The organism is Bradyrhizobium sp. USDA 4473 (assembly GCF_054063335.1).
The window spans coordinates 338,062-564,155 of the sequence record NZ_JBSSGE010000001.1 but is presented as its reverse complement, the minus strand read 5'-3'; the positions used below and the strand labels follow the sequence as shown (position 1 = coordinate 564,155).

Annotated in this window: 208 protein-coding genes and 8 pseudogenes (2 of these 216 only partly in view); 129 read left to right on the top strand and 87 right to left on the bottom strand. The window is 65.2% G+C overall.

Annotated elements, in window-relative coordinates:
• From ACVW17_RS02700 to ACVW17_RS02680, 5 genes and pseudogenes are all read left to right on the top strand, one after another.
• Positions 1-352, top strand: partial view of an MBL fold metallo-hydrolase gene (locus ACVW17_RS02700; protein WP_456796758.1) — the final stretch only. 455 nt of this gene lie to the left of the window's left edge; only the last 352 of its 807 coding nucleotides appear in the window; its start codon lies beyond the left edge, outside the window; it ends in the stop codon at positions 350-352.
• A gap of 85 nt (positions 353-437) precedes the next feature.
• Positions 438-2,303, top strand: coding sequence for a molecular chaperone HtpG (htpG, locus tag ACVW17_RS02695; protein ID WP_456796757.1), 1,866 nt, complete (start codon positions 438-440; stop codon positions 2,301-2,303).
• 238 nt (positions 2,304-2,541) lie between these two features.
• Entirely contained in the window at positions 2,542-3,747 is a 1,206-nt protein-coding gene (gene zigA, locus ACVW17_RS02690; protein ID WP_456750339.1) for a zinc metallochaperone GTPase ZigA, read from the top strand.
• Between the two features lie 270 nt (positions 3,748-4,017).
• Positions 4,018-5,351 (top strand): annotated as a pseudogene (locus tag ACVW17_RS02685) (IS1182 family transposase).
• Between the two features lie 205 nt (positions 5,352-5,556).
• Positions 5,557-6,705, top strand: coding sequence for a DUF3095 domain-containing protein (locus ACVW17_RS02680; protein WP_456750338.1), 1,149 nt, complete (start codon positions 5,557-5,559; stop codon positions 6,703-6,705).
• Between the two features lie 51 nt (positions 6,706-6,756).
• Here ACVW17_RS02680 and ACVW17_RS02675 read toward each other — a convergent pair whose 3' ends face one another.
• The 3 genes from ACVW17_RS02675 to ACVW17_RS02665 all read right to left on the bottom strand — a co-directional run bounded on the left by ACVW17_RS02675 (position 6,757) and on the right by ACVW17_RS02665 (position 9,395).
• Entirely contained in the window at positions 6,757-7,200 is a 444-nt protein-coding gene (locus ACVW17_RS02675; RefSeq protein ID WP_456750337.1) for a DUF2147 domain-containing protein, read from the bottom strand.
• Between the two features lie 143 nt (positions 7,201-7,343).
• Complete coding sequence (locus tag ACVW17_RS02670; protein WP_456750336.1) at positions 7,344-8,729, bottom strand: MATE family efflux transporter; 1,386 nt, start codon at positions 8,727-8,729, stop codon at positions 7,344-7,346.
• 135 nt (positions 8,730-8,864) lie between these two features.
• Positions 8,865-9,395, bottom strand: coding sequence for a GNAT family N-acetyltransferase (locus ACVW17_RS02665; protein WP_456750335.1), 531 nt, complete (start codon positions 9,393-9,395; stop codon positions 8,865-8,867).
• A gap of 150 nt (positions 9,396-9,545) precedes the next feature.
• Between ACVW17_RS02665 and ACVW17_RS02660 the strand changes: the two are divergent.
• From ACVW17_RS02660 to ACVW17_RS02595, 14 genes and pseudogenes are all read left to right on the top strand, one after another.
• Positions 9,546-10,146 (top strand): annotated as a pseudogene (locus ACVW17_RS02660) (superoxide dismutase).
• A 205-nt stretch (positions 10,147-10,351) separates the two neighbouring features.
• Positions 10,352-10,738: a fluoride efflux transporter CrcB gene (gene crcB / locus ACVW17_RS02655; protein WP_456756304.1), complete on the top strand. Its 387-nt coding sequence runs from the start codon at positions 10,352-10,354 to the stop codon at positions 10,736-10,738.
• 1,104 nt (positions 10,739-11,842) lie between these two features.
• Complete coding sequence (gene tolQ / locus ACVW17_RS02650) at positions 11,843-12,556, top strand: protein TolQ (RefSeq protein WP_456750334.1); 714 nt, start codon at positions 11,843-11,845, stop codon at positions 12,554-12,556.
• Positions 12,557-12,599: 43 nt separating this feature from the next.
• A complete protein-coding gene (locus ACVW17_RS02645; protein ID WP_028340645.1) occupies positions 12,600-13,067 on the top strand; it encodes a biopolymer transporter ExbD in 468 nt (155 codons plus the stop codon).
• Positions 13,068-13,103: 36 nt separating this feature from the next.
• A complete protein-coding gene (locus ACVW17_RS02640; protein WP_456750333.1) occupies positions 13,104-14,039 on the top strand; it encodes a protein TolA in 936 nt (311 codons plus the stop codon).
• Between the two features lie 73 nt (positions 14,040-14,112).
• Entirely contained in the window at positions 14,113-15,456 is a 1,344-nt protein-coding gene (gene tolB, locus ACVW17_RS02635) for a Tol-Pal system beta propeller repeat protein TolB (protein WP_456750332.1), read from the top strand.
• 182 nt (positions 15,457-15,638) lie between these two features.
• Positions 15,639-17,963, top strand: coding sequence for an EAL domain-containing protein (locus ACVW17_RS02630; RefSeq protein WP_456750331.1), 2,325 nt, complete (start codon positions 15,639-15,641; stop codon positions 17,961-17,963).
• Between the two features lie 172 nt (positions 17,964-18,135).
• The gene (locus ACVW17_RS02625; RefSeq protein WP_456750330.1) at positions 18,136-18,870 is read left to right on the top strand and encodes an N-acyl amino acid synthase FeeM domain-containing protein; all 735 of its coding nucleotides are present in this window, start codon (positions 18,136-18,138) and stop codon (positions 18,868-18,870) included.
• Positions 18,871-19,141: 271 nt separating this feature from the next.
• Positions 19,142-19,624 (top strand): peptidoglycan-associated lipoprotein Pal, encoded by a 483-nt coding sequence (gene pal / locus ACVW17_RS02620; RefSeq protein ID WP_456750329.1) that lies wholly within the window; start codon positions 19,142-19,144, stop codon positions 19,622-19,624.
• A 253-nt stretch (positions 19,625-19,877) separates the two neighbouring features.
• Positions 19,878-20,900, top strand: coding sequence for a tol-pal system protein YbgF (gene ybgF / locus ACVW17_RS02615; RefSeq protein ID WP_456796756.1), 1,023 nt, complete (start codon positions 19,878-19,880; stop codon positions 20,898-20,900).
• Positions 20,901-20,950: 50 nt separating this feature from the next.
• The gene (gene tilS / locus ACVW17_RS02610; protein WP_456796755.1) at positions 20,951-21,985 is read left to right on the top strand and encodes a tRNA lysidine(34) synthetase TilS; all 1,035 of its coding nucleotides are present in this window, start codon (positions 20,951-20,953) and stop codon (positions 21,983-21,985) included.
• A 257-nt stretch (positions 21,986-22,242) separates the two neighbouring features.
• Positions 22,243-24,165 (top strand): ATP-dependent zinc metalloprotease FtsH, encoded by a 1,923-nt coding sequence (gene ftsH, locus ACVW17_RS02605; protein WP_456750326.1) that lies wholly within the window; start codon positions 22,243-22,245, stop codon positions 24,163-24,165.
• A 12-nt stretch (positions 24,166-24,177) separates the two neighbouring features.
• Positions 24,178-24,591, top strand: a complete 414-nt coding sequence (locus tag ACVW17_RS02600) for a DUF3052 domain-containing protein (protein WP_456796754.1) — start codon at positions 24,178-24,180, stop codon at positions 24,589-24,591.
• A 120-nt stretch (positions 24,592-24,711) separates the two neighbouring features.
• Positions 24,712-25,911, top strand: a complete 1,200-nt coding sequence (locus ACVW17_RS02595) for an ABC transporter substrate-binding protein (RefSeq protein ID WP_456750324.1) — start codon at positions 24,712-24,714, stop codon at positions 25,909-25,911.
• A 187-nt stretch (positions 25,912-26,098) separates the two neighbouring features.
• On the opposite strand, the gene ACVW17_RS02590 is transcribed toward ACVW17_RS02595, so the two are convergent.
• On the bottom strand, positions 26,099-27,598 hold the full coding sequence (locus ACVW17_RS02590; protein WP_456750323.1) for a hypothetical protein: 1,500 nt from the start codon (positions 27,596-27,598) through the stop codon (positions 26,099-26,101).
• 400 nt (positions 27,599-27,998) lie between these two features.
• Between ACVW17_RS02590 and ACVW17_RS02585 the strand changes: the two genes are divergently transcribed.
• A complete protein-coding gene (locus tag ACVW17_RS02585) occupies positions 27,999-28,673 on the top strand; it encodes a TetR/AcrR family transcriptional regulator (protein WP_456750322.1) in 675 nt (224 codons plus the stop codon).
• An 84-nt stretch (positions 28,674-28,757) separates the two neighbouring features.
• Positions 28,758-29,186, top strand: coding sequence for an OsmC family protein (locus ACVW17_RS02580; RefSeq protein WP_128971061.1), 429 nt, complete (start codon positions 28,758-28,760; stop codon positions 29,184-29,186).
• A gap of 25 nt (positions 29,187-29,211) precedes the next feature.
• Here the strand turns inward: ACVW17_RS02580 and pyk are convergent, their stop codons facing one another.
• On the bottom strand, positions 29,212-30,648 hold the full coding sequence (pyk, locus tag ACVW17_RS02575) for a pyruvate kinase (RefSeq protein WP_456750321.1): 1,437 nt from the start codon (positions 30,646-30,648) through the stop codon (positions 29,212-29,214).
• A complete protein-coding gene (locus ACVW17_RS02570) occupies positions 30,645-31,253 on the bottom strand; it encodes a DUF1036 domain-containing protein (protein WP_456750320.1) in 609 nt (202 codons plus the stop codon). Before ACVW17_RS02570 ends, pyk begins: the two co-directional genes overlap by 4 nt.
• A 197-nt stretch (positions 31,254-31,450) precedes the next feature.
• Between ACVW17_RS02570 and ACVW17_RS02565 the strand changes: the two genes are divergently transcribed.
• The 3 genes and pseudogenes from ACVW17_RS02565 (at position 31,451) to ACVW17_RS02555 (ending at position 34,169) form a co-directional block, all read left to right on the top strand.
• The gene (locus tag ACVW17_RS02565) at positions 31,451-31,753 is read left to right on the top strand and encodes a DUF1244 domain-containing protein (protein WP_456750319.1); all 303 of its coding nucleotides are present in this window, start codon (positions 31,451-31,453) and stop codon (positions 31,751-31,753) included.
• A gap of 270 nt (positions 31,754-32,023) precedes the next feature.
• Positions 32,024-32,296, top strand: a complete 273-nt coding sequence (locus tag ACVW17_RS02560) for a DUF2312 domain-containing protein (protein WP_212016808.1) — start codon at positions 32,024-32,026, stop codon at positions 32,294-32,296.
• 105 nt (positions 32,297-32,401) lie between these two features.
• A pseudogene (locus ACVW17_RS02555) lies at positions 32,402-34,169 on the top strand (adenylate/guanylate cyclase domain-containing protein).
• 30 nt (positions 34,170-34,199) lie between these two features.
• On the opposite strand, the gene ACVW17_RS02550 reads toward ACVW17_RS02555, so the two are convergent.
• The 3 genes from ACVW17_RS02550 to ACVW17_RS02540 all read right to left on the bottom strand — a co-directional run bounded on the left by ACVW17_RS02550 (position 34,200) and on the right by ACVW17_RS02540 (position 40,193).
• Positions 34,200-35,807, bottom strand: coding sequence for a DUF882 domain-containing protein (locus ACVW17_RS02550; RefSeq protein ID WP_456750317.1), 1,608 nt, complete (start codon positions 35,805-35,807; stop codon positions 34,200-34,202).
• 264 nt (positions 35,808-36,071) lie between these two features.
• On the bottom strand, positions 36,072-38,387 hold the full coding sequence (locus ACVW17_RS02545; protein WP_456796753.1) for a L,D-transpeptidase scaffold domain-containing protein: 2,316 nt from the start codon (positions 38,385-38,387) through the stop codon (positions 36,072-36,074).
• A gap of 315 nt (positions 38,388-38,702) precedes the next feature.
• Positions 38,703-40,193 carry a sigma-54-dependent transcriptional regulator gene (locus tag ACVW17_RS02540; RefSeq protein ID WP_456750315.1) on the bottom strand — a complete coding sequence of 497 codons (1,491 nt, stop codon included), beginning with the start codon at positions 40,191-40,193 and terminating at the stop codon, positions 38,703-38,705.
• A gap of 142 nt (positions 40,194-40,335) precedes the next feature.
• Between ACVW17_RS02540 and ACVW17_RS02535 the strand changes: the two genes are divergently transcribed.
• The 9 genes from ACVW17_RS02535 to ACVW17_RS02495 all read left to right on the top strand — a co-directional run bounded on the left by ACVW17_RS02535 (position 40,336) and on the right by ACVW17_RS02495 (position 49,531).
• On the top strand, positions 40,336-42,252 hold the full coding sequence (locus tag ACVW17_RS02535; RefSeq protein WP_456750314.1) for a M3 family oligoendopeptidase: 1,917 nt from the start codon (positions 40,336-40,338) through the stop codon (positions 42,250-42,252).
• Positions 42,253-42,512: 260 nt separating this feature from the next.
• Positions 42,513-42,665: an aa3-type cytochrome c oxidase subunit IV gene (locus tag ACVW17_RS02530; RefSeq protein WP_456750313.1), complete on the top strand. Its 153-nt coding sequence runs from the start codon at positions 42,513-42,515 to the stop codon at positions 42,663-42,665.
• A gap of 145 nt (positions 42,666-42,810) precedes the next feature.
• On the top strand, positions 42,811-43,935 hold the full coding sequence (locus ACVW17_RS02525; protein ID WP_456750312.1) for a Re/Si-specific NAD(P)(+) transhydrogenase subunit alpha: 1,125 nt from the start codon (positions 42,811-42,813) through the stop codon (positions 43,933-43,935).
• 11 nt (positions 43,936-43,946) lie between these two features.
• Positions 43,947-44,264, top strand: coding sequence for a proton-translocating transhydrogenase family protein (locus tag ACVW17_RS02520; RefSeq protein ID WP_016841609.1), 318 nt, complete (start codon positions 43,947-43,949; stop codon positions 44,262-44,264).
• Positions 44,265-44,307: 43 nt separating this feature from the next.
• Positions 44,308-45,708 carry an NAD(P)(+) transhydrogenase (Re/Si-specific) subunit beta gene (locus ACVW17_RS02515; protein WP_456750311.1) on the top strand — a complete coding sequence of 467 codons (1,401 nt, stop codon included), beginning with the start codon at positions 44,308-44,310 and terminating at the stop codon, positions 45,706-45,708.
• A 317-nt stretch (positions 45,709-46,025) separates the two neighbouring features.
• On the top strand, positions 46,026-46,832 hold the full coding sequence (locus ACVW17_RS02510) for an alpha/beta hydrolase (protein ID WP_456756303.1): 807 nt from the start codon (positions 46,026-46,028) through the stop codon (positions 46,830-46,832).
• Between the two features lie 54 nt (positions 46,833-46,886).
• Complete coding sequence (locus ACVW17_RS02505; protein ID WP_456750310.1) at positions 46,887-47,984, top strand: calcium:proton antiporter; 1,098 nt, start codon at positions 46,887-46,889, stop codon at positions 47,982-47,984.
• 151 nt (positions 47,985-48,135) lie between these two features.
• Entirely contained in the window at positions 48,136-48,420 is a 285-nt protein-coding gene (locus ACVW17_RS02500; RefSeq protein ID WP_456750309.1) for a cupin domain-containing protein, read from the top strand.
• A 250-nt stretch (positions 48,421-48,670) separates the two neighbouring features.
• Positions 48,671-49,531, top strand: a complete 861-nt coding sequence (locus ACVW17_RS02495) for a hypothetical protein (protein WP_456750308.1) — start codon at positions 48,671-48,673, stop codon at positions 49,529-49,531.
• A gap of 604 nt (positions 49,532-50,135) precedes the next feature.
• On the opposite strand, the gene ACVW17_RS02490 is transcribed toward ACVW17_RS02495, so the two are convergent.
• Positions 50,136-50,795 carry a tetratricopeptide repeat protein gene (locus tag ACVW17_RS02490; RefSeq protein WP_456750307.1) on the bottom strand — a complete coding sequence of 220 codons (660 nt, stop codon included), beginning with the start codon at positions 50,793-50,795 and terminating at the stop codon, positions 50,136-50,138.
• A gap of 114 nt (positions 50,796-50,909) precedes the next feature.
• Positions 50,910-51,206, bottom strand: coding sequence for a 30S ribosomal protein S21 (gene rpsU, locus ACVW17_RS02485; protein ID WP_021078544.1), 297 nt, complete (start codon positions 51,204-51,206; stop codon positions 50,910-50,912).
• 264 nt (positions 51,207-51,470) lie between these two features.
• Here rpsU and aqpZ point away from each other — a divergent pair, with 264 nt between their 5' ends.
• Positions 51,471-52,193 (top strand): aquaporin Z, encoded by a 723-nt coding sequence (gene aqpZ / locus ACVW17_RS02480; RefSeq protein WP_456796752.1) that lies wholly within the window; start codon positions 51,471-51,473, stop codon positions 52,191-52,193.
• 71 nt (positions 52,194-52,264) lie between these two features.
• On the opposite strand, the gene ACVW17_RS02475 is transcribed toward aqpZ, so the two are convergent.
• Positions 52,265-53,368, bottom strand: coding sequence for a 5-(carboxyamino)imidazole ribonucleotide synthase (locus ACVW17_RS02475; RefSeq protein WP_456750305.1), 1,104 nt, complete (start codon positions 53,366-53,368; stop codon positions 52,265-52,267).
• On the bottom strand, positions 53,365-53,853 hold the full coding sequence (gene purE, locus ACVW17_RS02470) for a 5-(carboxyamino)imidazole ribonucleotide mutase (RefSeq protein ID WP_456750304.1): 489 nt from the start codon (positions 53,851-53,853) through the stop codon (positions 53,365-53,367). Before purE ends, ACVW17_RS02475 begins: the two co-directional genes overlap by 4 nt.
• A gap of 145 nt (positions 53,854-53,998) precedes the next feature.
• Between purE and ACVW17_RS02465 the strand changes: the two genes are divergently transcribed.
• The gene (locus ACVW17_RS02465) at positions 53,999-54,745 is read left to right on the top strand and encodes a GGDEF domain-containing protein (RefSeq protein WP_456796751.1); all 747 of its coding nucleotides are present in this window, start codon (positions 53,999-54,001) and stop codon (positions 54,743-54,745) included.
• Between the two features lie 21 nt (positions 54,746-54,766).
• Here ACVW17_RS02465 and ACVW17_RS02460 read toward each other — a convergent pair whose 3' ends face one another.
• From ACVW17_RS02460 to ACVW17_RS02450, 3 genes are all read right to left on the bottom strand, one after another.
• Positions 54,767-55,018 carry a hypothetical protein gene (locus ACVW17_RS02460; protein ID WP_024583703.1) on the bottom strand — a complete coding sequence of 84 codons (252 nt, stop codon included), beginning with the start codon at positions 55,016-55,018 and terminating at the stop codon, positions 54,767-54,769.
• 39 nt (positions 55,019-55,057) lie between these two features.
• Positions 55,058-55,294, bottom strand: a complete 237-nt coding sequence (locus ACVW17_RS02455; RefSeq protein WP_456796750.1) for a hypothetical protein — start codon at positions 55,292-55,294, stop codon at positions 55,058-55,060.
• Between the two features lie 182 nt (positions 55,295-55,476).
• Positions 55,477-55,683 (bottom strand): YdcH family protein, encoded by a 207-nt coding sequence (locus tag ACVW17_RS02450; protein ID WP_024583705.1) that lies wholly within the window; start codon positions 55,681-55,683, stop codon positions 55,477-55,479.
• A gap of 240 nt (positions 55,684-55,923) precedes the next feature.
• Between ACVW17_RS02450 and ACVW17_RS02445 the strand changes: the two genes are divergently transcribed.
• Entirely contained in the window at positions 55,924-56,109 is a 186-nt protein-coding gene (locus ACVW17_RS02445) for a YdcH family protein (protein ID WP_050422666.1), read from the top strand.
• Positions 56,110-56,230: 121 nt separating this feature from the next.
• Here ACVW17_RS02445 and ACVW17_RS02440 read toward each other — a convergent pair whose 3' ends face one another.
• On the bottom strand, positions 56,231-57,334 hold the full coding sequence (locus tag ACVW17_RS02440) for an NAD(P)/FAD-dependent oxidoreductase (RefSeq protein ID WP_456796749.1): 1,104 nt from the start codon (positions 57,332-57,334) through the stop codon (positions 56,231-56,233).
• A 274-nt stretch (positions 57,335-57,608) separates the two neighbouring features.
• Here ACVW17_RS02440 and ACVW17_RS02435 point away from each other — a divergent pair, with 274 nt between their 5' ends.
• From ACVW17_RS02435 to ACVW17_RS02425, 3 genes are all read left to right on the top strand, one after another.
• Positions 57,609-60,296: a sensor domain-containing protein gene (locus ACVW17_RS02435; protein ID WP_456796748.1), complete on the top strand. Its 2,688-nt coding sequence runs from the start codon at positions 57,609-57,611 to the stop codon at positions 60,294-60,296.
• A gap of 317 nt (positions 60,297-60,613) precedes the next feature.
• Positions 60,614-62,167 (top strand): ABC-F family ATP-binding cassette domain-containing protein, encoded by a 1,554-nt coding sequence (locus ACVW17_RS02430; RefSeq protein ID WP_456796747.1) that lies wholly within the window; start codon positions 60,614-60,616, stop codon positions 62,165-62,167.
• Between the two features lie 57 nt (positions 62,168-62,224).
• Positions 62,225-63,679, top strand: a complete 1,455-nt coding sequence (locus tag ACVW17_RS02425; protein WP_456796746.1) for a glycerol-3-phosphate dehydrogenase — start codon at positions 62,225-62,227, stop codon at positions 63,677-63,679.
• A 186-nt stretch (positions 63,680-63,865) separates the two neighbouring features.
• Here ACVW17_RS02425 and ACVW17_RS02420 read toward each other — a convergent pair whose 3' ends face one another.
• On the bottom strand, positions 63,866-65,095 hold the full coding sequence (locus ACVW17_RS02420; protein WP_456798924.1) for a tetratricopeptide repeat protein: 1,230 nt from the start codon (positions 65,093-65,095) through the stop codon (positions 63,866-63,868).
• A 412-nt stretch (positions 65,096-65,507) separates the two neighbouring features.
• Here ACVW17_RS02420 and ACVW17_RS02415 point away from each other — a divergent pair, with 412 nt between their 5' ends.
• Together ACVW17_RS02415 and ACVW17_RS02410 are read left to right on the top strand one after the other, a co-directional pair.
• Positions 65,508-66,167 (top strand): hypothetical protein, encoded by a 660-nt coding sequence (locus ACVW17_RS02415; protein ID WP_456796745.1) that lies wholly within the window; start codon positions 65,508-65,510, stop codon positions 66,165-66,167.
• A gap of 369 nt (positions 66,168-66,536) precedes the next feature.
• A complete protein-coding gene (locus tag ACVW17_RS02410; protein WP_456796744.1) occupies positions 66,537-66,941 on the top strand; it encodes a GNAT family N-acetyltransferase in 405 nt (134 codons plus the stop codon).
• Here the strand turns inward: ACVW17_RS02410 and ACVW17_RS02405 are convergent.
• Positions 66,883-67,425: a 2'-5' RNA ligase family protein gene (locus ACVW17_RS02405; protein WP_456796743.1), complete on the bottom strand. Its 543-nt coding sequence runs from the start codon at positions 67,423-67,425 to the stop codon at positions 66,883-66,885. The genes ACVW17_RS02410 and ACVW17_RS02405 overlap by 59 nt on opposite strands.
• A gap of 329 nt (positions 67,426-67,754) precedes the next feature.
• On the opposite strand from ACVW17_RS02405, the gene ACVW17_RS02400 reads away from it, so the two are divergent.
• From ACVW17_RS02400 to ACVW17_RS02390, 3 genes are read left to right on the top strand one after another with little or no spacing between them, the layout of a single operon-like run.
• Positions 67,755-68,855, top strand: coding sequence for an ABC transporter ATP-binding protein (locus ACVW17_RS02400; protein WP_456756301.1), 1,101 nt, complete (start codon positions 67,755-67,757; stop codon positions 68,853-68,855).
• Positions 68,852-69,766 (top strand): ABC transporter permease, encoded by a 915-nt coding sequence (locus ACVW17_RS02395; protein ID WP_456750295.1) that lies wholly within the window; start codon positions 68,852-68,854, stop codon positions 69,764-69,766. The genes ACVW17_RS02400 and ACVW17_RS02395 overlap by 4 nt, the downstream gene beginning before the upstream one ends.
• On the top strand, positions 69,766-70,581 hold the full coding sequence (locus tag ACVW17_RS02390) for an ABC transporter permease (RefSeq protein WP_456750294.1): 816 nt from the start codon (positions 69,766-69,768) through the stop codon (positions 70,579-70,581). The genes ACVW17_RS02395 and ACVW17_RS02390 overlap by 1 nt, the downstream gene beginning before the upstream one ends.
• A 126-nt stretch (positions 70,582-70,707) precedes the next feature.
• Here the strand turns inward: ACVW17_RS02390 and ACVW17_RS02385 are convergent, their stop codons facing one another.
• The 4 genes from ACVW17_RS02385 to ACVW17_RS02370 form a co-directional block, all read right to left on the bottom strand.
• Positions 70,708-71,559, bottom strand: coding sequence for a carbohydrate ABC transporter permease (locus ACVW17_RS02385; RefSeq protein ID WP_456750293.1), 852 nt, complete (start codon positions 71,557-71,559; stop codon positions 70,708-70,710).
• Entirely contained in the window at positions 71,556-72,425 is an 870-nt protein-coding gene (locus tag ACVW17_RS02380; RefSeq protein ID WP_028336011.1) for a carbohydrate ABC transporter permease, read from the bottom strand. The genes ACVW17_RS02385 and ACVW17_RS02380 overlap by 4 nt, the downstream gene beginning before the upstream one ends.
• Before the next feature lie 191 nt (positions 72,426-72,616).
• Positions 72,617-74,002: an ABC transporter substrate-binding protein gene (locus tag ACVW17_RS02375; protein ID WP_456750292.1), complete on the bottom strand. Its 1,386-nt coding sequence runs from the start codon at positions 74,000-74,002 to the stop codon at positions 72,617-72,619.
• 159 nt (positions 74,003-74,161) lie between these two features.
• Positions 74,162-76,126 (bottom strand): AsmA family protein, encoded by a 1,965-nt coding sequence (locus ACVW17_RS02370; RefSeq protein WP_456796742.1) that lies wholly within the window; start codon positions 76,124-76,126, stop codon positions 74,162-74,164.
• Between the two features lie 244 nt (positions 76,127-76,370).
• On the opposite strand from ACVW17_RS02370, the gene ACVW17_RS02365 reads away from it, so the two are divergent.
• From ACVW17_RS02365 to ACVW17_RS02335, 7 genes are all read left to right on the top strand, one after another.
• On the top strand, positions 76,371-77,078 hold the full coding sequence (locus tag ACVW17_RS02365; protein WP_456796741.1) for a CoA transferase subunit A: 708 nt from the start codon (positions 76,371-76,373) through the stop codon (positions 77,076-77,078).
• A gap of 24 nt (positions 77,079-77,102) precedes the next feature.
• Positions 77,103-77,753, top strand: coding sequence for a 3-oxoacid CoA-transferase subunit B (locus tag ACVW17_RS02360; RefSeq protein ID WP_106330010.1), 651 nt, complete (start codon positions 77,103-77,105; stop codon positions 77,751-77,753).
• Between the two features lie 265 nt (positions 77,754-78,018).
• Positions 78,019-79,209 (top strand): GlxA family transcriptional regulator, encoded by a 1,191-nt coding sequence (locus tag ACVW17_RS02355; protein ID WP_456756300.1) that lies wholly within the window; start codon positions 78,019-78,021, stop codon positions 79,207-79,209.
• A gap of 102 nt (positions 79,210-79,311) precedes the next feature.
• A complete protein-coding gene (locus ACVW17_RS02350; RefSeq protein ID WP_456750290.1) occupies positions 79,312-79,839 on the top strand; it encodes a tautomerase family protein in 528 nt (175 codons plus the stop codon).
• A 13-nt stretch (positions 79,840-79,852) separates the two neighbouring features.
• The gene (locus tag ACVW17_RS02345) at positions 79,853-80,074 is read left to right on the top strand and encodes a hypothetical protein (protein WP_456750289.1); all 222 of its coding nucleotides are present in this window, start codon (positions 79,853-79,855) and stop codon (positions 80,072-80,074) included.
• A gap of 403 nt (positions 80,075-80,477) precedes the next feature.
• Positions 80,478-82,181, top strand: a complete 1,704-nt coding sequence (locus ACVW17_RS02340; RefSeq protein ID WP_456750288.1) for a vWA domain-containing protein — start codon at positions 80,478-80,480, stop codon at positions 82,179-82,181.
• Positions 82,182-82,402: 221 nt separating this feature from the next.
• A complete protein-coding gene (locus ACVW17_RS02335; protein ID WP_456750287.1) occupies positions 82,403-82,888 on the top strand; it encodes a Crp/Fnr family transcriptional regulator in 486 nt (161 codons plus the stop codon).
• On the opposite strand, the gene ACVW17_RS02330 is transcribed toward ACVW17_RS02335, so the two are convergent.
• From ACVW17_RS02330 to ACVW17_RS02315, 4 genes are all read right to left on the bottom strand, one after another.
• A complete protein-coding gene (locus tag ACVW17_RS02330; RefSeq protein WP_456750286.1) occupies positions 82,827-83,654 on the bottom strand; it encodes a metallophosphoesterase family protein in 828 nt (275 codons plus the stop codon). The two genes, ACVW17_RS02335 and ACVW17_RS02330, sit on opposite strands and share 62 nt — an antisense overlap.
• A gap of 276 nt (positions 83,655-83,930) precedes the next feature.
• A complete protein-coding gene (rnk, locus tag ACVW17_RS02325) occupies positions 83,931-84,350 on the bottom strand; it encodes a nucleoside diphosphate kinase regulator (protein WP_456750285.1) in 420 nt (139 codons plus the stop codon).
• 282 nt (positions 84,351-84,632) lie between these two features.
• Entirely contained in the window at positions 84,633-85,163 is a 531-nt protein-coding gene (locus ACVW17_RS02320; RefSeq protein WP_456750284.1) for a chromate transporter, read from the bottom strand.
• Positions 85,160-85,726: a chromate transporter gene (locus tag ACVW17_RS02315; protein ID WP_456750283.1), complete on the bottom strand. Its 567-nt coding sequence runs from the start codon at positions 85,724-85,726 to the stop codon at positions 85,160-85,162. Before ACVW17_RS02315 ends, ACVW17_RS02320 begins: the two co-directional genes overlap by 4 nt.
• Before the next feature lie 115 nt (positions 85,727-85,841).
• Between ACVW17_RS02315 and ACVW17_RS02310 the strand changes: the two genes are divergently transcribed.
• On the top strand, positions 85,842-86,756 hold the full coding sequence (locus tag ACVW17_RS02310; protein WP_456756299.1) for a LysR family transcriptional regulator: 915 nt from the start codon (positions 85,842-85,844) through the stop codon (positions 86,754-86,756).
• Between the two features lie 177 nt (positions 86,757-86,933).
• Positions 86,934-87,482 (top strand): carboxymuconolactone decarboxylase family protein, encoded by a 549-nt coding sequence (locus tag ACVW17_RS02305; protein WP_456750282.1) that lies wholly within the window; start codon positions 86,934-86,936, stop codon positions 87,480-87,482.
• Between the two features lie 72 nt (positions 87,483-87,554).
• Here the strand turns inward: ACVW17_RS02305 and ACVW17_RS02300 are convergent, their stop codons facing one another.
• Entirely contained in the window at positions 87,555-88,505 is a 951-nt protein-coding gene (locus ACVW17_RS02300; RefSeq protein WP_456798923.1) for a GlxA family transcriptional regulator, read from the bottom strand.
• 109 nt (positions 88,506-88,614) lie between these two features.
• On the opposite strand from ACVW17_RS02300, the gene ACVW17_RS02295 reads away from it, so the two are divergent.
• Positions 88,615-89,328, top strand: coding sequence for a DJ-1/PfpI family protein (locus ACVW17_RS02295; protein ID WP_456750280.1), 714 nt, complete (start codon positions 88,615-88,617; stop codon positions 89,326-89,328).
• Here the strand turns inward: ACVW17_RS02295 and ACVW17_RS02290 are convergent.
• A complete protein-coding gene (locus tag ACVW17_RS02290; protein WP_456750279.1) occupies positions 89,325-89,828 on the bottom strand; it encodes a hypothetical protein in 504 nt (167 codons plus the stop codon). The genes ACVW17_RS02295 and ACVW17_RS02290 overlap by 4 nt on opposite strands.
• 229 nt (positions 89,829-90,057) lie before the next feature.
• Between ACVW17_RS02290 and ACVW17_RS02285 the strand changes: the two genes are divergently transcribed.
• From ACVW17_RS02285 to ACVW17_RS02265, 5 genes are all read left to right on the top strand, one after another.
• Positions 90,058-91,122, top strand: a complete 1,065-nt coding sequence (locus ACVW17_RS02285) for an amidohydrolase family protein (protein WP_456750278.1) — start codon at positions 90,058-90,060, stop codon at positions 91,120-91,122.
• Between the two features lie 94 nt (positions 91,123-91,216).
• Positions 91,217-92,329, top strand: coding sequence for an amidohydrolase family protein (locus ACVW17_RS02280; protein WP_456796740.1), 1,113 nt, complete (start codon positions 91,217-91,219; stop codon positions 92,327-92,329).
• A 327-nt stretch (positions 92,330-92,656) separates the two neighbouring features.
• Positions 92,657-93,070 carry a Rieske (2Fe-2S) protein gene (locus tag ACVW17_RS02275; RefSeq protein WP_229183704.1) on the top strand — a complete coding sequence of 138 codons (414 nt, stop codon included), beginning with the start codon at positions 92,657-92,659 and terminating at the stop codon, positions 93,068-93,070.
• Between the two features lie 131 nt (positions 93,071-93,201).
• Entirely contained in the window at positions 93,202-93,819 is a 618-nt protein-coding gene (locus ACVW17_RS02270; protein WP_456750277.1) for a glutathione S-transferase family protein, read from the top strand.
• Positions 93,820-93,881: 62 nt separating this feature from the next.
• A complete protein-coding gene (locus ACVW17_RS02265; protein WP_456750276.1) occupies positions 93,882-95,957 on the top strand; it encodes an FAD-binding oxidoreductase in 2,076 nt (691 codons plus the stop codon).
• A 244-nt stretch (positions 95,958-96,201) separates the two neighbouring features.
• Here the strand turns inward: ACVW17_RS02265 and ACVW17_RS02260 are convergent, their stop codons facing one another.
• The 3 genes from ACVW17_RS02260 to ACVW17_RS02250 form a co-directional block, all read right to left on the bottom strand.
• Positions 96,202-96,537 carry a hypothetical protein gene (locus tag ACVW17_RS02260; RefSeq protein ID WP_456798922.1) on the bottom strand — a complete coding sequence of 112 codons (336 nt, stop codon included), beginning with the start codon at positions 96,535-96,537 and terminating at the stop codon, positions 96,202-96,204.
• 150 nt (positions 96,538-96,687) lie between these two features.
• Positions 96,688-97,527 carry a substrate-binding domain-containing protein gene (locus ACVW17_RS02255; protein ID WP_456750274.1) on the bottom strand — a complete coding sequence of 280 codons (840 nt, stop codon included), beginning with the start codon at positions 97,525-97,527 and terminating at the stop codon, positions 96,688-96,690.
• A gap of 40 nt (positions 97,528-97,567) precedes the next feature.
• Entirely contained in the window at positions 97,568-98,266 is a 699-nt protein-coding gene (locus ACVW17_RS02250; protein WP_456750273.1) for an ABC transporter permease, read from the bottom strand.
• Positions 98,267-98,390: 124 nt separating this feature from the next.
• On the opposite strand from ACVW17_RS02250, the gene ACVW17_RS02245 reads away from it, so the two are divergent.
• Both ACVW17_RS02245 and ACVW17_RS02240 read left to right on the top strand, forming a co-directional pair.
• Positions 98,391-99,203 (top strand): amino acid kinase family protein, encoded by an 813-nt coding sequence (locus tag ACVW17_RS02245; protein ID WP_456750272.1) that lies wholly within the window; start codon positions 98,391-98,393, stop codon positions 99,201-99,203.
• Between the two features lie 14 nt (positions 99,204-99,217).
• A complete protein-coding gene (locus ACVW17_RS02240; RefSeq protein WP_456750271.1) occupies positions 99,218-100,042 on the top strand; it encodes an amino acid kinase family protein in 825 nt (274 codons plus the stop codon).
• Positions 100,043-100,230: 188 nt separating this feature from the next.
• Here the strand turns inward: ACVW17_RS02240 and ACVW17_RS02235 are convergent, their stop codons facing one another.
• Positions 100,231-100,611, bottom strand: a complete 381-nt coding sequence (locus ACVW17_RS02235) for a hypothetical protein (RefSeq protein ID WP_456750270.1) — start codon at positions 100,609-100,611, stop codon at positions 100,231-100,233.
• 207 nt (positions 100,612-100,818) lie between these two features.
• Between ACVW17_RS02235 and ACVW17_RS02230 the strand changes: the two genes are divergently transcribed.
• A complete protein-coding gene (locus tag ACVW17_RS02230; protein WP_456750269.1) occupies positions 100,819-101,190 on the top strand; it encodes a cupin domain-containing protein in 372 nt (123 codons plus the stop codon).
• Positions 101,191-101,202: 12 nt separating this feature from the next.
• On the opposite strand, the gene ACVW17_RS02225 is transcribed toward ACVW17_RS02230, so the two are convergent.
• Positions 101,203-102,378: a fatty acid desaturase gene (locus tag ACVW17_RS02225; RefSeq protein ID WP_456750268.1), complete on the bottom strand. Its 1,176-nt coding sequence runs from the start codon at positions 102,376-102,378 to the stop codon at positions 101,203-101,205.
• Between the two features lie 206 nt (positions 102,379-102,584).
• Positions 102,585-103,193: a TetR/AcrR family transcriptional regulator gene (locus ACVW17_RS02220; protein WP_456750267.1), complete on the bottom strand. Its 609-nt coding sequence runs from the start codon at positions 103,191-103,193 to the stop codon at positions 102,585-102,587.
• A 112-nt stretch (positions 103,194-103,305) separates the two neighbouring features.
• On the opposite strand from ACVW17_RS02220, the gene ACVW17_RS02215 reads away from it, so the two are divergent.
• The 8 genes from ACVW17_RS02215 (at position 103,306) to ACVW17_RS02180 (ending at position 110,119) form a co-directional block, all read left to right on the top strand.
• Positions 103,306-104,001, top strand: coding sequence for a PspA/IM30 family protein (locus tag ACVW17_RS02215; protein WP_212011887.1), 696 nt, complete (start codon positions 103,306-103,308; stop codon positions 103,999-104,001).
• A gap of 56 nt (positions 104,002-104,057) precedes the next feature.
• Positions 104,058-104,333: a YiaA/YiaB family inner membrane protein gene (locus ACVW17_RS02210; RefSeq protein ID WP_212011886.1), complete on the top strand. Its 276-nt coding sequence runs from the start codon at positions 104,058-104,060 to the stop codon at positions 104,331-104,333.
• Positions 104,334-104,585: 252 nt separating this feature from the next.
• Entirely contained in the window at positions 104,586-105,641 is a 1,056-nt protein-coding gene (locus tag ACVW17_RS02205; protein WP_456750266.1) for a hypothetical protein, read from the top strand.
• Positions 105,638-106,513 (top strand): HesA/MoeB/ThiF family protein, encoded by an 876-nt coding sequence (locus ACVW17_RS02200; protein WP_456750265.1) that lies wholly within the window; start codon positions 105,638-105,640, stop codon positions 106,511-106,513. Before ACVW17_RS02205 ends, ACVW17_RS02200 begins: the two co-directional genes overlap by 4 nt.
• Positions 106,510-107,709, top strand: a complete 1,200-nt coding sequence (locus ACVW17_RS02195) for a hypothetical protein (RefSeq protein WP_456750264.1) — start codon at positions 106,510-106,512, stop codon at positions 107,707-107,709. Before ACVW17_RS02200 ends, ACVW17_RS02195 begins: the two co-directional genes overlap by 4 nt.
• Positions 107,706-108,827 carry a GNAT family N-acetyltransferase gene (locus ACVW17_RS02190; RefSeq protein WP_456750263.1) on the top strand — a complete coding sequence of 374 codons (1,122 nt, stop codon included), beginning with the start codon at positions 107,706-107,708 and terminating at the stop codon, positions 108,825-108,827. The genes ACVW17_RS02195 and ACVW17_RS02190 overlap by 4 nt, the downstream gene beginning before the upstream one ends.
• A 131-nt stretch (positions 108,828-108,958) precedes the next feature.
• Entirely contained in the window at positions 108,959-109,900 is a 942-nt protein-coding gene (locus ACVW17_RS02185; RefSeq protein WP_456796739.1) for a hypothetical protein, read from the top strand.
• 12 nt (positions 109,901-109,912) lie between these two features.
• Complete coding sequence (locus tag ACVW17_RS02180) at positions 109,913-110,119, top strand: hypothetical protein (protein ID WP_024581255.1); 207 nt, start codon at positions 109,913-109,915, stop codon at positions 110,117-110,119.
• Between the two features lie 162 nt (positions 110,120-110,281).
• Here ACVW17_RS02180 and ACVW17_RS02175 read toward each other — a convergent pair whose 3' ends face one another.
• From ACVW17_RS02175 to ACVW17_RS02165, 3 genes are all read right to left on the bottom strand, one after another.
• Positions 110,282-111,613 (bottom strand): IS1182 family transposase, encoded by a 1,332-nt coding sequence (locus ACVW17_RS02175; RefSeq protein WP_456756372.1) that lies wholly within the window; start codon positions 111,611-111,613, stop codon positions 110,282-110,284.
• A gap of 238 nt (positions 111,614-111,851) precedes the next feature.
• Positions 111,852-112,427, bottom strand: a complete 576-nt coding sequence (locus ACVW17_RS02170; protein WP_456750261.1) for a DUF2478 domain-containing protein — start codon at positions 112,425-112,427, stop codon at positions 111,852-111,854.
• Positions 112,428-112,532: 105 nt separating this feature from the next.
• Positions 112,533-113,942: an aldehyde dehydrogenase family protein gene (locus tag ACVW17_RS02165; RefSeq protein ID WP_456750260.1), complete on the bottom strand. Its 1,410-nt coding sequence runs from the start codon at positions 113,940-113,942 to the stop codon at positions 112,533-112,535.
• A gap of 249 nt (positions 113,943-114,191) precedes the next feature.
• On the opposite strand from ACVW17_RS02165, the gene ACVW17_RS02160 reads away from it, so the two are divergent.
• On the top strand, positions 114,192-114,572 hold the full coding sequence (locus ACVW17_RS02160; protein WP_456750259.1) for a hypothetical protein: 381 nt from the start codon (positions 114,192-114,194) through the stop codon (positions 114,570-114,572).
• Positions 114,573-114,706: 134 nt separating this feature from the next.
• Here ACVW17_RS02160 and ACVW17_RS02155 read toward each other — a convergent pair whose 3' ends face one another.
• Positions 114,707-115,558 (bottom strand): SDR family NAD(P)-dependent oxidoreductase, encoded by an 852-nt coding sequence (locus ACVW17_RS02155; protein ID WP_456750258.1) that lies wholly within the window; start codon positions 115,556-115,558, stop codon positions 114,707-114,709.
• 193 nt (positions 115,559-115,751) lie between these two features.
• Between ACVW17_RS02155 and ACVW17_RS02150 the strand changes: the two genes are divergently transcribed.
• Positions 115,752-117,248, top strand: coding sequence for an aldehyde dehydrogenase family protein (locus tag ACVW17_RS02150; RefSeq protein WP_456750257.1), 1,497 nt, complete (start codon positions 115,752-115,754; stop codon positions 117,246-117,248).
• 203 nt (positions 117,249-117,451) lie between these two features.
• Here ACVW17_RS02150 and ACVW17_RS02145 read toward each other — a convergent pair whose 3' ends face one another.
• Entirely contained in the window at positions 117,452-117,835 is a 384-nt protein-coding gene (locus ACVW17_RS02145) for a winged helix-turn-helix domain-containing protein (protein WP_456750256.1), read from the bottom strand.
• A 161-nt stretch (positions 117,836-117,996) separates the two neighbouring features.
• Between ACVW17_RS02145 and ACVW17_RS02140 the strand changes: the two genes are divergently transcribed.
• From ACVW17_RS02140 to ACVW17_RS02130, 3 genes are all read left to right on the top strand, one after another.
• Positions 117,997-119,124, top strand: coding sequence for an alkene reductase (locus tag ACVW17_RS02140; RefSeq protein ID WP_456750255.1), 1,128 nt, complete (start codon positions 117,997-117,999; stop codon positions 119,122-119,124).
• Positions 119,125-119,228: 104 nt separating this feature from the next.
• The gene (locus tag ACVW17_RS02135; protein WP_456750254.1) at positions 119,229-119,744 is read left to right on the top strand and encodes a GFA family protein; all 516 of its coding nucleotides are present in this window, start codon (positions 119,229-119,231) and stop codon (positions 119,742-119,744) included.
• A gap of 127 nt (positions 119,745-119,871) precedes the next feature.
• Positions 119,872-121,536, top strand: a complete 1,665-nt coding sequence (locus ACVW17_RS02130; protein ID WP_456750253.1) for a thiamine pyrophosphate-binding protein — start codon at positions 119,872-119,874, stop codon at positions 121,534-121,536.
• Between the two features lie 177 nt (positions 121,537-121,713).
• Here the strand turns inward: ACVW17_RS02130 and ACVW17_RS02125 are convergent.
• A pseudogene (locus ACVW17_RS02125) lies at positions 121,714-123,091 on the bottom strand (LLM class flavin-dependent oxidoreductase).
• A gap of 225 nt (positions 123,092-123,316) precedes the next feature.
• Between ACVW17_RS02125 and ACVW17_RS02120 the strand changes: the two are divergent.
• From ACVW17_RS02120 to ACVW17_RS02110, 3 genes are all read left to right on the top strand, one after another.
• Positions 123,317-124,696, top strand: a complete 1,380-nt coding sequence (locus tag ACVW17_RS02120) for a M20 family metallopeptidase (protein WP_456750251.1) — start codon at positions 123,317-123,319, stop codon at positions 124,694-124,696.
• Between the two features lie 273 nt (positions 124,697-124,969).
• On the top strand, positions 124,970-126,259 hold the full coding sequence (locus ACVW17_RS02115; RefSeq protein WP_456750250.1) for an MFS transporter: 1,290 nt from the start codon (positions 124,970-124,972) through the stop codon (positions 126,257-126,259).
• Between the two features lie 266 nt (positions 126,260-126,525).
• Positions 126,526-127,365 (top strand): IclR family transcriptional regulator, encoded by an 840-nt coding sequence (locus ACVW17_RS02110; protein WP_456750249.1) that lies wholly within the window; start codon positions 126,526-126,528, stop codon positions 127,363-127,365.
• 1 nt (position 127,366) lies between these two features.
• Here ACVW17_RS02110 and ACVW17_RS02105 read toward each other — a convergent pair whose 3' ends face one another.
• The 3 genes from ACVW17_RS02105 to ACVW17_RS02095 form a co-directional block, all read right to left on the bottom strand.
• Positions 127,367-128,875, bottom strand: coding sequence for a tripartite tricarboxylate transporter permease (locus ACVW17_RS02105; protein WP_456750248.1), 1,509 nt, complete (start codon positions 128,873-128,875; stop codon positions 127,367-127,369).
• 7 nt (positions 128,876-128,882) lie between these two features.
• On the bottom strand, positions 128,883-129,368 hold the full coding sequence (locus ACVW17_RS02100) for a tripartite tricarboxylate transporter TctB family protein (RefSeq protein ID WP_456750247.1): 486 nt from the start codon (positions 129,366-129,368) through the stop codon (positions 128,883-128,885).
• A gap of 164 nt (positions 129,369-129,532) precedes the next feature.
• Positions 129,533-130,498: a Bug family tripartite tricarboxylate transporter substrate binding protein gene (locus ACVW17_RS02095; protein WP_456756298.1), complete on the bottom strand. Its 966-nt coding sequence runs from the start codon at positions 130,496-130,498 to the stop codon at positions 129,533-129,535.
• A gap of 381 nt (positions 130,499-130,879) precedes the next feature.
• Between ACVW17_RS02095 and ACVW17_RS02090 the strand changes: the two genes are divergently transcribed.
• From ACVW17_RS02090 to ACVW17_RS02060, 7 genes and pseudogenes are all read left to right on the top strand, one after another.
• On the top strand, positions 130,880-131,296 hold the full coding sequence (locus ACVW17_RS02090) for a hypothetical protein (RefSeq protein ID WP_456750246.1): 417 nt from the start codon (positions 130,880-130,882) through the stop codon (positions 131,294-131,296).
• A complete protein-coding gene (locus ACVW17_RS02085) occupies positions 131,293-132,156 on the top strand; it encodes an alpha/beta fold hydrolase (RefSeq protein ID WP_456750245.1) in 864 nt (287 codons plus the stop codon). The genes ACVW17_RS02090 and ACVW17_RS02085 overlap by 4 nt, the downstream gene beginning before the upstream one ends.
• Positions 132,157-132,184: 28 nt before the next feature.
• Positions 132,185-133,102, top strand: a complete 918-nt coding sequence (locus ACVW17_RS02080) for an amino acid ABC transporter substrate-binding protein (RefSeq protein ID WP_456750244.1) — start codon at positions 132,185-132,187, stop codon at positions 133,100-133,102.
• 154 nt (positions 133,103-133,256) lie between these two features.
• A pseudogene (locus ACVW17_RS02075) lies at positions 133,257-133,989 on the top strand (amino acid ABC transporter permease).
• 2 nt (positions 133,990-133,991) lie between these two features.
• Entirely contained in the window at positions 133,992-134,684 is a 693-nt protein-coding gene (locus ACVW17_RS02070; protein WP_456750242.1) for an amino acid ABC transporter permease, read from the top strand.
• A 19-nt stretch (positions 134,685-134,703) separates the two neighbouring features.
• Entirely contained in the window at positions 134,704-135,435 is a 732-nt protein-coding gene (locus tag ACVW17_RS02065; RefSeq protein WP_456750241.1) for an amino acid ABC transporter ATP-binding protein, read from the top strand.
• A 206-nt stretch (positions 135,436-135,641) separates the two neighbouring features.
• Positions 135,642-136,503 (top strand): annotated as a pseudogene (locus ACVW17_RS02060) (D-amino-acid transaminase).
• A gap of 150 nt (positions 136,504-136,653) precedes the next feature.
• On the opposite strand, the gene ACVW17_RS02055 reads toward ACVW17_RS02060, so the two are convergent.
• The 3 genes from ACVW17_RS02055 to ACVW17_RS02045 all read right to left on the bottom strand — a co-directional run bounded on the left by ACVW17_RS02055 (position 136,654) and on the right by ACVW17_RS02045 (position 140,180).
• Positions 136,654-137,112: a carboxymuconolactone decarboxylase family protein gene (locus ACVW17_RS02055; protein WP_456750239.1), complete on the bottom strand. Its 459-nt coding sequence runs from the start codon at positions 137,110-137,112 to the stop codon at positions 136,654-136,656.
• 35 nt (positions 137,113-137,147) lie between these two features.
• Positions 137,148-138,767 carry an MDR family MFS transporter gene (locus ACVW17_RS02050; protein ID WP_456750238.1) on the bottom strand — a complete coding sequence of 540 codons (1,620 nt, stop codon included), beginning with the start codon at positions 138,765-138,767 and terminating at the stop codon, positions 137,148-137,150.
• Positions 138,768-139,031: 264 nt separating this feature from the next.
• The gene (locus ACVW17_RS02045; RefSeq protein WP_456750237.1) at positions 139,032-140,180 is read right to left on the bottom strand and encodes an HlyD family secretion protein; all 1,149 of its coding nucleotides are present in this window, start codon (positions 140,178-140,180) and stop codon (positions 139,032-139,034) included.
• Between the two features lie 144 nt (positions 140,181-140,324).
• On the opposite strand from ACVW17_RS02045, the gene ACVW17_RS02040 reads away from it, so the two are divergent.
• The 4 genes from ACVW17_RS02040 (at position 140,325) to mctP (ending at position 144,282) form a co-directional block, all read left to right on the top strand.
• Positions 140,325-141,236 carry a LysR substrate-binding domain-containing protein gene (locus ACVW17_RS02040; RefSeq protein WP_456796738.1) on the top strand — a complete coding sequence of 304 codons (912 nt, stop codon included), beginning with the start codon at positions 140,325-140,327 and terminating at the stop codon, positions 141,234-141,236.
• Between the two features lie 239 nt (positions 141,237-141,475).
• Positions 141,476-142,447, top strand: coding sequence for a Bug family tripartite tricarboxylate transporter substrate binding protein (locus tag ACVW17_RS02035; protein WP_456796737.1), 972 nt, complete (start codon positions 141,476-141,478; stop codon positions 142,445-142,447).
• Positions 142,448-142,595: 148 nt separating this feature from the next.
• Positions 142,596-142,781, top strand: coding sequence for a DUF3311 domain-containing protein (locus tag ACVW17_RS02030; protein ID WP_456796736.1), 186 nt, complete (start codon positions 142,596-142,598; stop codon positions 142,779-142,781).
• A 10-nt stretch (positions 142,782-142,791) separates the two neighbouring features.
• The gene (mctP, locus tag ACVW17_RS02025) at positions 142,792-144,282 is read left to right on the top strand and encodes a monocarboxylate uptake permease MctP (RefSeq protein ID WP_456796735.1); all 1,491 of its coding nucleotides are present in this window, start codon (positions 142,792-142,794) and stop codon (positions 144,280-144,282) included.
• On the opposite strand, the gene ACVW17_RS02020 is transcribed toward mctP, so the two are convergent.
• Complete coding sequence (locus tag ACVW17_RS02020) at positions 144,253-147,729, bottom strand: indolepyruvate ferredoxin oxidoreductase family protein (RefSeq protein ID WP_456796734.1); 3,477 nt, start codon at positions 147,727-147,729, stop codon at positions 144,253-144,255. The two genes, mctP and ACVW17_RS02020, sit on opposite strands and share 30 nt — an antisense overlap.
• Positions 147,730-147,885: 156 nt before the next feature.
• Between ACVW17_RS02020 and ACVW17_RS02015 the strand changes: the two genes are divergently transcribed.
• A complete protein-coding gene (locus tag ACVW17_RS02015) occupies positions 147,886-148,341 on the top strand; it encodes an Lrp/AsnC family transcriptional regulator (protein ID WP_456750232.1) in 456 nt (151 codons plus the stop codon).
• Between the two features lie 149 nt (positions 148,342-148,490).
• Here the strand turns inward: ACVW17_RS02015 and ACVW17_RS02010 are convergent, their stop codons facing one another.
• On the bottom strand, positions 148,491-148,988 hold the full coding sequence (locus tag ACVW17_RS02010) for a hypothetical protein (RefSeq protein WP_456796733.1): 498 nt from the start codon (positions 148,986-148,988) through the stop codon (positions 148,491-148,493).
• A 76-nt stretch (positions 148,989-149,064) separates the two neighbouring features.
• Positions 149,065-149,349, bottom strand: a complete 285-nt coding sequence (locus ACVW17_RS02005; RefSeq protein ID WP_456796732.1) for a hypothetical protein — start codon at positions 149,347-149,349, stop codon at positions 149,065-149,067.
• Positions 149,350-149,597: 248 nt separating this feature from the next.
• On the opposite strand from ACVW17_RS02005, the gene ACVW17_RS02000 reads away from it, so the two are divergent.
• The 3 genes from ACVW17_RS02000 (at position 149,598) to ACVW17_RS01990 (ending at position 152,839) form a co-directional block, all read left to right on the top strand.
• A complete protein-coding gene (locus ACVW17_RS02000) occupies positions 149,598-150,521 on the top strand; it encodes a LysR family transcriptional regulator (RefSeq protein ID WP_456796731.1) in 924 nt (307 codons plus the stop codon).
• A 236-nt stretch (positions 150,522-150,757) separates the two neighbouring features.
• Entirely contained in the window at positions 150,758-151,690 is a 933-nt protein-coding gene (locus ACVW17_RS01995) for a hypothetical protein (protein WP_456750228.1), read from the top strand.
• Between the two features lie 36 nt (positions 151,691-151,726).
• The gene (locus ACVW17_RS01990) at positions 151,727-152,839 is read left to right on the top strand and encodes a GNAT family N-acetyltransferase (RefSeq protein ID WP_456796730.1); all 1,113 of its coding nucleotides are present in this window, start codon (positions 151,727-151,729) and stop codon (positions 152,837-152,839) included.
• A 166-nt stretch (positions 152,840-153,005) separates the two neighbouring features.
• Here the strand turns inward: ACVW17_RS01990 and ACVW17_RS01985 are convergent, their stop codons facing one another.
• Genes ACVW17_RS01985 through ACVW17_RS01975 form a run of 3 tightly spaced genes read right to left on the bottom strand, consistent with a single transcriptional unit; the run spans position 153,006 to position 156,257 of the window.
• Positions 153,006-153,803 carry a fumarylacetoacetate hydrolase family protein gene (locus ACVW17_RS01985; RefSeq protein ID WP_456750226.1) on the bottom strand — a complete coding sequence of 266 codons (798 nt, stop codon included), beginning with the start codon at positions 153,801-153,803 and terminating at the stop codon, positions 153,006-153,008.
• A gap of 12 nt (positions 153,804-153,815) precedes the next feature.
• On the bottom strand, positions 153,816-155,180 hold the full coding sequence (locus ACVW17_RS01980; RefSeq protein ID WP_456796729.1) for an LLM class flavin-dependent oxidoreductase: 1,365 nt from the start codon (positions 155,178-155,180) through the stop codon (positions 153,816-153,818).
• A 24-nt stretch (positions 155,181-155,204) separates the two neighbouring features.
• The gene (locus ACVW17_RS01975; RefSeq protein ID WP_456750224.1) at positions 155,205-156,257 is read right to left on the bottom strand and encodes an Ldh family oxidoreductase; all 1,053 of its coding nucleotides are present in this window, start codon (positions 156,255-156,257) and stop codon (positions 155,205-155,207) included.
• A 392-nt stretch (positions 156,258-156,649) separates the two neighbouring features.
• Here ACVW17_RS01975 and ACVW17_RS01970 point away from each other — a divergent pair, with 392 nt between their 5' ends.
• Positions 156,650-160,759 carry a bifunctional diguanylate cyclase/phosphodiesterase gene (locus tag ACVW17_RS01970; protein WP_456750223.1) on the top strand — a complete coding sequence of 1,370 codons (4,110 nt, stop codon included), beginning with the start codon at positions 156,650-156,652 and terminating at the stop codon, positions 160,757-160,759.
• On the opposite strand, the gene ACVW17_RS01965 is transcribed toward ACVW17_RS01970, so the two are convergent.
• The 3 genes from ACVW17_RS01965 to ACVW17_RS01955 form a co-directional block, all read right to left on the bottom strand.
• On the bottom strand, positions 160,733-161,074 hold the full coding sequence (locus tag ACVW17_RS01965) for a hypothetical protein (protein ID WP_456750222.1): 342 nt from the start codon (positions 161,072-161,074) through the stop codon (positions 160,733-160,735). The two genes, ACVW17_RS01970 and ACVW17_RS01965, sit on opposite strands and share 27 nt — an antisense overlap.
• A 54-nt stretch (positions 161,075-161,128) precedes the next feature.
• Positions 161,129-161,368 (bottom strand): DUF2171 domain-containing protein, encoded by a 240-nt coding sequence (locus ACVW17_RS01960; protein WP_050403738.1) that lies wholly within the window; start codon positions 161,366-161,368, stop codon positions 161,129-161,131.
• A gap of 71 nt (positions 161,369-161,439) precedes the next feature.
• Entirely contained in the window at positions 161,440-161,910 is a 471-nt protein-coding gene (locus ACVW17_RS01955; RefSeq protein ID WP_456750221.1) for a cupin domain-containing protein, read from the bottom strand.
• Between the two features lie 218 nt (positions 161,911-162,128).
• Here ACVW17_RS01955 and ACVW17_RS01950 point away from each other — a divergent pair, with 218 nt between their 5' ends.
• From ACVW17_RS01950 to ACVW17_RS01940, 3 genes are all read left to right on the top strand, one after another.
• A complete protein-coding gene (locus ACVW17_RS01950) occupies positions 162,129-162,728 on the top strand; it encodes a 3-keto-disaccharide hydrolase (RefSeq protein WP_456750220.1) in 600 nt (199 codons plus the stop codon).
• A gap of 338 nt (positions 162,729-163,066) precedes the next feature.
• Positions 163,067-164,014 carry a hypothetical protein gene (locus tag ACVW17_RS01945; protein ID WP_456750219.1) on the top strand — a complete coding sequence of 316 codons (948 nt, stop codon included), beginning with the start codon at positions 163,067-163,069 and terminating at the stop codon, positions 164,012-164,014.
• The gene (locus ACVW17_RS01940; protein ID WP_456796728.1) at positions 164,011-165,231 is read left to right on the top strand and encodes a GNAT family N-acetyltransferase; all 1,221 of its coding nucleotides are present in this window, start codon (positions 164,011-164,013) and stop codon (positions 165,229-165,231) included. Before ACVW17_RS01945 ends, ACVW17_RS01940 begins: the two co-directional genes overlap by 4 nt.
• 188 nt (positions 165,232-165,419) lie before the next feature.
• On the opposite strand, the gene wrbA is transcribed toward ACVW17_RS01940, so the two are convergent.
• From wrbA to ACVW17_RS01925, 3 genes are all read right to left on the bottom strand, one after another.
• A complete protein-coding gene (gene wrbA, locus ACVW17_RS01935) occupies positions 165,420-166,019 on the bottom strand; it encodes an NAD(P)H:quinone oxidoreductase (RefSeq protein WP_456796727.1) in 600 nt (199 codons plus the stop codon).
• Positions 166,020-166,103: 84 nt separating this feature from the next.
• The gene (locus ACVW17_RS01930) at positions 166,104-166,802 is read right to left on the bottom strand and encodes a pirin family protein (RefSeq protein WP_456750216.1); all 699 of its coding nucleotides are present in this window, start codon (positions 166,800-166,802) and stop codon (positions 166,104-166,106) included.
• Between the two features lie 66 nt (positions 166,803-166,868).
• Positions 166,869-167,621, bottom strand: a complete 753-nt coding sequence (locus ACVW17_RS01925; RefSeq protein ID WP_456750215.1) for an SDR family NAD(P)-dependent oxidoreductase — start codon at positions 167,619-167,621, stop codon at positions 166,869-166,871.
• Between the two features lie 115 nt (positions 167,622-167,736).
• On the opposite strand from ACVW17_RS01925, the gene ACVW17_RS01920 reads away from it, so the two are divergent.
• Positions 167,737-168,651, top strand: a complete 915-nt coding sequence (locus tag ACVW17_RS01920) for a LysR family transcriptional regulator (RefSeq protein ID WP_456750214.1) — start codon at positions 167,737-167,739, stop codon at positions 168,649-168,651.
• Positions 168,652-168,826: 175 nt separating this feature from the next.
• The gene (locus ACVW17_RS01915) at positions 168,827-169,189 is read left to right on the top strand and encodes a hypothetical protein (RefSeq protein ID WP_456750213.1); all 363 of its coding nucleotides are present in this window, start codon (positions 168,827-168,829) and stop codon (positions 169,187-169,189) included.
• 97 nt (positions 169,190-169,286) lie between these two features.
• On the opposite strand, the gene ACVW17_RS01910 is transcribed toward ACVW17_RS01915, so the two are convergent.
• From ACVW17_RS01910 to ACVW17_RS01900, 3 genes are all read right to left on the bottom strand, one after another.
• Positions 169,287-169,778 carry a YbaK/EbsC family protein gene (locus ACVW17_RS01910; protein ID WP_456750212.1) on the bottom strand — a complete coding sequence of 164 codons (492 nt, stop codon included), beginning with the start codon at positions 169,776-169,778 and terminating at the stop codon, positions 169,287-169,289.
• 5 nt (positions 169,779-169,783) lie between these two features.
• Positions 169,784-170,527 carry a haloacid dehalogenase type II gene (locus ACVW17_RS01905; RefSeq protein WP_456750211.1) on the bottom strand — a complete coding sequence of 248 codons (744 nt, stop codon included), beginning with the start codon at positions 170,525-170,527 and terminating at the stop codon, positions 169,784-169,786.
• Between the two features lie 63 nt (positions 170,528-170,590).
• Positions 170,591-171,475 carry an amidohydrolase family protein gene (locus ACVW17_RS01900; protein WP_456750210.1) on the bottom strand — a complete coding sequence of 295 codons (885 nt, stop codon included), beginning with the start codon at positions 171,473-171,475 and terminating at the stop codon, positions 170,591-170,593.
• A gap of 469 nt (positions 171,476-171,944) precedes the next feature.
• Here ACVW17_RS01900 and ykgO point away from each other — a divergent pair, with 469 nt between their 5' ends.
• Together ykgO and ACVW17_RS01890 are read left to right on the top strand one after the other, a co-directional pair.
• Positions 171,945-172,070, top strand: coding sequence for a type B 50S ribosomal protein L36 (gene ykgO / locus ACVW17_RS01895; protein ID WP_002718645.1), 126 nt, complete (start codon positions 171,945-171,947; stop codon positions 172,068-172,070).
• Positions 172,071-172,166: 96 nt separating this feature from the next.
• On the top strand, positions 172,167-172,835 hold the full coding sequence (locus ACVW17_RS01890) for a tetratricopeptide repeat protein (RefSeq protein ID WP_456750209.1): 669 nt from the start codon (positions 172,167-172,169) through the stop codon (positions 172,833-172,835).
• Between the two features lie 89 nt (positions 172,836-172,924).
• Here ACVW17_RS01890 and ACVW17_RS01885 read toward each other — a convergent pair whose 3' ends face one another.
• Positions 172,925-173,101 (bottom strand): hypothetical protein, encoded by a 177-nt coding sequence (locus ACVW17_RS01885; protein WP_456750208.1) that lies wholly within the window; start codon positions 173,099-173,101, stop codon positions 172,925-172,927.
• Between the two features lie 325 nt (positions 173,102-173,426).
• Between ACVW17_RS01885 and ACVW17_RS01880 the strand changes: the two genes are divergently transcribed.
• The 3 genes from ACVW17_RS01880 to poxB all read left to right on the top strand — a co-directional run bounded on the left by ACVW17_RS01880 (position 173,427) and on the right by poxB (position 176,779).
• Positions 173,427-173,861, top strand: coding sequence for a translation initiation factor 2 (locus ACVW17_RS01880; protein WP_456796726.1), 435 nt, complete (start codon positions 173,427-173,429; stop codon positions 173,859-173,861).
• 111 nt (positions 173,862-173,972) lie between these two features.
• On the top strand, positions 173,973-174,929 hold the full coding sequence (locus ACVW17_RS01875) for an alpha/beta fold hydrolase (RefSeq protein ID WP_456750206.1): 957 nt from the start codon (positions 173,973-173,975) through the stop codon (positions 174,927-174,929).
• Between the two features lie 113 nt (positions 174,930-175,042).
• A complete protein-coding gene (gene poxB / locus ACVW17_RS01870; RefSeq protein ID WP_456750205.1) occupies positions 175,043-176,779 on the top strand; it encodes a ubiquinone-dependent pyruvate dehydrogenase in 1,737 nt (578 codons plus the stop codon).
• A gap of 65 nt (positions 176,780-176,844) precedes the next feature.
• On the opposite strand, the gene cycA is transcribed toward poxB, so the two are convergent.
• On the bottom strand, positions 176,845-177,240 hold the full coding sequence (gene cycA, locus ACVW17_RS01865) for a cytochrome c-550 CycA (protein WP_456750204.1): 396 nt from the start codon (positions 177,238-177,240) through the stop codon (positions 176,845-176,847).
• 236 nt (positions 177,241-177,476) lie between these two features.
• On the opposite strand from cycA, the gene ACVW17_RS01860 reads away from it, so the two are divergent.
• The gene (locus ACVW17_RS01860) at positions 177,477-178,970 is read left to right on the top strand and encodes an FAD-linked oxidase C-terminal domain-containing protein (RefSeq protein ID WP_456750203.1); all 1,494 of its coding nucleotides are present in this window, start codon (positions 177,477-177,479) and stop codon (positions 178,968-178,970) included.
• Here ACVW17_RS01860 and ACVW17_RS01855 read toward each other — a convergent pair.
• Positions 178,967-179,380, bottom strand: a complete 414-nt coding sequence (locus ACVW17_RS01855; RefSeq protein ID WP_456750202.1) for a hypothetical protein — start codon at positions 179,378-179,380, stop codon at positions 178,967-178,969. The two genes, ACVW17_RS01860 and ACVW17_RS01855, sit on opposite strands and share 4 nt — an antisense overlap.
• A 213-nt stretch (positions 179,381-179,593) precedes the next feature.
• Between ACVW17_RS01855 and ACVW17_RS01850 the strand changes: the two genes are divergently transcribed.
• Both ACVW17_RS01850 and ACVW17_RS01845 read left to right on the top strand, forming a co-directional pair.
• Entirely contained in the window at positions 179,594-180,763 is a 1,170-nt protein-coding gene (locus tag ACVW17_RS01850; protein ID WP_456750201.1) for an acyltransferase family protein, read from the top strand.
• A gap of 129 nt (positions 180,764-180,892) precedes the next feature.
• Positions 180,893-182,035 (top strand): acyltransferase family protein, encoded by a 1,143-nt coding sequence (locus tag ACVW17_RS01845; RefSeq protein ID WP_456750200.1) that lies wholly within the window; start codon positions 180,893-180,895, stop codon positions 182,033-182,035.
• Between the two features lie 53 nt (positions 182,036-182,088).
• Here the strand turns inward: ACVW17_RS01845 and ACVW17_RS01840 are convergent, their stop codons facing one another.
• Positions 182,089-182,574, bottom strand: coding sequence for a putative quinol monooxygenase (locus tag ACVW17_RS01840; protein ID WP_456750199.1), 486 nt, complete (start codon positions 182,572-182,574; stop codon positions 182,089-182,091).
• Positions 182,575-182,974: 400 nt separating this feature from the next.
• On the opposite strand from ACVW17_RS01840, the gene ACVW17_RS01835 reads away from it, so the two are divergent.
• The 4 genes from ACVW17_RS01835 (at position 182,975) to ACVW17_RS01820 (ending at position 187,521) form a co-directional block, all read left to right on the top strand.
• Positions 182,975-184,213 (top strand): FAD-binding protein, encoded by a 1,239-nt coding sequence (locus ACVW17_RS01835; RefSeq protein ID WP_456750198.1) that lies wholly within the window; start codon positions 182,975-182,977, stop codon positions 184,211-184,213.
• On the top strand, positions 184,210-185,526 hold the full coding sequence (gene glcF, locus ACVW17_RS01830; protein WP_456750197.1) for a glycolate oxidase subunit GlcF: 1,317 nt from the start codon (positions 184,210-184,212) through the stop codon (positions 185,524-185,526). The genes ACVW17_RS01835 and glcF overlap by 4 nt, the downstream gene beginning before the upstream one ends.
• 228 nt (positions 185,527-185,754) lie before the next feature.
• Complete coding sequence (locus tag ACVW17_RS01825) at positions 185,755-186,132, top strand: histone (protein WP_456750196.1); 378 nt, start codon at positions 185,755-185,757, stop codon at positions 186,130-186,132.
• Between the two features lie 399 nt (positions 186,133-186,531).
• Positions 186,532-187,521, top strand: a complete 990-nt coding sequence (locus tag ACVW17_RS01820) for a TorF family putative porin (protein WP_456750195.1) — start codon at positions 186,532-186,534, stop codon at positions 187,519-187,521.
• A 266-nt stretch (positions 187,522-187,787) separates the two neighbouring features.
• Here the strand turns inward: ACVW17_RS01820 and ACVW17_RS01815 are convergent, their stop codons facing one another.
• Positions 187,788-189,533, bottom strand: coding sequence for an ABC transporter ATP-binding protein/permease (locus ACVW17_RS01815; RefSeq protein WP_456796725.1), 1,746 nt, complete (start codon positions 189,531-189,533; stop codon positions 187,788-187,790).
• Positions 189,534-189,840: 307 nt separating this feature from the next.
• On the opposite strand from ACVW17_RS01815, the gene ACVW17_RS01810 reads away from it, so the two are divergent.
• Both ACVW17_RS01810 and ACVW17_RS01805 read left to right on the top strand, forming a co-directional pair.
• Positions 189,841-191,511 (top strand): L-lactate permease, encoded by a 1,671-nt coding sequence (locus ACVW17_RS01810; RefSeq protein ID WP_456750194.1) that lies wholly within the window; start codon positions 189,841-189,843, stop codon positions 191,509-191,511.
• A gap of 147 nt (positions 191,512-191,658) precedes the next feature.
• Positions 191,659-192,075, top strand: coding sequence for an META domain-containing protein (locus ACVW17_RS01805; protein ID WP_456750193.1), 417 nt, complete (start codon positions 191,659-191,661; stop codon positions 192,073-192,075).
• 16 nt (positions 192,076-192,091) lie between these two features.
• Here the strand turns inward: ACVW17_RS01805 and ACVW17_RS01800 are convergent, their stop codons facing one another.
• Complete coding sequence (locus ACVW17_RS01800; RefSeq protein ID WP_456750192.1) at positions 192,092-192,733, bottom strand: hypothetical protein; 642 nt, start codon at positions 192,731-192,733, stop codon at positions 192,092-192,094.
• 231 nt (positions 192,734-192,964) lie between these two features.
• Between ACVW17_RS01800 and ACVW17_RS01795 the strand changes: the two genes are divergently transcribed.
• Positions 192,965-193,429, top strand: a complete 465-nt coding sequence (locus ACVW17_RS01795; protein ID WP_456756297.1) for a GNAT family N-acetyltransferase — start codon at positions 192,965-192,967, stop codon at positions 193,427-193,429.
• 111 nt (positions 193,430-193,540) lie between these two features.
• Here ACVW17_RS01795 and ACVW17_RS01790 read toward each other — a convergent pair whose 3' ends face one another.
• The 3 genes from ACVW17_RS01790 to ACVW17_RS01780 all read right to left on the bottom strand — a co-directional run bounded on the left by ACVW17_RS01790 (position 193,541) and on the right by ACVW17_RS01780 (position 196,068).
• A complete protein-coding gene (locus tag ACVW17_RS01790; RefSeq protein ID WP_456750191.1) occupies positions 193,541-194,005 on the bottom strand; it encodes an ester cyclase in 465 nt (154 codons plus the stop codon).
• A 198-nt stretch (positions 194,006-194,203) separates the two neighbouring features.
• On the bottom strand, positions 194,204-195,403 hold the full coding sequence (locus ACVW17_RS01785; protein WP_456796724.1) for a hypothetical protein: 1,200 nt from the start codon (positions 195,401-195,403) through the stop codon (positions 194,204-194,206).
• Between the two features lie 188 nt (positions 195,404-195,591).
• The gene (locus ACVW17_RS01780) at positions 195,592-196,068 is read right to left on the bottom strand and encodes a MarR family winged helix-turn-helix transcriptional regulator (RefSeq protein ID WP_456750189.1); all 477 of its coding nucleotides are present in this window, start codon (positions 196,066-196,068) and stop codon (positions 195,592-195,594) included.
• Between the two features lie 97 nt (positions 196,069-196,165).
• Between ACVW17_RS01780 and ACVW17_RS01775 the strand changes: the two genes are divergently transcribed.
• A complete protein-coding gene (locus tag ACVW17_RS01775) occupies positions 196,166-196,534 on the top strand; it encodes an antibiotic biosynthesis monooxygenase family protein (RefSeq protein ID WP_456750188.1) in 369 nt (122 codons plus the stop codon).
• Between the two features lie 158 nt (positions 196,535-196,692).
• On the opposite strand, the gene ACVW17_RS01770 is transcribed toward ACVW17_RS01775, so the two are convergent.
• The 3 genes and pseudogenes from ACVW17_RS01770 to ACVW17_RS01760 all read right to left on the bottom strand — a co-directional run bounded on the left by ACVW17_RS01770 (position 196,693) and on the right by ACVW17_RS01760 (position 199,181).
• On the bottom strand, positions 196,693-196,983 hold the full coding sequence (locus ACVW17_RS01770) for a hypothetical protein (RefSeq protein WP_456750187.1): 291 nt from the start codon (positions 196,981-196,983) through the stop codon (positions 196,693-196,695).
• 91 nt (positions 196,984-197,074) lie between these two features.
• On the bottom strand, positions 197,075-198,721 hold the full coding sequence (gene groL, locus ACVW17_RS01765; protein ID WP_456796723.1) for a chaperonin GroEL: 1,647 nt from the start codon (positions 198,719-198,721) through the stop codon (positions 197,075-197,077).
• Between the two features lie 162 nt (positions 198,722-198,883).
• Positions 198,884-199,181, bottom strand: a pseudogene (locus ACVW17_RS01760) (co-chaperone GroES).
• A 330-nt stretch (positions 199,182-199,511) separates the two neighbouring features.
• On the opposite strand from ACVW17_RS01760, the gene ACVW17_RS01755 reads away from it, so the two are divergent.
• Positions 199,512-200,030, top strand: coding sequence for a hypothetical protein (locus tag ACVW17_RS01755; protein WP_456750185.1), 519 nt, complete (start codon positions 199,512-199,514; stop codon positions 200,028-200,030).
• Between the two features lie 184 nt (positions 200,031-200,214).
• Here the strand turns inward: ACVW17_RS01755 and ACVW17_RS01750 are convergent, their stop codons facing one another.
• Both ACVW17_RS01750 and ACVW17_RS01745 read right to left on the bottom strand, forming a co-directional pair.
• A complete protein-coding gene (locus ACVW17_RS01750; protein ID WP_456750184.1) occupies positions 200,215-200,991 on the bottom strand; it encodes a protein phosphatase CheZ in 777 nt (258 codons plus the stop codon).
• Between the two features lie 61 nt (positions 200,992-201,052).
• Complete coding sequence (locus tag ACVW17_RS01745; RefSeq protein ID WP_456750183.1) at positions 201,053-201,316, bottom strand: hypothetical protein; 264 nt, start codon at positions 201,314-201,316, stop codon at positions 201,053-201,055.
• Here ACVW17_RS01745 and ACVW17_RS01740 point away from each other — a divergent pair.
• A complete protein-coding gene (locus tag ACVW17_RS01740) occupies positions 201,300-202,100 on the top strand; it encodes a L,D-transpeptidase (protein ID WP_456750182.1) in 801 nt (266 codons plus the stop codon). The genes ACVW17_RS01745 and ACVW17_RS01740 overlap by 17 nt on opposite strands.
• 167 nt (positions 202,101-202,267) lie before the next feature.
• On the opposite strand, the gene ACVW17_RS01735 is transcribed toward ACVW17_RS01740, so the two are convergent.
• The 5 genes from ACVW17_RS01735 to ACVW17_RS01715 all read right to left on the bottom strand — a co-directional run bounded on the left by ACVW17_RS01735 (position 202,268) and on the right by ACVW17_RS01715 (position 207,494).
• Entirely contained in the window at positions 202,268-203,104 is an 837-nt protein-coding gene (locus ACVW17_RS01735) for a DUF2076 domain-containing protein (protein WP_456750181.1), read from the bottom strand.
• Between the two features lie 227 nt (positions 203,105-203,331).
• Entirely contained in the window at positions 203,332-204,174 is an 843-nt protein-coding gene (locus ACVW17_RS01730) for a ChbG/HpnK family deacetylase (RefSeq protein ID WP_456750180.1), read from the bottom strand.
• Positions 204,171-205,217, bottom strand: coding sequence for a glycosyltransferase family 2 protein (locus ACVW17_RS01725; protein WP_456750179.1), 1,047 nt, complete (start codon positions 205,215-205,217; stop codon positions 204,171-204,173). Before ACVW17_RS01725 ends, ACVW17_RS01730 begins: the two co-directional genes overlap by 4 nt.
• Positions 205,218-205,356: 139 nt before the next feature.
• The gene (gene hisG, locus ACVW17_RS01720) at positions 205,357-206,334 is read right to left on the bottom strand and encodes an ATP phosphoribosyltransferase (RefSeq protein WP_456750178.1); all 978 of its coding nucleotides are present in this window, start codon (positions 206,332-206,334) and stop codon (positions 205,357-205,359) included.
• Positions 206,331-207,494: an ATP phosphoribosyltransferase regulatory subunit gene (locus ACVW17_RS01715; RefSeq protein ID WP_456750177.1), complete on the bottom strand. Its 1,164-nt coding sequence runs from the start codon at positions 207,492-207,494 to the stop codon at positions 206,331-206,333. Before ACVW17_RS01715 ends, hisG begins: the two co-directional genes overlap by 4 nt.
• A 394-nt stretch (positions 207,495-207,888) precedes the next feature.
• Here ACVW17_RS01715 and ACVW17_RS01710 point away from each other — a divergent pair.
• Positions 207,889-209,221: pseudogene (locus ACVW17_RS01710) on the top strand (IS1182 family transposase).
• Between the two features lie 95 nt (positions 209,222-209,316).
• Here the strand turns inward: ACVW17_RS01710 and ACVW17_RS01705 are convergent.
• Positions 209,317-210,093 (bottom strand): 16S rRNA (uracil(1498)-N(3))-methyltransferase, encoded by a 777-nt coding sequence (locus ACVW17_RS01705; protein WP_456750176.1) that lies wholly within the window; start codon positions 210,091-210,093, stop codon positions 209,317-209,319.
• A 446-nt stretch (positions 210,094-210,539) separates the two neighbouring features.
• Here ACVW17_RS01705 and ACVW17_RS01700 point away from each other — a divergent pair, with 446 nt between their 5' ends.
• Both ACVW17_RS01700 and ubiA read left to right on the top strand, forming a co-directional pair.
• Positions 210,540-211,280 (top strand): hypothetical protein, encoded by a 741-nt coding sequence (locus ACVW17_RS01700; protein WP_456750175.1) that lies wholly within the window; start codon positions 210,540-210,542, stop codon positions 211,278-211,280.
• 10 nt (positions 211,281-211,290) lie between these two features.
• Positions 211,291-212,223 (top strand): 4-hydroxybenzoate octaprenyltransferase, encoded by a 933-nt coding sequence (gene ubiA / locus ACVW17_RS01695; protein WP_456750174.1) that lies wholly within the window; start codon positions 211,291-211,293, stop codon positions 212,221-212,223.
• A 178-nt stretch (positions 212,224-212,401) separates the two neighbouring features.
• Here ubiA and ACVW17_RS01690 read toward each other — a convergent pair whose 3' ends face one another.
• Entirely contained in the window at positions 212,402-212,926 is a 525-nt protein-coding gene (locus tag ACVW17_RS01690) for a DUF6101 family protein (RefSeq protein WP_456750173.1), read from the bottom strand.
• 274 nt (positions 212,927-213,200) lie between these two features.
• On the opposite strand from ACVW17_RS01690, the gene ACVW17_RS01685 reads away from it, so the two are divergent.
• The 6 genes from ACVW17_RS01685 (at position 213,201) to lpxK (ending at position 218,816) form a co-directional block, all read left to right on the top strand.
• On the top strand, positions 213,201-214,589 hold the full coding sequence (locus ACVW17_RS01685) for a TldD/PmbA family protein (RefSeq protein ID WP_456750172.1): 1,389 nt from the start codon (positions 213,201-213,203) through the stop codon (positions 214,587-214,589).
• On the top strand, positions 214,576-215,385 hold the full coding sequence (locus tag ACVW17_RS01680; protein ID WP_456750171.1) for an inositol monophosphatase family protein: 810 nt from the start codon (positions 214,576-214,578) through the stop codon (positions 215,383-215,385). Before ACVW17_RS01685 ends, ACVW17_RS01680 begins: the two co-directional genes overlap by 14 nt.
• 160 nt (positions 215,386-215,545) lie before the next feature.
• Positions 215,546-215,794, top strand: coding sequence for a DUF4170 domain-containing protein (locus ACVW17_RS01675; RefSeq protein WP_050628541.1), 249 nt, complete (start codon positions 215,546-215,548; stop codon positions 215,792-215,794).
• Positions 215,791-216,504 (top strand): lysophospholipid acyltransferase family protein, encoded by a 714-nt coding sequence (locus ACVW17_RS01670; RefSeq protein ID WP_456750170.1) that lies wholly within the window; start codon positions 215,791-215,793, stop codon positions 216,502-216,504. Before ACVW17_RS01675 ends, ACVW17_RS01670 begins: the two co-directional genes overlap by 4 nt.
• On the top strand, positions 216,467-217,801 hold the full coding sequence (locus ACVW17_RS01665) for a 3-deoxy-D-manno-octulosonic acid transferase (RefSeq protein ID WP_456750169.1): 1,335 nt from the start codon (positions 216,467-216,469) through the stop codon (positions 217,799-217,801). Before ACVW17_RS01670 ends, ACVW17_RS01665 begins: the two co-directional genes overlap by 38 nt.
• A complete protein-coding gene (gene lpxK / locus ACVW17_RS01660) occupies positions 217,794-218,816 on the top strand; it encodes a tetraacyldisaccharide 4'-kinase (protein WP_456750168.1) in 1,023 nt (340 codons plus the stop codon). The genes ACVW17_RS01665 and lpxK overlap by 8 nt, the downstream gene beginning before the upstream one ends.
• A 14-nt stretch (positions 218,817-218,830) precedes the next feature.
• On the opposite strand, the gene ACVW17_RS01655 is transcribed toward lpxK, so the two are convergent.
• Positions 218,831-219,052: a DUF2093 domain-containing protein gene (locus ACVW17_RS01655; protein ID WP_456750167.1), complete on the bottom strand. Its 222-nt coding sequence runs from the start codon at positions 219,050-219,052 to the stop codon at positions 218,831-218,833.
• Between the two features lie 229 nt (positions 219,053-219,281).
• Between ACVW17_RS01655 and ACVW17_RS01650 the strand changes: the two genes are divergently transcribed.
• A complete protein-coding gene (locus ACVW17_RS01650) occupies positions 219,282-220,070 on the top strand; it encodes a dienelactone hydrolase family protein (RefSeq protein ID WP_456750166.1) in 789 nt (262 codons plus the stop codon).
• On the opposite strand, the gene xseA is transcribed toward ACVW17_RS01650, so the two are convergent.
• Positions 220,067-221,686 carry an exodeoxyribonuclease VII large subunit gene (gene xseA / locus ACVW17_RS01645; protein ID WP_456796722.1) on the bottom strand — a complete coding sequence of 540 codons (1,620 nt, stop codon included), beginning with the start codon at positions 221,684-221,686 and terminating at the stop codon, positions 220,067-220,069. The two genes, ACVW17_RS01650 and xseA, sit on opposite strands and share 4 nt — an antisense overlap.
• Before the next feature lie 165 nt (positions 221,687-221,851).
• On the opposite strand from xseA, the gene purD reads away from it, so the two are divergent.
• The gene (gene purD, locus ACVW17_RS01640; RefSeq protein ID WP_456750164.1) at positions 221,852-223,135 is read left to right on the top strand and encodes a phosphoribosylamine--glycine ligase; all 1,284 of its coding nucleotides are present in this window, start codon (positions 221,852-221,854) and stop codon (positions 223,133-223,135) included.
• A gap of 95 nt (positions 223,136-223,230) precedes the next feature.
• Here the strand turns inward: purD and ACVW17_RS01635 are convergent, their stop codons facing one another.
• Entirely contained in the window at positions 223,231-224,463 is a 1,233-nt protein-coding gene (locus ACVW17_RS01635; RefSeq protein ID WP_456750163.1) for an acyl-CoA dehydrogenase family protein, read from the bottom strand.
• Positions 224,464-224,579: 116 nt separating this feature from the next.
• Between ACVW17_RS01635 and ACVW17_RS01630 the strand changes: the two genes are divergently transcribed.
• The gene (locus ACVW17_RS01630; RefSeq protein ID WP_456750162.1) at positions 224,580-225,485 is read left to right on the top strand and encodes an alpha/beta fold hydrolase; all 906 of its coding nucleotides are present in this window, start codon (positions 224,580-224,582) and stop codon (positions 225,483-225,485) included.
• Between the two features lie 216 nt (positions 225,486-225,701).
• On the opposite strand, the gene ACVW17_RS01625 is transcribed toward ACVW17_RS01630, so the two are convergent.
• Positions 225,702-226,094: the 3' portion of a nucleoside deaminase gene (locus ACVW17_RS01625; protein WP_456756296.1), read on the bottom strand. Its footprint extends 66 nt past the window's final position; 393 of the gene's 459 nt are visible here — the last part of the coding sequence; its start codon lies beyond the right edge, outside the window; it ends in the stop codon at positions 225,702-225,704.

Here is a 226,094-nt window from a genome sequence, read left to right as displayed (position 1 = left end):
GTGGCAGGGCGACAGCCACCGCATCTCCGACGATATTTTGCTGGTGCGCGCCGGCGGACATTTCGCCGGCGCCACCATGCTGCATTGGCGCAACGGCGCCGACGGGCGCGGAGCGCTGCTCACCGGCGATGTCGCGATGGTCGCGATGGACCGCCGCTCGGTCAGCTTCATGTATTCCTATCCGAACTACATCCCGCTCAATGCGTCGGCGGTCCGCCGCATCGCGCGGGCGGTCGAACCGCTGGCGTATGATCGGATCTACGGCGCCTGGTGGGGCAAGAATATCGCCGCCGATGCCAAGGCGGCGTTCGACCGTTCGGTCGAGCGCTATATCGCCGCGATCTCGGACTGACGGTTCCCCGCGCTCGGCTTGCCAGCCGGCATGATCGCGCTATATCAGGGCTTTCCCGCCACCTGAGGTTTGTCCGAGTTTCCGCATGACCAGCACTGCCGCCGCCGAATCCCAGCCGTTCCAAGCCGAGGTTGCCGAATTGCTGCACCTGATGGTGCATTCGGTCTATTCCGAGACCGATATCTTCCTGCGCGAATTGATCTCGAACGCGTCGGATGCCTGCGACAAGCTGCGCTACGAGGCGATCGCCAATCCCGGCCTGATCACCGACGGCACGCCGCCGGAGATCCGGATCATCCCGAACAAGGCGGCCAACACGCTCTCCGTGGTCGATACCGGCATCGGCATGGAGCGGGCCGAGCTGATCGACAATCTCGGCACCATCGCGCGCTCCGGCACCAAATCGTTCCTGTCGAAGCTGACCGAAGCCAAGGACGGCGCCAATCTGATCGGCCAGTTCGGCGTCGGCTTCTATGCCGCGTTCATGGTCGCCGAGAAGATCGTCGTGACCAGCCGCCGCGCCGGCTCCGATGACGTGTGGGTGTGGTCGTCGGAAGGCGGCAGCGGGTTCGAGATCGCCCCCGCCAGCGAGGAAGCGGCCAAGCGGGTCGCGCGCGGCACCGAGATCGTGCTGCATCTGAAAAAGGACGCCGCCAAATATCTCGAGGCTTACGAGATCGAGCGCATCGTCCGCGAATATTCCGACAACATCCAGTTCCCGATCCTGCTGGTGCCGGAGGAGGGCGAGCCGCGCCAGATCAACTCGGCGAGCGCGCTGTGGCAGCGCTCGAAATCCGAGCTCAAGCCGGAAGACTATGCGCAGGCCTACAAACAGATCGCGGGCGCCTTCGACGAGCCGGCGATGACGCTGCATTACCGCGCCGAGGGCCGGCAGTCCTATGCCGTGCTGCTGTTCGCGCCGTCGCAGAAGCCGTTCGACCTGTTCCAGGTCGAGCGCAAGGGCAAGGTCAAGCTCTATGTCCGCCGCGTCTTCATCGCCGACGACGCCGAGCTGCTGCCGGCCTATTTGCGCTTCATCCGCGGCGTGATCGACAGCGAGGACCTGCCGCTCAACATCTCGCGCGAGATGTTGCAGAACAATCCGCAGCTCGCGCAGATCCGCAAAGCGGTCACCGGTCGCGTCGTCGGCGAGCTCGAGACGCTCGGCGAAAAGGAGCCGGAGACGTTTGCAAAGATCTGGGACGCGTTCGGCCCGGTCATCAAGGAAGGACTGTGGGAAGACTTCGAGCGCCGCGAGAAGCTGCTGGCGCTGGCGCGCTTCACCACGACCTCGGGCGAGAACCGCTCGCTGAAGCAAATTGTCGACGACTTCAAGCCGAACCAGACCGAGATCTACTATCTGGTCGGCGACAGCATCGAGCGGCTGAAGTCGAACCCGAAGCTGGAATCGGCGCGCGCCCGCGGCATCGAGGTGCTGCTCCTGACCGATCCGGTCGATGCGTTCTGGACCTCGGCGCCGATCGATTTCGGCGGCAAGCCGCTGAAGTCGCTGAGCCAGGGCGATATCGACTTCGGCCTGATCCCGCTCGTCGACGACAAGGCCGATGAGAAAAAGGACCAGCCCGAGGCCGATGCCGCAACCACCATCGCGGTGATCAAGGATGCGCTCGGCGAGCGCGTATCCGATGTCCGCGCCTCGCAGCGGCTGACCGCGAGCGCATCGTGCCTCGTCGCCGGCGGCGACGCACGCGACCGCGCGCTGGAGCGGCTGCTGGCCCAGCAGAATCGCGGCGCGATCACCAAGCCGGTGCTGGAGATCAACCTGCGGCATCCGCTGGTCGCGGCGCTCGCGACCGACACCGCGCAGGCCAGGGACCTGTCGCTGCTGCTGTTCGAGCAGGCGCAGATCCTCGACGGCGAGATGCCCGACGATCCCGCCGCGTTCGCCGGTCGTATCAACCAGCTCGTGCTGCGCGGATTGGCGAAGTAGGGGCAACCGTAGCCCGGATGGAGCGAAGCGCAATCCGGGTCGATCGGCGGATCGTGCGGCCCCGGATTGCGCTGCGCTCCATCCGGGCTACGCATCTGTGACAACGGCAAAGCTGATCGCGCGCCGCACTTCGGCGCTTGACAAGCGCTACGGCTGTTGATGTTATGTTATAACATTACATTAAGCGAATGCCGCATGTCCCGCCGCCGTCCATCCCTCCAGCAACTGTTTGATCTCGATGCAAAAACTCCCCGTCACCATCTTGTCCGGCTTCCTCGGGGCTGGAAAGACCACTTTGCTGAACCACGTCCTGAACAACCGCCACGGCCTGAAGGTTGCGGTAATTGTGAACGACATGAGCGAGGTGAACATCGACGCCGACCTCGTGCGCGATGGCGGTGCGAACCTGTCGCGGACTGACGAGAAGCTGGTCGAGATGAGCAATGGCTGCATCTGCTGCACCCTGCGCGACGATCTCCTGAAGGAGGTGCGCGCGCTCGCCGAGAGCGGCCGCTTCGACTATCTGCTGATCGAATCGACCGGGATCTCCGAGCCGCTGCCGGTCGCCGCGACCTTCGAGTTTCGCGATCAAGACGGCGAGAGCCTGTCCGACGTCGCGCGGCTCGACACCATGGTCACGGTGGTCGACGCCGCCAATCTGCTGAAGGACTACGCCTCGACCGATTTCCTCAGCCAGCGCGGCGAGGCGCTCGATGGCGACCGGCGCACGCTGGTCGACCTTCTGGTCGAGCAGATCGAGTTCGCCGACGTTGTCGTGCTGAACAAGATCGACGCCGCGACGCCTGCGCAGCGCGAAGCCGCCCGCACCATCGTGCGCGCGCTCAATCCCGAGGCCGACCTCGTCGAGGCGAATTTCGCGCAGGTGCCGTTCGACCGCGTGCTCGATACCGGCCGCTTCGCCTATGAGCGCGCGCAGCAGCATCCGCTCTGGCACAAGGAGCTGTACGGCTTTGCCGAGCATGTGCCGGAGACGGAGCAATACGGCGTCACGAGCTTCGTCTATCGCGCGCGGCGCCCGTTCGATCCGGTGCGCTTCCACAGCTTCCTGCGCGAGAGCTGGGGCGGGGTGATCCGCGCCAAGGGCCATTTCTGGATCGCGACGCGCCCGGACTGGTGCGGCGAGCTGAGCCAGGCCGGCGCCATCGTCCGCACCGAAGGCCTCGGCTCCTGGTGGGCGGCGATCCCGCGCGAGCGCTGGCCGGATCATCCGGACTGGAAGCTGATGATGCAGCGAAGCTGGAACGAGCTCTATGGCGATCGGCGCCAGGAGCTGGTCTTCATCGGCTCCGGGATGAACGAGGACGACATTCGCCGTCGTCTCGACGCCTGCCTCGTCAGCGGCAAACCGGGCATGGACCCGCAGGCCTGGGCAGGATTGCGCGATCCGTTTCCGCCGTGGCGACGGGCCGGCGAGGCGGCGTGAGGTCGCCGCATCTCTCCATCTCCGTCATCCCCGCGCAAAGGCTTCGCCTTTGTCGCTGGAGGAGCGCGAAGCGCGTCTCGAAGGATGAACCGGCCCCGGATATCTTCACGGGGCACCGTCCGTTCGTGGGGCAGTCGGGCCGTCGACCCTTCGAGACGCGCGCCTAGGCGCGCTCCTCAGAGGGTGTGATTTTTTTGGGGTTTCAGCGAGCATTATAGCCGAAAGCCGGCGCGGTGTGATTCTCTGGCGATGATGGATTCGCGGGAGGTGATGTTGGCTGCCGATGAGTTGTTTGGGGACCTGCCGGAGCAGGCGAAGCCACCAGTCGAAGCGGGCTTGCCCGGCGCTCCGCGGCTGCGTGAGCCCCAGCGCGACCAGATTGCGCTGCGAGCGGTTGATATTGAGAGCCTGATCGGGGAAGACCATCCGGTGCGGCTGATCTGGTCTTATGTCGAAGAGCTTGATCTGAGTGAGTTGGAGGACCGGATCAAGGCTCGCGGCGATCGTCCCGGTCACCCCGCGACCTCGCCCCGGCTTTTGCTGGCGCTGTGGCTCTATGCCGCCAGCGAAGGCGTTGGCAGCGCGCGGGCGTTGGAGCGGCTGTGCGAGAGCCACGATGCCTATCGCTGGCTGTGCGGCGGGGTGTCGGTGAACTATCACCTGCTGGCGGACTTCCGGGTCGGCAACGCCGATCTGCTTGACCGACTGCTCAGTGAGCATCTGGCAGCGTTGGCAAAGGCCGGTCTCGTCGATCTGGAGACCTTGGCGCAGGATGGCATGCGGGTCCGGGCCAGCGCCGGGGCCGCCTCGTTCCGGCGCGAGGCGACGCTGGATAAGCATTTGGCGCAGGCTGAGGCCGTGGTGGAAGACCTCAAGCGCGAGGTCGACACACGCTCGGACGCCAGCAATAAGCGTGCCCGGGCAGCCAAGGAGCGGGCCGCGCGGGAACGCAGCGCGCGGGTGAAGGCGGCGCAGACGGCGCTCGCCGAGATCAAGCAGCAGCGCAAGGAGCGCGAAGAAAGTCGCGGCAACGGCAAGACGCCGAAGGAGCCGCGGGCCTCCACGACGGACGCCTATGCACGGGTCATGAAGATGGCGAACGGCGGCTTCCGCCCCGCCTACAACGTGCAGGTGACGAGCGTGGCCGGGGAGCAGATCGTCGTCGACACCAGAATTTGCAACATCGGATCCGATCGCGGCCTGATGCGCCCCATGCTGGAGCGGCAGCGTGCGCGGCCCGGAGGGTTGCCCAAGGACCATCTCGTCGATGGCGGCTTTGGCAGTGCCGAGGACATCGAATGGGCCTATGCCGAGGGCATCGATATCTTTTGTCCGCCCACTCAATCCAAGCACGGTACCGATCCCTATCTACCGCGGCGCGGCGACGGTCCGGGGGTGGATTGGCCTGGCGTGCGCGAATGGCGAGCGAAGAGGGCAAGGCCCGATACAGGTCCCGGTCGATCTGCGAGTGCATCCATGCCCGCTGGCGCAATTGGGACCTGCGGCAATTGACCGTGCGCGGCATCGAAAAGGTCCGTGCCGTCGTGCTCTGGTACGCCCTCGTCAACAACATCCTGCAAGGCAACCGCCTCTCCAGAGCCTAAACAACGGGTCATCGCCGAACTCGAACTCAAACCTGCCAATTGCTGCGACGAACAGCCGCCAAAAACTCCGCAGGAGCCGAATCCGTCACAAGCTCTCAGGGTGACGGTGAACAGAGGGCGCGGGCTTCGCTGCAAAACCCGATCTAAAACTGTCGCGTATCTGCTACAGAGTCTGCTCTGGGCAAGGAAACAACACGGCGTTGCGATGGCTGGCGGCAGCGAGATCTTCTACGGCGGCATTCCGGTGTTTCGCGGCTTCGCGCGGCTGATGGATCCGGCGCTGTATGCGCCATTGCCCGATGACTGGACGGTCGGCGTCGCCGATATTGTGGAGTCCACCAAGGCGATCGCGGCGCAGCGCTACAAGGCGGTCAACATGGCCGGTGCCGCGGTGGTCGCTTCCGTCACCAATGCGCTCGATGGCCGCGAATTCCCCTTCGTGTTCGGCGGTGATGGCGCAAGCTTCGCGGTCTCTCCTGCCGATCTCGACAAAGCGCGAGAGGCGCTGGCGGCGACCGCGCGCTGGGTTCGCGACGATCTCGATCTGGTGCTGCGGGTGGCGCTGGTGCCGGTGGCCGCGATCCGCGCCGCGGGCGCCGATGTCCGCGTCGCGCGGTTCGGGCCGTCGGCCAATCTGTCCTACGCGATGTTCTCCGGCGGCGGTCTCGCCTATGCCGACGCCGCGATGAAGCGCGGCGAGTTCGCGGTCGATCCGGCGCCGCCGGGCACGCAGCCCGATCTGTCGGGCCTGTCCTGCCGCTTCGAGGTGATGCCGTCCGCGCGCGGCGTCATCCTCTCGGTGCTGGTGCTGCCGGCGAAGGACGCCGATCCCGCAGCCTTCCGCAAGGTGATCGAGGACATCGTCGTCCGCATCGAGAGAAGCCCCGATGCCGGCCGGCCGGTGCCGCCGGGCGGCCCGCCGCTGCGCTGGCCGCCGCAGGGGATGGAGTACGAGGCGCGGGCGCGGCGCGGAGGCTCGCTCGCGCTGCGCCGTGCCACGGTGCTCGCGTTTGCGCTGTGGGCCTACACGCTGATGCGCTTCAATATCCCGGTCGGCAAGTTCGTGCCGAAAAACTACGTGCGGCAACTGGTCGAGAACTCCGACTTCCGCAAATTCGACGACGGCCTGCGCATGATCCTGGATTGCACGCCGGAGCTTGCCGCCGAGCTCGAGCAGCGGCTGGTCGCCGCCGCCGCGCAGGGCGTGGTGCGCTACGGCCTGCACGAGCAGGATGCGGCGATGATGACCTGCTTCACCCCGTCGGTGATGCGCGCCGACCACGTCCACTTCATCGACGGCGCACGCGGCGGCTACGCCTCGGCCGCGACCGTGCTGAAGGCGCGCGTGGCGTAGATTCGCGGGAGAGGGGACGCAGTCGCTTTGCTGTCAGAGTTCGGTCAGAGATTATTTCCCGACCCGCGTCCAGGTCTCGCCGCCGCACAGCGCGCCGACGCAGCCTTCGACGCGCAGCGTGCTCTCGCCGGTCACCGAGATGCTGCTCGCATAGGTGCCGCCGTCGTCGGCATTGTAGATATGGCCCGACCATTTGCCCGCGGCCGCGGGCTGCATGCCGGAGAACAGCGGCAGCCCGATGATCGGCCGGTTGGCCAGCGAGGGATTGGGATTCTTGTTGTCGACCTGCGGCTTGCCGGTCATCGGATCGATCGGCTCGCGCAGGCTCACCACCACGCCGCAGATGCCGCCGCCGCATTTGCTGATCTTGACGCGGGCATCGCCCGCCTGGGTCTGCCAGACGCCGACAGGCTCGGGCGCGCCCTGCGCCTGCGCGGCGGGCGCGGCGAGTGCCGTCGCGATGATGGCGATCACGAATCCGAGTTTGCAGGCCATGGCTGTTCCCTAGAGGTTGGCCTGCATAACAAGTCGAAAGATTTCTGCAATGTCATATTCGCGCGATCAGGCGCACGGTACCCGGAAAAATTTTGTTGCCTGTTTCGGCGGCGGTCATGCTCAGGCAACGCGCGTGGCGGTGCTTATCCCCAGCGGGTCAACCGGATCGAGATGATGGTGGCGAGACCGAATGCCACCATCGCAGCGCCAACCAGCGCAAACAGCGTCCAGGCCGGTGCGCTCACGGAGGCGAGCCACCAGCCCCCGATGCCGACCAGCAGCAGGCGGATGGTGCCGGCCAGCACCGGTCCGCCGACCTTGGCCGCGCCCTGCGAGGAAAAATACAGGCAGACGCCGACACCGAAGAAGCCGAAGGCCGGACCCGCCAGCGCGAAATAGGACGAGGCGGCCGCAGTCACGCCGGGATCGGTGGTGAACAGCGCAATCCACAGCGTCGGCTTCAGTGCGACCACAAGTCCGACCAGCCCGACGACAAGTCCGGCGACTGTGCCCGCAGTCCACGCCACCTTGCGCGCCCGCGTCACCAGTCCGGCACCAATCGCCATGCCGACCATCGGCACCGAGGCGACGCCGACCGCGAATGCGATCGGGATCAGCAGGAATTCCAGCCGCGAGCCCATGCCATATCCGGCCAGGGTCTCGGTGCCGAAGCCGGCCAGGATCTTGGTGAAGATCAGGATGGTCAGCACGCTCTGCAACGGCGACAGACAGGAGATCGCGCCGACCTTCAGGATGTCCAGGAACATCGCGCGCTGGAAGCTGAACGCCGCGAAGTCGAGCTTCAGCCGGCTGCGGCCGGAGGCGAGATACCAGGCGAGGAAGATCGCACCGCATGTGAAGGCCGTGAGCTGGCCCGCGGCGACGCCGCGCATGCCTAGGCCTGGCATACCGAACAGGCCGAGACCGAGCACACCGCCGACCGCGATCTGGATCAGCGACGTCGTGATCAGCGTCATCGAGGGAATCCGCATGTCGCCGGTGCCACGCACCACGGAGGCGAGCGTGTTGACCAGCCAGATCGAGGTCGCGCCGGAGAACAGCACCTGCGAGTAGCGCATCGACTGCTCGAGCACGCCGCCGCGACCACCAAGCAGCGCATAGAAATCGCGGCCGAAGCCCAGCATCATCACGGTGAAGAACAATCCGGCGCAGGCCCCGATGATCGCCGCATGCAGCGCGAGGTCGGCGGCACGGTCGCGGTCGCCGGCGCCGAGCGCGCGGCTGATCGCCGACGAGACGCCGCCCCCCATCGCACCGGCCGACATCATCTGCGTCAGCATCGCGAACGGAAACACCAGCGCGATACCGGCCAGCGGCTCGGTGCCGAGCCGGCCGATATAGGAGGTTTCGGCGACCGCAACCAGCGTCGAACCGAACATCGCGATGGTGTTGGGGAGGGCGAGCCTGAGCAGCGTCGGCAGGATCGGCGCCGTGAGAAGGTCGTTGATCGGCGTGGCGGGCGCAGCCGCGGTGGGGTTGGCGTCCTCGATCGAGGCTTCGATGGTCATGCGTTCACGGCTCACTTCGCAAGCGGGAAAGGGGCGCACTGCAATTCGACGCCGGTGGACCAGGCTCGTTCAAGAAATGATGGTCAACATGTTACGAGGTTGAGCTGCCCCTCGCCACCCGCGCTCGCGCAGGGGTCACCACGGCAGGCCGCATAGGTCGATCTTGCCCTGGCGCGGCGCGCGGACGATGTCGTTGACGAACGGCGCCATCGCCTCGAAGCGGACCTGTCCCGACGGCTGTTCGCACATGATCTCGCCGGTGAAGGGATGCCAGCCGCGCGCCTGGTAGAATGCGAAATTGTGCGGTTCGCAGAATAAGATTGCAAATTTCACCGCATCATTGGCACGAATCGTGTGCACGGCGGCGTCGAGCGCGAGTGACGCATAGCCGCGGCGTCGGCAGTCCTCGCGGGTCGAGACTCCGCCGATGCCGCCGACATGCACCTTGTGGCCATTCCAGGTGATGGTCCGGAAATAGATACCGACATGGCAGGCCAACCCGCCGTCATCGGGTGCGTCGAGCAGCACGCGCAAATCCGCGTGAGCCCATTTGATACCGGCCCAGCCCTTGTTCGCCATGACCTCAGGGCTCCAGACCGCCCGAAGCAGCGGCTCGGCGCGCTGCCATGACGCAGCTCCGTTGAGAATGTCGATTTCGATGCTCATCGTCGCCGTCCTGGGTGTCGCCTTGGGTCTGCTTCGGGCCGTGCCGATCTGTCATACACGATCTGAAAATGCGGTGTTTCTCCGTCGTGGAACCTTCTATAAGGGGGACCCGTTAAGTGTAGTCTCCCACCCTCTGTTGGACATTACCCCATGACCTTCACGCTACCCGATCTGCCCTACGCCCACGACGCCCTTGCGCCCTACATGTCCAAGGAAACGCTGGAGTTTCACCACGACAAGCATCACCAGGCCCTACGTCACCAACGGCAACAACGCGATCAAGGGGACCGAATTCGAAGGCAAGTCCCTCGAGGAGATCGTGAAGGGCTCGTTCGGCAAGAACGCGGCCGTCTTCAACAATGCCGGTCAGCACTACAACCACATCCACTTCTGGAAGTGGATGAAACCGAATGGCGGCGGCAGCAAGCTGCCCGGCCGGCTGGAAAAGAAGATCAACGAGGACCTCGGCGGCTTCGAGAAGTTCAAGGCCGACTTCGCCGCCGCCGGCGTCGGCCAGTTCGGCTCCGGCTGGGCCTGGCTGCAAGTCAAGGGCGGCAAGCTCGAGATCGCCAAGACCCCGAACGGCGAGAACCCGCTGGTTCACGGCGCGGTGCCGATCCTCGGCGTCGACGTCTGGGAGCACTCCTACTACATCGACTACCGCAACCGCCGCCCGGACTATCTGAAGGCGTTCGTCGACAGCCTCGTCAACTGGGACTACGTCGACGAGCTGTTCGGCAAGGCCGGCTGAGCATAGTGGCCGTCATTCCGGGGCGACGCGCAGCGTCGAGCCCGGAATCCATCGAGCCGCGGGTTCGGTGGATGAATGGATTCCGGGTTCGGTCCTGCGGACCGCCCCGGAATGACAAACGAGAGTTTTTGAGACGGGCGGCAGCATCAATTGCCGCCCTTTTTGTTTCCTTGCGACAACGGCCGCCATGCGGCACAAAGCCCGCATGGGGCAACTGGCAAGCTATCTCCTCGTCTTCTTCGGCGGCGGTCTCGGCGCGACGCTGCGCCACCTGATCAACGTCACCTGCGCGCGCTGCATCGGCACGGCGTTTCCCTACGGCACCTTCATCATCAACATCACGGGCTCGACCGTGATGGGCCTGATCGCCGGCTATCTCGCCTTCAAGGGCGAGGCCTCGCAGCCCTGGCGGCTGTTTTTGATGACCGGCATCCTCGGCGGCTACACCACCTTCTCCGCGTTCTCGCTCGACGCCGCGCTGCTCTACGAGCGCGGCGAGCTCGGCCTTGCCGCGCTGTACGTCGTGGGCTCGGTGGCGCTGTCGATCGCGGGATTGTTCGCCGGGCTCGCGATCGTGCGGCATCTGACGTGAGTCGAAAATCCTTCACCCGTCATTCCGGGGCGCGCCCCTTGGCGCGAACCCGGAATCCATTTCTCCTCGCTTGATGTGGCTCAATGGATTCCGGGTTCTCGCTTCGCGAGCCCCGGAATGACGGGGATGGAGGGGCGGCCCATACATCTGATTTGCCCGACGGCGCAAGCCCCCGCAGCGAAAATATTTCGCTTTATCCGAAGCGCGACTCAGTGCTATAAATCCGAAGTCTCGCCCGATCGAGGGGCGCTTCGCGGTCGTCACGAACGCGGGTCGAGATGCGGTGGACGCTGATTGCGCAACTGACGAGTGCGCATGAGGCGGACGGCGAAGTCGTGCAGGCCTGACGCCCTAGCGGTAGGTGTCTCTTCCGATTGCGCAAATGCGCGTTGTGAAGACGGTGACAACAAAGCCAAGTCTCGCCGGGGAGAGCACGTATAAGCCGTAACCCATCGCGCAGGGAAAGCCGGATTGCTCCGGTTACACCTGTGGTCCTACCCCCGTGCTTTCTACCCATTGCACGGGGCCCATGGGTGCGATCGGCACCCGGCTTTCCCTGCGCCCTCACCAACGGAGAGGGCGGAACGAGAAGCAAGACTCGGACAAATCATGTCGCGAGAACGCGAAGCTGTATCCCATCCTCATTGTCGTCCTGGCGAAAGCCAGGACCCATTACCCCGAATGCGCATTGTTGCACGACGCTGGGGCCGCGATCCCGTTCATCACCGAACGTGGTGGTTATGGGTCCTGGCTTTCGCCAGGACGACGCGCGGGAGGAGCCGTCCGCTACCCTCCCTCCGGCGGCATCCCATTCATCTCCGGAACCCGCCAACCGGCTCCGCCGGCGGCATTTCCCGCCTTCAAATTTCCCTTTGGTAACCTCGCCTTAACCATGATTAGCGTTTGGTTAGGGTCGGAATGCCGCGTGAAAAGCCCTCGTTTTGACATGTTGGCAGGGGAAGCAGGGCCCGGCTTTGGACGGGCCCCCCATGCGACAGATGTAAGAGGCTCTCGCGCAGTTTTGCCGCGCGGGGCGCGGCCGTGGAAGGGATGCCGATTGGCGGCCCGCCGAATTGGGACACTTGCGTTGAGAGGATATTGCCGATGAATCCCGCCGACGTGGCTCAATCTAGTCTGCCACTGGCATCGAGCGATGTGTCGCTCATCGCGTTGTTTTGGCAGGCTCATTGGGTCGTCAAATGCGTGATGCTGGGACTTCTGTCCTGCTCGGTCTGGGTCTGGGCGATCGCGATCGACAAGGTCCTGCTGTACGCCCGCACCAAGCGGGCAATGGACAAGTTCGAGCAGGCCTTCTGGTCCGGCCAGTCGATCGAGGAACTCTACCGGGCGCTCTCGGCCAAGCCGACCCAGTCGATGGCGGCCTGTTTCGTGGCGGCGATGCGGGAGTGGAAGCGCTCCTTCGAGAGCCAATCGAGGTCCTTTGCCGGCCTGCAGGCCCGAATCGAGAAGGTCATGAACGTCTCGATCGCCCGGGAGGTGGAGCGGCTGGAACGCCGGCTCCTGGTGCTGGCGACTGTCGGCTCGGCCGGCCCCTTTGTCGGCCTGTTCGGCACCGTCTGGGGCATCATGTCGAGCTTCCAGTCGATCGCGGCCTCGAAAAACACCTCCTTGGCGGTGGTGGCGCCCGGCATCGCGGAAGCGCTGTTTGCCACCGCAATCGGCCTGATTGCCGCAATTCCGGCGACTATTTTCTACAATAAGTTCACCTCGGAGGTGAACCGGCAGGCCGCCCGCCTGGAGGGGTTCGCCGACGAGTTCTCCGCCATCCTGTCGCGTCAGATCGACGAGCGGGGCTGAGATCAATGATGGTCACGATGATCACTCTTGTGAGCGCACGATCATGGCGATGAGCATGGCAGGGTCCGGCGGTGGTGGCAGACGCCGCCGCGGGCGCAAGCCGGTCATGGCCGAGATCAACGTCACGCCGATGGTCGACGTGATGCTGGTGCTCTTGATCATCTTCATGGTCGCGGCGCCGCTGATGACGTCGAACATCGACATCGACCTGCCGGTCGCGAGCGGCGGCAAGTCGATCTCGTCGAACCAGCCCCCGCTGACATTGTCGGTCAAGCGCACCGGCGGCGGCTGCAACTCGAATGTCGAGCTCTATCTGGGCGACGCGCCGGTCACGGCCGCCGATTTCCCGGCCAAGATCAAGGCGATCGGCGACGCACGCTCGGATGCCGAAAAAGTGGTCTACCTGCGTGGCGACAAGGACGTCTGTTACACGGATATGATGAAATTGCTCGGCGAGGTCCGGGCCGCGGGATTCAAGGCGAATATCGTCATCATCCCGGAGGGTGGCTAACGACCATGTGCGGCAAGAGGCACGGGGAAGCCTGATTTGAAGGTCAAGGTCGACAAGACTCTGGCGGCATCGATTGTCCTGCACGTCCTCGTGATCGGGTGGGGCCTCGTGTCGTTTTCGACCCGGGCGTATGTGATGCCGGAAGAGGAATCGGTCGCCGTCGACGTGATCTCCTCCGACCAGCTCTCGCATGTGATGTCCGGCCAGAAGGACGGCAAGAAGGAGAATCCCAAGCCGCTGGTCGACAAGGTCGCCGAGGCCAAGCCGGTCGACGACATGGTCGGCAAGGTCGAGGAAAAGAAACCGCCGGTCGTGACCGAAACCGCGCCGCAGCCGACACCGAAGGTGGAGAAGCCGGAAGACAAGAAGCCGGATCCGCCGAAGAAGGTCGAGAACAAGCCGAAGGAAGAGCCGAAGCCGGTCGAGAAGAAGCCCGATCCGGAGAAGCCCGACCCGATCGCGGAAGCGATCAAGAAGGAAGAGAAGAAGCCGCCGCCGAAGCCGGTTCAGCAGGCCGCCAAGCCGCCGCCGGAGCAGAAGCCGAAGGATCGCGTGTTCGACCAGAGCAAGATCGCAGCGCTGCTCGACAAGCGCGACCCGACGCGCGCCGCGGCGACCGGCGATGCGCTCAATGCCAACGCCGCGCTCGGCACGGCGAAGGGCAAGGCTGCGGACAACTCCGCGACCTGGGGCGCGATGTTCCGGCAGCAGGTCGAACGGTGCTGGAAGAACAAGCCCTACGGCAGCATCGAGGAGCAGCGGACCCAGGTGGTGATCGACGTCGATCTGAAGCGCGACGGCACGCTGGCGCGCATGCCGGTCGCGGAAGGCTCGCCGAGCACGCCCTACATGCGCGTCTATCAGGAGAGCGCCTTGCGCGCGATCATCGCATGCCAGCCCTACAACCTGCCCGCGGGCTGGTTCGACGAATGGAAGGCATTCGCACCGGTGTTCAAAGAGAATAATACTTGAGATCAGACGCGACGCTTTGGCCAATAGCAGACAAAGTCCACCGACAATGACCGATAACAATGATTTGCGTGCAATGATGTTTCGCCTCGATCGACGACAGATGATTTCCGGCATGGCCGCGCTTGGTGCGCTCGCGGCGGCGCCGCTCCGTCAAGCCTTCGGACAGGAAGGCGGGCGCAAACAGATTCCGGTCCCGGGCGGCGAGTTCGCGCCGGTGCCGATCGCGATCCCGAATTTTTCGGCCGGCACGCCCGGCGACACCGAAGTCGGCGTCGGCGTCGCGCAGGTCATCACCAACAATCTGAAGCGCAGCGGCTTGTTTGCGCCGATCGATCAGTCGGCCTATCTCGAAAAGCAGGTCAACATCGACGCGCCGCCGAACCTGAACAACTGGGCCAGCATCAAGGCGCAGGCGCTCGTGGTCGGGCGCATGACCCGGCAGGGCAACGGCCGGGTGAAGGCGGAATTCCGGCTCTGGGACGTCGGCACGGGGCAGCAGCTCGCCGGCCAGTCCTACGACACCTCGGCCGAATACTGGCGGCGCATCGCCCACATCATCTCCGACCAGATCTACGAGCGCATGACCGGCGAGAAGGGCTATTTCGATACCCGCGTCGTGTTCGTCGACGAGAGCGGCTCCGCGGACCGCCGCGTCAAGCGCCTCGCACTGATGGACCAGGACGGCGCCAATGTGCGCTATCTGACCCGCGGCTCGGACCTCGTGCTGACGCCGCGCTTCTCGCCGTCGACCCAGGAAATCACCTATATGGAGTTCGGGCAGGGCGACCCGCGCGTCTATCTGCTCAACATCGAGACCGGCCAGCGCGAGATCGTCGGCAACTTCCCCGGCATGTCGTTCTCGCCGCGCTTCTCGCCCGATGGCCAGCGCGTCATCATGAGCCTGCAGCAGGGCGGCAACTCCAATCTGTTCGTGATGGATCTGCGCTCGAAGTCGATGACGCGGCTGACCGACACGCCGGCGATCGACACCTCGCCGTCCTACGCGCCTGACGGCACGCGGCTCTGCTTCGAATCCGACCGCGGCGGCAAGCCGCAGATCTACGTGATGCCGGCAACCGGCGGCGCCGCGCAGCGCATCTCGTTCGGCGACGGCACCTATTCGACGCCGGTGTGGTCGCCGCGCGGCGACTACATCGCGTTCACCAAGCAGGGCGGCGGGCAGTTCGCGATCGGCATCATGAAGCCGGACGGCTCCGGCGAGCGCATCCTGACCTCGGGCTTCCACAATGAAGGCCCGACCTTTGCGCCGAACGGGCGCGTCGTGATGTTCTTCCGCGATCCCGGCGGCAACAGCGGCCCGTCGCTGTTCACCATCGACGTCTCCGGGCGCAACGAATTGCGGGTGCCGACCCCGGGATTCGCCTCCGACCCGGCCTGGTCGCCGCTGTTGTCGTGAGTCATGCAGGGCTGCCCCGAGGAACCTTTGGGCGACCGGCAGTTCTTACCTAGCGCATTGTTTCTTATTGTGAATCCCGGTAGCCGATCGGCTACGGCAACGACTCGCTAACGATGTTCCCTCAGAAAGACTTCACCTGCCATCGGTAAGAGTGCGAGCTGAAAAGGACGCGCGCTCTCACAATGCAGTTTGCAAGTCAGACGGGAGACCCGGACCAGTCAATGTCGCCGACGATCTCCGCGGCGCTGGTCGATTCCCTGTTCATGAACCCCGCGCCCATGATCTTCGGCGCCTTCGGCCCCGCCATTGCGGGCGCCGTGATTGCGTTCGTCACCGGCAATCTGTTGTCCTGGCTGTGCGTGCCGCTGTTCATCGTGGTGGGCCTGGCGCGCGCGTGGCAGATGTACCGCTACCAGCAGCGCAATTCCCGGCTCACCATCGAGGAGTCCGTGACCTGGGAGAAGCGCTACCGGATCGGCAGCCTCGCCTACGGCATTGCGCTCGGCCTGTGGGGCGCCGCCGTCCTGGTCACGACCAACGATGCCGCCGCCCACATGCTCTGCGTGACCACGGTTGTCGCCTACACCTCGGCGGGGGTCGGTCGCACCTTCGGCCGGCCGCAGATCTTCCATCTGCATCTGTTGATGTCGATCGGTCCCCTGATCGCCGGGCTGATGTATGTCGGCGGTCCCTATCACATCGCGCTTGCGCTGCTCAGCCTGGTGTTCTTCAGCGCCATCCGCCACCTCACCACGAGCCTGCAGCGCATCTACGTCAATGCCTGGATCGCCAAGGAGCGGGAGGCGGCGCTGGCGGGCCAGTTCGACACCGCGCTCAACAACATGCCGCACGGCCTGTGCATGTTCTCGGCCGACGGACGCCTTGCGGTGATGAACCACCGCTTCATCGAGATGATGGAGCTGTCGGAGGACTTCGTGCAGCGCGGCGCCAGCGCGACCGATATCTGCAATGCCTGCGTGCTGTCCGGCGCGATCTCGGCCGCCGCCGCGCACCAGATCCTCTACGAGATCGAGAGTTCGCAGCGCGGCGACATCGTCACCAGCGACCCCGATCCGGCGCAGAACCGGTCGCTCGACTGGACGTTCCAGCCGATGGCCGGCGGCGGCACGGTGGTGCTGGTCGAGGATATCACCGAGCGCAAGGACGCCGAGGCCCGGATCAGCCATCTCGCGCGCTACGACGAGCTCACCGCGCTGCCCAACCGCGTCAATTTCCGCGACGAGATCGGCCGGCTGCTCGCCATGCAGCACGGCGAGCATCGCTCCGCATTGCTGTTCGTCGACCTCGACCAGTTCAAGCAGGTCAACGACACGCTCGGCCATCCCTGCGGCGACCAGTTGCTTTGCGCGGTCGCCGAACGGCTGCGCGAGATGCTGCGGCCGGAGGATTTCGTGGCACGGTTCGGCGGCGACGAGTTCGTCGTGTTCCAGCAGAACATCCACTCGCATGAGGACGCCGCCGCGCTGGCGCGGCGCATCGTCGACCGGCTCAGCGAGCGCTACAAGATCGACAACCATCTGGTCGAGATCGGCGCCAGCGTCGGCATCGCGATGACGGCGCCCGGGGTCGGCGCCGACACGCTGTTGAAGAACGCCGACATGGCGCTCTACCGCGCCAAGGCCGACGGCCGCGGCACCTTCTGCTTCTTCCGCGACGAGATGGCGCAAACCGTCGAGGCCCGCCGCATCCTCGAGCTCGACCTGCGCAAGGCGCTGGCCAACGAGGAATTCGAGCTGTTCTATCAACCGCTGATCAACCTGAAGTCCGGCAAGGTCTCGACCTGCGAGGCGCTGCTGCGCTGGAACCACCCGGCGCGCGGCACGGTCTCTCCGGTCGACATCATTCCGGTCGCCGAGGACATGGGCCTGATCGTCGATCTCGGCCGCTGGATCCTGCGCAAGGCCTGCATGGAATGCATGAAGTGGCCCGAGGCGGTCAGCGTCGCGGTCAACTTCTCGCCGCAGCAGTTCCATCAGCGCGACGTGCTGAGCGAGGTTCGTTACGCGCTCGAGGTTTCCGGCCTGCCGGCGCACCGGCTGGAGATCGAGATCACCGAATCCTCGCTGCTGCACAATACCGAGCTGACCCACGATGTCCTCTCGCAGCTGCGCTCGCTCGGCGTGCGGATCTCGCTGGACGATTTCGGCACCGGCTATTCGTCGCTCAGCTACCTGCACAATTTCCCGCTGCAGAAGGTCAAGATCGACCGCTCCTTCCTCGAAGGCATCGACAGCGATCGCCCGCTGACCCTGCTGCGCGGGGTGGCGCGGCTGTCGGCCGATCTCGGCATGTCGGTCGTGGTCGAGGGCATCGAGACCAACGAGCAGCTCGAGCTGATCAGCGCCGACGGCGCGGTGACCGAAGCACAGGGATACCTGTTCAGCCGGCCGGTTCCCGCGGTGCGCATCCGCCAGCTGCTCAACGCCTCCCACGGCCGGCGGGCCGACGAGCAGCTGCATGTGGTTCCCTCGCGCTCGATTGCTTGATCCAGCGCAACAACTCAATCGATAGTTGTGGCGACTCTCTACTGCACGAGATGAAGTGCACTGTTGCGGTCAGAGGTTAACCGTATTGCTGCGATTGCTTTGACGAAAATTAAGAAGCTGTTAATCTTTTGGCACGCGCGTTGAAGTTGTTGGGTTGTTCAGGGAGTACCAAATGAGGTCCGCGGCCGAAGCCATCAAGCCCGCGACAGGAAGGCTTGCGGACCCTCTCGATCAAGTCGACTACCGCCTCGCTCAGACCCCGGAACAGAAAGACGAGATCTACCGGCTCCGCTATCGCGCCTATCTGCGCGAAGGCGCGATCCGGCCTTCGGCCGACGAGCGCGTTGTCGATGCGTTCGACGATGCGCCGAATGCCTGGGTGTTCGGCGTCTACCTGCAAGGCGAGCTCTGCAGCTCGATCCGCATCACCGTGGCGACGCCGGAGTGGCGCTCCTCGCCGACGATCGAGGTGTTCGGCGACGTGCTGCTGCCGAAGCTCGACCAGGGTCTCGTCTTCATCGATTCGACGCGCTTCGTGGCGGATCCCGACAAGGCGCGGAACAATCCCGAACTGCCCTATGTCACGGTGCGGCTCGGCTCGACCGCGGGCGTGCATTTCAATGCCGATTACGGCTTAGCGCCGGTCCGGCCGGAGCACATGGCGTTCTATCGGCGCGTGTTCCTGCACGAGACCTGGTCGGAGCCGCGGCTCTATCCCGGCCTCGTCAAGCCGGTCGGCTTGATGGCGTCGCATCTGCCGACGGTGCGGGAGCGCGTGCTTGCCCGCTATCCGTTCCTGCGCTCGAGTGCCTTCGAGCGGCGGATGCTGTTCGACCGGGAGGGCCAGCTGCAGCCCGACGGGTTTGTCCGGCCGTTCGAGCGTGCCTCGATCGTGCCGAATCCCTGAGAAAACCGGCGTTCTGATCGATCTGGCGCTGACCACCTGTTGCGCGCAGGTCAAATTGCCCTGCAAAAGCGGCCGGTTCCGGCGAACCTTGCCTTCCCTTCACCATCGCGCCACATTTGCCACCCATTAACCATCGGGGGCGCTTTTCGCCATTGCCTGGCATTTGATGGGGTCCAGCAAGGTCTCGTCAAGGTTGACGGAACGTTCGCTTAACCATCGCCCTGTAGACCGATTGGGTAGTACGAAGAGCGTGAGCGTGGAGGCTCCGGGAATGAATTATCTCCAGGGTATGAAGCTGGTTGCGGTTCTGGCGGTGGCGCTGTCGATGGGCGCCTGCGCCAACAAGAACCCGTTGGACGCCAATGGCGCAATCGGGGGCGCCGCGGCCCCGGGCAGCCAGCAGGATTTCGTGGTCAATGTCGGCGATCGCGTATTCTTCGAGAGCGATCAGACCGATCTCAGCCCGCAGGCGACGGCGACCCTCGACAAGCAGGCGCAGTGGCTGCAGACCTACAACCGCTATTCCTTCACCATCGAAGGTCATGCCGACGAGCGCGGCACGCGCGAATACAACATCGCGCTCGGTGCTCGCCGTGCCCAGTCGGTTCGCGCCTACCTCGCCTCGCGCGGCATCGATCCGAGCCGCATGCGCACCATCTCCTACGGCAAGGAGCGCCCGGTCGCGGTCTGTAACGACATCTCCTGCTGGTCGCAGAACCGCCGCGCCGTCACCGTGCTGAACGCCAGCTCCTGACGCGATCGCTGGATCGATTTTCCGAGCCGGCGCCTTCGGGCGCCGGCTTTGTTTTTGACCGCGCGAAAGCCTGGCACGCCGCCGTCATCAAGATGAACGAAGCTGCGCGCAATTGGCCGCTTGCTTGTTCCACCGTCCGTACTAAACCGGTATCTGCGACGCTGCGGCGGATTTGAACTGCCAGTCACAATTCCGGCGTACTCCGTCCCTCAATGTCGCTCGCTTTTCACGTCGATCTCGTCGTCAGGGCAAAATGTCATCCAGGCTTCATTTCCTTTCTTCCGCCGCGGCGATCGCGGCGCTGTTCGCCGTTTCCGCACCGGTGTTTGCCCAATCAGACGATTCCGATGCGGAGATGCGGATCGAGCGGCTCGAAAATCAGCTGCGACAGCTGACCGGCCAGAACGAGGAGCTACAATACCGCAACCGCCAGCTCGAGGAGCGGCTGCGTCAGCTTGGCGGCCAGCCGCCCGGCGCTCCCGGCCAGGCTCCGGCAGCCCAACCCAACGTCGCGGCGGTGCCGCCGGCGCAGCAGCCGCAGGCCTATCCGCAAGCTCAGCCCGGCTACGGCCAGCCGCAGCCGGGCTATGGCCGGCAGCCCCAGGGCGGCTATGACCAGCAGCAGATCGCCGCGCCTGCGCCGATCGTGCAGGAGGCGGCGCCGTCGGCTTCTCCGGGCCGCCGCGGTCGCGGCGACGCCTTCGACCCGAACCTGAATCCGAACGCCCCGGGTGCGCCGCGCGCCCTCGGTGGCGGCCAGATGCCGATGCCAGGCGATGCGGCGGTCGGTGCGCCCGGCGGCCGCGGGGCGGGCGAGCCGCTCGAACTCGGCAACACCAGCCCGCAGCGCGCCCCCGGCGCGAGCGCAGCGCTGACCACATTGCCGCCGTCGGCGACGTCGAAAGACGAGTTCGACCTCGGCATCGGCTACATGCAGCGCAAGGACTATGCGCTCGCCGAAGAGACCATGAAGAACTTCGCCCAGAAATATCCGAGCGATCCCTTGGTGGCGGACTCGCAATACTGGCTCGGCGAAAGCTATTTCCAGCGTCAGCAGTATCGCGACGCGGCGGAAACCTTCCTCGGCGTGACCACCAAATACGACAAGTCCGCGAAGGCCCCCGACGCCCTGCTGCGGCTCGGCCAGTCGCTGGCCGCGCTGAAGGAAAAGGAAGCCGCCTGCGCCGCGTTCGGCGAGATCACGCGGAAGTATCCGCGCGCCTCCGGCGGGGTCAAGGCTGCGGTTGACCGCGAGCAGAAGCGCGTGAAGTGCTAAACCGGCAAGGGAAGGCCGCTTCCGGCCTTTCCGCGAATGCTGGTCTTGCGATGCCTGACGACCAAACCGCCATCCGGGCCAAGGACGCCAAGCGCCTGTTCGCGGGCCTTGCGTCGGCGCCGGCGATCGTGCTCGCGGTGTCCGGCGGTCCCGATTCAGTCGCGCTGATGTGGCTCGTCGCGCGCTGGCGTCGCGCGCTGGCGCGAGGACCAAATCTGGTGGCGGTCACGGTCGATCACGGCCTGCGTCCGGAAGCGGCGCGCGAGGCGCGCGACGTCAAGCGCCTCGCGCGCAGCCTCGACCTGCCGCATCACACGCTTCGCTGGAACGGGCCGAAGCCCGCGACCGGCGTGCCCGCCGCAGCACGCGCGGCGCGCTATCGCCTGCTCGCGCAGGCCGCGCGCAAGCACGGCGCCACGCACATCCTGACCGCGCACACCCGTGACGACCAGGCCGAGACGCTGTTGATGCGGATGCTGCGCGGCAGCGGTGTCGCGGGCCTTGCGGCGATGGCGCGCGAGACCGAGCGCGACGGCATTGTGCTGACGCGGCCGCTGCTCGATGTCTCCAAGGCGCAATTGATTGCAACGCTGAACAAGGCGCGGATCGGCTTTGCCGACGATCCGACCAACCGCGATGTGTCCTTCACGCGGCCGCGGCTGCGCGCGCTGATGCCGCTGCTGGCGGAGGAGGGCGGTGACGCGCGGAACCTGGCACGGCTTGCGGCGCGGATCGCGCGCGCCAATGCCGCGTTGGAGGTGCTGGTCGACGGCGCCGAGCGCTATCTTGCGTTGAAAAGCGAGGATAACCTTGGTGCCGGTTTCGACGCTGCCCTGTTCGCGGTGATGCCCGACGAAATCCGTCTTCGCCTGCTGAAGCGCGCCATCGACCGCACCGGACATGAGGGGCCGGCCGAACTCGGCAAGGTCGAAACTCTGCTCGCGGCCGTCGATGAGGCGTTGGATCGGGCTTCGAGACAACGCGAATCCAGGCTGAAACAGACCCTTGCCGGAGCGGTCGTCAGCGTCGCCTCCGGGCGCATCAGGATCAGCCCGGCGCCGCCCCGCCGGGGGCGTTCCGGCTAGGCCCGGTTCGATTGGTTCAATCGCTGTCATAATCCGGCAAGGTGGCTTAACCACCCCGGAAAAACACCGGATTCTGCGTCATTTTTTGACCGGGAATCGGGCTAGGATGCGGTAAATAGTCGTGCGCAGTTCCCTTGGCATCGACCCCTGCGGCACCTAGATTGTATGCCATCACGGGATGGATTCCCTGGGGATTCCCACAGAGCCTGCCCAAGGATAGAGAGAGGCCGCGATCCGCGCGACCACGAAGGAAGACCATGAACGCCAATCTGCGGAATTTCGCCCTCTGGGTCATCATTGTCCTGCTGCTGCTGGCGTTGTTCACGCTTTTCCAGAATCCTGGCCAGCGCTCGTCGTCCTCGGAGATCTCGTTTTCGCAGCTTCTGACTGAAGTCGATCAGGGCCATGTCCGCGACGTCGTGATTCAGGGGCCGGATATTCACGGCACGTTCAATAACGGCACCAGCTTCCAGACCTACGCGCCGAGCGATCCGACGCTCGTGAAGCGGCTCTATGACGCCAAGGTGCAGATCTCCGCGAAGGCGCCCGGCGACAACGTGCCGTGGTTCGTCTCGCTTCTCGTCTCCTGGTTGCCGTTCATCGCGCTGATCGGCGTCTGGATCTTCCTGTCGCGACAGATGCAGGGCGGCGCCGGCAAGGCGATGGGCTTCGGCAAGTCGCGCGCCAAGATGCTGACCGAAGCGCATGGCCGCGTCACCTTCGAGGACGTCGCCGGCGTCGACGAGGCCAAGCAGGATTTGCAGGAGATCGTCGAGTTTCTCCGCGACCCCGGCAAGTTCCAGCGGCTCGGCGGACGGATTCCGCGCGGCGTGCTGCTGGTCGGCCCTCCCGGCACCGGCAAGACGCTGATCGCGCGCGCGGTGGCGGGCGAAGCCAATGTGCCGTTCTTCACCATCTCCGGTTCTGACTTCGTCGAAATGTTCGTCGGCGTCGGCGCGAGCCGCGTCCGCGACATGTTCGAGCAGGCCAAGAAGAACGCGCCCTGCATCATCTTCATCGACGAAATCGATGCGGTCGGCCGTCATCGCGGCGCCGGTCTCGGCGGCGGCAATGACGAGCGCGAGCAGACGCTGAACCAGCTGCTGGTCGAGATGGACGGCTTCGAGGCCAATGAAGGCGTGATCCTGATCGCGGCGACCAACCGTCCCGACGTGCTCGATCCCGCGCTGCTGCGTCCCGGCCGCTTCGACCGTCAGGTCGTGGTGCCGAATCCGGACGTCGTCGGGCGCGAGCAGATCCTCAAGGTGCACGTCCGCAAGGTGCCGCTGGCGCCGGATATCAACCTCAAGACCATCGCGCGCGGCACCCCGGGCTTCTCCGGCGCCGACCTGATGAACCTCGTCAACGAGGCTGCGCTGACCGCCGCCCGCCGCAACAAGCGGATGGTGACGCAGGCCGAGTTCGAAGAGGCCAAGGACAAGGTGATGATGGGTGCCGAGCGCAAGTCGCTTGTCATGACCGAGGAAGAGAAGCTGCTGACGGCCTATCACGAGGGCGGCCACGCCATCGTCGGCCTCAACGTCGTCGCCACCGATCCGATCCACAAGGCGACCATCATCCCGCGCGGCCGTGCGCTGGGCATGGTGATGCAGCTGCCGGAGCGCGACAAGCTGTCGATGTCGCTGGAGCAGATGACCTCGCGCCTCGCCATCATGATGGGTGGCCGCGTCGCGGAGGAGCTGATCTTCGGCCGCGAGAAGGTGACCTCGGGTGCCGCCTCCGACATCGAGCAGGCGACCCGCCTGGCCCGCATGATGGTGACACGCTGGGGCCTTTCGGAAGAGCTCGGCACCGTCTCCTACGGCGAAAACCAGGACGAGGTGTTCCTCGGCATGTCGGTCTCGCGCACCCAGAACGCGTCCGAGGCCACCGTCCAGAAGATCGACTCGGAGATCAAGCGTCTGGTCGAGGAGGGCTACAAGGAAGCGACCCGCATCCTGACCGAGAAGCACGACGATCTCGAAGCCCTCGCCAAGGGTCTGCTCGAGTTCGAGACGCTGACCGGCGACGAGATCATCGACCTCTTGAAGGGCAAGAAGCCCAACCGCGAGTCGGTGCTGGAGCCGTCGACGCCGCGCGCCTCCGCCGTGCCGCCAGCCGGCAAGCCGCGCCCGCGTCCCGATCCGGACACCGGCCTGGAGCCGCAGCCGCAGGCGTAAGCCTCGCCAGCCATGGCCGGCTATTCCGGCAAACCGATTGTGCAAAAGCTCGGCCTCAAGCCGGGCTTTTGTATTTTTGTCGACGGCTTGTCCGTGCCCTATCGCGACATCGTCGGCGAGCTGCCCGCTGGCCTGACGATAGCGAACACCGCGGCGGCGCCGCTCGATGCCGTGCATGTGTTCTCCGCCGGGGCCAAGGGGCTTGCCGCCAAGCTGCGGCGCTACCGCAAGGCGATCGCGCCTGACGGCATGATCTGGGTGTCATGGCCGAAGAAGAGCTCAGGCGTCGCGACCGATCTCGACGACAGGGTCGTGCGCGAGGCCGGGCTCGCGTCCGGCCTGGTAGACATCAAGGTCTGCGCCGTCGATACGACGTGGTCGGGATTGAAATTCGTGATCCCCGTCAAGGAGCGCAGCAAGCGCTGAGATCGCCGCAGTGAATCTGCTTGGCCTCGATTGCGGCGTCGTGGCATCCTCGCGCCAAGCCGTCAAACGGCATCGCCGCGTCGTCCTGGACGCGCGGCAGAAAAAGGGGAGGGGAGGCCGATGCGCAAGGCAGTCGGCGCGCTTGGCGCCATTTCGTTCCTGCTGTTGCCCGCCGTTTCGTTCGCCGCCGAGATGCGCGGCGTCACATCGACCGAAATCAGGATCGGCCAGACCATGCCCTATAGCGGGCCGGTGTCGGCGTTCGGTGCGCTCGGCAAGGGCGAGGCCGGCTATTTCAGGATGCTGAACGAGCGCGGCGGCATTAACGGGCGCAAGATCAACTTCATCTCGCTCGACGATTCCTACGCGCCGCCGAAGACGGTGGAGCAGACCCGCCGTCTCGTCGAGAGCGACGAGGTCGCGCTGATCTTCTCCTCGATCGGCACCGCGCACAACACCGCGATCGCAAAGTACCTGCAGGCCAAGAACATCCCGCAACTGTTCCTGGCCTCCGGCGCCTCGAAATTCGGCGACATCGCGCAATTCCCGCAGGCGATCATGGGCGTGCAGGCGCCGTTCCGCTACGAGGCGCGGCTCTACGCGCGCTATGCGCTGGCGAAGAATCCGAACGCGAAATTTGCCGTGATCTCGCAGAACGACGATTACGGCCGCGACTATCTCGCGGGCCTCAAGGACGTGCTCGGCGAGAAATATGATTCCGTCGTCACCGTTGCGACCTACGAGATAGCGGACCCGACTATCGACTCGCAGATCGTCAAGCTGAAGGCGACCAATGCCGACGTCTTCGTGATCGCGGCGACGCCGAAATTCGCGGCGCAGTCGATCCGCAAGGCCTATGAGATCGGCTGGCGGCCGATGACCTTCCTGTCCAACACCGCGGTGTGGATTTCGACCGTGATGCAGCCGGCCGGTTTGGAAGCCGGCACCGGCATCATCTCGACGGCCTATGTGAAGGATCCGGACGATCCGGCCTGGAAGAACGATCCCGGCATGAAGGGCTGGCGCGACTTCATGACCAGATATTTGCCCGACGGCGATCAGCACGACACCAACTACGTCAACGCCTACAACAGCGCGATGGCGCTGGAGGCCGTGCTGAAGGCCTGCGGCGACGATCTCTCGACCGAGAACATCCTGCGGCAGGCGTTCGCGATCAAGCAGCTGGAGCTGCCGATGCTGCTGCCGGGCATCAGGGTCAATACCTCGCCGTCCGACCACGTGCCGGTCGACCAGATGCAGCTGATGCGCTTCAACGGCAAGACCTGGGACCGGTTCGGCGAGTTGCAGACGGGGAATTAGGTCGAGATCGATGGCACCTTGGGTGCGCGTTCCGCGCCTTAATCCGTCATCCTGAGGAGGCGCGAAGCGCCGTCTCGAAGGATCGACGGCCCGACTGGTGGCCGATACATCCTTCGAGGCTCGCTCCGCTCGCACCTCAGGATGACGGGACGAGTGGAGCTGCGATTCTTGCGCGGAATAGGATGGCCTACTTCGACCCCTCAGCCGTCGGCGCGGCGCCCGCCCTCTCATCCAATCGCACATGGATGACGGCAACGTCATCCTTGTAGAGCTGCTTCCAGCCCTTGAGGTGATCCAGCGCGTTGCCGGCCGGCGAGTCCGCGCTCAGCAGCGTAGCGTCGATGCGGTATTTGTCGAGCAGGGCCAGCAGCCGCCCGACGTCGCGGGCATCGAGCGCATCGTAATAGTCGAGCACGAATTGCTCGCCATAGAGCTCGGCGCGGCCGTCGATGAACACCTTCATGTCGCGGCTCACCATGTAGCCGCCGAACGGCGCGGTGCTGAACACGCGCTCTGCCTTGTGCTGCTGCAGCACGTCGACCGCGGCGACCGGCGAGAACATCGGCAGGAACTTGAACTGATGCTGCGCGACGAACATCGTCGTCGTCACCCACGCGCCGATCACCATCGCGACCGCAGCCAGGATCATGACGATTGGGAGGGAGCGGGTTTCCTCGAAGCGGGAGGTGGGAGCGCCTGCCGTTCCCCATTGTTCTGATATCGGCTTGGCGAGCACCAATGGCGCGATGAACGCGAACACCTCGATGTTGCGGACATGGCTCAGCGCCATCCAGATCAGTCCGAGCAGCAGCAGGATCCGGGGCACCGACAGCGTCAGCCTGCGATAGCAGATCAGGCCGATCAGGCCGAGCAGCGTGGCCTCGAAGAAGCTGGGCTTGCTGAAATCCGCGGGCTTCCATTCGCCGATCAGCGTCAGCAGCTTGCCGAGGCTGAGGATCTTGGTTGCGCCCAGCACGCTGTTCCAGCCATAGGGCGTCACACAGCTTGCGGCGAGCGCTGCGACGCCGAACAGTGCCCATCGCATGATGAGCTGACGGCGGCGGCTCGGCTCCGCATTCCAGATAGCCTCCAGTCCGATCGGTCCGATCAGCGCCAGGCCGAGAACGAAGCCGCCGTGCAGATTGGCCCACAGCGTCATTAGCGGCAGCAGCCACCATGACGGGAAGGTGCGGCGATCTGCGGCCACGAGCAGGCCGCCGATAAACGCCAGCAATACCGGCAGCGCCAGCATGTGCGGCCGCGCCAGGAAATGGATCGTCGACAACAATAGCGCCAGCGCCGCGATCAGCAATGCGCGCGCCGGATCGAAATACGGGCTCAGCAGATGCAGGAAGACCGCGACTGTCACGCCGATCGCGATCGAGGTCAGGATCACCGGCCCGGCCCAATCGCCGCCATACACGAGGGCGTAGGCCACCTGCGACAGCCACGAGCTCGAAATCCACGGCTCGCCGAAACGGGTGAATGAAAACACGTCCGACGTCGGCATCGCGCCGTGGTCGAGGATCCACTGACCGACCTTGATCTGCCACATCGTGTCGGTGTCGCGCAGCTGGATCTCGCCGGCCGAGAGATAGAACAGATAGGCGCCCACTGCAGCGCAGAGCGGCAGCAATCCGCGCGTCGCAGTGCGGCTGGTCACGCTGCTGGTGATGGAGAGTGACATGCGCTTTCTGGTTTCGGCCGGAGATATCAACGCCACGTGTGACGCTTCGCGCGCACTCGACCACGGCTTCCGATAAATTCGGGTAAATGCGGCCGCGATATCGCGGGGCCGCCGCGAGACCGGACGGCTCGACGTCGAGCGATCTGGTTAGCTGGCGATTCACCATCGCAAACCTGTCGTCCGGCCCCGGCCGACCGGCGCTTGCTCGGGCCTCGGCGCCCTGGCTCAATCGGAGGTGGAACAGGGGCGTCGCAAATTCCTTACAATTCCAGCTTGTCATTCGGCCTGAATAGTTGTTCACTTCTTCAGGCGATTGCGGGATCAATCGTACAAAACATTGAAGTCGCGTGTGTTCTGCCGGTGGGCGCCGGCCGGGACGCACGATGGGGGACGGAACGCCATGGTCTATCGGCGAACTCATCAGGTTGTGAAACGGCTGGCTGCCCGACGCAGCGCCATCCTGTCGGCTGCGCGTGACGCGGCGGCGGCGGGCGGCATGGCGGCGGTCCAGATCGCACCGGTCGCGGTGCGGGCCAATGTCGCGGCTGGCACCGTCTATCGCTACTTCCCGTCCAAGGCCGAGCTGATCTCGGAACTGATCACGGAAGTCTCGCGCGACGAATTGACGGCGATCCGGCGCGCCGCCGATGCCGCGCCGGGGCCGTCGTCGGCGCTGGCCGCCGCGGTGACGACGATTGCCGTCCACGTGCTGTCGCAGCGCAAGCTCGCCTGGGGCATCCTGGCCGAGCCTGTCGATGTCGACGTCACCGCCTCGCGCCTTGCCAGCCGCCGCGACATCTCCGGCGAGCTTGCCAGCCGCATCGATGCCGCCGTGCGCGCCGGTCATCTGCCGGCGCAGGATACCGCGCTTGCCGCCACCGCCTTGCTCGGCGCGCTGCATGAGGCGCTGGTCGGCCCGCTGGCACCAAGCAATCTCGACGACCCGATCAAGCTGCGCGATGCGGTGCAGACCGTGACGCTGCTCGCATTGCGCGCGGTCGGCGTGATGGACGCGCGTGCCCGCGGCCTCGTGGTGCAGGCGACTACGCCAGCAAAGGCGCTGGTCGGCGCTTAGCGGTCGAGCGCGCGGCGAACGCTTCCGTCGCATTGGCGTTGTAGCTTTGCGGGCTGGGTTCAACCCATCTCAGGGAGCTACAACATGACGACGACCCATGGCTCGGCCAAATGGCAGGGCGGCATCAAGGATGGCAAGGGCGCGATCTCGACCAAGAGCGGCGCGCTTGCGGATTATCCCTATGGCTTTGCCAGCCGCTTCGAGGGCAAGCCTGGCTCAAATCCCGAAGAGCTGATCGGCGCGGCGCATGCCGCCTGCTTCACGATGGCGCTGTCGCTGATCCTCGGCGAAGCCAAGCTCACCGCCGAACACATGGAGACCAAGGCCGACGTGACGCTGGAGAAGGTCGCCGACGGCTTTGCGATCACCGCGGTGCACCTGACGCTGTCGGCGAAGATCCCGGGCGCCGACAATGCCGCGTTCCAGGAACTGGCGGGCAAGGCCAAGGCCGGATGCCCGGTGTCGAAATTGCTCAACACCAAGATCACGCTCGACGCGTCGTTGCAGGGCTGATCGCCTGAGCCGGATGGCCTGATCGTCAGGCCTGCGCGTCGCCGTTCGGGCCGACCGAGGCGATGCGCAGCATGTTGGTGGTGCCGGGCGCGCGCAGCGGCACGCCGGCGACGATGATGACGCGCTGGCCGGCCCTGGCGAAGCCGTCGCGGAAGGCAATCGAGCCGGCGCGGTCGACCATGTCGTCGAGATCGTGCGCGTCCTCGGCGACCACGCAATGCACGCCCCACACGACGGCCAGCTTGCGACCGGTGACGAGGTTCGGCGTGATCGCGACCACCGGCACCTTCGGGCGCTCGCGCGCCACCCGGATCGCGGTCGAACCCGACGACGTCCAGCAGATGATCGCCGACAGGTCCAGCGTCTCGGCGATCTGCCGCGCGGCATCGGCGATGGCGTCGCCCACCGTCGGCTCCGGATCGGCGCGCTGCGCGTTGAGCACGCCGCGATAGGTCGGGTCGCGCTCCACTTCCTCGCCGATGCGATTCATGGTCGAGACCGCTTCCACGGGGAATTTGCCGGCAGCGGATTCCGCCGACAGCATAATGGCATCGGCGCCTTCGTACACGGCGGTGGCGACGTCGGAGACTTCGGCACGGGTCGGCACCGGGGCCTGGATCATCGACTCCAGCATCTGGGTCGCGACCACCACCGGCTTGCCGGCGCGGCGCGCCATTCTGGTCATCTGCTTCTGCAGGCTCGGCACCCGCTCCAGCGGCAGCTCGACGCCGAGATCGCCGCGCGCCACCATCAGCGCATCCGATGCTTCGATGATGTCGGCGAGGCGGTCGATCGCCTGCGGCTTCTCGATCTTGGCCATCACGGCGGCGCGGCCGCGGATCATCTTCTTGGCCTCGAGCACGTCCTCGGCCCGCTGCACAAAGGACAGCGCAACCCAGTCGATCCCCTCGGGCAGCGCGGCTTCGAGATCGGCGCGGTCCTTCGGGGTCATCGCCGAGACCGGCAGGTCGGTGTCGGGCAGGCTGACGCCCTTGCGGTCCGACATCTTGCCGCCGATCACCACGCGCGTCACCGCGCGGTCGGGCGAGGTCTCCTCGGCGATCAGCCGCACCTTGCCGTCGTCGAGCAGCAGCGCGTGGCCGGGCCGCAGCGCCGCGAGGATCTCCGGATGCGGAAGCTGGACGCGGCTGTTGTCGCCGGGCGTCTTGTCGGAATCCAGAGTGAAGCTCTGGCCGTTCTTGAGCTGGGTCGAGCCCTCGGCGAAGGCGCCGAGCCGCAGCTTCGGGCCCTGCAGGTCGACCAGGATGCCGATCGGCCGGCCGTAGCTCGATTCGACATTGCGGATGGTCTTGACCAGCTCCCGCATCTTGTCATGCGGGGTATGGCTCATGTTGATGCGGAACACGTCGGCGCCCGCCTCGAACAGCTTGCGGATCATCGCGCTGTCTGAGGAGGCCGGGCCGAGCGTTGCGAGGATCTTGATTCGGCGCAGTCGTCTCATGGTTTGTTTCCGGGCGTTGCGGCTGGCGGCAGACCAGACGCGCCCGGAGGCGCTGCGCCCGGCGGCGGGTTGGGCAGGCCCGGCATCGCGCCGGGGCTTCCCGGGGCCACGCCGCCCGGCATTCCCGGTACTTTCTGCGGCTGTTGTTCGTTGGCTTCGGTCAGTTGGACGGTCCATGCACGCTGCTCGCCGGTGTCGACCTCGAAGAAGCCGGTGCGGTCAAAACCGCGGGCTAGGCAATTCTCGGTACCCTTGATGGTGAATTCCTTGTCGCGCGAGCACATGAAGGCCTGGCCGGACCATTCGCCGCCGCGATCGTAGTCAAGAGCGTAGATGTAGTAGTAGCGCGCGACAAGGTTGCCGCGCAGCAGGGTCTCGCAGGTCCGCGACGACACGTTCCACCAGCCTTCGGTGGTCCAGCCCTCGGCGTCCTTGTAGCCGAGCGCGATCCCGACCCGGCTCGAGGTATTGTTGCAGAGCCGGAAATCGGCCGCGGCCGGGCTCGTCCACAGGCATGCCGCGACGAGCGTCAGCACCGGCAGGAGGCCGGCGAGCGTCAGTCGGATGGCGCGGGGAGCTGAGGCGAGAGAATCTATTGGGCTCATGCGGCGAGGCTATATCAAATCATTGACGATTTCGCGTGCCCGGCAGGCACTGTCAACGGGCGGGCGCCCGTCTCCCACGCTGGGGGACCGTGGCAAGTATGGCCTGACAGGCCCGTATTGCGCGCGGATATGGCAAAATCTGTGACAATTCCCACCTGATATCAATATGGTGAACGCCATTCACCGGGATCACGATCATGAGCATTGACGACAAAACCAGAACAGAACTAGAGGCCGCGGTGTTCCGGCGGCTCGTCGATCATCTGCGCAACCGGACCGATGTGCAGAACATCGACCTGATGAACTTGGCCGGCTTCTGCCGCAATTGCCTGTCCAATTGGATGAAGGAAGAGGCCGACGCCAAGGGTGTTGCGGTGAGCAAGGACGAGAGCCGCGAGGCGGTCTACGGCATGCCCTACGAGGAATGGAAGGCCAGATATCAGGGCAGCGCCACACCGGAGCAGCTTGCGACGATGAAGAAGGCCCAAGGCGGGCATTAGCCGACGGTGTCGTTCCGGGATGGTGCGCTAGCACCAGACCCGGAATCTCGAGATTCTCGGTGCGCAACTGCGCACCTGAGGGTTCGATGCTGCCGCATCGCCCCGCAATGACAATTGTTCCGTGGTCGCCCGCATCTCCTGTGGGCGCGCTGTGGATGAGCGCGATGTTTCCTTGACGGAACGCGCGCCAAAATCGAGGGTCGCCCGCAGCAAGCGGTGCGCGTGGCGCGTATTCGCGCGACCTTTCAAATGCCATTTCAGGAGTACGCGATGGCCACCGCATCTGCCGCCGTTCAGGACGAGCCCGCAACGCGTTTTGCCAAGGACCAGCTCAGGTCCATCATCGAGCGCATCGAGCGGCTGGAAGAAGAAAAGAAGACCATCTCGGACGACATCCGCGACGTCTATGCGGAGGCCAAGGGCAACGGCTTCGACGTCAAGGCGCTGCGCACCATCGTGCGCCTGCGCAAGCAGGATGCCAATGAGCGCCAGGAGCAGGAAACCATCCTGGAGACCTATATGCAGGCGCTCGGGATGCTCTGAGGCCGGCAGGCGGCCCAAGCTACCCCTTCCGGGCCGCTGTCGAGGCTTGGGTGACATCGCGGGATTTGCTAGACTGCGCGCGAGGTACCCAGGCAGATCGTTGACATGGACGTGCCAGGACCAGAGCGCCGGCTCGCTGCGGTCCTCGCCGCCGACATGGTCGGCTTTAGCCGCCTCATGGAGGCTGACGAGACGGGCACCCTTGCGCGTCTGAAGACCCATCGGATCGAGCTGATCGATCCGGCCATTTCCAAAAATCGCGGCCGCATCATCAAGACCACGGGCGACGGCTTGCTGGTCGAATTCCACAGCGTCGTCGACGCGGTGCTGTGCGCGGCCGAGGTGCAGCGCCGGATGGCCAAGCGCAACGCCGATGTCGCGCCGCCGCGGTGGATGCAGTTTCGCATCGGCATCAATCTCGGCGATGTGATCGTCGACGGCGCCGATATCTTCGGCGACGGCGTCAATGTCGCCTCCCGCCTGGAGACGTTGGCCGAACCCGGCGGCATCTGCATTTCCGGCGCGGTCCGCGATCAGGTCGGCGATCGCCTCGAAGACCTCAGCTTCGAGGATCTCGGCGATCAGACCGTCAAGAACATTGCGCGCCCGATCCGGGTCTTCCGCATCCACCTCGGAACGGAGCCCGGCAGCGCTTTCGAGCCGGTGAAGAGCGCAACAGCGACCTCCGTCGTCGCCAAGAAGCCTTCGATCGCGGTGCTGCCGCTCGCCAACATGAGCGGCGATCCCGAGCAGGAGTTCTTCGCCGACGGTCTTACCGAGGACATCATCACCGAGCTGTCCCGCTTCCACGATCTGCTGGTGATCTCGCGCAACTCGACCTTCGTGTACAAGGGCAAGGCCGTGAAGGTGCAGGACGTCGCGAAGGAATTCGCGGTCGACTACGTGCTGGAGGGCAGCGTGCGCAAGGCCGGCGGCCGGATCCGGGTCACGGTGCAGCTGATCGATGCCGAGGCCGACCGGCACGTCTGGGCCGAGCGCTATGACCGCGAGCTTGCCGATATCTTCGCGATCCAGGACGAGATGACACGCGCGATCGTGGCGATCTTGCCGGGGCGGGTCGAGGCCGCCGCGCATGACCGCGTCAAGCGCAAGCCGACCGACAACATGGCCGCCTATGAGTGCGTGCTCGCCGCCAAGGTGCTGCATCACCGCTCGGCCCGGGACGACAATATGGAGGCGCAGCGGTTGCTGGAGCGCGCCATCGTGCTCGATCCCAACTATGCCCACGCCCACGCCTGGCGCGCCTGCGTGCTCGGGCAGACCTGGGTCTACAATTGGTGCGAAGACCGCGACGCGACCTTCGCGCAGGTGGCCGGCGAGCTCGAGATCGCCGCTCAAGCTCGATGACAATGACAGCGACGTGCACCGGATCCTCGCCGCGCTGAACCTCAACCGCGACGACCATGACAAGGCAACGTTCCATCAGGAGCGCGCGCTCGCGCTCAATCCGAACTACGACCTCGTCGTCGTGCAGCAGGGCGAGTTGCTGACCTGGCTCGGGCGGCCGGAGGAGGGCATCGACTGGATCAAGCGGGCGATGCGGCTCAATCCGTTCCATCCGGAGCGGTTCTGGAGCCATCTCGGCCGGGCCTGCTATTGCGCCGAGAAGTACGCCGACGCCGCCGAGGCGTTCTCGCGGATCACGCGGCCCGATCACACCCACCACGCCTTCCTGGCGGCGACCCTCGCGCAGATGGGCAATTCGGTTGCGGCCTCGGCGCATGCCGCCGAGGTGCTGAAGCGCGAGCCGACTTTCTCGGTCGCCGCGCATCTTTCAACCCAGCACTACAAACGCGAGCCCGACCGGGCGCGCTACGAGGCCGGCCTGCTCAAGGCAGGGCTGCCGGCCTGACCGGCTTGATCAAGGGCGTTTCCGGAAAAGTCAGCGCAGCGAGGCGGTGCGCAGCACGAAGGACTGGGTCGTCAGGAGCGCGGTGGCCGAGCCCGAGAACCGGTCGCAGGTCATGCCCATCATCGGATCTTCCGAGAAAGTCATGGTGACGGAGGCCTGCGGCTTCACGAAGTGAGTCCGCATCGCGCTCATGTCGGTGTCGCCGAGCACCGTGGTCAGCATGCCGGTGCTGGCGCTCGGCGCCAGCATCACGACGCGCATCCAGATGTCGTTGCCCTTGGCGGCCGAGATGCGCGCCGACGTGGTGATCACGCCCGGTGTGCCCTTGGCAACGACGGTGTTGATTTCGGTGGCCGGCGCCGCCGCGTTGCGGGTCGGGCGCACATTGCGCGGGATCGGCGCCGTTGCCGCGACGATGTTGGCGCGATCCACCGGCGAGGACACAGCCGGCGCATAGGCCAGCGCCTTGTTGAAGTTCTCGCTCGCGCTGGCGGTGGTCTGCGGATCGGCAGTGCCGCCAACCGCTTCACGAGCCTTCAGTGCGGCGATCTGCGCGTCCGACGCCTGTTTCGGCGCGGCATCGTCACCCCAGAAGCCGCGGGCATTGATGATATCGGCGGGCGATTGCGGCGCGGTGTTCTCGGCGGTCTGAACCACCTGCACGGCCGGCTTGGCCTTCGGCATCGGGACGATCTGCGCGTCGGCGGCGGCGAGCTGGATCGCGGCGGCGAACTGCTGCGGCTTGGCGCGCGGCAGCGGAATCGGATCGGCGGATTTGGTGTCGGCAGGTTTGGCGGGTGCTGCGGCGGCAACCACGGTATTGGCGGTGGGCTTGTCGTTCACGGCAGCCCCGCCCTCGTCTTCATCGTCGCCCGACTTGCCCGCGCCGAACAGCTTCGCGAACAGGGTCGGCTTGCTGATTGTGGCCGCATCGTCGCCATTGCCGCGGCGCTCAATGTCGGCCTTGGCGAGTTCATAGCCCTTCAGCGGCGTGCCGTCGGTCGGGATATGGACGGTGCGGCCGTCAGGGAACACCTTGACCAGCTGATCGTGGGTCATGCGCGGCCAGTGGCGAATGCCGCCGGTGTCGAGATGCACGAACGGCGAGCCGGAGGTCGGATAGAAGCCGACGCCGCCGCGCTGCAGGCGCAGGCCGGCGTAGCGGATCTGCTCCAGCGGAACGCCCGGAATGAAGAAGTCCATCGCATGCCCCAGCATGTGCTGGCTGTGGCGCGCAACGCCTGAGGAGCGGCGCCGGAGCATGGCATTGGTGGCGGGGGCGCGATAGGCGGAGACGATCTGGATCGGCTGCTTGCCGCCGACGTCGTTGTAGACCTCCCAGAGGATATCGAAGAGGTGACGGTCCATCACCGTCTCGTCCTGGGAGCGCCAGTCGCGCAGGAAATGATTGAGCTGCTTCAGCGCGGCTTCGTCGTAACGGCCGTCGCGCTTGAAGGTGATGGTGAGGTCTTCGTTGGAGTGGGTGTGGTGGAACGAGAGGGTGCGGGTCTGGTTCAGGGCCGTCGCATCGTGCACGGATCCGGCGCCCGCCAACAGCAACAGCGCGGTCAGGCCGACTTGGTACCCGGCCTTAGGCAGCGATAGCGGATTGTAGCGGCGTGCGAAAACAGCCAGCACTATGAGCCCACCCAGTCGACGAGCGTTCGGTCGGCATCTTCGCAGACCCCCTGCGGAAGACGGTGAACGCTTTCTTAAAGCGGGAGGGTTAACCGAGGTTTACCGACCCGCCCCCAAGTTAGGCTTAACTAACTGGGGGAGTGTGGCAAAAGATAGCCCTGCTCCCCGGCGGGCACCGGAAATGGTTAACGTAAACGATCTCGCTTTTTGGGCGAGATCGTTGATTTTGCTTCAAAATTTAGGCCAATCGGGCGAAGAGGCAGATCAGCGGGTGATCACCCGGCGCTGCTGCTGGGCCTGGCCGCGGCGGGCCGGCTGCGGCTCCGGCTGTCCGAATCCTCCGAACAGGCGCTCGAAGAAATTCGGTCCGGACGAACCAAAGCCGCTGTTGTCGCCGGCGACATTGACGCCTGCGGGCAGGCTGCTGCTCGGCGGGCGCGAATAGCTCGGCTGGGCGTGCGCCACCACCGTTTCGAGATCCTTGCCGCGGCTGTTCTTGAGCAGCGAGAGCATGGTGGCGTCGCGGCCGTAGATGTCCCTGCGGATTTGCAGCTTGCCGGCATCATCGACGAACGCGGTCTGGTAGGTGATGTTGACCGGGATCGGCGTCGGGAATTTCAGATCGACTTCGGTCGAGCCGTACATGCTGCGGATCCGCTCCGGCGTGTAATGCTGGTTCGGCTCGGTGATGTTGAGCAGCACGGACGCGTACTGATCCGGATTCTGCACGCGCATGCAGCCGTGGCTGTAGGCGCGCTCTTCCTTCGCGAACAAATACTTGTCCGGCGTGTCGTGCTGATAGACCAGGAACTTGTTCGGGAAGTTGAAGCGGATGCGGCCGAGCGCGTTGGCTTCACCGGGCGGCTGCGAGATATGGATCGAGCCGTCGCGGTTGCGCTCGAGCTTGAGGCCCATACGCTGCAACACCGTCGGATCCTGCTGCAAGGCCGGCAGATACTCGTTGTAGATGATCGACGGCGGCACGTTCCAGGTCGGGTTGACCGTGATGTATTTCATCGTCTCGGTCAAAAGCGGCGTGGCATGCTGGCCGGGCTTGCCGGTGACGACACGCGTGGTCCAGACCTGCGCGCCGTTCTGCATCACCTTCAGCGTGTAGTCGGGGATGTTGAGGATCACATAGGCGTTGCCGACACTGGCCGCGCCGAGTTGGCGCGGCAGCCAGCGCCAGCGTTCCATGTTGACGAGCACGGTATCGATCTGGCGATCGCGCTTGGGATTGTTCAGCGCCTTGACCGTGCGCTCGTCGAGCACACCAGTCGGCTTGAGGTCGACGCTGCTCTGGAATTTCTCGACGGCGCGCGCAACCGTCGCATCATACTTGGTGCTGTTGGCATCCTCGGTGATGCCGAGCTTGTTGCGCAGGTCCGGCACCCGCGGATCGTCCATCTCGACCGCGGCCTGCTTCTTGCGCGCCGGCACGTATTTCAACGTCGGGCCGTCGGCGATCGTGATAACAGGGCCGTCGCCCTGGCCGCGCAGCTCGGCGAGCTTCTTCTTCAGCTCCTTGTAGAGCTTCTGCGGCGGGTTGTAGCCGTCGAGCGCGGCCGAGGCGTCCTTGGCGGAGGTCACGTTCGCGAACACTTCCGCCGGATCGGTCGGATGCTCCGGATACAGGATGTCGGCCGACACCTGCGACCAGTGCATGCGACCGCTCTGCGCCTGGCGCGCATAGTCCAGCATGCTGGCGGCAAGCTTCAGCTCGGCATCCGCCAGCGCGTCCGGCGTGGTCGCCGCGGCGAAATCCGGCACCGGATAGTCTGATGCATCGAGGCCGTCGGCGGCGGCATCCTTCAGGCGGGCGATGACGCCCTTGCCGGTGTCGGTGAGCTTGCCGGCCTTGGTGAACACGGGCGCGTAGTCGCGCGCCGAATAGAACTTCTCGGCAGCGGCGCGCTCGTTCTTGCGGTCGAAGGTCCGCAGCGTCTTGCTGGCGAGTTGCTCGCGCAGCCTATCGGCGACCGGCTGATCTTCGGAGGCGACATTGCTCGCGGCCTTCGCGGGCTCGGCAGCCGGAGCTGCGGCCGTCGCGGGCGCAGGAGCTGCGGCGGGCGCGGTGGCCGTTGCCGGCGCCGGGCTCGCGGACGGCGCGGTTGCGGTGGCCGGCGCGGGCGGAGTTGCAGATGGCGCGACCGCGGTGTCGGCCTTCGGTGCGTCCGCCTTCGTCGCGTCAGCAGGCTTCGTCGCGACATCGGCGGGCTTCGGTTCGACGGCCTTCGCCGTGGCCGACTCCGCCGGCTTTGCATCGGCAGGCTTTGTATCGGCTGGCTTTGTATCGGCGGGCTTGGCCTCGGTGGCCTGCACGTCGGAGGGCTTCACGTCGGCCGGTTTGGCGGCGTCGGGCAGCGCGGCGGTGGTGTCGGCCTTGAAATCGCTCGCGGTGGGCGGTGGGACATTGGCGGGCTCGGGACGGGGGATCGCGGCGTCGATCGCGAGTTCCGAGGTGCTGGAGCGGGGCGTGTCCTGCGCGAAGGCCGAGGTCGCGGACACCGTGAGGAAGGTTGCCGCGACGGCCGTCAATACGCGGTCAAATCCCCGACGGTTGTTCGAACAGTCACGCATTGTCACACCCCCTGGGTGGAACTGCCCTGGTCAAACTGGAACAGTTCAAATCAGTATTGTTTCATAGCTTGCGCGAAAGCGCCGGCTTCTCGATCGACTCGCACGCCTGCACGCAACGAACGCAGACGATACATTTGCCCCTCTTATGCAGCCAGCGCCATGCGGGGCAACTCACGACAAACTGACCTCGAAGCAACTGATTTCGCTCGGGCCGTGCGTTTTTGCCACGCGGCACAGCCTTTGTCTGTCACCGCCACGACACGGTTCAAAAGGTTCCCTGGTATTGTCGGGTCGGCCCCAAGGCCGAAGCGGCGTCTAGCCGGCGTCGCTTGCGCGCGTGCCGGCCGCGGCTTCGTCGAGCTTGCGGTAGAGCGTCGAGCGGCCGATCTTGAGGCGGCGCGCGACCTCCGACATCTGTCCGCGATAATGCGAAATCGCGAAGCGGATGATCTCGTTCTCGAGATCTTCTAGCGGGCGCACCTCGCCCGCGGCATTGAGCATCGTCAAGCCGCCCGCGGTGGGGAGGACGGTCGGTGCCGGTATCTCGTTACCAGATATCATGGCGGGCGCCGTGGACGGCGACACCACCAGCGGCTCGGCCTGCAACGATTTGCCGTCCGGCGCCGGATGCGCGGACCCTTGCGGGAAATCGGCGAGGGCGAGCTGGTCGCCGTCGCTCATCACCACGGCGCGATACACCGTGTTCTCGAGCTGACGGATATTGCCCGGCCAGTCGAGCTGGGACAGATGGGCCATCGCATCTCCGCTGATGCCGGTGATGTTGCGGTTCTCCTCGGCGCAGAACCGCGCCAGGAAATGCCGCAGCAGATGCGGAATGTCCTCCCGCCGCTGCCGCAGCGCCGGGATGGTCAGCGGCAGCACGTGCAGGCGATAGAACAGGTCCTCGCGGAACTGGCCGGCCTTCACGAGATCGAGCAGCCTGCGGTTGGTCGCCGAGATGATGCGGACATCGACCTTGACCGGCTTGCGGCCGCCGACCGCCTCGACGGTCCCTTCCTGCAGCGCGCGCAGCAGTTTCACCTGCGTCGCCAGCGGCAATTCGCCGACCTCGTCGAGGAACAGCGTGCCGCCATGGGCCTCGACGAACTTGCCCTGATGGCGTTCGGTGGCGCCGGTGAAGGCGCCCTTCTCGTGGCCGAACAGGATCGATTCGACGAGATTGTCGGGGATCGCGCCGCAGTTCACCGCGACGAACGGCTTGGCCTTGCGCTCGCTGCTGCCGTGGATGGCGCGCGCGAACAGTTCCTTGCCGACGCCGGACTCGCCCTCGATCAGCACGGGAATCGTCGAGGATGCGGCCTTCTGCGCGGTGCGCAGTACGCCTGCCATCGCCTCGCTGCGGGTGATGATGTCGGAGAAGGTCAGCCGGCCCTCGCGGCTATGGCGGATGCGCTGCAATTCGCCCTTCAGCGCCGAGGCATTGAGGGCGTTGCGCAGCGAGACCTGCAGCCGCTCGAAGCCGACCGGCTTGACGACGAAATCCTGGGCACCGGCGCGCATTGCCGACACCACATTGTCGATGCCGCCATGCGCGGTCTGGACGATGACCGGGACGGTCAAACCAGCTTCACGAATCTTTGCGAGGACTCCAAGTCCGTCGAGGCCCGGCATCACGAGGTCGAGCACGACGGCGTCAATCGCCTGCGTCTCGGATGCGGTCAGGGCCGCTATCGCCGCGTCGCCACTGTCCACGACGAGGGGCTCATAGCCGCACTTCTGCACCATGTTTTCAACCAAACGACGCTGTACTGCGTCGTCATCGGCGATCAAAATGGTGGCAGCCATGGTTTTCCCCGCACGCTACGATTATTTGTCTCGAATCGGGGCACTGTCGCCGATGCCGATTAACGCACTCTTAAACGTTGCAAACCCGCTTTCATTCCGCCGCCGCCGACATCTTTCCGACTGAACCAAGGTTACGAACAAGATGACCTCGCGCTCCAAGACTGCCTCCTCCAAATCCGCTTCCAGCAAGGCCGCTCTCCGCAAGGAGGCCGCGCTGCGCAAGTCGTCGGCGCAACGCAAATCGACCGCGGCCGGCCCGGTGGCGAAAAAGGCGGCCAGCAAGACCGGCAAGCTTCCGGAATGGAATCTGGCAGATCTCTACGCCGGCATCGACGCACCGGAGGTCGCGCGCGACCTGCAGAAAATGGATGCAGATTGCGTCGCGTTTGAGACCGACTACAAGGGCAAACTGGCCGAAAATACCGGTAAGGAAGGCGGCGGAAAGTGGCTCGCCGAGGCGATCCGGCGCTATGAGGCGATCGACGACCTGGCCGGCCGTCTCGGCTCCTATGCCGGCCTGATCCATGCCGGCGACAGCGTCGATCCCGCGATTTCGAAATTCTATGGCGATATTTCCGAGCGGCTGACCGCCGCCTCGGTGCATCTCCTGTTCTTCTCGCTCGAGCTCAACCGGGTTGACGATGACGTGATCGAGCGAGCGATGGCCGAGCCGGCGCTCGGGCATTACCGGCCGTGGATCGAGGATCTGCGCAAGGACAAGCCGTACCAGCTCGAGGATCGCGTCGAGCAACTCTTCCACGAGAAGGCGCAGAGCGGCTACGCGGCCTGGAACCGGCTATTCGACCAGACCATCTCCGGCCTGCGCTTCAAGGTCGCGGGCAAGGAGCTCGCGATCGAGCCGACGCTGAACCTGCTGCAGGACAAGGCGGGCGACAAGCGCAAGGCGGCGGCGCAGGCGCTTTCCAAGACCTTCAAGGACAATGAGCGCACCTTCGCGCTGATCACCAACACGCTGGCCAAGGACAAGGAAATCTCCGACCGCTGGCGCGGCTTCCAGGACGTCGCGGATTCCCGCCATCTCAACAACCGCGTCGAGCGCGAGGTGGTCGATGCGCTGGTGGCTTCGGTGCGCGCGGCCTATCCGAAGCTGTCGCATCGCTATTACGCGCTGAAGGCCGGCTGGTTCAAAAAGAAGAAGCTGCCGCATTGGGATCGCAACGCGCCGTTGCCGTTCGCGGCGACCGGCACGATTGCCTGGCCGGAGGCGCGCAACATGGTGCTGTCGGCCTATAACGGCTTCTCGCCGAAGATGGCCGCGATCGCCGAGCGCTTTTTCGACGATCGCTGGATCGATGCGCCGGTCCGTCCCGGCAAGGCGCCCGGCGCGTTCTCGCATCCGACCACGCCGTCGGCGCATCCCTATGTGCTGATGAACTACCAGGGCAAGCCGCGCGACGTGATGACGCTGGCGCATGAGCTCGGCCATGGCGTGCATCAGGTGCTGGCGGCGAAGAACGGCGCGCTGATGGCGCCGACGCCGCTGACGCTCGCGGAGACCGCCAGCGTGTTCGGCGAGATGCTGACCTTCAAGCGGCTGCTGTCGCAGACCAAAAACGCCAAGCAGCGCCAGGCGCTGCTCGCGGGCAAGGTCGAGGACATGATCAACACCGTGGTGCGGCAGATCGCGTTCTATTCGTTCGAGCGCGCGGTGCATACCGAGCGCAAGAATGGCGAGCTCACCGCCGAGCGGATCGGCCAGCTCTGGCTCAGCGTGCAGGGCGAGAGCCTCGGGCCCGCGATCGAGATCAAGCCGGGCTACGAGACGTTCTGGATGTACATCCCGCACTTCATCCACTCGCCGTTCTATGTCTACGCCTATGCGTTCGGCGACTGCCTGGTGAACTCGCTCTATGCGGTCTACGAGCACGCCTCCGAGGGCTTCGCCGAGCGCTATCTCGACATGCTCGCCGCCGGCGGCACCAAACACTATTCCGAGCTGCTGCGGCCGTTCGGGCTCGACGCCAAGGACCCGACATTCTGGGACGGCGGCCTGTCCGTGATCGCCGGCATGATCGACGAGCTGGAGGCGATGGGCTGAGGCCCATCGGCGTTCCGCCGTACGGTCGGCCGGGCCGGGCGGGAAGGCCCTGCATTTTTTGCGCCGGGCGGTATGATCATTCCATGACAACGTCGTTTCGGGGATCAATCCTGCCCGCGCGCGAGCGGCGGACCGTCGCAGCACGACCCGGAGCGGGGACAAGTTGCGCTTCCCATCACCCGATCGGGACCGCGCCGTTGCCCTGCCAACCCGTTTGCGGTAATGGCTCGCGGAACGCGAATTTCTGACTGGGGATAGCGATGGCAGACCATAGCGAAGTGGCCTACACGACCGCCGACGGCAACGATTACGTGGCGCATGAGCAGACCTATGAAGGGTTTCTCACGCTGGTCAAATGGGGCACCATCAGCGTCGCCATCCTCCTCGCTTTGATGGCCTATTTCCTGGTCTGATCCCTGACCGGCTGACGGTGTCGCCGTCCTGCTGCGGTGCCGGAATTTCTGATCGAGCCCGGCTGCAAATACCGGGTATCCAATCTGGCGAAAATAACGCTAGTTTGAAGACGCGTGCGGCGCTTGCGCCGCCGGGGGAGGGCCCATGAAGATTGCCGTTGCCAAGGAAATCGATCCGTCCGAGCCGCGGGTTGCGGTTTCGCCCGATACGATCAAGAAGTTCAAGGCGATCGGCGCCGACGTGGCCGTCGAGCCCGGCGCGGGCGTCAAGTCGGGCCTGCCCGATTCGGAGCTGACCGCAGCCGGCGCCACCGTCTCGGCCGACGCGCTCAAGGACGCCGACATCGTCATCAAGGTGAAGCGGCCCGAAGCCTCCGAACTCTCCAAATACAAGCGCGGCGCACTGGTGATCGCGATCATGGACCCCTACGGCAACGAGGCCGCGCTGAAGGCGATGGCCGATGCCGGCGTCTCGGCGTTTGCGATGGAATTGATGCCGCGCATCACCCGCGCCCAGGTGATGGACGTGCTGTCGTCGCAGGCCAACCTCGCCGGCTACCGCGCGGTGATCGAGGGCGCCGAGGCGTTCGGCCGCGCCTTCCCGATGATGATGACCGCCGCCGGCACCGTTCCGGCCGCCAAGGTGTTCGTGATGGGCGTCGGCGTCGCCGGCCTGCAGGCGATCGCGACCGCGCGGCGACTGGGCGCCGTCGTCACCGCGACAGACGTGCGGCCCGCCACCAAGGAGCAGGTGGAGAGCCTCGGTGCGAAATTCCTCGCGGTCGAGGACGAGGAGTTCAAGAACGCGCAGACCGCGGGCGGCTACGCCAAGGAAATGTCGAAAGAGTACCAGGCCAAGCAGGCCGCGCTCACCGCCGAGCACATCAAGAAGCAGGACATCGTGATCACCACCGCGCTGATCCCGGGCCGTCCGGCGCCGAAACTGGTGTCGGGCGAGATGGTGAAATCGATGAAGCCCGGCTCGGTGCTGGTCGACCTCGCGGTCGAGCGCGGCGGCAATGTCGAGGGTGCCAAGCCCGGCGAGGTGGTCGAGACCGACGGCATCAAGATCGTCGGGTACACCAATGTCGCCGGCCGCGTCGCCGCCTCGGCCTCCAGCCTGTATGCGCGCAACCTGTTCTCGTTCATCGAGACGATGGTCGACAAGGCCAAGAAGGAGCTCGCGGTCAATTGGGACGACGAGCTGGTGAAGGCCACCGCGCTGACCAAGGACGGCGCCGTCATCCATCCCAACTTCCAGCCGAAGTAAGGAGACAAGCCATGGAGCATCTCGCGCAGGCCGTTGATCCCTTCGTGTTCCGGCTGTCGATTTTCGTCCTCGCCGTGTTCGTCGGCTATTTCGTGGTGTGGTCGGTGACCCCCGCGCTGCACACGCCGCTGATGAGCGTGACCAACGCGATCTCGTCGGTGATTGTGGTCGGCGCGCTGCTCGCGGTCGGCGTCGGCATGGTGTCGAGCGGCTCGGGCTGGGCCCGCGGCTTCGGCTTCGTCGCGCTGATCTTCGCCTGCGTGAACATCTTCGGCGGCTTCCTGGTCACCCAGCGCATGCTGGCGATGTACAAGAAGAAAGCCAAGTAAACGGCACCACCTCGGGGTGATGTAAGAATTGGGGGGACCTGAGATGAGCGCCAATCTCTCTGCACTGTTGTATCTCGTGGCGGGGGTGCTGTTCATCCTGTCGCTGCGCGGCCTGTCGAGCCCGGCGTCGTCGCGCCAGGGCAACATGTTCGGCATGATCGGCATGGCGATCGCGGTCGCCACCACGCTGGCGAGCCATCCGCCGGCCGATGGCGTGGCCTGGGTCCTGGTCATCCTCGGCATCGCGATCGGCGGCGGCATCGGTGCCGTGATCGCGCGCCGGGTGCCGATGACCTCGATGCCGGAACTCGTCGCCGCGTTCCACTCGCTGGTCGGCATGGCCGCGGTGCTGGTCGCCGCCGGCGCGTTCTATGCGCCCGAGGCGTTCGACATCGGCACGCCCGGCAATATCCATCCGCAGAGCCTGGTCGAGATGTCGCTCGGCGTCGCGATCGGCGCCCTGACCTTCACCGGCTCGGTGATCGCGTTCCTGAAGCTGTCGGCCCGGATGAGCGGCGCACCGATCATCCTGCCGTTCCGCCACGTCATCAACATCGTGCTGGCGCTGGCGCTGGTGTTCTTCATCGTCGGCCTCGTGCTGAGTGGCAGCGCGTTCGACTTCTGGATGATCACGATCCTGGCGCTGGCGCTCGGCGTCTTGATGATCATCCCGATCGGCGGCGCCGACATGCCGGTCGTGATCTCGATGCTGAACTCGTACTCCGGCTGGGCTGCCGCCGGCATCGGCTTCACGCTCGGCAATTCGGCGCTGATCATCACCGGCGCGCTGGTCGGCTCGTCGGGTGCAATCCTGTCCTACATCATGTGCCACGCGATGAACCGCTCGTTCATCTCGGTGATCCTCGGCGGCTTCGGCGGCGAAACGGCTGCGGCCGGCGGCGGCTCGGGCGAGCAGAAGCCCGCAAAACTCGGCTCGGCCGACGATGCGGCCTTCATCATGAAGAACGCCTCCAAGGTCATCATCGTGCCCGGCTACGGCATGGCGGTGGCGCAGGCCCAGCATGCGCTGCGCGAAATGGCCGACCTGCTGAAGAAGGAAGGCGTCGAGGTGAAATACGCCATTCACCCGGTCGCGGGGCGCATGCCCGGCCACATGAACGTGCTGCTGGCCGAAGCCAACGTGCCCTATGACGAGGTGTTCGAGCTCGAGGACATCAACTCGGAGTTCGCCCAGGCCGACATCGCCTTCGTGATCGGCGCCAACGACGTCACCAACCCGGCGGCGGAAGAGGACAAGACCTCGCCGATCTACGGCATGCCGGTGCTGCAGGTCTGGAAGGCCGGCACCGTGATGTTCATCAAGCGCTCGCTGGCCTCGGGCTATGCCGGCATCGACAATCCGCTGTTCTATCGCGACAACACCATGATGCTGCTCGGCGACGCCAAGAAGGTCACCGAGAACATCGTCAAGGCGATGGCCTGACGCTGATGGCGTTGAACCGGGAGTGGCATCGAGACCATCGCATGCCGCCCCGGGCCACGCGCCAGCAGCGCATCGCGTGGCATGTGGCGCATGCGAAGGTTTGCGCCTGCCGGCCGGTTCCCGACAGCGTCAGGCTCGAGGTCGAAGCGCTGCTCAATGCGAGGCGCAGGCCGCTCTCGGCGGCCGCCAAAAACCAGGAGCGGGAGCCAAAACTGCGAAAACAACCCCATGCAAAGTAGCAATGGGGCCTCGCATCATCTCGACACACTAAATCTAGCGCGGAAATTGAGAGCGGCAGGCGGGATTTGCGCGTGGTTCTGACGATCCTGAAATGGCTGCTGATCGTCGCCGCGGTGGTCTATCTCGGTGGCCTTGCGGTGCTGTTCGTCAAGCAGCGCGAGATGCTGTTCCCGATCCCGCCGGTGGGGCGGACCGCGCCGGCGGCGGCAGGCCTTCCCGAAGCGGAAGAGCATGTGCTGACCACGGATGACGGCGAGAAGGTCATCGTCTGGCATGTGCCGGCGAAGCCTGGCCGGCCTGTGGTGCTGTTCTTTCCCGGCAATGGCGATTTCCTGGCCGGCCGCGTCGCGCGCTTCAAGGCGATCACCGCCGACGGCACCGGACTGGTGGCGCTGTCGTACCGCGGCTACGCCGGCTCGAGCGGATCGCCGAGCGAAGAGGGCCTGCTGCAGGACGCAGCAGCAGCCTACGCGTTCACCACCGCGCGCTACCGTCCCGCTGAGATCGTGGCGTGGGGCTTCTCGCTCGGCACCGGCGTTGCGGTCGCGCTCGCCGCCGAACACCCGGTTGGCAGGCTGATCCTGGAGGCGCCGTACACCTCGACGGCCGAGGTCGCCGGCGCGCTGTTCTGGTACGTGCCGGTCAGCCTGCTGATGCGGGATCCATTCCATTCCGACCGGCGAATTGCCGGCGTCACGGTGCCGCTCTTGATCATGCATGGCAGCGACGATCGGGCGATCCCGATCCGCTTTGGCGAGCGGCTGTTCGGCCTCGCCCACGAGCCCAAGCAGTTCGTGCGGCTGCCCGGTGCCGGGCACGACAATCTCGACGATTTCGGTGCGATGGCGACGGCGCGGCCGTTCATCGGCGCCGCAGGAGGCTGACGGCGGCGATTGTCTGTCGCATAATCGCGGCAGTCGAATGAGGGGGCTGACGATATGAGCGCACACGGACCGATGCCACGGTCGGCCTGGCTGTATCCCGTTCTGGCGGTGCTGCTGTTTGGCGCGGTCACCGTCACCGGTTATGCCTTCGCGCCATCGGCGGCCGGCTGGGTGTTCGCAGCCGTGCTGCTGGTGATCCTGTTCGGCACCGTGTTCGCGGCCGTTCATCACGCCGAAATGATCGCCGAGCGGATCGGCGAGCCGTTCGGCACGCTGCTGCTGACGCTCGCGGTGACCATCATCGAGGTCGCCCTGATCTCGACCATCATGCTGGGCGACACACCGGCGCCGACCTTGGCGCGCGACACGGTGTTTGCGGTGGTGATGATCGTCTGCAACGGCCTGGTCGGGCTCTGCATCTTCATCGGCGGCATCCGCTACCGTGAGCAGGATTTCCAGATCACCGGCGCCAACCTCTATCTCAGCGTGCTATTCGTGCTCGCGACCATCACGCTCGACATGCCGAATTTCACGCTGACGGCGCCGGGCCCGATCTATTCCACGGCCCAGCTCGCCGTGATCAGCGTCGTGACCCTGCTGCTCTACGCCGTGTTCCTCTACACCCAGACCATCCGCCACCGCGATTACTTCATCAGCGGCGCCAATGAGGCGGCGGCGCATGGCGAGGTGATGTCGGACCGCGACACTGCGATCAGCATCGTCCTGCTGCTGGTGTCGCTGCTGGCGGTGGTGCTGCTGGCCAAGAAATTCTCGCTGGTGGTCGATGTCGTCACCGTCAAGATCGGCGCGCCGCCGGCCTTTGCCGGCCTGGTGGTGGCGGCGCTGATCCTGCTGCCGGAGAGCGTTGCCGCGGTGTCGGCGGCGCGCAAGAACGACCTGCAGAAGAGCATCAACCTCGCGCTCGGCTCCTCGATCGCGACCATCGGGCTCACGGTTCCCGCGGTGGCCGCGGCTGCCTATGTGCTGGACAAGCAGCTGGTGCTCGGGCTCAGCAACCAGCATATGCTGATCCTGCTGCTGACCTTCATGGTCAGCATGCTCACCTTCGGAACCGGCCGCACCAACATCCTGTTCGGGCTGGTTCACATGGTGGTGTTCGCGGTGTTCGTATTCATGGTCTTCGTGCCCTGAAGCGCGATGAGATTCGCGCTTCAGCCTTTTGTTTGCGCATGATCTCCGCGCAAACGCGTTCCGCGTTTGTCGCGAGGGAAAACCGCTTCGCACTTTTCCGGATCATGCGTTAGAGCATGATCCGCTCAACAAGGAACTTGGAGACGTGACGATGCTCAGCGCCAAATCGGACGTGCAGGTGGATACGGCGGAGGTTCGCGTGACCGAATGGCGGCTCGCGCCCGGCAGCGCCACCGGCCACCACACCCATGAGATGGACTATGTCATCGTCCCGATCACGTCCGGCGAGATGACGATCGTGGCGCCGAACGGGGAGCGCTCGAAGGCCCAGCTCGGGGCCGGCAAGTCCTACTTCCGCAAGGCGGGGGTCCAGCACGACGTGCTGAACGAGACGGCCAGCGAGATCGTGTTCCTCGAGGTCGAACTCAAGCCCTGACGCGGACGGTAACCCTGCGCGCGCTGAATGGCAGCTCCGAGCAGCCGCGGCTGTGGAAATTCATAACCCGTTAACGGCTGCACGATGAATTAGGAGGTGGATGCGGCCTGCGCAGGGGGCGCCTCCGCTGAAACCAAAGTGACACCAAAGGTGACGTCGGAACGGGGGTTTGCCACCGATCCGACGCAGTTGATCCCTGAATGTGCCTCAAAGTTCCAGCATGAAATAACGGGGCGGGGAGTGGCAGGTCATGCTGAGTTACCTGAAGAAATTCGTGATGGACATCTTACCCTCGGTGGCAGCGACCATCATCGGGGCGTACATCGTCAATCACTACATCGTGGCCAAGCCGGAAGCACCCGCCACCGCAGCCGTGACCGCCGTCGATCCGAAAGCCGCTGCCAAGCCCGCCACCGTCGTCAGCAGCCTCCCCGAAGCCGGCGTCAAGGCCAAGGGCATGTCCGAGCGGACGCTGATCGAGCGGTCGGCGTTCGAGAAGGCCACCGTCACCGAGAAGCCGGCCGAGAAAGCCGCCGACCAGAAGCCTGACGCGCCGGCCGATACCGCCAGCATCCCGACCGACACCCGCCACCACACGGCGGCGCCGAAGGCCGTCGCCAAGGTGACGCCCGCCGCGCCGCAGCCGGCTGCGCCTGCCACCGCGGCGGCACCGGCCGAAGCCGCCGCCGCGCCGGACGAGAACCGCGACGCCAACGATCTCGCGCGCGCCGCGATCGAGCGGCTGCGCAAGGAGCGCCCGCAGGAGGCCGCACGCGCCCAGGACGCCGCGCGCACCGATCTCGCCCGGCTGCCAGAGGCGCAGCGTCCGGCAGCGCAATCTGCGATCCGGCCGTTGCCGCCGCCGATCATGGTGTCGAACCCCTCCACCGAGAACGTCGACCAATCCTCGCAGCAGCGTCCGCCCTACGCCAACGCCCAGGATTCGAATCGGCTGACGCCGCCGGCCGACATTCCGGTGCCGGTGATCCAGGCGCCGCTCGACCTGCGCGCCGACGCGGCTATGGCTGCGCCGAAGAGCGACCACACCTCGGTGACCGACGACATGTTCTCCGGCATGAAGTCGATGTTCCACGCCGTCCTGCCGAAGTAGGCCCTGCCTAAGCCTGCCGAGTAAGTTGATAAGCTAAAGCGGGATGGAATTGGTTGAATTGAGCTGGCGCGGTCCTGTTCACCTCTCGCCGGCGGGGAGAGGTCGGATTGCGCCTAGCGATGCGAAGCATCGTCCAGAGGAGTCCGGATCGAATTGGAGGATGGTCGCGTCTAGGTTCTCCAAGTCCAAAACCATCTTCCGCAGGGCTTCGTGGGTGTTTTCGATGTCGCCAGCTAGCTGGGCCCGGCGCTTCACTAGCCCATTCAGGACAAATTCGTTCAAGGCTTCCTGCCCGTCAAAGGACGACGGATGCAAAGCGTTATCCCGGCCACTCCAAAGATGACGACCACCGGAAGCGCAAAGACGATAAGGAGTAAGAACGCCCAAATCAGAGCGTCTTTGCCGATCCAGAATATCCCATAAAGCACTCCCAGGATCAGCTCGGCTAACAGGGCCAAAAGCACGGGGCCAAATGGGTGGAGTGGCTGCCGCTGGCGTTTCATGCCGCAGATGTTAGCAAGGCTGGCAGCTTAGGTCGCCATACGTCTTGGTGAGTTTGCTGCCTAATGCCGGAAAACCGCTTCGCACTTTTCCGGATCATGCTTCAGCCGCCGGTGCGCGCCAGGCCGCTGCGCGCGTTGCCGTCGTTGGGCCGTAGCGCGAGCGCGCGATTGTAGGAGGCTGCCGCCTTGGCCTTGTCGCCGAGCCGCTCATAGGCTTGGCCCCGGGCGCTCCACGCCGCAACATTGTTGGGATCGGCCTGCACCGCCTCGTCGAGGTCGGTGGCGGCCTGCTTGGCCTTGTCGAGCGCGAGATAGCTCGTGGCGCGGCCGACCAGCGGCTCGGCCTTCTGCGGCGACAGCCCGCTGGCTGCGGTGAAATCGTCGATCGCCTGCTGGTGCTGGCCGCGGCCCTGATAGATCAGGCCACGGCCGTACAGGGCCTGGATGTTGTAGGGATCGCTCGTCAGCGCCTGCTCGAACTCCGCCAACGCCTCGTCGAGCTTGCCGGAATGCGCCAGCACCTGGCCACGCGTCGCATGATCCCTGGCGCTGTTGACGTCCTGCGGCGTGATGGCGTCGGCGGCCGGCCTATCGGTGGTGGCGACCGGCTTCGGCTTGTCGTCCGAGCCCCACGATCCCAGGTCGAAGGAGCATGCCCCGAGCGGCGGGCCGAGCAGCAGTACAGCGATGACGAGGTGCAGCGCGCGACGGCGATGCGCTAGCTCCGGGAGCCGGGAGCGGGGTGCCGGAGCAACCGTCATGCAAATTGCTCTTGCCGGTGGTTTTGCATGGGATCCCCGGAACGCGGGCCTGCTTCAAAACGACAACGCGGGCCCGTGGCCCGCGCTGTTAGACTTCCGGATCAGCAAAACGGTTCAGCGGGGGCCGCGACCGGCGCCTGCACCACCGGGACGGCCGCCGCGGTCGCCACCGGGACCAGCGCCGAACACCGGCTTCGGCTTCATCGGCAGCAGGCCTTCGCGCTGCAGCTTCTTGCGCGCCAGCTTGCGCGCACGGCGCACGGCTTCGGCCTTTTCGCGAGCCTTCTTCTCGGAGGGCTTTTCGTAATGACCGCGGAGCTTCATCTCGCGGAAAATGCCCTCGCGCTGCATCTTCTTCTTCAGCGCCTTCAGGGCTTGGTCGACATTGTTATCGCGGACGAGAACCTGCACGCGGCATCCTCTTTTGAATTGATCGGTTCGGAATTCTGGCGAGGTGAAGGGGCGGCAAAAGGCCTGCCTCTTAACCCCAGGCGCGCGCATGTATCAGACAAACGCGCAGATGTCCACCGGTCGAGTGACTTTCGGGCCTAGTAAAGCCACGAAATGGGGCGAAAATGCCTTTGTGCGGCCCTGATTTGGGTGGTTTGGCGCCCAGATGAAGGCCGCTCCCGGCGTTTTGGACAACCCGGACATTGGAAATAGGGGAGATGCCACATGGATATGAAGAAATACGCTGCCGAGCTGATCGGTACGTTCTGGCTCACATTCGCGGGCTGCGGCAGCGCGGTGATCGCGGCCGGCTTTCCACAGGTCGGGATCGGCCTGGTCGGCGTGTCGTTGGCCTTCGGGCTCAGCGTGGTGACCATGGCCTATGCGATCGGCCATATCTCGGGCTGCCACCTCAACCCGGCCGTGACGGTCGGGCTCGCCGCGGGCGGGCGTTTCCCCGGCGGCCAGGTGCTGCCCTACATCATCGCGCAGGTCATCGGTGCCATCGTTGCGGCCTGGCTGCTCTATGTGATCGCGAGCGGCGCGCCCGGTTTCGATGTCAGCAAGGGCTTTGCCTCCAACGGCTATGATGCGCACTCGCCGGGCCAGTACAGCATGGTGGTGTGCTTCATCATGGAGGTCGTGATGACCATGATGTTCCTGTTCATCATCATGGGATCGACCCATGGCAAGGCGCCCGCCGGCTTCGCGCCGCTCGCGATCGGCCTCGCGCTGGTGATGATCCATCTCGTCAGCATTCCCGTCACCAACACGTCGGTGAATCCGGCGCGCAGCACCGGACCGGCGCTGTTCGTCGGCGGCTGGGCGCTGGCGCAGCTCTGGATGTTCTGGGTGGCGCCGTTGATCGGCGGCGCGCTTGGCGGCGTGATCTATCGCTGGCTCAGCGACGAGCCGACCGGCGTCGTCGCCGGCGTCAAGACGGCGTGACATGATTGGCGAATGGGATCGTGGTCGTCACGATCCCATTTCCCTCGATGCGCCGAAGCGGTTCTGTGGAATTATGATTTGCGCGGCGGCGTCACTTCGGTGACGTGGCCCATCTTGCGGCCGGGGCGCGGCGTGCCCTTGCCGTACAAATGCACGGTGGCGCCGGGAACGCTGAGCCACTGCTCGTAGCTCAGGATGTCGTCGCCGATCAGGTTGGTCATGGTGACCTCGCCATGACGCACCGGCTTGCCCAGCGGCCAGCCGGCGATCGCGCGGATGTGCTGCTCGAACTGCGAGATCGAGGCGCCGTCGAGCGTCCAGTGGCCGGAATTGTGCACCCGCGGCGCGATCTCGTTGACCAGCACCGTTGCCTTGCCGTTGCCGGGCACCACGAACAATTCCACCGCGAGCACGCCGACATAGTCGAGCGCCGTGGCGATCTTTTCGGCGATCGCGCGCGCCTCTGCGGCAAGCTGTTCGGGGATCGCAGCCGGCACGCGGGAAAATTTCAGGATGTGGTCGCGATGCTCGTTTTCGGTGACGTCGAAGCACGCGACGTCGCCGGATGCGGAGCGCGCTGCGATCACCGAGATCTCGCGCTCGAACGGCACGAAGGCCTCGAGGATCGCCGACTTGGTGCCGAGATCGTCCCAGACCTGCTCGATGTCGTCGCCCTGGCGGATGATGGCCTGGCCCTTGCCGTCGTAGCCGAAGCGGCGGGTCTTGATCACAGCAGGCAGGCCGATCCGCTCGATCGCGCTGCGCAGCGTCGCGACCGAGGAGACGTCGGCATAGTCGGCGGTGCCGATGCCGAGCTTGCTGACGAAATCCTTCTCGTACAGCCGGTCCTGCGTGGTCTCGAGGATCTTGTACGCGGGCAGCACCGGGCGGCGCGCGGCGAGCACCATCGCGGTCGCGGCCGGCACGTTCTCGAACTCATAGGTGACGACGTCGACGTCGTTGGCGAACAGCTCGAGCGCCTCGACGTCGGCATATTCCGCGCAGGTCGCGTGCTGCACCACGTCGAAGGCCGGCGAGTCCGGATCCGGAGAGAACACCTGGCAGCGCAGCCCGAGGCGCGCTGCGGCCATCGCCAGCATCCGGCCCAATTGCCCGCCGCCGAGGATTCCGATGGTGTCGCCCGGCTTCAGCCTCACAGGGTTGGAAGCCGTCACGCCGTGCCCTCCGGATGGTCCTTGACCGCATCGGTCTGCTCGGTGCGCCAGGCCGCGAGGCGGGCCGCCAAAGCGGGATCGCTGAGCGCGAGCACGCTTGCCGCGAGCAGCGCGGCATTGATCGCGCCGGGCTTGCCGATCGCGAGCGTTCCGACCGGAACGCCGGCCGGCATCTGCACGATCGAATAGAGCGAATCGACGCCGGACAGCGTCCTGGACTCGACGGGAACCCCGAACACCGGAAGCTCGGTCAGCGCCGCCGTCATGCCCGGCAGATGCGCGGCGCCGCCGGCGCCGGCAATGATCACCTTGTGGCCGGCCGCCTTGGCGCCCTTGGCAAAGGCATAGAGCCGATCCGGGGTGCGGTGGGCCGAAACGATGCGCGTTTCGCAGGCAATCCCCAGCGCGGCCAGGGTGTCGGCGGCATGGCGCATGGTTTCCCAGTCGGACTGGCTTCCCATGATGATGGCGATCGGAGCGGTCATCTCTTCAATTCTGTTCAGGAATCCAAAAGCATAGGCCGATTATAGGGGCGGCCCGGTTCTCATCCAAGGCGTGGCAAGGGAGATAGAATGGACTATCCTGTCTTGGTGAATCCCGGCAAGCCTTCATAAGCAAGCCTCAACAAAGATGCGCATGAAGAAGAAGACCACCGCGGCCGCCTCCGGGGCGGCCAAACGGCGAAAAGCCGCGGCTGCCGCGAGCAAATCCGCACCGGGCAGAACTGGAACCCGAAAGACCGGCGCAAAAAAGACTGGCGCAAAGGCGGCTGGAACCAAAGCGTCCGGAACCGGTATTGCCAGGCGTGCCGCGGTCACCTCCGGCGACAAATCGACCATCCGCAGGCTGCGGGCGCAGCTGGCGCGGGCCCAGGCCCGGATCGAGCAGCTTCAGGCCTCGGCCGAGACCGACTTCCTGCTCGACATCCTGAACCGGCGCGGCTTCGAGCGCGAGCTCGCCCGTTCGCTCTCCTTCATCAAGCGCTATCAGGCCTCCGGCGCGCTGATCGTGCTCGACGTCGACCGCCTCAAGCCGATCAACGATGCGTTCGGGCACGCGGCCGGCGACGAGGTGCTGAAGGCGATCGTTGCCGCGATCTCGGACCAGGTGCGCGCCTCCGACGTGATCGGCCGGCTCGGCGGCGACGAGTTCGCGCTGCTGCTGTGGAATCTCAGCGAAACCGACGCCCGCGCCAAGGCGGCTGCGCTGGAAGAAGCGATCGACCGCCTGACCTTCGTGTTCCGTGACTGCCAGGTCTCGGCGGGCGCCTCCGCAGGCGTTGCGATCCTCACTGCGCATTCGGATCTCGATCGGGTTCTCGATGAGGCCGACCGCGCGATGTATGTGCGCAAGGCGCAGCGGCGCCATGAAACCTAGATCTCAGAGAATCCCGGGGGATTACAGCGCGCTCAGGTCTTCAGGCACGTTGCCGTAGGCCCGCAGCAGCTTGGCATCGCCGAATTCGCCGATCGCGGGATCGCCGGTGCGGCTGAATGCGACGGCGCCGATGCTGCCCGGCATCCGCGACATCGTCTCCGCCCGGCGCAGCGCGATCGCCGAGCTCTGGCATTCCTCGGCATTGCCGGCGACCGGCGTGCCGTCGTCGTCCTGCATGAAGGGAAGTGCCACGTAATAGGTTACATCGGCCATCGCTGTGCTCCCTGATGGTCAGGCCAACAATCGCAAGAATCAGGCAGCGTCGCTCGCCAAGTCGCTCGCCACGTCGCTTGCCACTTGGGGGCGTGCCGGCACGCAGCCGGCGGTGATCGCGGCCTGCAATTCGTCGAGCTCGGCCTCGAGATATTCGTTGGCCATGATCAGCGCCTTGATGGTGCTGCGCAGGTTGCCGTCGCACATCGCGATCGCCTGATCGCAGGCCTTCTCGTAGCGGCTGTTGTGGTCGGGCAGGGACGGCGGGACGGACATGGCGAAACTCCCTTCGATGGCTGGCGGCTGGATCGGAATGTTCTCTTTTTGTTCTGGTGGAGTCAAGCGCCGAGAAACGGGGGAGCATCCGTTGCCGGGAATGTGAAGCCCAGGGGGCGCTGTGGATGACGGGGAAAACCGCCGGATCGAACTGAACCAGGGGCCGCGAGGCGGCGCGCGCCTCAGGCGATGATGTCGGGCGTGATCTGGTCTTCGATGAAGGCGATGCGATCGCGCAATTGCAGCTTCCGCTTCTTCAGGCGCTGCAGCATCAGGAGATCCGGCGCCGGCGACTGATGCAGCGCGTCGATCGCGGCGTCGAGGTCGCGGTGCTCTTGTTGCAGACGCGCAAGCTCGGCGAGGAGTTCGCGCTCATCCTGATCGTTCATGGTTGTGTGTTAACTGGTAAGCACGACGAAGCTGTTGCGGCCGAAGCAGCCGCTCGCCGGAATATCCTCCCTCGGCGCGCGCCGCGCAAGCCGAACCGGTTCCCTGATCACGATTGGTTACAGATAAACCGAAATGCGTGCGTGCGGCATATCGCGTCCCCTATCGACAGGCCCGTCCACTCGTGTACACTTGTTGGTCCGGATCGACCCTGAGGTTTAACGCACCGAGGAGTGTTCGCAATGGCAATACAGGCCCATCTCGTTGAGTTGGAGCGTAAGCACAAAATACTCGAGAACGAACTGCACGAAGCGCTCGTTCACCCCTCCGTAGACGATCTCCACATTTGCGAGCTGAAGCGCCGCAAGTTGATGGTCAAGGACCAGATCGAGCGGTTGAGACTGTCCGCCGACGACACGGTCCACTAAGCCGGCCCCCGCAAATCAGCAAACAATCCTGACCTTTTCACCGAGGGATGAACGCCGCAGCGCGCATCCCCCGGGAGGTCATGCTGCATGTGCTCAGCCGTATTTGCCAAGCCGAGTTTGTTCAGTGTCCTGCCAGCTTGCCGACATGGTCGGCGACCGCGAGCGACGACGTCAGCCCCGGCGATTCAATCCCGAACAGGTTGATCAGCCCGGCGACGCCGTGGTCGGCCGGCCCCTGGATCAGGAAGTCCTGGGTCGCCACCGCCGGCGGCACGATCTTGGGCCGGATTCCCGAATAGCTCGGCATCAGCGCGCCATCCGGCAGCGTCGGCCAGTATTTCCGGATCGCCGGATAGAACCGCTCGGCCCGCGCCGGGTCGACCGCGTAATCGATCCGATCGATCCATTCGACGTCGGGACCGAACCGCGCCTGTCCGGCCATGTCGAGCGTCAAATGCACGCCGAGCCCACCGGGCTCCGGCACCGGATAGATCAGGTGCGAGAACGGCGCCCTGGCGCTGCAGCTGAAGTAATTGCCCTTGGCCAGATAGGCCGTTGGAATCAATTCGATCGGCATGCCCTCGACATTGCGCGCGACCGCCGGGGCGCCGAGCCCTGCGGCATTGACCAGCAGGTCGCAGGCGAGCGTCATCGGCGCCGCGCCGCCGGCCTCGACCTCGAACCCCTGGCCGGTGACCCGGGCGTGGAGCAGCGGCGTATGGAACGCGAAGGCCGCGCCCGCCTCCTCGGCGTCGCCGCGCAGCGCCAGCATGTAGGCATGGCTGTCGATGATCCCGGTCGAGGGCGACAGCAGCGCCGCGTCGCAATTCAGCGCCGGTTCCAGCGCACGCGCCGCAGCGCCGGACAGCAGCTGCATGTCGTCGACGCCATTGGCCGCGGCATGGGCGCGGATCGATTGCAGCTTTTCGGTTTCCGAAGGCGTGGTGGCCACGATCAGCTTGCCGCAATTCCTGTGCGGGATGCCGTGCTCGGCGCAATAGCGGTACAGCGCCCGCTTGCCGCTGACGCACATCCGCGCCATCAGGCTGCCGGCCTTGTAGTAGATCCCGGCATGGATCACCTCGCTGTTGCGCGACGAGGTCACCGTGCCGATGGCTTCGGCCTCCTCGAGCACAACCACCTCACGGCCGGCCTGTGCCAGCCTCCGCGCCACGGCGAGGCCGATCACCCCCGCCCCGACGATCACGCAATCAACCCTGTCCATCTCGTCCTTCAAGTCCGACAATTTCCGCGCGATCGCGCCCCCGGCCGTCGCCGCCAACATCGTTCAACCGATCCGATCGCTTTCGGCAAGTGCTTATTGGCCAAGTGCTTGGGCCATCTCAAAGAGTTGGGGAGCCATGCCCTGTTAGTGCAGCATTAATCATGTCAGGGCAATTGCCGCAAATTGCGCCACGTTTACCGGTTGCATCCTGACGCGTTTACCCGATCCAAACCGCCAAAGCCGGACACTCGCCCTGGAAATCCGCGGGTGATCGATGGCTGGCAGGAAGTGGCAGGCGGGCGGGAAGAATTCGATTCCGGCAAGGGCCGTGCTTTGCCTGATCGCTGCCGTCGTGCCGCACGCCGCAGCCCGCGCCGGCACCGGCGGATTCGCGCCATCGAGCTATCTCGGTGATCTCGATCCCGGCGTGGTCTGGGAGCTCCTGATCGGCAGCGTGGTGGCCGCGTCGTTTTTCGGCGCGATCGGATTGTGGATCCTCTCGGCGCTGCGCAAGGCCAAGCGCGCCCAATTGCGGCGCAACGCTTTCGTCTCCTCGGCGCTCAACCATCTGAACCAGGGCGTGGTGATGACCGATGCGTGCGAGCGCATCGTGTTCTGCAACGACCGCTATCTCGACATCTACGGCCTGTCGCGCGCCGACATCCGGCGCAACATGACCGGCACCGAGCTCTTGGAGCTGCGCCGCGACCGCGGCGTGCTCGACATCAGCGCCGCGGATTTCTTTACCCGGGCAGCGATGCCGGAAGGCCTCGTCACCGAACTGCCCGGCGGGCGGTCGGTGCTGGTGAAGTATTTCCCGCTGCCGAACGGCGGCTCGGTCGCCACCCATCTCGATTGCACCGACCAGCGCCAGCTGTCGCGCAAGCTCGCCTCGACCACGCAATTCCTGGAATCGGTGCTCGACAACGTCCCGGTCTGCGTCGCCGCCAAGAACATCGAGGACGGCCGCTACATCTTCGCCAACCGCGCCTTCGAGCGCTTCTCGCGGTTCTCGCGCGATCACATCGTGGGCAAACGCGCCGACGAGATCTTCCGTCCCGAGACCGCGGTCAGCATCGACACCGCCGACCGCGCCGCGCTGGACGCGCCGCAAGGCTATCACCGCAGCGAGTTCTTCGTCGAACGCGGCTCGGAGAAGCGCATCCTGGCGTCCAACCGGGTAATCGCCCGCAACGAGGCCGGCGCGCCGGAATTCCTGATCGCGCTGTTCGAGGACGTCACCGACCGCCGCGCGCTGTCGCGCGAGCTCGAGAACAACAAGAAGTTCCTCGAGCTCGTGGTCGACAACATCCCGGTCTCGCTGATCGTGCAGCGCGTCAGCGACGGCCGCTATCTCTTGGCCAACCGCAGCGCCGAGACAATCCTCAACCGCCGCCGCGAGGACGCCGCCGGCCTCACCGCGTCCGACATCTTCAACGCGCGCGAAGCCAAGCTGATCGTTGCCCGCGACGAGGCCGCGATCAGAAAGCGCAGCATGATCGCCGAGGAGCATCCGATCTCGACCAAGGACGGTTTGCGGCTGTTCCTGACCCGCCGCATGACCGTGCTCGACGATGACGGCGAGCCGCAATATCTGATCAAGACCCATGAGGACGTCACCGACCGGCGCCAGACCGAGTCGCGGATGGCGCACATGGCCTATCATGACGGCCTGACCGATCTGCCGAACCGCGCCGCCTTCCTGCAGGCGCTGACCCAGATGATCGAGGCCTGCGACGGCACCGGCGAGGAGTTTGCCGTGCTCTGCGTCGATCTCGACGGGCTGAAGGAGATCAACGACGTCTACGGCCATGCGATGGGCGACAAGGTGCTGATCGAGGTCGCGCAGCGCCTGCAGACCGTGGCGCGCGGCGGCGTGGTCGCGCGGCTCTCCGGCGACGAATTCGGCCTCATCATCGACGGCCAGCAGCCGGCCGCCGGCATCGCCCTGGCCGAGCAGGCCGCCGAGGCGCTGGGTGGGGATTTCGCGATCGACGGCAAGTCGGTGCGCACCGGCCTCACCGCGGGGATCGCGGTGTTCCCGCACAACGGCACGGATGCGGCCTCGCTGCTGGCCAATTCCGGCGCGGCGCTGTTCCGCGCCAAGGCCAAATCGCGCGGCACGATCTCGATCTTCGAGCCGGAGATGGACCAGCAGATCCGCGATCGCCGCGTGCTGCACCAGGAGCTCTCGGTCGCGATCAAGAACGGCGAATTGTCGCTCTATTACCAGCCGCAGGCTGCGGCGGGCGGCAGCGTCGCGGCGAGCCAGATCATCGGCTTCGAGGCGCTGGCGCGCTGGCACCATCCCCTGCGCGGCTTCGTGCCGCCCGGCGACTTCATTCCGCTTGCCGAGGAAAGCGGCCTGATCGTCGAGATGGGCGAATGGATCCTGCGCGAAGCCTGCCGGGAGGCCGCCTCATGGGCCGTCCCGATGCAGGTCGCTGTCAATCTGTCGCCGGCGCAATTCATCCATGGCGACCTCGTCGGCCTGGTCCATTCGATCCTGCTCGAGACCGGGCTGACGCCCGACCGGCTCGAACTCGAAATCACCGAAGGCGTGCTGATCGAGGATTTCGACCGCGGCCTGTCGCTGCTGCGGCGGCTGAAGGCGCTCGGGGTCCGCATCTCGATGGACGATTTCGGCAGCGGCTATTCCTCGCTGAGCTATCTGCAGGCGTTTCCGTTCGACAAGATCAAGATCGACCGCGCCTTCGTGATCAATCTCGGCCGCAATCCGCAATCGGCCGCGATCGTGCGCGCGGTGATCGATCTCGGCCACGGCCTCGAAATGTCGATCGTCGCCGAGGGCGTCGAGACCGAGGCGCAGCTCGGCTTCCTCTCCGAGGAAGGCTGCGATGCGGTGCAGGGCTATCTGATCGGCCGGCCGGCCCCGATCGGTCAGTTTGCCGCGCTGGTCGGCGGCGACCGGCTGGCCGAAACCGTGCGCAAGGCCGGGTAAGCCGGCGGACCGGCCAGGCCGGCTGCGCTTGCCATCGGTTGCACGTCCGGTTACCGTCCGACCACCACATCATTTCGGTCGAGAAAGGAGGGCTGCGTCGTGGCGAGATACAACGATCCCCACCTCAAGCGTGGCCCCGTCAACGCCCTGCAAATGCGTTTGCAGGGCTGACCGGAAACTCGGCTAAAATCTTGTCCTGGTCTGCCCTACGTGGCCGTGCGGCGCCGAACGTTTGAACGTTCGCGCCTGCACTCAAATTCCTCGCCGCGCTTCGACACGCACATCCGTTGATGGCTGCATGCCCACGCGATGACGTGATGGCCGGCAAGACCAGAGAATTGATCGTGACCCTCATCAATGTCCGCAATCTCGGCGTGACGCTGAACGCGCCGCTGTTTTCCGACCTGAATTTCGTCGTCAATGCCGGCGACCGCATCGGCCTCGTCGCCGCCAACGGCCGCGGCAAGTCCACACTGCTGCGCTGTATCGCAGGCAGCATGGAACCGAATGCGGGCGACATCAGCCGCGCGCGCGGACTGACCGTCGGCCATGTCGAGCAGGATGCGCCGGCAGGGCTGATGGATATGCCGTTCCATACCGCCGTGCTGGAGGCGCTCCCCGCCGGGCAGCGCGACAGCGAGAGCTGGCGGGTCGACGTCGCCCTGCAATCGCTCGACGTGCCTGAGGAATTGTGGGCGCGGCCGTTGAAGCAATTGAGCGGCGGCTGGCTGCGGCTCGCGCTGCTCGCCCGCGTGCTGGTGACCGAGCCCGATGTGCTGCTGCTCGACGAGCCGACCAACCATCTCGACCTCGCCAAGATCGCCCGGCTTGAGGCCTGGCTCAATGCGCTGCCGCGCGAGATGCCGGTGGTGATCGCAAGCCACGACCGCGCTTTCCTCGATGCGACCACCAACCGGACGCTGTTCTTGCGCCCGGAACGCTCGCAGCTGTTCGCGTTGCCATACACCGCGGCGCGTGCGGCGCTCGACGAATGCGACGCAGCGGACGAGCGGCGCTTTACGCGCGACATGAAGGCGGTCCGGCAGCTGCGGCAGCAGGCCGCCAAGCTCAACAATCTCGGCATCAATTCCGGCAGTGACCTCTTGCTGTCGAAGACCAGGCAGCTCAGGCAGCGCGCTGAGCGACTGGAGGAGACGGCAAAGCCCGCGCATCTGGAACGCTCGGCCGGCACGATCCGGCTCGCCAACCGCGACACCCATGCCAAGGTGCTGATCAGGCTGAACAACGCGGTGATCGCTACGCCCGACGGCAGGCCGCTGTTCCGAACCGGCCCGCAATTCATCTGCCGGGGTGACCGGATCGCGCTGCTCGGGCCGAACGGCGCGGGCAAGACCCGGTTTGTCGCGGCGCTGCGGCTCGCGATCGAGAACTCCGCGGCGGCCGCCGCCGAGATCCGCGCCACCGAGTCATTGGTGCTGGGCTATTGCGACCAGGCGCTGGCCGATCTCGCCGATGGCGACACCCCGATGCGCATGCTGACACGGCGCTTTGCGGTCGGCGATCAGCAGGCGCGCGGCCTGCTCGCCGGCACCGGGCTCTCGATCGAGATGCAGGGCCGTCCGATCGGGCGGCTGTCCGGCGGGCAGAAGGCCCGGCTCGGCATGCTGGTGCTGCGGCTGACCCAGCCGAACTTCTATCTGCTCGACGAGCCGACCAACCATCTCGACATCGAGGGTCAGGAGGCGCTGGAAGACGAGCTGATGCAGCAGCAGGCCAGCTGCCTGCTGGTGTCGCACGACCGCCGGTTCGTGCGGACGGTGGCCAACCGGTTCTGGGTGATCGAAGGCAAGAAGCTGATCGAAGCCGATGGGCCCGAACACTTCTTCGCCTCGGTCGGCGCTGCGCCCTGACGCATTTTTCGTGCGAGCACATCTTCCGTTCGCATTCAAATGCGATAGCCGTTTGGCATGGCGGACTATGACGTTGCGATCATCGGCGGTGGGCTGAACGGCACGAGCATCGCGCGTGATGCCGCCGGCCGCGGCCTGCGCGTGATCCTGCTGGAGCAGGGCGATCTCGGTTCCGGCGCGTCGCAGGCCTCTCCGCGGCTGGTGCATGGCGATCTGGCCGGGCTCGAGCGGCGGCAGTTGTTCCGCGTCCGGACCGCGCTCAGGGAGCGCGACGTCTGGCTGCGTATCGCGCCGCACCTGGTTCGGCCGGCGCGCTTCGCGATCCCGGTTCATGCCGGGGAGCGGCCGGTGTGGCAATTGCGGTCGTTGCTGCTGCTTTACGAGCGGCTCGCCTCGCGCAGCGGCCTGCCGCGCTCGACCACCCTCGATGTCACCCACCATCCGGTCGGCAATGCGCTGAAGCGGCCGTTCGGAACCGCGTTCGAATATTCCGACTGCGTCGTCGACGATTCCCGGCTCGTCGTGCTGAATGCGGTCGACGCCGCGGCGCGCGGCGCCGATATCCGCACCGGCGCGCGGGTGACCCGAGCCGAGCGTAGTGACACCTGGCGGCTGATCGCGATCGACCGCGGCTATCGGCGGGTGATCACGGCACGGGCGCTGGTCAACGCGACCGGCGCGTGGACCGCCTCGGTCGCTGACACCGTGCTGCGCGTGCCGGCGCCGCCGCTTGCCACCGTGCAGATCAGCCAGATCGTGGTGCGCCGCCTGTTCGACTGCGACAACGTCTATGCGTTCCAGAACAACGACGGACGCCTGATCTTCGCCAGTCCCTATGAGCGCGACTTCACCCTGATCGGCAGCGCCTTCAAGGGTGATCCCGCCATTGTCGCGATGGATGCGCGGGAGGTGGCCTATCTCTGCGACGCAGCCAACCGCTATTTTCGCGAGCAGATCACCCCAGCCGACGTGTTGCGAACGGTTTCCGGTGCCAATTCCGTCGTCGCACCCGCGCGCTGGCGACGCGCTGGCGCAGTGTCGCCCGACTTCAAGCGCGGCAGGGCGCCGCTTCTCACGATCTTCGGCGGCGACGTCACGACGTCGCGGCGCCGCGCCGAGCGGGCGGTTTCGAAGTTCGCGCGGTTCTATCCGATGGGGCCGCGCTGGACGGCAACGGCGCCGCTGCCGGGCGGCGAATTCGCGTGGCAGCGCTTTGAGAGCGAGGTCGACATCGTCCGCGACCGCTGGCGCTTCCTCAGTGAAATGCAGGCGCGGCGGCTGGTGGCCGCCTATGGGCTGAACGTGAAGGATATCCTGGGTGACGCGAAGACGAAGGCCGATCTTGGCCCGGCCTTCGGTGCTGAATTGACCGGCGCCGAGGTGCGTTACCTCATGCGCAAGGAATGGGCACGCTTTCCAGACGATGTGCTGTGGCGCCGCTCCAAGCTCGGGCTGACCATGCCGCAAGCCGATCGCGATGCGCTTGCCGCGTTCATGGTCAAGGCGGATTGAGCGCGATTAGCAGCGGTGTTTCCGCGCCGTCATGGCCGGGCTTGTCCCGGCCATCCACGTCTTTCTGTCGCGGAGACCAAGACGTGGATGCCCGGCACAAGGCCGGGCATGACGAGTTTGTGGAGCTATCGAGTCCATATGCGAAAGCCCGGCGCTTGCGGGGGGAAGGGACAGCTCCAACAGCTTCTATTGCCGTGCCGCCTCCTGCGCCCAGGCGAGGTCGCGCCGGGACGGACGGCGATGCAGCCGGTCCGAGATCAGGCCCGTCGCTTGCCGGCCCTGGCCGGCGCGCAGGCAGGCGACGATGAAGGTGTCCTCCCACAATTCGCGCTGCGCATGGCTGCCGCCGATCCGCACCAGCTCGGGCATCAGCGGCGCCAGGATGCGCACGGCGCTTTCATGGTCGCCGGCCGCGAAGGCCGCGATCCCGCGACCGAGCCCGATCGCGGCAGGGCCGGGCGCCAGTTTGCCGTCGGCGTCGCGTGCGGCCATCTCGGCCAGCCGCGCCTTGAGCGCGTCGTTATTCGTGGTGGCGGCGACCAGTGCGTGGTGCACGTCCGCGAAATGCGCGCCGGCCTTCGGGAAATAGCTGTCGCCATAGGCGGCGACATCCTTCCAGTGCGCGTCGAGGCCGGTCTTGCCGGCGACCGCCAGCCGCCACAGCAGCGAGGCCGTGTCGGTATAGATGTTGAGCGGCGGATAAGGGCGGCCCGCCGGCTTGATGTGCTGCTCGTAGATAGCGAGCGCACCGTCGGCGTCGCCCTCTTCGATCGCGATCAAGGCGAGGTGCCAGGCGAGATGGCCTTGCAGGAAGCTCGTCCGATCATTCGCCGGCAACCAGGCGGAGAGAAAGCTGCGGCCTTCGGCGCCGTCACCCTGTTCGAACAGCGCATGCGCCAGCGCGTGCGCGGCGCCGGCGTTCTCCGGCTTCAGCGCATAGCCGCGCTCGGTGATGGCGCGGCCGGAGACGACGTCGCCGGCCTCGGTCTTCGACCAGCCGAGATAGGTGAGGAACCACCAATCGTCGCCATAGTCTTTAGCGTAACGTTCGGAGATAGCGAGCCGCGCGGCGTCATGATCGGGCCGGCCGGAGAAGGCGTAGAGGCCGAACGCGCCGAGCAGCAGCGAAAGGATCTGCGCATCGCGCGGATATTCGGCGAGGTGTTGCTCGGCCGCTGTCATGGCTTTCTTGCCCTGGCCCTCGATCACGGATGCGATGATCTCGATGTGCTGGCGCTCGCGCCGGCTTGCCGCCGCGGCGAGCCGCCGGGCATCGGCCGCCTTGGCGCGGGCCGCGGCGCCCTCCATGTTGAGCTGGTGCACGCGGGCGCGGCCGAGATGGGCCAGCGCGAAATCGGGATCGTCGGCGATCGCCGCCTCGAACGCCGCATCGGCGCCGAGCAGCGCCGCCAGCATCCGATCGACGCCGTCGACATAATAGGCGGCGGCGCGGTCCGATGTGGTCGTCAGCGGCAGGCCGTAGCGGTCGCAAATCATCGGTTGTCCTCCCGAGCTTGGCTGGGAAGTCTAGGGCATGTGCTCATAAAGGCAACGAGCCCCTCGGGGCTCACGTCTGCTTAGCCCTCGATAGCATCGCAAAAGCGAACATCGCGGAGGTCCGAGTTGGGCCATGAGCGGACGTCGTTCATCGGAACACGGTCGGTTCGGTCCGGTCCGAAGGGAAGGTGACCGGCGTTTGCGAATGCAGCCAGAGATGGCACGAAGGTCTGATGCCTGTTCGCCTGGCCGATTTTCCGCGTCGCTTTCCCTAACGGTTGTGTTCGGTAAATTGCGCCTGCTAGGATTGAGAGCAGTTGCGGGAGGTACTATGGCGATGAAGCGTATCACTCTTCTGGCTGTCTGGCTCGCGGTCGTCGCTTCAGTGACTGCTGCTCGGGCACAAAGCGGAGACGTTCTGCGACCGGAGGATGGTTTGCCGGTTGACGAACACATCGCCCGAGAGCTGCAAGAACATCGAGGTGTGGTGATCGTTGACGCAATCCTCATGATGTCAAATATCGGTGGGGGTCTCACGCGTTGTGTCTTTCCTGTAGTCACTCTCGGCCAAACTCTCGACAAGAGCGCGCCGACGAAAACGATCAGAGTCAGCGTGGTCGGAGGAGGAAAGTTGACGGCGTTTGGCGGGATTACCTCACTTCCTCCGGGCGAGTATCTTTTGCTGAGCATAAGGTGCGACAATATAAATGCCGGCTATGGTGGCCCTCATGCCAAATTCCAGGTTCGCGCTGGAGAGATCGTCGACATCGGCGCGCTTCGGCTTGATCACGAAGGCGGCGGGCTCTTTTCGAACGCCGGAAAGATGCACCGGTCTGTGGGAGATATAAGTCCCGAGGTCGTGGCTTTTCTGAAGGCACGTGCGCCCCGGGCCATGACCCACATGGTTAGACGTCCGATGACCATGTTAGGTCCGCCTGATTCCGTGACCCGCACCAGCATTCGGCGGTGTGGAATCATCGGATGCCTTTGATGGGATCGCGATCCCCAGATCCGGTTTCGGCTTTGGATACGAGGTGTTCCAGGTCGCGTGATACAGCGAGTCAGAGCGCGCGACAGTGAGACGTCGCTCGCCGTTGCTCGCTACCTCCGCGTACTGTCGCGGCCGTGCCGAGGGGCTTCCGATAACCATCGAAGAGCCGACCTTCCCGATGGTCAAGCAGACCGTCAGCTAGATCAAGGGCCAAAATCCGACCTGTGCAGCTTTGGTGTTTGTCGTTCGTAATTTGCCGCGTTAGGCTGAATACATGGACATCCCACCCTTATCAGCCGACCTCCGCTTTCGACTTCTAACAAATTCGGCACAAGACATCGCGTTTCGTTCGAAGTCAAAAAGGCGGCGATGGGTCCGCACATCGCGCCAAAGTGGGGATGGGATGAAGAGTATCAATTCAAGATTCACCTCGACCATTTCGGGGAAAAGCCCTTCTTCGCGATCGAGCGCAGCGAGGAGGGGATTGGCACCCTTTCGCTGATGCAGCAGGACGGCTTCGCTCGGTTTGGAGAGTTTTACATCCTTCCCGAGGAACAACAGCGCGGGCTTGGCACGCGCATTCTTAACCACGTTTTACAGGTCTACGACGACTTGTCTCTGCCGGTCAGGCTGGAATACCTCAAATGGAATCCAGTCGGTTCTCTGTATAAGCGTCACGGGTTCGCGATCATTGGCGAGACAGACATTCACTGGCTTATGGAGCGTCCTTCGGTAGCTCTCGCTGCGCAACGATCCGCACCGGTGGAAAGATGACGCAATCGACGACATCGAAAATAACTTCGAGGCGTCGGTCGAATGACTGCGCAAAGGCGATGGCGTCCTTGCTCTTTCCATCGGCGATGCGTGTGCCAAGAGTGCAATGGGGTGTCCAAGCGCCGGGCCGATAATGAGGTCGGCAATGGGCCAGGCTGATGGCTGCGCTGATTGACGCGTGCCACGTTCTAAGGGGTGAGCTCGTTTCAGGCTCAGCCCATAGGACAAGAGGAGGGCCTACGAACCACCTAATCCGCGTGAAGGCTATGGAGATCTGTGTTCCGCCCGCAACTGCTCGGAGCATTGCTTCCCACGCGGTCTTCTCGCCGATTTCAGGCGAATCATAGACCGCGAATGTGAAGTGTGGCCGGTAACCCAGGACGCGCATCGACGGCTCGTCTTCAAAAGCCGCAACCTGGTCCCACAGTCGTTCGATCTCGTCCGCGGAATTGTTATCCGCTCGTACATTAATAGCGACCGCCATCGGGGTCCTGCTTACGTTGGAAAGGTCCGTCATCTTGATCGGCCGGTCGAAGGCCCGCAATGGGTCAAAAGCGGTAAGGTCTAGACTGAGCAAGTGCCTTTCGGTTCGTACCTCAAAGCCGACGCAACGCACTAAGAGCCCGCCCTAGCCGAGACGCCGAGCCTGACAATATTGCGGGAGATGTTCGTGAGGCGGTTGAGCCGGTGGCGATCCGCCGCTAGCTTGCCGGCAGGATCGGACCTTGCGGGGAATCGGGGCTTCTTGACGTGACATCGGGCGAAGCGAGTGCGGAGGCGGCAACGCCGTTGCCTGAACCGGCCGTCCCGGACATGCCGCTGCTGCGGATCGAGGGCGTCGCCAAATCGTTCGGGAATTTCCGCGCGGTCGATAAGCTCTCGCTCGATATCCGCGCCGGAGAGTTCTTCGCGCTGCTCGGGCCGAGCGGCTGCGGCAAGACCACGCTGCTGCGCATGCTCGCGGGCTTCGAGACCCCGGACGAGGGCCGCATCCTGCTCGGCGGCAGCGACATCGCGCAGGTGCTGCCGCATGAGCGGCCCGTCAACATGATGTTCCAGAACTACGCGCTGTTCCCTCATCTGTCGGTGCGCGACAACATCGCCTTCGGCCTGAAGCGCGCCGGCATGGCGCGCAAGGATATCGCGACCCGCGTCGCGGAGATGGTGGCGCTGGTCAAGCTCGAAGGGCTGGAGAAGCGCAAGCCCGATCAGCTCTCCGGCGGCCAGCGGCAGCGCGTGGCGCTGGCGCGCTCGCTGGCGCGTCGCCCGCAGGTGCTGCTGCTCGACGAGCCGCTGGCAGCGCTCGACAAGAAGCTGCGCGAGAGCACGCAGGGCGAGCTGATGGAGCTGCAGCGCCGGCTCGGCACGACCTTCATCATCGTCACCCACGATCAGGAGGAGGCGATGACGATGGCCGGCCGGATCGGGGTGATGGACGCCGGCCGCCTGGTCCAGGTCGCCACCCCGCGCAATCTCTACGAGGCGCCGGCCTCGCGCTGGATCGCCGAGTTCGTCGGCGACATCAATCTGTTCGATGGCAACGTCGCGTCCCGCGAGAATGGACGGTTGAGGGTCGCGACCGCGGAGGCGGGCACGCTCGCGGTCAGCGAACTGTGGCCGCCGGTGACCAAGGAGGTCGTCAGCGTCGCGATCCGCCCCGAGAAGGTGAAGCTGTCGCGCCGCGCGCCGGCGTCGGACGAGGCGGGCTCGCATGCGATCAACCGGCTGGAGGGTGTTGTGGCCGACGTCAACTATCTCGGCGGCGTGACCAGCTACCGGGTCAAGCTGGAGACCGGCGCGGTGGTGCGGGCGTCGATGGCCAACACCGCGCGGCTCGATGTCGACGCCTATCTCGCCGGCCAGCGCGTGGTGGCGTGGTTCACCGCCGACGACTGCCTGGTGCTGGAGCAGTGAGCGCGCGCCGCATCTTCGCCCGGCCGGCGCGGCTCGCCGCGATCGCGCCCTATCTCTGGATGGTGCTGTTCTTCCTGGTGCCGTTCGGCTTCGTGCTGAAGATCAGCCTGTCGCAGACCGCGATCGCGCAGCCGCCCTACACGCCGGTGTTCGATTCGGCCGAGGGCCGCGCGGCGCTGGCGGCGGCGTTTGCGCAGTTGTCGTTCGACAATTTCCGGCTGCTGATATCAGACAATCTCTACATCCTGTCCTATCTGCGCAGCCTCGTCGTCGCGGTGACCTCGACCTTGATCCTGCTCCTGATCGGCTATCCCATTGCCTACGCCATGGCGCGGCTGCCGCAGCGCTGGCAGACGGTGGCGATGATGCTGGTCATCGTGCCGTTCTGGACCTCGTTCCTGATCCGGATCTATGCCTGGATCAACATCCTGCAGCATGACGGCCTGCTCAACCAGATCCTGCTGGCGCTGCATATCGTCTCGACGCCGGTGGTCTGGCTGTCGACCGACAGCGCGATGTATCTCGGCATCGTCTATTCCTATCTGCCGTTCATGATCCTGCCGCTCTATGCGACGCTCTCGAAGCTGGATGCATCGCTGCTGGAGGCGGCCGGCGATCTCGGCGCCTCGCCGCGTCAGGCGTTTTGGCTGGTGACGTTTCCGCTGTCGCTGCCCGGCGTCGGCGCCGGCGCGCTGCTCTGCTTCATTCCGATCGTGGGCGAGTTCGTGATCCCCGACCTGCTTGCCGGCTCAGATACGCTGATGATCGGGCAGACGTTGTGGCTGGAGTTCTTCACCAACAAGGACTGGCCGGTGGCCTCCGCCGCTGCGGTCGCGCTGCTGCTGCTGCTGGTGCCGCCGCTCGTGCTCTACGACCGCCTGCAACGGCGCCAGCTCGAGGCGGACAGCTGATGGCGCGCACCGTCACCAGGCTGACGCGCTTCAACCTGACCTCGCTGGCGCTTGGGCTCGCCTTCCTCTATCTGCCGATCGTGATCCTGGTGATCTACTCATTCAATGCCTCGCGGCTGGTGACGGTGTGGGGCGGCTGGTCGCTGCGTTGGTACCGCGAGTTCTTCAGCGATCGCGCCATGCTGGAGGCGGCGTGGATGAGCCTGTCGGTCGCTGCGGTGTCGGCGACGCTCGCGACACTGCTCGGCACGCTGGCGGCGGTCGGATTGGCGCGGGGCGAGCGGTTCAAGGGGCGGGCGCTGTTCTCCGGCATGCTGTATTCGCCGCTGGTCATGCCCGAGGTGATCTCCGGCCTGTCGCTGCTGTTGCTGTTCGTGGCGCTCAATGCCGAGCGCGGCTTCTGGACGGTGACGATCGCCCACACCACGCTGACGATGTGCTTCGTCACCGTGGTGGTGCAGTCGCGCCTCTCCGCGCTCGACCGCAGCCTGGAGGAAGCCGCGATGGATCTCGGCTGCGATCCGGTGCGTGCGTTCCTCTTGGTGACGCTGCCGCTGATCGTGCCGGCGATCGTGGCGGGCTGGATGCTCGCCTTCACGCTGTCGCTCGACGACGTCGTGATCGCGAGTTTCACCACCGGTCCCGGCTCGGCGACGCTGCCGATCCGGATCTATTCGGAAGTGCGGCTCGGCGTGAAGCCCGAGATCAACGCGATCTGCACGCTTGTCATCGCGCTGATCGCCGTGATCATCGTGGCGGCGTCGTTCGCCTCGAAACTGTCGAACGGGCGCGGCGAGAGCGCCGCGCCGCTGTAGAGGAGCGTCAGCGACGAGGCAATCCATTTCTCCGCTCGCGGCGAGATGGATTGCTTCGCGGAGCCTGTCATCCGGCTGCGCTTCGCGCCGACCGGGTGGCTCGCAATGACAAGGAAACGATGGGGATCACGACTTGACGGCGCCTGCGGTCAGCCCGCCGACCATGTAGCGCTTGAAGGCGTAATAGACCGCGGCCGGCGGCAGCGCGTAGATGAAGCCGGTGGTCATCAACAGCTCCCACGGCGAATCGTCGGCGGCGAGGAAGTTGCCGAGCGCGACCGGCAGCGTGATGTCGGTGTCCTTCGAGAGCAGCAGGAACGCGTAGAGATATTCGTTCCAGGCGAGCAGGATCGCGTAGGTGCCGACTGCGACCAGCGAGGGCATCATCAGCGGCACATAGACCAGGCGGAACAGCTGCAGCGTGCTGGCGCCGTCCATCGTCGCGGCTTCGTCGAGCTCGACCGGCAGCTTGTCGGAGGCCTGCTTCAGCACCCAGATGGCGTAGGGCGCGGCGATCGTCACCATCGCCAGGATCAGCGACCAGTGATTGTTGAGCAGGCCATAACTGCCCATGGTGCGGTACATCGGCACGGCGAGGAACGCGGCCGGGATGAAGTAGGTGAACAGCGCCATGTTCATGACCGCGCGGCCGCCCGGCACCCGCAGCCGCGAGATCGAGAATGCGGCGGCGGTGGCGACGAACAGCGTCAGCGCGCCGACGGCGAGTGCGATCACGGTCGAATTCCAGAACTGGATCCAGAAGTCGCGCAGGAAGTAATGCTGCTGGTGGAACACGATCGAGAAATTATGCAGCGTCGGATGCGTCGGCCACAGCTTGCCGGTGAACGCGTCCTCCTTCGGCGAGATCGCGAACACGAACATGTGGTAGATCGGGATCATGGTCCAGATGAAGACCGGGATGCCGATCAGCAGCAGCCTGGCCTCGGTGCCGACTTCGCGGAGGGTGGGCAGCTTCATCGCGACAACCGTTTCATCATGAAATAGACCAGCGGCAGCACGAACGGCATGGCGCAGACGATCGAGGCCATCGCCAGCGAGAGCTGGTCGAGCCTGAGATAGCGGATGCCGAGCGTCGACAGCACGTGGGTGAGGTCGGCCGGCCCGCCGCCGGTGAGCAGATAGACGCTGTTGAAATCGCCGAGCGTCCAGATCATCGAGAGCAGCGTGCAGGTGATGTAGAGCGTCTGCATCGACGGCCAGGTGATGTAGCGGAATTTCTGCCACCAGTTGGCGCCGTCGACGTCGGACGCCTCGTACAGGTCGTGCGAGATCGCGAGCCGCCCGGTCAAAAGGATCAGCGTCCAGAACGGCAGCGACTTCCAGATGTGGACGCCGATCGCCATCGCCAGCGCGACCGCCGGATCGTTCAGCCAGTTCGGGCCGTCGTCGCCGGTGAACTTGAAGATCAGCTGGTTGACCACGCCCCATTCCGGATTGAGCATGAAACGCACCGAGAGGATGGTCGGGATCGACGGCACCGCCCAAGGCAGGATGAAGATCACCGACAGCCACCTGATCCAGGGCCTTTGCTGGGCGAAGAAGCCGGACAGGAACAGCGCGATCAGCATCTTGATGTTGATGCCGATGACCAGGAAGATCAGCGTGTTGACCGCGGCGCGGGCGAAGATCGGGTCGTGATAGAGCGCGACATAGCTCGACGGATGGCGCGCCAGCCACAGGCCGTAGCCGACCGGATAGACCACGAAGGCGAGGAACACCAGCAGATAGGGCGCGAGCAGCGCGATGCCCCAGACCTGCGGCGGCGACAGCCGCGCCGACAGCGGCGGCGAGGGGGCATCGGATGCGGAAAGTGTGATCGCCATTCGGTTACTCTAACGAGATGTCGCTTACGTCGTCGTCCCGGCGAAGGCCGGGACCCATAACCACAGGTCCCGGCCGTTGCGCGAAAGCCGTCCACCAGCTTACTCCAAAACGACCGCCGCGGCGTATGGGTCCCGGCCTTCGCCGGGACGACGCGGAGCAAGTTCGGCAGTGCCGGTCATCGTCTACATTATCACCCCGCCACCTGCTTGATGCGGGCGATCAGTTCGTCGACGGCCTTGTCCACCGGCACCTTCTCGCTGACGACGCGGTTCATGGCCTTGGCCCAGACGTTCTCGTTGTTCAGGATGGTGAACTTCCAGTTCTTGGTGAAGTCGAACGGCGCGGTGCCGCCGGTGAACTGATTCCACACCGCCTTGCGATGCCGGTCGGCCTGCCAGAACGGGCTGGCCTGGCTCGCCTTGGTCACCGGGAACCAGCGGCCGAGCGCGCCCTCGACATAGGGCCGCACATTGTCTTCCTGCATCAGGAAGGCGATGAACTGCTTGCCTTCCGCCTTGTTCTTGGCATTGGCGAAGATCAGCCCGGTCTTGACGTCGGAGCGGTACTTGATGGTCGAGCCGTCCGGCGCCTTCGGGAAGGACGCCGTGATGATGTCCTGCTCATAGGCCTGCTTGCCGGCGGCGCGCTGCGCGTCGGTCAGCGCCGGATTGGTGGAATCCTCGAACCACTTCGCCGCGATCGAGATCGTGAAATTGTGCGTCATCACGATCGTCTTGTTGTGGAAGGCGACGTTGTTGTCCGGATCCTTCCAGGTCGTCGAGGAGGGCGGCGTGCAGCCCTTGATGTAGGTGTCGGTGTAGTCCTTCAGCGCGTGGATCAGGCCGTCGCGCACCTTGGGATCGTCGACCAGAAGCTTGCCGTCGTCGTCGACCAGCTTGACGTGGTAGGCGTCCATGAAGGTGTAGAACGACTGGAACGAGTCGGTGGATTCCACGCCCATCGGCTGGCCGACGCCGTAGATGCGCTGGCCGGTGGCCTTGCGGATCGCCGGCTGCACCTTGTCGCACCAGAACGACCAGTAGTCCTCCCACTTGGTCGGGATGTCGGCGGCCTTGAAGCCGGCCTTCTCCAGCATGTCGCCCCAGATCTGGACGTGCATGCTCTGCTGCTTGAGCGGGAAGCCGTAATAGGACTTCTTTTTGGTGACGTCGTTGTAGAGCAGCGCCGCTTCCAGCGTGTTCGGCGCGAAGGCATCCTTCATCGGCAGCATGATGTCGGAGAGGTCCTCGAGCTTGCCCTCATAGGCCCACTTGCCCTGCGCCTGCACATCGTAGGTGTCGGAATAGGCGACGTCGGGCACGGTGCCGGAATCCAGCGCAGCGACGGTCTTCGGGATCATGTCCTGGATCGCGTATTGCGACAATTCGACCTTGATGCCGGTCTTGGCTTCGAATTTCTTGATCGTCTCGAGCAGCGCGTCGTCTTCGGATTTGTAAAATCCCTTGCCCCACCAGACGGTGATCGTCTTGCCCTGCGCCAAAGCGGGCGCAGTTGCCGCGAACAGGCCAACCGCAGCGACCGCCAGTGATAGCGCACCGATAACCTTGGATCTCACGTTGTTCTCCCTCATGAGGCCGGCTTTTTAACCGGTTGGAGAAAACACTAGCGCATGCCCGTGACCCGATAAAGATGCCGGATCGACGACTTCTGTAGGGGTGCGCGGCGGGCGCGTGGATCAGTCCCGCGGCATCGATGCGGAAAGTGGATGGATCGGTCAGTTTGATTTGGCATTCTCGGCCGATGCCGCCGGTGCGCTGCCGGATGCGCCGGCCGCTGCATCGGTCGCCGCCGCGGGCCGCGCGGCGCCGCCGGTGAAGCGCTCGATCACCGAGCGCACCGCGTCGCGGGTCTTGCGATCCTTCACCGCATCGAGCAGCGGGGCCGATGCCGGCGAGCGGCGGATCAGGCTTTCCGGATCGGGGAAAATCAAGGGATCATCCCACGGACCCTGGATGACGAACGGCAGGTCGAACGCGGTGCCGCCGGCCGACGCCGAGGTCAGGCTGGCGACGCCCTTGAGATCGTATTCGCGCGACGGCACCGAGGCGGTGCCGGTCAGCGTGATCTTCGCCGCCGGGCTCACGACATGGATATCGTCGGCGGTGGCGACGCCGTCGGCGAATTTCACGGATATGCTGAGATTGTCATAGGGCGTCGAGCCGGAGCGGAAATTGCCGCCGCCGGACAGCGGCCGCTTCTCCAGCCGCCGCAGCAGCTGCTCGACATTGAAGCCCGCGATCGCGCCGTCGTGCCCGTTCAGCGTGGCGGTCCCATCCAGCGATGACGCGAGCCCGAACGGGCTCGAGCCCGAGGCCGTCAGCGAGACGTTGAGGTTGCCGCGGCCGGAGAGCTTGTTGATGCCGAACAATTCGCCGGCGCAGGCCTGCAGATCGACATCGGTGAACTGGAATTGCGCCCTGACATCGGCGACCGCATCCGAGCGCGCGATCGCGAACGAGCCCTTGGCGATGCCGCCATACATCTGCGCCTCGCCGACGCTGAGCGCGAGCGCGCCGCCGCGCAGATTGGCGCCGAACGCGGTGCGGCCGAGCTTGGACGGGCCGACCGTGACCTTGGCGGCCGACAGCCGCATGTCGAGATCGGTCGACGACAGCGAGGACAGGTCGAACAATTGCCGGTTCCAGTCGCGCTGGCCGCTGGCCAAAAGGCGGAACGTCGAGATGTAGGGCGTGAAGTCGAGATTGCCGGCGGCAAGCGTCGCCTGCAGGGTCTGCCGGCCGTTATTGGCGTAGGTCATCACGCCCTCGGCGACATTGCCGTCGAGCTCGACATTGACATTGGTGAGCGCGACCGAGCCGCCGACCACATTGGCGCGGGCCTTCAGCGCGAAGCGGCCGAAGCCGCCACCGCCGCCGGGCGGCGCCTGTCCCATCCAGCGCAACGCATTGCGCAGCGACGGGCTATCCATGGTGGCGGTGCCTTCCATCATCAGGCTGGTGCGGTTGGCGACGGTTCCGTCGAATGCAACCTTGAGCGGCGCGCTACTGAGCCGGGCCTTGAGGCCGGAGCGGTCGCCCGACAGCAGCGCGACGAAATCGCTGGCGCTGATCGAGCCGTCGACGCGCTCGCCGCGCCAGTCGAACTGGCCGGTCGCGGCAAAGGAGCGCGAGATCGACGGCCAGGCCAGCGACAGGTCGATGTCGCCGAGCTTCTCGGAGATGCGGTTGGTGCCGTCCTCGTAATTCAGCTCGCCGTCCTGGATCCGGATCTCGGAGAACGACACCTGGTTCTCGGCGCCGGGCGTCATCGCCTTGGCGATGGTCTCGACGAACGGCGTCCAGTTGCTCTCGCCGGCGCCGTCGCGGACCACATGGATATGCGGGCGGAGCATCATGACGTCGGCGATTTCGAACCGCCGCAGCAACAGCGGCAGCAGGCGCAGATTGGCGGTCAGCACGTCGACCTGCAAAGCCGGGTCGGTGGTCGCGGCGCCCTTCAGCCCGACATTGTGGAAGGAGACATAGCTGCCCGGAAATACCGACACGTCGATCGGACCGTTGACGACGAGTTCGAGCCCGGTCACCGCGCGAATCTGCGCTTCCACCGCGCGCTGCAGCGCGTCCCGGTTGAGGAACCATGACGTTCCGACCAGGCCGATGACCGCCAGGCCGAAAAGCGCCGCGATCGGCATCCCCAGGCGCTTAATTCCTTGGGCCATCGTCAATGACATATCCGGGTCGGGTTGAGGTCTGTCGGGTCGTCGTCGAACACAGCGGGCTCTCGCCGGAGGCCCCTGCCAACCCCCGCAACTTGAAGGGTTTTCTTGACGCTTTCAAGGCCATGTTGCCGCCCGAGGCCGCCGCCCGTCGCCGCACCGGGGCCTGATTGACGCATTGCGAAGATTTCGCCTAATAATCCGCATTGCCACAGCCGTTCCGCGCCCTCCATCAGGTATTCGCTGCATGAACAAAGTTTATCCCGACGCCAAATCGGCACTCGATGGTCTCCTCAAGGACGGCATCATGATCATGTCGGGAGGCTTCGGCCTTTGCGGCATCGCCGAGACCCTGTCGGACGCGATCCGCGATTCCGGCGTCAATGGCCTCACGGTCGTCTCCAACAACGCCGGCGTCGACGGCATCGGCCTCAGCCGGCTGCTGGAGACCCGCCAGATCAAGAAGATGATCTCGTCCTATGTCGGCGAGAACAAGTTGTTCGCCCAGCAATATCTCGCCGGCGAGCTCGAGCTCGAGTTCAACCCGCAGGGCACGCTGGCCGAGCGCATCCGCGCCGGCGGCGCCGGCATCCCGGCCTTCTACACCAAGACGGGCGTCGGCACGCTGATCGCCGAAGGCAAGGAAGTGAAGGAATTCGACGGCGAGAAGTACATCATGGAGCGCGGCCTGTTCGCCGACGTCGCCATCGTCCACGCCTGGAAGGGCGACACCGCCGGCAACCTGGTCTACCGCAAGACCGCGCGCAACTTTAATCCGATGATGGCGACCGCAGCAAAGGTCACCGTCGCCGAGGTCGAGCATCTGGTGCCGGCCGGCGAGATCGACCCGGACCACATCCACACCCCCGGCATCTTCGTCAAGCGCATCATCGAGGTCGGCACGGCCAAGAAGCGGATCGAATTCCGCAACACCCGTCCGCGACCCGCCGCCTAACACCCAGTTTTTCAGGAGAGCCTCATGGCCTGGACCCGTGAACAGATGGCCGCCCGCGCCGCCAAGGAGCTGCGCGACGGCTATTACGTCAATCTCGGCATCGGCATCCCGACGCTGGTCTCGAACTACATCCCCGCGGGCATCGACGTCAGCCTGCAGAGCGAGAACGGCATGCTCGGCATGGGCCCGTTCCCCTATGAGGACGAGGTCGACGCCGACCTGATCAATGCCGGCAAGCAGACCGTCAGCGAATTGCCCTCGACCAGCTATTTCTCCTCGGCCGAGTCCTTCGGCATGGTGCGCGGCGGCCATATCGATCTGTCGATCCTCGGCGCCATGCAGGTGGCGCAGAACGGCGACCTCGCCAACTGGATGATCCCCGGCAAGATGGTGAAGGGCATGGGCGGCGCGATGGATCTCGTCGCCGGCGTCAAGCGCGTCGTCGTGGTGATGGAGCATTCCGCCAAGGACGGTCCCAAGCTGCTCAAGCAGTGCAATCTGCCGCTGACCGGCGAGCGCGTGGTCGACATGGTCGTCACCGATCTCGCGGTGTTCACCATCGACAAGCACGGCAAGGACGGCATGGCGCTGATCGAGCTCGCCGACGGCGTCACGCTCGACGAGGTCAAGGCCAAGACCGAGGCGGAATTCCGCGTCGCGCTGAAGAACACCTGAGATGATCGCTGCGGGACGATCCCAGATCCGTCCCGCACGATCCGACGATGCCGGCTTCGAGGCGCTGACCGGCATGCCGGGTTTTCGCAGATTTGCGCGGATGATTTGAGTGGCGTCATACGGCGACCACACAAGCCGCTGTCGTCCCTGCGAAAACAGGGACCCATAACCACGAATGGTTATTGTTGTTCGACCTTGAACGACGAGTCTCGCCCACGACATCCGCCGCGGAGTATGGGTCCCTGCTTTCGCAGGGACGACGGTGATGATGCCTCTCGACTCATCGCCTCACAGCACACGCGGCGACCATAGATATCGCTTTCGCAAGGACGACGATGAGGATGGTTCGCTATGGGTGCGATCCATGCCGCAGGCCTTGCTCCGCCTGCGCCGCGATGGCAGGATTACCCCAATCTGTGCAGGATCGGACACGGCCATGCCGCTCATCCGGATTTGGGTCTACGACGGCATCCTCGCTTCGGGTGTTGCGGGTATCGTCGACGTGTTCACCGCCGCCAATTCGGTGACGGCGAGGCGGCCCCAGCGCGCCAGCGGCAAGCCGTCACAGCTGCGGTGGCGCGTCGAATCGCTGACTGGCCGGCCGGTCGAGACCGCGTCCGGCCAGGTCGTCGGTGTCGATGGAGCGATCAGCGCGCGATCTGCGGCGGATGCGGTGGTGATTCCCGGGCCGTTCGTCGGTGATATCGAGCGGTTCTTCGAGCGGCTCGATGCGGTCGAGCCGCTGCTCGCCGCGCTGCGGCGGCAACATGAGCGCGGCACGTTGCTCGCATCGTATTGCACCGGCAGCTTCATCCTCGCCGAGGCCGGCCTGCTCGACGGCAGGGTCGCCACTACCCATTGGGCGAAAGGGCGAACCTTCGCGATGCGCTATCCGGCGGTGGATCTGCGCGTCGCCGAGATTCTCACCGAGCAGAACCGGATTGTCTGCTCGGGCGCGGTGACCACTTCGCTCAATCTCGCGCTGCGGCTGGTCGAGACATTCACCGGCGCCGACGTGGCGACCGAGACCGGCAAGTTGATGCTGATCGACGGCAATCGTGTTTCGCAGGCATCTTATGCCAGCCGCACGCACGACACGCAGCACTGCGACGCACTGGTGGCGCGGGCGCAAAGCCTGATGGAGAAGTCGCTGCAACAGGGCTTCAGTCTCGCCAAGCTGGCCCGTGACCTTTCAGTCAGCGAGCGCACCTTGAACCGCCGCTTCAAGCTCGCGGTCGGCGAGGCCCCGCTGCAATATCTGCAGGCGCTGCGGGTCGACGTGGCCAAACGCCTGATCGAATCCCGACGGCTGAAGCTTGACGCGGTCAGCGCGCGCGTCGGCTACAACGATCTGTCGACCTTTCGCCGCCTGTTCAAGCGCGAAACCGGCCTTTCGCCGCGCGAATACCAGCGCCGGTTTGCGCGAGCCGCCGCGCGCACGGCACGAGCCGCCTGACGACGCCATGTCCGAATCTGCCCCAAGATTGGCGATACTGCCACTGCTGCGGGAGGCGTCCTGCGCATAGACCTCGTTCTGGCAACAACAGGAGGTCTCTAAATGCCGATGATCGACGTGACAATTCCCGAAGGAGCCCTGAGCCCGGACGCCGAAGCGCGGCTCATCAAGGAACTCGGCGATATCCTGATCGGTCACGAAGGGTTCGATCCGGCCAACAGGATTGCGCAAAGCGTCACCGTTGTCTTCCTGCATCGGCCAGCCGCAGTTTATGTCGCGGGCCAACGCTCGCCATCGCCGCGCTACCGGATCGTGCCGACCGTGCCGGAAGGCCAATACACCGAAGCCTCGCGCGCGGCTCTGGTGAAGGACGTGACCGATGCGGTGGTGCGGGCTGATGGCGGTTCGTTCGAGGATGTCGCGGCGCAGGTGTGGGTGTTTCCGACCGAGGTGCCGGATGGCCAGTGGGGCAGCCGTGGCGTGATCCGTCCCCTGCCGGACATCCAGGCCTTCATTGCAGGCGAGCACGAGCGCAAGGTCGGCGAGGCGCGGCTCGCGCGACGGCGGCGCGTCAAGGCGCTCGAATTGCTGGCGGGCGCGCTCGACGCCGCACGCAGGGGCGTCGAGTGAAGCGGGCGCAGCCGTGACAATCGATCCGCATTTCCGGCTCGCGGCGATCCAGGCCGCCGCGGTGCCGTTCGATCGCGAGGCGTCGGTGGAGAAGGCCTGCCGTCTGATCAGCGAGGTGGCGCCATGGGGCCACGATTACCGCCTTCGGCGAGACCTGGCTGCCCGGCAATCCGTTCTTCTGTCATGCGATGCGCAGATCGCGCGGATGAGGGCCGCGATCAACGAGAAGGTCTAGGCGGAGACGGCGGCGCGTGACGGCGCTTCGTCATGCAAAAAAGTGCGCCAGGCCAATGCATGGCAGCGTGCAAACCTGCGTCATCTGTGATCGCACTCACATCAGCAGCCGAGACCACAGCAGCCCTGGAAGCGATTTATTTGTCGTCGGCGTGTCGCGTCAGGCCAAACGCTTGTCGCAATAGTCCAAGTGTTCGGCGGCAAGTTGCGCCAAGAGAAGGTGTTCTGGCGTTTGGCTGCGTGCACATCGCAAGTGTGTCACATCAGCAATCCGGCCAACAAAAAACAAAATCGAGATCGAAGCAGGGCGCGGCTGCGGCAGGGCACGTGTGGTCTCGCGACACGCGTCGCGCGGTCGCAGTCGTCTTTGCCCTCCGATTGTCTCCATCATCGAGGATCGTTCCGTGATTAAGCTCTTTCGCCGCTCGTTCGTTGCCGGCCTGCTGTCGCTTGGCCTGGCGTTGCTGTCATCTCATGGCGTTCGGGCAGAAGCCCAGGCGCAGGGCACCGACACCATTCTCGTGCTCGATGCATCCGGCTCGATGTGGGGCCAGGTCGATGGGCAGAGCAAGATCTCCGCGGCAAGGCAGGCGGTCGATGCCATCCTGTCAAAATGGAATCCGGCCGATCGTCTCGGCGTGATGGTCTATGGCCATCGCTCGAAGGGCGACTGCAAGGACATCGAGCTGATGGTGCCGGTCAGCAAGTTCGATCCCACACGGATCAAGGCCGCGGTCGACGGCATCAACCCGAAGGGCCGGACGCCGATTGCGGATTCGCTGCGCGCCGCCGCCGAGGCGCTGCATTCGACCGAGAACAAGGCCAACGTGATCCTGGTCTCCGACGGCATCGAGACCTGCGCGCCGGATCCGTGCGGCGCCGCGGCCGAATTGAAGAAGGCCGGCATCGGCTTCACCGCCCATGTCATCGGCCTCGATGTCGCCGATCCCGCGGCCAGGAGCCAACTGCAATGCATCGCGCGCGCGACCGGCGGCGTTTATCTCGATGCCGGCAATGCCGCAAGCCTGACCGGCGCCTTGACCAAGGCAGTGGCGGCGACGCAAGGCAGCAAGGTCGCAAGCGAGGCGCCGGCGAAACCGGTGGTGGCCGATCCCTATCTCGGCAAGAACATCCGCGGCGTGGCGCGGCTCGCCGAAGGGCTCGATCCGATCAGCGACGAGGACGTCAACTGGGGTATCTACAAGCGTGCCGGCGACGAGAAGGGCGAGCATGTCAACACCTTCTACGGTGCGCCGTTCGCCGACAACATCGCGCCCGGCGACTACCTCGTCGAGGTCAGCTATCGGCAGCTCAAGCGCGAGTTTCCGCTTCTGGTCGAGAAGGGCAAGCCGGCCGTGCTCGACGTCATCCTCAACGCCGGCTACGTCACCAGCGAAGGCGCGGTGGCCGGCGGTGCGGGCAAGGTCGATGACGTGGTCTGGCAGGTCTCCGACAACGGCGGCACGCTGGTCGCGCAGGAATACGACGCGGTGCCGCGCTTCGTGCTGGCCGCGGGCAATTACACGCTGACCCTGACCAAGGGACAGTCGAAGACCAGCAAGCCGTTCTCGGTCGCCGCCGGTGATGCGAGCAACGTCCAGCTCACGCTCGACGTCGGCAAGCTGATCGTGACCTCGACCTATGCCGAGGGCGGTCCCAAGGTCGAGAAGGACATCGTGGTCGCGGTCTATCAGCCGGCCAAGGCCGACGGCGACGAGGGCGAGAAGGTCGCGCAGGGATACGATGCCGAATCCAGGTTCGATCTGCCGAGCGGCAGCTACGACGTGACGGCTGTGGTCGGCGAGGCCAAGGGCACGGTGCGCGCGGAGGTGAAGTCCGGCGCGCCGACCCGGATCAACGTCAACCTCAACGCCGGCGTGGTCGGGGTCAAGACCGACGGCGCGCAGGAGATCGATATCCTCGGCGCCGAGCGCGACCTCAATGACGAGCGCAAGCGCGTCTCGGTGAGCTATGATCCGGCCACCAACGTCGCGCTCCCCGCCGGCGACTATGTCGCCGTCGCCGTCTATGCCGACGGCCAGAAAGTCGAGAAGCCCTTCTCGATCACCGCCGGCAAGCGCCAGACGGTGGAGATCAAGCAGCCGTAGGCAATGCGACGTCGCGGTGGCGTGAGGTGAGCACGCCGTACGGCTCCCTCCCCCGCATCCGCCTTCGCCAAGAGGCTTCGGCGGACAAGAGGGGGAGGGAACCCACCCGCCGGTGCGTCCCTTACATCCGCACCTGCCGACAATTTGAGCAGATCGCCCAGCTAATCCGTTTCATCTCCGCGGCATCTCTGCCTAGTCTGGCTGACACGGAGGCGAACAGCATGCGCGCGATCCTTGATCACTGCACCGGCGGCAGCAAGCGCAGCCTGCCGGCCGGCACGGATTTCGTCGAGGAGGGTGGCAAGACCGGGCACCTGTTCGTGCTGCTCGAGGGCAAGGTGGAAGTCATGAAGGGCGACAGCCTGGTCGCCGTGATCGATGAGCCCGGCGCGGTGTTCGGTGAGATGAGTGTGCTGCTCGATCGGCCGCACAGCGCGAAGGTGCGCACGGCATCCGACTGCGTGTTGTATGAATTCGACGATGCGGCGTCGTTCCTGCGCGAGCAGCCGGCGGTGGCGCTGTTGATCGCGCAGCTGTTGGCGCAGCGGCTTCACGTCGCGACGACCTATCTGGCCGACCTGATGCACCAATATGCCGACCACGGCACCCATCTGGCGATGGTCGGCGAGGTGCTGCAAAGCATGATCAACCTGCCGCCGATGCAGGTCGCGCCAGGCTCGGATCGGCAATCCGATCCAAGGATATGAGCCAGTCCGGCGCCTCGCGCACCGGCTCTGCCGGCCGTGACAACGGCGCCTTGAGATCGACGATCTGCGCGTCGCCGGCGGCGTGCCAGAAGGCTTTCTCCTGCGCGAGATCGAGCACGATGTAGACCGGCGGCCGGCCGGGCTGCAGGCCGGTGTTGAACACCCAGGTCGGGCCGATCCGGTCGAACCACGAGCCGCTTGGAATGAACGGCGATTGATGGACGTGGCCCGAGATCACCATCGCCGGATGGTGGCGCTCGATCCAGTGCAGCAACTCGACATCGCCGAAGAAGCGCTTGCCGCCCCAGCTGATCGGCGAATCCGCCGGCGGGGCATGATGGACCCAGACCCAGCGTCCGTGCGGCATCGCCGCTGCCGCACGCAGCTGCTCGTCGATCCGCGCCTTGACCATCGGGCCGTCCCACCACGGGCACACCGTGAACAGCGTGTCGCCGATGGTCAGATTGTCGCCGTCGCAGGCGACGCCGAACTCCCTGATGCCGGCGATCCAGCGCGCGATCTTCTCGCCATCCGCGCCGCGCTCGTCCAGATCATGATTGCCCGAGCAGAAGATCACGCGCGTCAGACCGGCGAGCCGCGACAGATATTTCGTGACGACGACGATCTGGGCCCGGTAGTCCACCGCCGAACCGAGATTGAGCGCATCGCCGGCGAAAATCACGAGATCGAATTGCGGCGCCGCCGCCAGCAGCCAGTCGAACTGCGGCAACGAGTAGTGCAAATCGGCGACGACGAGACAGCGCATCCGCCGGATCCAGTGCCCGGAATGCGGGCGGTCCACATGGAAATGAATTATTCAAACAATCCGAATAGTAGCAAGATCTATGCCGCGTCACGCGGAAGAGGCGCGACAGATTCTCGCAGTGTCCTGCAAGACGTTCGCGTGCTTGCTTGCACACCAAATGAGGTGAGCACGCTGCGCGGGCTCACCCCCCCCCTTGCGGGCCCTCAAGGCCGGAGGCAGCCTTGCCTCCGGTGGCTTCCTTACAGTGGTCGCACCCTCATGGTGAGATCGTGCCGGCTACCTTTCGTGCCCCACCGCCAGAATAGTCACCGCACGCGTCTGATGGCTTGGCGTCTGGAAATCGATGGTCTGGCCGACCGACAGTCCGATCAGTGCGGCGCCGACCGGCGTCAGCACCGAGATGCGGCGGAGCGCGATGTCGGCTTCGTGCGGATAGACGAGCACGACCTCCCGGACGTCGCCGGTCTCGTCGTCGCGGTAGCGCACGCGCGAGCCCATGCGGACCACGTCACGCAGGTCGGCATCGTCGGCGACGAGCTGGGCGCGGTCGGTCTCGCGCGCGAGGAACTGGGCGACGCGGGGAAACACCGCCATGCTGGAATCGGCCAGCGCGCTGAGGCGATGCGCCTCGCTCGCGGTGATCACGATCGGCGGCAACGCCGCGGCGGCAAAATTGGTCTGAATGAGTCGGGTCATGTCGATTTGACCTTGATCGGAGACGCACCAACGCCGGCGCGAATGTCACACGCGACGCAACGGGCTGAAATGATTTTGGATGACGCTTAAAGGGAATCCGGACGGCGCGCGATCGCCGGCCGGCTAATTGCCTGCGTGCAGACGTCCGGCGCGCAAACCGAGGCGCGCAATGCGGGTGTCGATGCTCAGCATGTCGATCATGGCGCCATCAACATAACCGCTGTTCACGTCGCATCCATTGCGGCGAAAGCGCGCACGCGCCATTGCGGCAAGCGGCCGTGATCAGGGCTGGCCGATGCCGGTGAGGCCGAGTATCGCACCAGCGGCGAGCGCGATCAGCGGATGGATGCGCGTCGTCGTGGTGGCGACCGCGACGCCGGCCGCGATCACGATGGTGCCCCAGTTCGAGGTCGAGCTATGGGTGATGATGATGGCGCTGGCGGTGACGAGGCCGGCTGTCACCGGCACCAGCCCGGCCTGCACGGTGCGGCGCCAGGGCCGGTCCTTGAACCGTTCCCAGAGCTGGAGCGCGAAGCCGGTGACCAGCGATGACGGCCCGAACTTGGCGAGCGAGGTCACCAGCACGCCCGAGAAGCCCGCGACATGCCAGCCGACCAGCGGGACCACCATCATGTTCGGCCCGGGCGCGGCCTGCGCCAGCGCGAACAGCGCGCCGAATTCCTGCGCCGTCATCCAGTGATGGATGTCGACCACCTGGCGCTGCATCTCCGGCAGGATGGTGTTGCCGCCGCCAAAGGCGAGCAGTGAGAGTTCGGCGAAGATCAGCGCGAGCGTGACGAGGGTTGCGGTCATGACGCCTGCCTCGACCGGAGGACGATGCTGAGCGGCGCGAGCGTCAGCAGCGTCGGCAGCAGCGGCAGCCGAAACACCGCGATCGCCAGCACGCAGAGCGCGCCGATGAGGAGACCGAGCACATCGCGCCGCAACGGCCAGGCGATCTTGATCGCGGTAGATATCAGAAGGCCGGCTGCTGCGGCGGCGAGGCCGCCGAACAAATGACGGACGACCGGGTCGTCGGCGAAGCGGCCATAGATCACGCCGAGCCCGATCACGACCGCGGTCGGCACCGCGATCAGGCCGAGGATTGCTGCGAAGGCGCCGGGGATGCCGCGAAACTTCAGCCCGACCGCGACCGACATGTTGATGATGTTGCCGCCGGGCAGGAACTGGCAGAGCCCGAGCAGGTCGGTGAACTCGGCACCGGTGAGCCAGCCGCGCTTCTCCACCATCATGTGGCGCGCCAACGGCAGCACGCCGCCGAAGCCGGTCAGTCCGAGGATGAAGAAGCCCGTGAACAACTCGCCGACATCGGGCGCGACATGCTTGGTGGTCGGCGCGGCGGGTATGGCGTCCATCAGCGGGGCGGCTCCGGTTCGTTGGTTGTTGAGCCGACTTTAGTTGCCTGCGTGCCAAATATCCAATATATGGATTGAGCAATTTGCATACATTTTACATATGGATCGACCGATGATCGAGCTGCGCCATCTTCGCTATGCCGTCGCGGTCGCCGAGGAAGGCCATATCACCCGCGCCGCCGCGCGGCTCGGCATCCAGCAGCCGCCGCTGAGCCAGCAGATCCGCGCGCTGGAAGCTGCGATCGGCGCGCCGCTGTTCCGCCGCCAGCCGCGCGGCGTCGAGCTGACCGCCGCCGGCCGCGCCTTCGTCGGCAAGGCGCGCGCGATCCTGCGCGACACCGAGCTTGCGGTCGAAGCCGCGCGCCGCGCGAGCCGCGGCCAGGAGGGCCAGCTCGCGATCGGCTTCACGTCATCGGCGGCGTTCCATCCCTTCGTCACCGGGGTGATGCGCGAGATGCGCGAACGGGCGCCGGCGATCACGCTGTCGCTGGAAGAGGCCTCGACCGGCGAGCTGATCGAAGCCGTCGAGGCCGACCGGCTCGGTGCCGCGTTCGTGCGTTCGCCGAGCGAGCGGCTGGCGAATTTCACGATCAGGCATCTGCTCGACGAGGAGATGCTGGTGGCGTTGCCCGACCATCATCCGCGTGCCCGCAAGGACGCGCGGCGGCGGATTGCGCTGGCCTCGCTCGCCGAGGAGCCGCTGATCCTCTACCGCCGTCCGACCGGGCCCGGCCTCTACGACAGCATCATCGCCGCCTGCCGCGCGGCGGGCTTCAGCCCGAAAGTGGCGCAGGAGGCGAGCCGGATGGTGTCGACGCTGAGCCTCGTCGCAGCCGGGCTCGGGATTTCGATCGTGCCGGAATCGATGGCGCGGCTGGAGACCGCGGGCGTCTCCTATCTCCGCCTCGACCGCGCCACCGGCCTGGTCGCGCCGCTGGCGCTGGCGCGCAAGAAGGGCCCCGCCGCCGGCACGCTCGGCCGCCTGCTCGCAATCGTGACGCGGCGGGTGAAGGACCGCGCCGCGGTTTGACGGCGCGTTGCGCACCGAACGTGCCCGGTGGCGCGGAATGTGGGCGGTTTGGCGAACGCGTGCGTCCCGGCGCGGCTAGATAGCCTGCATCGAACCCGGTCGCCCGCGCGTCGACCGCAGCGGCCCAGTTGCGTCCGGCGGCACCGGCTTCAATCACCATCGTGAAAGGCAGTTCCAATGGCACGTTTTCCTGTCCATACGCACGACTCCGCACCGGAAGCCTCGAAGTCTTCCCTGCGTGACGTCGAGGCGCGGTTTGGCATGATCCCCAATCTCGCGGCGACGATGGCGACGTCGCCCGTGCTGATCCAGAGCTTCATCGGCATCTTCGACAAGGTGCACGGCGGCAGCTTCACCGAGCAGCAGATCCAGACCGTGCTGCTCACCGACGCGGTGACCAATCGCTGCACCTGGGCGGTTGCGCTGCATTCCGCGCTCGGCTTGCAGGCCGGACTGGCTGCGGCCGACGTCGAGGCGATGCGCGCCGGCCGCTCGCCCGCCGACAGGCAGCTCGGCGCGCTCTCGACATTGGCGAGGTCGCTGATCGAAAAGCGCGGCCGGCTCGACGAAGACGAGATCGAGCGATTCCTGGCGGCCGGATTCCCGAGGGATCTCGTGCTTGAGGTGATCACCATCGTGGCGGCGTCGACCATCACCAACTACACCGGCAGCGTCACCAATCCGCCGCTGGAGGCCGCGTTGCAGGCGCATGCCTGGAATGGCTGAGCCGCTTCACCTGAAGCCGCATCGCTGCGAGCCGGCCACGAGGCCTGCGTGCGTTTTGCGATGCGGTCCTGATCAGCCTGCAAATCTGGCGCGGTAGTCCTGCGGCGTGGTCGCCAGCAAGCGCATGAAGCTGCGGCGCATCGTCTCCTCGGAGCCGAAACCGCAGCGCTGTGAAATCCGTTTGATCGGCAGGCGGGTCTCCGAGAGCAGGTGGCGCGCGCCCTCGACCCGCAATCGCTCGATCGCGCGCGCCGGCGTCAGCCCGGTCGCATCGGCGTAATGCCGGCTGAAGCTGCGCTCGCTCATGCCGGCCTGTTTCGCCAGCGTCGCAAGCGAGAGGTCGTCGGCCAGATGGCCGCTGATCCAGTCATGCAGCGCGCCGAACCTGTCGTCGGTGGTTTGCAGCGACAGCACTTCACTGAACTGCGCCTGTCCGCCGGGCCGCTTGAGAAACACCACGAGGTAGCGGGCGACGGCGAGCGCCGTTGCGCGGCCGAGGTCGTCCTCCACCAGCGCCAATGCCAGATCGATGCCGGAGGTGACGCCGGCCGAGGTCCAGAACGATCCGTCACGCACGAAGATCGGATCGGACTCGACGCGGACGTCGGGAAAGCGCTCGGCGAGCTCCTGCCAGAATCCCCAATGGGTCACGGCGCGACGGCCATCGAGGGCACCCGATGCGGCGAGCAGGAACGCGCCGGTGCAGACCGACGCGGTGCGGCGGGCGTCGCCCGCGCGCTTGCGCACCCATTCGACCAGCACGGCGTCCGCCACCGCGGCGTTGACGCCGTCGCCGCCCGGAATCACCAGCGTGTCGACCGCGCTGCCGATGCTCGGCAAGGGATTCACCGCGAGCCCGACGCCGGCTGATGCCTGGACCGTGGGACCATCCTTCGCAACGACGCGGACCTCGTAGGGCTCGGCATGGCCTGCCTTGGCCGACAGCGCGTTGGCGGACGCGAACACCTGCAACGGCCCGGTGACGTCAAGCAGCTGCACCGCCGGATAGGCCAGCACTTCGATCGCGCGGCGCGCTTTTGGCGGAGAATGTGGGGGTTTTGGCGTCATCACCGAAGCGTGCCGCGCTAGATGGGCTTTGTCCATAGTGCAAGGAAACCTCAAGGGAAGTTCGATGATCGCTCATGATGTCCACCTGCGGATCGGGTCGCTGCTGTTCGAAGACATCGATCAGATCGACTTGACCGGTCCGTTCGAGGTGCTGTCGCGGATTCCGAATTCGACCTACCGCATCTACGCCAAGACCATGGCGCCGGTCCGCGACCTCAAGGGATTGCGGCTGACGCCGGATGCCACGCTGGCGGAAGCACCGCCGCTCGACGTGCTGCATGTGCCCGGCGGCTTCGGTCAGGAGGCGCTGATGGAGGACGAGGAGGTCCTGCGCTGGATCCGCGAACAGGCGGCAGGCGCCTGCCGCATCTTCTCGGTCTGCACCGGCGCGCTGCTGTGTGGGGCGGCCGGGCTGTTGAAGGGGCGCAGGGCGACGACGCATTGGGCATCGTTTCATCTGCTGCCGTTGTTCGGCGCCACGCCGGTGAACGAGCGCGTGGTGGTGGACGGAAGTTTTGTCTTTGCCGCCGGCGTTACCGCCGGCATCGATGGCGCGCTGCGGCTGGCGGCCGAACTGCGCGGCGACGACGCGGCGCGGGCGATCCAGCTCTATATGGCGTATGCGCCGGAGCCGCCGTTCGACAGCGGCACGCCGGAGACCGCGCCGCCCGAGATCCTGCAACAGACCCGGCAAGCGACGCGCGCGATCACGATGCAGCGGGAAGAGACCGCCCGCCGCGTCGCCGCAAGGCTGGGTGTCGTCGTTGAAGAGAACTAGTTCCCCGGCTCGAAGCTGCAGTCGGCGCCGCCGCCGGCCTGATCCTTGATCGCTGCCGGATCGAGCGTGCAGGACAGCTTCGACAGCGCCTCGTAGATCGTTCCGGCAGCGCCGTCCCCAGGCACGCCCGCTAGCGCCACGGTGGCGTAGATCGCGTTGGCTTCGCGTCCCTTCACGGTATGGGTCCTGCTGCCGAATGTCAGCTCGCAGGAGCGCGAGGTGATGGCGACATTGCTGGCGCGGCAGACCACCTTGTCGGCGGTGACGACGATCTTCCTGGTGATATGGACATTGCTGTCGCCGCTAAAGAACGCGGCGACCGCCTTCTTCTCCTTGGCCGGCAATGACGAATAGGGCGCCACCACGCCGGCTAGCGCCAGCGCGACCGAGCCGGACGTGGTCGCGGGTGCGGCCCAGGCCGCGGCCGAGGCCAGCGACAATGAACATGCCAGGATCGTCAGTCGGCCAAGTCTGATTCCAATCCTGATTCCAAGCCTCATTCCCGTCTCCTGTTGCGACGCATTTCGCGGCGCGGAATCGCTAGCACGTCCCGCGATCCGAATGGGTGACGTCATTCACATGCGATCCCGCAACTTCGCGTGAGGGCGGCTGCGCGCACAGGGCAGCCCCGCGCGGACCCGCTTGCACGATCGCGCCATCGGCGGCACAGTCCGTGTCGCGGCAGCGATGCCGCCAACAATGAAGACAAAGACAATCCCGGGGAACGCCATGGCGGCCACGCGCATCGACTGCGACATCCATCCCGCGGTGGGGGGAACGCGCACCACGCTGCTGCCTTATCTCAGCGATCACTGGAAGGAACAGGTGGTCAGCCGCGCCATCGACGGGCTCGACCTCAATTCCTATCCGCCGTCGATGCCGCTGTCCGGGCGCGCCGACTGGCGACCGGCCGACGGCAGCAAGCCCGGCAGCGATCTCGCCATGGTGCAGCGCGGCGCGTTCGACCAGCTCGGCGCCAGCCACGCCATCTGCAACGTCATCTATGGCGCGCAGGCGGTGTTCGATTGCTACATGGCCGCGGACTTGTGCAAGGCGATCAACGACTGGATCGCGGCCGAGTGGCTGGCGAAGGACACGCGGCTGCGCGCCTCGATCGTGGTGCCGATCCAGGCGCCGGATCTCGCCGTCGAGGAGATCGAGCGCCGCGCCGGCGACAACCGCTTCGTGTCGGTGCTGGTGCCGTCGCAGAACGAGACGCTGCTCGGGCGGCGGCACTACTGGCCGATCTATCAGGCCGCAGAGAAATACAGGCTGCCGATCGCGATCCACGCCGGCAGCGCTTATCGCGGCGCGCCGAGCTCGATCGGCTGGCCGTCCTATCGCTACGAATATTATCTCGCGGAAGCGCAGGCGTTCCAGGCGCAGGCGCTGAGCTTGATCTATGAGGGCGTGTTCGGGAAGTATCCCGGGCTTACGGTCGTGCTGATGGAATCGGGCGTCAGCTGGCTGCCGGCCTTCATGTGGCGCGCCAACAAGACCTGGCGCGGTGTCCGCGTCGAGGTGCCCTGGGTGGAGCGCGAGCCGGCCGCGATCATCCGCGACCATTTCCGCGTCACCATGCAGCCGTTCGACGCGCCGATGGATGCAACTGCGGTCGCCGACATCATCGACCAGATCGGCTCCGACAAGATGTTCCTGTTCGCGTCCGACTATCCGCACTGGCAGTTCGATGGCGACGATCCCGTCCCGCCGCATCTTCCTGATAGTATCGTCAGGCGGATGTGCGAGGATAATCCGCTGGAGACGTTTCCGCGTTTGAAGCTCGACGCCTGACCATGACGAAGCTCGACGCCACATCGGCGGTGCCACACCTCTCCCCGATGGGGAGAGGTGACAGCTACACAGACCAGATTCAATGGAGGATCGCATGAGTGATGTCATCGACCGCCCGATGCTCGACCAGGAGAAGTCCGCCGCGACTCGGCTCAAGATCATCGACTGCGATATCCATCCGAGCATCCATTCGCACAGCGACCTCAACGAGTTCCTGCCGAAGCGCTGGCAGCAGCATCTGAAGGAATATGGCAGCCATCTGCGCACGCCCTATATCGGCACCACGCCGTATCCGCGCTCCTCGCCCTTGATCGCGCGGCGCGATGCCTGGCCGCCGACCGGCGGCGTGCCGGGTTCCGATCTCGATTTCATGCGCAAGCAGCACCTCGATCCCTTCGATGTCGAGTTCGGCATTTTGCAGGTGCTCGATCTCTTCATCTTCTCGCAGCAGAATCTGGAATTCGGCGCCGCGATCCAGCGCGCCATCAACGACTGGCAGCTCGCGTTCTGGGCGCATCGCGATCCCAGGCTGAAGGCCTCGATCCTGGTCGGGCAGGACGGCTCCGACCTCGGTCTCGCCGAGATCGAGCGCTGCGCCAAGACAGGCGAATACATCCAGATCAACGTCTCGCCGCGCGCCAACGAGCCGCTTGGCCGCCGCCGTTACTGGCCGATCTACGAACGCGCGCAAGAGCTCGATCTGCCGCTCGGCATCCATGTCGGCGGCTATGGCGGGCACGCGCCGACCGGCGGCGGCTGGCCGTCCTACTATTGCGAGGAGCACCAGTCGAACGCGCACACGGTGGCCTCGAACCTCACGAGCCTGGTGCTGGAAGGTGTCCCCGAGCGCTTCCCGAAACTGAAGATCGTGTTCATCGAGGGCGGCTTCGGCTGGATCCCCGCCACGATGTGGCGGATGGACCAGCATTTCGACCGCTTCCGCAGCGAGGTGCCGCATCTCAAGCGCAAGCCGAGCGAATATGTGAAGCAGAATTTCTGGTTCACCACCCAGCCGATCGACGAGCCGGATGAAGCGAAGCATCTACGTCAGCTGATCGAATGGGTCGGCATCGACCGGCTGCTGTTCTCGTCGGACTATCCGCACTGGGACTATGACGACGCGCGCTACGCCTTCAAGACGCCGCTGACCGAGGCCGAGCGGCGCAAGATCTTCAATGCCAACGCCCGCGCGGTTTACAAATTCTAGGACGCAGATGACTTTGCTTCGAATCGAGCCGCGACCTCCGCGTCACCTCGCCCCGCGTGCGGGGAGAGGCGTAGGCCGCCTTGGGCGGCCGTTCCTAAAAACGCCGAAGCGGGGCTTCGGCTATGACGCATCGCTTGATGCGTTCCGGGTGAGGGGGAGTCTCCGCAAACTCAGCTATTGCCGGCTACGCGGAGACAGCCCCTCACCCCAACCCTCTCCCCGCATCCGCCTTCGCCCGAAGGCGAGCTTCGGCGGACAAGAGAACGGGGCGAGGGAGCGCACTGCCGCCGCTATGCGACTTACTCTCATCGCGCATTAGGTTTCCCGATGACCCGTCACATCGTCGCGCGCACAAGCGAAATTCCTGCCGGCGGCAACAAGGTGTTCGGCCTCGAGGGCCGCGACATCGTCGTGTTCCATGTCAATGGCGAGTTCTTCGCGCTGCTCAATCGCTGTCCGCATGAGGGCGCGCCGCTGGAGAAAGCGGCCTGCGTCGCGCGCCTGACCTCGCCGGAGCCCGGCATCTATCAGCGCGACCGCGTCGGCGAGATGCTGCGCTGTCCGTGGCACGGTTGGGAATTCGACATCCGCAACGGCCAGTCCTGGTTCGATCCGACCCGGTTCAGGATCCGCTCCTATCCGGTCGCGGTGGAGAGTGGCGCCGAGTTGCAGAAGGGGCCGTATGTCGCCGAGACGTTTCCGGTGCACATCGAGGACAATTACGTGATCGTCGAGGTGTAGGCGGTACGTCGCCATTATTGCAGGGCATGCAATAATGAAGTGACAATAACGACGATTATAATAAGAGGTGCAATGCGCCATCTTGAGGTCGCGGCCGGGATCACCCGGCCCATGACATCAGGAACGGCACCATGAAGCTCTATCACTTTGCTCTCTCCGGCCACGCGCATCGCGCGCGGCTGTTCATGTCCCTGCTGGGCATCCCGCACGAGCTGGTCGAGGTCGACCTGAAGTCCGGCGCGCAGAAGACGCCGGACTACCTCACCCTCAATCCGTTCGGCCAGGTGCCGGTGCTCGACGACGACGGCACCATCATTCCCGACTCCAATGCGATCCTGGTCTATCTTGCGACCAAGCTCGGCCGCACCGACTGGCTGCCGCGGGATGCAAAGGGCGCCGCTGCCGTGCAACGCTGGCTATCGGTCGCCGCCGGGGATCTGGCGTTCGGACCAGCCGCAGCGCGGCTCGTCACCGTGTTCGGCGCCAAGTTCAATCCGGAAGACGTGATCGCGCGCGCCCATGTCCTGCTGAAGCGGCTCGAAGCCCATCTTGCCAACCGCGACTGGCTGGTCGGCGCGCAGCCGACCATCGCCGACGTCGCGCTCTACAGCTATCTGTCGAGCGCGCCCGAAGGCAATGTCGATCTCTCCGCCTATCAGCCCGTTGTCGCATTCCTGCGCCGGATCGAGGCGCTGCCGGGCTTCGTGCCCTTTGCCAAGACCCCCGTCGGTCTGGCGGCGGCGGCGTGACAGGCTGACCGGGCGTGCCTCGACGGTGCGCCCGTCCAAGCCCCGACATGGAGGGCGAGGCGATGAGCGACAGGCGAACCAAGAGCAAGCTGCCGGCCTGGCATGCCGGCGAGAAGGCGATCCAGCAGAAGGCCGGCGTTGCGGAGAAGATGGAGGCGGTCGGCCAGCGCGCGGTGCGCGACTTCATGCCCGACCAGCATCGCGACTTCTTCGCGCAGATTCCATTCATCGTCGTCGGCAGCGTGGACCAAGGCGGCGACGCATGGGCCTCGCTGCTGGCCGGCCGGCCCGGCTTCATCGCCTCGCCGACGCCGCGCAGCCTCGAGATCGCTGCGCGGCCCGATCCCTCCGATCCCGTCAGCGCGGGCATGGGCGAGGGCGACGCCATCGCGCTGCTCGGAATCGAACTGCACACAAGGCGCCGCAACCGTGCCAACGGGCTGCTGCGCGCATCGTCCGGCAACGCGCTCAGCTTCGACCTCGATCAGAGCTTTGGCAATTGCCCGCAATATATCCAGCTGCGCGATTTCGCCTTCGTGCGCGCGCCGGATCAACCGTTCACGGGCGAGATCGAACAAAGCACGACGCTCGATCAGGCCGCGCGCGACATGATCGCGGCGGCGGATACGTTCTTCGTGGCGTCCTATGCCGAACGCGAGGACCGCCGCCAGGTCGACGTCTCGCATCGCGGCGGCAAAGCGGGCTTCGTCCGCGTTGCCGATGACGGCACGCTGACTGTTCCCGATTTCGCCGGCAATCTGTTCTTCAACACGCTCGGCAATATCCTCGTCAACGGCAAGGCCGGGCTGGTGTTTGCCGATTTCGAAACCGGCGACCTGCTGCAACTGACCGGCGACGCCGAGGTGATCCTGGATTCGCCTGACATCGCGGCGTTCCAGGGCGCCGAACGTCTGTGGAGCTTCCGTGCCCGCCGCGTGGTGCGCCGGCGCGGCGCGTTGCCGCTGCGCTGGGCGTTCCGGGCCGACGGCTGGTCGCCGAATGTGCTGATGACCGGCGACTGGGCGCAGGCCGCCGATCGCATCCGCGCAAACGAACTTGCGACGCAATGGCGCCCGTTCAAGGTGACCAGGATCGTCGACGAAAGCCGGTCGATCCGCTCGTTTCATCTCCAGCCGGACGACGGCGCGGGGCGGCTTCCGCACCAGGCGGGACAACATCTGCCGATCCGTCTGTCATTGCCCGGCGCCGACAAGCCGGTCATCCGCACCTACACGCTGTCGGTTGCGCCGTCCGACGGCATGTACCGCATCAGCGTCAAGCGTGACGGCCTGGTGTCGCAGCATCTCCATGACACCCTCCATGTCGGCGACATCATCGAAGCTCGCGCGCCGGGCGGCCACTTCACGTTCGATGCGCGCGAGAAGCGGCCCGCGGTGCTGCTCGCCGGCGGCGTCGGCATCACGCCGATGCTCGCGATGCTGCGCCACGTGGTCTATGAGGGGCTGCGCACCCGCGGCATCCGGCCGACCTACCTGTTCCAAGCCGCGCATGCCAGGGCGGATCGCGCCTTCGGCGACGAGTTGCAACAACTTGCTGACTCCGCCGGCGGCGCCGTGCGGATCATCCGCGTGCTCAGTGACATCGACGGCGCCGAGCAGGGCACCGACTACGATGCCGCGGGGCGGATCGACGTGGCGTTGCTGTCGCGCGTGCTGCCGTTCAACGATTACGATTTCTATCTGTGCGGACCGCCGCAGTTCACCCAATCGCTCTACGACGTGCTGCGCGGCTACAACATCGCCGACAACAGGATCCACGCCGAGGCGTTTGGTCCTTCGTCGCTGGTGAGGAAGCCGGACGTCGCCAGTACGGCGCTGCCGCGGCGGCCGCCGGCAACCGCGTCGGCGCCGGTCGCCTTCACCGCGTCGGCGAAGGAAGCGCGCTGGACGCCGGAGTCGGGAACGCTGCTCGAACTCGCGGAGGCGCGCGGTCTCAGCCCCGCGTTCAGCTGCCGGGAAGGCAATTGCGGAAGCTGCCGGACCCGATTGCAGGCCGGCGCGGTGACCTATCTGAAGCAGCCGACTGCCGAAGCGGCCGATGACGAGGTGCTGATCTGCTGCGCAGTGCCGGCGAAGCCGGATGGCGACGGGGAGAATCGGATCCAGCTCGATCTCTGATCGCACCGCTGCGCGGTACCTCGGTGGCCGCTTAATCGTGCTGCATCACGATTCTCCTTCCGTCGTCATTGCGAGGAGCGGCAGCGACGAAACAATCCATCTAACCGTGTCTGCGGGCAGATGGATTGCTTCGCGGAGCCTGTCATCCGGCGGCGCTTCGCGCCGACCGGGTGGCTCGCAATGCCAGCAGAATTCATTCACAACCTTTCGGGACAAGCAAAAAGCGTCCTGTGACGCTGTAAGATTAGCCCATGCTGCCCGGCATGAAGCAGCGCGGCCTCGGGTGGCCGTTCAGGTAATACGGCCAGACCATGGTGTGGCCGGCGCGGTTAGGTCCGGTGACGACGGCTTCATCGGGAACGTCGACCCATTCGCCGTCCAAGCGGACACGGTAGTGGCCGTCCTTGGTGTCCCAATCCGCGTCATCGACGCGCGTCGCGTCGGTGCCGTCGCAGCAGGGCCCTTTTCCGCTCTGCAGGCTCTCATACCAGCCGTTCAGCTCGGGATGGTCGTGATCATGGGCCCGGGACGGGCCGATTGCCGCCATCGATAGCAGGGCGGTAAGCACCGTGAGCGTCATACGCAAGCGCGATCTGTTCATCTGGTTCCCAATTCCGGACGCCCATGTCAGGCCAATCCGGAAATGATCACCAGGTTCCTCACATCAATAGGATGATGATTATCATATATTCACATTCGCGAGAGAATGCGGAACGCGGCCGGACCGCCGTCAAGCATTGGGATCGTTCGCATTGGGAAAAAAGAGCTGCTGACCGTTGATCTTGTAGCCCGCGATCGCGCTCTGCCCCTCCGGTGAAATCAGGAAGTCGATGAAGCGCTGGCCGGCTTCCTTCTTCACCGTGGGATGCTTGAGCGGATTGACCAGCATCACCCCGTACTGATTGAACAGCCGCTTGTCGCTTTCAACGAGGACGGCCAGGTCGCCGCGATTTTGGAAGGCCAGCCATGTGCCGCGGTCGGAGAGCACATAGGCGTTCGACGCCGAGGCCATGTTCAGCGCGGCACCCATGCCCTGGCCGATTTCCTTGTACCAGGAGCCGCGGTCGTTCACGATGTCGATGCCGGCGTCTTTCCAAAGCTTCAGCTCGGCAATATGGGTGCCGGAATGATCGCCGCGGGAGACGAACGGCGCGGCTCTGGCCTTGATGGTTTGCAGCGCGGTGAGGACATCCTTGCCCTTGATGCCTGCCGGATCGTCCTTCGGACCGATGACGACGAAGTCGTTATACATCACGGGATAACGCTTCACACCGAATCCCTCCGCAAGGAACTTCTCCTCGGCCGATCTGGCATGAACGAACACCACGTCGGCATCGCCGCGGCGCGCGGTGTCGAGCGCCTGACCGGTACCTTGGGCCAGCACCTTCACCTCGAGACCTGCCTTCTGCTTGACGATCGGGAGCAGGTAACCGAACAGCCCGGAATCCTGGGTTGATGTCGTCGACGCCACGACAATGGTCTGATCTTCCGCCCAACCCGGATGAGTGAAGGTCTGCCAGGCAAGCGCGATGATTGCGAGGATGCGAAGTGAGCCGGACCAGTGCTTCATGCGGGCGATCTCCCTTTGAACAACAGTATCGTTTGGCGCTTCAGCGAGCGGCTAAGATGCGTCCGATCAGGAAGCTCAACGCGCTCACGGTCATCGATAGGATGATGAGGATGATGCCAAGCGCAAGGGCAAGGCTCAGCTCTCCCTTGCTGGTCTCCAATGCGATGGCAGTGGTCATGGTGCGCGTATGCCCGCGCACATTGCCGCCGACGATGATGATCGCGCCGACCTCTGCGATCGCCCGGCCGAAAGCCGCGAGAAACGCGGTCAAGAGCCCGTCGCGTCCGATCGCCATGAGTGTCCAGATGGCGCGCAAGCGCGAGGCGCCGTCGACGAGAAGGGCATCGCCGTAACGAGCCCAGACATCCACCATCGTCCGATGCACCAGGGCAATGACGATCGGAATGCCGAGAATGGCCTGCGCGATCACCATGGCGGTTGGCGTAAACAAAATCCCCAGCGCCCCTAACGGTCCCGATCGGGACAGCAGGAGGTAAACAGCAAGTCCCACCACGACCGGCGGCAATCCCAGGAGCGCATTGACGACGACGATCAACGCAACTCTGCCCCGGATCCGGTAGACGGCCAGCGCCGTACCGATCGGCGCCCCGATCGCGAAGGCAAAGAAGCTCGCGGTCAGGCTGACGCCAAGCGACAGCCCGACGATCTGACGCAGCTGCGGATCAAAGCGGCCGATAAGGCCGGCCGCCAGTTCCAGCGCTTGGGTAAAATCATTCATGGTCCCTACTAAGCCAGACCTCGGCAAATAAGCAAAATCATCGAGGTCTTGAGACCCGCCCCGCTTACCGCTACCAGTGCATCCGGAAGCAATGCCAGGCGCATTGATGATAAGGACGTTTCTCATGGTAAACACGACGGCGGAGCTTGAAGCGCTCCTGATGCAGCGGTCGCTGACCGATCCGCAGCTTTTGGCTGCGGCGGATGCGGCATCGGACTTCCGGATCCTGCCGGATGCCACGGTGATCAAGATCGGCGGGCAGAGCGTGATCGACCGCGGCCGCGCCGCCGTCTATCCGCTGGTCGATGAGATCGTCGCCGCCCGCAAGGCGCACAAGCTGTTGATCGGGACCGGGGCGGGCACCCGCGCCCGGCACCTCTACTCGATCGCGGCCGGACTGCGGCTGCCGGCCGGCGTGCTGTCGCAGCTCGGCGCATCGGTTGCCGACCAGAATGCGGTGATGCTGGGCCAATTGCTGGCCAAGCACGGCATCTCCGCGGTCAGCGGTGCCGGGCTGTCGGCCGTGCCGCTGTATCTCGCCGAGGTCAACGCCGTGATCTTCAGCGGCATGCCGCCCTACGGGCTGTGGATGCGGCCCGCGCCCGAGGGCATGATCCCGCCCTACCGCACCGACGCCGGTTGCTTCCTGGTCGCCGAGCAGTTCGGCTGCAAGGCGATGATTTATGTCAAGGACGAGAACGGCCTCTACACCGCGAACCCGAAGACCTCGAAGGGCGCGACCTTCATTCCGAAGATCTCGGTCGCCGAGATGAAGGCCAAGGGATTGCAGGATTCGATCCTCGAATTCCCGGTGCTCGATCTGCTCGCCTCCGCGCGCCATGTCCGCCAGGTGCAGGTCGTCAATGGCCTCGTCCCCGGCAATCTCACCCGCGCGCTCGCGGGCGAGCATGTCGGCACCATCATCACCGCGAACTGACCAGGGGCACGACTATGGATGACACCATCAAGCACGTCGCTTCGCCGCTCGCGCGCCAGACCCTGCTCGACAGCGATCTCACCCGTCCCGTCGCCGGCGGACGTCCGATTCCGCTGCTGCCCTGGGTGCAGGTGATCAAGATCGGCGGCCGCTCCATCATGGATCGCGGCCATGAGGCGATCCTGCCTGTTGTCGCCGAGCTGCGCGCACTGCTGCCCGAGCACCGCATGCTGATCCTGACCGGCGCCGGCATCCGCGCCCGCCATCTCTACAGCGTCGGCCTCGACCTCGGACTGCCGGTCGGCTCGCTCCAGCCGCTCGCGGCGAGCGAGGCCGGGCAGAACGGCCATATTCTCGGCTGCCTGCTCGCACCGGAGGGCGTGTCCTATATCGAGCATCCGACCATCGCGAGCCAGCTCGCGATTCATCTCTCCGCATCGCGCGCCGTGGTGGGCAGCGCGTTTCCGCCCTATCACCATCACGAGTTTCCGAACTCGCGCATCCCGCTGCATCGGGCGGACACCGGCGCGTTCCTGCTCGCCGATGCGCTCGGCGCCGCCGGGCTGACGATCGTGGAGGATGTCGACGGTGTCTACACCGAGGATCCGAACGGTCCCAACGGCAAGAAGGCGCAGCTGTTGCGCGAGCCCAGCCTCGCCGATCTCGCCGAGCTGAAGGGCACGCTGCCGTTCGATCCCGCGCTGCTCGAGGTGATGGCCAACGCGCGGCACATCGCACGCGTGCAGGTCGTGAACGGCCTCGTTCCCGGCCGGCTCACCGCGGCACTGCGCGGCCAGCACGTCGGCACGATCATCCGCACTGGCGCGCGGCCGGCGTAACTCGAGCGGCGGACTCCGCTTCACCTCGCCCCGCCTGCGGGGAGAGGTCGGAATTCAAGCGCAGCTTGCATTCCGGGTGAGGGGGAGTTTCCGCGGACGCAGCTATCACCGTACGCGCGGATGCAGCCCCTCACCCCAACTCTCTCCCGTTAAGCACGGGGAGAGGGAGCTCAGCGCCATCGCGGCGATTACTTGATCGTTGCGTGCACGGTGATGACCGAGGTGCCGGACGCCTTCGGTCCCTGACCCGTTGCCTTGATGGCAAACGTATCATTGCCCTTGTACTTGGCTTTCGCCCGGTACTCGAAGGTCGACGCGTTGATCTTCTTCAATTTGCCATAGGCCGGCTTCTGCAAGATCGCCGAGTCCGTCACCGTGCCGCGGATCCCGATCGGAATCTGGCAGCTTTCGCCCGAGGCAACGTCGATATCGCCGGTCGAATTCTCGCCCCAATCCGCCAATGTCACCGACATCGAGCATTCCGGCGCGGGTTGCGCCGACAGCGCCGGCGTGACGTCTGATGCTGCAAGGATGAGCGCCACTGCGGCGACCACGATACACGTTTTCATGCAAGGCCCACTGCTGACCGTTTTCGGCGCGGGAATCCTGCAACGTGGCAGCAGGTGTGGCAAGGGCTTCACGGACAGGGCTTCGCGGCACCTGTGTGACGTGTGTCGTCACGCTCAGGCGCTTGTTGCGTCGTCGGAGCGTCCCCATCATCATTGCAGCCCGATCTGATCGGGCCAAAGGCTCGCGTGACCAAGGAAGGGGTTCCAATGGCTGAAAGCAACGACGGTCAGGCAAAGGGTCGACAAGGCGGATTTGCCGGCGTCACGCGCAGGACCCTCGAGCGTCTTGCATTGCCCGGCGATCATCGCGAACTCGTCGTTGCCGAGGTGACCTATCCGCCGGGCGGCGTGGCGCCGCTGCACCGCCATCCCGTTGGCGGCGTGATCTTCATCGTCGAGGGCGTTGCCGAGTCGGCGTATGGCGACGAGGCGCCACGGCAATACCGCGCCGGCGAGACCTTGCAGGATCGCGCTGACATTCCGCACACGCTGTTTCGCAATTGCGATCCGGAGCGGCCGCTGCGCTTCCTGACCATCTACGCGCTCGAGCCCGGGCGCGCCTACACGATGGAGCCGTAAGGCTGCGAGACGCTACCGCCGGCTCGCTTGCGGCTTTGGCGTTGCGCCGGCCAGCGCGGGTGGAACGGCCAGCAGCAGGCAAACCGATTCCACCAGCAGCTCATGGGCACGGTCGACGATATCGTCCAACGAACTGGTCTTCGCGAACATGGCCTGGGCTTCGGCCAGCAACCGCTCGCGCGTGGGAATGCTGGGCAGATGCAGATCGGCCCGGTGCTGCAACAGCACAAGCGCCTCCCGCACCGATAACCCGGTTTCGTGCACCGACGATTTGATGGCCTGCGCGATGTATTCGGGATTGAAACGGCCGGCGAGCTGCTCGGCCGTTCGCTTGATCACGCGCGATCCCAGGCGCTGCTCGTTGCGAAGAACCTGCGCCGGCGGCGCCTTCAGCTTCCGGACGAGGCCGAGCCAGGACAACGCCACCAGGACATAATAGGTCGCATCGATCTCCCACCACCGGAAGCCTTGCCGCGCGCTGCTCTGGTAGGCGTGATGATTGTTGTGCCAACCCTCGCCCATCGTGAACAGGGCCAGCAGCCAGTTGTTGCGGGAATCATCGCCCGTGACATAGCGCTTGCGCCCGTGAACATGGGCAAGCGAGTTGATGCAAAACGTCGCGTGATACAGCAGCACGGTGCTCCAGAAGAAACCGATCACGAGCCCCGGCCATCCGGCAATGAGGAAGCACAGAGCTGCGACCACGATCGCCGGGAGGACCTCCAATTTGTGCAGCCACATCAACTCCGGATAGGCGGCAAAATCCGCGACTTTGGTCAGATCCGTTGCATCATGCTGCCGATAAAAGATCCAGCTGACATGACTGTACAGGAAGCCCTTATGTCGGGGTGAATGCACATCGTGCTCGGTATCCGAATGAAGATGGTGATGCCGGTGTTTCGCGGCCCACCAAAGCACGCTTTTCTGGGCGCTGCTTTGGGCCAGGAACGCGAGGACGAATTGAAACGTCCGGCTTGTTGCGTAAGCCCGATGCGAGAAATACCGATGATAGCCGGCAGTGATCGCAAACATGCGCAGCCAGTACAGGACGATGCAGATTGCAATCGCTTGCCAGGAGACGCCGGTCCAGATCGCCGCCAGACACCCTGCGTGGACCAGCAGAAACGGCAGGACCTGCGGGTACATGATGTCGTCGTGCTGGAGATCGGGATCGATATTGGTGGACACGCGCGCGACCTCGGTTGCTTCGATGCGCGGGCCGCCGGGCCGGGCGGTCTTTGCGCGCTGTTATAAGTAGAACCCCACGGCCGGTAGACAAGTCGCGGGGTCGCGAAACCAGGGGCTCTGCTAGTACATCGGCTGTCAAAGCAGCATGGCGCCGATTGCCGCAGCTGATGCCGCACGCAGATGTGCCGCTGGATAGGGCACCGGCGCTAATCCTTCTTCGCCGTCAGCCCGTCGACCATCGCACGGGTCAAGGTCGCGATCTCGCTGCGCAGTTGGCCGATCGGCACCGCGATCAGCTTGTGCTCCAGCCCGAGCGCGACCATGCCGTGCACGGCGGAGAACAGGCTGCGCGCGGTGACGCCGAGTTGCGCCGGCGTGCGCTGCGGGAACAGTGCGGCGAGCGGCTTGTAGATGTGACGGAACAATTCCATCTGCTCGGTGATCGCCCATTCCGGCACCGGCTTGCCAGGCTGCATGCGATGCTCGAACAGCGCGCGCCACAGTTCGAGATTGTCGGCGGCGAAGTCGCAATAGGCGACCGCGATCCGCACCAGCATCTCGCGCGGCGCGGCCGCCACGCCGATCTCGGCCAGCGACAGCGAGGCATCGAGCCGGGCCAGCGTGCGTGAGCCGACCCGCAGGATCAGCTCGTCGACATCCTCGACCAGATTGTAGACGCCGCCATTGGCGACTCCGATTTCCTGGGCCAATTCGCGGGTTTTCAGCCCGCCGAGACCCTTTGCTGCAATCGCCCGTTCCGCCGCCTCGATCAGCGCTTCGCGCAATTTTGCACGTCGTTCCAATGCTTTGGACATGTTTTACCCGCCATTAATCACATGCGTGAGCGACGCTCAGATAATTCTTGAGCGATGCTCATTATGTGGTACAAGAGATTCATGAGCGATGCTCATAACAGGGAGCGATGAAATGTTCAAAACTGTTTTCACACTTTTCCGCGGCACCGTTGCGGTGGCCGAAGAGGAACTGCAAGACCGCACCGCGCTGGTCATCCTCGACCAGCAGATGCGCGATGCCGCCGCCGCGGTCGAGCGCTCGAAGCGGTCGCTGGCTCTGGCCATCGCCGGCGACCAGCAGGAAGGCCGCCGGCTCGAGGCCACCAACGCTCGGATCGCCGATCTGGAGGTGCGCGCGTCAGCGGCGCTCGAGGGTGGCCGCGAAGATCTCGCCCGCGAAGCCGCGCAGGCGATCGCCAATCTCGAGGCCGAACGCGATGCCGCGATGACCGCGCGGACGCTGTTCGCCACCGAGATCACCCGGCTGAAGCGCCACGTCGCCAATGCCGAGGCGCGCATCGCCGAGCTCGATCGCGGCCGCCGGCTGGCCCGCGCCTCGGAGGCGGTGCGCTCGCTGCGCCGGAGCGGCATCGAGGCGGCGCGGCCCTATGAGTCGACGCTGCCGGAAGCCGAGGCGACGCTGAAGCGGCTGCGCGAGCGGCAGATCGAGATGCAGGCGGCCGACGACGCGCTGTTCGAGATCGATACCGCCTCGGGACCGCTGGCCACCGCCGAGAAGCTTGCCGAGCAGGGTTTTGGCCCGCGCATGAAATCGACCGCCGACGACGTGCTGGCGCGGCTGAAAGCCAAGCGCCCGAACGCAGCCTGACACCTCAAGCCTGAAACCACACCAACTTCAATCGACATCACATCAAGGAGACGACCATGAACCAGACCATTCAACCCCACAGCAGCAGCTGGGTGACCTTCACTTATGCATCCTTCGCGGCCTCGGCCTTCCTCGTCGGCGTCGGCGTGTTCTTCCTGCCGATCGACCTCTGGATGAAGGGCTATCTGACGATGGGCATCGTGATGTTGGTCCAGACCTGCGTGACGCTGACCAAGACGGTGCGCGACAATTACGAAAGCGGCAAGTTCGTCAACCGCATCGAGGACGCCAAGGCCGAGCGCCTGCTGATGGAAGTGTCCAAGGCGGCCTAAGAAGACGACGTAAGCCGGGAGCCCCATTTCCTCCGCGTCATTGCGAGGAGCGCTAGCGACGAAGCAATCCATCGGCCCGCGTCTGCGGAAGGGTGGATTGCTTCGCTTCGCTCGCAATGACGGACGGCAGCTCTTGCGGCAACTTGTTCCGTTTCCGGAAGGCCTCGTTTACCCTGCGGCGAACAGCGTCAGGTTGCGCTCATGGCTCCTTAACAGGCCGGAGTGCAGAGATCGCGCCCGAGGGACAGAGAAATGGCGTCCACGGACAATCCGACCCCCGCTTCGCGCGGCAGCAAGGGTCTTGCGAAGGCGCGCGCGGCCTTTGACGGCTTGCGCAGCCATGCCGGCTTCTGGCTGAAGGCGCTGTCGCAGCCGACCATCGATCTCACTTTGCGGACCCAGGCCGGGCAGCGCACCCGCATCGTCGAATCTCCCGGCCTGTCGCTGCCCAAGGACGAACTCGACGCGCTGGTCGCGCAGCTGCGCATGGTTGCCGCGAAGACGCTGCCTGCCGAGAGTCTGAGCTACGGCATCTTCTCCGGCGAGCCGGAACGGCTGTCGCGCGCGGTCGTCACCTTGATCTCGGAGGAAGACACCGGGCGACCGATCGCCTTCAACGCGCTGTCGGTGATGGACGTGCCGCTCGACGGCGAGCCGGCTGAAGTGACCCATCTCGGCCTCGTGATGGTCGATCCCGATGTGCGCGGGCAGGGGCTGTCCTGGGTGCTTTACGGCCTGACCGCGCTGGTGCTGTTCGCCCGCGACGGCTTGCGGCCGAAATGGGTCTCCAACGTCACCCAGGTGCCGGCGGTGGTCGGCATGGTCAGCGACACCTTCTCGGACGTGTTCCCGTCGCCGCTACCAGGTGCGCGGCAGAGCTTTGCGCATCTGCAGCTGGCGCGCGGCATCATGGCCCGGCACCGTGCGGTGTTCGGCGTCGGCGAGGAAGCCGGCTTCGACGAGGCGCGCTCGGTCATCACCAATGCCTATACCGGCGGCTCGGACGCGCTGAAGAAGACCTTCGAGATCGCGCCGAAACATCGCAACGCGATCTACAATGAATTTTGCGAGCGCGAGCTCGACTACGGCCGCGGCGACGATGTGCTGCAACTCGGCCGCATCGATCTGGCCGGCGCGCGCCGTTACGTCATGAGCGAAGTGCCCTCGGGCTCGCTGCCAGCATTGCTCGCGGCATCCGCGATGCTGGCCCTGCAGCGGCTGGTGCTGCCGGTGGTCTACTGGCTGGACGACAGCCGCGCCTTCGGCACCCTGCGTCCGCGCAAGCAGGAGAGCGGGGCCGCGCGATGAATTTCGACTATTACTCGTTCACCGGCCGCAACATCGGCTTCATCGACGAGCATGAGCAGCAGCTCTTGCGCCAGGCGCGGGTGTTCGTCTGCGGCGTCGGCGGCATGGGCGGCGCGGCCTTCATGGCGCTGGCGCGCACCGGCGTAGGCAAGTTCGTGATCGCCGACATCGATCGCTTCGAAGTCTCCAACCTCAACCGCCAGGTGTTCGCCTTCGCCGACGAGGTCGGCCGCGAGAAGGCGGCGGTCGCCGCGGAAGCCGCCAAACGCATCAACCCGACCATCGAGATCGAGGTGCTCGGCGAGAACTGGACCAGCGAGCTCGCCGGGATCGCCGAACGATGCCCTGTGATCGTCAACGGCATGGACGATATCGCCGCCGGCGTGCATCTGTACCGGACCGCGAAAGCCGCCGATGCGACCGTGATCGACGCCTATATGTCGCCGCTGCCGTCGGTGATCGTGGTGCGTCCGCATGATCCGAGGCCCGAGCAGCGCCTTGGCTTTCCGACGCTGGGCAAGAACTGGACCGAGATCACCGACGACGACCGCCGCGCCGCGATGCGGGCCGAGATCGAGCACGTGATGCTGCATTCCTCCTCGCGCAACTATGTCGATCTTGCGATCGCCGGCGAGGTGGCGGCCGGCCGCCGCAGCCGGATGTCGTTTGCGCCGATGGTGATCTCGACCGGGATGCTGATGGCCTATGAGGCGATTGCGCTGATCCTCGGCCGCCGCTCCGGCACCGATTGCCGCGGCTGGTTCCTCAACCCGCACCGGCCCGCGATCGAGAAGCCGCGCAATGCGCTGGTCGCGGCCTTGATGCGTCCGCTGGTCCGGCGCGCCATTGACGAGTTGACGAGCGGCAAATGACATCAGGGGTGATCGCCGATTCCGTCGTCAATCTCTGCGGCGCCATCGGCGTCGCCGTGGCGATGATGACGTTCTACCGCCGCGATCCAAGGAGCCCGCTGACCCGCCGCCTGCTGCTCGCGCTCGGCGTGATCGCGCTTCTATTTCTCGACCGCGGCTTAGCGTGGTGGAGCGGAAGCTTCGTGCTCGACCGCCTCTCGGTGATCCCGGCCGCGCTGATCCCGCTCGGCGCGCTGATCGTCACCGAAGGCATCCTGCGCCGGCATGCGCCGCGCGCGGTCAAGGTCGCGGCGCTTGCCGGCGGCATTCTGCTCGGCCTCGGCGGCACATTCGGGCTGCAACGCTTTGCGATGCCCTATGCGATCACGCTGGCGCTATTCCAGCTGCTGGGCTTTGCCACCTGCGCTGTGCTGCTGGCGACGCGCGACCGCGCCGCGCTGATGGCCTCGGAGAACCGTAGCATCGGCCGCATGGCGGTCGGCGCGCTGGTGGTGATCCCGTTCATCCTGACCGATTTCCGCACGCTATTCCCCCACATTCCGGTCCGGCTCGGCGCGCTGGGTGCGCTGCTCACGGTCACCGTGATGCTGATCGCCGGCGGCGGCGCCGAGACCCGCCGCCACGGACTTGCGATGATGGCGCTGCGGCTGATCTCTTCGGGCCTGCTCGGGCTCGCCGCCAGCTTCATGGCGCCCGATGTCGATGCCGCGCAGATGGTGCGGTTCGTCGCGGTCGCGATCGCCGGCGTGCTGACCATCGGGCTGATGACCGATGCGCTGCGCGCGCTGTTCGAATCCCAGGAGCCCGGCGTGCTTAATTCGGTCGCGACCTCGCCGGCGCAGACCCGCGAGCAGTTGATCGCCGAGCTGGCGCGGCACCCGATCTTCGAAAGCGCGCAGCGCTTCCGCGAACGCGATCTTGCGCTCTACGATCCGCCGCTGCTGCGCGACGTCCTGTCGACGCGGCGCGTGCTGCGCCGTCCCGACGCGCCGTGGGGCCTATCGCCGATCGACCCGGCCGCCGAGCGCCTCATCTCGCTGATGACGGCCAACAGCGCCACCCATGTCATCGTGCTCGCGCATGATCCGCTCGATCTGATCGTGCTGGCGGTGCCGGTCACCGCGGCCGATCCCGCCACCGAAACCGCGTTGGCGCTGGTCAGGCGGCTGTTGGCATTGACCCCGGAGGCCAAATGACGCTTGAGATCCGCGAGGGCGATCGCAAGGCGGCATTCGACGCCGCGCTCAACGCCTATGGGCGGGACAGCCTCTACGTACCGCCCCTGTGGAGCGATTTCGACCGGATGTTCGACCCGGCGAAGAACCCGTTGATCACCGAAGGCCATGGCCGCTATGCGCTGTTCTCGGCGCATCGCGACGGCAAGCCGGTCGGCCGCATCGCCGCCTCGATCCATGACGCGTCGAACCGCAAGCACGGCACCCGTCACGGCGCGTTCGGCTTCTTCGACTGTATCGACGATGTCGAAGTCGCCGATGCGCTGCTGCGCGCCGCCGAGCAATGGCTGTCCGCGCGCGGCATGAGCCGGGTCGCCGGCAATTTCAATCTGACGGCGATGCAGCAGATCGGCGTCATGACCGATGGCTTCGACCACGCCCCGTTCACCGACATGATGTGGTCGCCGCCGCATATCGCGCGGCACCTCGAACGCGCGGGCTATGCCGCGACCTTCCCGATGACGACGTTCGAGATCGCGCTTCACGGCGGCAAGCCGGAGCAGCTGCTCGGCGACAAGCAACGCGCGGTGCTCGCCGATCCGGGTTTCGTCTGGCAGCCGATCAAGCGTTCTGCCTTCAAGGCGAGGCTGGAGGATGCGCGGCTGATCCTCAATGACGGCTTCGCCGACAACCCGATGTTCGTGCCGCCGACCGCGGCCGAATATCTGTTCCAGGCCGGCGACATGATGTGGATCATCGACAAGCGGATTTCGACCGTGGTCTATCACCGCGGCCGTCCCGCTGGCGCGATCATCGCGATCCCGGACCTCAACCCATTGATCAAGGCGATCGGCGGCCGGGTCGGGCTATTGGCACCGTTCAGATTCGTGCAGCACCGCATGCTGAACACGCGTGCGGTTCTGATCTATCAGTCGGTCTGCCGCGATCTGCACAATCGCGGCCTCAACGGCGCGATGCTTTACCGCACCGCGCTGGCGTTGCAGCAGGCCGGCTATCGGACGCTCGGCGGCACCTGGATATCGGATATCAACGCTCCGTCGCTGCGCCAGGTCGAGAAGGCCGGCGCCACGCCGCTGCACCGGCTGCATCTGTTCACCAAGCGGTTGGCGGCGGCATGAGCGCCCTGACGCCGGATCTGCTGCGCGAGCTGGTCGCGGAGGCGCGGCTGGCGCCGAGCGTCCACAATATCCAGCCGACGCGCTGGCGGCTGCTCGACGACGGGCGGCTGGCGCTGGTCGACGATACCAGCGTGCGCGCGCCGGTCGCGGACCCGGCGGGGCATGATGTCCTCGTCTCGCACGGCGCGGCGCTGGAGGGCATGAGCCTTGCGCTCAACCGCCGCGGCTTCGCGATCACGGCCATGACCACGATCGAGCAGCCGCTGTCGCCGCAATTTGCCGCGCTGTGCAGCTTTGCGATCAGGCAAGGCGTCGCGCCCGATCCGCTGGCTGATCATGCGGCGCGCCGGATGTCATGGCGCGGCAAGTTCGTGGCGTCGCCGGATGACGGCACATCGCTGGCGCAGCTTGCCGTCGCGCGTGACGATCTGATCTGCATCTGTGATCGCCAGGCGATCGCCGATATTGCCGGCTGGGCCGACCAGGCCGAGTTCTCCTTTGTCCATGGTGACGACTACAGGGCCGAGCTGCTGGCATGGATGCGGCTGTCGCCCGATCATCCGCACTATCTGCTCGATGGTCTCAATCGCGATGCGCTGGCCATGAATGCGGTGGAGGTCACCGCCGCACGCTACGTGCTCGGCGGCCTGTTCAAGCCGCTGGATCGTCTCGGTCTCGCCGCAATGCTGCTCGCCGATCGCGCCAAGACCATCTCGGCAGCGGCGATCGTGCTGTTCTGCCGTCCGGTCGGTGAGGATCCACTCACGACGGGGCGGCACTTCTATCGCAGCTGGCTCGAGATCGATCGCGCGGGCTTTCGCGGCATGTCCGATCTCGGCCCTGGCAGATCATCCCGACTTCAACGATCGGCCGCGCAAACTCGGCCGGATCGGCGCGGATCTGCGCCTCGTCAACGTGTTTCGCGTCGGCAGGCCGGCAAAACCGTTGAAACCCCGGCATTTCCGACTGCCGGTCGAGCAACTCATCATCTAGGATGCGCTCACAAAAAGAGCGCGATAGCCGCTGTCAAAGCTTCACGGGGTCGTGCTATGACGCCGCCCGCTAACCAATGACCGGTGGGGATGATGTCGAAGCAATCGCTGCGCGAAGAGGCCGAGCGCCTGATCCGCGAGACCATGGAAAAGCGGAACCTGGTCATCAAGCAGGGCACCACCCGGATCGAGGCGGTCTGCGGCAAGTGCGGCGCGCCGAACCGGGTTCAGGCGGAAAAGGGCCAGTCCCGCGTCAAGTTCACCTGCAAGAACTGCGACCACAAGCAGGAAACGCTGTAGGCGTGTCTGTTGCGTAGGGTAGGGTTAGCTGACCGATCCTGCGATTCTGTTTGTACCGTCATCCTGAGAGCTTGTGACGGATTCGGCTCCTGCGGAGTTTTTGGCGGCTGTTCGTCGCAGCAATTGGCAGGTTTGAGTTCGAGTTCGGCGATGACCCGTTGTTTAGGCTCTGGAGAGGCGGTTGCCTTGCAGGATGTTGTTGACGAGGGCGTACCAGAGCACGACGGCACGGACCTTTTCGATGCCGCGCACGGTCAATTGCCGCAGGTCCCAATTGCGCCAGCGGGCATGGATGCACTCGCAGATCGACCGGGACCTGTATCGGGCCTTGCCCTCTTCGCTCGCCATTCGCGCACGCCAGGCCAACACCCCCGGACCGTCGCCGCGCCGCGGTAGATAGGGATCGGTACCGTGCTTGGATTGAGTGGGCGGACAAAAGATATCGATGCCCTCGGCATAGGCCCATTCGATGTCCTCGGCACTGCCAAAGCCGCCATCGACGAGATGGTCCTTGGGCAACCCTCCGGGCCGCGCACGCTGCCGCTCCAGCATGGGGCGCATCAGGCCGCGATCGGATCCGATGTTGCAAATTCTGGTGTCGACGACGATCTGCTCGCCGGCCACGCTCGTCACCTGCACGTTGTAGGCGGGGCGGAAGCCGCCGTTCGCCATCTTCATGACCCGTGCATAGGCGTCCGTCGTGGAGGCCCGCGGCTCCTTCGGCGTCTTGCCGTTGCCGCGACTTTCTTCGCGCTCCTTGCGCTGCTGCTTGATCTCGGCGAGCGCCGTCTGCGCCGCCTTCACCCGCGCGCTGCGTTCCCGCGCGGCCCGCTCCTTGGCTGCCCGGGCACGCTTATTGCTGGCGTCCGAGCGTGTGTCGACCTCGCGCTTGAGGTCTTCCACCACGGCCTCAGCCTGCGCCAAATGCTTATCCAGCGTCGCCTCGCGCCGGAACGAGGCGGCCCCGGCGCTGGCCCGGACCCGCATGCCATCCTGCGCCAAGGTCTCCAGATCGACGAGACCGGCCTTTGCCAACGCTGCCAGATGCTCACTGAGCAGTCGGTCAAGCAGATCGGCGTTGCCGACCCGGAAGTCTGCCAGCAGGTGATAGTTCACCGACACCCCGCCGCACAGCCAGCGATAGGCATCGTGGCTCTCGCACAGCCGCTCCAACGCCCGCGCGCTGCCAACGCCTTCGCTGGCGGCATAGAGCCACAGCGCCAGCAAAAGCCGGGGCGAGGTCGCGGGGTGACCGGGACGATCGCCGCGAGCCTTGATCCGGTCCTCCAACTCACTCAGATCAAGCTCTTCGACATAAGACCAGATCAGCCGCACCGGATGGTCTTCCCCGATCAGGCTCTCAATATCAACCGCTCGCAGCGCAATCTGGTCGCGCTGGGGCTCACGCAGCCGCGGAGCGCCGGGCAAGCCCGCTTCGGCTGGTGGCTTCGCCTGCTCCGGCAGGTCCCCAAACAACTCATCGGCAGCCAACATCACCTCCCGCGAATCCATCATCGCCAGAGAATCACACCGCGCCGGCTTTCGGCTATAATGCTCGCTGAAACCCCAAAAAAATCACACCCTCTGAGGAGCGCGCTCTTGCGCGCGTCTCGAAGGATGAATCGGCCACAGGCCGGGCCGTCGATCCTTCGAGACGCGCTACGCGCTCCTCAGGATGACGGTGATAGTGGGTGACCCGGTTACGCCGTCGGCTGCGCTACGGAGCTGATGTTTACTTGAACACTTCGCACACCGTTGTGCGATCCGGCGCGACCCGCCCCGCGGTCCGCAGCGAGACGTTGTGCCACCAGGCATCCAGCGCGGGACGGTCGCAGGCGAGCTTCACGCTCATGCCGCCGGCGAATTTGATCCAGTCGGCAAAGCTTGCGCGCGACACCGCGATGACGACCGGAATATCGGCACCGAGCGCGCGATCGATCACGAAGCCGAGGCCCTTGCCGTCGCGTTCGCGCTTGCCGAAGCGGTTGACGATGACGAGATCGGCGCCCGCCGAAAGCGCGTCGGCGACGCGAACGCCGGCATCGTGCAGCCGCGACAGATCGAGCTTGCAGCCGGTGGCACCTGGATTCTCAGGACTTTGGCTCGGCGGCTGCGCCAGCAGCAGCGTCTCGCCGCTATGCACCAGCACCGCGGACAGGCTGGAATCGGCGCATTGGCCCGTCTGCACCATGCCGACCACGCGTGTGCCCTGCGTCTTCAGATCGGCGGCGAAGTCGCGCAGCACGGCGTCAGGATCGTCGTTGTCGTCATAGACCAGGGCGGCGAGGTCGCATTGGGCGTCGAACATGGTGGGCTCTGTTCGTTGTGGAGGAGAGGGGCGGGCCGCCGCGTCAAGGGTTACCAAGGGTTACCAAGCGTTGCCAAGGCGTGGCGGCCGCATGTTTCCTTCGGATCAGGCGGCCGGCGGGCCGTTGATGATTTGCAGCTGGGTGAATTCGGCAAGGCCTTCCTCGGCGAATTCGGTGCCGATGCCCGACTGCTTGGCGCCGCCGAACGGAATGTTCGGCGCCATGTCGAGGTGCTTGTTGATCCACACCGTGCCGGCCTCGATCCGGGTCGCGATCTCATGCGCCCGTTTGATGTCGGACGACCATACTGAGGCGCCGAGGCCGTAGGTGGTGGCGTTGGCGCGACGGATCACGTCGTCCTTGTCGGAATACTTGATGACCGGCAGCACCGGACCGAACTGCTCCTCGTCGACCAGCTTGGAGCCTTCCTTGATGTCGCGCACGATGGTCGGCTCGATGAAGTAGCCGGGACGGTCCATTGCGGCGCCGCCGGCGATCACGTTGCCGTTCTTGCGGGCATCGTCGAGGAACGCCTTCACCTTCTCGTACTGCATCTTGTTTTGCAGCGGCCCGAGTTTTGTTCCTTGCTTGGAGCCGTCATCGACGACGGTGTTCTTCGCGATGGCGACCAGCTCGTTGCAGATCTCGTCATAGACGGACTCGTGCACATAAAGCCGCTTGATGGCGAGGCAGACCTGGCCGGAGTTCTGGAACGCGCCTTCGAAGATGCCGGGCGCGACCTTCTTCGGGTCGACGTCGTCGAGCACGATGCCGGCATCGTTGCCGCCGAGCTCGAGCGTGATCCGCTTCAACGTCTGCGAAGCGCTTGCCATCACCTTCTGGCCGGTTGCGGTCGAGCCGGTGAACGAAATCTTGCGGATGTCCGGATGCTTGGTCATGTGATCGCCGAGATCGTTGGCGTCGGCGATGAAGTTCAGCACGCCCTTCGGCAGGACGTCCTTGACCAACTCGGCAAAGCGCAGGGAGGCCAGCGGCGTGGTCGGTGCGGGCTTCACCACCAGGGTGTTGCCGGCGAGCAGCGCCGACGGCAGCTTGAACGCCAGGATCAGCAGCGGATAGTTCCAGGGAATGATCGCGCCGACCACGCCGAGCGGGCGGCGATAGGCCTCGACCTTGCGGTCGCCGGAATTCTCGATCACGCGCATCGGCAGTTCGAGCGAGCCGAGATCGCGGAAGAAGCCGGCCATGCCCATCACTTCGCCGGTGGCGTCCGCGAGCGGCTTGCCCTGCTCGCTGGTCAGGATCCGCGCCAGCTCGTTGGTGTTGGTTTCGATCACCTCGGCCATCTTGATGATGAGCTTGCGGCGCTCCGCCATCGGCGTGGCGGCCCAGGCCGGGAAGGCGGCCTTCGCGGCGGCGACCGCCTTGTCGAGCTGTTCCTTGGAGGCGCGCGGGCACTGCGCCACCACCTCTTCGGTCGCCGGATTGAGCACCGGCATCGTGCTGTCGCCGGGTACCATTTTGCCGTCGATGAGAAGACTGTAATCACTCATAGGCTTCGCTCTCCCTGGTGAAACGGGCCGTTCGGGCCTCGCTATATCCTATCATATATCACGGTTGCGGAATGGAAGCCACGGCCGTGAGCGGCGCGCCCCGGGGCACCGCTCCGGAGCCGTGTGCGCTTCAATCTATTCTAACGGCATCTGCGACCATGCCGGACCGGCAGCCTCTATACTTGGGGCTGGACGCTCGTCGTCTTCGCGATATATTGTAATGAATATAACGAGATCCGGAGTGCCGGCATGCAGATCGAAACCCAGGAACTCACAACCTGCGAAGTCGCGTCCGACGGCTGCGCGATTTCGCTGGGGTTCGTGGACGGCAAGGGTGAGCCCGCCACCATCCGCCTGTCGATCAACCAGGTCGGCGCGCTGGTGATGACGTTGCCCGGGCTGATCAGCAAGGCGTTGCAGACCCGTTTCGGCGACCGGTCGCTGCGCTACGCCTATCCGCTGGACTCATGGATCATCGAGCAGTCGACCGATCCGGCCCAGGGCATGATGACGCTCACCACATCCGACGGCTTCAGCGTCTGCTTCTCGATCCCGCGCGCCCAGCAGAGCGAGCTCGGCGAGGCGCTGGTGGCGCAGCCGGCGACACGGGTGCACGTGCGGGCGAATTAGGGCGCGCTAATCCCTCGTCATTCCGGGGCGCGCGAAGCGCGAGCCCGGAATCCATCAGGCCGCAGGCTCTGTGGTGAAATGGATTCCGGGCTCAGCCCTTTGGACCGCCCCGGAATGACGAGAGCATCAAGATTTCACTTCCCCTTCACGAATGCGGCAAATGCATCGCCGTAATCCTTGTGCCAGCGCGACAGCGGCGGGCGGTTCTCGACGATGTCGCCGGCAGCCCACAGGATGCGGCGTTCGTCGAGCGCGCGCGGCACATCGTTGTCGGGGCAGAGGATGTAGAAATCGCCGGCTCCGAGGCGCTCGATCATGAAGTCGACGGTCTGTTCCGATGTCCAGGCGCCGGCCGGCTTCTCGGTGCGGCCGCGCGCGGTCAGCCCGGTGAAGACGAAGCCCGGGATCAACAGATGTGCCGTGAGCTTGCAGCCGTCGGTGTTGCGCAACTCATGCTGCAGCGCCTCGGTGAACGCCTTCACGCCGGCCTTCGAGACATTATAGGCGGGGTCGCCCGGCGGTGTGGTGATGCCCTGCTTGGAGCCGGTGTTGATGATCAGCCCGGGCCGGCCGTGCTTGATCATGTTGGGTGCGAAGGCCTGGGTGCCGTTGATCACGCCCCACAGATTGACGCCGAGGATGCGCTGCCAATTGTCCGCGGGTCCGAACATCGCGCTGCCGGGCTGAATGCCGGCATTGTTCATCAGGATGTCGGTGCCACCGAATTTTTTGGCGACGGCGGCCTCGAGGTTTGCGACCTCGTCGGCCCGGCTGACATCGACCGCTGCCGTCATGATATCAGCCGCACCGCCGGATGCCGCAGACGACAGTTTTGCCGCAGCCGCCTTCAGCCGGTCGTCGCCGAGATCGGCGATGCAGACCTTCATCCCGGCCTCGGCAAACCGCAATGCGGCGGCAAAGCCGATGCCGGATGCGCCGCCGGTGATCACGGCAACATGATTAGCTGATATCACGGGGTGGGGCATCACTGGTCTCCGGACACATTTGTGGCTGAGGTTCAAAATCCATCGTACCATGCACGCCGGCGCATGGGAGGTTTTCATGCGTGCCGCCCTCGACAACGCTTGCTCGGCTTTACGGTTTCGCCCCTGCGTTGTAAAATCGCCGATATAACGCTTCCAGAAGACCTCAGCCGACAATTTGACAGGGAGTGCAAACATGGCTGTTTCGCAGGCTATTCCGATCACGCGCCATCCTTACGCCGACGGCTCCTACAAGAAGATGCTGATCGACGGCAAATGGGTCGACGCCGCCTCGGGCAAGACGTTCGAAACCCACAACCCCGCAACCGGCGAATTGCTCGCGACCGTCGCCGAGGGCGATGCCGAGGACATCAACCGTGCGGTCGCCGCTGCGCGCCGCGCCTTCGAAGGGCCATGGAGCAAGGTGAAGCCGTTCGAGCGGCAGAACCTGCTGCTCAAGCTCGCCGAGCTGGTCGAAGCCAATTTCGAGGAATTGTCCCAGCTCGACACGCTCGACATGGGCGCGCCGATCAGCCGCACCCGCGGCAACCGGCTGCGCGCGCTCGGCATGCTGCGCTACTACGCGGGCCAGGCCACCGCGATCCATGGCGAGACCATCGAGAACTCGCTGCCTGCCGAGATCTTCTCCTACACGCTGAAGGAGCCGATCGGCGTGGTCGGCGCCATCATCCCCTGGAACGGGCCGCTGACCGCCTCGATCTGGAAGATCGGCCCGGCGATCGCGACCGGCTGCACCGTGGTGCTGAAGCCGGCCGAGGAATCGCCGCTGACCTCGCTGCGCATCGGCGAGCTCTGCATGGAAGCCGGCATTCCGCCCGGCGTCGTCAACGTGGTGCCGGGCTATGGCGAGACCGCGGGCGCCGCGCTCGCCAATCATCCCGATGTCGACAAGGTCGCCTTCACCGGTTCGCACATCACGGGACAATCGATCATCCGCGCCTCGGCCGGCAACCTCAAGCGCGTGTCGCTCGAGCTCGGCGGCAAGTCGCCGGACATCGTGTTCGCCGACGCCGATCTCGATGCGGCGGTGCCGGGCGCGGCGATGGCGGTGTTTGCCAATTCCGGGCAGATCTGCAGCGCCGGCACCCGGCTGTTCGTCGAGCAGAAGGTCTATGACGAATTCGTCGGCCGCGTCGCCGAGTTCGGCAAGAAGCTGCAGGTCGGCAATGGCCTCGATCCCAACACCCAGATCGGGCCGCTGGTGTCGCAGCAGCAGATGGACCGTGTCTCCGGCTATCTCGACATCGGCCAGCAGGAAGGCGCCAAGGCGCTGGCCGGCGGCGGCCGCCTCACCGAGGGCGCGCTGTCGAAGGGCTATTTCGTGCAGCCGACCGTGTTTGCCAATGTGCAGGACAGCATGCGCATCGCGCAGGAGGAGATCTTCGGCCCGGTGATCTCGGCGATCTCGTTCAAGGATCCGGACGAACTGATCAAGCGCGCCAATGCCACCACCTTTGGCCTCGGCTCCGGCGTTTGGACCACCAATGTCAGCAAGGCGCACCAGGTCGCGAAGGCGCTGCGCGCCGGCTCGGTCTGGGTCAATTGCTACCAGGCGATGGATCCGGCGGTGCCGTTCGGCGGCTACAAGATGAGCGGCTACGGCCGCGAGTCCGGCAAGCAGCACGTCGAGGAGTATCTCAACGTCAAGGCGGTCTGGATCAAGACGGGCTAGGGCCGCTTCTTACCTCTCCCCGCTTGCGGGGAGAGGTCGCCGCGCGTTTGCGCGGCGGGTGAGGGGGTACAGGTCTCAACGATCGGCGCGCTCGCTACCGCATGATTTCGGAATATTAGAATACCGCCCCGAACGCCACCCGCTCCTTTGCATGGGGTTGTTTTTCGATATTTTTGCAATAAGCCGTTGCGACGGCCTTGCGCCTACCGCCCTGCGGCCTTCCGTGGCTTGCCGATGTCGCTGCGCAGCGCTTCGAGATCCTTGCGGACCGCGGTCGCCGCATCGCGTTCGATCTTGCGGTAGCGTGCCACCAGGGACAGGCCGAACGGGGTCAGCACCGCGCCGCCGCCGTTCTTGCCGCCGGTCTGCCGTTCCACCGCCGCCTGGCGGCAGATGCGGTTGATCTCGTCGACCAGGTCCCAGGCGCGCTTGTAGCTCATGTCCATGGCGCGGCCGGCGGCCGAGATCGAGCCGCATTGCTTGATCTGCTCGAGCAGCAGGATCTTGCCCGGCCCGATGCGGTCTTCGGCATCGAGATCGATGCGGACGCTCAATGAGGGGAGCGATGTGGCGCTCGTTTTCGACATGGCAAGCCTGCTTGTCTGTTCGCTAGATTGCCACTACCTGCTTTTGCGAACAAGATGAACCCGTGAGATAACGGGCATGATCCGGAAAAGTGGCTACCGGTTTTCCGACAAGATCATGCCCACACCATAACGGAAACCACATCAGAATAATCGGGGTAGGCATGAATTCTCCGTCGCTGTTTTCGCCGCTCAAGGTTGGTCCCTATGAGCTGAAGCATCGGGTCGTGATGGCGCCGCTGACGCGGATGCGGGCGGCGCGGCCGAGTCTGGCGCCGCGGCCGATGAATGCGGAATATTATGCGCAGCGCGCCACGCCCGGCGGCCTGCTGATCGCGGAGGCCTCGCCGGTGGTCGCCACCGGCTTCGGCAATCCCGGCGTCCCCGGCATCTACAGCGAGGCCCAGATCGCGGGTTGGCGCGAGGTGGTGGACGCCGTGCACGCCAAGGGCGGGTTGATCTTCCTGCAGCTCTGGCACGTCGGCCGCGTCTCGCATTCCTCGTTCCAGCCCAATGGCGCGCTGCCGGTGGCGCCGTCGGCGGTCGCGATCCCCTCCGAGTTCAAGTGCATGACGGCGGACGGCAAGGTGGTCGAGTACGAGACGCCGCGCGCGCTCGAAACCAGCGAGGTCGCGCTGATGGTCGAGGCCTACCGGCAGGGCGCGAAGAACGCGCTTGCCGCCGGCTTCGACGGCGTCGAGATCCATGGTGCCAATGGCTATCTGATCGAGCAGTTCCTGCAATCGCGCAGCAATCAGCGCACCGACCGGTATGGCGGCGGAATCGAGAACCGCGTCCGCTTCCTGCTGGAGGTGACGCAGGCGGTGACCGAGGTGTGGGGCGCCGACCGCGTCGGCGTGCGGCTCTCGCCCTACGGCATCGCCAACGGCAGCGGCGAGGCCGACCCGATGCCGCTCTACAGCCACGCCATCAAGGCGCTGGACAAGTTCGGGCTCGCCTATCTGCATTTCATCGAGCCGCGCGCCTCCGGCACCGGCCGCGCCGAGGTCGATTGGCAGAACGTGCCGTCGGCGATGGTGCTGTACCGTCCGATGTGGAGCGGCGTGCTGATCACCGCCGGCAATTTCGTCGGCGAAACCGCCGCGAGCGCGGTCGCCGACGGCCATGCCGATGCGATCGCGTTCGGCCGCTACTTCATCTCCAACCCGGATTTGCCGCGTCGGCTGCAGCGCGGCTATCCCTTGACCAAGTACAACCGCGCCACCTTCTACGCCGGCGAGGAGAAGGGCTATACGGATTATCCCGAGCACGACGAATTGGCGCAGGCGTAGACGCGACCCGCGTCATTGCGAGGAGCGAAGCGACGAAGCAATCCATCGCTCCACAGACGCGGCTCGATGGATTGCTTCGCTTTGCTCGCAATGACGGTGTTTATATGTTTCCGGACGACGAGTTCGAGCCGACGAAAAAGCCAAAACCCGTGGCACTCGCAAAGCCCGCTTCCGGCCGATGCCTGTGCGGCAAGGTGCGGTTCGAGATCGACGTGCCGGCGCGCTGGGCCTGGCACGATCACACGCAGGCCAGCCGCCGTGCCCACGGCGCCGTCTACGCGACCTATGTCGGCAGTTGGAAGAAGCGCTTCCGCATCATCCAGGGCGCAAGTGAGCTGTCGCGCTATGAGGATGCCGCGAGCAACACCGTGCGCAGCTTCTGCGCCAATTGCGGCACGCCAATCATCTACGAACGCGCGCGGTCGCCGCACATGGTCAACATCCCGCGCGCGCTGTTCTCGGGTCGCACCGGCCGGCAGCCGCTGTACCACATCGCGATCGAGGAATTGCAGGAATGGGCCTACACCGGCGAGCCGCTGGTGCCGCTGAAGGGCTATCCCGGTGTGGTCTGGCAGCGCTCGAAAAAGAAGAAGCGCAGCGAGCGCGAGGGGATGTTCTAGCGCCCGCCCGGCATCAGGCGCGCGCCTGCGGAATGCGGCCATGACCGGCCGCTCGATTGCTCCACAAGCGCAAGTTTGGTCATCTCCCGGTTCCGTCGGCCAACGCGCCGACGGGCCTGGAGGGAACATGAAGAACCGCATTACCGGCCGCTCGGCCTTTCTGGCGTTGCTGAAGGATGAAGGCGTCACCCATCTGTTCGGCAATCCCGGAACCACCGAACTGCCGATCATGCATGCGCTAAAGGACCATCCCGATCTCACCTATGTGATGGCGATGCAGGAGAGCCTGGTGGTCGCGATGGCCGACGGCTTCAGCCGTGCCTCGGGCAAGCTGGTCGCCTGCAACGTCCATGTCGCGCCCGGCCTCGGCAATGCGATGGGCTCGCTCTATAACGCGAGCTTCACCGGCACGCCGCTGATCCTCACCGCCGGGCAGCAGGAGCAGGGCCACGGCCTCACCGAGCCGGTGCTCTACGGTCCGCTGGTCCAGATGGCGACGCCGCTGGTCAAATGGGCGGTCGAGGTGACCCGGCTGGAGGATTTGCCGCGCATCGTGCGCCGCGCCGCCAAGATTGCCACCACGCCGCCGACCGGGCCGGTGTTCATCTCGTTGCCCGGCGATATCCTCAATGCCGAGGCCGGCATCGAGCTCGGCCGTTCCACCCGGGTCGACAGCCGCGTCAGGCCGTCGGAGGAGTCGCTGAAGGCACTGGCCGCGCGCATCCTGAAAGCCGAGCGTCCGGTGATCATCGTCGGCGACGAGATCGTCAAGAGCGATGCGCTGCGCGAGGCCGCCGATCTCGCCGAAACGCTGGGCTGTCCGGCCTGGCAATCGTCGACGCCCTATGGTTCGCATTTCCTCTCCGAAAGCCCGAGCTTCATGGGCGCGATCGCGCGGTTGCAGAAGGTCGCCCGCGACGTGCTGGCGCCGCATGATCTTTTGATCGCGCTCGGCGGCGATCCGCTGCGGATGTCGGTCTACAGCGAGGTCGATCCGTTGCCGGACGGGCTCTCGATCGTGCAGGTCGGCCTGGTCGACAGCGATCTTGCCAGGAACTATGGCGCTGAGATCGCGGTCAAGGCAGATGTGAAGGAAACGCTGCGCGCACTGGTGCCGGCACTCAAGGAAGCGGGCGGCAGCGCGCTGGAGGCGCGCGCAAGGCAAGGCCTCGCGGCGCTTGCAGCGAAGAATTGGACGGCGAAGCGCAAGGCGCTGGTCGAGCAGATCTCGAAGGCGAACCAAACCTCGCCGATCGATCCGGACTGGCTGGCGCTGCAGGTCGTCGAGGCGATGCCTGATAACGCGATCCTGGTCGACGAGGGCCTGACCTCGTCGCGGCAGATCATCGCGCTGCGCGCGCATCGCGATCGCTACGGCTATCACGCGCTGGCGTCGGGCGGCATCGGCTGGGGTCTGCCGGCATCGGTCGGCGTCAGCCTTGCCAATCCGCAGCGCCCGGTGGTCTGCTATTCCGGCGACGGCTCGTCGATGTATTCGATCCAGTCGCTGTGGACCGCGGCCAACCACAAGCTGCCGCTCACCTTCATCATCGTCAACAATGGCGGCTATCGCATCATCAAGCAGCGCCTGCTCGCCTTCCATGGCGACGACAATTATGTCGGCATGGATTTCATCGATCCGCCGGTCGATTTCACCGGCGTCGCGCGCTCGCTCGGGCTCGAGGCCATGAAGGTCACCGACCCGCAGGAGCTGAAGGGCGTGCTGAAGTCGGCCTTCAGCCGTCCGGGTGCGAAGCTGATCGAGGTGGTGGTCAGCAATGCGGTGAATTGAGTTTCACTGAGCGCCCAATCCATCCCCGTCACCCTGAGACGCGCGCAAGAGCGCGTTCCTCAGGATGACGGGACTCCAATCGTAGGTTGGGTTAGAAGGCGTAACCCACCGGCGGTCTCTCATCCACACCGGCGCCTGTTGGACGAAGGCGGTGGGTTACGCTGGCGCTAACCCACCCTACGCAGTTCGATTCACGCGATACCGGCTTGCCGGATGCGTCGCATCGAGCTTCGCACGCCCCTCGCCGAACAGCTTCTCGCGCAGCGTGCCCTTTGCGTACTCTTTCTTGTAGCGGCCGCGCTTCACGAGCTCCGGCACCAGCATGTCGGCGATATCCTCGAAATCGCCGGGCGAGATCGCGAATGCGACGTTGAGGCCGTCGACGTCGGTGTCCTCGAACCATTGCTCGATCTTGTCGGCGACCTGCTCCGGCGTGCCGACCACCACAGGGCCGGCGCCGCCGATGCCGACATGCTCGGCGACCTCGCGCACGGTCCAGACCCGGTCGGGATCGGCGCGGGTGACATTGTCCATCGCGGAGCGGCCGGCGTCGTTCTGCACGTGCCGTACCTCCTGGTCGAGCGAATAGGTCGAGAAGTCGACGCCGGTTCCAGCCCGACATCAGCGCCAGCGCGCCCTCATGGCTGATATGGCTGCGATACTCGGCGTATTTCGCCTGCGCCTCCGCCTCGGTCGGCGCGACCACGACGCACATCATCGAGAACATCAGGATCTCGGCCGCGTTGCGGCCCTTTGCGGCGGCGAGCTCGCGGATCGCCGACACCCGGGGGCCGATCACCTTCGCCGACGGGCCCGACATGAACACGCATTCGGCGTGCTCGGCGGCGAACTGCCGGCCGCGCGGCGAGGTGCCGGCCTGGTAGAGCACCGGCGTGCGCTGCGGCGACGGCTCCGACAGATGGATCGCGTTGAGCCGGTAGTTGGCTCCCTCGTGCTGCACGCGATGCACCTTCTTTGGATCGGTGAAGATGCCGCGCGCGACGTCGCGGATCGCGGCGTCGTCCTCCCAGCTGCCTTCCCAGAGCTTGTAGACCAGCTCCATATATTCGTCGGCGAGCTCGTAGCGGTCGTCATGCGCGGTCTGCTTGTCCTTGCCGGCGCCGCGCGCGGCACTATCGAGATAGCCGGTCACCACGTTCCAGCCGACCCTGCCGTTGGTCAGATGGTCGAGCGTCGACATCCTTCGGGCAAACGGGTAGGGCGGCTCGAAGGAGAGATTGCTGGTGACGCCGAAGCCGAGATTTTCAGTCACTGCGGCCATCGCCGGGATCAGCATCAAGGGCTCGTTGGCCGGGGTCTGCGCCGCGTTGCGCAGCGCCGCATCCGGATTGCCGGCATAGACGTCGTAGACGCCGAGCACGTCGGCGAGGAACAGGCCGTCGAATCGGCCGCGCTCCAGCGTCTTTGCCAGATCGATCCAGTAGGACAGCTTGTTGTAGTCCTTGGTGCGGTCGCGTGGATGGGTCCACAGCCCCGGCGACTGATGCGCCACGCAGTTCATGGCAAAGGCGTTGAGCCGGATCTGTTTTGTCATTGCCGTAACCTTGGTCGAAATCTTGCGCGCCGTGCTGCCCGGTTGGGCGTCCCGCATCAAATTGGTGCGACTTCCCACGTTTTGGCAAGGCCCCCTTCGCGATTCATACCCTTCCGGCGGCCAGCCGATCCCGATAGGTTGCGCACCTTCAGGAGTATGATCCGGATGTGCGAACCAGCTTTCCGGTGGGATCATGCCAAGACGCGACCGGACGAAGGAACAATCATGGCGACACGGGCCGACGCAATCGCAAACGCGCGAGAGCATTTTCAATCGGGACAGTTTCTCAGGGAGCTCGACCGCAGGGTCGGCTACCAGACCGAGAGCCTGAATGCCGACAAGGCCGGTGCGCTGCGCGCCTATCTGGTGGAGAATCTGCAGCCGGCCTTTGCCGAGCTCGATTTCAAAACAAGGCTGATCGACCCGCCGACCGGCCGCGGGCCCTATCTGATCGCGGACTACCAGGAAGATGCCGCGCGGCCGACCGTGTTGACCTATGGCCACGGCGATGTCGTCGACGGCATGGTCGGCGAATGGCGCGACGGGCTCAATCCCTGGCAGACCACGGTCAAGGGCGACCGTGTCTATGGCCGCGGCACCGCCGATAACAAGGGCCAGCATTCGATCAACATGGCGGCGCTGCGGGCGGTGAAGCAGGCGCGCGGCGGCAAGCTCGGCTTCAACGCCAAATTCATCATCGAGACCGGCGAGGAGATCGGTTCGCCCGATCTGCGCGAGGTCTGCGAGGCGCATCGCGAGGAGCTGAAGGCCGATCTGTTCATTGCCTCCGACGGCCCGCGGCTGTCGGCGGAGCGGCCGACCATCTTCCTCGGCTGCCGCGGCGGCAACCGCATCCATCTCGACGTCAATCTGCGCGAGGGCGGCAACCATTCCGGCAATTGGGGCGGCGTGCTCGCCAACCCCGCCACCATCCTGGCGAACGCGATCGCGAGCCTGGTCGACGGCAAGGGCCGCATGAAGCTCGAGATCCTCAAGCCGCCACCGATCTCGAACCGCGTCCGCGCCGCGCTGGCCGATGTCGAGATCAAGCCGACGCCGGACGAACCTCAGCTCGCGGAGGACTGGGGCGAGGAGGGCCTGACCGCGGCCGAGCGGCTCTATGCCTGGAACACGCTCGAAGTGTTGGCGATGTCGTCGGGCAATATCGACAAGCCGGCGAACGCGATCCCCGGCAAGGCGAACGCGGTGCTGCAGCTCCGCTTCGTGGTCGGCACCAAGCATCTCGAGGTGATCGACGCGGTGCGCGATTATCTGCACAACAACGGATTCCCGATGGTCGAGGTCTCCGGCACGCAACGTTTCGGCGCCTCGCGCACCGACATGGACAGCCCGTGGATTGACTGGGCGGCGAATTCGATCCGCGCCACCACCGGCAAGGCGCCGGCGGTGCTGCCGAACTTCGGCGGCTCGCTGCCGAACGACGTCTTCTCCGAGGGGCTCGGCCTGCCGACGATCTGGGTGCCGCACTCCTATCCGGGCTGCTCGCAGCACGCTCCCGACGAGCACATCCTGCTGCCGGTGACCGAAGAGGCGCTGACCATCATGGCCGGCCTGTTCTGGGATCTCGGCGAGGCGAAGCGTTAAGGGTTGACGCGCGTCCTATATCGTTATGTCTGGCCTAAGGCGCGAAGCGCGTCTTCGCCACTCTTGCCGGACATCCGCGCCTTACTCCGTCATCCTGAGGAGCGGCGTCAGCCGCGTCTCGAAGGATCGACGGCCACCAGCCGGGCCGTGCATCCTTCGAGGCTCGCAAGAGCTCGCACCTCAGGATGACGGGGAAGAGGTGCGTGCCCGGCGAGCACAAGGCCGGGTATGCTGAGTTGAGAGACTGTGGCCGACGCTGCCAAGGAAATTCAAATGACACTGTCAACTTCGGCCGGCGCTCAGCACGCAACTGTGGTCGACAAGAAGAACATCACCCGCCTGATCGTGGCGACCTCGGTCGGCAATGCGCTCGAGTGGTACGACATCTCGGTCTACGCCTATTTCGCGGTCTACCTCTCCAAGGCGTTCTTTCCGGCCAATGATCCGACCACATCGCTGCTGCTGACCTTCGGCAGTTTCGGCCTGTCGTTCCTGGTCCGTCCGATCGGCGGCATCGTGCTCGGCGCCTATGCCGACCGGCACGGCCGCAAGGCCTCGCTGATGCTGTCGATCGTGCTGATGACGTTTGGCACGCTGGTGCTGGCGTTGATGCCGACCTTCGAGACCATCGGCATCCTGGCGCCTGTTGCGGTGATGCTGGCGCGGCTGGTGCAGGGATTTTCGGCCGGCGGCGAGTTCGGCTCCTCGACCGCGTTCCTGGTCGAGCACATGCCGGAGCGGCGCGGCTTCGTCGCGAGCTGGCAGTTCGCCAGCCAGGGCGTCAGCGGCCTGCTCGGCGCCGGCTTCGGCGCGCTGCTGACGTCGGTGATGAGCCCGGAGGATCTGCAATCCTGGGGCTGGCGGCTGCCGTTCCTGTTCGGCGTGCTGATCGGCCCGGTCGGCATCTACATCCGCAACCATGTCGACGACGCGACGCCGCCGCCCGGGGCCGGCAAGCAGGATTCGCCGGTCCCGGAGGTGCTCGTGCGGCAGAAGCTCGCCACGCTGCTCGCAATCGGCGCGCTCGCGGTGTCGACCGCGGTGAATTATCTGATCGTCTACATGCCGACCTACGTCGTGAAGACGCTGAAGCTGCCGCCGACGGTCGGGTTCATGGCGGCGCTGGTCGCGCAGACCGCGGTCGCGCTGCTGGCGCCGATCGCAGGATACGTCTCCGACAAGATCGGACGCACCACGCACATGATCCTGTTTGCGCTATTGCTATTGGTGTCGATCTTTCCGGCCTTCCTGCTGCTCACCGGCAAGCCGACGCCTGTCATCATCCTGCTCGGCGTGCTCTGGCTCGGCGTGCTCAAGTCGCTGTACTACGGGCCGCTGGCCGCGCTGATGTCGGAGCTGTTTCCGCCGGCGACGCGTGCGACCGGGCTCGGTCTCAGCTACAACATCGGCGTCACATTGTTCGGCGGCATGGGGCCGGCGATCATGACCTGGATGGGTGGCTTTGCGCTGATCGGCCAGCTCGCGCCGGGCTATTATCTCACCGCGGTTTGCATCCTCAGCCTTGGCGCGCTGTTCACCATCCGGAGGATGCGGCTGGCATGATCGGAAAAGTGCGACGCGGCTTTTCCTCGCGACAAACGCGGAGCGCGTTTGCGCGGAGATCATGCTCAAATGGCGCCTGATTTCGCGAAGCGAAATTCGGATACCTTTGTTGCTGCAAAGCAGCGTAGATCATCGAAATCGAAGTTTCATCTGACGAAAGTATACGGTGTCCGGCACGCATCATCCGTCTTAGGATGAGGTGCGCCGGACGCGCCACTCGTCGTGCCCGGTTCAAGGTTTGGAATTGAGGCAAGGAAGGCCAGGGCATGAACGCCTCCACGACTGCGACCGCGCGCACCAGCCGCAAGAGGCCATCACCGGAGCCGGGCCAACCCGACAAGTTCAACGCGATCCAGAAAGTCTGCGCGATCCTGCGGGTGCTGGCGCAGCGCTCGCCGCTGCGGCTGACCGACATCGCCGACACCACCTCGCTGAACAAGGCGACGGCGCTGCGCATCCTCAATTCGCTGATCGAGGAGGGTTTTGTCTCCAGGGTCGCCGGTGCCAAGACCTACGAGCTCGGCCAAGAAGCGCGGGTGATGGCGGTCGGCGCGCGCCGCTCGGTCGACATCGCCGAGCTGGCACAGCCGAGCCTGCTGCGGCTGTCGGAACGTTCGGCCGATACCGCGCTGTTGTCGGTACGATCCGGCGTCGAGGCGCTGTATCTGGCGCGCTCGGTCGGCAACCATCCGCTGCAGCCGAACTATTTGCAGATCGGCAGCCGCCGTCCGCTCGGCGTCGGTGCCGGCGCGCTGGCGCTGCTGGTCTGGCTGCCGGATGCCGAGATCGAGGCCGTGATCGAGGTGATCGTGCCGCGGCTGGCGAAATCGCCGCGCATCACGCCAAAGTTTCTGCGCGAGCGGATCGCGGTGGCGCGCAAGGCCGGTCATACCGTGCTGCTCGACGCCGCATTCCCCGGAATGGGCGGCGTCGGCGTTCCGGTCCGCGACGATGCCGGCGAGGTGGTCGCGGCGCTCTCGATCGGTGCCGCAACCGACCGCATCCGCCGCCGCGAAGCCGAGCTCGCCGACATGCTGAAGAAGGAAGCCCAGGTGCTGGCCCGCGCCTTGGCCCAGGCGCCGAAGCCCGGCCGCAGCGTCAAGTGACTTAAGCCCCCTCGTCCAGTGCCACCAGCTCGCGCTTCCTGCGCAGCGACGGGAGCAGCGGGCCGACCAAGAGCACCAGCGCGAAGGCGAGGCAGATCGCCGAGATCGGCCGCTCCACGAAGGTCATCAGGTCGCCCTGGGAGAGGATCAGCGACTTGCGCAGATTGTTCTCCAGCATCGGCCCGAGCACGAAGGCGAGCACCAGCGGCGCCGGCTCGTAGCCGAGCTTGCGCATGAAATAGCCGATCACGCCGAACGCGATCATGACGTGGACGTCGAACACGTTGTTGCTGGAGCAGTAGACGCCGATGATGGTGAACAGGATGATCAGCGGGAACAGCACGTTGTAGGGCAGCCGCAGCAGCTGCACCCACATGCCGATCATCGGCAGATTGAGCACGAGCAGCATCAGATTGCCGATATACATGCTGGCGACGATGCCCCAGAACAGCGTCGGGTTCTGCGAGATCATCAGCGGTCCCGGCTGCAGGCCGTGGATCACGAAGGCGCCGAGCAGCAGCGCCATCACGACGTTCGGCGGGATGCCAAGCGTCATCAGCGGAATGAAGGCGCCGCCGGCCGCGGAATTGTTGGCCGATTCCGGCCCCGCGACGCCTTCGATCGCGCCATGGCCGAACCGCTCCGGATGCTTCGAGAGCCGCTTCTCCAGCGCATAGGATGCAAACGACGCCACCACGGCGCCGCCGCCGGGCAGGATGCCGAGGAAGAAGCCGAGCACGGTGCCGCGCGCCACCGGACCGCTGCTCGCCTTCCAGTCCTCCTTGCTCGGCAGCAGCTGGGTGATCCTGGTCTTGATGATGTCGCGCTTGATCGCCTGCTCGGTGTTGAGCAGCACCTCGGCGACGCCGAACAGGCCCATCACGACAGGCACGAGGCCGATGCCGTCGATCAGCTCGATACGGCCGAAGGTCAGCCGCGGCTGCGCGGTGATGCTGTCGAGCCCGACCAGGCCGAGCACGACGCCGATGCAGGCCATCAGCAGCGCTTTCGCCATCGAGCCCTGGGTGAGGAAGGTCAACACGACAAGGCCGAGCACCATCAGGCTGAAATATTCGGCCGGGCCGAACGCGATCGCGACGCTGGCGAGCGAGGGCGCCACCAGCATCAAGGCGACCAGCGAGAAGGTGCCGGCGATGAACGAGCCGAACGCGGAGATGCCGAGCGCCGGTCCGGCGCGGCCCTGCTTGGCCATCTGGTGGCCGTCGATGCAGGTGACCACGGAGGCGGCCTCGCCGGGAATGTTGACCAGGATCGAGGTGGTCGAGCCGCCATACATCGAGCCGTAATAGATGCCGGCCATCATGATGATGCCGGATTCCGCCGTGCCGGACAGCGTCACCGGCAGCAGCAGCGACATCGCCGAGATCGGGCCGATGCCGGGCAGCACGCCGACCAGCGTGCCGATGAAGACGCCGATGAAGCAGTAGAGCAAATTGACCGGCAGCAGCGCGATGCCGAGGCCGTGGGCGACGTTGACGAGAGTATCCATGGGCAGCTCAACCGATCTCGAACAGGCCGCTCGGCAACTGGATCGCGAGCAGGTGCTTCAGCACCCACCACATCCCGAGCGGGGCAAGGATGGACAGCGGGATGGCGAGCGACCAGCGCACCGGATCGATCACGCGCAGCAGCAACAGCATCAGCGGGATCGCCGACAGCAGGAAGCCGAGCGGCTCCAGCGCAAAGGCGAATGCGGCGAGGCAGGCGATGACGAGCACCGGCTTGCCCCAGCGCGCATTCTGCCAGCGCGACGCGAAAGTCGGCCCGCCCTCGGTGACCGCCGCGACCATGATCGAGACCGCGAACACGCACATCAGGATGCCGGTGTAGAACAGCACGTAGCCGGAGCCGGGATCGTTGATGGTGCCGAGCTTGAGCTTCAGGCCGGACCAGATCACGAAGAGGCCGAGCCCGAGCCCGATCAGACCGCCCCAGAGCTCGGAGTTGTTGAGGCGGAGTTTCACGTTGGTTTGGTCTGTCATGAGGAATGCTCTCGTCGCGTCGCAAGGGGGCATCGACCTATCCCCGTCATTGCGAGCGAAGCGAAGCAATCCATTTCACCGCGTCTGCGGAAAGATGGATTGCTTCGTCGCTTCGCTCCTCGCAATGACGGATAACGACGGGTGAGGCCTGTCGATTGTGCCTGCTACTTCTTCGCCAGGCCGAGCGTGTCGATCACCTTGCGCTCGGACTCGGTGACCTCGACCACGAATTTCTTGTAGTCCTCGGTGTTCTTGTAGTTCGGCACCATGTCGTATTTGGCAAGCGTTGCGATCACCGCGGGGTCCTCGATCGCCTTCTTGAAGGCGTCGTGCAGCTTGGCGACGATCTTGGGATCCATGCCCTTGGGGCCAGCGATGCCGAACGGCGAGTCGTAGATCATGGGATAGCCGAGCTCCTTCAGCGTCGGCACGTCGGGATAGTTCGGCGAGCGCGTGCCGGTCCACACCATCAACAGGCGGAGCTTGCCGGCGTCGACCAGCGGCCGCCAGCCGGTGGAATCGGCCTGCAGCATGGTGTGCTGGCCGAGCACCGCGGCGTTGGTCTCGGCGCCGCCCTTGAACGGCACCTGGGTCAGCTTGATCCCGGCCATCAACGCGATCTGCTCCATGCCGACATGGAGCGAGGTGCCGGTGCCGGGCGAGGCGTAGGTCACCTTGCCGGGATTCTTCTTGGCGAAATCGACCACGTCCTGCCAGCTCTTGAACTGCGAGTCCGCATTGGTCGTGACGCCGAAGGTGTAGCCGGTGAGGTGCACGATGTAGGAGAAATCCTTCGCCGGATCCCACGACACCTCCTGCATCAGGGGCAGGCGAAACACCGTGATGGGGATCTGCGCGATGGTGTAGCCGTCGGGCTTGGCGCCGGCGGCCATCGTCGCCGGGCCCACGGTGCCGCCGCCACCCGCCTTGTTGTCGACCGCGATCGGTTGGCCCAGCACCTTGGAGGCGCTCTCGGCGATCGCGCGCATCGAGATATCGGTCGAGCCGCCCGCCGGCCACGGCACGATCAGCGTGATCGGCTTGGTCGGATAATCCTGCGCTTGCGCTGCAACCGACACCAGCATGCCGGCGGCGGCGAGCAGGACCATCAAGCGATTGCGCTGCGACATCTCGTTCTCTCCCTGGTGGCCGCGTTCGATCGCGGCCGCGTCTTGTTCGGTGTTGGCAATGATCGTCCCTGTCATTCGCAAGGACACAGGGCGCATAGGACAGAACGCGGCGGACAACGGAAGAGCGAAGGCAGGGGCTGCGACAATTGGCCTGCCGCGCCGTGCGACGCCCTGCCGAGCCGCGGAATTCAATCGGTCTTTGGTCTGAGCTGACTGGCCGTTTCCGGCAGCATGCGCGGTGGGCCGCGCCTGACCGGCAAGCCGGGTTTGGTCAAGCGAATTATCCAGGGAACCCAAGGGCATCCGAGGGCATCGGCGCCTTGCGGGATCGCAGCCTTCCAGTCATCATGGGCGATCCGCCGCAGGAAGCTTCCCCGACTGATGACGCTCTCGCCCGACGCCACCGACGACGCTGTGACGACGGCGTTTGCCGGCCTTCCCGCATTGCTTGACCAGGCTCCCATGCTGGTCGCGCGCGGGCGGCTGCTCGATTGCGACTGCCTGCTCGGGGAGTTGGCGCGGCCGTTTCATGCCACGATCCGCACCGGGCGCATCGTCGAGCTCAAGCCTGCGCCGGTCCTGATGCGCTCGTGGCGCTTTGCCTATCGTGCGACGCCGCAGGCCTGGGCCGCCTATTGGCAGGCCGAGCCGAAGCCCGGCTGGCATGATCTCTTGGCGCTGACCAAGCGCGGCGAGGCGGTGCTGGAAGGCGATCTCCATCCCTTCATGACGCATCTGCAGTACTTCAAGGACCTGCTGGCGCTGCCGCGGCAGCAATTCGCGGCGGGCGCAACATGAGCGGCGCCATCATGAACGGCCACATCGAGCCGATGGTCGGCCGCTACGTTCACGTCGAGATCGGCGGCGAGCTGCACCGGATCTATTTCGAGGAGAACGGCGAGGGCGTGCCGCTGCTCTGCCTGCACACCGCGGGATCGGATGCGCGACAGTGGCGGCATCTGCTCGCTGACGCGCAATTTGCCGAAAATTTCCGCATCATTGCCTTCGATATGCCCTGGCATGGCAAGTCGAATCCGCCGAAGAGCTGGACCGGCGATGAATACCAACTCACCACAGCACGCTACACCGAGACCATCCGCGCCTTCTGCCGTGCGCTGCGGCTGGAGAAGCCGGTCGTGATGGGCTGTTCGATCGGCGGCCGCATCGTGCTGAATCTCGCGATCGAACATGCCGCCGAATTCCGCGCGCTGATCGGGCTCGAGGCCGCCGACTTCCAGGCGCCGTGGTACGACACCGGCTGGCTGAACCGTCCGGACGTTCACGGCGGCGAAGTCTGCGCCGCGCTGGTGTCGGGACTGATTGCGCCGCAGAGCCCGCAAGCCTCGCGGATGGAAACGCTGTGGGCCTACAAGCAGGGCGGCCCGGGCGTGTTCAAGGGCGATCTGTATTTCTACCGTGTCGATGGCGACCTGCGCGGCCAGGTCGCGTCAATCGATACTAAAGTATGCAAGCTGTATCTGCTCACGGGCGAGTATGATTTCTCCTGCACGCCCGAGGACACGAGGCGGACCGCAGCGGCAATAGGGGGCGCCAGCGTCACGATCATGGAGAAGCTCGGTCATTTTCCGATGAGCGAGAATCCGGAGCAGTTTCGCCGCTACATCGCACCCGTCCTCGCCGACATTCTCATGCACTAGATCGACGTTTCCACGAAGGAGTAGACGTATGACATCCAAATATCTCATCGGCTTCGCGCTCGCCGCCGCGCTCGGCGCGAGCCAGGCGCAGGCCCAGGAGCTGACCGGCACGCTGAAGAACATCAAGGACACCGGCGCGATCACGCTCGGCTACCGCGATTCCTCGATCCCGTTCTCCTATCTCGACGACAACCAGAAGCCCATCGGCTACGCCATGGACATCTGCTACAAGATCGTCGACGCGATCAAGAAGGAGCTCAAGCTCGACAAGCTCGAGGTCAAGCTCAACCCGGTGACCTCGGCGACGCGCATCCCGCTGATGGCCAACGGCACCGTCGACCTCGAATGCGGTTCGACCACCAACAATGCCGAGCGCCAGAAGCAGGTCTCCTTCACCAACTCGCACTTCCTGACCGCGAGCCGCTACGTCACCAAGAAGGCGAACAAGATCAATTCGATCGATGACCTGAAGGGCAAGACGGTGGTGTCGACCGCCGGCACCACCAACATCAAGCAGCTCACCGAGGCCAACCTGGCGCGGGGCTTGAGCGTCAACATCATCCCGGCCAAGGATCATGCCGAGGCCTTCCTGATGGTCGAGACCGATCGTGCGGTTGCCTTCGTGATGGACGACATCCTGCTCGCGAGCCTCGTCGCCGGCTCGAAGTCGCCGGACGACTACGTCATCTCCAAGGATGCGTTCTCCAAGCCCGAGCCCTACGGCATCATGCTGCGCAAGGACGATGCGCCGTTCAAGAAGGTCGTCGACGCCGCCACGGCCGCGCTCTACACCAGCGGCGAGGGCCAGAAGATCTACGACAAGTGGTTCACCCAGAAGATCCCGCCGAAGGGCCTCAATCTCAACTCGCCGGCTGGACCGGAGATGAAGAAGCAGTTTGCGAAGCCGTCGGATTCGCCCGATCCCGATGCCTATCTGGTGAACTGATTGCACGGCCGAGTTTGACCCGTCGCCCCTCGGCGGCGGGTCCCGAAAGTGAGTATGTCCGGCCATTTTGGAGGAAGATGGCCGGACATTTGCATAGACGCCGCGCGCCAAGTCGGCGTAATGCGTGATCGCCGCGGCCGCGCGTGGGGGACCTGTGAACTATAATTGGAACTGGCACATCTTTCTTGAGCCGAACCCGATGGGGACCGGCACCTATCTCGACCTGCTGCTGTCGGGACTGGTGGTCACTGTCAAGGTGTCGGTGCTCGCCTGGATCATCGCGCTGGTGACCGGCTCGGTGATCGGCGTGCTGCGCACGCTGCCGTCGAAGACGGCGTCGTGGATCGGCTTCTGCTGGGTCGAGTTCTTCCGCAACATGCCGCTGCTGGTGCAGCTGTTCCTCTGGTTCTTCGTGCTGCCCGAGCTGCTGCCCAAATCCGCCGGGCTGTGGCTGAAGCAGCTGCCGAACGCACCGTTCTGGACCGCCGCGATCGGCGTCGGCCTGTTCATGTCGGCGCGCGTCGCCGTGCAATTGCAGGCCGCGCATCACCTCGCTGCCGCGCGGCCAGAAGCAGGCCTCGACCGCGCTCGGCCTCACCACGGTGCAGACCTATCGCTACGTGCTGCTGCCGATGGCCTTCCGCATCATCCTGCCGCCGCTGACCTCCGAATTCCTCAACACCATCAAGAACAGCGCGGTCGCCATCACCATCGGCCTGATCGAATTGACCGGCGAGGCCCGCTCGATGCAGGAATTCTCGTTCCAGGTGTTCGAGGCCTTCACTGCGGCGACCGTGCTCTATCTTCTCCTCAATTTCGTCGTGGTGACCGCGATGCGCTTCCTCGAGCGCTATGTTGCGATCCCCGGCTACATCACGGGCAAATGACGATGCTCGGCAATTTCGATTTCGACGTCATCCGCCGCGCGCTGCCCTATCTGTTCTTCGAGGGCATGCGCTTCACGCTGACCCTGACGGCGCTTGCTGCGTTCGGCGGCCTGGTGTTCGGCACCCTGATCGCCCTGATGCGGTTGTCGAGCTACAAATGGCTCGGGCGCATCGCGGGCCTTTATGTCGACTTCATCCGCTCGCTGCCGCTGGTGCTGGTGATCTTCTGGTTCTACTTCCTGGTGCCCTATATCGGGCAGTGGCTGACCGGAGCGTCGCGGCCGATCACGGTCGGCGCCTTTGCCTCCTCGCTGATCACCTTCATCGCATTCGAGGCGGCCTATTTCTCCGAGATCATGCGCGCCGGCATCCAGTCGATCTCGAAGGGCCAGCCGGCCGCGGCTAGCGCGCTCGGCCTGACCTACGCGCAGTCGATGCGCTACGTCGTGCTGCCGCAGGCGTTCCGCAACATGCTGCCGGTGCTGCTGACGCAGACCATCGTGCTGTTCCAGGACACCTCGCTGGTCTACGTGCTGTCGATCCCGGATTTCCTCGGCGCCGCCAGCAAGGTCGCGCAGCGCGACGGCCGTCTGGTCGAAATGTACCTGTTCGCCGCGCTGGTCTACTTCGTCATTTCCTGTGTCGCATCCTTTGGTGTCCGCCGCCTGCAGGCGCGCATCGCCATCGTTCGCTGATCAAACGAGCTGAGCCATCATGATCGAGATCAATCACGTCAACAAATGGTACGGGCCGGCCTTCCAGGTGCTGAAGGACTGCACCACCAGCGTCGCCAAGGGCGAGGTGGTGGTGGTCTGCGGCCCCTCCGGCTCGGGCAAGTCGACCCTGATCAAATGCGTCAATGCGCTGGAGCCGATCCAGGGCGGCGACATCACGCTCGACGGCGTCAAGGTCAACGATCCCAAGACCGACCTGCCGAAGCTGCGCTCGCGCGTCGGCATGGTGTTCCAGCATTTCGAGCTGTTCCCGCATCTGCGCATCATCGACAATCTCTGCCTCGCGCAGGAGAAGGTGCTGGGCCGCAAGCATGACGGGGCCATGGCCAAGGGCATGAAGCTTTTGGAGCGCGTCGGGCTGAAGGATCACGCCAAAAAGTTTCCCGCCGAATTGTCCGGCGGCCAGCAGCAGCGCGTCGCGATCGCCCGCGCGCTGGCGATGGACCCGATCGCGATGCTGTTCGACGAGCCGACCTCGGCGCTCGACCCGGAAATGATCAGCGAGGTGCTCGACGTCATGGTCGACCTCGCCCGCGAGGGCATGACCATGATGGTGGTGACCCACGAAATGGGCTTCGCCAATAAGGTCGCCGACCGCGTCATCTTCATGGACCGCGGCGAGATCGTCGAGGATGCCAAGAAGGCCGACTTCTTCGGCACGCCGCGCAGCGACCGCGCGCAGAAGTTCCTGTCGAAGATCCTGCAGCATTAGGGGGCGTCGTTCTCTCCACTCCGTCATTCCGGGGCTCGCGAAGCGAGAGCCCGGAGTCCATTGGGCCGCATCTTCTGCTGTGAAATGGATTCCGGGCTCGCGCCTCTGGCGCGCCCCGGAATGACGGTGGGGAGAGGGTTTATCCCCGTTAACAATTTGCGTATACGAAAGCCCAGAACTCCCCCTTCGTCCGCAGGAGAACTCGCGTGGAAAAGATCGCTTACGTCAACGGCTCGTACGTGCCGCATTCCGAGGCCAAGGTCTCGGTGTTCGACCGCGGTTTCCTGTTCGCCGACGGCATCTATGAGGTGGCGGCGGTGCTCGAGGGCAAGCTGATCGACAACGCCTCGCATCTGGCGCGGCTGAAACGTTCGGTCGGCGAGATCCAGCTGGCGCTGCCGGAGACGCTGGAGCGGATCGAGGAGATCCAGAAGGAGCTGGTCAAGCGCAACAACCTCGTCAACGGCATGGTCTATCTCGAGGTAACCCGCGGCGCCGACAAAGGCCGCGATTTCGCGTTCCCGACGGCCGACGTCAAGCCGACGCTGGTCATGTTCACCTCGGAAAAGGACATCATCAACGCGCCCTCGGCCAAGACCGGCATCAAGGTCATCACGGTGCCCGACATCCGCTGGGAACGGCGCGACATCAAGAGCGTGGCGCTGCTCGCGCAGGTGCTGGCCAAGCAGGCCGCGGCCGCGGCCGGCGCCCGGCGAAGCCTGGATGATCGAGGACGGCAAGATCACCGAGGGCGGCTCGTCGTCGTCCTTCATCGTCACCCAGGACGACGTCATCGTGACCCGACAGAACGGCAACGAGATCCTGCCCGGCTGCACCCGCAAGGCGGTGGTCAAGCTCGCCGAGGAGCGCCAGCTGCGCATCGAGGAACGCGCCTTCACGGTCGCCGAAGCACTCGCCGCCAAGGAAGCCTTCATCACCAGCGCCTCGGTGTTCGTGCAGGGCGTGGTCGCAATCGACGGCAAGGCGGTCGGCAGCGGCAAGGTCGGCCCGATCACCGACCGCCTGCGCGAGATCTATGTCGAGTTCGCGCGGGCGACCGCGGTTTAATCTGTCCCTATTCACGCTGTCATCGCCCGGCTCGACCGGGCGATCCAGTATTCCAGATGCCGCGGTGCTCGAGCCGAGAAGCCGCGGCGTACTGGATGCCCCGCATGAAGCGGGGCATGACAGCTGAATATTTGGCGATCAGTATCGCCCTCAAGCTGCGACCTTCACTTTCACCGGATGCACTGCGCGGAAGCCGATGGCGATCCGGTTCCAGGCGTTGATCGCGCCGATCAGCGTGGTCAGGTTGACCAGCTCGCCGTCCGAGAACTGCGCACGTACCGCCTCATAGTCGGCATCGGGCGCGTGCGTGTCTGCAACCAGCGTCAGCGCTTCGGTCCAGGCCAGCGCCGCGCGCTCGCGCTCGGAGTAGAGCGGTGACTCGCGCCAGGCATTGAGCAGATAGAGCCGCTGCTCGGTCTCGCCATGCTTGCGGGCGTCCTCGGTGTGCATGTTGATGCAGTAGGCGCAGCCGTTGATCTGCGAGGCGCGGGTCTTCACCAGTTCGATCAGCGATTGCTCGAGGCCGCTCGCGGTGATCTGGCTTTCCACCGCAACCAGCGCTTTGATGGTTTCGGGGGCGGCCTGGTAGAAGTTCATCCGGGGTTTCATGCTCGTTCTCCGTGGTTGTGGGTTCAGTAACAAGGCTAGTGCGCGCCGCCGCCGCCAGCCAGCTGGCCCGGCTTCTTCAGGAACAGGGTTGCGACCAGCGCGATGATCAGCGCCACGCCGAGCAGGTAGAAGGTGTCGCTGAAGGCCAGGATGTAGGCCTGCTTCTGCACGACATTGCCGATCGCGGCGATCGCGCGGTGGGCGGCGGCGGCCTGGTCGGCGATGCCGTGGTTCATGAAATACTGCGTCATCTGCGCGATCCGGGTGCGGGTTGCCTCCTCCAGCAGCGAGACCGACTGCATCAGCACGTTGGAATGATACTGCTCGCGCTTGGTCAGCAGGGTCTGCAGCGCGGCGATGCCGATTGCGCCGCCGAGGTTGCGCATCATGTTGAACAGCGCTGACGCCGATCCGGCATTCTCCGCTTCAATTCCGGCCGTTGCAACCGCCGACAGCGGGGCAAATGCAAGCGCCTGACCGACGGCACGAACGACGTTCGGCCAGAGCAGCTGATCGGCGGCATAGTCGTTGGTCATGTAGATGTTCATGAAGCTGGAGCCGGCGAACAGCGCAAATCCGATACCGATGACGATGCGCGGGTCGAAGCGCTGCATCAGCTTAGGCACCAGCGGGATCAGCACGAGCTGCGGCAGTCCGGTCCATGCCAGCACCATGCCGATCTGCTCGGCATTGTAGCCCTGGATGCGCGACAGGTACTGCGGCAGGATGAACACCGAGCCGTACAGCGCAATGCCCATCAGGAAGTTCGCCAGCATGCCGAAGCCGAAATTGCGGCGGGCGAGCAGGCGCAGATTGAGCAGCGGCTTCTCGACGGTGAATTCGACGATCAGGAAGGCTGTCAGCGCAACCGCTGCGATGACAGACAGGCGGACGATGAAGGGCGAGCCGAACCAGTCGTCCTTGTTGCCTTCTTCGAGCACGGTCTGCAGCGCGGCCAGCCCGATCGCCATGGTGATGATGCCGAGCCAGTCGCCCTGGCGGATCAGCGACAGCTTCATCGGGCTCGGATCGAGCGAGACGTACAGCATCGCGATCATCACGGCGCCGGGCACCAGATTGACATAGAAGATGTACTGCCAGCCCCAGTTCTCGGTGAGATAACCGCCGATGGTCGGGCCGATCGCCGGCGCGAACGTCGCCGACAGCGCGAACAGCGCCAGCCCGATCGGCTGCTTGGCCTTCGGCAGCAGCGTGATGATCAGCGTGAACGCCATCGGGATCAGCACGCCGCCGGTGAAGCCTTGCACGGCGCGCAGCGCGATCATCTGCGGCAGGTCCTGGGCCAGCGCGCAGGCCGCCGAGAACACCAGGAACAGGAACGCATTGGTGAGCAGATAAAGGCGAACCGAGAAGACCCGCGCGAGCCAGCCGGACAGCGGGATCACCACGATCTCGGCAATCAGATAGGAGGTCGAAATCCAGCCACCGTCATCGATGCCGGCGCCGATGCCGCCTTGAATGTCGGCGAGCGAGGCGTTGACGATCTGGATGTTGAGCACCGCCATGAACGCGCCGAGCGTGGCGCCGATCACCGCGATCCAGGTCCGCGTCGAGACCGCAGGCGCGGCGGGTGCTGCGGGTTTCGAAAGATCGGCCGTATTGGCTGCATCGGCTGTGGGCTGGAGTGTGGTCATCGGGGTCGTCCTTGCTGACTCAAACAACATGTATTAGGCGGCCGGTTTCGATAATCCGGGAAAGGGTGGAAGGATTGTCCGGCAGAGCTTGATAATCGGATGCCTAGCTGTTCTGCCGTTCGTAGCGGCTTGCCACAGCAGCTGGTCTATCGCCGGTGTGCGCGGCACGAAGGAGAAGCGATCACGGAGAGGCACACAGCAAAACGCGATCGACCGCCGATGCGGTGATCGATCGCGCTTGGCCAATTGAAGAACCGTTCGTCCCTAGCCGCCGTGCGGCCGCGTCGCCGAGGCAAGCCGGCGCTTCTCGTCGCGTTCGGCCAGCACCGTAGCCTTGGTGTTGACGGTCGGGATCGCCGACATGCCCGGCCGCAGCAGGCCGGTCAGGCTGTGATCGTCGAGCACGATCTTCACTGGCACGCGCTGCACGATCTTGGTGAAATTGCCGGTGGCGTTGTCGGGCGGCAGCAGCGCGAATTCGAGACCGCTGGCCGGCGACAGACTGTCGACATGGCCCTTCAAGGTGGTGCCGTGGAAACTGTCGACGGTGAGCTCGACCGGCTGGCCATTCCGCACATGGGTCAGCTGCGTCTCCTTGAAATTGGCGACCACATACACCGCATCGAGCGGCACCACCGCCATCAGCTGGGTGCCGGCCTGCACGTACTGGCCAACACGGAGCGTGCGGGCGCCGACCGTGCCGTCGACCGGCGCGGTGATCTTCGCATAGGACAGATTGAGCTCGGCCTGCTGCTCGACTGCGCGGGCGCGGTCGACCTGCGCGGCGGCCTGGGCGCGCTGCGTGGTCAACACATCGACCTTGCGCTGCGCTGCCGACAGCGCCGATTTCGCGTGCTGCAATTGCGCGGTGTTGGCGCGCAGCGCCGCATCGGTCTGCTGCGCGCGCTGAATGGTGCCGGAGCCGGACTTCATCAGCCCGTCGTAGCGGCTCTGCTCCTCCTGGGCGAATTTCAGATTGGCTTCGGCGGCTTCGACATCGGCCGTGCTCTGGTCGATGATCGGTTGCTGCAGCTCGAGCTGGGCATCGAGGTTGCGCACCGACGCGCTCGCGGCGTCGACGTCAGCCTTGGCCTGGCCGAGCGCGGTGCGGTAATCGCGGTCGTCGATCTCGGCCAGCAGCTGGCCGGCCTTCACCGGCTGGTTGTCGGTGACCAGCACGCGGGCGATATAGCCCGACACTTTCGGTGCGATGATCGTAGAGTCCGCCTTCACATAGGCGTCGTCGGTCGATTCGAGGTAGCGGCCGGTGGTGAGATAGTCGTAGCCAAAATCGGCGGCGACGGCGATGCCGAGCAGCGCGGCGAGCCCGAGGGCTGCCCGCTTGAACGTCGCGCGCGACGGGCGCAGGCCAATTTTAGCCGATTCGTCAGGGACATAGGTTGTGGTCGACATGGCATCCTCCGGGTCGAACATTCGCGTCCTTCCAGAAAGGGCGCCGATCTCGACCCGTTAGATGCAATGTCCTCCTCGCTGTGATAATCCCGATAAAACTGGAAGCATTATCAAGCCAGCGCTGATAATCCGGACGTCGCGCACATGGATCGCCTGACCAGCCTGACCGCCTTCGTCCGGGTCGTGGATGCCGGCGGCTTTTCCGCGGCCGGCCGCAAGCTCAACATGTCCACCACCATGGTGAGCAACCATGTGCAGTCGCTGGAGGACCGGCTCGGCGCCCGGCTGCTCAACCGCACCACGCGCAAGGTCAGCCTCACCGAGGTCGGCCAGGCCTATTACGACCGCTGCGTCCAGATCCTCGCCGACATCGAACAGGCCGACGACATCGCGGGCGCGTTGCAGTCGGTGCCGCGCGGCACGCTGCGCATCTACACCAACACCCACCTAGCGCAGTTCCTGTCGCCCGCGGTGGTCGAGTTCCTGGCGACCTATCCGGAGGTCAAGGTCGACCTCGCGATCGGTGAACGCAATGTCGACCTGATCGACGAGAATTACGATCTCGCGGTGCGCATGCTCCCGCCGCCGGATTCCAGCCTGATCGTGCGCAGCATCGCGACCTGGCGGCACGTGCTGTGTTGTTCGCACGGCTATATCGAACAGCACGGCAAGCCCGCGCAGCTCGGCGACCTCGCGGAACGCAATTGCATCCGTCACGTCAATTATCCCTATGGCGACGAGTGGCATTTCGTCGACCGCAAGGGCACGCCGGCGTCGGTGAAGGTCAGCGGCAATCTGGTCGCCAACAGCGGCGACACGCTGCGGCTCGCCGCATTGGCCGGCGTCGGCGTGTTCCTCGCGGCAGGCTTCCTGGTGCGCGACGAGCTCGAGTCCGGCCAACTGGTCCGTCTGTTGCCCGAGTACCGGCCGGTCGAGTTCACCATGAACGCGGTCTATCCGCACCGCCATCATCTCTCGGCGAAGGTGCGCACCTTCATCGATCTCCTGGTGCATCACGCCACCGAGCAGCAGAAGCTGATCAATCCGTATTCGTGAGGAGCGTGGAAAGAGCCGCGCACGCACATCTATCTCCGTCACCCTGAGGAGTGCGAAGCGCGTCTCGAAGGGTCGACGGCTCCAGTGTGGCCGTCCATCCTTCGAGGGCCGCTGAAGAGAGCGGCCACCTCAGGATGACGGGACCGGAAGTGGAGCGCTTCCTCCTGCATCATGGCGCCCCGGCCCCCCTCGCATGGCGCTCCCGTGTATCAAGGTCGCGTCACTTGCCGGGGTCCGCCATGCCGCTTCGCTTCCTCGCATCGCTTCTGTTCGCGCTTGCAGCAAACCTGCTGTTGCAGGTGCCGGCGCGCGCCGCCTATCCCGACCATATCGTGAAGATCGTGGTGCCGTTCGCGCCGGGCGGCGGCACCGATGTGGTGGCGCGCACGCTGGCGCAGGAGATGCAGAAGGATCTCGGCGTCACCGTTATCGTCGAGAACAAGCCGGGGGCTGGCACGATCGTCGGCACGCAGAGCGTCGCGGCGAGCCCACCCGACGGCTACACCCTGCTGATGGCGACCTTCGCCAACGCGGTCAATCCGAGCCTCTACCGCAAGCTGCCCTATGACGCGCACAAGGATTTTGCCCCCGTGGCGCTGGTGGCGCGCTCCTTCAACGTCGTGGTGGTCAATCCATCCTCGCCGATCAAGTCGATCGCCGATCTGGTCGCGGCCGCGAAGGCTGATCCGGAAAAGCTGTCCTACGGCACTTATGGCACCGGCACCTCGGCACATCTCGCCGGTGAATTGTTCAAGCACATGACGGGAGTCAATCTCACCACCGTGCCCTACAAGGGTGCGGCGCCGGCCATCACCGACCTCCTGGGTGGCCAGATCCAGGTGATGTTCACGACGGTGGCGAGCTGCGCGTCGCTGGTCGAAGCCGGGCAGCTGCGCGCGATCGGCGTAACCTCGACTGAGCGCTCGCCCGCGTTCCCGCAGCTGCCGACGGTGTCCGAAGCCGGCGTGCCGGGCTACGTCGCGGAATCCTGGTACGGCCTTTACGCCCCTGCGAACACGCCGCCCGACGTGATCGCCCGGCTCAACACGTCCGCGGCCAAGGCCGTGCAGGCGGAGGCCTTCAAGAAGCTCAGCGTCAACGAGGGCCTCGTGATGGTGGCACAGCCTCCGGCCGAGCTCGACCGCTACTTTTCCGGTGAAGAAGCGCGCTGGCGCAAGGTGATCCAGGACGCCGGCATCAAAGCCGAATAGGCAGCGTGCCCGGTGCGGCGATCACATCTTTTTGCATCGCCATGCCGTAACTGTGATTCTAGACGCAACGAATGGTTCCTGGGGTCGTTGATGACGGGACACCGGCAACCCTGCCGGTATGGATCACGCCCGGGGCTGGGAGAGAGCCATGTGGATTCTGTTGCTGCTGCCGTTCATCGGCTTGCTGTGGGTGCCGTTCTATAATTTCGCCGAGCCGTCGCTGTTCGGCTTTCCGTTCTTCTACTGGTACCAGCTCGCCTGGGTGCCGATCTCGTCGCTCTTGATCTGGGTGGTCTATCGCAGCCGCCAGCCAGACGCCGGCGAGCGGCGGTGAGGGGAGAGCCATGACCGATCATATCGCCTGGGTGGCGCTCTCCGTCTTCGTCTTCTTCTTCGCGCTCGTCACCGTGATGGGCTTCTTCGCCGCACGCTGGAAATCCGGCCCGGTCAGCGAGCATCTCGACGAATGGGGGCTCGGCGGCCGTCAGTTCGGCACCTGGATCACCTGGTTCCTGGTCGGCGGCGATTTCTACACCGCCTACACCGTGATCGCGGTGCCGGCGCTGGTCTACGCGGTCGGCGCCTATGGCTTCTTCGCGCTGCCCTACACCATCATCGTCTATCCCTTCGTGTTCGCCGTGATGCCGGTGCTGTGGAAGAAGGCGCATGCCAACGGCTATGTCACCGCCGCCGACGTCGTCCACGGCGCCTATGGCTCGCGCGCGCTCGAGCTCGCGGTGGCGCTGACCGGCCTGGTCGCGACCATGCCCTATATCGCGTTGCAGCTGATCGGCATGGAGGTCGTGATCAAGGCGATGGGTCTGACCGGCGAACTGCCGATCATCGCCGCCTTCGTGATCCTCGCGCTTTATACCTATAGCTCCGGCCTGCGTGCCCCGGCGCTGATCGCCTTCGTCAAGGACATCATGATCTACATCGTGGTGCTGACGGCGGTGGTCGTGGTGCCCGCGAAGCTCGGCGGCTACGGCGCGGTGTTCTCCGCGGCCAACGACGCCTTCACCGCGAAGGGCGGTGCCACCGGGCTGACGTTGAAGCCCGCCCAGTATCTGCCTTATGCGACGCTGGCGCTCGGCTCGGCGCTCGCCGCCTTCATGTATCCGCATACGCTGACGGGCATCTTCGCCTCGAAGTCGGCGGATACGATCCGCAAGAACGCGATCCTGCTGCCGGCCTATACGCTGCTGCTCGGCCTGATCGCGCTGCTCGGCTACATGGCCTATGCCGCGGGCATCAAGGTGACGTCGCCGAACGACGTAGTGCCGATGCTGTTCAAGACACTGTTCCCGGAATGGTTCGCGGGATTTGCGTTCTCGGCGATTGCGATCGGCGCGCTGGTGCCGGCGGCGGTGATGAGCATCGGCGCCGCCAATCTGTTCACCCGCAATGTCTGGAAGTCCTACGTCAACCCGGACATCTCGCACGCCGGTGAAGCGTCGGTGGCCAAGATCACCTCGCTGGTGGTGAAGGTCGGCGCGCTCGCCTTCATCCTGTTCCTGCCGACGCAATATGCGCTCGACCTGCAACTGCTCGGCGGCCTCTGGATCGTGCAGACGTTGCCGGCCCTGGTGTTCGGCTTGTTCACGGTCTGGTTCCGCGCCGAAGGCCTGCTGCTCGGCTGGGCCGCCGGCATCGGCTGGGGGACCTATACGGCATGGAGCAACGGGCTGAAGCCGCTGGCCAGCATCTCGCTCGGCGAGAACAGCTACACTTTCTATGTCGGCCTTGGCGCGCTGCTGCTCAACATCGTGGTGGCGGTGCTGGCGACCGTCGTGGTCGGCGTGATCTCACCCGCCAAGCGCGGCGCGGCGGCCTGAGCCGTCGCCGATATCTGATGGGGCGGAGGTGAGAAGCGCGGTCAGCCGCTCCACCTCCGCCTTGGTCTTTGCGATCGCGTTGTCCTTCACCGGCCCGTAGCCGCGGATCTCCATCGGCGCTTTTGCGATCGCTGTGAGATCGGGCAGGCGTGCCGCATCGAGCTTGCCGAGCAGCGTGTCGATCAGGGCCTCGTACCAGCCGATCAGCTCGCGCTCGGCGCGGCGCTCCGCGGTGGTACCGAACACGTCGAACGGCGTGCCGCGCAGTCCTTTCAGCCCCGCGAGCAGCCGCAGCGGCGTCTGGATCCATTGCCCGAACGCGCGCTTCCTCGGCCGTCCGCGTGCATCCTGCCGCGCCGGGAGGAAGGGCGGTGCGAGATGGTACCGGACTGTGAAGTCGCCATCGAACTCGCGCTTGAGCTCATCGAGGAAGCCGGTCTGCATATGCAGGCGCGCCACCTCGTATTCGTCCTTGTAGGCCATCAGCTTGAACAGCGACTGTGCCACGGCGTCGGTCAACGTCTCGCTGCCAAACGCAGCCTCGGCGCGGCGGACGCGCTCGACCGTGGCGCGGTAGCGTGCGGCATAGGCCTCGTCCTGATAGTCGGTGAGGAAATCGGCGCGGCGCGCGATTATCTGCTCCAGCGTCTCCGGCGCATTGGCCGCAGCACCGTCGGCCTTCGGTAGAAAATCCGGATCGGCAAAAGCGAGCCGGCCCCAGGCCAGCGCCTGCTTGTTGCGCTCGATCGCGACGCCATTCAGCTCGATCGCGCGCAACAAGGCCTCCAGCGACACCGGCACCAGGCCCTGCTGCCAGGCAAAGCCGAGCATCATGATGTTGGCATACACGCTGTCGCCGAGCAGCCGTTCGGCCAGTGCATTGGCATCGATCGTGGTGAGATTGCCCAATCCAATCACCCGCTCGATGGCGCGCAAGCGAACCGGCGAGGCGAGGTCGGCATCGCGGAAGCGCACCACGTCGCCGGTCGGCATCTCCGCGGTGTTGACCGCGGCGCGCATGCCCTTGCGATAGGTGCCGGACGCCTTTGCCGACGAGCTCACCACGAGGTCGCAGCCGATCAGCGCATCGGCCGCGCCCTGGTCGATCCGCACCTGATGCAGTGCGCCGGGCCTAGCCGCCAGCCGCAGGAAGCTCAGCACCGGGCCGAACTTCTGCGCGAAGCCGGTGAAATCGAGCACCGAGACGCCGCGGCCCTCGAGATGCGCCGCCATTGCGATCAGCGCGCCGACGGTGATCACGCCGGTGCCGCCGACGCCGGTGACCAGCAGATCGTAGGGCTTGTCGAGTGTCGCAAGCTCCGGCGCCGGCAGCGTTGCCGCGCGCGCCAGCGGATCGATCGCGCTTGCGCTCCTCGCCCGGCGCTTGCCGCCCTCGATGGTGACAAAACTCGGGCAGAAGCCGTTGAGACAGGAGAAATCCTTGTTGCAGGTCGAGAGGTTGATCTTGCGCTTGCGGCCGAATGGCGTCTCTGTCGGCTCGACGCTGAGGCAGTTCGATTCCACCGAGCAGTCGCCGCAGCCCTCGCAGACGAGGTCGTTGATGTAGGCGAAGCGCGCCGGATCTTCGATCGTGCCGCGCTTGCGCCGCCGCCGCTTCTCGGTGGCGCAGGTCTGCTGATAGATCAGCACGGTGACGCCGGAAATCTCGCGCAGCTCGCGCTGCACGGCATCCATCTCCTCGCGCGGATGGATGGTGACGCCGACCGGCAAATCCGCCGGCGAGAAATGTGTGGGATCATCGGACACCAGCGCAATGCGCGTTACACCTTCGGCGCGGACCGAGTGGGCGATCGCCTGCACGCTGACCGGGCCGTCGACCGGCTGGCCGCCGGTCATCGCGACCGCGTCATTGAACAGGATCTTGTAGGTGATGTTGGCGTTGGCCGCGATCGCCTGCCGGATCGCCATCGAACCGGAGTGATAATAGGTGCCTTCGCCGAGATTCTGGAACACATGGCGGTTGCCGGTGAATTTCGACGAGGCCGCCCAGTTGACGCCTTCGCCGCCCATCTGGATCAGCGACGAGGTTTCGCGGTCCATCCAGCTCGCCATGAAGTGGCAGCCGATGCCGGCCAATGCCTTGGAGCCGTCGGGCACTTTTGTCGAAATGTTGTGCGGGCAGCCCGAGCAGAAATACGGCGTGCGCGTCGCGCCGGGGACTGCGATGGTGCGGTCCTGCTCGGGTCTGAGCGCAGCGACGCGTTGTGCCAACCGCAGCTCCGGAAACATCGGGTCGAGCCGCCGCGCCAGCACGTCCGCCAGCATGCGCGGCGACAACTCGCCGGTCCAGGAGATCAGCCGTGCGCCGGCTTCGTCATGCTTGCCGACCATGCGTTCCGGCTTGGCGCCGGGATAGTCGTAGAAATATTCCTTGAATTGGCTCTCGATGATGCCGCGCTTCTCCTCGACCACCAGGATCTCGCGCTTGCCCTTCACGAATTCCATCGCGTCGTGCAGCGCGAGCGGCCACACCATGCCGACCTTGTAGATGTCGATGCCGAAGCGGCGGCAGGCGGCTTCATCCAGCCCGACCAGTCGCAGCGCCTCCATCAGATCGAGATGCGCCTTGCCCGTGGTGACGATGCCGTAGCGCGCGTCCTTGATGTCGTAGATGCGGCGGTCGATCGGGTTGGTCTTGGCGAAGGCGTAGACTGCGTGCTTCTTCGCTTCCAGCCGCTCCTCGATCTGCGGGCCCGGCAGGTCCGGCCAGCGATAATGCAGGCCGCCGGGCGGCGACACGAAATCCGGCTGGATGAAACGGCGTGGGGCGGGCAGCTCGACCGAGGCGCCGGATTCGACGATCTCCGAAATCGCCTTGAAGCCGACCCACATGCCGGAGAATCGACTGAGCGCGTAGCCGTATTCGCCGAACGCGAGATACTCGCCGACATCGGCCGGATGCAGCGTCGGCATGAACCAACTCATGAAGGCGACGTCGGATTGATGCGGCATCGAGGATGACACGCAGCCATGATCGTCGCCGGCGACGACCAGCACGCCGCCATGCGGCGAGGAACCGTAGGCATTGCCGTGCTTCAGCGCATCGCCGGAGCGATCGACGCCGGGGCCCTTGCCGTACCAGAGACCGAACACGCCATCGACCTCGCGATCCCTTTGCGTCTCGACCTGCTGCGAGCCGAGCACCGCGGTCGCCGCGAGGTCCTCGTTGACCGCAGGCAGGAATTCGATGCGGCTGTCTTTCAGCTGTTGCTTGATCTTCCACAGTTCGAGATCGACGCCGCCGAGCGGCGAGCCGCGATAGCCGGAGATGAAGCCCGCGGTGTTGAGCCCCGCGGCGCGGTCGCGCCTGCTTTGGTCGAGCGCGATGCGGACGATCGCCTGCGTGCCGGTGAGGAAGACGCGACCGCGCTCCCGGCTGTAGCGCGCCGACAGCTGGTAGGCGTCGAGCAGCGGCATCTGGCCCATGACCGGTCCCTCGTGGAATCGCGATGTCTGATTGGACGAGGCTATGCCTGCGGGGCTGGTAGGTCTTACCTATCTATCCGTTTGCGATGCGGATTTCGATAGGATATTGCCTATAATCGTGTGATTTGGAAAAATCTACCTAATCGGAGCTCTGCGATGGTCGAAGAGCAAGACGAACGAATTCTCGCCGAGCTGCAAAGGGATGGCCGCGCCACCAACCAGCAGCTTGCGGAAACCGTGGGGATGTCGACCTCGGCGTGCTGGCGCCGGGTCCGTGCACTGGAGGAGACCGGCGTCATCTCAGGCTACTCGGCGCTGGTGGCGCGCGAGCGCGCCGGCTTCGCCACCTCGGCGATCCTGCACGTGTCGCTGGAGCGGCACGACGTCAAATTCGTCGATGAGTTCGTCGCGCGGGTGATGCAGCGCCGCGAGGTGCTGGAATGCTTCGCGACAACCGGCGACGCCGACTATCATCTGCGCGTCGTCGTGCGCGACATGGACGATTACAATAGATTCCTGGACGAGTTCATGTTCCGCATCCCCGGCATCCGCCATGTCCGCACCAACGTGATCCTGAAGGAAATCAAGACCGGCGTGGCGCTGCCGTTCTAGTTCGTCGTTCGAGGTGCGCGCGTCTCTCTCTCTCTCGTCATTCCGGGGCGTGCGCAGCACGAGCCCGGAATCCATTGCTCCACATGCCATGTGGCCCGATGGATTCCGGGCTCTCGCTGCGCGAGCCCCGGAAGGACAAGGATAGACCTCTACGCCTCAGCCGATTTGGTCTGCATCAGGAGCATGAAGATCATGACATGGCTCACCAGCAGCAGCGGCACGTAGAGCGCCGGGATATAGATGCCGGCGCCGAACAGGCCGGGATCGGCGTTCTTCGTCGCGCCCATGAAGTAGGCGTTGAGAAGATCCAGCGTGCCCCAGATGTTGAACAGCCAGACGATCGGGGTAGCGATCGGCCAGCGCCACGAAAGTGCCGCCGTCGCGAGCAGCGCGAGAACTGCGGCGGTCAGATCGCCCCAGCCGACCGCGCCGGCAAACACCGGGTTTACCTCCGGCGACACGAAGCCGGTGACCAGGAAGTTCATCCCGAGAAACCGGAAGGCATGGAACGCTGCAAGCAGCCGCAGCGCCTGGTGGCGCGGCCAGGTGCGGAGCGCCGGCCAGACATAGGTCACGGCCACCACCGCACTGGTCAGGAATGCTCCGGCGACGCTGAGCAGGAATGGGACGTTGAGACTGACTGGCATGGTCGGCTCCCTTCTGATTGTCGATCGGGGTCGAGGAGGTCGAACCCGACGATCGGGCTCGACCTCGGCGAGGCGTTCAGGGCTTGGCCAACAGCAGGCGGAGCGGCAGCAGCGGGCCGACCGCGATGTAGTCGTGGTCCATGATGTCGAGTTTGGACAATGGCAGGCCTTCCATGATCGCGTGGGCCTCGGACGTATCCTTGGCGTCGAGCAGGAAGACGACGCCGCGCCCGTCGGACCGCGAGTACCATTCGCGCACCTTGCCATTGAGATAGAGCTGCACGGTCTGGCGGATTTCGTCCGGCATCACGGCCATCACCTGATCGCGGGTGACGCCGGCCTTGACGGTCAGGATGACCATCACACCGGTGGTTATGGGGGAGACGGCTTGAGCTTGTGTCTGGGCGGAAGATGGAGCGGTCATGGTGGTGGCGCCTGTCAAAGTGAGGGTGAGAGCCAGGAGGCAGTGATGGATTGCTTTCATCGGTCGCGTGTCTCCGCTCGCGACACCGTCGTGATGTCGCGTGGATCAGCGCATATCGCGCTGCTTGCGGCTTGGATGTAGGGCTGGTTCCCGTGCGCGACTATTCGCGATAATGTTCACAGGCCATGAAGCAGAGCTTCACAGTCCGGCAGGGCGCGCTCGACGGCGTCGAGGCGTTTCTGGCCGTCGCCCAGCACCGCAGCTTTCGCCGCGCGGCGACCGAGCTCGGGGTGACGCCGTCGGCGATCAGCCAGGCGGTGCGCGCGCTCGAGGCGCGGCTCGGCGCCGTGCTGTTCATCCGCACCACCCGCAGCGTCGGGCTGACCGAGGCCGGCGAGCGATTTCTGGCGCGCGCAAGGCCGGCGTTCGAGGAACTGGTGGCCGCGAGCGGCGCAGCGCGCGAGCTCGGGCAGAAGCCGGCCGGGCTGTTGCGCCTCACCGTGCCGCGCTCGGTGGTGCCGATCCTGCTGGAGCCGTTGATCGCCTCGTTCTGCAAGGCCTATCCAGAGATCGAGGTCGAGCTCGCCGCCAGCGAGGAGCTGGTCGACCTCGCTGCCGGCGGTTTCGATGCCGGCATCCGGATGGGCCAGTTCATCAACCCGGACATGGTCGCAGTGCGCCTGACCAAGCCGTTCCCGTTCGCGATCGTCGGCAGCCCGGATTACCTCGCGCGGCGCGGCCGCCCCAAGCGTCCGGACGATCTGCGCGCGCATGCTTGCCTCAGGCTGCGGCGATCGAATGGCGGGCTCGCGCCGTGGTCTTTGAACGACAATGGCCGGTCGATCGAGCTCGCGGTATCCGGCTCGTTCATCGGCCATGATTTCCCGACGCTGGTCGGCGCGGCGGTCGAAGGCGTGGGTCTGGCGCAAGTGCCGGCACCACTGATCACGGGCGCCGTGAAGGAGAAAAGGCTCGTCCGCGTGCTGGATCAATTCGCGCCGACGACGCCCGGCGTGTTCCTCTATTATCCCGGCCACCGCCAGATCATGCCGAAGCTGCGGGCGTTCATCGATCACGTGAAGCGTCGGCCCGGGGCAAGGCTTCTCTAGACTCTTAGCAAATTGCATAAAATTTGAATGACCGGGAACCGGACGCGAAAAGCGTTGCGCCGTTTGCGCGATGGTTGAGGCGATGTCGTGTTAACCTCGACTGCGTTTGCAACAATTTGTCCTATTTAACGCGATCGCAACACCACGTACCTCATGTGGACCATCGAGAAGTACCTAGAGAAGTACCATCGAGAAGACCGGGAGTTCGGCAGTTCGTCCGGCGGGGAGCGTCGAAAATGAATTCGGTAAGTATGCAGCGCGATATCGTCGTCGATTGGCAGGCTCAACATGAGCGTCTGTTCGGCTTGCACGCCATCAAGCTTCGGCATCGTCTGGCCGAGAGCGAATTGTTCTCACGGGAGAGCATAGGCAAGCTGATCGAGCGCTGCCCGAAATCGCATCTCGGGCTTGAATCCGTCAGCTTCGACGGCGATACGCCGAAGCGCATCTATGGCGAGCTCGGCGGCAGCTCGGGGCTTCAGGCGATTGAAGCGATCGAGAAGGGGCGCATCTGGATGAACATCCGCCGCGTCATGGACTGGGCGCCCGAATACAACGAGCTGCTCAATCAGATATTCTCCGAATTTGAAGCGCGGATGAGCGGCTTCAAGACCTTCAAGCGGACCCTTGGCGTGCTGGTGTCGTCGCCGAATGCGAAGGTGCCCTATCACGCCGACATTCAGGGGCAGTCGCTCTGGCAGATCTCGGGTGTCAAGCGCGTGTTCATTTATCCGCGCTCGGACGTCTTCATGCCGCCGGAAAACGTCGAGAAGATCCTGCTGCGCGAGACCAACGAAGACGTGCCTTACCGGAGTTGGTTCGACGAGTTCGCGACCGTGTTCGACCTGCATCCGGGCGAGATGCTGACATGGCCGCTCTACGCACCGCACAAGGTCGAGAACCACGATTGCCTGAACATCTCCGTCACCATGGAGCACTGGACGCGATCGACCTGGAATGCCTATGCGGTGCATTACGGAAACGGCGTGCTGCGCCGGACGCTCGGATTGCGCAACACGTCGACGCGCGATCACGGGTTGCACGTCTATCCAAAGGCCACCGCGGCCATGATCTGGAAGAAGATGGGCCGGCAGATCGAGGGCGACGTCGTCAAAAGCCGGGATTTCCGGATTGCGCCCGAAAGCGAAAATGGAATTCGCGCGCTGTGATGAGCCGTTGCCGGCCGTATCCGAGAGACGCTTCAGATGTTGGCGCCAAACAGAAGCCCGTATCCGATCGACCTGCATATCGGCATCGAACCCGAGTTCGATTTCCGTTCGGCCGAGTATCGCGCCTTTCACAATCTCGAGCGTGCGACGGTGTTTCAGGCGCCGTCATGGCTCGATGCCGTCCACCGCAAGCTGATGCCGCATCTCGCGGCGAAGCAGTACACGCTCACGATCCGCAATCTCGACCGCACGCTGCTTGCGGTCATTCCGCTGGTCCTGCAACGGTCGGCGGGATTGTCGATGCTGCTGCCTGCCGATTTCGGCGTCTGCGACTACAACGCCATCATCGCGGACCCGGCGACGCTGGAGATGCTGGCCGCTGATCCGTCCGTTGTCGACCGGATCGACCGGTTGCTCGACGTTGCCGACGTGCTGATGTTCCGCAAGGTCCGCGATGATGGTTTCGACGCCCGCAGACTGTTCAGGAAAACGGTCGCAAGCCGCAACGAGAACGCGGCCTATCACAGCGAGACCGGCCCCGATTTCGAGGTGTGGCAACGCCAGACGATCAGCAAGAAATACTCCAAGGAGCTGCGACGGCTGGCCAGGCAGATCGAACGCGAGTTCGGTCCGTACGAACATCGCCCGGCGCGGACCGAGGCCGAAATTCGCGACGCGTTCAGGTTTCTCAAATCTGCACGGGACGGCCGGTTTGAAGGCGATTTTCTCGACAATCCCATCTACGAACAATTCTATTGCGACATCGCCGTCGCGGGAATCGAGTCCGGCGAGGCGATCACCTATGTCAGCTATCTCAATGGCGAGCCGGTCGCTGCCCTGTTCGGGCCCGCCTGCGAAGACGAGTTTCATGCCGTCCTGATCGGCTCCGACATTCAGCGGTTCGGCAAATTCTCGATCGGCATGCAGCTGATCTATCGCGTGATCAAGTTGCGGTTCGATCAAGGCCTGCGCCGGCTCGACATGGGTCTCGGAAATACGGGTTACAAGTCGCAGTTTCGTGTCGAGGAAACCGGGTTGCAGAATTTCACATCGTCCCGTTCGCTGGCCGGATCGCTGATTTCGCTCGTGTACCATCGCGCCAAGCCGCTCAAGCGCGTGCTCGGGCGGTTCTCATCCCACGTGCGTTGATCGCCGGGACGACGAACGGAGAGAAACCCGTATTTGGGCTCCATCACCGTCACCCTGAGCAGATCGCGCAGCGGCCGTCTCGAAGAGCCGACGGCCACCAGCTGAGCCGTTCATGCGTCGAGACGCCGCTACGCGGCTCCTCAGGATGACGGGGAAGGGGCGGCGCTCACGCCTTCTCCTTCACGAACCTGTTCCGCAATGTCCCGATCCCGGTGATGTCGATCTCGACCACGTCGCCGTCCTTCAGGTCAGGCGAGGCGCCGTCGGTGCCCATCCAGATCACGTCGCCCGGCGACAGGGTGAAATATTTGGTCAGCTCGACCAGGAAGGGCACGATGCCGAAGATCATCTCATTGGTGTGGAAGCGGCCGGTCTCCTTGCCGTTGACGCGGATCGCGGTCTCCATGCCGTCGAGGTCGACATCTGTCTCGATCCACGGGCCCATCGGCTTGAAGGTGTCGGCGTTCTTCGAGCGCCACAGGCTGCGGTCCGCCTTCTGCCAGCTGCGCTCGGAGACGTCGTTGCCGATGGTGTAGCCGAACACGCAGTCCATCGCGTTCGCTTCGGTGAGGTGCTTGACTTTCTTGCCGATCACGACGACGAGCTCGCCCTCGTAGTGGATCTTCTCGGTCGCGCTCGCCGGGATCACGACGTCCTCGTCATGGGCGATCAGTGCGTTCTGGGCGCGGTAGCCGATCTCGGGACGATCGGGGACGTTCGGCACCGTGCCGGCCTTGTCGGCGGCTTCCTTGAGGTGCTTCAGATAATTCAGCCCGACGCAATAGAAGGTGCGCGGGATCAGCGGCAGCTCGATCTTGACGTCCTTCAAGGCGTGGGTCTTCGACGTCCTGCTCCATTCGCCAAAGGGATCGCCGTTGACTGTGATGACGGTGTCGCCTTCGACGAGGCCCCAAGAAGGAGCGCTCGCGGTATTGCCCGCGGCGGTGAATTTCAGCCAGCGCATGATGATGTCCCTCTATTCCGCAGCCTGTGCGCGGGTCTTCCAGGCGCCCGCGGCGGGACGCTTGAGCCCGAGATTTTCCCGCAGCGTCGTGCCGGCGTAATCTTTGTGAAAGAGCCCGCGCTTCTGCAACTCGGGCACCACATGGTCGACGAAGTCGGCGTAGGAGCCCGGCACGTAGCTCGCCGCGACCACAAAACCATCGCAGCCGCGATTGATGAACATTTCCTCCAGCCGGTCGGCGATCTCCTTGGGGCCGCCGACCATCGCGTCCTGCACCTGACCTCGGCCGGAGAAGGTGATGAAGTCGCGGGTCGAGGGATTGGTCTTACCCGAGGTGCGCAGCACGCCGTCCCGGATGCCGAGCATGCCTTGCATGCCCTGCAATTCCTCCGTCGTCAGCGGCTCGTCGATGCCCTTGGCGCCGAAATCGAAGTTGAGGCCTTCGGCGAGCAGCGACAGCGCGTCGATCTCGAGCGGCAGCTTCTGGATCACCGCCATCCGGTCCTCGGCCTCGGTCTTGGTCGCGCCGGTGACCGGCGTGATCAGGTTGCAGAGGAACATCTGGTCGGGATCGCGGCCGGCCTTGGCGGCTTCGCCCCGGATCGCGTCATAGCCCTGCTTGGCATTGGCGAGATTGCGGGCCGCGGTGAAGATCACTTCACCCCAGCGTCCGGCAAAGCGCTGGCCGCGGCCGGACGCGCCGGCCTGGATCACGACGGGATGGCCCTGTGCCGAGCGCGGCACCGTGAACGGCCCGCGCGAGGTGAAGAATGCGCCCTTGTGGTCGAGCCGCTTGACTTTGGTCGGATCGGCGAAGCGCCCGCTCGTCTTGTCGATCACCAGCGAGCCGTCTTCCCACGCGTCCCAGTGGCCGAGCACCACTTCCATGAACTCGTCGGCGCGATCATAGCGGTGATCGTGCTCGAGATGCTGTTCGCGACCCATGTTGAGCGCTTCGCCGTCATTGACCGACGTCACCACGTTCCAGGCGGCGCGGCCGCCCGTCATCAGGTCGAGCGTGGCAAAGCGGCGGGCGACGTCGAACGGCTCGAAATAGGTGGTCGACGCGGTCGAGGCGAGGCCGAGCCTGGTGGTGACCATGCCCATCGTGGTCAGCACCACGATCGGGTCCATCTTCACGCAGCGGATGCCGTATTCGACGGTGTGGGTGTGATCGTTGCCGTAGCGGTCGGGCATTGCGAGGCGGTCGTCGAAGAACGCCATGTGGAACTTGCCGCGCTCCAGGATGCGCGCGATCTCCTGGTAGTAATCCGCGGACATCGAGTCATCGCGCGACTCCGGGTGGCGCCAGGAACTCGGCAGGTTGGTGCAGTTCTGCGCCTGCAAGAAGCCAACCAGCGCCATTTGCCGTGTCATGTCGTTCTCCTCCGTGCGGATATGTCAGCGCAGGCCGAGCTGGTCGGTCAGCTTGTAGTCGGCGGCGAGTGCCTTAAGCTTGTCCCAGGTCGCATCCTCGATCTCGATGCCGTTCTTGCGACGCTCGACTTCGCGCAGATGCTCGACCTCGCCGGGGTAGAACACACCGCGGCTCCCTTCCGAGGGCGGCGTCGATTTCAGGTAGCGGGCGAAGTCGGCAACTTCCTTCTTGAAATCCTGCAAGGGGCGGAACGCGGCGACGTTGAACACCGCCATGAAGCAGCCGTCATTATGCCGGCCGGTCGGCTCGACGCCGAAGCCGAGCCCGGTCAGGAGACCGCACAACACCTCGACCATCGCGGCGAGCCCCGAGCCCTTGTAGCCCTCGCTGCCGCCGAGCGGCAGCAGCGCGCCGCCCTTGCGGTAATCCCTGGGATCGGTGGTGTCGCGCCCCTCGGCATCGATGATCCAGCCCTTCGGGATCTGCTCGCCGCGCGCCACCGCGAGCTGGATCTTGCCGGCGGCGACCGCCGAGGTCGCCATGTCGAGATAGAACGGCGCCTCGAGATCGGACGGCACCGCGATCGACAGCGGGTTGGTGCCGAGCCGGGCCTCGCGGCCGCCGAACGGCGCAACATGCTTCGGCGAGCGGCCGGAATCCGCGGCCGCGATCCCGATCATGCCCTCGCGCATCGCCATCATCGGATAGTGCGCGAGACGCCCGACATGGCTCTGGCGGAACACGGTGCAGGCCGCGACGTTGGCGGTCTTCGCCTTGTTGATGGTCATCTCCATCGCCTTGGCGTTGACGTGGAAGCCGAAACCCCAATGGCCGTCGATCACGGTCGTGGTCGGCGTTTCCTGCACGACGGTCCATTTCGCGCCGGGCACGATGTGGCCGGCCTTGATCCGGTCGATATAGGTCGGGATCGCGATCACGCCGTGCGAGTCGTGGCCGGCGAGGTTGGCGTTGACGCAGCCGGAGGCGACGGCGCTTGCCTCCTCCTCCGATGCGCCGGCGCCGCGCAGGAGAGCCGTGCCGATGCGCGTGAGACGGTCGGCCTGGACGATCGGCATGGGATTTTCCTCGCGGTTGGCCCGCGTGATGCGCGGGTCTTGCTTGCGGTTGTCGGGCTCATGCTCTCAAAGCACCGAGAGGCGAGCAAGGGCGGAAAATCCGGTCCGCCATACCGCCAGCAGGGTGCTGGCGGCCCTGGTTTCACCGAGCGGAACGGCCGCGGTCGCGATACGGAATTTCGCGGCTCCGGCGGCGCGGCCAGCAGCGCCGCTCGGCGCTCCGCCTCAGGCTGGCACATCGGCGTCCGTAATATCCCGGAAAATCGCCTTCCGTGTTCGTGAGCCGTTTACTTTGTCGTGCAACTGCCGGATACGCTAACCACCACTTAGGCCTATCGCGGGCAATGTTCCGCTCCAGTGTGAAAGGGGTGGCCCCGGGGCCTTCAGGAATCGTGCAGTCGAGCATCGGGCGTACATTCGCGGCGTTGAATGCCACCAACGAAGCGATCCTGTACGCGAAATCACCAGAAGAGCTGTACGGGAAGGTCTGCGAAGCCGCGTTCTCGAGCGGGAGCTTCCTGGCCACGACCGTGTTCTTGCTGGAGCCGGATACCGGTCTGTTGACCTTCGCCGCTGGTTGCGGCGAGGACGTCGCGCGTCTGCGCAGCATCACCATTTCCGCGATCGCCAATTTGCCGGAAGGCGAAGGCGTCGCAGGGCGCGCGTTTCGCGATCAGAACGCCTGCGTCAGCAATGACTATGTCAACGATCCCCGTTCGGCCGCTTGGCGAAGCGGTGCCGCGGCGGGCGGCGTCGGCGCGGCTGCGGCGATGCCGCTGGTCTGTGGCGGGCGCAGCGTCGGCGTCTTCATGGTGACGCGGCGGGAGGTCAATTCGCTCAGCGAGGAGATCGTCTCGCTGCTGGGGCGCATCGCGGCGAACGTGTCCTACGCGCTCGACAATTTCGACCATGAGGCGTCGCGCAAGAGCGGCGAGCGGGCGATGCGCCGGCTCAACCGCATGTTCGGTGCGATCAGCGCAACCAACGAGGCGATCCTTCGCGCCAAGACCGAGCACGACCTCTATCAGCGGGTTTGCGATGCCGCGGTGTTCAGCGGGAAATCCTTCGCCACGGTGGTGTTGCTGGCCGAGCCCGATACGCACTGGTTTGAGCCCGTCGCCGGCACCGGCGAGGCGCTCGAACTGATCACCCAGACGCGCTTCTCCACCGATCCGGACAGCGTTTACGGCAAGGGCATCTGCGGCGAGGCGTTCCGGACCCAGCGGCCGTGCATCGAGCACGATATTCCCATGTCGGCGGACCCGTCGCAGGCGCCCGCGCGTGGCAGCGGCCTGATGGCCTGCGTCGCGCTGCCGCTCACCCGGTTCGGCCGGAGCGTCGGCGTCCTGATCTTCTTCATCGGCAATTCCTGGGCGCGCGACGAAGAGATCATCGCGCTGCTGGCGGGGATTGCCGAGAATGTCTCGGTCGCGCTCGACAATTTCGGCCGCGCCACCGAGAAAGCCAGGGCCGATGCCGAGCGCGAACGACTGTCACGGATGTTCGCGGCCTTGAGCGCGACCAACGAGGCGATCATGCGCGCACGGTCGCGGCTCGAGATGTTTGAGCTGGTCTGCGCCGCCGCTGCCCATGGCGGCGGGTTCAATTCCACCAGCATCCTGATCGCGAAACCCGGCGACGATTTCCTGGAGATGATGGCGGTCGCCGGTCCGACCGCGGAGAATGCGCGCCGCCTCAACGTCTCGCGCAGCGAGGCGCGCCCCGAGGGGCGCGGGGTCTGCGGCCGGGCGTTCCGCTCCCGGCGCGCCTGCATCAACAATGATTTTTTCGGCGACGTCGTCAACAGCCCGTTCCGCGACGTGATCGACCGCGAGGATGCGCGATCGGGTGCGGCGTTTCCGCTGATCGTCGACGACGAGCCGGTCGGCGTGATGCTGTTCATCTCGGCGAAGCGCAACACTTTCTCGGCCGAATTCGCCGAGCTGCTGCAGCGGCTCGCCGACAACGTCTCCTACGCGCTCGGCAGTTTCGATCGTGCCGACGAGAAGGCGAGGACCGAAGAGCAGAAGGAGCGGCTGCGACGGATGTTCGCGGCGCTGAGCGCCACCAACGAGGCGATCATGCGGGCGAAATCCCGCAGCGAGCTGTTCGATCTGGTCTGCGATGCCGCGGCTGTCGGCGGCCAGTTCATCTCGGCGACGATCAGGCTGGTCCGTCCCGGCCAAGTCTTCCTGGACAATGTGGCAGCCTCGGGTCCCGACCGGGTACGGGCCCGCGAGGTCCAGCTGTCGGCCGATCCGACGCGCCCCGAAGGGCAGACGCTGACCGGCGTTGCGATCCGGACCCGCAGGCCCTGCATCAGCAACGATTATCTCAGCGACTTCGGCCCTGAATCGCATGTCTATCCGGTCGTCCGCGACAGCGGCAGCAAGTCCGGCGCGGCGCTGCCGCTGCTCAAGAACGGCGAGGCGATCGGGGCACTGGTGTTTCTCTCCGCCGAGTTCGGCACATTCAGTCCGGAGATGATGGCGCTGTTGCAGCGGCTCGCCGAAAACGTCTCGTTTGCGCTCGCCAATTTCGACCGCGCCGACGAGAAGGCGCGGGCCGATGAGCAGAAGGAGCGGCTGTCGCGGATGTTCGCGGCGCTGAGCGCGACCAATGAGGCGATCATGCGGGCGAAGTCCCGCACCGAATTGTATCAGCTGGTCTGCGAGGCGGCGGCGACCGGCGGCAGGTTCACCTCGACCACCATCGCGCTGGCGCAGCAGGGAAGCGATTATCTGCGGATCGTCGCGATCGCGGGTCCGGCGGCGGACGGCGCAAGCCAGGTGACGCTCTCGATCAGCGAGGCGCATCCCGAAGGGCGCGGCGCCTGCGGCAGGGCGTTCCGGTCCGGCAAGGCCTGCATCATCAACGATTATTTTGCCGATACCGAGACCGCAGCGTTCCATGAACGCGCGCGTCTCGACGGCACGCAGTCCGGTGCCTCGTTCCCGCTGATCGTCAGCGGATGGGTGGTCGGGGTCATGATCTTCGTCGCGACCGAGAAGGACACCTTCACGCCGGAATTCGCCGAGCTGCTGCAGCGGCTCGCCGACAATCTGGCGTTCGCACTCGAGAGCTTCGACCGCGCCGACGAGAAGCACAAGGCCGACGAGCGGATCGAATATCTTGCCTCGCATGACAGCCTGACCAACCTGCCGAACCGCGAGACGTTCAACGAGATGCTGCGTCACGCGATCTCGGCGGCGGATCGCCATCGACGGCAACTCGCGGTGCTGTTCATCGATCTCGACCGTTTCAAGATCATCAACGACTCGCTCGGTCACGATGCCGGCGACATGCTGCTGGTGGCGATCGCCGAGCGGCTGCGTGGTTCGTTGCGTGCGAGCGACGTGGTGGCGCGGCTCGGTGGCGACGAGTTCGTGGTCATCCTCGAGGAAACCGCCGAACGTGACGACGTCGAGCGGATTGCCGGCGATCTGCTGGTTTCGCTCAGCCAGCCGCTGCAGATCAGTGGACACGAGTGCCACACCACGGCCTCGATCGGGATCGCGATGTATCCTGCCGACGGCTCCGACGTGCAGACGCTGACCAAGAATGCCGACATGGCGATGTATCTCGCCAAGGAGGACGGCAAGAACGGCTTCCGGTTCTTCTCCAATGAGGTGAGGGCGCAGTCGATCGAGCGCCTGACGATGGAGAGCGCGCTGCGCCGCGCGCTGGAGCGCAACCAGTTCTCGCTCGACTATCAGCCCAAGGTCGACATGGCGAGCGGGCAGATCAGCGGTGTCGAGGCGCTGTTGCGCTGGACCCACCCCGAGCTCGGCAAGGTCTCGCCGGGTCAGTTCATTCCGCTCGCCGAGGAAATCGGCCTGATCGTGCCGATCGGCCGCTGGGTGCTGAAGGAAGCCTGCGCGCAGAACATGGCGTGGCAGCATCGCGGCCTCAAGCCGGTGACGATGGCGGTCAACCTGTCGCCGCGGCAGTTCGGCGATCCCAATCTGCTCGACGACATCGACGAGGCGCTGGCGGCGAGCGGCATGTCGCCGGCGTTGCTGCAGCTCGAGGTCACCGAAAGCATGGTGATGCGCAACGTGACGCGCGCGGTCCGTGTGCTCGACGCTATCCAGAACCGCGGCATTCGCCTCGCGATCGACGATTTCGGCACCGGCTATTCGTCGATGTCGCTGATGAAGCAGTTCCCGATCGACACCATCAAGATCGATCGCTCCTTCGTGCGCGACCTGCCCAATGATTCCGAGGACGTCGCGATCGCGCAGGCGATCATCAGCATGGGCAAGGCGCTCGGCATGACCATCGTCGCCGAGGGCGTCGAGACCTCCGAGCAGCAGGAGTTCCTGCGCGCGCATGCCTGCGACGAGATGCAGGGCTTCCTGTTCAGCCGGCCGTTGCCGCCGCGGGACCTCGCCGAGTTGTTGACGACGGCACCGACGTCGCCTCCGTTGCAGCCGGCGCTGGACGATGCGGCGATCGGCGCGGCCGGGCCGGAGCTAGGGCGGAAACGCGCTGTCGTCTGACGGCTGCACCGGCAGGTCGCGGACGTCGGAATCGGTCGATGCCACCTTGCGCGAGAAATCATAGGGCCACGGCAGCACGGTCTGGCCGGCCAGCGTCTGGCGCAGCACACGCGTGCCGTCGGCAAAGCTCGCGCCGTCGGGCAGCTGGAGCTGACGACAGCGATGGGACGACAGCGGGCCGGCGGCATCGCGCAGCTCGAAGGCCGGTCCCCACCACCACGCCGGCGCCGGCGGCCGCTCCGGTTCCGGAATGGCACGCCATCGCGCGAACTCGTCGGCTATGCGGGCGAATTGCAGTTTAGCGGCGGGATGCATCGAAAGCCCTTCCTCAGGGCGATGATAGCATCGCACCCACCTCACGCAATGCGGCTATTGGCGGCCATGCTGCCAATGAGCGGTCACGTCGGAGCCCGATTTGTTGAGGTGGACGTGCTGGTCGACATGGTCGACCCAGGACAGCGGAATGAAATGATGGTGCTGGCCGTCGGGCGAGCTCTGCTTGGTCAGCTTGATCTTGTCGGTACCTTCCATGTGGTCGACCTTGCCGACCGTCTTCTTGTCCGACGAGATCACGTCCATATGTTCCCGAATATCGGCTGCTGTTGCCATGGTTATCTCCTCGTCATGATGATGAGGGGATGAAACGCCGCATGGAGACGAAGGTTGCGATCGGCTTCCGGCTACTTCTCCTCGACGTTGGTGGCGGTGGCCGGGCCTTCGCCCATGATCAGCAGCACGGCATCCTCATCCTTGGCGCCATCCCAGTGCACCTGTTTGCCGAAATGGGTGACGAAGCTTCCGGCCGGCATCGCCACCGTGCCGTGATCGGGATCGAACTTCGGGCCCGATCCGACCCACCAGGTGCCCTTGAGCACGACGATGTAGCGGTCGTTGGGATGGAAGTGCGGATGGCTGAAGTGATTGCCCTTGGTCCATTTGGTGTAGACCATGTAGAAGCCGGGCTTCGAGGGGTCGCCGACCACGACGGCGTTCTGCGCGCCGCGCGCGTCGACCGGGCTCCAGGGAATCTGGTCCGGCAGCTTGTAGGTGACGGCGGCCGGATTGAGCTCGGCCGCGGAGCTGACGCTCAGCATGCCGGCAAAGGCCAGCGGCATCATCAGATATCGCCAGGATCGGTTCGACGCCGTCATCGGATGCTCCCAGATCGGTTTTCTCGGGCAACTGCCGCGCCCGTATGCCGCATGATGCTAATCGCGCCGGCTTGCGCCGGGCAAGACGCCTCCGTGCATGTCTGACCTCAAGATTGCGACAACGGTTCGTGACACAACGCAGTTGCAACATGAAAAACGATTTACGCGGCCGCAGGCGATGATAGGTTGCGCGCCAACCAAAAGACGGGAGGATAACCTTGAAGAAGCAACTGTCGATACTGGCGGCGGGACTCGTGATCGGTGCGGCCGCGCTGCAATTCTCGACCACCGCATCGGGAGACGACGGCTGGGTCACGCTGCTCGACAGCTCCAAGAAGGGCGACTGGGACGAGGTCGGCAAGGCCAATTGGGCGATGAAGGATGGCGCGCTGGTCGCCGACAAGCTCGAGGGCAAGGATCTCTCCTATCTCGTCAGCAAGACCCAATACAAGGACTTCCAGATCCGTGCCGAGTTCTGGACCGACGAGGACGCTAACAGCGGCGTCTTCATCCGCTGCGAAGGCAACAAGATGATCGACTCCAAGGTCTGCTACGAGGTCAACATCTTCGACAAGCGGCCGGACCCGACCTACGGTACCGGCGCCATCGTCGATGTCGGCAAGGTCGATCCGATGCCGAAGGCCGCCGGCAAGTGGAACGTCTATGAGATCACGGCGCAGGGGCCGCATTTCGTCGTGACGTTGAACGGTCAGAAGACCGTCGATGCGCAGGACTCCAAGCACGCGAGCGGCTACATCGCACTCCAATATGGGTCCGGCGTGGTCAAGTTCCGCAAGGTCCAGATCAAGCCGCTCTGACGGTACGCGTTCGAGCGGGGCCCGGTCGCGGCGCGGCCGGGCCTTCTTGCGTCTGGTGCGCTGTCGATCGGTGGCCTTCGGACGCCGCGGTGCATATGCGGTCCGGCGCCGAGGAACAGCGCACCATATCGGCGTGGTTCACTCATTCAGTCCTCTCGGCTCCGGCGGCCGGCTCCGGAAACGTCGCGGTTAGCCATATCGGCCAGACGTTAGCGTTGGTAGCCCCGCGCGCATACGCGGCGGCACCGTTCTTGCCAATCCCTGCCCAAGAGCTGCCCGCTCGTCCCGGAACGGGACATCGGATGAAGCGAAACGGCGCAGCAGCCGGGAACGCGACCATGACGACAGGCAAGATCTTCGCGAATTGGGATGACAACCATTCGAGGCTCTGGAGCCATCAGCCGATCCGGCTCGAGCACACCATGCACCAGCTGCCGGCGTTCTCGATGGACGATCTCGCTAAGCTGATCGAGCATTATCCGCGCGAGCATTACAGCCTGGTCAAGATCGGCGCCAAGGGCTCGAGCCGGGGCTGGCGCGAGGGTGAGATCGGCAGGCTGCGTGGTCACCAGGTGATCGAGGCGATTTCGCGCGGCGGCCTTTGGCTCAACCTGCGCAACGTCACCGCGGTCGATCGCCGCTATCGCGACATGATCGAGCGGATGTTCGGTGAGATCGCAGAAAAGGTCCCCGGCTTCGATGCGCCGACCTATCGGGCCGGCATCCTGATTTCCTCGCCCGATGCGCAGGTCGATTACCACGCCGATCTGCCGGGGCAGGGCCTGGTCCAGATCTCCGGCCGCAAGCGGGTCTACGTCTATCCCAACACGCAGCCGTTCATCCGCCCCGAGCATCTCGAGAACATCGCGCTGTTCGATGTCGAGGTCGCTATCCCCTACGAGCCCTGGTACGACTGGCACGCCCGGGTGATCGATCTCGAGCCCGGTCAGATGCTGAACTGGCCGCTGAATGCGCCGCATCGCGTCGACAATCTCGACACCGTCAATATCTCGATGACGATCTCCTATGTGAACGACGACATCCGCCGCGCCCAGATCCTGCATCTCGCCAACGGCATGCTGCGGCATCGCTTCGGCTATGCGCCGCGCAGCCGCAGCATGCGCGGTCCGACCTTCTTCGCCAAGCAGGTGATGCAGAAGCTGCTGCGCGACAGCAAATGGGTGAAGCGCGAGCGCGCGGTGCGTCGTCCGATCGACTTCCGGCTCGACGAAAGCGATCTCGGCAAGATCGTCGACTTGCCCAAGGCGGCGTTGGAGGCCGCGTGAGCGAGCTGCCGGTTGCAGGTGCTGACATGACGATCTTGACGACAGCGGTTGAGAAATTCGGGGCGCGGGTCGCTAGCTATGCGGTCGGCTATCGCGTCGAACTGGTTTCCGATTGGGCGCAGGCCGCCGCTCGCTGGGGTGCATTCGAACCGCTGACCGCGTTCCAGCATCCGCAATGGTATGCGTCGTGGTACCGGGCCTTCGCGTCGACCGACGGGGTCGAGCCGCTGATCGCCGTCGTCGGCGATGCCGCAACCGGTGAACGCGCTGCGCTGCTGCCGCTGATCCGGCATCGGCAGGGCGGCCTCCGCATCGTCGAATTCGCCGATCTCAACCTCACCGATTTCAACGCGCCGCTGCTCGGCCCGGCCGCACCGCGCGACGACGTCGCTGCTTGGCAGTTCTGGCGCGACCTGCAGGCCGCGCTGCGCCAGGCGCCCGGCGGTGCCGATCTCGTCCGTTTTCGCAAGATGCCGCTCAAGCTCGCGAGCCGTGCCAATCCGCTGGCACGGCTCGACGATGTCGGACCGTCGGTCGTCAACGGCAATTGCCTGACCATCGGCGACGATCACGACGCCTGGCGCGACGGGCTGGACCGCAAGGTTCGCAAGGAGCTGGGACGGACCTGGCGCGTATTCACGCGTGAACCGTCGGCGACGTTCAGGGTTGCCGCGGATACCGAGGAGGCGCTGCGGCTGCTGTCCAGCACGGAAGTGCAGCAGGGCGCGCGGCTGAACGGTCTCGGCCTCAATTACGTGCTCGACAATGCCGACTGCACCGCCTTCTATCGCGACCTCGTGCGCGAAGGCAGCGGCCGCGGCTATGCGGTGATGACCGCGCTCACCACGAGCGACGCGGTGGTGGCGACGCTGCTCGGCATCCGCACCGGTTCGCGCTACGTCATGATCCGCATCAGCAATGCCGGCGAGAAATGGTCGGCGTGCTCGCCGGGCCGGCTGATCATCGACCGCACCATCGCAGCGCTGCACAAGGACGGTGTGCGGGAGTTCGAGTTCTCGATCGGCAATTACAGCTACAAGCGGCGGTTCGGACCGCAGCGCACGCCGCTAGTCGATCTCGGCGCGGCCCTGAGCTGGCGCGGCCAGCCCCATGCGCTGCGCGACCGCGCCGTGCTGGCGCTGCGTCACTATCCTAGACTCTCAGCCCGGCTGAAGCAGGCGCTCGGCAAGGCGACGCCGACGCGCGAAGAGGATTGAGTTCCGGAATTGCTACGGTCGTAGTTGTGGAGGGTGGGCAAAGCGCTGGCATGCCCACCATCGCCAGCACACTTTGAGTGGTGGGCACGGCGCTTCGCGCCTTTGCCCACACTAGGCAGGACGGCATCCTTCAACCGAGCAATGCAGTCCCTCGCACGCTGTATCAGCCGTGCCACTTGGCGCTTGGCTCAGCCATGCAGCTTCTTCGCCGTCTCCGCGATCGCGCGGCCCTGGTAACGGGCGCCGGCGAGTTCGTTTTCGCTGGGCTGGCGGCTGCCGTCGCCGCCGGTGATGGTGGTAGCGCCATAGGGTGCGCCGCCGGTGACCTCCTCGAGCTTCATCTGGCCGGCAAAGCCGTAGTTCAACCCCACTACGGTCATGCCGAAATGCAGCAGGTTGGTGATGATCGAGAACAGCGTAGTCTCCTGGCCGCCATGCTGGGTCGCGCTCGAGGTGAAGGCACCGCCGACCTTGCCGTTCAGCGCGCCCCTGGCCCAGAGGCCGCCGGCCTGGTCGAGGAAGTTGGCCATCTGCGAGGACATCCGGCCGAAGCGGGTGCCGGTACCGACGATAACGGCGTCGTAGTTGGCGAGATCATCAATCTTGGCAATCGGCGCGGCCTGGTCGAGCTTGTAGTGCGAGGCTTTCGCGACTTCGGCCGGCACCAGCTCGGGCACGCGCTTGATGTCGACGGTGGCACCGGCTTCGCGGGCGCCTTCCGCGACGGCATTCGCCATCGCTTCGATGTGACCGTAGGCGGAGTAATAGAGGACGAGAACCTTGGCCATGATGGCCTCCTTGGTTGAGTAGATGGAGAAGCGTTGGGGGAGAGGCATGCGCGGATGTTCTTCCGCGCATGCAAGGTGAGGTGATCAGGCCGCGTCGACCAGGACGAGCTCGGTATCCTCGAGCGCGGTGATCTTCAGCTTGGCCTCGTCGCGGATCGCAGCACCGTCGCGGGCATTGACGCGGACGCCGTTGACCTCGACGCTGCCGGCCGCCGGCACCAGATAGAGGTGACGGGTCTTGTCGGCGGAATATTCCGCGCTCTCGCCGGCCTTCAGCGTGGTGGCGAGCACCCGCGCATTGGCGCGGATCGGCAGCGCATCATTGTCGCCGTCGATCCCGGAAGCGATGGTGACGAGCTTGCCGGAGCGGTCCGCCTTCGGGAACGGCTTGGAGCCCCAGGTCGGGTGACCGCCCTTCGTCGTCGGCTCGATCCAGATCTGGAAGATCTTGGTCTTGGACGGCTCCAGATTGTACTCGGAGTGGCGGATGCCGCTGCCGGCGCTCATCACCTGCACGTCACCGGCTTCGGTGCGTCCCTTGTTGCCGAGCGAGTCCTGATGCGTGATCGCGCCTTCACGGACATAGGTGATGATCTCCATGTTGGCATGCGGATGTGCCGGGAAGCCCGAGTTGGGTGCGATCTCGTCGTCGTTCCACACCCGCAACGCGCCGTGGTTGACATTGGCGGGATCGTAGTAGCTCGCGAACGAGAAGTGGTGCTTGGCCTTCAGCCAGCCGTGGTCGGCGCCGCCAAGTTCTGCGAATGGTTTCAGTTCGATCATGGTCATTCCCCTTGATGTCGGTGTTGAGCGGTAGCCGGGCGTCCACGCTCGGCGTTGGTGTTGCGATCAGGCGCCGAAGCCGCCGTCGACGTTGAGCACGGTGCCGGTCACGAAGGAGGCTTCCGGGCTTGCCAGGAACACGACGCCGGCTGCGACTTCCTCCGGGCGGCCGAAGCGTTGCAGTGCGTGCTGCAAGCGTTGCGTCTCGGCAAACTCGCCGCCGTCCTTCGGGTTCATATCGGTGTCGATCGAGCCGGGCTGCACCACATTCACGGTGATGCCGCGCGGTCCGAGGTCGCGCGCCGCGCCCTTGGTGTAGCCGACGACCGCCGCCTTGCTGGCGACGTAGTCGGCAAGCCCCGGGAACGAGGCGCGATCGGCCAGCATGGAGCCGACGGTGACGATGCGCCCGCCTTCAACCATCAGCTTCGATGCAGCGCGGATCGCGGTGATCACGCCATCGACGTTGATCGCTTCCTGGCGCGCAAGCGTCGCGGTGTCGGCCTTCGGGTCGTCGACCGCGCCGCCGGTTGCGACGCCAGCGTTGTTGACCAGGATGTCGAGCCGGCCAAAATCCTTGGCGACACTTTTCACCAGCTGATCGACGTCGGCTGACGAAGCCTGGTCGGCCTTGTAGGCGCGGGCATTGACGCCCTTGCCCTTCAATTCGGCGACGACGGCTTCCGCCTTCTCGGGAGAGGCGACATAGCTGATCGCGACGTTGGCACCTTCCGCGGCGAGCGCACGGGCGCTGGCGGCCCCGATGCCGCGCGAACCGCCGGTGACGAGAGCAACCTTGCCTGAGAGCTTCTTGGTCATCGGATTTCTCCATCGAGTGGTTTTGATGGCACTTGGATATGCCTCCGGCTGTGGTATAGAAATAGAAACTATCGAAACTCATTGTTTCCAAATTGGATGAGCGGGGACAGCGGCCATGTCGAAACTGCCGGACTTCGAGGCGCTCGCGATCTTCGCAAAAGTCGTGGAACTACGGTCGTTTGCAGCGGCGGCGACCGAGCTCTCGCTGTCCAAGGCTACGGTGTCGAAGGCGGTCAGCCGACTGGAGGAGCGGCTCGGGGCGCGGCTGTTTAACCGCACCTCACGGCGACTGGCGTTGACGGATGCCGGCCAGAAATTGTCGGAGCGCGCCGCGCGGCTGCTGGCCGATGGTGAGGCCGCGGAGAACGAGGCGCTGGCGCAATCGACCACGCCGCGCGGCCTGGTGCGGCTCGCAGTGCCGATGAGCTTCGGCATCAAGACGGTGGCGCCGCTGCTGCCGGAATTCATGGAGGCCTATCCGGAGGTCGCGATCGATCTGCATCTGAGCGACGCCACCGTCGATCTGATCGGCGAAGGCTTTGACGCCGGCCTGCGCATCGCGCGGCTACCGGATTCCTCGCTGATCGCCCGGCGGCTGTGCGGCATGCCGCGCTACACGGTGGCGGCGCCGTCCTACCTGAAGCGCTACGGCCGGCCGACCCATCCGATGCATCTCGCCGAGCACAAATGCTTCGGCTACGCCTACCTCTCCACCCAGGGTGCCTGGCACTACACCAACGCGGCCGGCGAGCAGGCCAGTGTGCGTCCGGCCGGCCAGCTGCGGGTCAACAATGGCGAGGCCGTGATGCCGGCGCTGCTCGCCGGCCTCGGCATCGCCGATCTGCCGGACTTCATCGTCGGCGATGCGATCGCGCGCGGCGAGGTCGAGGTGATCCTGAAAGGCTGGAAGCAGCCCGAGGCCGCCGTCCATCTGGTCACGCCGCCCGGCGGCCCGCGCCCCGCCCGCGTCGAGGTGCTCGCGGATTTCCTCGCCAGCCGTTTCGCCAAGGGGAAGAAGCGCGGATCGTAGTACGTCGTCTCGGATCGATCGAAGACCGGTGCCGGGAACTTGGTTCCGGCGCGATCGGCCTTCACATTTAGTTGTCCGTGCGAACGATCCTTGGCCGCATTCATTTGCGAGGTTGACGCAAATCGCCGTGCGGAACCCGCGCGTGCGTGGACCGAATCAAACAAGGGCATTGGGCATGCAGAGGCAGCGGATTGTGCTGAGCTTGGCGATGGCGATTGGCGGCGCTGGCGCTATGGCGCCTGCGTTGTCGCAGGAGTATCGCGGCACATGGGAACAGCAGATGGCGTGCACGCCCGACGTAATGCGCTTGTGCAGCGATCAGATTCCCGACACCAACCGGATCGTCGCCTGCCTGCGGCAGAACACGGCGCTGCTCGGCAGTTCGTGCCGTGCGGTGTTCGAGTCGAATGCGCAACAACAGGCGCAAACCCAGGGGCGCGCACCCCGGCCGCAGATGCAGCAGCGGCCGCGCGCGCCGCAGCAGATGCAGCCGGCCCCGGTCACTCCGCCGCGGTCGCCCTATGATGACGAAGACTAGAGCATGATCCGGAAAAGTGCGAAGCGGTTTTCCGAAAAGATCATGCTCAAACAAGCAGCTAAAGCGCGATGATGATTCAACCCGATCTCATCGCGCTTTAGGGCGCGGGACTGACTTCCGTCTGGGGCCGGACCTCGCAGACATCGACCCATTCGGCCGATGTCAATTCCGCCATCCGGTCCGGCGTGATGCGCACCGCGCTGTGCGTCGAGCCCGCGGCCGGCACCACGACGTCGAATGCTTTCAGCGACACGTCGCAATAGACCGGCAGCGGCGACTTCAGTCCGAACGGGCAGACCCCGCCGACTTCGTGGCCGGTGATGTCGGCGACCTCCTCGAGGCCGAGCATCTTCGGCTTGCCGCCGAACACGGCCTTCACCTTCTTGTTGTCCATTCGCGACGTGCCGGCGGCGACGATCAGCACCACGCGGTCGCCGACCCGCAGGCTCAGCGTCTTGGCGATCCGCGCCGGCTCGACGCCATAGGCTTCCGCCGCCAGCGCGACGGTCGCGGAACTCACGGCAGATTCGATCACGGTGATATCGGGCGCCTTGTCGGCGAAGAAGGCGCGGACGGACTCAAGACTCATTCTATTCAGGACCTTGCAGATACCAACGCGGGAAGCTCGGCAAGACCGTGGATCCGGTGATCGGGCACGACGCCGAGCTCATCCATCTGGGTACGCAGCGCCTTGAACATCGTCAATGGGGCGATCGTCTCGCTTTCGACGCAGGCCAGCGCCATCGCCTCCGGCGTCACCCGTTCGATCCAGGCGACGGTGAGGCCAAACGCCTTGGCGCCACAGGCGTCCCACGGATTGGAGGAAATGAACAGCACCTCCGCCGGCGGCACCTTCAATACCTCCTCGATCAGCGTGTAGGCTTCGGGCGCCGGCTTGAACACCTTGTGCGCGTCGACGCTGATGGTCGCATCGAGCAGCCGGTCGAGCCCCGAATTGCGCACCAGCGCATTCAGCATGTCAGGGCTGCCGTTGGAGAGGATCGCGAGCTTCTTGTCCTTCATCGCCTCGAGCGCGGCGACGGCATCCGGATACAACGCGAGGTGCTGATACTTGTCGATGATGCGAGCGAAGGTCGCTTCGTCATATTGCAGGCCAAGGCTGCGCAGCGTGTAGGCGAGGGAGGCGCGGGTGACGGCGGCGAAATCCTGGTAGCGCCGCATCAGCGTGCGCAGCCAGGAATATTCGAGCTGCTTGATGCGCCAGACCTGGGTGATGATGTCGCCATAACCGGGGAACGCATCTTCGGTGATTTCGGCCACCGACTGGATGTCATAGAGCGTGCCGTAGGCATCGAAGACGATTGCCTTGATGGTCATTGTCATTCCCCTTCGTCCCGACCGCCGCGCGATCGGGACGCCGAGGGCGGTGCAGAGACCGCCTTATATACCCAAAATCTTGCGCGCGTTGGCCTTCAGCACCTTGGGGCGGATCTCCTCGCGGATGTCTAGCTTGGCGAAGTCGGCAAGCCAGCGGTCCGGCGTGATGACAGGCCAGTCGGAGCCGAACAGCATCTTGTCCTGCAGGATCGAGTTGATGTAGCGCACCAGGATCGGCGGGAAATATTTCGGCGACCAGCCGGACAGGTCGATATAGACGTTCGGCTTGTGGGTCGCGACCGACAGCGCCTCTTCCTGCCAGGGGAAGGAGGGATGCGCGAGGATGATCTTGAGGTCGGGAAAATCCGCCGCGACGTCGTCCATGTACATCGGGTTGGAATATTTCAGCCGCATCCCCATGCCGCCGGGCATGCCCGAGCCGACGCCGGTCTGGCCGGTGTGGAACAGCGCTATCGCGCCGCCGTCATTGATCGCCTCATAGAGCGGATAGGCCATGCGGTCGTTGGCATAGAAGCCCTGCATGGTCGGATGGAATTTGAAGCCGCGGACGCCGTAGTCCTCGATCAGCCTGCGCGCCTCGCGGACGCCGAGCTTGCCCTTGTGCGGGTCGATCGAGACGAACGGAATCAGCACGTCGAGATGATCGGAGGCGACTTCGAGCATCTCGTGATTGTTGTAGCGGCGGAAACCGGTTTCGCGTTCGGCATCGACCGGGAAGATCACCGCGGCGATGTTCTTGGAGCGGTAGTAGGCCGCGGTCTCCGGCACGGTCGGCGGATGCTTGTGCGGCGATTTGAAGTAATCAGCCATCTGCACCTGGAAGTCGTCATAGCCGTCGTCGCCATGCATGCCGCACGGCTCCTCGGCATGGGTGTGGATGTCGATCGCTGTGACTTTTTCAATGTCGGGCAGTTTGAGCTTGGGCATTCGGCTTCCCCGCGCGGCGTGTTTGTTGGTGATGGAAAATAATTATACTATATAACGATCTGCGCAAGCGCTCTGGCGCCGACGGCGCGAGCGCGGCCTGAGCCGAATTCGGTCGGCAAGTCCCGATTGGACGGCGGATGGGGCCTGACACAAAGGCCGCGGGACGATTCGCTGCCGGTGAATACCGTCATCCAGCGTGACCGTCTGGCGGGGCATTGGTCTGGATCATTGCCGCGGTCGCCATTTCCGAAGCGATCTCAAGGGCGTGGTCGGGCGATCCGTGCAGGTTCCAGGCTCGGACAGGCCTGAAAGTGGGCCCGTCTCGGTTGACATTTAGCGGTCCGATGGCTTAGAACCCGGCCGTCCCGGGCGGCAGGCCGCTTGTCGGGATAAATCCCATTTTGCCAGCTATTGGCATCGATCAGGTACGGCCTCCAACACGGGCCTTTCGAAGTAACAGGATTGTCCCATGAAGGTCCGTAACTCGCTGAAGTCGCTGCGCGGCCGCCATCGCAACAACCGTCTGGTCCGTCGCAAGGGCCGCGTCTACGTGATCAACAAGGTCCAGCGCCGCTTCAAGGCGCGCCAGGGCTGATTGCGCGCGGATCGGCGGCTGATCCCGATCCATCCTTCACAGGTCTTTGACGCCGCGCTGCTTTGCAGTGCGGCTTTGTGCGTCTAGACTTCGGCCATGGGATATTTCCTCGGGCTTCCCCACCGCCGGTTCGCGATCCTGATCGCAGCCCTTCTGGCCGGACCTGTTTTGACCTTGCCTGTCGCGGCCGCCGCGCAGGACGATCCGCGGGTGGTCCCGCCGCCGAAAGCGCAGAAGAAACTGCCGGAAGCTCCGACCAAGCTGCCGAAGGTACCGGCCGACCGCACCCGTGGGCTGGATTTCCTGTTCGGCGCGCTGAAGGCGGCACCCGACGAGGACAGCGCCCGCCATGTCGAGGCGCGGATCTGGGCGCTGTGGCTGCAAACCCCGAGCGATACCGCGGCGCTGTTGATGGTACGGGCCAAGGCCGCGCTCGACGCCCAGAATATCGATGTCGCGCTGAAGCTGCTGGATGCCGTGATCAAGCTCCGGCCCGACTATGTCGAGGCCTGGAACCGGCGCGCGACGATCTACTACCTCAAGAACGACTACGTTCGTTCTCTGGGAGATCTACAGCAGGTGTTGACCCGTGAGCCCCGCCATTTCGGCGCGCTGGCGGGCGTCGGCATGATCATGCAGGACATGGGTGACGACAAGCGGGCACTGGACGCCTTCCGCAAGGCGCTGGCGGTCGATCCCTACCTCGAGAAGGTGCCACAGATCGTCAAGCAACTGACCGAGAAGGTCGAGGGCCGCGACATCTGATTGCATGCGATTGATCGCGATCGCGGTCGAATTGCCGCGAGGGGGCACGCGGCTCGCGAGCTTGCTCGCGGTACGGCCCGGCGAGGAGACTAGTGCAGGAGCTTGCCGCGGGACGCGCTGTCCTGGGCGATGGCAGCATAGAATTGCTGAAGCTCCGCCTCCAGGTGCTCGTTCACGAGCAACAGGGCTTTCAGGGCGCCGCGCAGGTCGCCGTTACAGCTCGCCACGATCTGGTCGATGGCCGCATCGCTAGGGTCGGAAATCATGGTACTCCTCCGATTACTTCCCGTTGAACTCGTCTTCCCGTTGAACTCGACGTGCGGACGCCGGGTTCCTGTGAATTCCGTGCAAAAGCCAAGGCCTGTTCCGGTCGCGTCGCAGGTTTCGATGAAGCCGCGCGACTGATGGCGAAATTGCCACCAGCAAACGATGGAATTACTAATGACGCAGGGTTGAACCCGCTATCCACAGGCCAAGCGCATTGTGGACAAGTGCGTTCTAAGCCCGGCTGAACCTTATCATTAGGCTAAAGGTTGATTGCCCTCGTCCACAAGTTGCGACACAACGCAGCCGGCTGGGGAAGACATTTTTATGAAATCGATTGTTGCTGCGACGCTTTGCGTCGCATTGGGCGGCTGCGCGTCCGTGACGCGCGGCACCACTGAAACCATTTCCATTGCATCGACACCGGCAGGCGCGACAGCTGATATCGGATTGGATATACCGACCGCCTGCGTCACGCCGTGCGCGATCCAGGCCAAGCGCAACGCCGACATCGTCGTGACGATCAGCAAGGACGGCTATCAATCGCAGATCATTCCCCTGACCAAGGACATCAGCGGATCCGGCGGCGCCGGGTTCGCCGGCAATCTGCTGCTGGGTGGCGTCGTCGGCATGGGCGTCGACGCAGCGACCGGGGCGGCGCTCGATCACAAGCCCAATCCGGTGATTGTGACGTTGCAACCGACGACGCCTCCGCCGCCCCCACCGCGGCCGCCGCGACGTCGGGAGAAGCCCGTCTCGTAAGCGCGAACTTCGCGCGCTGTTGGACTTCGCGCCGCAAAGCGCGCTAGCATTGAAACCGACGCGCATCTCCGCCGTAGCTCCGCGGTGCGCAAGCCCATTCGGATCGTCTTGATGCTCGCTTTGATCGTCGTGCTGGCGGTGGCCGGGCTGGCGCTGGCGACACAGCTCGGCGTTCAGCTGATCCAGCGCGCCTTTCCGCCACACGGCCGCATCATCGAGGTGTCCGGCGCGCGGCTGCATGTGGTCGAGCTCGGGCCGCGCGATGCCGCGGAGCCGCCGATCGTGATGCTGCATGGCGCAAGCTCCAACCTCCGTGCGATGCAGCCGCTCGGCGTCCAGATCGCCAAGACGCGTCGGGTGATCCTGATCGACCGGCCGGGCCATGGCTGGAGCACGCGCAACCGCGTCGCGGATTCGACGCCCGCGATCCAGGGCCGCATGATCGTGGAGGCGCTGACCAAGATCGGCGTCAGCAGGGCGATCGTGGTGGCGCATTCCTGGGCCGGTGCGCTCGCCCTGCGCATCGCGCTCGATCATCCGGACCGCGTCGCGGGCCTCGTGCTGCTCGCCCCCGTCGCCTATCCGTGGCGCGGCGGCGCCGGCCGCTATAATGACGTGATCTCGACGCCGCTGATCGGCCCGTTGCTTGCGCACACGATCACGCTGCCGCTGGGCTGTCTCGTTGTCGATTCGGGTGCGCGCGGCGTATTCGCGCCGCAGCCGATGCCGGTCGATTTCATCAGCGACAGCGCGACATTGCTCTTGCTGCGCCCGCGCGAGTTCACCGCCAACGCGCGCGATCTGGTCACCTTGAAGGCCGCCGTCGTCGAACAGGCCCCGCGCTACGCGGAGCTCAAGATGCCGGTCACGATCATCTCCGGCGACGTCGACAAGACGGTCTCGACCGGCATCCATTCCCGGCCGCTCGCTGCCACCGCGCCGAACGCTGGGCTGATCGTGCTGCCCGATGTCGGCCACATGGTGCAGTACGCCGCGCCCGATCTGGTGGCATCCGAGATCGAGGCGATGGCCGAGCGGATGACGCCGCAGATGGTGACGGCGCAATAGCGGTCAGCCGTCTTCGAGCCGCGCGAATGTGATCCGGCAAGGCTTGCGCCATCAGGTGGCGCCAAACATCATATGGGCGCGCGGTTCTCCGATTTCATCAAAGGACGCCTCCCATGCGGATCGACAACATCGCCGACCTCATCGCCGAAACCCTTGCCCAGGCCGGCGCGAAACGCATCTACGGTGTCGTCGGCGACAGCCTCAATGGCCTGACCGAGGCATTGCGCAGGCGCGGCACGATCGATTGGCTGCATGTGCGCCATGAGGAGGTCGCGGCGTTCGCTGCGGCTGCCGAATCCCAGATCACCGGAGACTTGGCGGTCTGCGCAGGTTCCTGCGGCCCGGGCAATCTGCACCTCATCAACGGCCTGTTCGACGCGCACCGCAGCCGCACGCCGGTGCTGGCGATCGCAGCCCAAATTCCGTCGGCCGAAATCGGCGGCGGCTATTTCCAGGAGACCCATCCGCAGGATCTGTTCCGGGAATGCAGCCATTATTGCGAACTGGTGTCGGATCCGGCGCAGCTGCCCTACATGCTGGAGAACGCGATCCGCTCAGCGGTCGGCAAGCGCGGCGTCGCGGTGCTGGTGCTGCCGGGCGACGTCGCGATGCGGACGGCGCCGAAGCGCGACATCTCGCCGAATGCCGGGCTCTTGCCGCCGGCGCCGGTGGTGCGGCCGGCCGATGCCGAACTGAACGCGCTGGCCGCGCTGCTCAATGGCGCCAGGCGCGTCACGCTGTTCTGCGGCCGTGGCTGCGCCGGCGCGCATGACGGTCTGATCAAGCTCGCCGAGACTCTGAAGAGCCCGATCGTGCACGCGCTCGGCGGCAAGGAATATGTCGAATACGACAATCCCTATGATGTCGGCATGACCGGCTTCATCGGCTTCTCCTCCGGCTACGCCGCGATGCATGGCTGCGACGTGCTGCTGATGCTGGGCACCGATTTCCCCTACAAGCAGTTCTTCCCGACCGGCATCAACATCGCCCAGATCGATATCCGCCCTGAAAATCTCGGTCGCCGCTGCAAGCTCGATCTCGGCCTCGTCGGCGACGTCGGCGAGACCATCGCCGCGCTGTTGCCGAAGCTGACGGTGAAGACCGAGCGCAAGTTTCTCGACGCCAGCATCGCGCATTACAAGGACGCCCGCGCCGGGCTCGACGATCTCGCCCGCGGCAAGCCGGGCTCGAGCCCGATCCATCCGCAATATCTGGCACGGCTACTCAGCGAGCAGGCGACGGAAGATGCCGTGTTCACCGCCGATGTCGGCACGCCGACGATCTGGGCCGCGCGTTATCTGAAAATGAACGGCCGCCGGCGGCTGGTCGGCTCCTGGGTCCACGGCTCAATGGCCAATGCGATGGCGCATGCGATCGGCGCGCAGGCGGCGCAGCCGGGACGGCAGGTGATCTCGATGTCCGGCGACGGCGGCTTTGCCATGTTGATGGGAGATCTGATCACGCTGACCCAGGCCAGGCTGCCGGTGAAGGTCGTGATCTTCAACAATAGCGTGCTCGGCTTCGTCGCGCTGGAGATGAAGGCCGCCGGCTTCATCGAGACCGGGGTCGATCTGAAGAATCCGGATTTCGCGGCGATGGCCCGCGCCATGGGCATTCACGGCGTCAGGGTCCAGGATCCCGGCGAACTCGAAGGCGCGATCCGCGACGTGCTCGCGCATGACGGACCGGCGGTGCTCGACGTCGTGACCGCGACCCAGGAACTGTCGATGCCGCCGACCATTACGCTCGACCAGGTGAAGGGCTTCAGCCTGTGGGTGCTGCGCGCCGTGATGAGCGGCCGCGGCGACGAGGTGGTCGACCTCGCCAAGACCAATCTGTTGCCGCGCTGATCGCTGATGCGGTAACACGTCCGCCCTGCCATCTGCGCAGGGCGGACGACGTCCGATACCGCCGATTACTGCTTCTGCTTGCCGTCCTTGTCGAACGACGACACGTAAGCCCACAGGTTGTTGGCCTCAGTCTCGTTCTTGATGCCGGCGAAGGCCATCTTGGTGCCGGGGATCTTGGCCTTGGGATCCTTGATGTATTCGAGGAAGGTTTCCTTGTTCCAGGTGATGCCGGAGTTCTTGTTGGCATCCGAATAATTGTAGTCCGGCGCGGTACCGGAGTGGCGGCCGTCGAGGCCGTTGAGCTCGGGGCCGACCTTGTTCTTGGCGCCTTCGCCGATCGCATGGCAGGCGAGGCACTTGTTGAACGAGGTCTTGCCGGCAGCGGCATCCTGCGCCAGCGCGGAGGATGCGGTGGCCAGCGATGCGACGACCGCCAGCGCGCTCAAGGTCTTTAGGTTCATGGGGTTCTCTTCGTTTCGTCCCGGGAGGTAGTGTCTGGTTTGTGGCATGTCCGACTTGGACAGGACAAGCCACGAAACTTTGACAGGTTTCATGACCGCCCGCTTGCCCCAGAGAGAACTCGTCCTTGCCGGGTGGGGCAATCCGACCTTCGGCCGGGCCGACTGAAACAGGTGCAGACCTGATTGATTTGTCGTAACAAATCGGCAAAGGGCAAAAGCCCTCCGAGGGAACATTGATGTCCATCATGATGCCGGCGGCCGATCAGGCCGTGCTTGCACGCCGCGCCGAAATCGTGGCCGCCCTGCGCGCAATCGTCTCGGGCGAGGGCGTGATCGACAGCGCCGCCGAGATGCTGGCCTATGAATCCGACGGTCTGACCGCCTATCGGCAGCCACCGATGGTCGTGGTGTTGCCCGATACCACCGAGCAGGTGGCGAAGGTCCTGAAATATTGCCAGCAGCAAGGCATCAAGGTGGTGCCGCGCGGCTCCGGCACCTCGCTGTCCGGCGGGGCGCTGCCGCTTGCGGATGCCGTGCTGCTGGGCCTCGGCAAGTTCAAGCGGATCCGCGAAATTGACTTCGATAACCGTGTGGTTGTCACCGAGCCGGGCGTGACGAATCTGGCGATCAGCCAGGCGGTCGCCCATGCCGGCTTCTATTACGCGCCCGATCCGTCGTCGCAGATCGCCTGCTCGATCGGTGGCAATGTCGCGGAGAATTCCGGCGGCGTGCATTGCCTGAAATACGGCATGACCACCAACAACGTGCTCGGCTGCGAGATCGTGCTGATGAGCGGCGAGATCCTGCGCATCGGCGGCAAATCGGCCGAGAATGCAGGTTACGATGTGATGGGGATCATCACCGGCTCGGAGGGGCTGCTCGGCGTCATCACCGAGATCACGGTGCGCATCCTGCAGAAGCCGGAGACGGCGCGCGCGCTGATGGTCGGCTTCGCCGAGGTAGAGGCGGCCGGCGAATGCGTGGCCGCGATCATCGGTGCCGGCATCATCCCCGGCGGCATGGAGATGATGGACAAGCCCGCGATCCACGCCGCGGAGGCCTTCGTCCATGCAGGCTATCCGCTCGACGTCGAGGCGCTTCTGATCATCGAGCTCGACGGTCCCCAGGTCGAGGTCGACGAGCTGATCAAGCGGGTCGAGGCGATCGCGCAGGGCTGCGGCTCGACCTCATGCCAGATCTCGACCTCGGAAGCCGAGCGCAACCTGTTCTGGGCCGGCCGCAAGGCGGCTTTCCCCGCGGTCGGGCGCATCTCGCCGGATTATCTCTGCATGGACGGCACCATCCCGCGCGGCGCGTTGCCGAAGGCGCTGGCGCGGATCCGCGAGCTCTCGGAGCAATACGGCCTCGGCGTCGCCAATGTGTTCCACGCCGGGGACGGCAATCTGCACCCGTTGATCCTCTATGATGCCAACAAGCCCGGCGAGATCGAGAAGGCGGAGGCGTTTGGCGCCGACATCCTGCGCTGCTGCGTCGAGCTCGGCGGCGTGCTCACCGGCGAGCATGGCGTCGGCATCGAGAAGCGCGATTTGATGCCGGAAATGTTCACCGAGATCGACCTCAACCAGCAGCAGCGGCTGAAGTGCGCCTTCGATGCGCAAGGCCTGCTCAACCCCGGCAAGGTGTTTCCGACGCTCCATCGCTGCGCCGAGCTCGGCCGCGTCCATGTCCACGCCGGCAAGCTGGCGTTTCCCGATATCCCGCGGTTTTAGTACCGCCGTAGCAGTCCGCTCGCGGCGCTCGCATCGCCATATGCAGCACAGGCCCTGTCGGGGTCTGCGATCAGCTCCGCTCGGACTTGCTTGAACGTCTTGCCGGCCGCTGCGGATACTTCGGAGCGGAATTGGCGCGGATCGTAGTCATTGCCGTCGTGGGCCTTGATGGCGGCGTCGAAGGCATTGATCATGGCCATCGCGGCGTTGGGGCTGCCGAGCAGTCTGGCGCCGAGTTGAACGCCCCCGGCACCATCGGCCTCATAGCCGGTGCATCGTTGTTCGAGCACCGCGGCCGCGGTCGCCAGCTGCTCGAGGAACGCCGCCTCGGCGTCGGTGAGCACGGCGGCACGCGCCTGTCCTGCCGCGATCGTCGCGAGCAGCGCGACGGCTGTCAGCCTGATTTTCACGGTGGATCTCCCTGCAGACGTCGAGGCCGGTCGTTACAATTCGACCGATCGTGCTAGCCAGCCGATAACCTTAACCGATGGTTGCGGCGCCATTGGCCAAGCGGCCGCCGCCGCATGCTGCGCAATAGCAGCGCGAACCCGTTTACATGGCCTTCAACTGTTGCTCGGTATTTTCCGGATATGCATGTCTTCGGCGACACCTCGATGCCCAGCATGGCCGATCGGCTGGCGCTTGCGCGCAATCGGCCCGCGGGCTTCGATTACATGCGGATCGTGCTGGCGGTGTCGATCATCGGCCTGCACAGCACCAACGTGACGCTCGGGCTCGGCCGGGCGCTGGAAATCCAGAGCACACTTCGAATCGGCGTCGCGATGATCCTCGCGCTGTTCTTTGCGCTGAGCGGCTTCCTGGTGACGGCGAGCCTGCTCCGGTGCAAGAGCCTGATTTCGTTCCTCGGCCTGCGCCTGCTGCGGATCGCCCCCGCACTCGCGGTCGAGACCACGCTGTCGGCCATCATCATCGGTCCGGCGTTCACCGAACTGCCGTTGGCGCACTATTTCGCCGATCCGAAATTCCACGCCTATTTCCTCAATATCGTCGGCGACATCCATTACGAGCTGCCGGGCCTGTTCCTGCACAATCCGCTGCCGGAGCTGGTGAATTCCCAGCTCTGGACCGTGCCGTACGAATTATGGTGCTACGTCATCCTGGCGCTGCTTGCGGTCACCACGATCTGCTTCAACCGGGTGGCGTATCTCGCGTTCATGGTGAGCGCCCAGATCGCTCTGGTCGGCTACGACATCGCGCGCTGGGACGAGGTGCCGATCCAGCTTCGCCCGCATCTTCTGGTGTTCTGCTTCCTTGCCGGCGTCGGGTTCTACCTCTGGCGCGACAAGGTGCCGGTCCACCGGACCTTGTGCCTGTTCGCGCTGGTGCTGTGCGCCGCCGCCTTGGCGACCGGACGCGGCGACGCGCTGGCGCCGGTGCCGGCCGCCTATATCGCCTGCTATTTCGGCGTGATGAACCCGCGGCGGAGCTGGATCGTCTCGTCGGGCGATTACTCCTACGGGCTCTATCTCTACGGCTTCGTCATCCAACAATGCGTCGCCGCGTTCGGCCCGCCGGTGCAGCACTGGTATCTGAACGTCCTGATCAGCCTACCGCTCGCCTTCGGTGTTGCGGTGGCGTCCTGGCATCTCGTCGAGAAGCATGCGCTTCGGCTTCGTGGCCGGGTCGAGATATTCGAGACCGTGGCGCTGTCGCGGATTTCGATCGTCGGCTTCTGGCGCAAATCGCACGACCAGGCCGAACGAGAGGCTGTCGTCCAGCCCGGGCCGATCAATCCAGTTCGACCGATCGTCCTTCCGGCCGGTAACTCCTAACTATTGCTTGATGCTAATCCGGTGACGCATCACTTGGATTGCGCTCGTCCGCATCTGCACGCTTTGCGTTTATACCTTGTTAGCTTGTTTCTGGATAGTTGCTAATGGATTAGTTGTTTTGGAAGCGCAATGCAACCTGTGTTCAGTCTGGCCGATCAGTTAGCTCTTTCGCGCTGTCGGCCCGCGGGCTTCGACTATCTGCGCATCGCGCTGGCGGCCACCATCATCTGCCTGCACAGCGCGAACGTCGTCTTTGGCACCGAGCGGGCGATGGAGATCCTGGGACATATCCGCATCGGGTCCGCAATGGTCCTTGCGCTCTTCTTCGCCTTGAGCGGGTTTCTGGTGACTGCGAGTTTGCTGAGGTGCAAGAGCCTGATTTCATTTCTCGGCCTGCGCGTGCTTCGCATTTTGCCCGCACTTGCAGTCGAGACGATACTCTCGGCTATCATCATCGGCCCGATCTTCACTGTGCTTCCGCTCGCGCAGTATGTCGCCGACCCGAAGTTTTATGCCTATTTTCACAATATCATCGGCGACATCCACTATGAGCTTCCGGGCGTCTTCCTGCGCAATCCGGTACCTTTTGCGGTGAATGCGCAGCTTTGGACGATTCCGTACGAGCTGTGGTGCTACGTGATCCTGGCACTGCTCGCCGTGACCACGATCTGCTTCAACAGGGTACTTTATCTGGTGTTTCTGGTGCTCGCCCAGATCGGTTTCGCCTACCACGATATCTACCATTCGGACCTACAATATCTTCATCTTCGTCCGTCGCTTCTCGTGTTCTGCTTCCTTACGGGTGTCGGCTTCTATCTCTGGCGCGACAAGGTCCCGTTCAACCGCACCGCGTTCCTGTTCGCGTTGACGCTGTGCGCGGCCGGGATGGCCACTGGATACACCGATGCGTTCATTGTTGGGCCCACCGCCTATGTCGCGTGCTATCTCGGGCTCATGAATCCGCGGCGAAGCTGGATCGTGTCCGGCGACTACTCGTACGGGATGTATCTCTACGGAGTCGTCGTCCAGCAGTGCGTTGCTGCGGTGGGTGCTCCGGTTCAGCATTGGTATCTGAACATCCTGATCAGCCTGCCGATTGCCCTCGGCGTCGCGTTCGTGTCCTGGCATCTCGTCGAGAAGCCTGCGCTTCGGCTCAGGGCGCAGGTCGAACAGATCGAGGCGGCGGTGCTCTCCCGGATTTCGATCGCAACCTTCTGGCGCAAATCGCCCGAGTTGGATCCGACGCTCGGCAGCAGCCGCGCGCCGGTCTGACATTGCACCGCAGGGGAGGACCTGCGTCACAAGCCCTCCCGCGGCGCCGTGGGTCACAGCAGCGCGTATTGCGTCCGCTCGCGCTTGGCGAGCAGCGGCAATGCTTGTTCGGCAATGTAGGTCTTGAAGTAGGCGCTCTCCGCATGCGCCTTGAATGCCGCCTCGTCCTGGAACAATTCGTAGAACAGGAATTGCGCCGGGTTGTCCTTGCCGCGGCCGATCAGGAACAGCTTGGTGCCGGGGTCTTTCTGCGCCTCGGGCAGGAAGCCGTCGAGAATTGCCGCGACCTTGTCGGCCTCTCCCTCCTTGGCTTCCCATTGCGCCACCACCAAGAGGCCGGCGGTGTTGATTGCATCGCTGATGGTTCGTGTGCTCATCGCATAGTGCTTCATTGGCAGTCCTCCGTTGCTTTGCTCCGGTCGAGCTTGCGATCCGGCCCACGGCGAAATGCCGGCGATCGCCATGATCGCGGCGAACCAGCCGATGGCCGATCGTCGGGTAGGCATCATCGCCGTGGTGGTGACTTGCGAACGTTTCATGATCGCCTCCAGTTGATCCGCGCCAACCGGCTTGCCGGGGCCGCAACCCGAGAGATAGGGGATCGCTCGGCGAACCCGGTTCGGTGACGGTCGAATTGTCGATGTCGTGAAAAGAGTTCGACGATGACCGAAGTGTCGCGGCAGGAGAGGGGGGCACGCCGATACCGCAACCGCCGGCCAAGCCCGGCTCGAGCCGTTCAGTTCCGGCATCGCCAAGGTGGAGACGTCAGGCGCGGCGAATTCCTGAGCTGGCGGGACGTTCCGGGCGGGGCCGGCTCGGCGGCCGTTCCGCGGCGGAAGGCAGTTACCCTGCCGTCCCGTCGCGATCACTCGTCGCATTCAGAGGCCTGCTCGGCACGCGCATTTGATTTTGGAGTCAAATTTCGATACCGCCTAGCGCGTGGAAACGCTTAGGGTCAGAGACGGCAAGGACGTCGAAGAGGTGGTGCGCGCGGCTGTCGCCAGCGAGCAGCCGCTCGAGGTCATCGGACATGGATCGAAGCGCGCCATCGGCCATCCGATGGCGACCAATGCGGTGCTCGACGTCTCCGTGCTGAACGCGGTCACCGCCTATGAGCCGAACGAACTGATCATCACCGTCGGGGCCGGCGCGCCGCTCGCCGACGTGCAATCCCTGATCGACGCCAAGAACCAGCAATTCGCCTTCGAGCCGATGGACACGTCCGCGCTGCTGGGCAGCGCGGGAGCCGGCACGATCGGCGGCATGATCGGTGCCGGCCTTGCGGGTCCGCGCCGCATCAAGGCCGGTGGGATCAGGGACCATCTGCTCGGGGCGCACGCGGTGTCCGGGTTCGGCGACAGTTTCAAGACCGGTGGGCGGGTGGTGAAGAACGTCACCGGCTATGATCTCTGCAAGCTGCTCACCGGTTCCTGGGGCACGCTCGCGGTCATGACCGAGGTGACGCTGAAGGTGATGCCGAAGCCGGAAGCCGAGCGGACGCTGCTGCTGCGCTCGCTCGACGACGTCACCGCCAACAAGGCGATGACGACGGCGCTGGGGTCGCCCTTCGACGTCTCCGGCGCGGCGCATCTGCCCGGCTCAGTGCTGCGCTCCGGAACCGGCGCGCTCGCGGTCCTCGCAGTTGCCGGCCAGGCCGTCACGCTGGTGCGGCTCGAGGGGATTGCGGCGTCGGCGGCGCACCGGGCGGCTTCGCTCACGCAGGCGCTCTCGTCCTACGGGGCGGTCGACGTCCTCGCCGACGAGACCTCGGTTTCGATCTGGAGCGCGCTGCGCGACGTGGCGCCGTTCGCGGCGAGCGGCGCGCTCGGCGCCTGGCCGGTGTGGCGCATCGTTTGCCCGCCGGCCATCGGCGGCGCGCTCGGAGAGGGGCTGGCGCGCTCGACCGGCGGCGAGGTGATCTACGATTGGGGGGGCGGCCTGATCTGGGCTGCCGTGCCGCCGAGCGCCGACGCGCAGGCCGCGCTGGTCCGGGGCCAGGTCGCCGCGACCGGCGGGCACGCCAGCCTGATCCGCGCCACCGAGGATGTGCGCCGTGCGGTCGATGTGTTCCAGCCGCAGGCGGCCGGGCTTGCCGCGCTCGGCGAACGCATCAGGGCGAGTTTCGATCCGAGGTCGATCCTCAACCGCGGCCGGATGACGCGAGGCAGGGCTGCATGAAGACTGAATTCTCCCTGGCGCAGCTTGCCGATCCCGACATCAAGGAAGCCGACAAGATCCTGCGCGCCTGCGTGCATTGCGGTTTCTGCACCGCGACCTGCCCGACCTATGTCCTGCTCGGCGACGAGCTGGATAGCCCGCGCGGCCGCATCTACCTGATCAAGGAGATGCTGGAAAAGGACCAGCCGCCGACACCTGAGGTGGTCAAGCATATCGACCGCTGCCTGTCGTGCCTCGCCTGCATGACCACCTGTCCGTCGGGCGTGAACTACATGCACCTCGTCGACCAGGCCCGGGTCAGGATCGAGCGGGACTATCAGCGGCCGCTGACGGAGCGGCTGCTGCGCTCGGTGCTCGCCTTCGTGTTGCCGCGGCCGGGCATGTTCCGGATCAGCATGATTCTGGCGAGGCTTGCCCGTCCGTTCGCAGCCCTGCTGCCGACGCCGTCGGTCGGTGCGTCGAACCCGGGTCTGCTGCGGCGGATCAAGGCGATGCTGGCGCTCGCGCCGCACGGCCTGCCGCAGCCGGGGCCGTCTGCCGGAACCGTGTTTGCGCCGATCGGCCGGCGTCGGGGCCGGGTTGCGCTGCTGCAGGGCTGCGCGCAACAGGTGCTGGCGCCACGCATCAATCAGGCCGCGATCAGCGTGCTGACCCGGCATGGCGTCGAGGTGGTGCTGGTCAAGGACGAGCAATGCTGCGGCGCGTTGACCCATCACATGGGGCAAGACGACGACGCATTGGCGCGCGCGCGGGCCAACGTCACGGTGTGGCAAAGGGAAGCGGACACCGAAGGGCTCGACGCGATTCTGGTGACGACCTCGGGCTGTGGGACAGTTGTCAAAGACTACGGCTACCTGCTGCGCGAGGACAAAACATTCGCGGAGCCGGCCAGGCGAATCTCGGCGCTGGCCAAGGATATCACCGAGTATCTCGCGGGCCTCGAGCTCGTGCCTTCAACGCAGAAAGGCGACATCACCGTCGCCTATCACTCGGCTTGTTCGTTGCAGCATGGACAGAAAATCACTCAACTTCCGAAAGAATTGCTTTCCAAGAATGGATTCGTGGTGAAAGATGTACCCGAGAGCCATTTGTGTTGCGGTTCGGCGGGGACCTACAACATTCTCCAGCCCGACATTGCGAGCAGATTGCGCGATCGCAAGGTCGCCAATATTGCGCTTGTCAAACCGGACATGATCGCTGCGGGCAATATTGGCTGCATGGTTCAGATTGCCGGCGGTACGTCAGTTCCTGTGGTGCACACGATTGAGCTTCTCGATTGGGCGACAGGAGGTCCCCGGCCAGGATTGAATTGATCGACTGCCACTCGAGCATGATCCGGACCTCAGCCTTGCCCTGACGCAATTTGTCTGACGCAATCTGAAGGACCGGCGCTTCCTCAGCCACAGACGCGAAGCGATCGCGCGGCCATCATGCCCGACAAGCGTAGCGGAGTGTGCCTCTCCCCGAGGTGCGGCTGCGGTCCGGCAAGCGATCACTTCAATGCGCCCGGTGGACCACATAGCGGCAACAGGAGGACCACGATGGCGAAGTCGAAGAAGGCGAAGAAAAGCAAGAAGGCCAAAAAGGCCAAGAAGGCAGTAGCGGCGAAGAAGAAGTCCGCGAAGAAGTCGGCCAAGAAGACTGCAAAGAAATCGGCGAAGAAGACTGCCAAGAAGGCAGCCAAGAAAGCCGCCAAGAAAACCGCAAAGAAAGCTGCTCCGAAGAAGGCCGCTGCCAAGAAGGTCGCGAAGAAGGCTGCCAAGAAGAGCGCTCCGAAGAAGGCCGCCGCGCCGAAGCCGGCCGCCCCCGTCGCAGCTCCCCCGGCGCCCGAGCCTGCCCCGCAGCCGGCCTCGAGCTGGGCGACGCCGAGCCACGAACCTGCCCCGAGCTGGGGCACCTCCGAGGGCGAGCACCACTAACCGAACCTGGTTCGATCCCGGACCGGTTCAAACCGATCGAAGCCGCAGCGGACGCCGCTGCGGCTTTTTCCATGCCCGGGATTCCGCCCGTGCTTTTGCGGGCACGGCGATTCGTCCCAAACGCTGTCAGATCCGGTGGGGCTGTTGCCTTGTCCCCACGTCAGGGGGCTCCTCAACCGGAGCGGGAGCATCAACCTTGTGGTGCAAATGCAACACCTACGGACCAACGTGCGGCGAAACAGCCGGAACGCCTAAAAAGTCGGCAGCTGCATGTCTTTTTGGCTTCACGGTCCCGTGCACGGGCCTCAGATTGGCGACACGCGATTTAGTTGCAGTCCGTTATCGCGCGCCCTGGGGGCACCGGAGCTGGGCTGTCTGGAACAGTAGATGGGGATCGTCATGAAGAAACTGGCTTTGTTAGCAACGGCGCTAGCAATGATTTCGAGCACGGCAATGGCAGCTGACATGGCGGTGAAGGCCGTCAAGGCGCCGCCGCCCGCTCCCTTCGATCCCTGGGATATCGCCTTCGGCGCCGGCATCATGAGCGACTACATCTTCCGCGGCGTCACCCAGTCGAACCACAATCCGTCGGTCACCGCCTATTTCGAGCCGCGCTACAACGTCAACAAGGACCTGCAGCTCTACATCGGTACCTCGACCGAAAGCATCTCCTTCGCCAACCGCGCCGCCGCCGAAGTCGACGTCTACGGCGGTATCCGCCCGACCTTCGGCGCCTTCGCCTTCGACATCGGTGTCTGGGGTTACCTGTATCCGGGTGGAACCTGCTACTTCGGCGCGCCCACCGACACCGCCGGCAATCCGCTCAGCAACCAGTGCGCCACCAACTTCCTGACGAACGGAAACGTCATGAAGAAGGACGTTTCGTTCTTCGAAGTCTACGGCAAGGCGACCTGGACCATCAACGACAACTGGGCGTTCACCATCAACGAGTACTACTCGCCGAACTTCCTCAACACCGGCGCCTGGGGCAACTACTCGTCGATCATCGGCAAGTATACCGCGCCCAGCACTGTGTTCGGCACCAGCGGCGTCGGCATGTATGTGTCGGGTGAGTTCGGCCGGCAGTGGCTCGGCACCTCCGACAGCTTCTACGGCGTCCCGGCATTCCCGAACGGCATCAAGTATGCCGACTACAACACCTGGAACATCGGCATCGGCTTCACCTACAAGGTGTTCACGCTCGATCTGCGCTATTCCGACACCGACCTGTCGAAGGGCAATTGCAGCGCCTTCACCAGCGACTTCACCGCCGGCGGCACCACCAACGTCACCCCGATCAATCCGGGCGGCACGGGCTCCAACTGGTGCGGCGCGGCGGGTATCGCCAAGCTCTCGGTCGACCTGACCGCGATGTCCAACCTGAAGTAATCTCTCCTTCCGGAGATCGAGAGGGCGGCAGAGCAATCTGCCGCCCTTTTTGTTTTTGGTGGGTCAGGGCCGCGGCTCAGGTCTCACCTTCCCGCCGGGGAGAGGTCGGCGCGAAGCGCCGGGTGGAGGGCTCTCGCTCTCTCGATAGACCGTCGCCCCTCACCCGATTTGCGCTGGATGATGCTTCGCATCACCAGGGCAAATCACCTCTCCCAAGGGAGAGGTGAACCGCGCCCGTGGTCAGTTTGATTCAATCTCACGACGCGCTACGACGCCGCCACCTTGACCGTGTCACGCAGGGCGAAGCGATCGCCGTCGCGGACCAACGCGACGTTGCGCTGGTGGAAGGCGTCGAGCGTCGAGCGGTGGCCAATCGAAACCACCGTGGTATCGGGCAGCTTCTCGGCGATCAGCTTGTAGAGTGCGGCTTCCGACGGCTCGTCGAGCGAGGCCGTAGCCTCGTCCAGGAACAGGAATTGCGGCGCATGCAGCAGCGCCCGCGCGATGCCGAGCCGCTGTTGCTCGCCGAGCGACAGCATCCGATTCCAGTGCGCCTGCTCCTCGAGCCGCGCTGCGAGCTGCGGCAGTCCGACCGCGGTGAGGACGTCGCGGACCCGTCCCGCGTCGAATTGCGGAGCCTCGCCCGGATAGACGACGGCGTCATGCAGCGAGCCGATCGGCAGATAGGGACGTTGCGGCAGCATCATCAGTTTGGCATCGGCCGGGATCTCGACCGCGCCGCTGCCGAACGGCCAGATGCCGGCCACCGCGCGGAACAGCGTCGACTTGCCGGCGCCGGACGGGCCGGTCACCAGCGTCCGCTCGCCGGGGCGGAAGCTGAAATGCTCGGCGGCGACCAGCGGCGTTCCGTTCGGCAGCTTGACCAGAAGCTGCGGCAGGGCGATCTCGCTGCCGGCGGCCGGCTTTTCGTGAATCGCGGCGGGATCGTCGGCCAGCTTTTCGGCGGCCCTGATCGAGTTCTCGAAGCCGTCGAGACGGGTGACGGTCGCGCGCCATTCGGCCAAGGTGCGGTAGGCCGTGACGAAGAACGAGAGCGCATCCTGCACCTTGCCGAATGCCTCGGCGATCTGGATCAAAGCGCCAAGCTGGACCGTCTTGCTGGCGAAATAGGCCGGGCCCGCCAACGCGAACGGAAACACCGCTGAGGCCTGCGCATAGCTGCCTGTGAAGGCGGTCAGCCGCTTGGTCCGGCTCATGATGCCGTACCAGTTGCCGATCACGCGGCTGAAGCGCTCCGACAGCCGCTCCCGCTCTGCACCCTCGCCCTTGAGCAGCGCGATCTGTTCTGAGTTCTCGCGCACCCGCATCAGGTTGAAGCGGAAATCCGCCTCCAGCCGCTGCTGGTCGAAGTTGAGATTGACCAGCGGCGAGCCGATCCACTGCGTCAGCATCGTCCCGAGCACGGCGTAGATGATCGCGCCCCAGACCAGGTAGCCCGGAATCGAAACGTCGACGCCGAACAGCAGCAGCGGCAGGATCGCCGACAATCCCCACAGGATCACCACGAAGGACGCAAGCGAGACGATCGAGTTCAATAGCCCGATGCTGATCGCCAGCGTTTGGCCAACGAACAGCTTGACGTCGTCGGTGATGCGCTGGTCGGGGTTATCGGCGGCATCGCCGACGAGTTGCATGCGATAGTGGTTGGCGCCGCGGACCCATTCGCGGAGATATTTGCCGGTCATCCAGTTGCGCCAGCGGATCTGCAGCCACTGGTTCAGGTACAGCTGATAGATTTGAAGTATCACCGAAGCTGTGGCGATCAGGGTGAACACGAGCAATTCGCGTTTGAACGTGCTCCAGTCCTTGTCCTGAAGCGCGGTGTAGAAGCGGTTGCGCCATTGGTTGATCAGGACGTCGAGCCCGACAGACACCAGCTCCATCACGATCAGCGTCCCGAGCAGGATGCGGCCCGCCCATTTGTCCTCGGAGTTGAAATAGGGCGAGGCGATGCGCCACACCGTCGCGAGTGTCGAGCGGATGTTGTTCACAGATTATCGTCTCCGGGGAAGGGGCCGCAAAGGCCTGAAGAATCGGGACAATCGGAGTTAGCCTCGACTAAAGTCGTAGGTCTGGCATGCAAGCGTTGGCTTGTCCCGGCGATCGAGTCAACCCTAGCATGACGGCAATGGCGAGGGACGGGGGACCTTCGATTTTTCGCGAGGATGTGAGCGATCCTTACCGATCGTTCATTCGCGACCCGGGGCTGTAGTTTTCCGACGGACTCCCGCAATCGCACCAGCGCGCCTGCCGGCACCGAGGCCGGTGCGCTGCATAAGAACATGGGGAGGACCCGAGATGAACACCTGGAATCAGATCTACAATCCGCTGGGCAATGCCGGGCTGTCGACCATAGCTGCCGCCGTTCCCGTGGTCACGCTGCTGGTCTTGATCGCCAGCGGCAAGGTGAAGGCGCATATCGCGGCCATCATCGCCGTGATCGTGACCAATCTGATCACGATCTTCGTCTTCACGATGCCGGCCGGCATGTCGATCCGCGCATCGATCCTCGGCATCGTGACCGGGTTCTTTCCGATCGGCTGGATCGTGCTCAACGTCATCTTCCTCTACCAGGTCACGGTGAGATGCGGGAAGTTCGAGCTGCTCAAGCGTGCGGTCGGCGGCGTCACCGAGGACCGCCGCTTGCAGCTGCTCCTGATCGCGTTCTCGTTCGGCGCCTTCTTCGAGGGCGCCTCGGGCTTCGGCACCCCGGTCGCGATCACCGGCGCGGTGCTGATCGGGCTCGGCTTCTCGCCGCTCGCGGCCTCCGGCCTGTCGCTGATCGCCAATACCGCCCCGGTCGCCTTCGGCGCGTTGGGCACGCCGATCCAGGGCCTTGCCTCAGTCACCGGCCTCGACCCCTATATCCTCGGTGCGATGGTCGGCCGGCAGCTGCCGCTGTTCTCGCTGATCGTGCCATTCTGGGTGGTATGGGCGTTCGCGGGCTGGCGCGGCATGAAGGAAGTGTGGCCGGCGATCCTGGTCACCGGCGTATCGTTCGCGATCCCGCAATATGTGATCTCCAACTACATCAATCCCTGGATCGTCGACATCGGCGCCTCGCTGATCTCGATGGGTGCGCTGATCCTGTTCCTCAAGGTCTGGCAGCCGCGGCAGCTCTGGCTGTCGCCGGCGCTGCGCGGCCGCGACGAATCCGCGGCGACGATGCAGGCCGCTCCGCCGCTCGACAAGACGCCGCTGACCCAGGGCGAATTGTGGAGCGCGCTGTTGCCGTGGATCATCGTCTGCATCCTGATGCTGATCTGGGGCAACGGCGCCTTCAAGGCCTGGGCCAACGCCAACTTCACCTGGAACTACGCGGTCCCCGAGCTCGACAAGCTGATCTTCAAGGTGCCGCCGGTGGCCGCCAAGCCGACGCCGGAAGGCGCCGTGTTCAGCTTCACCTATCTGTCGTTCACTGGCACCGGCATGCTGATCGCCGCGATCATCTCAGGCCTCTTGATGGGCTTCTCGCCTGCCAAGCTGATCGCCGAATATGGCCGCACCATCCGCCTCTGCGCGATCTCGCTGATCACGATCTCGGCGATGCTGGCGATCGGCACGCTGACCCGGCTGTCCGGCGTCGACGCCACGCTCGGCCTCGCCTTCGCGGCGACCGGCGTGCTCTATCCGTTCTTCGGCACCTTGCTCGGTTGGCTCGGCGTGGCGTTGACCGGATCGGATACCGCGTCGAACGTGCTGTTCGGCAATCTGCAGAAGATCACGTCCGAGCAGCTCGGCCTGCCGCCGGTGCTGATGGCGGCGGCGAACTCATCCGGCGGCGTGATGGGCAAGATGATCGACGCGCAATCGATCGTGGTCGCCTCCACCGCGACCAACTGGTACGGCCACGAAGGTTCGATCCTGCGCTACGTGTTCCTGCACTCGATCGTGCTGGCGTGCCTGGTCGGTGTGTTCGTGACCCTGCAGGCCTATGTCTATCCGTTCACGGCGATGGTTCTGAAATAACGCGGCGAGGCATCGCCCGAACCAGCATCCCCGCGGGTTGAGAGCCCGCGGGGATTTTGCTTTTCAAGCGGTTTTTCTCGCGCGGCCCAGCTGGCCAAGCGCGGCCTCGTCCCATAGAAGGGCGGCGTCGCAATCCCAGGGAATGGCATGATGTCGATGAAGCGGAGTCTGAACGGCGGCATGGCCGCGCTGGCGGTCGTTGCAGCCGCGCTTGCGTCGGTTCCGGCGCAGGCCCAGGAAGAATTCCCGTTCGGCTTCGTGATGACGCTCGACGCCGCGCGCATGCCGGGCTCCAAGCGGATTCCCTCGATCGAGATCGGCGACAATGGCGAGGTGATCCTCGAGCTGTGGTGCGACGGTGGCAAGGGCCAGTTCTCGGTGGCCGGCAACACCATCGTGTTCGTTCCCGGCACGATGGAGAACCGCAGCTGCACGCCGGAACGGGCGCAGGCCGACAAGGACCTGCTCGCGGCGCTCAGCGACATCACGAGCTGGCGGCGGCAGGGTGATCAGGTCACGTTCATCGGAGCGAAGCAGCTGCGTTACGTGATCAACAGCAATTGAGGCGCACCCTCGCCGCTCAGGGCGTTGCGACCAATCCGCTCGCGGTGGCGACGATCCAGCGGTTGCCCCAGCGCACGATGGAATCGACCCGGCCGAGACCCGGGACGACGTCGCCGCGCGCAGCCATCTTGACGCCTTCCGGTCCCTCGAGCACGGCGGTGCCGTCGCGGACCTCGACCACCGACCATCCGGGGATGGTGCTCGGTCGCGTTTCGGGGGCCGTTGCCAGGGGCTGCTTCGGCCCCAGCGCCATGGCTTGCGCGTTCAGCGTCGTCGGTGCGGCACCGAGCACCTGCGGACGCGGACTGGCAACGGATTTGGGAATGCTGCCGGTGACTGATGGATCCGCGTTGGATGCCGTCCGCCGCGGGCTCTCGCTCCGGCCTTCCGTTCTTGGGCTCGGCCGCGCCTCTGCAAGATGCGGGGCGGGCGCTTCCTTCTGGGCTACCGGGACCGTGGCAGGAGTTGTGAAGAAGTCGTGCCAGTTGGCGCCCCCGGTCCATCCCAGCACGAAGGCTGCGGCGAGCGCGGTGGCTGCCAGCAGCGCGGTGCCGATGCGGTCGGCGAACGGCTCCCGCAGCAGCAGGGCGGCGTCGTGATTTTCGCCTGAGACGTCCCAGAGGTCCGCCGTCTGCGCCGGCGAATGACCCTCCGTCACATCCGTTGGCCAGATGCTCCCAGGACTGATCGGCTCGCGGTCTTGCATGGCGTGACCTGTGTTCGGTGACGCAAAGGATGATCCTCGAAACTAAATCGAGCCTTAATTTTCGGTGACCGAACTGCGGCAGCAGCAAGTCTTTTGGTCGCAGGGTTCCGTAGATTGACGGGGACGGGGCGGCGGCCGACAGTTGGCCTCGATCCGGCCAGCCGGCTGCGAACCGTGTCCAAAATGCGCAAGCCCGACGTCAGCATCGGCCCCGAAGACCCGACGCAGCCCGAGGTCCGGCGGTTGATCGCGTTGTCGGATGCCTATCTGGCCGCGTTGTACCCGCCCGACAGCAACCACCTCGTCGGCGCCGCATCGCTCGCCGTCCACGGCACGGTGTTTCTGGTCGCGCGGCGCGATGGCGAGGCGCTCGGCCCGATCGCCTTCCGCATCATCGCGCCCGGGCATGCCGAGATGAAGCGGATGTTCGTGCGTGCCGACGCGCGTGGAGCCGGGCTCGGCCGCCGCCTGCTCGAAGCGCTGGAAGCGGTTGCGCGCAGCCGGCAGATCGCACGCCTCAGCCTGGAGACCGGAATCCGGCAGCCGGAAGCGATCGCGCTCTATCGCGCCGCCGGCTACCAGGACTGTCCGCCGTTCGGCGATTACGCGCCCGATCCGCTCTGCCTGTTCATGACCAAGCACCTCTGACCGCAGCGGGTGCGTGCCGCACCCGGCGGTCGTTTCCGGCCGGGCACTGCACCCGGAGATGCAATGCCGGCCCAGCAGCGTTGGAGTGTGTTCAGCCGGCGACGCGTCGGTTCAACCCGCGTAGCCACTCTGCTCGGGCAGGCGGATGAGGCCGAGTTGCAGCATCGCGGTGATCGCGTCTTCCTGTCCGAGCTCTTCGGCGATCCGCCCGTCCCGCACGCGCAGCACGGTGGTGCCGGCGAACGTCATCTTGCGGCCGGACGCTGCGGGCAGCGAGCCGAGGCGGAAGTCGCTGAAGGCGGGTCCGGTGTGAGTGCCGCCGCCTTCCCAGCGGCCGACGACGAGATCGCCTTCCGCAACGAGGTCGCCGACGCCCCAGAAATTCAGATCCGGAAACGCCTCGCGAAACTCCGTGATGAACTGCGTGACCGCGGCGCGGCCCTTCTTCGGCTCGTGCATCGGGTAGTGCACCACAATGTCCGGCGTCGCGAGCTCCTCGATGATGTCCGGATTCCACGGGTTGCCCCAGAAGCCCGTGAACCATCGGCCGACCACATTCTTGTTTTGCTCTGACATCTCGTCGTCTCCATTTGCGCGTTGCCGGCATCGCGACCGGCGCTGTGGCGATGCGCGCATTAGGCAATGTGAGACGCGTGTCGCACCACCCGATTCCGGATCGGGTGTGCTGTCAGCATTCAGGCGAAATTCCGCTTGGTCGAGTTGATGCTTGGCGACGCTTCGCGAACGTCGTCGCGCGATCGGGAAGCGGGTGGCTCAGTGCCACACCGACTTGTCGGCGTCCCAGCGTTGGCCCTTGAACTCCTTGAGCAGCGCGTCGATCGCGCCGTTGTCGTCCCTGGTCTCGCTGCCTTCCTCGTCGCTGCTGGAATCGTCGGACAGGTTCAGCTTGGCGCCGGCGCTGTCGTCCGAGGTCGAGACGGTCGGGCTCGAGACCCACAGGATCAGCTTGTCGGAGCTGCCGGGCTTCTCCGGCGAGACAAGCGCGGTGATCTCGTAATTCTGGGTGAGGCCGAGCGCCGGATAGATCGCGCTGGGCCGCTTCAGCACCAGCTTGAGCTTGCCGGTGTTCGCATTCCAGGTCGCCGAGGCGGGTTTTGCGGCAAGCGTCTTCGCCAGCACGCCTGATATCGCGGTTGCCAGCTTGTCCTTGTTGATCTTGTCGCCGCTGGTCCAGTCGCTAGCGGCAAAGCGGATGGTGCGGTCCATCTCGACCACGCCGCTGGTCCAGCCGGCCGCGGTCACGCCGGGCACCGACTTCGCCTTGGCGAGCAGCGCGCCGGCGTGCTCGGGATCGACGGTGAGGTTGATGGTCTGCTCGCCGGAACGCATGGCATCGCAGGTCACCGACAGGCTCGATGTGCCGATCTCGACGGCCTCGCCCTTCAGGCTCTTGAGGAAATCGGCCGCCGCATCGAGCTTCACCCGCACCCCGATCGATTCCGGCGAGACGTCGGTGAAATCCTTCGGCTGCGGCGTGATGCCGTCCTCGGTGGCCTGGTTATCCTGGAATTCCTTCTCGCTGAGATCCGAATTGTCGGTCGAGGCGACCTCGGTGACGGTCTGGCCGATCGTGATCTGGCCGCGGAACTCAAACCCGTCGCCGTTTTGCTTGCGGTTCAGCTTGATGGTGACCGGCTGCTTGTCGGCGACGCTCTGGGTGGTGCCGGACAGCGTCTGGCCGTTGATGGTGAGGTTGGCGACGAAGCGGTCCTTGCGGTCCGAGCCCTTGTCGGCGGGATAGCAGACGTCGAGCACCGCCGCGGTCACGGTCTTGCCCTGCCGCGTCTCCTTCAGGACGACGTCGGCATTGCCGTCCATCAGGCCATCGATCGAGGTGAAATAGCGCGTCTCGGGGCCGCCCGCCGGCGTCGCCTTCGATTGCAGTTTGATCTGGGCGACAGCAGGGGCCGAGGCGACGGCAAGACCGAGCAGCAGGAGCGGGAGCGCGCGCATACGATAAGTCCTCGAAGGGCAGAATCGGTTCCGCCGTAACTAGCAAACCTCCATGTCATTGGCCAAAAAAGAAGGCCGCCTGACGGCGGCTATCAATTTCGAACGATCTGACCTTTGGCACTGGCATACCCGCCCGCAGAACGGCGTCGCCGATGTGCGGGCATGACGAACGGAGACGGGGCTCCGCGTCACGCACGATCATTAAGTTCCTCGCCGTTTTCCAGCCTGCCGCGCAGCGTGCTGACGACGCGCCTCATGGCTTCGATGTCCTTCATCGATAGTCCGTCGGCGAGGCCGTTCACCCAGGGCAGTTGCAGGCGCATCGCCGCATCGAAGGCCTGCTGCCCCTTGTCGGTCAGCACGACGAGCTGGGCACGGCGATGATGCGGGTTGGTCTCGAATGTGACGAGCCCGTCCCGTTCGAGGTCGTTGACGATCCGCTGCACGTTCTGTCTGGCCGCGCCGAGGTCGCGCGCCAGCCACGCCACCGGTTGCGGGCGCTCGGTGGCAACGATGGCGCCGAGGATCTGCCAGCGCGCGCTGGTCAGCCCGAGCCCGGCCACCAGCCGGTCGCCCGATGTGAACAGCAGGCTGTTCAGCCGGAACAGGTCGAGAATCAAGCTGCTCAGGGCTTCGCCCGCCGGCGTTCGTTTTGCATGAGGCATTTGTTACCATATATACGTATTGACATCATAGTGTCAATTATATTATGCACCCATCACAGCGAAATGACATCATAACACCATATCAACGGAGCCACCCATGCCGCAGATGCGCCCCCTCGACCCCGCTTTCCCGATCGATCGCCAGCTCGCGGTCGATGCCGGCAACATCGTGCTGGTCAACCTGTTCACCCTCGATGCGGCCGACGAGGACACCTTCCTGAAAGCCTGGCAGGACGATGCCGCGATCATGAAGCGGCAGCCCGGCTTCATCTCGACCCAGCTGCACCGCGCGCTCGGCGACAGCCCGGCCTATCTGAACTACGCGGTCTGGGAATCCACCGCCGCCTTCCGCGCCGCGTTCATGAACCCCGAGTTCAGGGCCAAGCTGTCGGCCTATCCCGCCTCGGCGGTGGCGTCGCCGCATCTGTTCCAGAAGGTCGCGGTGGCTGACATCTGCGGGGCTTAGACATGTATCCGTGGCCGACCTCGGTCATCCCCGTCATTGCGAGCGAAGCGAAGCAATCCATCGTGCCGCATATGCGGAAGCGTGGTTGCTTCGTCGCTACCGCTCCTCGCAATGACGGAGCTGCAGATAATCCACCCCGCGATCGAGTCAAAGACCGCTCAACTATGCACCAGCATGCCGACACCAAGCGTGGCGGCGGCAGCCAGGAAGGTGATGTCCAGGAAGCGCAGCGGCGCTTTTGGACGGCGACCGGCAGAACCGGACATGACGTAGTAGAGGCCGTAGGCCGCGGCGACAACGGCAAACGTCAATGTCTGCCGGATCCAGAACGTCAGGACGACCGCAAGATCATCGATTCTGTTCTGGGCATAGGCGCCGAGCGCGAGCGTTGCGCCGATCGCGTAGAACAGTGCCAGCGTTGATGTCAGTGATTTGGCGTCGCGGGACATCCGATGATCCTTACAGCTCGCTCGTCACCAGACTGCAAAAAAGAAGGCCGCCCGGAGGCGGCCTTCGATCTCGACATTGAGCGCGATCGGCTCAGAAGCCGCCCATACCGCCCATTCCACCCATGCCGCCGCCGCCCGGCATCGCCGGCGCCGCGTCCTTCGGCACCTCGGCGACCATGGCCTCGGTGGTCACCAGCAGGCCGGCGACGGAAGAAGCGTCCTGCAAGGCGGTGCGCACCACCTTGGCGGGGTCGATGATGCCCTTGTCGACCATGTCGACATAGTCCTCGGTCTGGGCGTCGAAGCCGAAGGTCTCCGACTTGTTCTCGAGGATCTTGCCGACCACGATCGAGCCCTCGACACCGGCGTTCTCCGAGATCTGGCGGATCGGAGCTTCCAGCGCCTTGAGCACGATGTTGATGCCGGCCTGGACGTCGGCATTGTCGTTGGAGAGGCGGCCGACCGCCTTCTTGGCGCGCAGCAGGGCGACGCCGCCGCCCGGCACGATGCCTTCCTGCACCGCGGCGCGGGTCGCGTTCAGCGCGTCCTCGACACGGTCCTTCTTCTCCTTGACCTCGACCTCGGTCGCGCCGCCGACCTTGATGACGGCAACGCCGCCGGCGAGCTTGGCGAGGCGCTCCTGCAGCTTCTCACGGTCGTAGTCCGAGGTGGTCTCCTCGATCTGCGCCTTGATCTGGCCGACGCGGGCGTCGATGTCCTTCTTCTTGCCGGCGCCCTTGACGATCGTGGTGTTCTCCTTGTCGATCACGATCTTGCCGGCGCGGCCAAGCATGTTGACCGTGACGTTCTCGAGCTTCATGCCGAGGTCGTCGGAGATCAGCTGACCGCCGGTCAGGATCGCGATGTCTTCCAGCATCGCCTTGCGGCGATCGCCGAAGCCCGGCGCCTTGACGGCGGCGACCTTGAGGCCGCCGCGCAGGCGGTTGACCACCAGGGTTGCCAGCGCCTCACCCTCGACGTCCTCGGCGAGGATCAGGAGCGGACGGCCCGACTGCACCACGGCTTCCAGCACCGGCAGCATCGCCTGCAGGCCGGACAGCTTCTTCTCGTGCAGCAGGATGTAGGCATCCTCGAGCTCGGCGGTCATCTTCTCGGCGTTGGTGATGAAGTAGGGGCTGAGATAGCCGCGGTCGAACTTCATGCCCTCGACGATGTCGACCTCGGTCTCGAGCGACTTGTTCTCCTCGACGGTGATGACGCCCTCGTTGCCGACCTTCTGCATCGCCTGCGCGATCATCTTGCCGATCGCGGTGTCGCCGTTGGCCGAGATGGTGCCGACCTGGGCGACCTCGGAGGAGGCGGCGACCGGCTTGGCGCGCTTCTCGATGTCCTTGATCACGGCGGCGACGGCGATGTCGATGCCGCGCTTGAGGTCCATCGGGTTCATGCCGGCGGCGACCGACTTGGCGCCCTCGCGCACGATCGCCTGCGCCAGCACGGTCGCGGTGGTGGTGCCGTCACCGGCGGTGTCGTTGGTCTTGGAAGCGACCTCGCGCAGCATCTGCGCGCCCATGTTCTCGAACTTGTCGTCGAGCTCGATCTCCTTGGCGACGGTGACGCCGTCCTTGGTGATGCGGGGCGCGCCGAACGACTTCTCGATGACGACGTTGCGGCCCTTCGGGCCGAGCGTCACCTTGACGGCATTGGCGAGCACGTCGACGCCGCGCAGCATGCGGTCGCGGGCGTCTCCGGCGAATTTTACGTCCTTGGCAGCCATTGTTTTGAACTCCTGGGAAAAGCGTCATCGCTTGCATAACGGCTTTGCCGTTATTGCTCGAGGAGCGGGCCCTTGGCCCGCGTCTCGAAGAATGAATTGTGGATGCTCACCCTTCGAGACGGCAGCTTCGCTGCCTTCTCAGGGGGGCGGAGAGAGGCGCGATCAGGCCAGCACGCCCATGATGTCGGACTCCTTCATGATCAGGAGCTCCTCGTTGTCGAGCTTGACCTCGGTGCCCGACCACTTGCCGAACAGCACGCGGTCGCCGACCTTGAGGTCGATCGGGATCAGCTTGCCGGCCTCGTCGCGGCCACCCGGGCCGACGGCGACGATCTCGCCCTGCGACGGCTTCTCCTTGGCCGAGTCCGGAATGATGATGCCGCCCTTGGACTTCTCCTCGGCATCGATACGCTTGACCACGACGCGCGTCGTGCAGGGGGCGGAAATTGGATTTAGCCATGACGTTCCCTCTTGAAGGTCCTCTTGGAGGCTCGGTTTCAGGTCCGGTTCATCGAGACCGGCGTTGAATGCCGGCCCGGTCGGCGCTGGGCAGGACGCCCAACGCATTTAGCAATCGTGGTGCAAGAGTGCTAATTGTGGGCCGGGGAATATGGCTTGGCGCAGTTTCTGTCAAGCAAACGGGTTAAGGCCTTGGTGAGGCCAATATAGGATGGTGGACCAGAAACCAAATCGTAGCGATGACGTAATTTTGTCAGACGTCATTGCTCCGTCTTAAGTTTTACGCTTGGCTGCATGACGGGTGCGGCCGGGACATAGTCGGGGGATACACATGATCAGGTCACTCAACGCGCGATTGGTCGCACGGTTCGCGGCTGTTTCGGCGCTGACGACACTTTTGGGGGCGTGCGGCAGCATGAGCCTGCCGTCGCTGTCGTCGAACCCCGAGCCGGCACCCGTCGAACCGGGCGTGGCCCCGGAGATGCCAGCCTCGATCCGCGCCGACGAGATCGTCGGCCGCTGGGGCCTCGCCTCATTCCAGAATCCCGCCGACCGCGCCCGCACCGAGGCCGCCGCCCGCGGCCAGTGCAAGCAGCCCTACGTGATCGGTGCCGGCCAGAACGGCGGCGTCATCATGCATCTGGCCGACCAGGCCACCCCGCAGGAACTGCGGCTGAAGGGTTCCCCGAGCGGCAAGAACTATATCGGCCCGCCCGGACCCGTGCCCGGCGAGCAGGACCGCGAGATCCTCTCGTTCGACGGCCGGGTCATGATCACCCGCTTCGTCGACAAGGACGCCGCCACCCGCTACGGCAACATGGTCTATGTCCGCTGCGCGCCGCGGGCGTAACGATCGCTGTCATTCCGGGGCGATGCGAAGCATCGAACCCGGAATCTCGATGTAATAAGGTCTCGATGTAACCCAACTTCGAGATTCCGGGTTCGGTCCTGCGGACCGCCCCGGAATGACGGACCAAATCAAACAAAAACGCCGGCCTTGGGGCCGGCGCTTTGTATTCTTCAGATGTGATCACTCAGTTGAACATCGCGTCGATGTCGTCCTGCGAGGCGTGGCCGGCGTCGCCGTCGAGCTTCGGGCCGTTGAGCAGGCGGGCATCGCCCTCGCGGGTGTCGACGATCGCAGGGACATGGCTCTTGATGGCGTCGACGCCGCCCCAGATGTTCATCATCTCGTTGATGTGCTGCTCGATGAACTTCATCGTCTGCATCACCTTGTTGATGCGCTGGCCGGTGAGGTCCTGGAAGTTGCAGGCCTCGAAGATCGAGACCACGCGCTCCTGGATATCTTCGCTGAGCAATTTCTGCTGGTCGGGGGTGACGTTCTTCGACAGCGCGGTCGCGGCCTGGTCGATCGCCTCGACCGCCTCGAGGATCTGCTGGGTCGCCTGTTCGGTGCCGCCGACCACGGCGCCGAGCTCGCCATTGACCTTGGCCATCTCCTCGCCGTTGAAGCTCTTGCCATGCAGCACGGCGATTTCGCGCTTGGTGCGGCTGATCGCGTCATGGATCAGGTCGAGCTCGACCTTGAGCTTCTCGCACTGCTCGACCTGCGCGCGGTAGGTCTCGAGCAGCGCGTGGGTCTCGGCGACTTCGCGGGCGACGGCGGCGTCGACGCTGTCCCCGGTGCGCTGCGCCGGTGCTGCGGCCATCTGGGCGCGGATCGAGCGAAGCTCGGCCATGATCTCGCGATGCATCGGACCGAGATCGGCGCCGCCGGCAACTTCCGGCTCCGGCATCACGACTTCGCCCATCGCCTGTTCGACACGAAAACGCTTACGCTTCACTGACATGATTTTCATTCCCGCCCCTTCACTGAAGTCCGTTCTAGACAGGGCCGATTTAACGTCAGGTTCACGCCGGAACAGATTGACCACGCGGCGCGCGGCGGCCGCGATACCAGCGATTAACCATGCCGCCGCGGCGTTCACGCAAAATAAACGCTGTCCGGCAAAACCGCGCGTCCTTGTCGGGATGGTGAATCGAAACGGCCGTTACGTTTACCAAACCGATGCGGTTTTCATTGCTTATTGACCACGTGCAACGGCGCAGCGCGCGCCTCGCGCAGTCAGTCACGACGAAACCAGTACAGAGTACGTCGATGTTCAGGAAAACCACGCTTGCGCTGCTCGCCGGCGCTTCTTCGCTTGTTGCAATTCCCCAATATGCCATAGCGATCGACGCGGCGGCTCAGCCCGAGCCCACCGTGATCTACGCCAACCAGGGTGCAGCGCAGCCGCCGATGCGCACCGCCTATGTGCAGCCGCAGCTCTCCAACATGGGCGGCGGCTTCATCGAATTCCTGTTCGGCGATGCGCCGTCGTCGCAGGGTTATTCGCCGCAGTATCAGCAGCAGCCCGGCTATTACGGCAACCGCCAGCTGCCGCCGATGGATCCGCAGCAGCAGATGATCCGTCAGCAGGAGGAGGCCGCGGGCGATCCGACCCAGCGTCCGTTCGATCCGCGTTATGAAAAGCAGCTGGTCGACTACAGCGGCAAGGAAAGCGCCGGCACCATCGTCGTCGATACGCCGAACAAATTCCTCTATCTGGTCCAGGGCGACGGCCGCGCGCTGCGCTACGGCATCGGCGTCGGCCGTCCCGGCTTCACCTGGGCCGGCACCAAGACGATCTCGGCGAAGAAGGAATGGCCGGCCTGGACGCCGCCGCCGGAAATGCTGGCGCGCCGTCCCGATTTGCCGCGGCACATGGAAGGCGGCCCGGAGAATCCACTCGGGGCGCGCGCGATGTATCTCGGCTCCTCGCTCTATCGCATCCACGGCTCCAACGAGCCCTGGACCATCGGCACCAACGTCTCGTCCGGCTGCATCCGGATGCGCAACGAGGACGTCATCGACCTCTATGGCCGCGTCAATGTCGGCGCCAAGGTTGTCGTGATGTGAGTGTGTCGTCTACGTAGCCCGGATGAAGCGCAGCGAAATCCGGGACGGCGCCGCGGCTAGCTAGACCTGCCCCGGATTACGCTTCGCTCCATCCGGGCTACGAGCAATCAAATAAAAACGGCCGCTCGATCAGAGCGGCCGTTGGTGTTCAGGCGCCACGCATACGCTTACGCGTAGTTGCTGTCGTCGTCTCCGCCGCCGTCGTCATTGTCGAAGTCGTCGGAATCGTGGTCGTTGCTGTTGTAATTGTCGTCGTTGTTGTTCGAGGCCTGATCGAACAGGCCGGAGCGCGAGCCGCCGTCGCGGCTGGAGCCGATGTCGTTGACCCCGGCGTCGCGGGCGAGGTCGCTCGCCGACTGGTCGCCGCCCCAAGGGCGCGAGCCGCCGCCGAAGGTGCCGGCGTCCGCCAGCGATTGGTGACCGCCGCCACCCATCATGCCGCGGATGCTGGAGAGCAACAGCCCGCCGCCGACCACGCCGGCCGCGGCCGCAGCCGCCGTGCCGAGGAACGAGCCGCCACCGCTGCCGGGCGCGCCGCCGCCGAAAGCCGGGGGCTGCGGGCCGCCGTAAGGCTGGCCGTATTGCTGGGGCGGCTGGCCATAGTTCTGGCCATAGCCGCCGCCGGCCTGCTGCATCGCCTGGCCCGAGTTCCAGACCGGGCGGCTGCCGCCGATATCAGGCGCGCGCACCGGCGGCACCGAACCATGCGACTGGCCCTGTCCCTGGCCGAAGATCGCATCGCGCATCGAATCGAGGAAGCCGCCTTGCTGTTGCGCCGGTTGCTGCTGGCCGACCGCGGCCTCCAGTTCCTGGATCCGGTCATGGGCGCGCTTCAGCGCCTCGTCCTGCACCAGGGCGGTCTGCACCAGCGCGTAGACCGCATTCGGCGCATTGCGCAGGCCCTGCATGATCGCGGACATGGCCTCGCTGTCGCGCGGGGCATTCTCCAGCTTGGCGAGCCGGTCGAAGAGATCGTCGATCAATTGGCGTTCTTGCGGTGTCATGGCGTTCTCCATCGCGTCGATCGAATCGGCGCGCGGCTGATGTAGGACGAGGTTTGTGGCGCAAGGAGTGGGGGCCAGAATTAAATTTATGTATGCGACAATACGACCGGCGGATTTTTGTGAACCCAAAGCGTTTTCGAGCGAAGTGGATACCCGGTTCGCACAGCAATCAAGTTTACGCAGATTGCGTAGACTTATCTGCGGTAGAAAACGCGTCAAAACAAGGGTCAGGCCAGTGTAACTTTATTCAGGGTGAGCAAGGCGGCGAAATCGTCGCTTGCCAGATAGGCATGCTCGGCCTCGCGCTGCGTCGTCAGCGGATCGAGGCTTTTCAGCGTGTCATCGACGAAACCGGGATGGCACATCACGAGCCCGTCCTCGGGCAGGCCCTCGAGGAAGCCGCGCATCAAGCCTGCGAAATCGGTCTCGCGTGTAAAGTCATAGGCGCCGGCGAAGGCCGGGTTGAAGCGCAGGCCGGAGCGCTGCGCCTTGATGCGGAATTGCGTGCTGAGCACGTTCAGCACCAGCGCCTTCGGCGCCGCGAGCTGCCGCGCCAGCGGACCTTCGCGGCCGCATTGCCGCACCCAGGCGTCGGGCGCGCGCTCCTTTACGGCGCGCAGGAAGCCGTCGCGCACCTGCGGGAACAGCTGCGCGTGCTGATGGCCGTCGACAAAATCGGGCGCGCGGCCGAACCAATCGTGGAACGCGTCGAGCTGCGCCAGCACCTCGGCATGAACCAGCTCGGCGTCGAGCCGATGCATCAGCCCGGCGCGCAACAGCCGCGGAAAGGGCAGGAACATGTCGCCGTCGAGCGGGCGGAAATGCATCGTCAGCGGCCGGAACGGCGCGGTCAGCGTCACGTGCAGCCCGATCGCGCAGCGCGGACTTTTCGCGACCGACGCCCTGAGCGCAGCTGCGGCTTCCCGGCCGATCGCCGGCGTCACCATCATCACCGAGGCCGCGTTGAGCCGGCCGCGCTCGATCAGGTCGCGGATCGCGCGGTTGACGCCGTCACTCAAGCCATAATCGTCAGCACACAGCCAGATCCGGCGCGGCGCAGGTTCGCTCATTCGGCAGCGGTCCGCTCGGAGGCAGCTTGCGCCGTGCTGCCGTCGGCGTGCTTCTCGGTATGCTCGGCGACGAAGTAGATCGGCCGCGCCTTCAATTCGGAGAGGATCTTGCCGATATATTCGCCGACGATCCCGATCATGATCAGCTGCACGCCGCCGATCGTCATCATGCCGATCATCAGCGACGGATAACCGGGGACCTGCTTGCCGGTGGTCAGCACCTCCCACAGGATCGACAGACCGAACAGGAAGGCGACGCCCGCGAGCAGCGCACCGAGCAGGCTGGCAAAGCGCAGCGGCGCCACTGAGAACGAGGTCAGGCCCTCGATCGACAGGCCGATCAGCCGGCCGGCATTGAAGGTGGTGACGCCATGCGCACGCGGCGCCGGTTCGTAGTCGACGCGGATCTGCTTGAAGCCGATCCAGCTGGCGAGGCCCTTGAAGAAGCGGTTGCGCTCCGGCAATTGCCGCAAGGCGGCGGCCGCGCGCGGCGACAGCAGGCGGAAGTCGCCGGCATCCTCGGGGATCTGCTGCCGCGCGCCCCAATTGATCAGCGCGTAGAAGCCGCGCACCGACAGCCGCCGCAGCACCGATTCATTGTCGCGATGCGCCTTCGCCGTGTAGACCACGTCGTAGCCGTCATCGATCCAGTGCGCGACCAGCTGCTCGACCAGGGTCGGCGGATGCTGGCCGTCGCCGTCCATGAACAGCACCGCGCCGCGGCGGGCGTGATCGAGGCCGGCCATCAGCGCCGCCTCCTTGCCGAAATTGCGCGACAGCGACACCACCTGCAGGTCGAGCCCATCGGCGGGCAGGCCGCGCGCGATCGCGAGCGTAGCGTCGGCGCTGCCGTCGTCGACATAGACCACCTCGCAGCCGAGGCCGTAGCGGGCGCGCAGCGAGCGGGCGAGGTCGACCAGCCGTTGGTGCAGCGCGCTGAGCCCGGCGGCCTCGTTGTAGACGGGCACGACGATCGACAGACCCTGCGCGGCGGCGGTCTTGGCGGTTGTGGTCAGGCTGGAAACGTCAGAGCCCAGCATCATCGGTCAGGTTCCAGAACTTGAGCGTTTTCCAGCGAAGCGCACGTCCGGCTCGCATGAGGAAAACGCGTCAAAACGAAAGATCATGAACACAATATGGTACCGACCGCCGGCTGTCGCCAACATGAACAGCCCTGTCGACTCATTGTCGCAGGAACATCTCAAGCTTGGCGAACAGCGGATTCTCGCGGTCGAACACGTAGTCCAGCGACACCACCGAGACGGTCTCGGCGCCGTGCTCGCGCAGGAAGCTGCCGAGCGCGTAGAGCTTGCCCGGTGGGCAGTGCAGCGTAAGCATGCCGGACGAGGTCGGCCCGCCGAACGGGGCGACCACGCCGAACCGGTTGTGGGCCTCGGACAGCAGCGCGTCGTTGCAGCCGGCGAAACGGGTGCGGACCTCGCGATACTTGCTGGCGCGGGCACGCGCGGCGATGTGGTCGAGGATGACGCGCGCGGTCTCGCGGGCGCCGGTCGACCAGTCGGCGTCCTTTGAGGCCACCAGATTGGCCTGGCTGCGCAGCATCACGCCGTCGTCGAGCACCTTGAGGCCGTTGGCGGCGAGCGTCGCCCCTGTGGTCGTGATGTCGACGATCAGCTCGGCGGTGCCGGCCGCGGGCGCGCCCTCGGTGGCGCCGGCGCTCTCCACGATGCGGTAGTCGCCGACGCCATGTTTGGCGAAGAAGCCGCGCGTCAGGTTGATGTATTTGGTCGCCACCCGCATGCGGTGATTGTGCTGCTCGCGGAAGCCCGAGGCGACATCGTCGAGATCGGCCATCGTGCGCACGTCGATCCAGGCCTGCGGCACCGCGACCACGACATTGGCATAGCCGAAGCCGAGGCCTTCGATCATCAGCACGCGCCTGTCGGGATCGGGAATGCTCTCGCGCACCAGATCCTCGCCGGTGACGCCGAGGTGCACGGCGCCGCGGGCCAGATTGGCCGCGATCTCGCTCGCCGACAGATAGGCGATCTCGACATTGTCGACGCCCGGGATGATGCCGCGATAGTCGCGCGCGCCGCCGGCCTTCGACAAGGTCAGCCCGGCGCGGGCAAAGAAGCTTTCGGCGTTTTCCTGCAGGCGTCCCTTGGAGGGAACCGCGACGACGAAGGGCGTGCTCATTGGGCGCCTCCGCGCAAGGCCTTGCCATGCCGGGTCATCGCCTCGATCCAGACCGAGAAGCCGACCGCGGGGATCGGGCTCGCTGATCCGAGCTGCGTCATCAGCCCATCATAGCGGCCGCCCGCGACCAGCGGCTCGCTGCCATTGCCCCTGGCGTGCAGCTCGAATTCGAAGCCGGTGTAATAGTCGAGACCGCGGCCGAACGCGGTCGAGAACCGCGTCTTCTGTGTGTCGATGCCGCGCGCGGCCATGAAGCCGACCCGGCTCTCGAGCTGGTCGATCGCGGCGGCAAGATCGAGCTTGGCCTCGGCAGCGAGCGCGCGCAGCTGCGCCACCGCATCGTCGGGATCGCCGGAAATGGCGAGGAAGCGCTTGATGATGGCGACCGCGTCGCGCGGCAGCGCGCCGGCCTTCAGCGTCGATTGCTCGAGAAAACGGTCGGCGATCTCGGCCACCGAGCGGCCGCCGACATTGGTGGTGCCGGCGATCGACATCAGATCGGTGACCAGCGCCAGCGCCGCCTTGCGGTCGGAGCCGGCGAGCGCGGCGAGCACGCCCTCATATTCGTTGCGGCCCGGCGCGGTCGCCAGCGTCAGCTGCTCGATGTCGTCGGTCAGCGAAACCTTGCGGTTGAAATCCTTGATCAGCCGGCGGCGCCACACCGGGTAGAGCTCGAGCGCGTCGATCAGCGCGTTGAACAGCGCGACGTCGCCGGTGCGGATATCGACATCGGTCAGGCCAAACGCCGTTGTCGCCTCCAGCGCCAGCGCCAGCATCTCGGCGTCGGCCGCGGCGCGGTCCTGGCGTCCGAACGATTCGATACCGGCCTGCATGAACTGGCTGGGCTGGCCGTCGCGATAACGGAACACCGGCCCGAGATAGCTGAAGCCGGCCGGCTGGCCGGCGCGCGTGGAGGCGAGGTAGTCGCGCGCCACCGGGATCGTGAGGTCCGGGCGCAGGCAGAGCTCCTCGCCGCTAGAGTCGGTCGTCAGATATAGGCTCTTGCGGATGTCCTCGCCGGAGAGGTCGAGGAACGGCTCGGCCGGCTGCAGGATCGCGGGTTCGGACCTGAGGTAACCGGCCTGCGCGAACGAGGCCAGCAGCGCATCCGCCCAAGAGGCGGATCCGGCGGCGGATCGTGGTGCGGCAGCTTCGGTCATCTCGACGTCCAATGGCCTCGCAATCGCGTTTCGAGGCCGGTTCCATGGATGGTGTTGGCGGAGCCATTAGCATGCCCGATCCGTGGTTTCGACAGGGATCAGCCAAGTGGCTTAATGATTGGGTTCGTTAACGATTTTGCGACGGCTTGGCTAGGGGCAGATGTCTGCCGTCACCTTCCATCGCATAGCGCGCCTGAAGGCCCGTCATCCTGAGAGGTGCGAGCGCAGCGAGCCTCGAAGGATGAATCGGCCACTGGCCGGGCCGTGCATCCTTCGAGGCTCGCCGAAGAGGCTCGCACCTCAGAGGGTGTGATTTTTTTGGGGTTTCAGCGAGCATTATAGCCGAAAGCCGGCGCGGTGTGATTCTCTGGCGATGATGGATTCGCGGGAGGTGATGTTGGCTGCCGATGAGTTGTTTGGGGACCTGCCGGAGCAGGCGAAGCCACCAGCCGAAGCGGGCTTGCCCGGCGCTCCGCGGCTGCGTGAGCCCCAGCGCGACCAGATTGCGCTGCGAGCGGTTGATATTGAGAGCCTGATCGGGGAAGACCATCCGGTGCGGCTGATCTGGTCTTATGTCGAAGAGCTTGATCTGAGTGAGTTGGAGGACCGGATCAAGGCTCGCGGCGATCGTCCCGGTCACCCCGCGACCTCGCCCCGGCTTTTGCTGGCGCTGTGGCTCTATGCCGCCAGCGAAGGCGTTGGCAGCGCGCGGGCGTTGGAGCGGCTGTGCGAGAGCCACGATGCCTATCGCTGGCTGTGCGGCGGGGTGTCGGTGAACTATCACCTGCTGGCAGACTTCCGGGTCGGCAACGCCGATCTGCTTGACCGACTGCTCAGTGAGCATCTGGCAGCGTTGGCAAAGGCCGGTCTCGTCGATCTGGAGACCTTGGCGCAGGATGGCATGCGGGTCCGGGCCAGCGCCGGGGCCGCCTCGTTCCGGCGCGAGGCGACGCTGGATAAGCATTTGGCGCAGGCTGAGGCCGTGGTGGAAGACCTCAAGCGCGAGGTCGACACACGCTCGGACGCCAGCAATAAGCGTGCCCGGGCAGCCAAGGAGCGGGCCGCGCGGGAACGCAGCGCGCGGGTGAAGGCGGCGCAGACGGCGCTCGCCGAGATCAAGCAGCAGCGCAAGGAGCGCGAAGAAAGTCGCGGCAACGGCAAGACGCCGAAGGAGCCGCGGGCCTCCACGACGGACGCCTATGCACGGGTCATGAAGATGGCGAACGGCGGCTTCCGCCCCGCCTACAACGTGCAGGTGACGAGCGTGGCCGGCGAGCAGATCGTCGTCGACACCAGAATTTGCAACATCGGATCCGATCGCGGCCTGATGCGCCCCATGCTGGAGCGGCAGCGTGCGCGGCCCGGAGGGTTGCCCAAGGACCATCTCGTCGATGGCGGCTTTGGCAGTGCCGAGGACATCGAATGGGCCTATGCCGAGGGCATCGATATCTTTTGTCCGCCCACTCAATCCAAGCACGGTACCGATCCCTATCTACCGCGGCGCGGCGACGGTCCGGGGGTGTTGGCCTGGCGTGCGCGAATGGCGAGCGAAGAGGGCAAGGCCCGATACAGGTCCCGGTCGATCTGCGAGTGCATCCATGCCCGCTGGCGCAATTGGGACCTGCGGCAATTGACCGTGCGCGGCATCGAAAAGGGTCCGTGCCGTCGTGCTCTGGTACGCCCTCGTCAACAACATCCTGCAAGGCAACCGCCTCTCCAGAGCCTAAACAACGGGTCATCGCCGAACTCGAACTCAAACCTGCCAATTGCTGCGACGAACAGCCGCCAAAAACTCCGCAGGAGCCGAATCCGTCACAAGCTCTCAGGATGACGGGGAGGTGGTGTTTGGTCCATTTCCCCGCCAATCGCCCAGCGCCGCCTGCACCAGCGCCAGCGCGGCGACGGCGGCGGTGTCGGCGCGCAGGATGCGCGGGCCCAGCGCAAGGCGGAGGATGCTGGGCTGGCGCAGCAGCAGCGCGCGCTCCTCCTCGGCGAAGCCGCCTTCGGGACCGATCAGGACATCGATCCCAGTATTCACCGCCCTTGCCGCTTGCAGCGCCCGGATCGGGTTCGCGACCTCGGCCGCCTCGTCGCAGAACACCAGCAGCCGCGCCGGGGTGCGCCCCGCCAGGAAACGCTCGAGCGGCAGCGGATCGGCCACCTCGGCAAGCGAGATGATGCCGCATTGCTCGGCGGCCTCGACTACATTGGCGCGCATCCGCTCGCCATTGACCCGCGACACCTGCGTGAAGCGCGTCAGCACCGGCACCAGCCGCGCGGCGCCCATCTCGACCGCCTTCTGCACCATGTAGTCGAGCCGGGCATGCTTCAGCGGCGCGAACACGCAAGTGACGTCGGGCAGGCGGTCCTGTACGCGGGTCAGTGCCGATATCGCCAGCGTGTCGGGCCGCTTGCGGCCACCAATCTCCGCGCGCCATTCGCCGTCGCGGCCGTTGAACACCAGCACGCTGTCGCCGGCGCCAAGCCGCAGCACGTTACCGAGATAATTGCTCTGGTCGCGCTCGAGCGTGACCGTTGTACCAGTGCCGAGCGGGGCGTCGACAAACAGGCGGGGGCTGCGAAAATCGTGTTCGGGCATGTTCTGGGTTTCCTGCGGCGTTCTAGCCCGGCGCGGCAGGTTAACCAAACCGGGTGACACCGTAGTCCCTCGGACTCGTCAGGAACCCGGCGGCCGACTAGTAAGGGGCTGTCGATATTATTGCTTCTGTCACCAGTACATTATTGGAAGTCCAAGGGGTCGCTTGCACGCGACCCCTTTTGCTTTTGGGCACGCATGCACGGCCGCGGGTGTCATCAAAAATCCTGTTCAGGCATCTTTGATGGTCCGGTTTTACCGCCGGTCGCCGCCTAAAGGCTTCAAATCCGGGAACAATTTAATGTGGGCGGTGTGGCCCTACGCCGCGCTGTCGCCCAAATCCACGGGTTGTTAAGGCGTCACAGGAATCGTAAAACGCCCCCAAAATTCGTTGCTTCGTTTTTGTTGCGCTGGGGTTGCCTGGACCTTTTGCCGGAGAAACACCCTCGATGATCCGCCGCCTGATCGTGCTGACCGTTGCTGCGACCGCCCTGTCGGTGGGGCACGCCGCTGCCCAGAGCGCTTTTCCGGCTCCGCTGCCCAACCAGCAGGGGCAGGCCGGCACGGCCTCGGATCCCGCGTTCCCGCCGGTCAACGGTGCACGTCCCGCCAGCCGGGCCGGCACCGCCTCGGATCCTGCATTCCCGCCGGTCAACGGCGCGCCGGCGGCCAGGGTCGGCGCGGCGCCGTCGCCATTTCCGAGCGGTGGCGCGGCTCCGATCGCCGGCGGCGGTCTGTCGTCTCCGCCGCCCCCGCCGGGCGCCGGTGCGGGTGGCGAGGCTGACGCCTGCATGAAGAATTTCGTTCCGCTGCGCGAGGATGCGGAAAAGCGCGGCAAGGCGATCAAGGCCGCAAGCGATCGCCACGCCAGCCCGCAGGAGGCCTGCAAGCTGATCGGCAATTACAGCCAGGCCGAGATCAAGATGATCAAATATGTCGACGTTAACGCGGCCAAGTGCGGAATTCCGCCGCAGATCGCCGACCAACTCAAGAACGGTCACAAGAATACCGAAGCGCTGCTGAAGAAAGTCTGCAACGTCGCCGAGCAGGCGGCGGCGCAGCCGCGCGGGCCTGCGGGGCCGTCGCTGAGCGACGTGCTCGGTTCGTCCGCCTCGCTGCCGGAAGCGACCCCGACCAAGAAGGGCGGCAGCACCTTCGACACGCTGAACGGCAACGTTCTCACCCGTTGATGGATCACCCATGAGCGACGTATCCGCCCGCGTTGCCGACTCCACGGGCAACTGGGTGGATACCCATGCACCGGTCTGGTCGCGGCCCTATCTGCGGCTGGCACGCTACGACCGGCCGATCGGCTCCTGGCTGCTGTTGATGCCATGCTGGTGGTCGGCGGCGCTCGCCGCCGGCGTCGCACACGACGTCCGCTCGCTGCCGCTGGTCGTGCTGCTGTTCTTCATCGGCGCCTTCGTGATGCGCGGCGCCGGCTGCACCTGGAACGACATCACCGATCGCGATCTCGACGCCAGGGTCGAGCGCACCCGGTCGCGGCCGATCCCGGCCGGGCAGGTCACCGTGGCGCAGGCGGTGATGTTCATGGTGCTGCAGGCGCTGATCGGGCTTGTCGTGCTGCTGCAGTTCAATCGCTTCGCGGTGCTGACCGGCATCGCCTCGCTCGTGATCGTCGCGATCTACCCGTTCATGAAGCGGATCACCTGGTGGCCGCAGGTCGTGCTCGGCCTCGCCTTTTCCTACGGCGCCCTGATGGGATTTGCGGTGACGCTCCAACGCATCGACACTGCGGCGATCGCGCTCTACGCCGGATCGATCGCCTGGGTGATCGCCTACGACACCATCTATGCCCACCAGGATGCCGAGGACGACGCGCTGATCGGCGTCAAGTCCACCGCGCGGCTGTTCGGTGCCCGCACTCATCGCGCGCTGATGATGTTCTACGGTCTCGCCGTGCTGCTGATCGGCACGGCATTCGCGCTGGCCGGCGCGCGCTGGCCGGCCTGGATCGGCCTTGCGGCGTTTGCGCTGCATCTTGTCTGGCAGGTCCGCCGGCTCGACACCAGCGATGGCGCGCTCTGCCTGCGCATCTTCAAGTCCAACCGCGACGCCGGCTTCATCCTGTTCGCGAGCCTGGTCGTCGACGCCGTGCTGCGCGCGGGGTAGCTCTCAATCCGTCGTCATTCCGGGGCGCGCGAAGCGCGAGCCCGGAATCCATCGGGCCGCAATACTCGTGGTGAAATGGATTCCGGGCTCGCGCCAAGTGGCGCGCCCCGGAATGACGGAGTGATGTCTTGAGTGGCGAACCACCTCACCGTCGTGAAGCTTGAAGCGCGAAACGAACTCAATCCCGCGCGATGATCTCGCGCTCGTCGCGATGCACGCTGGCTTCGTTGTGCTGGACGCCGGCGCGGCGGCGGACCAGGAATTTCGGGCGGCGGGCGCGGATTGCGTTGCGGCGACGGCGGCGCGGGGAAGGCGTTCGCGGTGCCGGCTCGGTCAGTTGCGGCAGGCGGAAGATGTCGCTCCAGGTCTGCCAGGCGGACGTGATCTCCTCGGCATCCGAGCTCGTGCCGAGCGGAATGGTGAGGGCGGGATCGCGGTGGACCAGCACCAGCATCTGCGCATCGTCGATGCCGCGGATTGCGACGCCGAGGAAATCGCTGACCCGAACATTGATTGCCATCCGCATGCCGCGAACGGCACGGCGCAGCACGACATGTTCGCGGTGAAGCTCGACCTGCCGCGTGCCGCCATCCGCGCGCGAATCCTGCGCGTGGAAGGAGAGCGGAAGGGAAAGAGGGTCGAGCCGCATTGCGCAGCTCGACCCGGCGGAATTGATTCCGCTTGTTGGTGTTTGACGCCTCAAAGCTCTGTCTCCCCGCCGGGATTATGTTCCCGGTCGATGGGTGAGAGCCTAGCCGAACGATCGCCGTTCCAGCTTAAAAAGCCTGGTTAATCTCTCCTCACCTCGTGCCATGATTGACAAGAGGTTGGCCCGCATGATTGACGAAGCCTTGCCCCGATCACTCAAATCTTTGTTGCCCGCGGGTGCAAAGTGCTTGAAATCCCTGTGAATCCGGCACATCTGGTGTGGTCTGTTACTTCGTTCCGGGCTCCCCTCAATCCGCAGGAATTCGTTCGTGAACTCTTCACCATCTGAATCGCGACACGGTGATACCTCCGATTTGTTCGATCAATCCGCGCTCAGCGACCTCGCGCAGCGCCTGGTCGATGCCGCCAAGCGCGCGGGCGCCGATGCCGCCGATGCCCTCGCGGTGCGCGGCGTCTCGCAAGGCGTCGAGGTGCGCGACGGCCGTGTCGAGGAGACCGAGCGCTCCGAGGGCGACGACGTCGGCCTGCGGGTCTTCGTCGGTCAGCGCCAGGCGGTGGTGTCGACCAATGAGGTCTCCGGCGAGGGGATCGCAAAACTCGCCGAGCGTGCGGTGGCGATGGCGCGCGTCGCGCCCGACGACAAATATGTCGGCCTCGCCGATCCCGCGCTCCTCGCGCATGATTTCCCTGATCTCGATCTGCTCGACCGCAAGGTCCCGACCACCGCCGAGCTCGAGCAGCGCGCCATCGAAGCGGAGGCTGCCGCGCTCGCGGTCAAGGGCGTCACCAAGTCCGGCGGTGCGTCGGCTTCCACCGGGATCGGCGGCATGGTCCTGGTGACCTCGACCGGCTTCCACGGTTCCTATCTGCGTTCCAGCCACGGCATCTCGACGACGGCGATTTCCGGCGAGGGTACCGGCATGGAGCGCGATTATGATTTCACCAGCGCGCCGCATGCCTCCGATCTCGATTCACCCACGACCGTCGGCCGCAAGGCCGGCGAGCGCGCGGTGGCGCGGTCCAATCCGCGCAAGGTCGAGACCTGCAAGGTGCCGGTGGTGTTCGATCCGCGGGTTGCCGGCTCGATCGTCGGCCATCTGGTCGGCTCGATCAACGGCGCTTCGATCGCGCGCAAGACCAGCTTCCTGAAGGACAAGCTTGGCGAGCAGCTGTTCTCCAAGGATATCCGCATTATCGACGATCCCCTGCGCGTGCGCGGCCTGCGCTCGCAGACTTTCGACGCCGAGGGCGTCAAAGTGAAGAGGATCGCGCTGATCGACGAAGGCGTGCTGACGACCTGGGTGCTGGACTCCGCGACCGCGCGCGAGCTCGGCCTGGTCACGACAGGGCATGCGCATCGCGGCGTGTCGTCGTCGCCGTCGCCCGGAACCTACAATCTGCATCTCGAACCGGGTGCGGTGACGCCGAAGGAGCTGATCTCCGACATCAAGCAGGGCTTCTATGTGACCGACCTGATCGGGTCCGGCGTCAACGGCGTGACCGGAGATTACAGCCGCGGCGCGTCCGGCTTCTGGATCGAGAATGGCGAGATCACTTATCCGGTCAGCGAGGTAACCATCGCCGGCCATCTGCTGCCGATGTTCAAGTCGCTGGTCGCCGCCAACGATCTGGAGTTCCGCTACGGCGTCAATTCGCCGACGCTGCGCATCGAGGGCCTGACGCTTGGCGGACGCTGATACGGACGACTGGACCAAGGCGCGCGACGCCGCCTTGCTGACGCGATCGGTGCAGGAGGCGGGGCGGCTCGCGCTGTCGCTGTTCCGCACCGAGTTGAAGAACTGGACCAAGGGCGCGTCGTCGCCGGTCTCCGAGGCCGACATCGCGGTGAACGACCTGCTGGAGCAACAGCTGCGTTCGGCAACGCCCAGCTATGGCTGGCTGTCGGAGGAGAGCGCCGATAACGAGACGAGGCTCGGCAAGCGCTTCACCTGGATCGTCGATCCGATCGACGGCACCCGCGCCTATCTCGCAGGCCGCGAGGATTGGTGCGTCAGTGTGGCGCTGGTTGAGAACGCATCTCCGGTGCTCGCGGCGGTGTATGCGCCGGTGAGCGAGGAGTTCTTCTTCGCCGCCCGTGGGCAGGGCGCCACCCTGAACGATAGCGCCGTGCACGCAACCGCAGGCACCGAGTTCAATTTTCCCCGCATGGCCGGACCGAAGCCGCTGGTGCAGCGGCTCAGCCCGACCTCGGACGAGATCACGCTGTTTCCGCGGATCGGATCGCTGGCGCTTAGGCTTTGCCGTGTAGCACAAGGTCGACTTGACGCCGGCTTTGCGGGCGGGCAAAGCCGCGACTGGGATCTTGCCGCTGCGAATTTGATCGTGCAGGAAGCGGGTGGTAAGATGACGGAGCTCTCGGGGGACACGATTGAGTACAATCGCCGGGAGGTAACGCATGGGGTGCTGGTGGCAGCGGGACGCGAACGTCATGCACGCATTGTCGAGCATTTTCGCAGCCGCCCATTGCCGTGAGGCTCTACTGCATTGCCAATTGTGACAATCAGACTTGTTGCGACAGAGCCGTGACGACCAGACTTTCGACGATCAGACGATCAGACTTTGTGACGACCAAGACCTGTGACGACCAAGACTTCACTTCTTTGCCGGGCATCTCGTTAGGATAACCACCATCATGTCAGACAATGCCCAGCCGCAGCTGCTTCACCTCGTCATCGGCGGCGAGTTGACCGATCTCGAGCACAACACCTTCAAGAACCTGGACGAGGTCGAGATCGTCGGCGTGTATCCGAACTACGCGACCGCCTACGCGGCCTGGAAGGCGAAGGCGCAGGCGACCGTGGACAACGCCCAGATGCGCTATTTCGTCGTTCACCTCCACCGGTTGCTCGATCCTGAGCAGGACACAAAGCATTCCCATTGAAACGACTTTTTCGCGATCTGCTGCGCAGCGGCTTCGTGCAGCGCGCGCTGGGGGTGCTTGCGGCCGAGTACCTGCGGCTGGTGTGGTACACCAACCGCTTCAGCTACCAGCCGCATGACGTGTACGGGATCGTCGAGCCATTGATGCCGGCGATCTTCGTGTTCTGGCACGGCCAGCATTTCATGACGCCGTTCATCAAGACCAAGGAGAGCTATCGCGCCAAGGTCCTGATCTCCCGCCACCGCGACGGCGAGTTCAACGCGCTGGCGGTGGAACGGCTCGGCATCGGGACCATCAGGGGTTCCGGCGACCATTCCGGCGCGTTCCATCGCAAGGGCGGCGTCGGCGCCTTCCTGGAGATGGTCCGGGCGCTGGAGGACGGCTGCAACATCGCAACCACCGCCGACGTCCCGAAGCGGGCGCGGGTGGCGGGACTCGGGGCCATCATGCTGGCGCGGGAGAGCGGCCGGCCGATCGTCCCGTTTGCGATGGTCACCAGCCGATTCATCCGGTTGAAAAACTGGGATTCGTCCACCATCAATTTGCCATTCGGGCGCGGCGCAGTGGTAGGTATTGAGCCGGTCTATGTGCCGCCCGATGCCGACGCCGCGACGATGGAAAAGCTTCGGCAGCACGTGGAGGATTTGCTCAACGAAGCGACCCGGCGCGCCTATGCCGCCGTCGGGCGGCCGGAGGCAACGCTTGGCTAACTCGCTCCCGATGACGTTGCGTGTCTACCGCAAACTGTCGTCCGCGATGGTGCCGGTCGTGCCTGCCCTGATCAAGCGGCGGCTCAAACTCGGCAAGGAAGATCCCGAACGGGTCGGCGAGCGACGCGGCATGAGCGCCGATACCAGGCCGCAGGGCCCGCTGGTGTGGATCCACGGTGCCAGCGTCGGCGAGGTGCTGGCGGCGGCCGGGCTGATCGAGCGGCTGCGCGCGCTCAATCTGCGCATCCTGCTCACCTCGGGGACGGTGACCTCGGCCGCGATCGTGGCCAAGCGCTTTCCGCCCGACGTGATCCATCAATATGTGCCGTACGACTCGCCGCGCTATGTCGCGCGCTTCCTCGATCACTGGCATCCGTCGCTGGCGCTGTTCATCGAGTCCGATTTGTGGCCGAACCTGATCCTGTCGAGCGCGGCGCGGCGGCTGCCGATGGTCCTGATCAACGGGCGGATGTCGCAGCGCTCGTTCCCGCGCTGGCGCCGCCTCTCCAACACCATCGGAGCGCTGCTCGGGCGGTTCGACATCTGCCTCGCGCAATCGAACACCGATGCCGAACGCTTCGCGGCGCTCGGCAGCCCCAATGTCGTCGTCACCGGCAATCTCAAGCTCGACGTCGCGGCGCCGCCGGCCGATCCGGCCAAGCTGGAGCGGCTGATGTCGGTGACGCGCGGCCGCGCGATCGTGGTCGCCGCATCGACCCATCCCGGCGAGGAAGAGATCCTGATCGAGGCGCACACGTCGCTCGCCAAGTTCTTCCCCGGGCTGCTCACGGTGATCGTGCCGCGGCACGCCCATCGCGGTGAGGCGGTCGCACAACTCGTGACCGATGCCGGCCTGCGTCCCGGCCTGCGCTCGCATGAGGATCTGCCGGTCGCGACCACGGATATCTACGTCGCCGATACGATGGGCGAGCTCGGCCTGTTCTATCGCCTGGCACCGATCGTGTTCATGGGCGGCTCGCTGGTCGCGCATGGCGGCCAGAACCCGATCGAGGCGATCAAGCTCGGCGCTGTCATCGTGCACGGTCCGCACGTGTTCAACTTCACCGACGTCTATGCGGCACTCGATGACGGCGGCGGCGCGCGGCGCGCCGACGATCGCGACGCGCTGGTCAAGCAGCTCGGCCAGTTCCTCGCCGATCCCGCGGCACGCGATACGTCGTTGGCGGCCTCCGAGCGCGTGGTCGAGCAGCTCGGTGGCGCGCTGCAGCGCACGGTGACCGCTCTCGAGCCCTATCTGTTGCAGTTGCGGCTCGAGATGGGAGCCGCCAATGCGTGAGCCGGGCTTCTGGCACCGGCCGCCGTCCTGGATCGCGTTTCTGTTGAGCCCTCTTGCCGCGCTGTACGGCGCGGTCGCCGCGCGGCGGATGCAGCGCTCCGGCAGCGATGCCGGCATTCCCGTGATCTGCGTCGGCAACTACCATGTCGGCGGCGCCGGCAAGACGCCGACGGTGCTGGCGCTGGCACATCTGCTGCGCGAGCTCGACGAGCGGCCGGTGGTGCTCAGCCGCGGCTATGGCGGCAGGCTCGCCGGCCCGGTCAAGGTCGATCGTCACCGCCACACGGCGGCCGATGTCGGCGACGAGCCGCTGATGATGTCGGCGAATCTACCTGTCGTGGTGTCGCGCGACCGCGCCGCGGGCCTGGCGCTGGCGCGGGCGCAGGACGCCAGCGTGATCCTGATGGATGACGGCTTCCAGAATCCGTCCGTCATGAAGGATTGCTGCCTGATCGTGATCGATGCCACGCGCGGCGTCGGCAACGGCCGCGTGATTCCGGCCGGCCCGTTGCGCGCGCCGCTGTCGCCGCAGCTGGAGCGCACCGACGCGCTGATCGTGGTGGGCGAGGGGAGCGCGGCGCAGCACATTGCGGCCGATCTTGCGTCCCGCGGCAAGCCGGTGTTGTCCGCACGCCTGAAGCCGGACCAGGCTTCGCTGGCGGCGCTAAACGGGATGCGTGCACTCGCCTTTGCCGGCATCGGCGATCCCGCGCGCTTCTTCAACACGCTGCGCTCGAGCGGCGTCGACGTGGTGCAAAGCAGGGCTTTCCCCGATCACCACGCCTTCAGCAAGGCGGAAATCGAGCAGCTCGCTGCGGATGCGAAGCGTGACGCCTTGACGCTGGTGACGACGGAAAAGGATCTGGCGCGCTTGCGTGGTCCGGACGGGACGCCGGCCTGGGCGCAGGCGATCGTGCCGTTCGCGGTGACGCTGCAATTCGAGGATGCGGCCGCACTGCGGCGCTGGGTGTCGGATCAGCTGTTCAGGGCAAGGGACAGGAGGTTGCGCAAATGAACCCGGCCTTGCGCCTACGCCTTGACCATGTCCGGATGGTGGCGCTGCAGCACGGCGGTCGGGGTGGCATAGGCCTCCTGCAGGTCAACGCTCCAGTACTTCAGCTCGTCGAGCGGGATCCGGACGTCGGTGACGGCACAACGCACGAAAGTGCCGGGCGAGATCACGCGGAAATCGCCGTCGAGATATTGCACCTGCGCTTCGCCATGGCCCGAGGGACCGAACTTGTTCAGCACGTCTAGACTCTCCGCCTTGCCCCTGATGAGGCAGCCTTAAATGGTCATCAAGCCGTCTATCACAGATAGGGGGGCATGTCCGCCCGTTAAACCACCGACTTGTGATGATTTGGCGGCAGAGGCGCATGGTAGCATTGCAGCCGTGGTCCGCTGTGTTTGCAGCGCCATAACGAGCCGGCCGGATCGGATGCGCCTCACCTCAGTTTTCATGTGCCTGGCGATGCTTGCCATGCCGGCCGCGGCCGCGGCGCCGCTTCCGGCCCCGCACCAGGTCGAGATCCCCGAAGGCAGCCTCACGCTGCACGCACAGCTCTACCGGCCCGACGGCGACGGCCCGTTCCCGACCGTGATCGCGCTGCACAGCTGCGGCGGTCTCGCCGGCCGTTCCGAGCAGGTCGCCCCGCGCTATCGCGACTGGGCCGAGCAGTTGCTCGCGTCAGGCCATGCGGTGCTGCTGCCGGACAGCTACGGCTCGCGTGAGCTCGGCCCGCAATGCCGCATCCGGGAGCATCAGGTCCAGACCCGCCGCGCGCGGGTCGCCGATATCAACGCGGCGCGGCAGTGGCTGGTGCAGCAGAAATGGGTGGCGAAGAGCCGTATCAGCCTGATCGGCTGGGGCAATGGCGCCGCCGCCCTGCTGTGGGCGGTACGGCCGCAGATGTGGTCGCGCAACGTCGAGCCGGATTTCCGCTCGGCGGTTGCGTTCTATCCGGATTGCCGCACCTCGTTCGGCCTCGGCTGGAGTGCGCGGGTTCCGACGCTGGTCCTGATCGGCGCGCGCGACGATGTCACGTCATCGTCGGCCTGCCATCAGATGGTCGACGGCGCGCATGGCCGCAGCGCGCTGGCGAAGATCGTGGTCTATCCCGACGCCTATCACGACTTCGATCGCGCCAATCTGCCGCTGCACGCGGTCGCGGCCTCCGATGTCGACGTCGCCGAGCGCGGCCATATCGGCACCGACGCGGACGCGCGCAAGGACGCGCAGAAGCAAGTCGCCGAGTGGCTGTCGCGCTAAAATAAACTGCCCTGATCGACCGGCTTGGTGACGCGCTTCGGCGCCGCCGGCTTTGCCTCGCGCGGAGGCTTCGGCGCACTCTCCGCTGGCACCGTCGCTTGGAGCTGATCGGCATTCGTGGTGGCGGCGACGCGGCCGTCGGCGAACTCGATCGACAGGCTGGCGTTGGGGCCGACCGCCGCGGCGGAATGCAGCGCGTGTCCGTGCGCGTCGCGCACCAGCGCGAAGCCGCGCGCCAGCACGCCGCGATAGGACAGCGCCGACAGCAGCTGGCTGCGATGGGCGACCCGCGCCTCAAGCCGCTGCAGCGTCGTCAGCAGCGCCCGGCGGGCGCGCTCGGCGAGGCGGTGGGTGCGCTCGAGATCGCGCGCGATCGCGTTGCGCTGGGCCTGCGCATTGGCGAGCCTGGAGGCCTTGAGCCGGATCTCCAGCCCATTGAAGCGCTCCCGCCTGCGATGCAGCAGCGCGCGCGCCGACAGCGCGATACGCTCGCCTGAGACCGTGAGCCGCTGCCTGGCATGCGCGACCTGGCCGCGCAGCACGCCGATGGTCAGCCGCGAACTCGATGCGGCAAAGCGGCGGAAATGCGCGTGCGTGTTGGCCTTCAGCCCGCGCGGCAATCCTGCGGCGAGATGATCGAGCCGCTGCCGCGGGATCGCCAGCAGCTCGTTCGCTGCCGGCAGCGCCCGCGCCGCGGCGCGCAGCTCGGTGCGGCGGGCCTCCTGGGCGCGCTGCCAGCACACCATGGTGCGGCGGGCGAGCGCGGCAACCTCGACGAACAGCTCGCTCCGCACCGGCACCGCCATTTCGGCGGCGGCGGTCGGCGTCGGCGCGCGCTTGTCGGCGACGAAATCGATCAGCGTGATGTCGGTCTCGTGGCCCACCGCCGAGATCAGCGGGATATGGCTCTCGGCCGCGGCGCGGACCACGATCTCCTCGTTGAACGACCACAGGTCCTCCAGCGAGCCGCCGCCGCGCGCGACGATCAACAGATCGGGCCGCGGAATCCGGCCGCCCTCCGGCAGCGCGTTGAAGCCGCGGATCGCGGCCGCGACCTGCTCGGCTGAGCCGTCGCCCTGCACCTTGACCGGCCAGACCAGCACCCGGCGGGGGAAGCGGTCTTCCAGCCGATGCAGGATGTCGCGGATCACCGCGCCGGTCGGCGAGGTGACGACGCCGATCACCTCGGGCAGCCAGGGCAGCAGCTGCTTGCGGGCCTCGTCGAACAGGCCCTCGGCCGCGAGCTTCTTCTTGCGCTCCTCCATCAGCGCCATCAGCGCGCCGACGCCGGCCGGCTCCAGCGAATCGATGACGATCTGGTACTTCGAGGAGTTCGGATAGGTGGTCAGCTTGCCGGTGGCGATGACCTCGAGGCCCTCCTGCGGCTTGAACCGCATCCGGGCATGGGCGAACTTCCAGATCACCGCCTCGATCTTGGCGCTCTCGTCCTTCAGCGCGAAATAGCAGTGGCCGGAGGAGTGCGGCCCGCGAAAGCCCGTGATCTCGCCGCGGACGCGGACATGGCCGAACCGGTCCTCCACTGTCCGTTTCAGGGCGGAGGAGAGTTCCGAGACGGTGAATTCAGGCGCGTTGACGAGATTCGGAGCAGCGGTCATCTGGTCTATAGAATCGGGGTTTTCGACCCCGTGTGCAAGGCCCGGCCGCCGTGTTTCCGGCGTCGAATCACATATCCACATCTGATCGAACCGCGTGTTGCCGCGGTCGGGGAGCGTGCTAAACCGGACCAAACGGCGTTACAACCCCTCTGATCGGCGACACAGATGAACATCCTTCTGCTCGGTTCCGGCGGCCGCGAACATGCGCTGGCGTGGAAGATCGCCGCATCCCCGCTGGTGACCAAACTCTGGTGCGCGCCGGGCAATGCCGGGATCGCGCGCGAGGCCGAATGCATCGCGCTCGATGTCGCCGATCATGCCGCCGTGATCGAATTCTGCCGGCGCAACGCGGTCGATCTGGTGGTGGTCGGTCCGGAGACACCGCTTGCCGCCGGGATCGTCGACGACCTCACCGCTGAGGGCATCAAGGCGTTCGGGCCGAGCAAGCAGGCCGCGCAGCTCGAGGGCTCGAAGGGCTTCACCAAGGATCTCTGCAGCGAGTTCGACATTCCGACCGGCGCCTATCGCCGCTTCGACAATGCCAGGGACGCGACAGCTTATGTCCGCGCCCAGGGGGCGCCGATCGTGGTCAAGGCTGACGGGCTCGCCGCCGGCAAGGGCGTCGTGGTGGCGCAGACGCTGGCTGAAGCGGAAGCCGCGGTTGCGATGATGTTCGAGGGCGCGTTCGGCTCGGCCGGCGCGCAGGTCGTGATCGAGGAATTCCTGTCCGGCCGCGAGATCAGCTTCTTCGCGCTGTGCGACGGCGAGACCGCGATCCCGCTCGCCACCGCGCAGGACCACAAGCGGGTGTTCGATCACGACAAGGGGCCGAACACCGGCGGCATGGGCGCCTATTCGCCGACGCCGTTCGTGACGCCTGAGCTGCACGAGCAGATCATGGCGCGCATCATCCTGCCGACGGTGGCCGGGATGAAGAGCCGCGGCACGCCGTTCAGGGGCGTGCTCTATGCCGGCGTGATGCTGACCGCGCAGGGCCCGAAGCTGTTCGAATACAATGTCCGGTTCGGCGATCCCGAGTGCCAGGTGCTGATGCTGCGGATGATGTCCGACATCGTGCCGGCGCTGCTCGCCTCGATCGATGGGCAGTTGAAGAATTTCGATCTGCGCTGGTATCCCGACCCGGCGCTGACCGTGGTGATGGCGGCCAAGGGCTATCCCGGCGACTATATCAAGGGCACGCGGATCGACGGGCTCGATGACGCCGCTGAGGTCGATGGTGTCGAGATCTTCCACGCCGGCACGGTCGCGAAGGATGGCGCCATCCTTGCCAACGGAGGCCGCGTGCTGAACGTCTCTGCGATGGGCAAGACGGTGACCGAAGCACGCGACCGCGCCTACCAGGCCGTCGATCGGATCAAATGGCCCGACGGCTTCTGCCGCCGCGACATCGCCTGGCAGGCGGTGGAGGCGGAGCGGGCGAAGGGTTAGCCACCCACCGTCATTGCGAGGAGCGAAGCGACGAAGCAATCCATCCCCGCGTGGAGAAGTGGATTGCTTCGCTTCGCTCGCAATGACGGCGGGGGCTACAGCAGATCGCCGCCCGCGGCGCTTGCCGTGGTGCCGTGCTCGCGGAACGCCTTGATGACGTTCTTGCCGATCTTCCACTTGTGCACTTCATCCGGGCCGTCGACCAGCCGCTGCGAGCGCACCTGGGTATACCATTTCGCCAGCGGCGTATCCTGGCTGAAGCCGAGCGCGCCGTGCAGCTGGATCGCGGTGTCGATCACCTTGTGCACCATGTGGGCGTGGAAGATCTTGGCGATCGAGTTCTCCTGGCGGATGTCCAGCCCTTTCTCGGCCTTGTAGGCGATGTGCAGCAGCATCAGCCGGCCGATATAGAGCTCGCTCGCGCAGTCGGCGAGCATGAACTGCACCGCCTGGCGGTCGGCCAAGAGCTGGCCGAAGGTCGAGCGCTTGGTGACATGGGCTGCCGCCATGTCGAGCGCGCGCTGCGCCTTGGCGACGTTGTGCATGCCGTGGCGCAGCCGGCCATAGGCGAGGCGGTGCTGGCCCATGTTGAAGCCGTTGCCCTCGCCGCCGAGCAGATTGTCGGCCGGCACTTTCAGGTCCTTGATCTCGATCTCGGAATGGCCGCCATGGATCACGTCGTCATGCGGGCCCTCGATCGCCATGTTGGCGACGTTGCGCTTGATGCGGTAGCCGGGGTTGGGCAGCTCGACGATGAAGGTCGAATATTGCTTGTGGCGCGGCGCGTTCGGATCGGTCTTCGCCATCACCAGTGCAAGGTCGGCGACGCTCGCCGACGAGGAGAACCATTTCTCGCCGTTGAGGATGTAGTTCTCGTTGCCGTCCTTCACCGCCGTGGTCTGCATCCCGGTGGCATCGGCGCCGGCGGCCTTCTCGGTCATCGAGAAGCAGATCCGCTTTTCGCCGTTCAGGAGAGGTTTCAGGAATTTCTCCTTCTGGTACTCGGTGCCGTGCGCCAGGATCGTCATCATCGAGGCGTCGTCCGGCCCCTGCGTGTTCATCGAGAGCGCACCCAGCATGCTCTCGCCGAGCTCCATCTGCACCAGCGCATTGGCCAGCGGGCCGAGGCCCATACCGCCATACTCCTTCGGCACGAACGGGCACCACAGGCCCTGCGCGCGGGCCTTCTTGCGCAGCGGTTCAAGCACCTCGGCAAGCGGCTTGGTGTCGAGTTCCTTTTCTGCCGGAATGCATTCGTCGTGGACGAATTTGCGTACCTTCTCGCGGATCGCCTTGGCCTCGGCGGGAATCTCAAAATCGATCGACATGGCACTTCCTCGTTTCGTGTTGTTGTTGGCAGGACCTCAGGATGGCATAAACCAGGCCAGCGGCAACGCCGAACAAAGTTTGAAGCACGGCGCACGCGACCCGGGAGGAGCTACCGATGCCTGATCTCGCTGATCTTTTTCCCGGCTACGAGTCGAAATGGATCAATACCTCGCAGGGCCGCATCTTCGCCCGCGTCGGCGGCAAGGGGCCGCCCTTGCTGCTGCTGCACGGCTTCTCCTCGACCCATGTGATGTGGCACACGGTGGCACCGAAGCTCGACGACACCTTCACGCTGATCATCGCCGACCTGCCGGGCTACGGCTGGTCCGACATGCCCGACAGCGACAAGGACCATACGCCCTATACCAAACGGGCCTGGGCCAAGACCATGATCGAGGCGATGGAGCAGCTCGGCCATGTGCATTTCGCGCTCGCCGGCCACGACCGCGGCGGCCGCGTGTCGTATCGGCTGGCGCTCGATCATCCCGGCCGGTTGTCGAAGCTCGCGGTGCTCGACATCGCGCCGACCTATGATTACTGGCAGAGGCTCAATCGCCTGTCGGCGCTGAAGATCTACCATTGGGCGTTCCTGGCGCAGCCTTACCCGCTGCCGGAGACGCTGATCTCCAACAACGGCGAATTCTTCCTCAAGGAGAAGATGGCGAGCCAGACCCGGACCAAGACGCTGGAGGCGATCGATCCGCGCGCGCTCGCGCATTACCTCGCGCCGTTCCGCGATCCCGCCCGCATCCACGCGATGTGCGAGGACTACCGCGCCGGCGCCTATGCCGATTACGAGATCGACAAGGCCGACGTCGACGCCGGCAACAAGATCACGATTCCGATGCTGGCATTGTGGGGCGATGCCGGCGTCGCCAGCGCGGCGACGACACCGCTCGACACCTGGAAGACTTGGGCCACCAATGTCAGTGGCGCGCCGGTGCCATCAGGGCACTTCCTGCCCGAGGAAGCGCCCGACGCGACCGCAAAGCTGCTGCGGGAGTTTTTCCTGGCTGCATGATCCGTCATCCTGAGGAGCGCGGAACGCGCGTCTCGAAGGATGCACGGCCCGGCTGGTGGCCGTCGATCCTTCGAGACGCCGCTTCGCGGCTCCTCAGGATGACGGGATCAACAGCGGCGAGCTTCGTAGCCCGGATGAAGCGGAGCGAAATCCGGGGTCGTCTCCGCAGCGCAATCTTTCCGGATTGCGCTACGCTCCATCCGGGCTACGCGAGCGTCACCGCCGCTCCCTGAAGAACTCGCGCAGCAGCCGCGCGGCCTCGCTCTCGCCCACCGCGCCGTAGATCTCCGGCACGTGGTGGCAGGTCGGCTGGGCGAAGAACCGGACACCGGACTCGACCGCGCCGCCCTTGGGATCCGCGGCGCCGTAATACAGCCTCCGAATGCGGGCGAAGGAGATCGCGCCGGCGCACATGGTGCAGGGCTCCAGCGTGACGTAGAGGTCGCAATCGACCAGTCGCTCGGTGCCGATGGCCTCTGCCGCCTGCCGGATCGCCAGGATTTCGGCATGCGCGGTCGGGTCGCGGTCGGTCAGCGTCCGGTTGCCGGCAGTGGCGATCACCTCATATCCCCGCACAATCACGCATCCGATCGGAACTTCGCCCGATTT

Bases quoted from the DNA above. Each gene is read 5' to 3' on its own strand.
- htpG (WP_456796757.1), top strand. From the start codon at position 438: ATGACCAGCACTGCCGCCGCCGAATCCCAGCCGTTCCAAGCCGAGGTT.
- zigA (WP_456750339.1), top strand. From the start codon at position 2,542: ATGCAAAAACTCCCCGTCACCATCTTGTCCGGCTTCCTCGGGGCTGGA.
- ACVW17_RS02680 (WP_456750338.1), top strand. From the start codon at position 5,557: ATGGCTGGCGGCAGCGAGATCTTCTACGGCGGCATTCCGGTGTTTCGC.
- ACVW17_RS02675 (WP_456750337.1), bottom strand. From the start codon at position 7,200: ATGGCCTGCAAACTCGGATTCGTGATCGCCATCATCGCGACGGCACTC.
- ACVW17_RS02670 (WP_456750336.1), bottom strand. From the start codon at position 8,729: ATGACCATCGAAGCCTCGATCGAGGACGCCAACCCCACCGCGGCTGCG.
- ACVW17_RS02665 (WP_456750335.1), bottom strand. From the start codon at position 9,395: ATGAGCATCGAAATCGACATTCTCAACGGAGCTGCGTCATGGCAGCGC.
- crcB (WP_456756304.1), top strand. From the start codon at position 10,352: ATGGGGCAACTGGCAAGCTATCTCCTCGTCTTCTTCGGCGGCGGTCTC.
- tolQ (WP_456750334.1), top strand. From the start codon at position 11,843: ATGAATCCCGCCGACGTGGCTCAATCTAGTCTGCCACTGGCATCGAGC.
- ACVW17_RS02645 (WP_028340645.1), top strand. From the start codon at position 12,600: ATGGCGATGAGCATGGCAGGGTCCGGCGGTGGTGGCAGACGCCGCCGC.
- tolB (WP_456750332.1), top strand. From the start codon at position 14,113: ATGATGTTTCGCCTCGATCGACGACAGATGATTTCCGGCATGGCCGCG.
- ACVW17_RS02630 (WP_456750331.1), top strand. From the start codon at position 15,639: ATGCAGTTTGCAAGTCAGACGGGAGACCCGGACCAGTCAATGTCGCCG.
- ACVW17_RS02625 (WP_456750330.1), top strand. From the start codon at position 18,136: ATGAGGTCCGCGGCCGAAGCCATCAAGCCCGCGACAGGAAGGCTTGCG.
- pal (WP_456750329.1), top strand. From the start codon at position 19,142: ATGAATTATCTCCAGGGTATGAAGCTGGTTGCGGTTCTGGCGGTGGCG.
- ybgF (WP_456796756.1), top strand. From the start codon at position 19,878: ATGTCATCCAGGCTTCATTTCCTTTCTTCCGCCGCGGCGATCGCGGCG.
- tilS (WP_456796755.1), top strand. From the start codon at position 20,951: ATGCCTGACGACCAAACCGCCATCCGGGCCAAGGACGCCAAGCGCCTG.
- ftsH (WP_456750326.1), top strand. From the start codon at position 22,243: ATGAACGCCAATCTGCGGAATTTCGCCCTCTGGGTCATCATTGTCCTG.
- ACVW17_RS02600 (WP_456796754.1), top strand. From the start codon at position 24,178: ATGGCCGGCTATTCCGGCAAACCGATTGTGCAAAAGCTCGGCCTCAAG.
- ACVW17_RS02595 (WP_456750324.1), top strand. From the start codon at position 24,712: ATGCGCAAGGCAGTCGGCGCGCTTGGCGCCATTTCGTTCCTGCTGTTG.
- ACVW17_RS02590 (WP_456750323.1), bottom strand. From the start codon at position 27,598: ATGTCACTCTCCATCACCAGCAGCGTGACCAGCCGCACTGCGACGCGC.
- ACVW17_RS02585 (WP_456750322.1), top strand. From the start codon at position 27,999: ATGGTCTATCGGCGAACTCATCAGGTTGTGAAACGGCTGGCTGCCCGA.
- ACVW17_RS02580 (WP_128971061.1), top strand. From the start codon at position 28,758: ATGACGACGACCCATGGCTCGGCCAAATGGCAGGGCGGCATCAAGGAT.
- pyk (WP_456750321.1), bottom strand. From the start codon at position 30,648: ATGAGACGACTGCGCCGAATCAAGATCCTCGCAACGCTCGGCCCGGCC.
- ACVW17_RS02570 (WP_456750320.1), bottom strand. From the start codon at position 31,253: ATGAGCCCAATAGATTCTCTCGCCTCAGCTCCCCGCGCCATCCGACTG.
- ACVW17_RS02565 (WP_456750319.1), top strand. From the start codon at position 31,451: ATGAGCATTGACGACAAAACCAGAACAGAACTAGAGGCCGCGGTGTTC.
- ACVW17_RS02560 (WP_212016808.1), top strand. From the start codon at position 32,024: ATGGCCACCGCATCTGCCGCCGTTCAGGACGAGCCCGCAACGCGTTTT.
- ACVW17_RS02545 (WP_456796753.1), bottom strand. From the start codon at position 38,387: ATGCGTGACTGTTCGAACAACCGTCGGGGATTTGACCGCGTATTGACG.
- ACVW17_RS02540 (WP_456750315.1), bottom strand. From the start codon at position 40,193: ATGGCTGCCACCATTTTGATCGCCGATGACGACGCAGTACAGCGTCGT.
- ACVW17_RS02535 (WP_456750314.1), top strand. From the start codon at position 40,336: ATGACCTCGCGCTCCAAGACTGCCTCCTCCAAATCCGCTTCCAGCAAG.
- ACVW17_RS02530 (WP_456750313.1), top strand. From the start codon at position 42,513: ATGGCAGACCATAGCGAAGTGGCCTACACGACCGCCGACGGCAACGAT.
- ACVW17_RS02525 (WP_456750312.1), top strand. From the start codon at position 42,811: ATGAAGATTGCCGTTGCCAAGGAAATCGATCCGTCCGAGCCGCGGGTT.
- ACVW17_RS02520 (WP_016841609.1), top strand. From the start codon at position 43,947: ATGGAGCATCTCGCGCAGGCCGTTGATCCCTTCGTGTTCCGGCTGTCG.
- ACVW17_RS02515 (WP_456750311.1), top strand. From the start codon at position 44,308: ATGAGCGCCAATCTCTCTGCACTGTTGTATCTCGTGGCGGGGGTGCTG.
- ACVW17_RS02505 (WP_456750310.1), top strand. From the start codon at position 46,887: ATGAGCGCACACGGACCGATGCCACGGTCGGCCTGGCTGTATCCCGTT.
- ACVW17_RS02500 (WP_456750309.1), top strand. From the start codon at position 48,136: ATGCTCAGCGCCAAATCGGACGTGCAGGTGGATACGGCGGAGGTTCGC.
- ACVW17_RS02495 (WP_456750308.1), top strand. From the start codon at position 48,671: ATGCTGAGTTACCTGAAGAAATTCGTGATGGACATCTTACCCTCGGTG.
- ACVW17_RS02490 (WP_456750307.1), bottom strand. From the start codon at position 50,795: ATGACGGTTGCTCCGGCACCCCGCTCCCGGCTCCCGGAGCTAGCGCAT.
- aqpZ (WP_456796752.1), top strand. From the start codon at position 51,471: ATGGATATGAAGAAATACGCTGCCGAGCTGATCGGTACGTTCTGGCTC.
- purE (WP_456750304.1), bottom strand. From the start codon at position 53,853: ATGACCGCTCCGATCGCCATCATCATGGGAAGCCAGTCCGACTGGGAA.
- ACVW17_RS02465 (WP_456796751.1), top strand. From the start codon at position 53,999: ATGCGCATGAAGAAGAAGACCACCGCGGCCGCCTCCGGGGCGGCCAAA.
- ACVW17_RS02460 (WP_024583703.1), bottom strand. From the start codon at position 55,018: ATGGCCGATGTAACCTATTACGTGGCACTTCCCTTCATGCAGGACGAC.
- ACVW17_RS02455 (WP_456796750.1), bottom strand. From the start codon at position 55,294: ATGTCCGTCCCGCCGTCCCTGCCCGACCACAACAGCCGCTACGAGAAG.
- ACVW17_RS02450 (WP_024583705.1), bottom strand. From the start codon at position 55,683: ATGAACGATCAGGATGAGCGCGAACTCCTCGCCGAGCTTGCGCGTCTG.
- ACVW17_RS02445 (WP_050422666.1), top strand. From the start codon at position 55,924: ATGGCAATACAGGCCCATCTCGTTGAGTTGGAGCGTAAGCACAAAATA.
- ACVW17_RS02440 (WP_456796749.1), bottom strand. From the start codon at position 57,334: ATGGACAGGGTTGATTGCGTGATCGTCGGGGCGGGGGTGATCGGCCTC.
- ACVW17_RS02435 (WP_456796748.1), top strand. From the start codon at position 57,609: ATGGCTGGCAGGAAGTGGCAGGCGGGCGGGAAGAATTCGATTCCGGCA.
- ACVW17_RS02430 (WP_456796747.1), top strand. From the start codon at position 60,614: ATGGCCGGCAAGACCAGAGAATTGATCGTGACCCTCATCAATGTCCGC.
- ACVW17_RS02425 (WP_456796746.1), top strand. From the start codon at position 62,225: ATGGCGGACTATGACGTTGCGATCATCGGCGGTGGGCTGAACGGCACG.
- ACVW17_RS02420 (WP_456798924.1), bottom strand. From the start codon at position 65,095: ATGCTGGCGGCGCTGCTCGGCGCCGATGCGGCGTTCGAGGCGGCGATC.
- ACVW17_RS02415 (WP_456796745.1), top strand. From the start codon at position 65,508: ATGGCGATGAAGCGTATCACTCTTCTGGCTGTCTGGCTCGCGGTCGTC.
- ACVW17_RS02410 (WP_456796744.1), top strand. From the start codon at position 66,537: ATGGGTCCGCACATCGCGCCAAAGTGGGGATGGGATGAAGAGTATCAA.
- ACVW17_RS02405 (WP_456796743.1), bottom strand. From the start codon at position 67,425: ATGGCGGTCGCTATTAATGTACGAGCGGATAACAATTCCGCGGACGAG.
- ACVW17_RS02400 (WP_456756301.1), top strand. From the start codon at position 67,755: ATGCCGCTGCTGCGGATCGAGGGCGTCGCCAAATCGTTCGGGAATTTC.
- ACVW17_RS02390 (WP_456750294.1), top strand. From the start codon at position 69,766: ATGGCGCGCACCGTCACCAGGCTGACGCGCTTCAACCTGACCTCGCTG.
- ACVW17_RS02385 (WP_456750293.1), bottom strand. From the start codon at position 71,559: ATGAAGCTGCCCACCCTCCGCGAAGTCGGCACCGAGGCCAGGCTGCTG.
- ACVW17_RS02380 (WP_028336011.1), bottom strand. From the start codon at position 72,425: ATGGCGATCACACTTTCCGCATCCGATGCCCCCTCGCCGCCGCTGTCG.
- ACVW17_RS02370 (WP_456796742.1), bottom strand. From the start codon at position 76,126: ATGGCCCAAGGAATTAAGCGCCTGGGGATGCCGATCGCGGCGCTTTTC.
- ACVW17_RS02365 (WP_456796741.1), top strand. From the start codon at position 76,371: ATGAACAAAGTTTATCCCGACGCCAAATCGGCACTCGATGGTCTCCTC.
- ACVW17_RS02360 (WP_106330010.1), top strand. From the start codon at position 77,103: ATGGCCTGGACCCGTGAACAGATGGCCGCCCGCGCCGCCAAGGAGCTG.
- ACVW17_RS02355 (WP_456756300.1), top strand. From the start codon at position 78,019: ATGATGCCTCTCGACTCATCGCCTCACAGCACACGCGGCGACCATAGA.
- ACVW17_RS02350 (WP_456750290.1), top strand. From the start codon at position 79,312: ATGCCGATGATCGACGTGACAATTCCCGAAGGAGCCCTGAGCCCGGAC.
- ACVW17_RS02335 (WP_456750287.1), top strand. From the start codon at position 82,403: ATGCGCGCGATCCTTGATCACTGCACCGGCGGCAGCAAGCGCAGCCTG.
- ACVW17_RS02330 (WP_456750286.1), bottom strand. From the start codon at position 83,654: ATGCGCTGTCTCGTCGTCGCCGATTTGCACTACTCGTTGCCGCAGTTC.
- rnk (WP_456750285.1), bottom strand. From the start codon at position 84,350: ATGACCCGACTCATTCAGACCAATTTTGCCGCCGCGGCGTTGCCGCCG.
- ACVW17_RS02320 (WP_456750284.1), bottom strand. From the start codon at position 85,163: ATGACCGCAACCCTCGTCACGCTCGCGCTGATCTTCGCCGAACTCTCA.
- ACVW17_RS02315 (WP_456750283.1), bottom strand. From the start codon at position 85,726: ATGGACGCCATACCCGCCGCGCCGACCACCAAGCATGTCGCGCCCGAT.
- ACVW17_RS02305 (WP_456750282.1), top strand. From the start codon at position 86,934: ATGGCACGTTTTCCTGTCCATACGCACGACTCCGCACCGGAAGCCTCG.
- ACVW17_RS02295 (WP_456750280.1), top strand. From the start codon at position 88,615: ATGATCGCTCATGATGTCCACCTGCGGATCGGGTCGCTGCTGTTCGAA.
- ACVW17_RS02290 (WP_456750279.1), bottom strand. From the start codon at position 89,828: ATGAGGCTTGGAATCAGGATTGGAATCAGACTTGGCCGACTGACGATC.
- ACVW17_RS02285 (WP_456750278.1), top strand. From the start codon at position 90,058: ATGGCGGCCACGCGCATCGACTGCGACATCCATCCCGCGGTGGGGGGA.
- ACVW17_RS02280 (WP_456796740.1), top strand. From the start codon at position 91,217: ATGAGTGATGTCATCGACCGCCCGATGCTCGACCAGGAGAAGTCCGCC.
- ACVW17_RS02275 (WP_229183704.1), top strand. From the start codon at position 92,657: ATGACCCGTCACATCGTCGCGCGCACAAGCGAAATTCCTGCCGGCGGC.
- ACVW17_RS02270 (WP_456750277.1), top strand. From the start codon at position 93,202: ATGAAGCTCTATCACTTTGCTCTCTCCGGCCACGCGCATCGCGCGCGG.
- ACVW17_RS02265 (WP_456750276.1), top strand. From the start codon at position 93,882: ATGAGCGACAGGCGAACCAAGAGCAAGCTGCCGGCCTGGCATGCCGGC.
- ACVW17_RS02260 (WP_456798922.1), bottom strand. From the start codon at position 96,537: ATGACGCTCACGGTGCTTACCGCCCTGCTATCGATGGCGGCAATCGGC.
- ACVW17_RS02255 (WP_456750274.1), bottom strand. From the start codon at position 97,527: ATGAAGCACTGGTCCGGCTCACTTCGCATCCTCGCAATCATCGCGCTT.
- ACVW17_RS02250 (WP_456750273.1), bottom strand. From the start codon at position 98,266: ATGAATGATTTTACCCAAGCGCTGGAACTGGCGGCCGGCCTTATCGGC.
- ACVW17_RS02245 (WP_456750272.1), top strand. From the start codon at position 98,391: ATGGTAAACACGACGGCGGAGCTTGAAGCGCTCCTGATGCAGCGGTCG.
- ACVW17_RS02240 (WP_456750271.1), top strand. From the start codon at position 99,218: ATGGATGACACCATCAAGCACGTCGCTTCGCCGCTCGCGCGCCAGACC.
- ACVW17_RS02235 (WP_456750270.1), bottom strand. From the start codon at position 100,611: ATGAAAACGTGTATCGTGGTCGCCGCAGTGGCGCTCATCCTTGCAGCA.
- ACVW17_RS02230 (WP_456750269.1), top strand. From the start codon at position 100,819: ATGGCTGAAAGCAACGACGGTCAGGCAAAGGGTCGACAAGGCGGATTT.
- ACVW17_RS02220 (WP_456750267.1), bottom strand. From the start codon at position 103,193: ATGTCCAAAGCATTGGAACGACGTGCAAAATTGCGCGAAGCGCTGATC.
- ACVW17_RS02215 (WP_212011887.1), top strand. From the start codon at position 103,306: ATGTTCAAAACTGTTTTCACACTTTTCCGCGGCACCGTTGCGGTGGCC.
- ACVW17_RS02210 (WP_212011886.1), top strand. From the start codon at position 104,058: ATGAACCAGACCATTCAACCCCACAGCAGCAGCTGGGTGACCTTCACT.
- ACVW17_RS02205 (WP_456750266.1), top strand. From the start codon at position 104,586: ATGGCGTCCACGGACAATCCGACCCCCGCTTCGCGCGGCAGCAAGGGT.
- ACVW17_RS02200 (WP_456750265.1), top strand. From the start codon at position 105,638: ATGAATTTCGACTATTACTCGTTCACCGGCCGCAACATCGGCTTCATC.
- ACVW17_RS02195 (WP_456750264.1), top strand. From the start codon at position 106,510: ATGACATCAGGGGTGATCGCCGATTCCGTCGTCAATCTCTGCGGCGCC.
- ACVW17_RS02190 (WP_456750263.1), top strand. From the start codon at position 107,706: ATGACGCTTGAGATCCGCGAGGGCGATCGCAAGGCGGCATTCGACGCC.
- ACVW17_RS02180 (WP_024581255.1), top strand. From the start codon at position 109,913: ATGTCGAAGCAATCGCTGCGCGAAGAGGCCGAGCGCCTGATCCGCGAG.
- ACVW17_RS02175 (WP_456756372.1), bottom strand. From the start codon at position 111,613: ATGTTGGCTGCCGATGAGTTGTTTGGGGACCTGCCGGAGCAGGCGAAG.
- ACVW17_RS02170 (WP_456750261.1), bottom strand. From the start codon at position 112,427: ATGTTCGACGCCCAATGCGACCTCGCCGCCCTGGTCTATGACGACAAC.
- ACVW17_RS02165 (WP_456750260.1), bottom strand. From the start codon at position 113,942: ATGAGTGATTACAGTCTTCTCATCGACGGCAAAATGGTACCCGGCGAC.
- ACVW17_RS02160 (WP_456750259.1), top strand. From the start codon at position 114,192: ATGCAGATCGAAACCCAGGAACTCACAACCTGCGAAGTCGCGTCCGAC.
- ACVW17_RS02155 (WP_456750258.1), bottom strand. From the start codon at position 115,558: ATGCCCCACCCCGTGATATCAGCTAATCATGTTGCCGTGATCACCGGC.
- ACVW17_RS02150 (WP_456750257.1), top strand. From the start codon at position 115,752: ATGGCTGTTTCGCAGGCTATTCCGATCACGCGCCATCCTTACGCCGAC.
- ACVW17_RS02145 (WP_456750256.1), bottom strand. From the start codon at position 117,835: ATGTCGAAAACGAGCGCCACATCGCTCCCCTCATTGAGCGTCCGCATC.
- ACVW17_RS02140 (WP_456750255.1), top strand. From the start codon at position 117,997: ATGAATTCTCCGTCGCTGTTTTCGCCGCTCAAGGTTGGTCCCTATGAG.
- ACVW17_RS02135 (WP_456750254.1), top strand. From the start codon at position 119,229: ATGTTTCCGGACGACGAGTTCGAGCCGACGAAAAAGCCAAAACCCGTG.
- ACVW17_RS02130 (WP_456750253.1), top strand. From the start codon at position 119,872: ATGAAGAACCGCATTACCGGCCGCTCGGCCTTTCTGGCGTTGCTGAAG.
- ACVW17_RS02120 (WP_456750251.1), top strand. From the start codon at position 123,317: ATGGCGACACGGGCCGACGCAATCGCAAACGCGCGAGAGCATTTTCAA.
- ACVW17_RS02115 (WP_456750250.1), top strand. From the start codon at position 124,970: ATGACACTGTCAACTTCGGCCGGCGCTCAGCACGCAACTGTGGTCGAC.
- ACVW17_RS02110 (WP_456750249.1), top strand. From the start codon at position 126,526: ATGAACGCCTCCACGACTGCGACCGCGCGCACCAGCCGCAAGAGGCCA.
- ACVW17_RS02105 (WP_456750248.1), bottom strand. From the start codon at position 128,875: ATGGATACTCTCGTCAACGTCGCCCACGGCCTCGGCATCGCGCTGCTG.
- ACVW17_RS02100 (WP_456750247.1), bottom strand. From the start codon at position 129,368: ATGACAGACCAAACCAACGTGAAACTCCGCCTCAACAACTCCGAGCTC.
- ACVW17_RS02095 (WP_456756298.1), bottom strand. From the start codon at position 130,498: ATGTCGCAGCGCAATCGCTTGATGGTCCTGCTCGCCGCCGCCGGCATG.
- ACVW17_RS02090 (WP_456750246.1), top strand. From the start codon at position 130,880: ATGACGCTCTCGCCCGACGCCACCGACGACGCTGTGACGACGGCGTTT.
- ACVW17_RS02085 (WP_456750245.1), top strand. From the start codon at position 131,293: ATGAGCGGCGCCATCATGAACGGCCACATCGAGCCGATGGTCGGCCGC.
- ACVW17_RS02080 (WP_456750244.1), top strand. From the start codon at position 132,185: ATGACATCCAAATATCTCATCGGCTTCGCGCTCGCCGCCGCGCTCGGC.
- ACVW17_RS02070 (WP_456750242.1), top strand. From the start codon at position 133,992: ATGCTCGGCAATTTCGATTTCGACGTCATCCGCCGCGCGCTGCCCTAT.
- ACVW17_RS02065 (WP_456750241.1), top strand. From the start codon at position 134,704: ATGATCGAGATCAATCACGTCAACAAATGGTACGGGCCGGCCTTCCAG.
- ACVW17_RS02055 (WP_456750239.1), bottom strand. From the start codon at position 137,112: ATGAAACCCCGGATGAACTTCTACCAGGCCGCCCCCGAAACCATCAAA.
- ACVW17_RS02050 (WP_456750238.1), bottom strand. From the start codon at position 138,767: ATGACCACACTCCAGCCCACAGCCGATGCAGCCAATACGGCCGATCTT.
- ACVW17_RS02045 (WP_456750237.1), bottom strand. From the start codon at position 140,180: ATGTCGACCACAACCTATGTCCCTGACGAATCGGCTAAAATTGGCCTG.
- ACVW17_RS02040 (WP_456796738.1), top strand. From the start codon at position 140,325: ATGGATCGCCTGACCAGCCTGACCGCCTTCGTCCGGGTCGTGGATGCC.
- ACVW17_RS02035 (WP_456796737.1), top strand. From the start codon at position 141,476: ATGCCGCTTCGCTTCCTCGCATCGCTTCTGTTCGCGCTTGCAGCAAAC.
- ACVW17_RS02030 (WP_456796736.1), top strand. From the start codon at position 142,596: ATGTGGATTCTGTTGCTGCTGCCGTTCATCGGCTTGCTGTGGGTGCCG.
- mctP (WP_456796735.1), top strand. From the start codon at position 142,792: ATGACCGATCATATCGCCTGGGTGGCGCTCTCCGTCTTCGTCTTCTTC.
- ACVW17_RS02020 (WP_456796734.1), bottom strand. From the start codon at position 147,729: ATGGGCCAGATGCCGCTGCTCGACGCCTACCAGCTGTCGGCGCGCTAC.
- ACVW17_RS02015 (WP_456750232.1), top strand. From the start codon at position 147,886: ATGGTCGAAGAGCAAGACGAACGAATTCTCGCCGAGCTGCAAAGGGAT.
- ACVW17_RS02010 (WP_456796733.1), bottom strand. From the start codon at position 148,988: ATGCCAGTCAGTCTCAACGTCCCATTCCTGCTCAGCGTCGCCGGAGCA.
- ACVW17_RS02005 (WP_456796732.1), bottom strand. From the start codon at position 149,349: ATGGTCATCCTGACCGTCAAGGCCGGCGTCACCCGCGATCAGGTGATG.
- ACVW17_RS02000 (WP_456796731.1), top strand. From the start codon at position 149,598: ATGAAGCAGAGCTTCACAGTCCGGCAGGGCGCGCTCGACGGCGTCGAG.
- ACVW17_RS01995 (WP_456750228.1), top strand. From the start codon at position 150,758: ATGAATTCGGTAAGTATGCAGCGCGATATCGTCGTCGATTGGCAGGCT.
- ACVW17_RS01990 (WP_456796730.1), top strand. From the start codon at position 151,727: ATGTTGGCGCCAAACAGAAGCCCGTATCCGATCGACCTGCATATCGGC.
- ACVW17_RS01985 (WP_456750226.1), bottom strand. From the start codon at position 153,803: ATGCGCTGGCTGAAATTCACCGCCGCGGGCAATACCGCGAGCGCTCCT.
- ACVW17_RS01980 (WP_456796729.1), bottom strand. From the start codon at position 155,180: ATGACACGGCAAATGGCGCTGGTTGGCTTCTTGCAGGCGCAGAACTGC.
- ACVW17_RS01975 (WP_456750224.1), bottom strand. From the start codon at position 156,257: ATGCCGATCGTCCAGGCCGACCGTCTCACGCGCATCGGCACGGCTCTC.
- ACVW17_RS01965 (WP_456750222.1), bottom strand. From the start codon at position 161,074: ATGCATCCCGCCGCTAAACTGCAATTCGCCCGCATAGCCGACGAGTTC.
- ACVW17_RS01960 (WP_050403738.1), bottom strand. From the start codon at position 161,368: ATGGCAACAGCAGCCGATATTCGGGAACATATGGACGTGATCTCGTCG.
- ACVW17_RS01955 (WP_456750221.1), bottom strand. From the start codon at position 161,910: ATGACGGCGTCGAACCGATCCTGGCGATATCTGATGATGCCGCTGGCC.
- ACVW17_RS01945 (WP_456750219.1), top strand. From the start codon at position 163,067: ATGACGACAGGCAAGATCTTCGCGAATTGGGATGACAACCATTCGAGG.
- wrbA (WP_456796727.1), bottom strand. From the start codon at position 166,019: ATGGCCAAGGTTCTCGTCCTCTATTACTCCGCCTACGGTCACATCGAA.
- ACVW17_RS01930 (WP_456750216.1), bottom strand. From the start codon at position 166,802: ATGATCGAACTGAAACCATTCGCAGAACTTGGCGGCGCCGACCACGGC.
- ACVW17_RS01925 (WP_456750215.1), bottom strand. From the start codon at position 167,621: ATGACCAAGAAGCTCTCAGGCAAGGTTGCTCTCGTCACCGGCGGTTCG.
- ACVW17_RS01920 (WP_456750214.1), top strand. From the start codon at position 167,737: ATGTCGAAACTGCCGGACTTCGAGGCGCTCGCGATCTTCGCAAAAGTC.
- ACVW17_RS01915 (WP_456750213.1), top strand. From the start codon at position 168,827: ATGCAGAGGCAGCGGATTGTGCTGAGCTTGGCGATGGCGATTGGCGGC.
- ACVW17_RS01910 (WP_456750212.1), bottom strand. From the start codon at position 169,778: ATGAGTCTTGAGTCCGTCCGCGCCTTCTTCGCCGACAAGGCGCCCGAT.
- ACVW17_RS01905 (WP_456750211.1), bottom strand. From the start codon at position 170,527: ATGACCATCAAGGCAATCGTCTTCGATGCCTACGGCACGCTCTATGAC.
- ACVW17_RS01900 (WP_456750210.1), bottom strand. From the start codon at position 171,475: ATGCCCAAGCTCAAACTGCCCGACATTGAAAAAGTCACAGCGATCGAC.
- ykgO (WP_002718645.1), top strand. From the start codon at position 171,945: ATGAAGGTCCGTAACTCGCTGAAGTCGCTGCGCGGCCGCCATCGCAAC.
- ACVW17_RS01890 (WP_456750209.1), top strand. From the start codon at position 172,167: ATGGGATATTTCCTCGGGCTTCCCCACCGCCGGTTCGCGATCCTGATC.
- ACVW17_RS01885 (WP_456750208.1), bottom strand. From the start codon at position 173,101: ATGATTTCCGACCCTAGCGATGCGGCCATCGACCAGATCGTGGCGAGC.
- ACVW17_RS01880 (WP_456796726.1), top strand. From the start codon at position 173,427: ATGAAATCGATTGTTGCTGCGACGCTTTGCGTCGCATTGGGCGGCTGC.
- ACVW17_RS01875 (WP_456750206.1), top strand. From the start codon at position 173,973: ATGCTCGCTTTGATCGTCGTGCTGGCGGTGGCCGGGCTGGCGCTGGCG.
- poxB (WP_456750205.1), top strand. From the start codon at position 175,043: ATGCGGATCGACAACATCGCCGACCTCATCGCCGAAACCCTTGCCCAG.
- cycA (WP_456750204.1), bottom strand. From the start codon at position 177,240: ATGAACCTAAAGACCTTGAGCGCGCTGGCGGTCGTCGCATCGCTGGCC.
- ACVW17_RS01860 (WP_456750203.1), top strand. From the start codon at position 177,477: ATGTCCATCATGATGCCGGCGGCCGATCAGGCCGTGCTTGCACGCCGC.
- ACVW17_RS01850 (WP_456750201.1), top strand. From the start codon at position 179,594: ATGGCCGATCGGCTGGCGCTTGCGCGCAATCGGCCCGCGGGCTTCGAT.
- ACVW17_RS01845 (WP_456750200.1), top strand. From the start codon at position 180,893: ATGCAACCTGTGTTCAGTCTGGCCGATCAGTTAGCTCTTTCGCGCTGT.
- ACVW17_RS01840 (WP_456750199.1), bottom strand. From the start codon at position 182,574: ATGAAACGTTCGCAAGTCACCACCACGGCGATGATGCCTACCCGACGA.
- glcF (WP_456750197.1), top strand. From the start codon at position 184,210: ATGAAGACTGAATTCTCCCTGGCGCAGCTTGCCGATCCCGACATCAAG.
- ACVW17_RS01825 (WP_456750196.1), top strand. From the start codon at position 185,755: ATGGCGAAGTCGAAGAAGGCGAAGAAAAGCAAGAAGGCCAAAAAGGCC.
- ACVW17_RS01820 (WP_456750195.1), top strand. From the start codon at position 186,532: ATGAAGAAACTGGCTTTGTTAGCAACGGCGCTAGCAATGATTTCGAGC.
- ACVW17_RS01810 (WP_456750194.1), top strand. From the start codon at position 189,841: ATGAACACCTGGAATCAGATCTACAATCCGCTGGGCAATGCCGGGCTG.
- ACVW17_RS01805 (WP_456750193.1), top strand. From the start codon at position 191,659: ATGATGTCGATGAAGCGGAGTCTGAACGGCGGCATGGCCGCGCTGGCG.
- ACVW17_RS01795 (WP_456756297.1), top strand. From the start codon at position 192,965: ATGCGCAAGCCCGACGTCAGCATCGGCCCCGAAGACCCGACGCAGCCC.
- ACVW17_RS01790 (WP_456750191.1), bottom strand. From the start codon at position 194,005: ATGTCAGAGCAAAACAAGAATGTGGTCGGCCGATGGTTCACGGGCTTC.
- ACVW17_RS01785 (WP_456796724.1), bottom strand. From the start codon at position 195,403: ATGCGCGCGCTCCCGCTCCTGCTGCTCGGTCTTGCCGTCGCCTCGGCC.
- ACVW17_RS01780 (WP_456750189.1), bottom strand. From the start codon at position 196,068: ATGCCTCATGCAAAACGAACGCCGGCGGGCGAAGCCCTGAGCAGCTTG.
- ACVW17_RS01775 (WP_456750188.1), top strand. From the start codon at position 196,166: ATGCCGCAGATGCGCCCCCTCGACCCCGCTTTCCCGATCGATCGCCAG.
- ACVW17_RS01770 (WP_456750187.1), bottom strand. From the start codon at position 196,983: ATGTCCCGCGACGCCAAATCACTGACATCAACGCTGGCACTGTTCTAC.
- groL (WP_456796723.1), bottom strand. From the start codon at position 198,721: ATGGCTGCCAAGGACGTAAAATTCGCCGGAGACGCCCGCGACCGCATG.
- ACVW17_RS01755 (WP_456750185.1), top strand. From the start codon at position 199,512: ATGATCAGGTCACTCAACGCGCGATTGGTCGCACGGTTCGCGGCTGTT.
- ACVW17_RS01750 (WP_456750184.1), bottom strand. From the start codon at position 200,991: ATGTCAGTGAAGCGTAAGCGTTTTCGTGTCGAACAGGCGATGGGCGAA.
- ACVW17_RS01740 (WP_456750182.1), top strand. From the start codon at position 201,300: ATGTTCAGGAAAACCACGCTTGCGCTGCTCGCCGGCGCTTCTTCGCTT.
- ACVW17_RS01735 (WP_456750181.1), bottom strand. From the start codon at position 203,104: ATGACACCGCAAGAACGCCAATTGATCGACGATCTCTTCGACCGGCTC.
- ACVW17_RS01730 (WP_456750180.1), bottom strand. From the start codon at position 204,174: ATGAGCGAACCTGCGCCGCGCCGGATCTGGCTGTGTGCTGACGATTAT.
- ACVW17_RS01725 (WP_456750179.1), bottom strand. From the start codon at position 205,217: ATGATGCTGGGCTCTGACGTTTCCAGCCTGACCACAACCGCCAAGACC.
- hisG (WP_456750178.1), bottom strand. From the start codon at position 206,334: ATGAGCACGCCCTTCGTCGTCGCGGTTCCCTCCAAGGGACGCCTGCAG.
- ACVW17_RS01715 (WP_456750177.1), bottom strand. From the start codon at position 207,494: ATGACCGAAGCTGCCGCACCACGATCCGCCGCCGGATCCGCCTCTTGG.
- ACVW17_RS01705 (WP_456750176.1), bottom strand. From the start codon at position 210,093: ATGCCCGAACACGATTTTCGCAGCCCCCGCCTGTTTGTCGACGCCCCG.
- ACVW17_RS01700 (WP_456750175.1), top strand. From the start codon at position 210,540: ATGATCCGCCGCCTGATCGTGCTGACCGTTGCTGCGACCGCCCTGTCG.
- ubiA (WP_456750174.1), top strand. From the start codon at position 211,291: ATGAGCGACGTATCCGCCCGCGTTGCCGACTCCACGGGCAACTGGGTG.
- ACVW17_RS01675 (WP_050628541.1), top strand. From the start codon at position 215,546: ATGTCAGACAATGCCCAGCCGCAGCTGCTTCACCTCGTCATCGGCGGC.
- ACVW17_RS01665 (WP_456750169.1), top strand. From the start codon at position 216,467: ATGCCGCCGTCGGGCGGCCGGAGGCAACGCTTGGCTAACTCGCTCCCG.
- lpxK (WP_456750168.1), top strand. From the start codon at position 217,794: ATGCGTGAGCCGGGCTTCTGGCACCGGCCGCCGTCCTGGATCGCGTTT.
- ACVW17_RS01650 (WP_456750166.1), top strand. From the start codon at position 219,282: ATGCCGGCCGCGGCCGCGGCGCCGCTTCCGGCCCCGCACCAGGTCGAG.
- xseA (WP_456796722.1), bottom strand. From the start codon at position 221,686: ATGACCGCTGCTCCGAATCTCGTCAACGCGCCTGAATTCACCGTCTCG.
- purD (WP_456750164.1), top strand. From the start codon at position 221,852: ATGAACATCCTTCTGCTCGGTTCCGGCGGCCGCGAACATGCGCTGGCG.
- ACVW17_RS01635 (WP_456750163.1), bottom strand. From the start codon at position 224,463: ATGTCGATCGATTTTGAGATTCCCGCCGAGGCCAAGGCGATCCGCGAG.
- ACVW17_RS01630 (WP_456750162.1), top strand. From the start codon at position 224,580: ATGCCTGATCTCGCTGATCTTTTTCCCGGCTACGAGTCGAAATGGATC.